The sequence below is a fragment of the Streptomyces sp. NPDC058145 genome (assembly GCF_042884245.1).
Taxonomy (GTDB): Bacteria; Actinomycetota; Actinomycetes; order Streptomycetales; family Streptomycetaceae; genus Streptomyces.
The window spans coordinates 1-179,686 of the sequence record NZ_JBHVUH010000001.1; the positions used below are offsets into that span (position 1 = coordinate 1).

Sequence of the window (179,686 nt, forward strand, 5' to 3'; positions counted from 1 at the left end):
TACTGCAGGGGGGACCCTGTGGGAGAGTAGGACGCCGCCGAACAATCTTTGGGAAACCCCCGCATCGAAAGATGCGGGGGTTTTCTGCGTTCAGGGTCCTTTAGGGTCTGGGTATGCGCTATGACCTCGTCATCTTCGACAACGACGGTGTTCTCGTCGACAGTGAGCCGATCTCCAACCGGATCCTGGCCGCCCATCTGACGGAACTCGGGCACCCGACGTCGTACGAGGATTCCATCCGGGACTACATGGGGTCCGCGATGCACCGGATCCACGATCTGGTCCTGGCGCGGACGGGGGAACGGCTACCGGAGGACTTCGACGATGTCTTCCACGCGCGCGTGTTCGCCGCGTTCGAGCGGGAGTTGCGGCCCGTCGCCGGCGTGGGCGGAGTGCTGGAGAAACTGGCCGCGGACGGGGTGCCGTACTGCGTGGCGTCGTCCGGGAGCCACGAGCGGATCAGGGTGGGGCACCGGACGACCGGGCTCGACCGGTGGTTCACGGAGGACAGGATCTTCAGCTCCCAGGACGTCGGGCGGGGCAAGCCGGCGCCCGACCTCTTCCTGTACGCGGCCGAGCGGATGGGCGCCGCACCCGAGCGCTGCCTGGTCATAGAGGACTCCCCGCTGGGCGTTCAGGCGGCCGTGGCGGCCGGGATGGACGTGTACGGGTTCACCGCGATGACCCCGGCGGCGAGGCTGACCGGCGCCGGTCAACTCTTCTCCACCATGGGGGAATTGGCCGACCTGCTGGTATGACGGGCGGCACCCCGGGGGCTGACATTTGTCATGCGGACTTCCGGATGATCGTTCCTACCGCCGGACCCCGCCCGGCGGCGAAGCTGAGAGCATGACGAAGACCACGGGGAACCAGGACCGGACCGACAACCTGAGCCGCAGGCAGAACCCGAGCCGGCTGCGGACCTTCAAGCCGCTGCTGGTGGACGTCGCGGTGCCGATCGGCGCGTACTACCTCCTCAAGGAGGCGTTCGGGATGAGCACCTTCGGGGCGCTCGCCTGGAGCAGCGTGGTGCCGGCGGTGCGGACCGTGTACGGCGTGGTCAAGGAGCGGACGACCAACGCGCTCGCCCTCCTCACCCTGGTGGTGAACGTCGTGAGCCTGGTGGCCGGGTTCGTGTCCGGCGACCCGCGGCTGATGCTCGCCAAGGACGGCGCGGTCAGCAGCACCCTGGCGATCGGGATCCTCGTCTCGGTGGTGCTCGGCAAGCCGGCCATGACCGCCGGGATGAAGCCCTTCCTCGTCAAGGGCGACGCCGACCGCGAAGCCGCCTGGGAGCGTCTCGCCTCGGGCACGGTGGCCGGCTCGGACGCCTTCCGGCGCAAGGAGCGGACCTTCTCGCTGGTATGGGGCACGGCCCTGCTGTTCGAGTGCGTCGCACGGGTCGTCGGTGCCTACACCGTCCCGGTCGACACCATGGTCTGGCTCGGCACGGTCGTCATCGCGGTGGTGCTGACGGTGGCGTTCGTGGTCGGCGGTGGTCTCGCGGCCGAGCCGATGGCGCGGCTGCTCGCCGCCGAGGCGGAGGCGGGCAAGGCCGGCCGGCGGCCCGAAGTGGCCGTCGCCGCCTGACCCGCCGGACAGCGAAGCTGAAGGAAATTCACCTTTGGCTGGATCTACCCACAGGTAGCCAGGGGCCCTACGCTCGCCGCCATGACTGATGTGCTGCGGCGCGGCAGGGCCTCGCTGGCGTTCAGCTTCTTCGCACAGGGCGCCGCGTTCGCTCTGCTGGTGACGCGCATCCCGGCCATCCAGGACCGCTACGGAGTCTCCGACGCGCTGCTGCCGGTCTTCCTGGCCGCCGTCCCGATCCTCGCCGGAGCCGGCAGTGTGACTACCGAGCATCTGGTGAAGCGGATACGGCCCAGCCGGCTGCTGCGCTGGTCGCAGCCGGTGGTGCTGCTGGCCCTGGTCGGCGTCGGAGCCGGTGACCGGCTGGCCGGACTCGGCGTGGCCCTGGCTGTGTTCGGGCTCGCCGTGGGTGCGCTGGACGCCTCGATGAACATGCTCGGGGTGAGTCTGCAGCGGACGTACGGGCGCAGCATCATGCTGAGCTTCCACGCGGTCTACAGCCTGGGCGGGATCGTCGGCGCCTCGCTGGCCTGGGCCGGCGCGCACTGGCATCTCGCGCTGTGGGTGTCGTACCTGCCGGTGGTGGCCGTGCTGCTGCCGGCGGCGCTCGTGGGCAGCCGGTGGTACGTCGACGGGGTCGCGGAGCCCGCGGCGGACCAGGCGGCAGGGCAGGGCGGGGGGCTCGTCTTCAAGCTGCTGCTGCCGCTGTGCCTGGTGATGACGTTCGCGTACATCGGGGACTCGACCGTCTCCAACTGGAGCGCGAAGTACCTGAAGGACGTGCTGGGCAGTTCGGAGCAGCTGGCGACCGTGCCGTACAACGTGTACATGGTGACCACGCTGGTCGGCCGGTCCATCGGGGACTTCGGGGTACGGCGGTTCGGCGCGGCCGCCGTGGTGCGGCTCGGGGCGCTGGTGGCGGCCGCCGGGTTCGCGGTGGTGTCCGTGGCGCCGGACGCGGGGCTGGGGATGCTCGGGTTCACCCTGCTGGGGCTGGGACTGTGTGTACTGGTGCCGCAGACGTTCGCGGCGGCCGGCCGGCTGTTCCCGGGGGCCTCGGACGCGGCGATCGCGCGGCTCAACATCTTCAACTACGTCGGCTTCCTCGTCGGTTCGCCGCTGGTGGGTGCGCTCGGGGACGCCTGGAGCTACCGCGGGGCCATGCTCGTGCCGATGGTGTTGGTGCTGGTGACGCTCGTGTACGCCAGGTCGTTCGCGGCTCAACCGGACCGATACGGTGGCGGGCATGAGCGGCCGCGCACAGCTGATGTGGGACGAGGCAGTAACGGGCTATGACTTCGGCCCGGACCATCCGATGGATCCGGTCCGGCTGGAGCTGACCCGGAAGCTGGTGGGTGCCTTCGGGCTCGACCGGGAGCTGCGGGTCGTCGCGGCGAAACCGGCCGGGGAGTCGACGCTGCGGCTGGTCCACCGCCCGGACTACATCGACGCCGTCAAGGCCGCGTCCGCCGATCCGCGCTCGGCCCGCGGGGCGTACGGGCTCGGCACGGAGGACGATCCCGCGTTCGCGGGGATGCACGAGGTGTCCGCGCTGATCGCGGGGCAGTCGGTGGGGGCGGCGGAGGCGGTGTGGCGCGGGGAAGCGCTGCACGCGGTGAACTTCACCGGCGGGCTGCACCACGCGATGCCGGGCGGCGCCTCGGGGTTCTGCATCTACAACGACGCGGCGCTGGCCATCGCGCGGCTGCTGGAGCTGGGCGTCGAGCGGGTCGCCTACGTGGACGTCGACGTGCACCACGGGGACGGGGTGCAGGCGGCGTTCTGGGAGGACCCGCGGGTGCTGACGATCTCGCTGCACGAGCATCCCCGTACGTTGTTCCCGCAGACCGGGTGGCCGCAGGAGACCGGTGCGGGCGCGGGCGAGGGGGCCGCCGTGAACGTGGCCCTGCCGGCCGGGACCGGCGACGCGGGATGGGTGCGGGCGTTCCACGCGGTGGTGCCCGAACTGCTCGCCGAGTTCCGGCCGCAGGTGCTGGTGTCGCAGCACGGGGCCGACACGCACTTCGAGGATCCGCTGGCGCATCTCGCGGTGTCGCTGGACGCGCAGCGGGCGGTGCAGGTGGCGTGCCATGAGCTGGCGCACGAGTACGCGGACGGGAAGTGGGTCGCGCTGGGGGGCGGCGGCTACGCGGTGGTCGAGGTGGTGCCGCGGTCGTGGACGCATCTGGTGGGGATCGCGGCGGGGCGTGAGGTCGATCCGGCGGCGCTGATTCCCGAGGGGTGGCGGCAGGAGGTGTTCGCGCGGACCCGGCAGTTGGCGCCGCAGCGGATGAGTGACGGGCGGTGGCCGGTGTCGTTCGCGTCGTGGGAGTCGGGGTACGACCCCGCCGATCGCCTGGATCAGGCTGTTCTCGCCACCCGCCGTTCCGCGTTTCCGCTGCGCGGGCTGCTGCCCTGAGCGTCGGGGGCACCCGCTGGGCCAACCGTGCGGTGTTCCCCCGTTCCGCCACCGCGCCGCCCCCCAGTGCGTCACCATCGCACCCGTGTTGACCGCCGATGGCCTCCGTGCGCATCTGCTGGCCGCTCGGCTGGCCGGTGAGATCGGGACCTCCCGTGAGGTCAGTCTCCGTCGGTACCGGCTGTTCGCGGCCCGGGATCCGCGGGTGCTGATCGGAATCGACCCCGAGTCGCCTTGGGGGCAGCGGGAGTTGCTCGCCCTGATGGCGGAGAGGTGCGGGGTTTCGGCCGATCCCCGGTACACCTCCGGCCCGGATGTGATCGATCCGGAGCGGACGCTGGCCGCTCTGGACGCGTTCGCGGAGCGGATCCGGAACGTGGCCCGGCGCGGTGCGCCCGTGCTGTTCGGTACCGGGCATCCGCATCGGCTGCTCGGGTTCTACGGCGGCTTGGCGGACGCGCTGTCGGCGGCGGGGTGTGAGGTGCTCACCCCCGCGCAGGGTCGCTGTGTCGACATATTGACCCGGTTCGGTCTACGCACGCACCGCGTCGACTACGCCCGTGGTGTTGCCCTGGTGCGGGAACCGGGAAGCGGGCGCCCCGGTTGTGAGCCGGGTGCGCACTGCCACTCACCGCTCCCGGTTCGGGTCGCCCTGGCCGCCGCGGCCGAGGCCGGCGGACCGCTGCCGGAGCTGGTGATCGGGGACCACGGGTGGGTCTGCGGTGCTGGTCAGCTGGGGTTCGAGGCGATCGGCCTGGCCGACACCGACGATCCGGCGCTGTTCGTGGGGGAGGCGGAGGGGGTCGTGTCCGTCGCCGTTCCGGTTGACGACGGCGTGCCGTCTGGTCACTATCTGCCGCTGGCCCGCTACGTACTCAATCGAGCGTGTCTGTCACAGTAGGCCGCCGATGGGTGCACCTCTTCCCCACTCGCATCACCCGCCCCTACATTGGGGAGTGAGCACGCAACGACGAAGAGTCACCGGAAGGGGAAGCCGGTGGCCGTCGAGTGCGGAAGGTTCAGGTGTGTCATGGCTGCAGCTGGCGAGAGGCCTCTGAACGAGGTTCAGTTCCTTACCGTGGCGGAGGTCGCCTCGGTGATGCGAGTGTCGAAGATGACCGTGTACCGGCTGGTGCACAGCGGTCATCTGCCCGCGATCCGGGTGGGGCGGTCCTTCCGCGTCCCGGAGCAAGCGGTACACGAGTACCTCCGCGAGAGTTATGTGGGGGTGGAGACGGTCTGACGGCGCTCGGGGAGACCCCGAGCAACCCCTCGATTACAGGCTCGGCGCTCGACCGGGTAGGCTGACCCCTCGTAGGTCGTGTGGGCCCATGGCGCCCAAACAACCGAGTGATGAGAAGTGAGCGAGGGTAGTCGTGGGCTCTGTTATCAAGAAGCGGCGCAAGCGGATGGCCAAGAAGAAGCACCGCAAGCTGCTCAAGCGCACGCGCGTTCAGCGCCGCAACAAGAAGTAAGCGGCGCCGCGAGAGCGTGTCCTGTGGCCCCCCACCTGTAAAGGGCGGGGGGCCACAGTCGTGTCCGGACCCGGGCGCGATCGGCGCTTCGGGGGCATCGGCATATTCCGACTGGGGAAATTCCGTCACTTCACGCATCGGGTGGTCATCACAGCGCAACATCCACCCGCTAAGTTTGCCGACACGGGGAACGCGGCAGGGACCAGGTCCCGTACGAGGTCGGGAAGGAAGGCGCTGATCTTGGGGAAGGTCGTGCTCGTCACCGGAGTGGCCCGGCAGCTGGGCGGCCGGTTCGTACGGCGGATCCAGCGGGACCCGGACGTGGACCGGGTGATCGCCGTGGACGCGGTGCCGCCGGCGCACCATCTGGGCGGAGCCGACTTCATCCAGGCCGACATCCGGCAGCCCGGCATCGCCCGGGTGCTCGCCGAGACGGGCGCCGACACGGTCGTCCACCTGGACGTGACCGGTACCGCGCTGGGCGGCGGCAGCCGGGTCACGGTCAAGGAGACCAACGTCATCGGCACCATGCAGTTGCTCGGCGCCTGCCAGAAGTCGCCGACCGTGCGGCGGCTGGTGGTGAAGTCCAGTACCAACGTCTACGGGTCCGCGCCGCGCGATCCCGCCGTGTTCACCGAGACGACCCCGGCCAAGTCGCTGCCCAGCGGCGGGTTCGCGAAGGACACGGTGGAGGTCGAGGGGTACGTCCGCGGGTTCGCGCGGCGGCGGCCGGACGTCGCCGTGTGCGTGCTGCGTTTCGCCAACATCCTCGGGCCGGCCGCCGAAACCCCGCTCGCCGAGTACTTCGCGCTGCCGGTGCTGCCGACCGTGTTCGGCTACGACCCGCGGCTGCAGTTCGTGCACGAGGACGACGTCATCGAGGTGCTGCGGCTGGCCTCCCACGAGCCGCGCCGGTCCACGCTGAACAGCGGCACCTTCAACATCGCCGGGGACGGCGTGCTGCTGCTCTCGCAGTGCTCGCGGCGGCTGGGGCGGCCCACCGTCCCGTTGCTGCTGCCAGCCGTTACCTGGGCGGGTTCGCTGGTGCGTACGCTGGGAATGACGGACTTCTCGCCGGAACAGATCCGGCTGCTCACCCACGGCCGGGTGGTGGCCACGGACCAGATGCGCGAGACGCTGGGCTTCCAGCCCAAATACACGACGGCGGAGACGTTCGCGGACTTCGCGAGCGGCCAGGGCCCCGGCCTGCTGCCGCCGGAGGCCCTCGCGGGGGCCGTGGACCGGGTCGCCGCGCTCGCCGCGAAGGGCAGCGGGCACCTCCCGACGCAGAGCGCCAACTGAGGAGCGCAGCAACGATGGCGGACGCCAAGGTCATTCCGTTCGACGACGACCGGTCCCGCGGGAGCGCCGCCCAGCGGCCGTCGCGGCGCCGCGGCGTGGGGAACCGGCGCGGGGCGGCCGGGGAGGCCGGGCCGGTTCGCGAGGTCCAGCCCCTGCCCACCAGGGCGGCTGTACCGGATGATGTCCCGGTGACCGGGGAGGAAAGGCCGCCCGCCGAGCCGCACGACGACGGCGGTCTCGAGCGGCGCATCGCGAGCGGCCTGTCGTTCCTGCGCCGCCGGCTCACCGGGGACTACGAGGTCGACGACTTCGGCTACGACGAGGAGCTGACCGACCAGGTCCTGATGTCGCTGCTGCGGCCGGTGTACGAGAAGTACTTCCGGGTCGAGGTGAAGGGCATCGAGAACATCCCGGCCGAGGGCGGGGCGCTGATCGTCGCCAACCACTCCGGGACGCTGCCGCTGGACGGCCTGATGATGCAGGTCGCCGTGCACGACCAGCACCCGGCCGACCGGCATCTGCGGCTCCTCGCGGCCGACCTGGTCTTCGTGCTGCCGCTGGTCAACGAACTCGCCCGCAAGCTGGGCCACACCCTCGCCTGCGCGGAGGACGCCGAACGGCTCCTCGCGCAGGGCGAACTGGTCGGCGTCATGCCGGAGGGTTTCAAGGGCATCGGCAAGCCGTTCAGCGAGCGTTACAAGCTCCAGCGGTTCGGCCGCGGCGGTTTCGTCTCCACTGCCCTGCGGCAAGGGGTGCCGATCATCCCGTGCTCGGTCGTCGGCGCCGAGGAGATCTACCCGATGCTCGGCAACGCCAAGACCCTGGCGCGGCTGCTGGGCTTCCCGTACTTCCCGCTGACGCCGACCTTTCCGTGGCTCGGGCCGCTCGGGGCGATCCCGCTGCCCACCAAATGGACCATCCAGTTCGGCGAGCCGATCCCCACGGACGGCTATCCGCCGGAGGCGGCCGACGACCCGATGCTGATGTTCAACCTGACCGACCAGGTCCGCGAACAGATCCAGCACACGCTGTACAAGCTTTTGGTGCAGCGGCGGTCGGTGTTCTTCTGACGGCTGTTCTTCTGACGGTTCGGTGGTACGGCGACGGGGGCGCCCCTGCTCGGAAAGGGGCGCCCCCGTCGCTGTCGTACCGCGCTAGCCCGCGTCCTGGCTGTCGATGCCCAGGCCGGGCAGCAGGCCCGGGAGGAGCGGCGGGAGGGTGACGTCCGGCGCGCTCGTCGGGGGCTTGCTGGTGGTCGGGGAACCACCGTCGCCGCCGATCTTCGGCGGGTCGAGCAGGCCGCCCGTGCTGCCTCCGATCAGGCCGTCGTCGCTGTCGCGGGTGGCCGAGCCGGTGGGGCTGCCGGAGCCGGTGTGCCGCCCCGCGGAGGGCGTGCCGCCGGTGCTGGGCGCCGTCGGACGGTGGCTGCCGGAGGAGCCGGTGGACGCCTCGCCGGAGCCCTGTCGCGTGCCGTCGCCCGTCGACGCGGGCCGCTGCGGCAGCAGGGACTGCAGCGGGGCGACCTCTTCGTCTATGGCGTCGAAGACCGACGACACCTGCTGTTTGACGTCGCCGAGCTGCATGGGCAGCTTGTCGCTCAGCGCGCTCCAGGCGTCCCGGTGGGACTGGGAGAAGCTGGAGAGCGCCTGGATGGGCCCGAGGGAGTCGGGATCCCGCTCGTAGGCCTCGTGCAGCAGGCGGTGGCCCTCGGTGACGTCGTGCCGCATCCCGGACAGGGTGCGGCGGATCTCGCCGATGGACTCGTGGTCGAGCTGTTGGCCGCCGCGGGCGCGCTCCATCAGCCGGCGGGCCTCGCTCAGCCGGGTGGAGGCCTGGTCGAGGTACGTCTGGCCACGCTGGTCCTCGCCGTCGCTCAGGTAGTTGAGCCTGAAGTCCTCGATGCCGCGCTTCAGGCCGTACAGCGAGTCACCGGGCAGCGCGTCGGAACTCGCGGCGGCGACTCCGCCGAAGGCCCCGGCGGCCACGCCGACGCTCAGCCCGCCGGCCGCGAGCCCCTTGGTCAGTCTGGAACGCGGCCGGAGCTTGCCCAGTGGGCTCGCCCGGTGCGCACCGCGCCCGCGGGAGCGCTGTTCGGGTACGGCTGTGTCCGCCGCCCCGCCCTCCTGGAGCATGGCCTCCATCGCGGCCACCAGCTGGGCGCGCTGGACGACCTTGACCTCGGGGTCGAGCTGCGGCCTGGGCAGCGCGCCGAGGTCCACCGCCAGGGCCAGGAGCTCGCCCCGCTCGGACTGTTCCTCGGTGGTCGGCGGCGATCCCGCCGCCGCTGCGGACTGCTCGGCCGCCGTGTCCCGGTCGGACTGCTCCTCCAGGGCCTGGGCGAAGGCGTTCGCCCGCCGGTGCGCCGATACGTTCGCGATCACTGGCGGCACCTCCTCTCGTCATCACGGTCGACTCCCCAGGGGGTCCTGAGGGTTGCACGCCCACGACCTCTTCCACCCGATCGAGCGATGGGTCGGCCAGGACGTGACCACAGGGAGCCTGTATCCCGCACAACGAGCGGTCCGGCACTTGGGTTACGGACGGCGGATGATCCGGTCGGAAAGTCAACGGGCCGCAACGCGGAGTGAGTTGGCGGTAGCTGAGCGTGGCAGGTGTCAGCGGACGTCGTCCGGCAGAAGCCGGGCGAGCGTCCGCACGGCGCGGTACTGGAGGGTCTTGATGGCACCTTCGTTCTTGCCCATCACCCGGGCGGTCTCGGCGACCGAGAGGCCCTGCAGGAAGCGCAGTGTCACGCACTCCTGCTGCTGGGGGTTGAGCCGGCGCACGGCGTCCAGCAGCGCGGCGTTGGAGAGGGACTCCAGGACGGAGTCCTCCGGTGAGCGCTCGACCTCGTTGGCGTCGAGCATCTCGCCGGTGGTGACCTCGAGCCGGAACCGGCTGGACTTGAAGTGGTCCGCCACCAGGTTCCGGGCGATCGTCACCAGCCAGGCGCCGAAGTCGCGGCCCTGCCAGGTGAAGGTGCCGATCCTGCGGAGCGCCCGCAGAAAGGTCTCACTCGTCAGGTCCTCGGCGGTCGCCTTGCCGCCCACCCGGTAGTAGATGTACCGGTACACCGTGTCGCTGTACTGGTCGTAGAGGCGGCCGAAGGCCTCGGCCTCGCCGGCCTGGGCGCGCTCCACGAGATCCATCATCCGGGCGCTGTCGCTGTCCGCGGCCGGACGGCGGGTGGTGGCCGCGCCGGTCGCGCCGCCGCGTCTGCCGACCGTGGCGCTGCCCTCGGCCAGTGCGTAGCACGGGCCCAGGGGGGCGGCGGTGGCGAAGGCGGGGACGGCATACGCGGTGGGGACGACGCCGCGCAGCGTCTCTTTGACCGCCGCGACCGTCGCGCGCAGCGTAGCCAGGCCCGAGGCGTCAACCCCGACGTGTGGGTACACGGGACTCCCAGAGGCAGAGCTTCCATCACGTGCAGTGCGGAACCGTTCACCCGTCGTAGCGACGGAGGGGTACCGGATTGCGTCTGAGGAGAATAACGCTTCGTGCAGGCACTGCTACACCGAGTTGCTCAAATCACCGATTGCGTCGCTTCTGTTACCGATTGACGGTCTATCAAGCATCGCAACTTGATCGGTTGTTGATCGGAAAAGGGCGTGTTTCGGCGAAGTGCGGGGCGTGTTGGGGGTGCGACGGCATAATCCGGGGTTCTCCCCACCGTCCAGGCGTGTCGCCGCCGGCCGCAGGGCTGCCCGCGGCCGGCGGCCGCCACCGGCGACCGCCGGTCCTATCGCCGGCGCCGGCTCAGGGCGATGGCCGCCACGGTGCCGCCGGCGACCGCGCCGACGCCCGCCGCCGCCGGGATGCCGACCTTCGCGGCCTTGCGGCCGGTGCGGTAGTCCCGCAGCCGCCAGTCCTGCTCGCGGGCGTGCTTGCGCAGCTTGGCATCCGGGTTGATGGCATAGGGGTGGCCCACGAGCGACAGCATCGGGATGTCGTTGTGGCTGTCGCTGTAGGCGGCGCAGCGGTTCAGGTCCAGGCCCTCCGCCGCCGCCAGCGCCCGCACCGCCTCCGCCTTGGCCGGCCCGTGCAGGGGCTCGCCCACCAGCGCGCCGGTGTAGACGCCGCCGACCGATTCCGCGACCGTGCCCAGCGCGCCGGTCAGGCCGAGGCGGCGGGCGATGACCTGGGCGATCTCCACGGGGGCCGCGGTGACCAGCCACACCTTCTGGCCCGCGTCCAGGTGTGCCTGGGCCAGGGCCCGGGTGCCCGGCCAGATGCGGTCGGCCATGTACTCGTCGTAGATCTCCTCGCCGATGGTCTCCAGCTCGGCGACCCGGTGGCCCTTGACGATGGAGAGCGCCGAGTCGCGGGCCTCCTGCATGTGCTCGGGGTCCTCGACGCCGGCCAGCCGGAACCACGCCTGCTGCCAGGCGAACCTGGCCAGGTCGCGGGTCTCGAAGAACTTCCGCTTGTACAGGCCGCGCCCGAAGTGGAACAGCGCGGCGCCCTGCATCACGGTGTTGTCGAGATCGAAGAAGGCGGCAGCCTTGTCGTCGCCGAGGACCGGGAACTCCGGTTCCCGCTCGGCGGTCTGCGGAATTTCCCGCGAGGACTTGCGGGCGGCCTCCGCCGAGGCCTCGCCTGCCAACACGCTCCGCGCCGTGGCGGAGCGCCTACGGGGAGTGAGCCATCCTAGAGCGGCCATGGCGTGAGCATAGCCAGTCGGTTCGGTGGTTCCGGAGCCGCGAGGTTCGAAGGGTGTGAACTCTCCATGACGGTGCCGTCGAAGAGGCGGGAGAATGGCCGACATGAGTCCCCTCTTCCGGCGTAAGGCCGTCCCCCGGGAACGGTCGGTCACGCTCATCCGCAAGCCCGGCTGTCATCTGTGCGACGACGCGCAGGCCGTGATCGAGAAGGTCTGCGGGGAACTCGGTGTTTCCTGGGAGCAGAAGGACATCACCCAGGACCGGGAGTTGCACGACCAGTACTGGGAGCAGATCCCGGTGGTCCTCGTCGACGGCAGCCAGCACACCTTCTGGCGGGTGGACGAGGCCCGGCTGCGCCGCGAGCTGACCGGCGGCCGAGCCGGAAACTGACCGACCAGTACAACAAGCCCGCGGAGGTCGCTTAGGATCGTTGGAGTTTTTGTCCCGGGGGCGGGATTCACGAGGAGTGTCGACGTTTTGCCCCCACGAATGACATGCGTGACCCCGGTCACGTTGGCCGGGCAAATCGGACACCATCTTTGTGCACGCGTTCACAAAGGCATAGCCTGCAGTGGACGGGGCGGTCTGGGGACGTATGACCGCCTGCAGCCCCGCTCTACCCGCAGGAGCACCGTGGCAACTGGCCGAACTCACCGACCGGCGACCCGCAGCCGAGGGATTCCCGAGGCCACCGTCGCCCGGCTTCCGCTGTACCTCCGCGCGCTGACCGCACTGTCGGAGCGCTCGGTCCCCACGGTCTCCTCCGAGGAGCTGGCCGCGGCGGCGGGCGTCAACTCCGCGAAGCTGCGCAAGGACTTCTCGTACCTGGGCTCCTACGGAACGCGTGGCGTCGGCTACGACGTGGAGTATCTCGTCTATCAGATCTCCCGTGAACTCGGCCTGACCCAGGACTGGCCGGTTGTGATCGTCGGTATCGGTAACCTCGGCGCCGCCCTCGCCAACTACGGCGGGTTCGCCTCCCGTGGTTTCCGGGTGGCCGCGCTGATCGACGCCGATCCGACGATGGCCGGCAAGCCGGTCGCCGGCATTCCGGTGCAGCACACCGACGAGCTCGAGAAGATCATCAAGGACAACGGCGTCTCGATCGGCGTGATCGCGACCCCCGCCGGTGCCGCCCAGCCGGTCTGCGACCGGCTCGTGGCCGCCGGTGTCACCTCGATCCTGAACTTCGCTCCGACCGTGCTGACCGTCCCGGACGGGGTCGACGTGCGCAAGGTCGACCTCTCCATCGAGCTGCAGATCCTCGCCTTCCACGAGCAGCGCAAGGCCGGCGAGGAGACCGCCGCCGGGGACGGCGCGCTGCCCGCGGCCACCACCCGTGACGCCTCCGGCGACCAGGGACCCGACGGGGACGTGCCCGCCGTGATGCCGGCATGAGTCTCCTCGTCGTCGGACTGAGCCACCGCAGTGCCCCGGTCAGCGTGCTGGAGCGGGCCGCGCTGGGCGCGGACGCCCAGGCCAAGCTGGTCCAGGACACGGTCGCCGCCGAACCGGCCACCGAGGCCGCGGTGCTCGCCACCTGCAACCGCATCGAGCTGTACGCCGACGTGGACAAGTTCCACGCCGGTGTGGCCGAGCTGTCCACGCTGCTCGCCCAGCACAGCGGTGTCGGCCTCGAGGAACTGACCCCGTACCTCTACGTGCACTACGAGGACCGGGCCGTCCACCACCTGTTCTCGGTGGCCTGCGGCCTCGACTCGATGGTCGTCGGCGAGGGGCAGATCCTCGGCCAGATCAAGGACTCCCTGGCCCGCGCCCAGGAGCTGCACACCGCCGGCAAGCTGCTGAACGACCTGTTCCAGCAGGCCCTGCGGGTCGGCAAGCGCGCCCACTCCGAGACCGGCATCGACCGGGCCGGCCAGTCGCTGGTCACCTTCGGCCTGGAGCAGCTGGCCGCGGGCGGTGCCGTCGAGGAATGGGCCGCGGGACGCAGGGCGCTGGTCATCGGCGCCGGGTCGATGTCCTCGCTGGCCGCCGCGACGCTCGCCCGTGCCGGGGTCGGCGAGATCGTCGTCGCCAACCGCACCTTCGAGCGCGCCGAGCGCCTCGCCCGGATACTCACCGAGGGCGACGACACCGCGGTGTCCGCGCGCGCGGTGCGGATGGACGCCGTGCCGGGCGAGCTGACACGTGCCGACGTCGTCGTCTCCTGCACCGGTGCGACGGGCCTGGTACTGACGGCGGACTCGGTCGCGCAGGCGGTCGGGGGCCGGGTCGGGAGCGGCGCCGTCGACCCCGTGGCCGACGCCGACGCCCGTGCGGCCGTGAGGACCGCGCCGGCGGCCACCGCCACCGGTACCGCCGCCGAGGAGAACTGCCCGCTGGACCTGGCCGCCGTGCAGGGCTCGACCGGCTTCTCCGTGCACGGCGAGGCCGCCGTGGCCGGCCTGGACGCGGCCACCCTCGAGCAGCACGGGGCCTGGGTCGCGGGCGGCACCATGGACCGCCGTGAGACCGCCCGGCGCAGCCCGGAGGCGGACGCCGAGCTGATCACCGCGCTCGCCGCGACCGCCGCCGCCGTCGGCCGCATCCCCGAACTCCGCAAGCCCGAACCGGTCGCCGTGATCCCGCGCCCGGCCCCGGCCCTGTTCCTCCTCGACCTCGCCATGCCCCGCGACATCGACGCGGCCGTGCACCGGCTGGCCGGGGTGCGCCTGGTGGACATCGAGTCCCTGGCCGAGGCCTCCGCCACGGTGTCCGGCCAGCTGACTCCGTCCGCGGGGCCGATGGCGGCCGATGTGGACCAGGTCCGGCGTATCGTCTCCGACGAGGTAGCGGCCTTCGGCGCGGCACAGCGGGCGGCGCACATCACGCCGACCGTGGTCGCGCTGCGCACCATGGCCGCGGACGTCGTCGCCGGTGAGATCGCACGGCTCGACGGCCGCCTGCCCGACCTGGACGAACGCCAGCGCGGTGAGATCCGGCAGGCCGTGCACCGGGTCGTCGACAAGCTGCTGCACGCGCCGACCGTACGGGTCAAGCAGCTCGCGGCCGAGCCCGGCGGCGCCGGGTACGCGGACGCGCTGCGCACCCTCTTCGACCTCGACCCCGAGACGGTTGCCGCCGTCTCCCGGGCCGGGGACAGCACAGACAAGAAGGACCGACCGGCATGACAGAGAAGGCACTGAGACTGGGGACGAGGCGGAGCAAGCTCGCCTTGGCCCAGTCCGGGCAGGTCGCGGACGCCGTCCGCCGGGTGACCGGGCGCCCCGTCGAGCTGGTCGAGATCACCACGCACGGCGACGTCTCCCGCGAGCACCTCACGCAGATCGGCGGCACCGGCGTGTTCGTCACGGCGCTGCGCGACGCGCTGGTCAGCGGCGAGGTGGACTTCGCGGTTCATTCGCTCAAGGACCTGCCGACCACGCAGCCCGACGAACTGGTCCTGGCCGCCGTACCGGTGCGCGAGGACCCGCGCGACGTGATCGTCGCCCGGGACGCGCTGAAGTTCACGGACCTGCCGCGGGGTGCCCGCATCGGCACCGGGGCGCCGCGCCGCATGGCGCAGCTCAACGCGTACGCCCGCGCCCACGGACTGGACATAGAGACGGTCCCGATACGCGGCAACGTCGACACCCGGATCGGTTTCGTGCGGGACGGTGAGCTGGACGCGGTCGTCCTCGCCGCCGCCGGACTGAACCGCATCGGCCGGATCGACGAGGTCACCGACTTCCTGTCGGTCGACACGGTTCTGCCCGCCCCCGGCCAGGGGGCCCTGGCGATCGAGTGCACCGCGGCCGCCGCGGACCTCGTCGCCGCGCTCGGCGAACTCGACGACCCGTTCACCCGGGCCGCCGTGACCGCCGAACGGTCCCTGCTCGCCGCCCTGGAGGCCGGTTGCAGCGCACCTGTGGGTGCGTTGGCCGACCACCTGGCCGACGGGCAGATTGTCAAGGAAATGCGCCTGCGCGGCGTCGTCGGCACGACCGACGGCACCCGCACGGTGCAGCTGTCCACCACCGGTCCCGTGCCCCAGACGCACGACCAGGCGATGGCACTCGGGCGCGAACTCGCCACCGAGATGCTCAACCAGGGCGCGGCCGGTCTGATGGGGGAGCGAGCACAGTGAGCCCCACCACTCTTCCCGCCGGCCTTGAACACGGGCACGTCACCTTCCTGGGTGCCGGACCCGGGGATCCGGGGCTACTGACTCTGCGCGCCGTGGAGGCGCTGTCGAACGCGGATGTCCTGATCGCCGAGCACGAGGTGCTCGAGGTGATCCGGACGCACGCCCGGCAGGGCGTGTCCGTCGTGCCGATGGACGCGGACTCCTCCTCGGTGTCACCACCGGGCACGGGCGCGCCGCAGCTCACGGTCGTTGACGGTGCGTCAACAACCGCTGCGGTCCCGACTCCTGCCCGGGATGCGGCTCATCTTGTCATGGAGGCCACGCGGGGCGGCAGGCGGGTCGTCCGTGCGGTGTCCGGGGACCCGGGACTTGATACGTACGCGGCCGAGGAAATGCTCGCCTGCGCCGCCGCCGGTGTGCCCTTCGAGGTCGTACCGGGTGTGGCGACCGCCGTCGGCGTACCCGCGTACGCCGGTGTGCCGCTGCGCGACCCGAACGGCGCGGACGTCCGGTTCGTGGACGCCCGTACCGCCTCCGACCGCTGCTGGACGGAGGTGGGGGCCTCCGACGGCACGGTGGTCGTCTCCACGACGCTGGACTCGGTGGCCGCAGCGGCCGGCGAACTGGTGTCCGCGGGCCGCAAGCCGGACACCCCGCTGACCGTCACCGTCGCCGGCACCACGACCCGGCAGCGCACCTGGACGGCGACGCTCGGCACCATCGCGCAGACGCTGAAGCAGGCGAAGGTCCTGCCGTCCCCGGACGGCGGCCGGCCCGTGATAGCCGTGGTCGGCGAGCGAAGCGCAGCCGCCCAGCGCGACCAGTTGTCGTGGTTCGAGTCCAAGCCGCTGTTCGGCTGGAAGGTGCTCGTGCCGCGTACGAAGGAGCAGGCGGCTTCGCTCTCCGACCAGTTGCGGTCCTACGGCGCGGTGCCGCACGAGGTCCCGACGATCGCGGTGGAGCCCCCGCGCACCCCGCAGCAGATGGAACGCGCGGTCAAGGGCCTGGTCACCGGCCGGTACGAGTGGATCGCCTTCACGTCCGTCAACGCGGTCAAGGCGGTGCGCGAGAAGTTCGAGGAGTACGGCCTCGACGCCCGTGCATTCGCGGGCATCAAGGTCGCCGCGGTGGGCGAGCAGACGGCGAAGGCGCTGATCGCCTTCGGCGTGAAGCCCGACCTGGTGCCGAGCGGCGAGCAGTCGGCGGCCGGCCTCCTGGAGGACTGGCCTCCGTACGACCCGGTCTTCGACCCGATCGACCGCGTCTTCCTGCCCCGGGCCGACATCGCCACCGAGACCCTGGTGGCCGGTCTGATCGAGCTGGGCTGGGAGGTCGACGACGTCACGGCCTACCGGACCGTGCGGGCCTCGCCGCCCCCGGCGGAGACCCGTGAGGCCATCAAGGGCGGTGGCTTCGACGCGGTGCTGTTCACGTCGTCCTCGACCGTCCGGAACCTGGTGGGCATCGCGGGCAAGCCGCACAACGTCACGGTGATCGCCTGCATCGGTCCGGCGACGGCCAAGACGGCCGAGGAACACGGTCTGCGCGTCGACGTGATGGCCCCCGAGCCCTCGGTCCACAAGCTGGCCGAGGCCCTGGCCGACTTCGGCATGAAGCGCCGGGCGGCCGCCCTGGAGTCCGGCGACCCGGTGACCCGCCCGAGCGAGCGCCGTCCGGGCGCACGGAGGCGTCGCTCGACGACGTGACCTTCCGCGGACACCGGCTCAGGGGCGCCTCCTCTTTCGAGGGGCGCCCCTGAGCCGGTTCCGTCACTCACGCTCCTCGCCGGCCTGCGCCGCTCCGACGACCGTCTGGTGAACGTGCGTTCCGGGCACCGCACCCCGGCCGCTGCCGTGACTGCCGATCCGAGCCGACGGTGACCGCAGGCCTGTGGCGCGCCGCCTGAGCCGAGGCGGCCGCCGCGAGCACCCTTGCACCGCCCATGCCCGGTGCGTTGTGTGCATGCCATGATCGGGCGCATGAGTGAGCACGCTGGACACGCGGAAATCGTCTACTGGCGGCGGAGCCTGTGGAACGGCGCGCGCTGTGTGCCCGTCGTCCTGAGCCTGCTTCCGGGCGAGTTGCGCGCTCAGGACCGGGAAGGGACGGTCGTCTTCCAGGGCGATCCCCGGAATGTCGACGGCCGGCTGACCCGGCTCGGCACTCTGCTGATCAACGTCGAGGGGAAGCGGTACGCCCTGGTCGGACGGGGCAGTGACCTGTCGCCCGCGCCGACTGCCGAGCAGCACGCGGCCGTGAGCGGCTGCCGGCCTCCGGCGGACGTGTCCGGAGGCGCGTTCGACGAGATCCTGAACGGCGGCGCCATGGCGCGCATGCGCGCCTGGCACACCTGGCTCGGCGGGGCGGGCGCCCGCCTGCGCTGACCGGCGGCGTGAGGAGATTCTCCGCTCTCGGCATCCGCCGCATCCGACAGCGGCCGAACGGGCGAATCACTGATGGGTTCCCCGTTCTGTGACCTTCCCCGAGGCGGGACGGGGAGCCCGCCCGACGCCGTCGTCCACGAGGCATCCCCTCGTCAACAGGTGGATCAGCGCCGTGAATTGAGTGACGAGCCCCCCTGCTAGGGTGCGCCGATGTCATCGATCAAGCAGTTCCAGGTCACCTTCGACTGCGCGGAACCCGAGCGCGTCGCCCGCTTCTGGTGCGAGGTGCTGGGGTACGTCGTACCGCCGCCGCCGGAGGGGTTCGCCACCTGGGACGATTACGACCGCTCGCTGCCGCCCGAGGAGCGGGGCTCGTGGTTCGCGTGCGTCGATCCCTCGGGTGTGGGCCCGCGGCTGTACTTCCAGCGCGTCCCCGAGGGCAAGGTCGCCAAGAACCGGGTGCACCTCGATGTGCGGGTGGGCACGGGACTCGTGGGGGACGAGCGGCTCGCCACGCTCCAGGCCGAGTGCGCACGACTGGTCGCGCTCGGCGCGGTCTGCGTGCGTGTGCTGCTCGCCGACGACGACAACGAGTCGTGCATCGTGATGCAGGACGTCGAGGGCAACGAGTTCTGTCTCGACTGAGTGCCCAGCCCGGGGCCCGGCGCCGACGGCCCGTCGGCAAAGGTGGCCCTGGGGCGGGCGTAGCGTAGACGGTATGACGAAGTACGGATCTTTTCCCGGTACCCGTCCCCGGCGGCTGCGGACCTCGCCCGTCATGCGGCGCATGGTCGCCGAGACGCGACTGCACCCCGCCGACTTCATCCTGCCGGCCTTCATCCGTGAGGGCGTCGGCGAGCCGGTGCCGATCTCGGCCATGCCCGGGGTGGTCCAGCACACCCGCGACAGCCTGAGGAAGGCCGCGCTGGAGGCGGTGGAGGCCGGGATTTCCGGGATCATGCTCTTCGGGGTGCCGGAGGAGGGCAAGAAGGACGCCCAGGGCACGGTCGGCACCGACCCGGACGGGATTCTCCAGGTCGCGCTGCGCGATGTGCGGGCCGAGGTGGGTGACGACCTGCTCGTCATGTCCGACCTGTGCCTGGACGAGTTCACCGATCACGGCCACTGCGGGGTGCTCGACGCCGAGGGGCGGGTCGACAACGACGCCACGCTCGAGCGGTACGCCGAGATGGCCCAGGTGCAGGCCGACGCGGGCGCCCACGTCGTCGGGCCCAGCGGGATGATGGACGGCCAGATCGGTGTCGTCCGGGACGCGCTCGACCAGATCGGCCGGGAGGACGTCGCGATCCTCGCCTACACCGCCAAGTACTCCTCCGCCTTCTACGGCCCCTTCCGCGAGGCCGTCGGCTCCTCGCTCCAGGGTGACCGCAAGACGTACCAGCAGGACCCCGCCAACTGGCGCGAGTCCCTGCGGGAGCTGGAGCTGGACCTCGCCGAGGGCGCCGACATGGTGATGGTCAAGCCGGCCGGCCCGTACCTCGACATCGTCGCCCGGGTCGCCGACGCCGTGGACGTGCCCGTCGCCGCCTACCAGATCTCCGGCGAGTACTCGATGATCGAGGCCGCCGCGGAGAAGGGCTGGATCGACCGGGACCGCGCCATCCTGGAGACCCTGACCGGCATCAAGCGGGCCGGGGCGCGGACCATCCTCACCTACTGGGCGACCGAAGTGGCGCGAAAGCTGCGCTGACGGGACACGGTTGGAGATCGTTCCGGTACCGAAACGGCGGCGGCCCGGCTGCGGTGTGCTGTCGTTTCGGCAACGGAACGGGCTCGGTTCCGGAAACGTCCGGTGATGGTCCTGCGGACACTCCATGATCATGGGTGTTTCTGTCCTGAAAACGACGTTTGAAGACCGTCCGTCACACATCTCCGCCGTGTGTGACGCGCTCCTGCCAACCCCTTAATCTCTGCGCCTGGCCTGATCCATTCCGGGATGGGCTGAACGTCTATCCCTGGGGGGATGTCATGAGCTGGTTCATCGCCGCACTCAAGAAGTACGCCGTCTTCAGCGGCCGCGCGCGCCGCAAGGAGTTCTGGCTGTTCTCGCTGTTCGCGTACCTGATCTACATCGTGCTGGGGGGCATCGGCGCCGCGACCAAGACGCCGGCCCTGCTCGCCGTCGCCGGCATCGTCGTCCTCGCGCTCCTGCTGCCGGCCTGGGGTGTCACGGTGCGCCGCCTGCACGACACGGGCCGCTCCGGCTGGTGGATCCTCTTCGGCATCATCCCGCTCGCCGGCCCCATCACCCTGCTGGTCTTCTACTGCCTGGACAGCGAGGCCGGCGCCAACAAGTACGGCCCGAACCCGAAGGAAGCCCCGGCGCTCGTCTGACGCCCCGCCCGCGGCATCCGTGCCGCGCCTTCGGCGCACGCCGTCCTGAGGCCGCCCGGCCAGCGTTGTCCGGGCGGCCTCGGGCATGTACGGGCAGTGCTCACCGGCGAGCGGCGTCTGGGCTCAGTCCCACCAGAAGAACCAGGTCGGCTCGTCGACGAGGTTCTTGGCGTAGGCGCGCAGGCCGGCCGGCCCGCCCTGGGTGATGTTGTCCGGGCAGAAGGCGAAGTGCTCCGCCGCCAGGGCCTCGGCGTCGGCCAGGGCGCTCGGCGGGGCGGCCACCGACAGCACCAGGACGTCGAAGCCGAGGGCCACGACGCGTATGCCGAAGCGGTCCTCCCAGGAGCGCAGGACCGCGCACAGGCGTGCCACGTCGTTCTCGTGGTTGAGCGGGCCGGTCCAGCCGATGGCGGCCGGGATGTCGGCGGAGCGTCGGGACGGGACGAGGGCCAGACGCGTGTCCTTGAGCCACGTCCCCTCGGCCAGGGAGTCGGCCACCCGCGCGGCCCTCGTGCCCGGGTCGGCGGTCAGTACGCCGGCCGGAGCGAGGCCCGGCCACGCCGGTCCGAACGGCGCCAGCAGCTCGGCCAGTTCCTCGTCGAACCCGGCCTCCGGCTCGGCTTCGGGGTCGCCCTCCGCCCCCTCGTCGCCCCAGTACTCCGCGAGGACCTCCTCCGGGTCGTGGTCCCCGGGGTAGGACATGTCACCGGGCATCAGCTCCCAGTCGTCCGGTCCGCCCTGGGTGCCGCCCAGCTCCACGAGGACCGGCAGCAGTCCTGCCCGGGCGGCGGGCGCGCCCAGAGCGGCCCAGGTGCCGGGCGCGGCCTGCTTCTCCGCGTGCCACAGCAGGGGCTCGTGCCAGGGGCCGTCGTCCGTCGTGTCGACCAGCCTGCCGGGCGGCAGCCGAAGACCGAGGGAACGTCCGCTGGGATCGGTCGCCAGAGAGGGCAGCGGGTTGGGAAGAGTCGCCATGACGGTGACTCTAGGAGCAGCCACTGACAACGCCGTTGACCAGCAGCGTCACTTGAGGGACGAGGTGAACGCGGCCCACGTCGCGGGGGAGAGGTGCAGCGTGGGCCTGTCGGCTGGGGGCTGCTGCTTGGAGTCGCGGATGTGGATGGCCTGGGGGGAGGCGGCCACTTCGAGGCAGGCCCCGCCTTCGCTACCGCTGTAGGACGACTTGAACCACTGAAGAGCTTCGGTGTTCATGTATCTCCTAGCAGGCGGTCAAGCAGGCTCATTGAGTCCTGAGTGTTCAAGGCCTGCGTTCGCAGCATCGCATACTTGCGCGCGAGCGTGGACACCTCATCAGGGTCGGAGACCCACTGGCTGCCGCGTTGGCCCTCGACGTAGGCCAGGTGCTGGTGATCCGGGGATTCCAGCAGGATGAAGGGGCCGTCGAGACCGGCATGATGTGGGCTGGCCAATGGCAGGAACTGCACCGTCGCGATCGCGAGTTCGGCCATCTCCATCAGGTGCCGGAGCTGTCCCCGCCGTACTTCTCGGCCGCCGATCTGCAAGTGCAGCACGGGCTCCCAGATGACGAAGCTCAGCGTCGGCGGGACCTCGCGGCGCAGGATCTCCTGGCGGTCCATTCGCGCCGCGAGTTTGGTCTCCCTCTCTGCCTCTCCGTACGCAGGGATGCGTTCCCGAAGTACGGCTCGGGCGTACGACTCCGTTTGCAGCAGACCAGGCAGCACGGCGTTGTCGTACCAGGACAACGCGATGGCCACCCGCTCCTGGTCCATGTACTCCTCGGCCCACAGCGGGAACTGGTCGACCTCGGGCAGGTTGGCCACGCCCGCGGCCAGCGTCCCCTTGGTGCCGAGGAAGTCGTCGAAGATCTCGGCGATGTCGGGCTTCAGGGTGCGCCGGCCCTGTTCGATCGACGCGATCGTCTCCTCGTTGATGTTCAGCGCGGCGCTCAGGCCCGACTGGCTCAGGCCCGCCGCCCGGCGTGCGGTGGCGAGTTGACGGCCCAGCATCCGCATGGCCGAGTGGTTCCTCCGTGTAGGCGTCATACCGCTGAACTCCCCAGGCCCGGCCGTACACGACCTCGCACGAACCCGTACAACCGCGTTGTACGGGATTACCCACTGATCGAGGCTAGTCACTCTGAGCGATCTTCGTCCCGTGAACGCACAGACCGAACTTCCCTACCAGCGCGATCAGTTCTATGGCCGGAGTCGCCGCTCGGTGCCCGCTGCCAGACGGTTCACGGAGTGGTCGCTGACCTACTGGGGACTCGCCGAGTGGCGGCGGGCGGGAGACGTGACGCTCTGCGTGAGCGAGCTGGCCACGAACGCGCTCGTGCACGGGGTGCCGCCGGGGCGGGGCTTCCTGTTGCGGCTGCGGTACGACGGGGCGGTGGTACGGGCCGAGGTGCACGACAGCGGGGCCGGCGTCCCGCGCGTCGCGGAGGAGGCCGGGGGAGACGAGGAGGAAGGCGGACGGGGGCTGCTGCTCGTCTCCGTCCTCGCCGACAAGTGGGGCGTCGGGACCCGGGCTCCGGGAAAGCTGGTGTGGTGCGAGTTCGTCGCTTCCTAGATGGCGCACGCCCCCGTGTCCGGCCGCGCGGGCTGTTGCTCGTGGCGACGCTCGCCGGCGAGAGGGGAGTCACGGCACGCGCAACCGGAAAACTCGTGTGGTGCGAGTTCCTGCTCTGCCGGGGCGTCTTGCTCGATAGCGTGTCTCCAGGAAGACGGGGGCGGACTTCTGGGGGACGAGATGGCCGACGAGCCGTTACTCGCGCGTGTGCACTTCGGGCGTGAGGACGCCGAGCGGGATGTGAAGGACGGGCTGCTCCTGCGTGGCGGCTTCCTGCCCAACGCGGCGTACCGGGCCGCCATCTCCGGGCGGAAGATGCTGATCATCGGCCGTAAGGGATCAGGGAAGAGCGCCATCTGCATGCAGCTCATGGCGGACGACGGTGATTACCCGGGGAAGGTGCTGGTCACCCCGGACGAGACCGCGGGCGAGGAGATCCGGCGGTTCGAGTTGGCGGGGTTGCCGGGCGACTCGGCCAAGGCGCTGATCTGGCGATACGTGTTCGCCGTGCACGCCGCACGGCACCTGGTGGCGCATGCCAAGGACGCGCACGGCCGCAAGCCGGAATCCGTGAAGACGCTCGCCAAGTTCCTGAAGCAGAACGGGGAACTGGAGGGCAATCGGCTGGCGCAGTGGGTGACGGGGCTGCGAACCTCCCTGTCTCTGGAGGCGTTCGGCGTCAAGGCGGGCCTGGACCTCGCGAAGACGACGTCGGAAGGCGCCCTGGCCGCCCGGCAGTTGGAGCTCGTCGAGCGAGGTGTGGCCCAAGCCTTCACCGACCTCGACTGCGCCACGGCGCACAAGCCGCTGCTTGTCATGGTCGACCAGCTGGAACGTGTGTGGTCGGCCGAGCGGGACAGCAACTCGATGGTGATCGGGTTGCTGCTGGCGGCTACTCACGCGTCGGGTCTGTACGGACTGTCCGTACGACTCCTGCTGTTCCTGCGTGCGGACATCTACGACTCTCTGTCGTTCGGCGAGGGCGACAAGATCCACGGGGACGAGCTGCGGATCACCTGGACGCAGGCGGCGCTGCGGGATCTCGCGCTGGCACGCGCGCGGGCCTCCGCGGGAGAGCGGCTGACCGACGAGCAGTTGTGGCGTGAGGTCTTCCCCCCGGCCGTGGGGAGCGAGGAAACGGGCGCCTACCTGTTCCGCCGCTGTCTGCCCCGGCCGCGGGACGCCATCCAGTTCCTCAACCTCTGTCAGGAGACGGCCTGGCTGACCCACAGTCGCGACCGGATCACGCCGGAGGACGTCCGCCAGGCGGAGTTGCAGTTCTCTGCCTGGAAGCTGAAGGACCTGTCCCTGGAGTACCTGGTCGGACATCCGTTCCTGAAGCATCTGTTCCCGCTTTTCCAGAACGCCGGGTACCTGGTTTCCCGCGCGGCGCTGCAGAGCCGTTTCGAGGCGACCGAGAGTTCCCTGCACCGGCTGTTCCCCGCGTATGCCGACGCGCTGACCCTGAGCGGCGTCATCGACGTCCTCTACGACGTGGGCTTCCTCGGTGTGCGGCGCGGCAACGACATCGTCTTCGCCGGGGGCAACGACCTTCCTGTACAGCCGCACGAGACCGAATTTCACATCCACCCCTGTTTCCGGGCGGCGCTGGGCGCGACGAGCGCGATCGATCTGCGCCGGTACGAGCCCGGCGTGGCGGGGGACCGCCTGGTGCAGGGCAACGTCTTCGGTTTCCAGTCGGTGGCGGTCAGCTTCCAGAACCGGGACACCCGGCTGCTCGGCGAGGTCGCCCGCTCCTGCCACTCGATCATCGCCCAGGCCGAGCGGGCCGTCGAGCTCACCCCGGACGCCCGGGACGAGATAGTCCGTGAGATCAACCGCGTCCTGGACGACGCCGACGGGGGCATCCGGTTTTCTGCCGGAAACCTCGACGCGGACGGCCAACTGTTCTACACAGCACACTACTTCGCCTCACTCGCGGCCCAGCTGACGGCCACCGGCCTCACCGACGGCGCGAACGGCGCGGCGGAAGTCGTCCGCCGCCTGGAGGACGAGGCGCGGCGGCTGCGCCGGCTGGCGGGCGGCTCGTACGGCACGTCCGGCGACGCCGAGCGCTGAGAGGGAGGAACGGGTGCGAGGCGTAGTACTCGACGAGCGCTTCCGGATCGGTGAACCGCTCGGCTCGGGTGCCGTGGGCGAGGTCTGGGCCGCGCAGGACGAACGGATGCGGCGCGACGTGGCGGTGAAGCTGGTCCACGGGACGCTCGGGGCGCGGGAGGCCGAGACACAGGCCAGGTTCAGGCGCGAGGTGCAACTCGCCGCGCGGCTCTCCCATCCGAACATCGTCACCGTGCACGACGGAGGGGACGCGGCGGTCGGCGGCCGCCAGGTCTTCTACCTGGTGATGGAGCTCGTCCCGGGGCTCTCGCTGCACCGGCACCTGCGGGAGTCCCCGGGGCCGCCGTGGCAGACGGCCGTGGGATGGGCCGTGCAGATCGCGCAGGCGCTCGTGGCCGCGCACGGACACGGTGTCATCCACCGGGACATCAAACCCGCGAACGTCCTGCTGACTCCTGAGGGCACCGCTAAGGTCCTCGACTTCGGAGTCGCCAAGTTCGTGGGTGAGACGCTGAGCGTGCAGTTCCTCACCGCGACCGGCACGCCGCTCGGCTCGCCGCCGTACATGTCGCCCGAACAGGCCGAGGGCGTGCGGGAGCTCGACCACCGCAGTGACCTGTACTCGCTCGGGTGCCTGCTGTACCACGCGGTGACGGGCCGGCCGCCGTTCGTCAGCGAAAGCCCGCTGGCCGTGCTCCGGATGCAACTGGACGAGGTTCCGGTTCCGCCGGGCACTCTCGTCGAAGGCCTGCCCGAAGCGTTGAACGATCTCATCGTCGGTCTGCTGGCGAAGAACCCCGACGATCGCCCCATGGACGCCGCCGCGGTCGCGGATGCCCTGGTCACCCTGCTCATCGACGGTCCGCTGCCGCCCGGCGGCGACATGCCGGACCTCACGGGGCTGGGCCCGGTCGGCTCCGCCGCCGGGCGGATGATCGACAAGGTGTGGGAGATGCGGATGCGGACGGAGGCGGACTGCGCGGCCATGCGCAAGGTGGCCCGCCAAGAGGCCGTCCGGGAGGCCGGACTGATCCGGTCCCGCGCGGAGAGCGACGCCGCGCTGATCCATGCCCAGGCTCAATTCGAGGCGCACCGGGTACGGGCGGACGCCCGTGGGGAGGCGGAGCGGATCCTGGCCGAGACGAGGGAGGAGGCAGTGCAGGGCAACGGCGCCGTACGCGAGCGACGGCCGGGTGAACGTGTGCTGCCACGCTTCGACGAAGAGCCGTACGGATACGAGCCCGCCGAGGTGGGGCAGCGTCTCAAGACCACGCTGGCGAAGCTCGACTGGATGTGGGACCGCATGGCGGTCCTGGTGAAGTGCATCCGGGAGATCGCCGAGCTGCTCGACGAGGGCCGGGATCAGGACGTTCGGTGGCGTCGCGCCTCGGAACTGGTCATCAGGGGAGCGGAGCAGGCCAGGCAGCGCAGCTACCACATGCCCCAGGGACGCAGGCCGGAGTTCTTCGCGCTCTTCCCCTCGGCCGAGCAGTACGGCCACAACCGGGCACAGGTGAACGAGTACTTCGACATGCTCCAGGGCCAGCAGGCCGCGTGGCGGAAGGTGCTCTCGACCCTGGAGATGACCGTCGACGACGGCGAACGGCTCTTGCAGGGGGACGGCCTGTCCCCGAAGTGAGGACAGGCCGCCGCGGTGCGGACACCGCCGTCAGAGCTTCTCGGGCGTCCTGATGCCCAGCAGGGCCATGCCCTGGTGCAGGGTGCGGGCCGTCACGTCGCACAGGAAGAGGCGGTTCTCCACCAGTTGCGGCGTCTCGGCCTTCAGCACCGGGCACTTGTCGTAGAACGACGTGTAGTGCGACGCGAGCTGGTACAGGTACGCGGCCAGCTTGTGCGGGGCGTACTCCGTGGCCGCCTCCCGCACCGTCTCCGCGAACGCGTCCGCGTGCAGGCCCAGCGCGCGCTCGGCCTCCGTCAGTTCCAGCTCGGGGTGCGCGGCCGGGCGGACCTCGCCGGCCTTGCGCAGGATGGACTGGATACGGGCGTACGCGTACTGCAGGTACACGCTGGTGTCGCCGTTGAGCGAGACCATCTGGTCCAGGTCGAACTTGTAGTCCCGGATCGCCGACGTCGACAGGTCCGCGTACTTCACCGCGCCGATGCCCACCTGGCCGCCGCGCTCGGCGATCTCCCGCTCGGAGAGGTCCTGGGCCTTCTCGCGGACCACGGCCGACGCGCGCTCGATCGCCTCGTCCAGCAGGTCGACCAGACGGACCGTCTCGCCCTCACGCGTCTTGAACGGCTTGCCGTCCTTGCCGAGGACCGTGCCGAACGCGAGCTGCTGCGCCTTGACGTCCTCGTTGAGCCAGCCGGCCCGGTGGGCGGTCTCGAAGACCATCCTGAAGTGCAGCGCCTGACGGGCGTCGACGACGTACAGCAGCGTGTTCGCCTTCAGGTTGAAGACGCGATCGCGGATCGCGGAGAGGTCGGTCGCCGCGTAGCCGTAGCCGCCGTCCGACTTCTGCACGATCAGCGGGACCGGGTTGCCGTCCGGGCCCTTGATGTCGTCGAAGAAGACGCACAGCGCGCCCTCGGAGCGGACCGCGACGCCGGACTCCTCCAGGAGCCGGCAGGTCTCCGCGAGCATGTCGTTGTAGCCGGACTCGCCGACGATGTCGGAGTCGAGGATTTCCATGTCCAGCTTCTCGAAGACGGAGAAGAAGTAGATCTTCGACTCGTCCACGAACTTCTGCCACATGGCGAGGGTCTTCGGGTCGCCCGCCTGCAGGTCGACCACCCGGCGACGGGCCCGCGTCTTGAACTCCTCGTCGGAGTCGAACAGCCGGCGCGCGGCCTTGTAGAGGCGGTCGAGGTTCGACATCGCCTCCTCGCCGCTCACCTGCGTGTCCTTGTGGTCCAGCTCGTGCGGGTGCTCCTCCAGGTACTGGATGAGCATGCCGAACTGGGTGCCCCAGTCGCCGATGTGGTGGCGCCGGACCACGTTCTCGCCGGTGAACTCCAGGAGCTGGACGACCGCGTCGCCGATCACCGCGGAGCGCAGATGGCCGACGTGCATCTCCTTCGCCACGTTCGGCTGGGCGTAGTCGATCACCGTCGTGCCGGGGACAGCGGCGTGCGGCACGCCGAGGCGGCCGGTGTCGTCCGCGTACCGCGCGGCCAGGTTCGAGGTGATCGCCCGGTCGGAGACCGTGATGTTCAGGAAGCCGGGTCCGGAGACCTCGATGTCCTTGATCACGTCACCCGACTCGACCCCGGCGACGACCTGGGCCGCCAGCTCCCGCGGGTTGGCCTTGGCCTTCTTGGCGAGCGCCAGGATCCCGTTGGCCTGGAAGTCCGCCCGGTCGCTTCGTCGCAGCAGCGGGTCCGCGCCGGCGGCCTCCGGCAGGGTGGCCGAGAGGGCGGACGCGAGGCGCTGCTCGACGGAATCGCTGAGGGACGTGACCGAGGCCATAGGAAGGGGTGCCGTTCTCCTCGTGGGGATGGATAGACCCGGCCAGTATCCCATGGGGGGCAAAGGGGTTTTCCCGGTCGCGAGGCGGTCTGGGAGAATGAGACGGTCACCCCGTTCAAGAAGCGTTCAGAAAGAAGGACGTGCCGATCGTGGCTCAGAGCACCGAGACCGCCGACTGGGTCTCCCGTTTCGCCGATGACGTCATCGAGGAGTCGGAGCGACGGGCCCCCGGCAAACCGGTGGTCGTCGCGTCCGGTCTTTCCCCGTCCGGCCCGATCCACCTCGGCAACCTGCGCGAGGTCATGACCCCGCACCTGGTCGCCGACGAGATCCGCCGCCGCGGCCGCCAGGTCCGGCACCTGATCTCCTGGGACGACTACGACCGGTACCGCAAGGTCCCGGCCGGGATCGCGGGCGTCGACGAGTCCTGGGCCGAGCACATCGGCAAGCCGCTGACCTCGGTGCCGGCGCCGAAGGGGTCGGCGTACCCGAACTGGGCGGAGCACTTCAAGGCCACGATGGTCGCCTCGCTGGCCGAGCTGGGCGTGGAGTTCGACGGGATCAGCCAGACGGAGCAGTACACCTCCGGTGTCTACCGCGAGCAGATCCTGCACGCCATGAGGCACCGCGGCGACATCGACGCGATCCTCGCCCAGTACCGGACGAAGAAGGCCCCCGCCAAGAAGCAGCAGCAGAAGCAGGTGGACGAGGCGGAGCTGGAGGCCGAGGAGGGCTCGGGCGCCGCCGCCGAGGACGACGGCAGCTCCGGCGTCGCCGGCTACTTCCCGTACAAGCCCTACTGCGGCAACTGCGAGAAGGACCTGACGACCGTCACCTCCTACGACGACGACAGCACCGAGCTGGCGTACAACTGCACCGCCTGCGGATTCACCGAGACGGTCCGGCTGAGCGAGTTCAACCGCGGCAAGCTGGTCTGGAAGGTCGACTGGCCGATGCGCTGGGCGTACGAGGGCGTGATCTTCGAGCCGAGCGGCGTCGACCACTCCTCCCCGGGGTCCAGCTTCCAGGTGGGCGGGCAGATCGTCGGGATCTTCGGCGGCAAGCAGCCCATCGGCCCGATGTACGCCTTCGTCGGCATCTCCGGCATGGCGAAGATGTCGTCCTCGCGCGGTGGCGTGCCGACCCCGGCCGACGCGCTGCAGATCATGGAGCCGCAGATCCTGCGCTGGCTGTACGCCCGGCGCCGGCCGAACCAGTCCTTCAAGATCGCCTTCGACCAGGAGATCCAGCGGCTCTACGACGAGTGGGACAAGCTGGCGGCCAAGGTCGCCGACGGTGCCGCGCTGCCGGGCGACGTCGCCGCGTACACGCGGGCCGTGGGCACGGCCGCCGCCGAGCTGCCGCGGACCGCGCGTCCGCTGCCGTACCGCACGCTCGCGTCCGTCGCCGACATCACCGCGGGGCACGAGGACCAGGCGCTGCGCATCCTCAGCGAGCTGGACCCCGAGCAGCCCCTGGGCTCGCTGGACGAGGCGCGGCCCCGGTACGACAAGGCGGAGGCGTGGATCAACACCCACGTCCCCGCCGACCAGCGCACCATCGTCCGCGACGAGCCCGACGCCGAGCTGCTGAAGTCCCTCGACGAGGCCTCCCAGCAGTCGGTACGGCTGCTGCTCGACGGGCTCGCCGAGCACTGGTCGCTGGACGGGCTGACCCACCTCGTCTACGGCGTGCCCAAGGTGCAGGCCGGGTTCGCGGCCGACGCCACGCCCAAGGAACTGCCGCCGGAGATCAAGACGGCCCAGCGGTCGTTCTTCGCCCTGCTGTACCACCTGCTGGTCGGCCGGGACACCGGGCCGCGACTGCCCACCCTGCTGCTCGCCGTGGGCCAGGAGCGCGTGCGGGCCCTGCTCGGGGAGTAGGGGGAGCCAAGCGGACACGAGCGAGGGGCCCTCGTCACGGGGGCCCCTCTTTCACACGTCTTCTCTCGCGCGCGCCTTCGCGCGCAGCCGCTAGGCGATGTGGTCCTCTTCCAGCTCCGCCGAGTGGCGCTGCTGGAAGCGTTCCGCGAGGTCCTTCAGGGCGCCGGGGCTCAGCGTGGTGCCGTACGTCGCCTCGATGTTGTCACCGAGCACGCGGGGCGTGGGATAGCTGCCGTCGATCGACTGACGGAAGATCTGGTAGTACGCCGCCTCGTCCGGCTCCGGGGTGCCGCCGCCCTCGCCCAGCTCGCGGGTGCGGTTGGGGCCCACCGGGATCGGGAAGCTGCCGGTCTCCTCGGGGGAGGGCTGCTGGAACTGCTCCACCGGCTGCTCGTCGTACCAGCCCTCGTACTCCTCCTCCGGGACGTACTGGGGGTCCGGGACGGGGGTGAAGGCGGGGTCGTAGCCGCCGTGGTAGTCCACCTCGCGCGGAGTCTGGAACCAGGGGCTCTCCTCGTCCACGGGGGGCTCGGGGCGCTGCCGGCCGGGAGGCGCCGCCTGCTGCGGGACGGGCGCCGCCCCGGCGGCACGGCTGCCCGCGGCCCCGGTGGCGTCGGGAGCGGTCAACTGGGGCTGCGGCTGGGGCTGCGGAGCCGGCGGTATGAGCAGCGGTTCGATACCCGCCGCCGCCAGGCCCGCCGGGGCCGTCTCCGTGAGGGGGACGCCGTAGCGGGCCAGGCGCAGGGGCATCAGGGACTCGACCGGGGCCTTGCGGCGCCAGGCGCGGCCGAAGCGGGAGTGCAGGCGGGCCCGGTAGACCAGGCGCTCCTGCTCCAGCTTGATCACCTGGTCGTAGGAGCGCAGCTCCCACAGCTTCATGCGGCGCCAGAGCAGGAACGTGGGCAGCGGGGAGAGCAGCCAGCGGGTGAGCCGGACGCCCTCCATGTGCTTGTCCGCCGTGATGTCCGCGATCCGGCCGATGGCGTGCCGGGCCGCCTCGACGGCGACCACGAACAGGATCGGGATCACCGCGTGCATGCCCGTGCCCAGCGGATCCGGCCAGGCGGCGGCGCCGTTGAAGGCGATCGTCGCCGCCGTCAGCAGCCACGCCGTCTGGCGCAGCAGCGGGAAGGGGATGCGGATCCAGGTCAGCAGCAGGTCCAGGGCGAGCAGGACGCAGATGCCCGCGTCGATGCCGATCGGGAACACATAGGAGAAGTTCCCGAAGCCCTTCTTGAGGGCCAGCTCACGGACTGCCGCGTAGGAACCGGCGAAGCCGATGCCGGCGATGATCAGCGCGCCGGACACGACCACGCCGATGAGTATGCGGTGCATCCGAGTCAGCTGCATTGGCGCGGCCACTCGTCATCCCCTCCCATTGCGTGTTGTTGCGCGCAACAGAGTGGCACACGTGTGCGGCGCACGTGACGCGGGTCAGCCCTTCTTCGCGGCCGACTTGGACGGAGAAGCGCTGGATGCGGGCGACTTGGACGCCTGCTTCGAGGGGGACTTCGAGGCGGACTTGGACGGGGACGCGCTGCCGCCCGAGGACGCGCCGGAACCGGAACCTCCGCTGTTGGCCGCCGAGATGGACGCGATGGCCTCCTTGGCGGCCTTCTGCGCGTCCTTCGCCAGGTCGTCCGCGCTCGGGGTCTTCTCGCCCGCGAGGCCGGCGCCGTTGTAGTCGAGCGTGACGACGACGTTCTCGACCCGGGCGACCACCGTCTGCTGCTTGAAGGTGCCCTCCTTCTTCTTCAGGTCGTAGCCCACCAGCGTCGCCTCGGCGCCCGTCCCGGCGACCGGCTCCGTCCTGGTGTTCTTCGCGCCGGAGACGCTCTTGGCGTCCTCGACCTGCTGAGTGAGGTAGGCGTGCGCCTGCTTGTCCCCGGAGCCCCGGTTGGTGTCCGAGTCGAAGCGCAGCATGGAGACGTTCAGCCAGCGGAACTGCGAGCCCTTGACGCCGTTGTTGTCCAGGCTGTTCCAGGAGCAGGAGGAACGGGTCGCGGTGTCGTCGCTGCTGCCCTCCTTGCCCGACTTGGCGCCCTTCGGCACCAGATCGGTCAGGGTCTTCTTCGACAGCGCCGCGCACGACTCGGGGAGCTTGTGGTACGCGGCGGGCCGCACGGTCGGGGACACGCTCGCCGACGGCGTCGCCGAACCACTGCCGGCGGTCGGCCGCGCGCTCTCGCCGCCCTTGTCCGTGGAGTCGCCGGAGTCCGAGGAGCAGGCGGCGGTGATCAGCACCGCGGGAACGGCCGCTGCGCAGACAAGGGCGCGGCGCAGACGCTTGGCTCGCTGGTCATGGGCACGGTCGTTTCGCTGGGCTGCTCGCTGCATGGTTCCTTCACTCGTGACACTCGGTGTTCGTGCGGGTTCCTGCGGGGCCCCACGGTACGCGGTGAAGGAGCTGTGCGGTTTCCCTTCACGCGCTTCGCGGGTGGTGCCGCGGCAGCCCGCCGAGGCCGTCATCCGCCCAGCGCGTCAGCCAGTTGAGAGGCCAGCTTCTGGGCCCTGTCCTGCAGTTCCTTGCTGTCAGGGACCGTTCCCGTCGCCATCGGCTGCTCCTCGTACTCGATGGTGACGACGACGTTGGACGTGCGGAACACCACAGTCACCATCCGCTGTTCGGCCGTCGAGCCGGAGGTGTTCAGCTGGTCGTCCAGATACGCCTCGTCACCGAGATCGGGCAGCACCCGGGGCTGCAGCTCGGCCGGCGGGGCGCCGGCGGCGCCGGAGGAGGACTCCGTAGCGGACCCGGAGGGGGACTCCGAGGCGGACGGGGAGGCATCGTCGCCCCCGCTCGCCGTTGGGGTGGGCGTCGTGGGGGTGGCGGAGGCGGGGGCGCTCGGCTCGGGCAGGTCGGCGGCCGTCTCCTGGTCCAGGAAGAGCTTCTGCGCCTGGTCGTCGTCGCTGACCGCGTTGTCGTACGACACCACGCGCTCGAAGTCGACCGCGAGCCGGTCGGTGGCGGCGCCTGACGACGCCTTCCAACGGCAGCCCACCTTGCGGTCGGTGTTGTAGGTGAGCGTCGCCTCGCCCTGGTAGGCCTTCTCCCGCTGGTCCTGGTCGGTGATCTGCCCGATGCCCGGCAGCAGGGTGTCGAGGGCGTCGTGGTCCACCGCCCCGCAGGGCTCGGGGAGGCTGCGGTACTTGCCGGGCTGGGCGGCGGGCGTGGCCGTACCGGCGTTGCCCGGGTTGACGTTGTCGGTGGGGCCGTCGTCCCCGGAACCGCTCGTGCAGCCGGCCAGCAGCGCCACGAGGAGGGCGGCGGTGCCGGTCACATACGCCTTCCGCTGCACGGTCGGGCTCCTCTCGACGGTCTCTGCTCGCTGGGTGTTCCAGTGTCCCCGCTGGTTATTCGCTTGCCGCCGCGGGGCGCTCCCTGGAGACAATGTGTACCGCACGCACTGCCGTGAACGACGGTCCCCTGTCCCATTTCATAGACCTTGTCGTCGCTTTTGCGTTTTGCTGCTCTTCAAGTCTTTTGTTGTTGTTTTCGGGGGAATGAGGAACCCATGTCGTACGTGGAGATGCCGGGCGCGAAGGTGCCGATCCGGATGTGGACCGACCCGGCGACGGTGGAGGACGTGGCCCTGCGCCAGCTCCAGAACGTCGCCACCCTGCCGTGGATCAAGGGCCTGGCCGTGATGCCGGACGTCCACTACGGCAAGGGCGCGACCGTCGGCTCGGTCATCGCGATGCGGGGCGCGGTGTGCCCGGCCGCGGTGGGCGTGGACATCGGCTGCGGGATGTCGGCGGTGCGGACCTCGCTGACCGCGAACGACCTGCCGGGCGACCTGTCCCGGCTGCGGTCGAAGATCGAGCAGGCGATTCCGGTGGGGCGGGGGATGCACGACGATCCCGCCGAACCCGGGCAGTTCCACGGGCTGGCCACGTCGGGCTGGGACGACTTCTGGAAGAGGTTCGGCACGGTCGCCGAGGCGGTGCACTTCCGCGAGGAACGGGCCGTGAAGCAGATGGGCACCCTGGGGTCGGGCAATCACTTCATCGAAGTGTGCACCGACACCACCGGCGCCGTCTGGCTGATGCTGCACTCCGGCTCCCGCAACATCGGCAAGGAACTCGCCGACCACCACATCGGCGTGGCTCAGCGGCTCCCGCACAACCAGGGCCTGGTCGACCGCGACCTCGCCGTCTTCGTCTCGGACACCCCGCAGATGGCGGCCTACCGCAACGACCTGTTCTGGGCGCAGGAGTACGCGAAGTACAACCGCACGCTGATGATGGCGCTCCTGAAGGACGTGGTCCGCAAAGAGTTCAAGAAGGCGAAGCCGGTGTTCGAGCCGGAGATCTCCTGCCACCACAACTACGTGGCGGAGGAGCGGTACGAGGGCATGGATCTGCTGGTCACCCGCAAGGGAGCGATCCGGGCCGGCTCCGGCGAGTACGGGATCATCCCGGGCTCGATGGGCACCGGTTCCTACATCGTGAAGGGCCTCGGCAACGACCGGTCCTTCAACTCCGCCTCGCACGGCGCCGGTCGGCGGATGAGCCGCAACGCGGCCAAGCGCCGGTTCTCCACCAAGGACCTGGAGGACCAGACCCGGGGTGTGGAGTGCCGTAAGGACTCCGGAGTGGTGGACGAGATCCCGGGCGCCTACAAGTCGATCGACCAGGTCATCGACCAGCAGCGGGACCTCGTCGAGGTCGTGGCCAAGCTGAAGCAGGTCGTCTGCGTCAAGGGCTGACGACCGCTCAGGAGCGGTCGCGGGCCAGTGCTCCGCCGCCGGTGGCTACACCGCCGACCGGTGTGGGCGCGGGGAACGGTGCCGTGTCCTGCCGGCAGGTCGTGCCGGGCGGCGGGAGCGTGCCGTCGATCAGGTAGCGGCTCTCGTACCTGGCGACACAGGCGCTGGGGTTGATCAGCGCGGTGTGGCCGTAGCCGTCGAGGGTGAGCAGCCGGGCGTCGGCCAGTTCTCCGGCCAGGGCCCGCGCGCCCGCGTAGGGGGTGGCGGGGTCGTAGCGGGTGCCGACCAGCAGCAGCGGTCGGGCTGTCGGGCGGTTCCAGGGGCCGCTGTAGCGGTCGGCCGCGACGGCCGGCCAGGAGACACAGGCCGCGGCGGCCCAGGCCCAGACGCGTCCGGCGTCGCCCGCGCGGGCGGCGGCCTGTTCCTCCAGCGTGTGGTAGGCGCCGGGGGAACGGGGGTTGGGGCTCTCTCCGCAGAGCACCGCGGCGGCCTGCTCGTCACCCAGGTAGGGATCCGGGTGCGGGACCGGCTGCGCGGCCGGGCGCTGCGCCTGCTCCGGGACGCGGCCCTGCCAGAGGCGCTGCAGGGCGCGGGCGACATCGGTCCACCCGGGATCGACGACGTAGAGACCGGTCACCACCGCCGCGGCGGTACGGCCGTAGGTCCAGTCGCCCAGGGGGTGCGTCCGCAGCCGCCGCATCAGCTCGTCGAACTTCGCCCGGGTGGCCTGCGCGCCGCCCGCGGAGAAGGCGCAGCGGGCGGTGGTGGTGCTCCCGCACAGGGTGAGGAACCGCTCCAGCACCTCCGCCGCGCTGCGGTCCGAACCGAGCCGCAGGAACGTCGTGAGCGGGGCGTCGCCGAGGGCGCCGTCCGCGTACGCCCGGGCGTCCACGTTGCTGTCGAGGGTCATGGCGCGGACCTTGCCGGGGAAGAGGTTGGCGTAGGTGGCGCCCAGGAACGTGCCGTAGGAGATGCCGAGGTAGGTCAGCCGCGGTTCGCCCACCGCCTGCCGGAGGAGGTCGAGGTCGCGGGCGGAGTCCGTGGTGGACACATGGCGCAGCAGTTCGGGATCGCGCTGGGCGCAGCGCCGGGCCAGGTCGCGGTAGGCGGCGATCGTGTCCGCCCGCTGCTTCGCGCCCACGGGGACGCCGGCCGGTTTGCTCGCCGTCCACGCGGTGGCCTCCTGCCGGGTGGCGAAGCAGTCGACGGCGGTGCTGCTGCCCACGCCGCGTGGGTCCCAGCTCACGATGTCGAACCGCTCCCGCACCTCGCGCGGGAAGAGCCCGTAGTTCTGCGGCATCTGCACGGTGCCGGGGCCGCCGGGTCCGCCGGGGTTGAAGAACAGGGTGCCGACGCGCCGTCCGGGGCCGGTGGCCCGGTGCCGTACGAGGGCCAGTTCGACGGTGCGGCCGCCGGGGTCGCCGTAGTCCAGCGGCACCGTCGCGGTCGCGCAGTCGAACGGGCCGCCTGGGACGCAGGGTTGCCAGTCCAGGCGCGGGACGGGCGCCGTGGGGGCCGGCGGTCCGCCCGCCGCCGCGCGGTCCGTTCCGGTCAGGACCGTCGAACAGGCCACCATCACCGCGACGACCGCGGTCCAGCATCTGCGCCCCGGTATGACCCCGGCCATGTCCATGCCGTCTCCCTTCACGGCCGGGCGTCCGGTGCCGCTCACGCGACCGACTCCGGACGGCGGCCGTCCGGGACCACGACATCGCGAGGTACGGGCATGGGCCAGCCGGCCGCGTCCGAATGGCGGAACCGTGCGGGGAGGAGGCGGGCGCGGGCTACTTCGCGTGGCGCACGGCGTAGATCATGACGAACGCCACGAAGTGGATGCCGAAGAGGAAGTAGGCGAGGAAGTACCAGACCTGGCGTTCGTTCCTCGTCTCCTCGGCCAGACGGCGCTTCTCCAGCGAGTCCTCGTCGGGCATCACGACTCCCTGTGCACCTTGGTGTTGGACGCCTGGGCGCGCGGGCGCAGCACGAGGAGGTCGACGTTGACGTGGCTGGGGCGGGTGACCGCCCAGGTGATCGTCTCCGCCACGTCGTCGGCGGTGAGGGGTTCGGCCACGCCCTCGTAGACCTTGGCCGCCCGGTCGGTGTCACCGGCGAAGCGGGTCAGCGCGAACTCCTCGGTCTTCACCATGCCGGGCGCGATCTCCACGACGCGGACCGGCTTGCCGACGATCTCCAGGCGGAGGGTCTCGGCGAGGACGTGGGCGCCGTGCTTGGCGGCGACATAGCCACCGCCGCCCTCGTACGTGCCGTGGCCGGCGGTGGAGGACACCACGACCACCACTCCGTCGCCGCTCGCCTCCAGCCTGGGCAGCAGCGCCTGGGTGACGTTGAGGGTGCCGATGACGTTCGTCTCGTACATCGTGCGCCAGTCGGCCGGGTCGCCACTGGCCACCGGGTCCGCGCCGAGGGCGCCGCCGGCGTTGTTGACCAGGACGCCGATCGTCCGGAAGGCCGACGCGAACTCGTCGACCGCCGCGCGGTCGGTGACGTCGAGCTGGTAGGCGGCCGCCGAGTGGCCGGCCGTGTTCAGCTCCTCGGCCAGCGCCTCGATGCGGTCCTTGCGGCGGGCGGTGAGGACGACGCGGTAGCCGGCCCGGGCGAGCTGCCGGGCCGTGGCGGCGCCGATACCGCTGCTCGCACCGGTGACGACGGCGATGCGGGAGGCGGCGGACGGGGCTGCGGTGGCCATGGGCTGCTCCTGGGACTGCGTCGGATCGGTTCCGTCCAGCGTAAGTGAGCCCTCAGGCGCCGTTCCGGGGCGCCCACATGATGACCGCCATCCCGGCCAGGCAGATCAGCGCGCCGGTGATGTCCCAGCGGTCGGGGCGGTAGCCGTCGGCGACCACGCCCCACAGGATCGACCCGGCCACGAAGATCCCGCCGTAGGCGGCGAGGATGCGGCCGAAGTGGGCGTCCGGCTGGAAGGTGGCGACGAATCCGTAGGCGCCGAGGGCGAGGACCCCGCCGGTGATCCAGAGCCAGCCGCGGTGTTCGCGCACCCCCTGCCAGATGAGCCAGGCACCGCCGATCTCGAACAGTGCGGCGACGACGAACAGGGCGGCGGAGCGGAGGACCGGCATGGCGGCAGCTTCGCACGCGGGTGTGGTGTCACCTGTTGGAGGGCGCCTGTCCCTCCGTTTCCGTGGCATACATCCGTACGGCGGACACGGACAGGAAGCGCGAGGTGGGACGGCATGCGGATGAGGTCGTGGGTGCTGGGTGCGTGCGGTGCCCTGGTGGTGGCCGGGGGCGGGGCGGGGCCGGCCGGGGCGGTTCCGGTGCCCGAGGCCGATCTGGCGCTGCACGGGAGCGCCGTGATGACCGGGGACCGGGTGGAGGTCTCCCTCACCCCGCGCAACGGTGGGCCCGCCGCGACGCCGGACGCGAGCGTGCTGCTGCGCTGGTCGGTGCCGCTGGCCGAGACCCAGCGGCTGCCCCAGGGGTGCGCGCGCACGGACGAGCGGACGGTGGTGTGCGGGATCGGCGCGCTGGCGGTGGACGCGGCGGGGGAGCGGCTCACGGTGGCGGTGCGGCTGAAGGAGCAGCCGGCCGCGGTGACGCTGGAGGTGGACACCGCCTGGCTCGGCGGCGCCGTCGACCGGGACCGGACGAACGACCGGCTGAAGGTGCTGGTCCTCGACACCGGGGACGCGTACGCCTTCTGAGACCGGGGAGGCGTGCGCCTTCTGAGACCGGGGAGGCGTGCGCCTTCTGAGATCGGGGAGGCGTACGCCCTCTGAGACCGGGGAGGCGTTCGCGCCCTCCGACACCGGGCAGGCGTTCGCCTTCCGGGCGTCCGGGTCCGTGGTCGTACGATCACTGCACCACGCGGACGAAGGGGAGTGCGGCATGGCCGGGAAGGGGACCGGGCGGTCCGGGCTGCTGGCGGAGCTGTCCGTGGTGTCCCGGCGGTACATGGCCTCCTACGCCCTGTTCAACCAGGCCGTGGCCGACCGGATCGGGCTGCACCCCACCGATCTGCAGTGCCTGAACCTGCTCACGCTGGAGGAGGCGCCGGTCACCACGGGCCGGGTCGCGGAGCTGACCGGGCTGACCACGGGATCGGCGACCCGGCTGGTGGACCGCCTGGAGCGGGCGGGCTACGTCGTGCGGCGGCGGGACGAGGTGGACCGGCGGCGGGTGCTGGTGGCGACCGTGCCGGAGCGGATCGCCGAGTTCGGGCGGCTGTGGGACTCGCTGGCCGGTGACTGGTTCTCCCTCTTCGACGAGCTGGACGACACCGAGCTGGCGGTGATCGTGCGGCACATGGAGCGCACGGTGGACTTCGGCTGGGAGCAGATCGCCCGGCTGCGCGAGCGGCGCGCCTGAGCCGGCCGGGCGGCGGCGGGGGAATAGCGGCGGGGCGGGGACCGTTCCAGGGCTATAGTTGAACAATCAACAACCTGGAGGGTGGCCATGCAGTTCGGGATCTTCACCGTCGGCGACGTCACGCCGGACCCCACCACGGGGCGGACGCCGACCGAGCGCGAGCGGATCAAGGCCATGGTCGCCATCGCGCTCAAGGCCGAGGAGGTCGGGCTCGACGTCTTCGCCACCGGCGAGCACCACAACCCGCCGTTCGTGCCCTCGTCCCCGACGACGATGCTCGGCTACATAGCCGCGCGGACCGAGCGGCTCGTCCTCTCCACCTCCACCACCCTGATCACCACCAACGACCCGGTGAAGATCGCGGAGGACTTCGCGATGCTGCAGCACCTGGCCGACGGACGCGTGGACCTGATGATGGGGCGCGGCAACACCGGACCGGTGTACCCGTGGTTCGGGAAGGACATCCGGCAGGGCATCGACCTCGCCATCGAGAACTACGCCCTGCTGCACCGGCTGTGGCGCGAGGACGTCGTCGACTGGGAGGGCAAGTTCCGCACCCCGCTGCAGGGATTCACCTCCACGCCGCGGCCCCTGGACGGCGTGCCGCCGTTCGTCTGGCACGGCTCGATCCGCTCGCCGGAGATCGCCGAGCAGGCCGCCTACTACGGCGACGGCTTCTTCCACAACAACATCTTCTGGCCCGCGGACCACACCAAGCGGATGGTCGAGCTGTACCGGAAGCGGTACGCGCACTACGGGCACGGCACGCCCGAGCAGGCGATCGTCGGGCTCGGCGGCCAGGTGTTCATGCGCCGCAACTCGCAGGACGCGGTACGGGAGTTCCGGCCGTACTTCGACAACGCGCCGGTGTACGGGCACGGCCCGTCGCTGGAGGACTTCACCGAGCAGACCCCGCTGACGGTGGGCTCGCCGCAGCAGGTGATCGAGAAGACGCTGTCCTTCCGCGAGTACGCCGGGGACTACCAGCGCCAGCTCTTCCTGATGGACCACGCGGGTCTGCCGCTGAAGACGGTGCTGGAGCAGCTCGACATGCTGGGCGAGGAGGTCGTGCCCGTGCTGCGCGAGGAGTTCGCGAAGGGGCGCCCGGCGGACGTGCCGGCCGCGCCGACCCACCAGGCCCTGCTCACCGCGAAGGAGGCGGCCACCGTATGAGCGACCGCCTGAAGCTCGTCGTCGTGTCGGCGGGACTGGGCGTCCCCTCCTCCACCCGGCTGCTGGCCGACCGGCTGGCCGCGGCGGTGGACCGGCGCGGGCCGGTGGACGTCCAGGTCGTCGAGGTGCGGGACCTCGCGGTCGAGATCGCGTACAACTTCACCAACGGGTTCGCCGGGAAGGCCCTGGCCGCCGCGCAGGACGCGGTGGCGGGAGCCGACGGTTTGATCGTCGTCACGCCGGTGTTCAGTGCCTCGTACAGCGGACTGTTCAAGTCCTTCTTCGACGTGCTGGACAGGGACGCGCTGACCGGCAAGCCGGTGCTGATCGCCGCCACCGGGGGTACCGGCCGGCACTCCCTGGTACTGGAACACGCGCTGCGGCCGCTGTTCGCGTACCTGCGGGCCGTGGTGGTGCCCACCGGTGTCTACGCCGCCTCGGAGGACTGGGGAGCCGAGGGGCTGGCCGAGCGGATCGAGCGGGCGGCGGGGGAGCTGGCCGGGCTCATGGCGGGGCTGTCCGCGGCCGGGGCGGACCCCGTGGACGGGCCCCGGGTCGTGCCGTTCGAGCAGCAGCTCGCGCGGCTCGGCGCCGCCGGCGCCTGACGCGGTCGCCGCTGTGACGGTGAGAGCGCGGTAAAAAGGGTGATCGTCGGCCCGCCTGGCCCGACCGAACCGCCGGCGGCCTTGGCAGACTGGGGACGTGCCCCAGACTGTGCTGCTCGCCGAAGACGACCGTGCCATCCGCCATGCCCTCGAGCGTGCCCTGACGCTCGAGGGCTACGAGGTGACGGCCGTCGCCGACGGGGTCGAGGCGCTGGCCCAGGCGCACCGGACCCCGCCGGACGTCCTGCTGCTGGACGTGATGATGCCGGGCATCGACGGGCTCCAGGTCTGCCGGGTGCTGCGGGCCGAGGGCGACCGCACCCCGATCCTCATGCTCACCGCCCTGGTGGAGACCGCCGACCGCATCGCCGGCCTGGACGCCGGCGCCGACGACTACGTGGTCAAGCCCTTCGACGTGGAGGAGGTCTTCGCCCGGCTGCGGGCGCTGCTGCGCCGCACCAGTCCGGTGCCGACGGGCGGTGCCGGCGCGACGCCCCCCGGTGACGGCGGCCGGGACGCGCAGGTCTCCGACCGGCAGGTGGGCGCCGCGAACATCAGGATGGACCTGCAGGCCCGCCGCGCCTGGCGGGGCGGCCGCGAGCTGGAGCTGACCCGCACCGAGTTCGAGCTGCTGGAACTGCTGGTCCGCAACGCCGGGATCGTGCTCGACCACTCCACCATCTACGACCGGATCTGGGGCTACGACTTCGGCCCCGGCTCCAAGAACCTGGCCGTCTACGTCGGCTATCTGCGCCGCAAGCTGGACGAGCCCGGCGCCCCGCAGCTGATCCACACCGTGCGGGGCGTGGGTTACGTGCTGCGGGAGGACTAGTGGGCCGCGGCCGGCGGTCCGGGGCCGGGCCCCGGCCCAGGCTGGTCTCCCTGCGGACCACCTTCGCGGTGTCCTTCGCGGCCGTCACCGCCGCCGTGACCATCCTCGTCGGCATCCTGTCCTACAGCTCCGCCGCCCGCCTGGTCCGGGTCGACCAGCAGTCGGTGTTCACGCAGGTCGTGTCCGACGTGCGGGACGAGGTGCGGCAGCACGAGATGGTCCCGGAGGACTTCTCCTCCTCCCGGCCCGGCCACGATCTGGTCCGGCCGGCCCGGACCGATGTGCAGGTGCTGGGCGCACGGGGGGAGATCGTCGACCACGGCAGCCCGGTGCTGCCGGTCACCGCCCGGGACCGGGCCGTGTCCGGGGCGCGGACGGCCGGCCGGGTGGTCGAGCACAAGGACGTCCGGGTCGGCGAGGACCTGTTCCGCATCGCCACCGTCTCGCTCGGCGACGGCAAGGGCGCGGTGCAGGTCGCCCAGGAGTTCAGCGACACCGAGGACCTGCTGCGGGCGCTGCAGCAGCGGACGCTGATCCTGATGTCGGCGGTCGTGGTCGCCGCGGGCCTCTTCGGCTGGTGGCTGGCCCGCCGGATCACCCGGCGCCTGGTCATCCTCACCTCCGCCGCCGAGGACGTGGCCCGCACCCGCCGGCTGGGCATCGAGGTGCCCGTCGCCGGGCTGGACGAGGTGGGCCGGCTCGGCCGCGCCTTCGACCGCATGCTGGGCCGCCTCGCCCAGTCCGAGGAGGACCAGCGGCGGCTGGTCCAGGACGCGGGGCACGAGCTGCGGACGCCGCTCACCTCACTGCGTACGAACATCTCGCTGCTGCGCAGGATCGACGAACTGCCGCCCGCCACCCGGGAGGAACTCGTCGCCGACCTCACCCAGGAGGCCCGGGAACTGACCGACCTGGTCAACGAGCTGGTCGACCTCGCGGCCGGGCAGTCCGACAGCGAGCCGCCGCAGCAGGTCGACCTGGCCGACATCGCCGAGGACGTGCTGGGGCTGGCCAAGCGCCGTACCGGCCGGGAGATCGTGCTCCGCGCGAGCGGCGACACGCGTACCGACGGGCGGCCCGGGATGCTCCAGCGGGCGCTGTCCAACCTGGTCGACAACGCGGCCAAGTTCGACCGGGGCGGCCAGGAACCGATCGAGATCGCCGTCACCGGTCCGGCGCGCCCGGGAACGGTCCGGGTCGAGGTGCTCGACCGGGGGCCCGGTATCGCCGAGGGCGACCTCATCCGTATCTTCGACCGCTTCTACCGGGCCGCCGACGCGCGGTCCCTGCCGGGCTCGGGCCTGGGCCTGTCCATCGTCCGCGAGGTCGCCATGGCCCACGGCGGGGCGCCGTTCGCCTACCGGCGGGAGGGCGGCGGAGCGGTCATCGGCTTCACGGTCGGGGGCGGGATCGTCGGCGCCGGGGGCGCGTGAGGCTCTTCGCGGGGGCGCCGTCCCGGCTTCGCCTTCGGCGGGAGGGCTCCCTGCCGCCACCGCCGCGAGCGCGTGTCCCTGCGCGAAGTGACCGAGATGGCCCGGGCGTTGGTGCTCACCGTGCTGCGGACGGTGGGGGTGCGGTGAGCGCGGCGGCCGCCCGGATCGCTCCCACGGGCGTGCGATACGTTGCCCGTCATGCCTGAACTCGGTTCCATAGCCTGGCCACCCGCCCCGATCAGCACCGAGCGGCTCGTGCTCCGCGAGCCCGAGGCCCGGGACCGTGCGGCGTTCGTCGAACTGCTCAGCTCGCCCGAGGTGCACACCTACCTCGGTGGCCCTCGACCGCGTGACGAGTGCGAGCGCGCGTTGCCCGAGACGCCCGACAGGCGCCCCGGCCTCTTCGTGATCGAGCTCGGCGGAACGATGATCGGCATGATCGAGCTCAAACCGCACGGCACGAGCGGTTCGGGGCACGCCCGCCGGGATGTAGGGGAGACCGAGATCGGCTACCTGTTCCTGCCGCGGGCATGGGGCCGCGGCTACGCCGCCGAGGCGTGCGCGGCGGCGCTCGGCTGGTTCGCCGGCGCGCTTCCCGGCGAGCCGGTGGTGCTCTGCACCCAGACCGCCAACGACCGCTCGATGCGCCTCGCGGCGAAGCTGGGGTTCACCGAGGTGCAGCGGTTCGAGGCGTGGGACGCCGAGCAGTGGATGGGTGTGTGGTCCCCGGTCACGCCGTCCGGCTGAGCCGGACCGTTTCCGAGGCGGTCCGGGCCGCGCTTCCCCGGGCGCCGGGACCGGGCATGGCGCCGGGGAGCGACGGGCCCGACCGTGTTACGACCGCCCCCTCAGCACCGGCAGGGTGAGGAAGCCCTCCGCGCGGGCGCTGGCCAGGCCGATGCGGGGGATGTCGCTGCTCTTGGCGAACAGCAGGAAGCGGGGTTCCCACAGCGGGCGGTACTTGGCGTTGGCGCGGTAGAGGGACTCGATCTGCCACCAGCGGGAGAAGAAGGTGAGGACCGAGCGCCACAGGCGCAGCACCGGACCGGCGCCGAGGCGGGAGCCGCGTTCGAAGACCGAGCGGAACATGGCGAAGTTCAGGGACACCCGCTGGACGTCCGACTCCTCGGCGCGCAGCAGGAGTTCCACCACCATGAACTCCATCAGGCCGTTCTCGCAGGCGCGGTCCCGGCGCATCAGGTCCAGCGACAGGCCGTGTTCGCCCCAGGGGACGAAGCTCAGCAGGGCCCGGGGGACGCCGTTCGCGTCGCGGCACTCCAGCATCACGCAGCGGCCGTCACCGGGGTCGCCGAGGCGGCCCAGGGCCATGGAGAAGCCGCGCTCGGTGGCGCCGTCGCGCCAGTGGTCGGCGCGGTCGACGAGGAGGGCCATCTCGTCGTCGGGGATGTCCTCGTGACGGCGGATGCGGACGGTGTAACCGGCCCGGCGGACCCGTTTGTGGGCCTGGCGGACCGCCCGCATGGCGCGGCCCTCCAGGGTGAAGTCGGCCAGCTCGACGATCGCCTCGTCACCCAGTTCGAGGGCGTCCAAGCCGTGCCGGGAGTAGACGGTGCCGGCGTCCTCGCTCGCGCCCATGACGGCCGGGGCCCAGGCGTGCCGGCGGGCCTCGGCGAGCCAGGCGTCGATGGCGCCGGGCCAGGCCTCGGGGTCGCCGATGGGGTCGCCGGAGGCCAGGCTGACCCCGCCGACGACGCGGTAGGTGACGGCCGCCTTGCCGCTCGGCGAGAAGATGGCGGCCTTGTCCCGGCGCAGCGCGAAGTAGCCGAGGGAATCGCGTTCGCCGTGCTTGCCGAGCAGCGCCCGCAGCCGCCGCTCGTCCTCCGCGCCGAGCAGGCACGCGCCGCGCGGGGCGCGGAAGCAGGCGTACAGGACGAGGAGGAAGGTCGCGGCCATCAGGATGTTGACGGTCATGTCCGCCCAGCGGGGGGCGTCCACGGTGTCGACGCGGTCGGCGAGCGGGCCGACGCTGATGCCGCGCAGCAGGGTGTAGGAGATCTCCTCCTTGAGCGTGGCGCCGGGAATCCGGTTCGTCTCGCGCACCAGCAGCGTGCCCAGCGTGGCACTGACCAGGGCGCCGCCGGTGCCGACGGCGAGGGCGAGGCGCGGGTTGGAGCGGTCGCCGATGGCGTCGAACTCGCGCCGGCCGAGCAGCAGGGCGGCCACGAACAGGCCGGTGAGGGCGGCGGAGAGCCAGTTGAAGAGGTGCTCGCCGTAGGGGGCGCGGGTGAGCGCGAGGACGTAGAGGCAGAAGAGCGGGCCGGCGAGGAGGAGGTTGAAGACCCAGGCGGCTCGTTTGCGGCGGCGCATCACCACGGCGAGGAAGAGGGCGAGGAACGCCGAGACCAGGCCGGCGGTGGCCAGGTAGGGCGTGAAGAACGAGCCCACGTTGTGCTCGTGCACCTCCTCGCGGAAGGGCAGGGAGAGCACCGCGAGGATGTTGAGCGCGGCCTGCAGTCGCAGGTACCAGACGGTGGACGCCGCCGCCCGCTTCCTCAGCCGGCCGTCACCGGCCGGCGGGGCGGGGGAGCCGGGGCGGGGGGTGTGCTGGGCGGGAGCCTGTGGGGAGGCCAGGCTCGGCTGTCGTGCGGGCATGGTGACGGGCACCTTGGGGGAGGGGACGGGGCGACGCCGACCCTACAGCTCGTAGGTTAACGCGGGTGCAAAGGTGCGCACATCAGGTGCACAGGTTCTCATCCGGAGCCGTCCGCGCCGCGCCGGGCCGCCGCCAGTGTCCAGGCGAGGTTGCCCACAGCGGCCCCGGCCGCCACCGCGGCGACGATCACCCCGCCGGTGGCGAGGCCGTCGCTGAACAGGTGCGGACGCCGGTCGAGGCTGTGCAGACCGAAACCGCACAGCTCGTAGACGCCGACGGCGGCGACGACGAGGCTGACGACCAGCACGGTCAGCGTAGGGGCAAGCCCGCTTACGGCGAGCCGCGCGGCCGGGGCCGGCTCCGTGTGTGTGTCCCGCATGGTGTCCCCCGATGAACAGACGTGTGGCAGTTGGCGTTCGGGGATCCACGATATGGCCGGGAACGCGGGCGCCGTCGCACGAGGCGTGTCGGCTATGTCTCGTCGGACCGGGTGCGGCGGGCGTACGCGCGGGCCGCGCGGGCGCGGTCGCCGCAGCGGGTGGAGCACCAGTGGCGGCGGCCGTGCCGGAGCAGGTAGCGGTTGCAGGGGGCGGAGCCGCACGCGGTGAGCCGGTCGGCGTCCGGGCCGGTGAGCAGGTCGGCGGCGTCGGCGGCGAGGGCCGCGAGCGCGTGCTCGACGATCTGTGTCGTGGGGTGGGCGGCCGCCCGGTACAGGCCGCGGTCGGGGTGCCAGTGCAGCAGTGAGGCCGCGGGCGCCCGGGTGAGCGCGTCGTTGACGGCGCTCAGGGCGTCGGCGGGGGCGGGCCGGCCGTCGACCCGGGAGGCGAGCAGCGGGCGGATCCGCTCGCGCAGGGCGCGCAGCCGCTCCGCGCATGTCTCGCGGAGCACCGTGTCGGCCGGGGCGAGACCGTGCGCCACCAGCCACCGGTGTGCCCCGGCCGGTGTGCCCAGCGGGTCGGCGACCTGGCCGCCGGGCAGGGTGACGGCGCTGTTGGCGAGGTCGAGGGCCGGATACCGCTCCGCGCCGGGGGCGGGCGGCGGGCCCGGCTCTTCCTGCACGCTCGCGTTCATGGCCCTCATGGTAAGGCTTGCCGCCATCCGTGAGAAAGGGCTAACGTCGTCTCACGGATGAGGTGTCACTCATCCGTGAGACGACCGAGAGGTGTGTCATGGCTGCCGCCGTACCGGCCCCCGACCCGACCAGCGGGCCGATCCCGGTCCCCGTCCGCGTCCTCGGCGGGCCCACCGTCCTCATCGAGTACGGCGGGCTGCGCTTCCTCACCGACCCCACGTTCGACGCGCCCGGTGACTACCCGGCGCCCAGCGGACGGGTCCTGACCAAGACCGCGCCGCCCCGGATCGGCCCGGACGGGCTGGGCCCCGTCGACGCCGTCCTGCTCTCCCACGACCAGCACGCCGACAACCTCGACCACGCCGGGCGCGCCCTGCTCGCCGAGGTGCCCCGCACCTTCACCACGCCGAGCGCCGCCGGCCGCCTCGGCGGCACCGCCCGCGCGCTGGCCCCCTGGCAGTCCGCCGAGCTGCCCCGCCCCGGCGGCGGCACCGTCACGGTCACCGCGGCGCCCGCCCTGCACGGCCCCAGGGGCTGCGAGCCGATCGTGGGCGAGGTCACCGGGTTCGTGCTGACCTCCGCCGGCCTGCCCACCGTCTACGTCAGCGGCGACAACGCCTCACTGGAGCTGGTCCAGGAGATCGCCGACCGGTATGCCCCCGTCGACACCGCGGTGCTGTTCGCCGGCGCCCCCCGGCTGCCCGTCCTCGACGACGCCCTCCTCGTCCTCGACGGCGCCGGCACCGCGACCGCGGCCCGCCTCCTCGACGCCCGCCGGGTGATCCCGGCCCACTGCGACAGCTGGTCCCACTTCACCGAGGGCCGTGAGGAGGTCGTCGCCGCGTTCGAGCGGGCGGGCCTGGCGGACCGCCTGGAACTGGACTGAGCCCGGCCCGCTCGCGCGGGCTCGAGGTCAGTACCGCAGCGCCGCGTTGACCACCGTGTGCACGTCGCCGGTCAGCTTGCGGTTGCTCTGGGCGGTGGCGTCGCCGGTGGAGCCGGCCGCCACGTCCTTGAGCGTCACCACCGTCACGTCCAGCAGACTGCCGTTCTTGTCGGTGAAGTTCACCTGGACGGCGAAGGACTTGGCCGAGGACGCCGTGTTCTTGGCGCTCACCTTGACGGTGGCCTTGCCGTCGTTGCCGACGGCCGGGGTGCCGAGCGTCACGTCGTCCTTGGCCTTCACTCCGTTCTTGACGCCGTTGAGCTTCTGCCGGGCCTCCGCCGAGGCCGAGGCCAGTGCGTCGGACCCCTTCGAGGCGAGCGAGGAGGCCGCGGAGGAGGCCGCCGAGGCCGCCTTGCTGGCTGCGCCCGACGTGTTGCCGGAGTTGCTGTCGGAGCAGCCCGCCGCCGCGACCGCGACGACCCCGGCGAGGACCACGCCCGCCGCTCCCCGTGTCCATCTGCCAGTCATGGTCCGCCTCCAGAGAATCCCCGAAACGGGCTTTCCTCCCAGTGAAGGGGCCGTCACCACGAACTGCATCCCGAACGGGACTCCGAAGCCCCCCGCCCCCGGCGCCTCCGGGAGTGCGGGGCCCGCGGGCGGGTGCTGCAATGGGAGGGAGGGGGCGCTGCCGGGCACGGGTCCGTGAGCGCGACATCCCCGGCCGATACGGGAGGAACGGTGCCGTGACGACGCCGGATCCGTCCACCGCCCACGCCGCCGTCACCCAGCCGGAAGAGGCCGACCGGCTGCGCGGGTTGCTGCGCTCCCGCCCCTACCAGAAGGCACTCGTACTGTCGGCGGTCATCGGCGTCCCGGTCTCGCTGGCCGCCTTCTTCTTCCTCGCCGGACTCCACGAACTGGAGCACCTGCTGTGGGCCGGACTGCCGGCCCGGTTCGGCTGGAGCCTTCCCCCGTGGTGGTGGCCCCTGCCGCTGCTGACGATCGCCGGTGTCGTCGTGGGCCTCGTCGTCACGCGTCTGCCGGGCGCCGGCGGACACATCCCCGCCGGAGGCCTGCACACCGCGGGCATGGCCCCGGCCGCCCTGCCCGGGGTGATCCTCGCGGCCGTGGCAAGCCTGCCGCTCGGCGCCACCCTCGGCCCGGAGGCCCCGCTGATCGCGCTCGGCGGCGGCCTCGCGTTGTGGTTCAGGAACCTGGCCCGGGCCCCGGGCACCCCGCAGAGCATGGCCCTGCTCGGCGCGGCCGGTGCCGCCGCCGCCCTGTCCGCGATCTTCGGCAACCCGCTGATCGGCGCCGTGATCCTGATCGAGGTGGCCGGTGTGGGCGGCCCGCAGCTCTTCGCCGTCATGTTGCCCGCCCTGCTGTCCAGCGGGATCGGATCGCTGGTGTTCACCGGCTTCGGCCACTGGACCGGGATCGCCACCGGCAGCCTCTCGCTCAAGCTGGGCGTCCCTTTCCCCCGGCTCGACGCCGGGGACGTGCTCTGGTCGGTGCTGATGGCCGCCGTCATCGCGGCCGCCGTCCACCTGACGCTGTCCACCGGGCGCCTGGCCGCGATCTTCGTCGCGGGCCGGCCGGTCGTCCACACGGCACTGTGTGCCCTCGCCGCCGGAGCGTGTGCCGCGGTGTACGCGCGGGCCGTCGACCGGTCCCCGGCCGACGTGGCCTCCTCCGGCCAGTCCACCCTGGCCCAACTGGCCGCCGACCCGCACACCTGGGGCGTCGGGGCCCTGGTCGCCGTGCTGCTGTGCAAAGGCCTGGCCTACGCGCTGTGTCTCGGCAGCCTGCGCGGCGGACCCATCTTCCCCTCGCTGTTCCTCGGTGCCGCCCTGGGCGTGCTGCTCGCCCCGCTGCCCGGTTTCGGCGTCGTACCCGGGATGGCGGCGGGCATGGCGGCCGCGTCGGCGGCCGCGCTGCGGCTGCCGGTCAGCAGCGTGGTGCTGGTCGTCCTGGTGCTCGGCAGCGCCGCGATGATCCCCGTGGTGATCCTCGCCGCCGTGGTCGCCTTCGTGACGGCCGAGCTGCTGCCGCCCGGCCGCCCCGTGCCGCCGGTGGGCAGGCCGGCCGGCCCACCGGACGCCCGGCCCGCCGCCACCTGGGACGACGGCACCGAGCGCGATGCCGGGCCGCGGAAGAGGAGTTCGCGATGACCTCGCACGAGCGGCCCGCCCCCGCGCGCCGGGCGACACCGGGCACCCTGACCGAAGCGGCCTTCCGGGACCTGTACCGCCGGCTGCGGGAGCAGGCCCGGGAGGCGGCGGTACCGGGGCAGGGCGCGCTGGACCGGCTCACCGCCGAGCGGGTGGTGGCGGCCGCCGCCGGAGTGCGGTCCGGGCGCACCGTGTCGCTGGCCGCGCCCGTCGAGACCGCGACCGCTCCGGACAGCCCGGAGCCCGCGACCCACCGGATGACCGCGCCGGCCCGGCAGGAGCGGGACGAACCCGGGCTGCACTTCGCCCGCGACCGGTTCGCCATGAACGTGCACGGTGACGTCGACAGCCACCTCGACGCGCTGTGCCACGTGATCTTCGACGGAGAACTGTACGGCGGTGTCCCGGCGAGCACGGTGACCCCGGACGGCGCCGGAGCGCTCACCCTCGACCTGGTGCGCGACGGCCTGGTCGGCCGCGGTGTCCTGCTGGACATCCCGCGCCTGCGCGGCGTGCCGTGGCTCGAACCGGGCGAGCAGGTCACGGCCGAGGACCTCGCCGCGGCCGAGACCGCCCAGGCGGCGCGGGTCGGGCCGGGCGATCTGCTGCTGGTCCGGGTGGGCCACCGGCTGCGCCGCCGCAGTCTCGGTGCCTGGGACGTGACCCGGGCCAGGGCGGGCCTGCACCCGGAGGCCATGAGCTTCCTGGCCGAGCGGCAGGTGTCCGTCCTGGGCTCGGACGGCAACAACGACGCGGCGCCCAGCGCGGTGACCGAAGTCCCGTTCCCCGTGCACGTCCTCGCCGTCAACGCCATGGGCCTGCACCTGCTGGACTACCTCGACCTCGAGGAACTGGCCACGGCGTGCGACGAGACCGGCCGCCGGCACTTCCTGTGCGTGGTCGCCCCGCTCCGGCTCCCCGCGGCGACCGGCTCACCGGTGAACCCGATCGCCGTGCTGTGACCCGCCGCCCGGCGCGTGTCCGCTCCGCGTGCCGCGTCACCGTAGGGCGCGTACGTTCGAAGGGGGAAAAGCCCCAACGGCCGCGGACCGAAGAGCGAGGACGGTGGTTGCCGTGGACGCCCGCAACTCCTACGACGTCATCGTCATCGGCACCGGTGCCGGCGGCGGCACCCTCGCCCACCGTCTCGCCCCCTCCGGCAAACGCGTGCTCATCCTCGAACGTGGTGACTACCTGCGGCGCGAGCGCGACAACTGGGACTCCACGGCCGTGTTCGTCAAGGCCAAGTACCGGGCCCCGGAGTTCTGGCTCGACCGGAACGGCGACGAGTTCCCGCCCGAGGTCAACTACTACGTCGGCGGCAACACCAAGTTCTACGGCGCCGCCCTGTTCCGGCTGCGCCCCGAGGACTTCGGCGAACTGCGCCACCACGACGGCATCTCGCCCGCCTGGCCCATCGGTTACGAGGACCTGGAGCCGTACTACACCCAGGCCGAGCACCTCTACCTGGTGCACGGCCGGCACGGCGAGGACCCCTTCGAAGGGCCGAGCAGCGCCCAGTACGCCCATCCGCCGGTCGAACACGAGCCGCGCATCGAGCAGTTGAGCAACGACTTGGAGAAGCAGGGACTGCACCCCTTCCATCTGCCGATCGGGGTCAACCTCACCCAGGACGAGTACGGCCGCGCCACGCACTCCAGCGTCTGCATCCGCTGCAACCGGGTGGACGGCTTCCCCTGCCTGGTGCGCGCCAAGTCCGACGCCCAGGTGATCTGTGTGGAGCCGGCCCTCGCCCACCCCAACGTCGAGATGGTCACCAACGCCCAGGTGACCAGGCTGGAGACCGACCCCACCGGGCGCAGCGTCACCACCGTCGTCGCCCGGCTGTCGGGCGAGGAGGAGGCCCGGTTCTCGGCCGACGCGGTGGTCGTGGCCTGCGGGGCCGTCAACTCCGCGGCCCTGCTGCTGGCTTCCGCGAACGACCGGCACCCGCGCGGCCTGGCGAACAGCTCGGACGTGGTCGGCCGGTACTACATGCGGCACAACAACCTGGCGCTGATGGCCATCTCCAAGGAACCGAACGACACCCAGTTCCAGAAGACCCTCGCGCTGCACGACTGGTACCTGGGCGCGGACGACTTCGAGTTCCCGCTGGGCGGGATCCAGATGCTCGGCAAGTCCGACGCCGAGCAGATCCACGGCCAGGCCCCGCGCTGGGCCGGGGCGGTGTCGCCGGACATGCCCTTCGAGGTGCTGGCCCATCACGCCGTCGACTTCTGGCTGTGCGGCGAGGACCTGCCGCTGCCGGACAACCGGGTCACCCTGGAGAGCGACGGCCAGATCCGGCTCACCCTCGACGAGTCCAACAACGTCGCCGGCCTGAAGCACCTGCGGCACAAGCTGCAGCACATGCTGGGCCGGCTCGGCATGCACGAGCACCGGTTGCTGTCCCGCAGCATCTACCTGCACAAGGGCATGCCGATCGGGGCCACCGCCCACCAGGCCGGCACGGTGCGCTTCGGCACCGACCCGGCGTCCTCGGCGCTGGACCTCCACTGCAAGGCCCACGACCTGGACAACCTGTACGTCGTCGACACGAGCTTCTTCCCGAGCATCGGGGCGGTCAACCCGTCCCTGACGGCCATGGCGAACGCCCTCCGGGTGGGCGACCACCTGCTGGAGCGGCTGGGCTGACCCACCGCCCGCGCCAGGCGTCCGAGCGGGCGAAGATCCTCAGCCGCGCAGCGCAACGCCGTCCGCTCCGGAAAGCCGGTCGCGCGCAACGGTGCTTGGCTGGCAGGGCAGCTCCGGGCCCACGGCCCGGCCGGTCCGGACACCCAGGCAAGGAGCAGGGCATCGTGAGTTCCACCGAGGGCGCACCGCGGGACGTGATCCCCGCACATCTGCTGAAGGGCCAGAAGGCGCTGGTCACCGGCGCGAACTCCGGAATCGGCAGGGCGACGGCCGTCGCCCTGGGCCGGGCCGGGGCCGACGTCGTGGTGAACTACGTGGCCGGCCGCAAGGAGGCCGAGCAGGTGGTCGAGGAGATCACCGCCTTCGGGGTCAAGGCCGCCGCGTACGAGGCGGACGTCTCCAAGGAGGACCAGGTCGTCGCCATGCTGGACCGGATGGTCCAGGAGTTCGGCACGATCGACATCCTGGTCGCCAACGCGGGACTGCAACGGGACGCCCCCCTCACCGACATGACCCTCGCCCAGTGGCAGAAAGTCCTCGACGTCAACCTCACCGGGCAGTTCCTCTGCGCCCGCGAGGCGACCAAGGAGTTCCTGCGCCGCGGAGTGGTCCCGGAGGTGTCCCAGGCGGCCGGGAAGATCATCTGCATGAGTTCGGTGCACCAGCTCATCCCGTGGTCCGGGCACGTCAACTACGCCTCCTCCAAGGGCGGCGTGCAGATGATGATGGCGACCCTCGCGCAGGAACTCGCCCCGAAGAAGATCCGCGTGAACGCGGTCGCCCCGGGAGCCATCAAGACCCCCATCAACCGCGGCGCCTGGGAGACCCCCGAGGCACAGCAGGACCTCCTGCGGCTGATCCCCTACGACCGGGTCGGCGACCCCGAGGACATCGCCAACGCCGTCGTGGGCCTCGCCTCCGACCTCATGGACTACGTCGTCGGGACCACGCTGTACGTCGACGGCGGCATGACCCTGTTCCCGGGCTTCGCCACCGGCGGCTGACCCGCCTCACCCGCGTCGGCCCCCGGAAAGGCGTACATGCACACGGTCCTGTCCCTGGCGGACGTGCCCCCGCAGACCCTCCCCGCCCGCTCGATGATGGCCTTCACCCTGGCCTCCCACATCATCCTGGTGCCGCTGGGCGTCGCACTCCCGCTGATCACGCTCATCATGCACGGCTACGGTCTGCGCCGGAACGACGCGACCGCGCTGCTGCTGGCCCGGCGCTGGTCGGCCGTCATGGCGGTGCAGTTCGCCATCGGGGTCGTCACCGGCACCGTGCTGTCCTTCGAGTTCGGGCTGCTCTGGCCGGGCATGCTCGGCCGGTGGGGCGATGTCTTCGGCATCGGGTTCGGCGTGGAGGCCTGGGCCTTCTTCCTGGAGGCCGTGCTCATCGCCGTCTACCTGTACGGCTGGCGCAGGCTGCCCGCCCGCACCCACTTCCTGCTCGGACTGCCGCTGCCCTTCGCCGCCCTGCTCGGCGCCTTCGGCATCCTGGCCGCGAACTCCTGGATGAACACCCCGCGCGGCTTCACCCTCGACTCCGCCGGCAACCCCGTGGACGTGAGCATCTGGAAGGCGATCTTCACGCCCATGTTCGGCCCGCAGTACTGGCACTTCGTCGTCGCGATGTTCGTGACGGCCGGCTACGTCGTGGCCGGTGTCTACGCGACCGGATGGCTCCGCGGCCGGCGGGACCGCTACCACCGGCTCGGCTTCACGGTCCCCTTCACGCTCGCCGCCGTCTTCACCCCGGTGCAGTTCGTGCTCGGTGACTCCATCGCCCGGCAGGTCTTCCACAAGCAGCCGGTGAAGTTCGCCGCCATGGAGATCGTCTGGAAGACCGACACGCACCAGCCGGAGTACCTCTACGGCCGGCTGCACCCCAACGGCAGCATCTCCGGCGGCATCAGGATCCCCCAGCTCGACTCGATCCTCGCCGGCTTCCGGCCGGACACGAAGGTCACCGGTCTCACGTCGGTGCCGGCCAGTGACCGGCCGACGGCCGCCGAGGCCACCATCGCCCACTTCGCGTTCGACACCATGGTCTTCATCGGTTCGCTGCTGATCCTGCTCGCCCTCTGGTACGCCGTCGTGTGGCTGCGCCGGCGCCGGCTGCCGGCCTCCCCGTGGTTCTACCGCGTCGCCGCGTGCGCGGGCGTGGCCTCCGTCGCCGCGGTCGAATGCGGCTGGATCACCACCGAGGTGGGCCGCCAGCCCTGGATCGTGTACCAGAACATGCGCGTCGCCGAGGCGGTGACATCGACCCGCGCCGGCGGCCTGTGGCTCATGTTCGGCCTGGTGATCGTGGTGTACGTCTTCGTCTTTGGATCGTTCCTGGTGGTCCTGCTGAAGATGCGCTCCCGCTGGCGGAAGGCGGACGCCACGGGCGGCCCGCCGCCGGAGACACCGGAGACCGACACACCGTACGGGCCGCGTTCCGCCGGGAGGTTCCTGTGATCGCCGGGGTCATCGCCGTCGTCCTGCTGCTCGCCGTGGCGGCCTACGCCTGCGGTGGCGGCACCGACTACGGTGCCGGCTTCTGGGACCTGACGGCGGGCGGAGCCGAGCGCGGCAAGCGCCCGCGCCGGCTGATCGACCACGCGATGGCTCCCGTCTGGGAGGTCAACAACGTCTGGCTCATCTTCGTGCTGGTCATCATGTGGACGGGGTTCCCCGTCTTCTTCCAGCAGGTGTTCGTCACGATGTGGCTGCCGCTGGCGCTGGCCGCCGTGGGCACCGTGCTGCGCGGCGCCGGCTTCGCCCTGCGCAAACAGGTCCGCAGGCTGGCCGGGCGGCGCCTGTACGGGGCCCTGTTCGCCGTCGCCTCGCTCCTGACGCCGTTCTTCCTGGGCGCCGCCGCCGGGGGAGTCGCCTCGGGCCGGGTGACCTCGACCACGACCGCGTCGACGGACGCCTGGGCCAACCCCACCTCACTGCTGTTCGGGCTGCTCGCCATCGCGGCCACGGCGTCGCTCGGCGCCGTCTTCCTCGCCGCGGACGCCCGGCGCTTCGCCGTGCCGGACCTGGACGGCTACTTCCGGCGGCGGGCACTGGGCGCCCTGGCCGCCCTCGCCGTGCTCGCCGTGATCACCCTGGTCGTCACCCACGGGGACGCCCCGCACGTGTGGCACGGGCTCACGCACGGTGTCGGCCTGTTCTTCGTCGTCGTCGCGGCACTGGGCACCGTGGCCACCGGATGGCTGCTGACGCGTCCGTCCGGGGCCTGGTCCCGGGTCACGGCGGTCGGCACGGTCGCCTCGGCCATCCTCGCCTGGGGCATGGCGCAGCGGCCCTACCTCGTACCGACCTCGCTGACCGTCGCAGAGGGCGCGGGCGCGCACACCACACTGCGCTGGCTGGGCCTCGTCACCCTCGTCGCCCTCGTGCTCGTGGTCCCCGCGGTCGCGCTGCTGTACTGGCTGGACACCCAAGGCGAGCTGGAGAGTCTCACCGAGGCCGACCTGCGCGGCGCCGGCACCGGTGACGAGGGCTGACCCGGTGGCCGGCCCGCGCCCGGGGACGGGAGCCGGGTGAGCGAGGACGGCATCCTGCTGGGCCTCGGGCTGACCGTCGCCCTGGCCGTCGGATGCCAGATCCTCGCGAGCCTGCTGCGGATCCCGGCCCTGATCCTGCTGCTGCCCGCCGGGTTCGCCGCCGGGGCCCTGACCGACGACATCCACCCCGACCTGCTCCTGGGCCCCGCGTTCTCCCCGCTCGTGTCCCTGTCCGTGGCGATCATCCTGTACGACGCCGGGCTGGGCCTCGACCTGCGCCACCTCAGGGGCGCGACCCGTGCGGTCGTCGTCCGGCTGATGGTGCTCGGCGTGGCGCTCACCTGGGGGACCGTCACGGGCACGGCGCCGGCCCTGTTCGGGGTGCCGGTGGCCGTGGCCAGCATGATCGGGGTCATCCTCGTGGTGTCCGGGCCGACCGTCGTCGGGCCCCTGCTGGAGCACGTCCGGCCGTCGGACGGGGTGCGCCGCGTCCTGATGTGGGAAGGCTCGCTGATCGACCCCGTCGGCGGCATCCTCGGCGCGGTCGTCTTCCACTCCATCGTCTCCGGCGGACTCCGGAGCGGGCACTTCCGGTTCGGCGCGTTCTTCGCCGGCATCACCCTCGGACTCGTGGGCGGGGCGGTCGGCGCCGCACTGCTCTGGTTCACCCTCCGGCGGCTCCGGCTGGGCGAGACACTGGGCACGCTGGCCCAGCTCGCCACCGTCGTCGCGGTGGCCGCGGGCTGTGACATGGCCTACGACGACACCGGTCTCATCGCCGCGATCGTCACCGGGCTGACCGTCGCGAACCTGCCCGGCCTCGACATGCCCGCACGCCGGCCGTTCTTCGAGACCCTCGTGCAGCTGATCACCGGCCTGCTGTTCATCTCGATCTCGGCCACCGTGACGCCGAAGTCCGTCGTCCCGGTGCTGCTGCCCACGCTCGCGCTCGTCGCCCTGCTCGTGCTCGTGGTCAGGCCGCTGGTGGCCCTGCTGTCCACCGTCCGGACGGAACTCGCCGCGGGCGAACGCGCCTTCACCGGCTGGATGGCCCCGCGCGGCATCGTGGCCGCGTCCACCGCCACGACCTTCTCCGCCTCGCTCACCGCCGCGGGACTGCGCGGCGCCGGGAAGATCCTCCCCGTCACCTTCCTGGTGATCGTGGGAACCGTCCTGGTCTACGCGCTCACCGCGAAGCCCGTCGCCCGCGGGCTCGGCGTCAGCCGCCCGGCGCGGGCGCGGCCGCTGCTGGTGGGCGGCGATCCGTGGGTCGTCGATCTCGCCCGGACGCTGCGCGCCGCCGGTGCCGACGTGCTGATGTGGGCGGGCGGCGCGCACGAGCGCGAGCGGATCGAGGCGGCGGGGATCGACCTGGTCACCGGGGAGCTGATGGCCACGGCCACCGACCCGCGGGCCCGGCTGGAGGGCGTCACCTCGGTCTTCCTGCTCACGGCCGACGACGACTTCAACGCGCTCGCCTCGATCGTCATGGCGGACAGCGTCGAGGGCCCGGTCTACCGGGTCGGCCCGCCGCCCGGCAGCGAGGGCGTGGTCGCCCCCTACACGGCGGGTCACACCCTCTTCGGCGGGCGGCTGGTCAGGCACGCCGTCGCCGACCGCCACGAGCGGGGCGCCCGCTTCCACGTTCAGCCGGCGTCCGCGCCCCGCCCGCCCGGGTACGACGCCCTGTTCGTCGTACGGCCGGGCGGCGGACTGGAGCCCGTCACCGGTGCCGTGCCGTCCCCCGGCGCGGCACCGGACGACACACTGGTGCTCCTCGGCCCCGCGCCACCGCCGGGCTGACCCCGCGCTCGGCTATCGGGACGTCAGGGCGTCGTTCAGGGTCAGTGCCGCGTCGATGAGGGCGAGATGGGTGAAAGCCTGCGGGAAGTTGCCCAGTTGACGGCCCGTCGGATCGATCTCCTCCGAGTACAGGCCCAGATGGTTGGCGTACCCCATCATCTTCTCGAACACCAGCCGGGCCCGGTTGGTGCGTCCGGCCCGCGCCAGCGCGTCGACGTACATGAAGGTGCACAGCGAGAAGGTGCCCTCCGAGCCGTGCAGGCCGTCCGGCGAGGCCTCGGGGTTGTAGCGGTAGACCAGGCTGTCGCTCACCAGTTCCTGCTCCATCGCGTCGAGCGCCGACGTCCACAGCGGGTCCTCGGGGGTGATGAATCCGACCGTCGACATGCGCAGCAGCGAGGAGTCGAGGACGTCGCTGCCGTAGTGCTGCACGAAGGCCCGGCGTTCCTCGCTCCATCCCCTGCTCATGACCTGCTCGTAGATCGCGTCGCGTTCGCCGCGCCAGCGTGCGGTCGCGCCCGGCCGGCCGTGCGACTCGGCGAGCCGCAGCGCGCGGTCGAACGCCACCCACGACATGACACGGCCGTAGGTGAAGTCCCGGCGGCCGCCGCGCGTCTCCCACAGGCCCTCTCCCGCCTGGTCCCAGTGGTCGACCAGCCAGTCGAGGTTGGTCAGCAGCGCGGTCCAGCCCTCGTGCCCCAGCCTGATCCCGTGCCGGTGCGCGAAGTGGATGCTGTCCAGCGCCTCGCCGTAGATGTCCAGCTGGAGCTGGGCCGCGGCGCCGTTGCCGATCCGTACCGGGGCGGAACGGGCGTAGCCCTCCCAGTGCTCGAGCAGCTCCTCCTTCAGGTCGGAGGACCCGTCGACCCGGTACATGATGTTGAGCGGGCCCGAGTCCCCGTCGCTGCCGGCCCGTTGCCTCACCCGGTCGTCCAGCCAGTTGATGAACGCCTTCGCCTCCTCGGTGAACCCCAGCCCCAGCAGGGCGTACACGGAGAAGGAGGCGTCACGGATCCAGGTGAACCGGTAGTCCCAGTTGCGTTCGCCGCCCAGTTGCTCGGGGAGCGCCGTCGTCGGGGCGGCCACCAGCGCACCGCTAGGGGCGTACGTCATGAGCTTCAGCGTGATCGCCGAGCGCTCCACCGTCTCCCGCCAGCGCCCCGAGTACTGCGACTGGCCCAGCCAGGAGCGCCAGAACCTGATGGTCTCGTCGAACAACTCCTCGTACTGCGCGAGCCGGATCTGCCTCGGCGGTCCGTCGGCGGCCGACTCCAGCATCAGACCGCGCTGCCGGCCCGCCTCCAGGGTCAGCGTGAAGTGCAGGTCGTTCCCCCGGTCCGTGAGGATGTCCACCAGCCGCTCGTCCTCCGGCTCGCGGATGGGATGCACGGTGAGTACCGCGCCGTCCTCCGCCGCGAACAGGGCGCCGTGCTCGGTGATGTGCAGCCGGTGGGCCGTCCTGCCGTAGTCGAACCGCGGAGCGATCTCGACGTCGAACGTCATGGCGCCCCGTACACAGCGCACCAGGCGGACCAGCCGGTGGCAGTCCGTGGCCGCCCTCCCGGTGACCGGCATGAAGTCCAGGACCTCCCCCGCGCCCGCCTCGGTCATGAACCGGGTCACCAGGATCGCCGTGTCGGGGAGGTAGAGCTGCTTGGTCGCGTACATCGCGTGCGCCGGCCGCACCGTGCAGTGGCCGCCCCTGTCCTTGTCGAGCAGGGCGCCGAAGACGCTGGGCGAGTCGAACCGGGGGAGGCAGAGCCAGTCGACCGTTCCGTCCGTGGTCACCAGGGCCGCCGTCTGCAGGTCACCGAGCAGACCGTGGTTCTCGATCAGGGGATAGTCGTTCATCGGGGCACCCCTTCCGGCAAGCGATTCACCCGAACGGCCCTCCCCCGATCAGCCTAGGACGGACCGCTCCCACCCGCGCTCCGGCCGCGGGCGGTGGCCCGGCGGGCCGCGCGGCGCCACAGACGGCGCTGCAGGCGCAGGGTGAGGACGCCGATGACCACCAGGACGACCACGTTGAGCAGCAGCTGCAGCAGCGAGCCCCGGGCCTGGCCCCAGTCGGCGAAGGCGAGCGAGACGGCGATGTCCGAGGCGGCGGGGATCGTGGTCACGGAGATGAACACACCGAGCAGGGCGCTGCCGCGTGCCTCGGCCAGCGAGACGATGCCGACGACGCCCGCGAGCACGGCCACGGCGACGGAGAAGAAGTCCGGTGTGTCGATGAGGTGGGAGACGGGCCGCAGCCCGAGCTCGAAGGCGGTGGACTGCATGCCGAACGCCCGCGTCAGCGCGGCGAACCCGAGCGTGACCGCGATGGCCAGCACGAACCCGGCCGTCAGGGCCCGCGTACCCTCCCGGACCCGGCGGGGGTTACGGCGGTCGAGTCCGAGGGCGATGCTGGTGATCGCGTTGTACTCGGGGCCGACCACCATGGCCGCCACGATCAGGATCTGCGAGTTCGTCATGATGCCGACCGAGCCGATGATCCCGGCGATGACCAGGAACAGGTAGAAGGACGGGGGATAGGTCCCGCCCGCCCGGATGTGCGCCTCGACCGACGCCCACAGGGGCGCCTGGACGAGCGCGCCCGGCTGCTCGGCCTCCAGCCGGTCGGCGTGCCGCGAGAACATCATGTCGACGTCGTCGGCGGCGATCGCCCCCGCGCGGTCCACGCCGAGCCCGCGCAGGTCTTCCAGCACCCCGTTGGCGGCGCCCTTCGCCACGTCGCACTCGACCGCGTCACCGTCCGGAACGCGCGCCGCCCGCACCACCACGAGGTTGAGGACGCGCTCGTGCGAGGCGAGCAGGCCGACGACCGGCGGGGTGAGCGACGGCGGCATCACCATGCGGAAGTGGATCAGATCCATCCGAACCCTCCTGGGAGGCGCCCGCTAGCGGTCCGGCCCGCACACGGAACGCAGCGCGGCCCGCACGACCTGGGCCGTGCCGCCGGACGCGTCGATGGTGACGCCCGGCTCGTCGGCGTGCAGCGGATCGAGGGTGGCGTACTGGCTGTCGAGCAGTGCCGGCGGCATGAAGTGCCCCTTGCGGCGCGCGATGCGTTCCGCGGCCACCTCACGGTCGAGCGCCAGATACACGAACCACACGTCCGCTCCGGTACGCCGGAACTGGTCGCGGTACGCGCGCTTGAGCGCGGAACAGGAGGCGACACCCCCGTGCCCGCTCGACGCGGTGACACGGACCCACTCCGTGAGCGCCGCCAGCCAGGGTCGCCGGTCGGCGTCGTCGAGGGGGTGCCCCGACGCCATCTTGGCGCGGTTCGCGGCGGGGTGCAGGTCGTCGCCCTCCAGGAACGGCACGCCGAGCCGCTGCGCGAGCCGTGCTCCGACGGTGGACTTCCCGGACGCGGACACGCCCATCACGACCACCACCCGCGCACCCCCGTCCGGTCCGGCCAACGGGGCCTCCTCGGGGGCGCGGTGGGGAACTGCCGGTACCTCACCACTATCGCCCGGCACCAGGCGAAGTGCCGCGCGGCCCCTCGACGGCCGCGCTCGCCCATGGCGGCCGCACTCGTCAGGCGGGTCCGCCCGCTCTGGCGGATAGTGGTGGTGGGGCGGGACCACCTTCCAGCCGGCTCTCCGTACACGCCTCCGTACACACAGGAGGACCGATGCGTGTTTCACGTCCGCTGGCCGCGCTCGCCTGCGTCGCGTTGTCCGGAGTGGGGCTGGCCGCCTGTCAGGATCAGGCGGCCGGCACGGTCACCGGGCACAACGGCGTCAGACCGGTGCAGTCCTTCACGAACCCGTCGATCGGGGGGTGCCACCGTTTCCGGGCGGACGTCACCCGCGTCGACAACTTCACGCAGAACAGCATCCTGCTGTACAAGACACCCGACTGCACCGCGCCGAAGGGCAAGGAGAGCATCTACCTGAACATGCAGGGCTCGGACGTGGTGGTCAGGTCCACCGGACCGTGGCGCAGCTTCTCCTTCGCCCCCGAATGACCCCCACTGTCCCCGGCCGACGCCCGGGCGGACCCGGACACCGCACTCACGGGTCCTGCAGCCCCTCGTCGTCACGCAGCCTGCGCCAGATGTGGGTGCGGTGCAGCACGTACAGGGCGCCGCCCAGGACCACCACCTGCAGTGCCACGGCGAGCAGCCAGAACACGGCCCTGCTCTCCATCTCGTCCGTGAGATAGCTGAAGTTCATCCCGAAGTAGCCGGTCAGGAACGTCAGCGGCAGGAAGATCGTGGACACGATGGCGAGCCGGTTGATCACCCCGTTCTGCTCGCCCGACACCAGCGAGGAGTAGCTGGCGAAGGCGCGCCGGGTGGCCTCCTGCAGCGACTGGATGTCGGCGAGCACCAGGCGGCCGGTGTGCTGGAACTCCCGGGCGAGGTGCTGGCGCTCCTCGGGGAAGTCCCGGTTGAGCATCCTGCGCATGATCACCTCGTCCGTCGCCTGGAGGTAGGGCAGCAGGAAGTGGTGCAGAAGCGCGGCGCGCCGCCGCAGCCGCGCCAGGCGGTAGACCTGGTCGGGGCGCCGCCGGTCGAACATCTCGTCCTCGAGGTCCTCCACCACCAGCAGGTCCGCCACCGCGGCCCGGCGGAACGTGTCCAGGGCCTCCTGCAGCAGCAGGAACAGCACGGCCGCGGTGTCGGCCGGGTTCTCCTCGCCGAGCCGGGCGACGAGGCTCTCCAGCGGCCGGGCCGGTCCCCGGTGGAGGGTGACCAGGTGCCGTTCCGTCGCCATGACATGGACGTGGACGACCCGGCCGCCCTGGACGACGGGCACGACGAAGCCGGCCCGGTCGCCGAGGAACTGGGCCCGCACCGGCTCCTCCGCCCTGCCGAACCAGGGCGGACACTCGGACTCCAGGCCGAGCCCGCCGACGATCACGCCCCCGTCGGCGGCCGACTCGTGCGCAAGCTGGACGTCCACCAGCAGGAAGCCGGGGGCGGCCAGGAGTTCGCGTGCCTCCGCCAGGCCCGTACGCGTGGTGGCCCCTCCGGGCATCGACACCACCGATACGATCATCTGTCCTCACCGTGATCCCAGTTCCGTAGGTCCCACGGTGCGCACACTCACCCGCCGCCGGTCGCGGACACACGCGGGCGCGACGGCGGGTACCCCGGACGGATGAGCGCGGAAGGCCCCCGCCCGGCCGGTGCCGGTCAGTGGCTGCCGGCGAGTTCCCCGCTGAGGGTCTCGTGGATCCGGGAGCTGGGCTCGTTCAGCCCGACGATCTCGACGGTCTTGCCGCGCTGGGCGTACTTGGTCCACTCCCAGGGCGGTTTCCGGCTCTACACCGAGGCCGACGTCTCCCGCCTGATGGTCATCCGCCGTATGAAGCCGCTCGGCTTCACCCCGGACCGTGCCGGCCGGCCCGAGGCCTAGTGCCGTGGCCGGAAGGGTTTGCCGGGCATCGCGAGCCGGTGAACCTTACCGGTCGCAGCACTAGCCGCCATGGGGCCGGGCCAGGCCGTGGTCGTAGGCGAAGATCACCGCCTGGATGCGGTCCCGGGCGCCGATCTTGGACAGGACACGGCCGACGTGCGTCTTCACCGTGGACTCCGACAGCACGAAACGCGCGGCGATCTCGCTGTTGGTCCAGCCCTTGCCGATGGCGACGAGGATCTCGCGCTCGCGGTCGGTGAGGGCACTCAGGCGCGGATTCCCGTCGGAGCCGTCGCCGCCGGGTGGCACGAGACGGGCGAACTCGTGCAGCAGGCGGCGGGTGAGCGCGGGGGCGATCACCGCGTCGCCGACGGCCACGGCACGGATGCCCGCGAGGAGTTCCTCGGGGCGGGCGTCCTTGAGCAGGAAGCCGCTGGCCCCGGCGCGCAGGGCCGCGTGCACGTGCTCGTCGAGATCGAAGGTGGTCAGGACGAGGACCCGGGAACGGCCGCCGGTGGCGACGATACGGCGCGTGGCCTCGATGCCGTCCATGCCCGGCATGCGTACGTCCATCAGGACGACGTCGGGGCGCAGTTCGGCGGCCTTGCGCACGGCCTCGGTCCCGTGCGCGGCCTCGCCGACCACCTCCGTCCCGGGCACGGAGTCCAGCAGCATCCGGAAGCCGTACCGCTGGAGCGGCTGGTCGTCCACGACGAGCACGGTGGTCACCCGGCGGCACCGCCCTCGGGAGCGAGGTCGAGGGCGGCGCGCACCGTCCATCCCGGGCCCAGGGGACCCGCGCTGACGTGTCCGCCGTAGAGAGCCGCTCGTTCCCGCATGCCCACCAGTCCGTGTCCTTCCTCGTTCGCCGAGCCGGGACGACCGGCCGGAGCGGGCGGACCGGAGTCCTGGACGGAGATCGTCAGCCGCGCGTCCTCCACGACGATCGCCAGGTTCGCACGGGCACCGGCCCCGGCGTGCTTCAGGGTGTTCGTCAGGGCCTCCTGCACGATGCGGTAGACCGTGAGCTGCACCCCGCTGTCCAGGGCGTCGACGTCACCGGCCGTACGGTAGACGACCTCCAGGCCCGCGGCGCGCACCCCCTCGCACAGCGCGTCGATGTCCGCGAGACCCGGTTGCGGGCTCAGCTCGGGCCCGGCCCGCGGGCCGTCCCCCTCGCGCAGCACGCCGAGCACCCGGCGCAGTTCGCTCAGGGCCTGGCGGCCGGTGTCACCGATGAGGCGCAGGGCCTCCTCCCCCCGCTCCGGGGAGGCGGCGGTGGCGTAGGAGCCCGCGTCGGCGAGTGTGATGATGACGGACAGGTTGTGGCCGACGATGTCGTGCATCTCGCGCGCCACGCGCGCCCGTTCGGCCGCGACGGCCAGCCTGCCGCGCTGGTCGCGTTCGATCTCCAGCCGGGCCGCGCGGTCCCGCAGTCCGGCCAGTTGGGCCCGCCGGATGCGGATCATCAGGCCGAGCGCGAGGGCCGCGGTGGCCGTGCTGAGCAGGAAGAAGAGCGCGTCCGAGACCGGCACCGCCGCCGAGACACGCGCCGCGACCAGGCCCAGCGCACCCGCCAGGACCGCACAGGCCCAGGGCAGCTGCCGCAGCCGCCCGTGCAGGGCCAGGCTGTACAGGCCGACGAAGAGCGCGACGTCCGCACGGAGTGCGGCGCCGAGCGACCACTGGAGGACGAACACGGCGGTGACGGCGCCGAAGGCGACTGCGGGTGCCCGGCGTCGCCACAGCAGCGGCAGCACCAGCCCGGCCTGCACGGCCGCCATGCCCGCCACGGGCAACCGGGTGAACGCCACGCGGAAGCGGCGCGGTCCGTCGCCGTCCCCGCCGATCGCGTGCAGCAGGTCCGGCAGGCAGAACAGCGAGAACACCAGGACCACCACCGCGGCGTCCAGCACCCACGGACGGGCCCGGTCGGCGTGCCGGAGCCGCTGGCCGGCCCGGCCGAGCCGGGCGACCAGCGGCCCCATCCCACTGAGATCCTCGGCGGTCACGGAGGTCATCGGCCCATGATGCGGCCGGCGCTCACACGTCGCTGCGCAACAGCCGGTACGCCGCTCCGGCCAGCGCCAGGACCGTCCAGCCGAGGAAGACGAGGAGTCCGGCGCCCGGCGACAGGGTGGTCGAGTCGTGGGTCAGGGCGAAGACCGACTGGCCCGCGCGGCTCGGCAGATAGGGGTTGATGTCGCCCTGCCACGAGCTGGGCAGCAGGGAGACCAGTCCTGGTACGAGCATGAGGGCGGCCACGAGCACCGAGATGCCACCCGCCACCGACCGCAGCAGCGCGCCCAGAGCGGCGCCGATCACGGCGACCAGGCCGAGGTAGAGCCCGGCGCCCAGCAGACTGCGTACGACGCCGGCGTGGCCGAGGCTCACGGCGGCGGGCGTGCCGGAGACGATCCGGCTGCCGACGAGGAAGGCGACGAACGCGCCGACGGTCGCGACCACCAGGGCGACCACTCCGTACACCGCCGCCTTGGACCACAGCACGGGCAGCCGGCGCGGCACCGCGGCCATGGTCGAGCGGATCATCCCGGTGGAGTACTCACCCGCCGTGACCAGCACGCCGAGCACACCGAGGGCCAACTGGGCGAAGTTCGTGCCGAACAGCGACAGGCTCACGGCCGTCGCGTCGGCGAAGTCGCGCTCCACGGGCCGGCCCGAGCCGAGACCGGACTTGTAGTGGCTCGCGGCGATGACGCCGAAGGCGACGAGGAACACCAGGCCCAGGCCGAGGGTGATCCAGGTGGAGCGCAGGGACCAGAGCTTGGCCCACTCCGAGGACAGCACGCGGCGGCCGGTCACCCGGTAGGCGGGCCGGCCCTGAGCGGCCGGAGCGGTCTCGGGGGTCTCGGGTGTTGCCGTGAGGGTGCTCATGCCGCGCTCCCGGAGGTCTCGGTGCCGGTCGTGGAGCCGTGGTACTCCACGGCGTCCCGGGTCAGTTCCATGAATGCCTCCTCCAGCGACACCGCCTTCGAGGTCAGCTCGAACAGGGGGATCCCGTGCTCGGCGGCCTTCAGCCCGATCTCGCGCGCGGACACCCCGGTCACCTGCAGCTCCTCGGAGCCGATACGGCCGGTGATCTCCACGCCGGGACCGGCCAGCACGTCCCGCAGCCGCGTGGGGTCGGCCGTCGCGACCTTCACGCTGTCGCCGCCCGCCTCGCGGACCAGGTCCCGCACGGTCGTGTCGGCCAGCAGCCGGCCGCGTCCGACGATGATCAGGTGGTCCGCCACCAGCGACACCTCGCTCATCAGGTGCGAGGAGACGAAGACCGTGCGCCCCTCGGCCGCGAGGGAGGTGAGCAGGTTCCGGATCCAGCGCACACCCTCGGGGTCCAGGCCGTTGACGGGCTCGTCCAGCATCACCGTCTGCGGGTCGCCCAGCAGCGCGGCGGCGATGCCCAGGCGCTGTCCCATGCCGAGGGAGAAGGCTCCGGCCCGCTTCTTCGCGACGCTGCCGAGACCGGCCTGTTCGACGACCTCGTCGACCCGGCGGCGCGGAATGCCATGGGTGAGCGCGAGGGCCCTGAGGTGGTTGCGGGCCGAGCGGCCCGGGTGGACCGACTTCGCCTCCAGCAGCGCCCCGACCTCCTGCAGCGGCGCCCGGTGGTGGGCGTAGCGCTGTCCGTTCACCGTGACGGAGCCGCTCGTCGGCGCGTCGAGCCCGACGATCATGCGCATCGTCGTGGACTTGCCCGCGCCGTTGGGCCCCAGGAAGCCGGTCACCGTCCCCGGTCTCACCGTGAAGCCCAGACCGTCGACGGCTGTCTTCTCCCCGTACCTCTTGGTGAGCTGCTCTGCGTCGATCATTCGCGTTCTCCCTCGTTCGGGGGCTGCGGCGCCCGGCCCGCCCGACGCCTCCTCCGCAACGCTAGGACCGAGATGTCCGAATTCGGTGGTACCGGGGACCGAAGCCCGCACGGCAGGTGGTACCGGGGTACTACGACCCGGCGCTGTGCGCGTGGAACGACTCGTGGACAGGCGCCGGTGCGCGCGGTGCCGTGCGAGCGGTCAGGATGCGTTCAGGCGTTCGGTGGCACGGTCGGTGGTCGTCCACCTGAGCGTGACGCGCAAGGACGTCACCGAGCCTGAGCCTGCCGTTCGACACGCGGCCTGACCTGCCACACCGGACGCGTTCAGGGTGGGTTCAGGTCCTCTGTGTCACGGTTGAAAATCGCGACCGCTCGGCGGCCGGCTCATCTCATGGGGCGCTCGTCCCGCTTTCCGGGGGGCGAGCGCCCTGTCGGTTCGACCGGACAGGAGAGTTGAATTGGAGAAACCGGAGGTCCTCACCGACCTCGACGTGGCGGGCACGTCGAGCAGGACCAAGTCGGTGATGAAGAAACTGCCCGAGGTCACCCTGGCGTTCTGGGTCATGAAGATCGCCGCGACGACCCTGGGCGAGACGGCGGGCGACCTCTTCGCACAGACCCTGAAGCTGGGCTACTTCCTGACCACGGTCGTGCTGTTCCTCGTCTTCGTGGTGACGCTGGTGGTCCAGCTTCGGTCCAGCCGGTACAACCCGTTCTTCTACTGGACCGTGATCCTGTCGACCTCCATGGCCGGCACGACCATGTCCGACTTCATGAACCGGGACGCCAGTGCCAAGTACCTCTCGAACGGCGCGACGAAGCTGGGTTGGGGACCGCAGGGCCTGGGTCTCGGCTATCCCGAGGGAGCGGCGATCCTGATCTCGATCCTGCTGGCGATCTTCGTCGTCTGGAAGCTGAGCGGGATGACGTTCCAGATCCGCGACATCGTCACCTTCAGGGGTGAGGCCCTGTTCTGGGCGGCGATCCTCGTGTCGAACACCCTCGGCACCTCCATGGGCGACTTCCTCTCCGACAGCTCCGGCCTCGGCTACGCCGGTGGCGCACTGCTCGTGACCGGGCTGCTCGGTGTGCTCCTGGCGCTGATGAAGGTGCCCGCGGTGCCGAACGTCCTGCTGTTCTGGATCGCCTTCGTCCTCACCCGCCCCCTGGGCGCCACCGCGGGCGACTTCCTCACCAAGCCGGTCGCCAAGGGCGGTCTGGATCTGGGTACGGCGGGTTCGTCCGCCGTTCTCCTCGCCGTCCTGTTCGCGCTGATGGCGTACGCCCACGCGCAGGAACGCCGGTCGGTGAAGGAGGGGCAGGCACCGGTCACCCGGCCGGCAGGCTGACCGTGAACCTGGCTCCGCGCCTGTGCCCGGGGTCGTGGGACACCTCACCACCGACGGCGCGGGCCAGGCGCCGCGCGAGCGGCAGCCCCAGGCCCGCGCCGTCGTGCCCGTCGCCGGGATCGGCGCGCCGGCCGGGCTGGAACAGCTCGTCCCCGAACGTCTCCGGCACACCGGGCCGTCGTCGGCGACATCGATCCGCACGGCGCCGGGGACGTGCCACGCGGACACGGTCACGCGCGAACGGGCGTAGCGGGCGGCGTTGGTGAGCAGCGGGCTGAGGCCGACGCGATGCCGGTGGTGGCCGGCCGCAGTGCCGTCGCGCCGTCGGCGGCCGGGACCGGGTCGAAGTCCTCCTCCGCGGCGCAGGACGTCACGCAGGGTCTGATCGTCCTCGACCACCAGGATCCTGGGGCGCATGGTCATCCGTCGGCATCGTGGCCGGGTCGGTCGGGCGGGTGAGGAAGGAGGCGGGCAGCAGGTGGGCGGCCGCGCACAGGCACGCTCCCAGCCAGCCGGCGGCGAACAGCCAGCCGCCCATGACGTCGGTGAGCCAGTGCACGCCCAGGAAGCCGCGGGTCAGTCCCACCAGCAGACCCCAGCAGCCGACGGCGATGCGCAGTGCCGTGCCACCGCGCGGGGCGCGCAGGGTCAGCGCGACGATCAGTATCCCGGCGGTGAGGGCGGCCGTGGTGGTGTGCCCGGACGGGAACGCCCAGCCGCTCGCATGTGTCGCCCAGTCCCCGTGCGGTGGGCGGGGCCGGTGGACCAGCACCATCACGCAGTACCGCAGCGCCTGTCCCAGCCCCAGGCAGGCGAGACTGAGGGCGGCCGCGAGCAGCCGCCGCCGCGCGGTGCGTCCCGCCACGGCGCCGGCCACGGCCGCGATGACCCAGGGAACGACACCCGTACCGGTGTGGGTCACGCCCCGTGCCACGGCCACGGCCACTTCGGGGCGGTGGCCGACCGCCCAGGTGAGGAAGCCGTCGTCCAGCCACAGCGGTGAACCGCCCCGGCCGACGACGACCATGGTCAGCACGGTGAACGCCACCCATGCGCCGAGGCCGGCGCTGCCGGCCAGTTCGGCGGTGTCCTCGCGATTCACGAAGTCGACAGCAGCGGACGGAGCGGAGCCGCCGCGGTCATCCGGCGGGCCAGTGCCGGAGACCCGTGCCGGACCACCGGCACCAGGACGAGCGCCGCGAGCCCGCCCACCACCAGCCCGGTCACGACGTCGTGCGGATAGTGCACGCCGACCCAGACCCGGGAGACCGCCATGGCGACCGCCGCCCCGCAGGCGACCGCGCCCAGCCGCCGCGAGACGAACAGCAGCGCCACGGCGGCGGCCGCGGCGATCGCCGCGTGGTTGCTGGGGAACGACCAGTCACCGGGCGCCGGGCACGCCTCCAGGGTTCTCACCGGCAGGCTCCGGCACGGCCGGTCCTCGCGCACGACCAGCTTCAGTACGGCATCGACGCCGTATGCCAGGACCACGACCACCGGCACGGCCAGCGCCGTCACCGCCGCTGCCGCCCCGGTCCGCCGGGCCCGCCACCAGCCGAGGACCATGAGCACGGCGAACACCGCCAGCCCGTAGGCGGACCACACCGTCACCGCGGAGTCCAGCCAGCCCGGCGAGTGCTGCGCGAGATCCGTCACGTCCCGGTAGGCGGAGCCGTCGATCGACGCCCCGTCGAACGCCAGGATCATCCGCGGACCTCCTTCTCCTTGGCACGCCCGCGGCCGCGGTACAGCTCGGCGGCGAGCGGGATCAGCGACACCACGACGATCAGCGCGACCAGCGGGAGCAGATAGCGGTCCACGTTCGGGATCGAGGAGCCCAGCGCGTAGCCCGCCAGGGTCAGGCCGAGGCTCCACACCAGGCCGCCGGCCACCTGCCACACGGTGAACGCCCGGAGGGGCACCTCCAGCGCCCCCGCCAGCGGATTGAGCACGGTCCGCACCACCGGTACGAATCTCGCCAGGAAGATCGCCTTGGCGTGCCCGTAGCGCCCGAGCAGCTCCTCCGCTCTCACCGCGCCCTCACGCAGGCGCGCCGAGCGGCTGCGCGCCAGCAGTGCACCGCCCGCACGGCGCCCGATCAGGTAACCGCATTGGGCGCCGGCCAGCGCGCCGAACGCCGCGGCGGCCAGCAGCGGCCCCAGCGACAGGTGTACGCCGTGCCGCCCCGAGCCGGTGCACAGCAGGCCGGCCGTGAACAGCAGGGAGTCGCCGGGCAGGAAGAACCCGATCAGCAGGCCCGTCTCGGCGAACATCACCACACCGACCCCCAGCACGCCGAAGGCGGCCAGCAGCGACTGCGCGTCGAGCGGGTTCACCGCGAGCTGGGACGACAGAACCACGGGTGTGGTCATCGGCATGAGTCCTCTCCGGGCGCACGGCACCCCAGCCGTCTACAATTCCGTAGACTGACTACGTTACTGTAGACGAGCGCGAGGCGCGGATCGTTCCCCCGGCCCGGAAAGACGAAAGCGGGGTCCGAAGACCCCGCCCAGGACAAGAACAAGAACCGCGAGACGCCGCCTCAGGGCCAGACCAGGCAATAAGGCTGATGCCCCGCCTCATGCAGCCGGTGCGAGAAGTCCTGCCACTCGTGCAGCAGCTGGTACACGTTGAACGCGTCCCGGGGGCCGCCCCGGTCCGGGACCGTCGACCAGATGAAAGCCGCCGCGCCCACCGTCTCCTCGCCGATGCCGCGGAGCGGGTCGACGACCGTCATGGGGAGCTTGACGACGGCGTAGTCGGGGTGCAGGACGACCAGCTCGAGCGGTGGCACCTTGTGCAGGGGGACGCCCTCGATGCCGGTCAGCACCATGGCGGCCATCGTCTCCGGCTTGATCTTGGTGAACATGCCGTTCATGCCCAGCTCGTCGCCGCCGAGTTCCTCGGGACGCATCGAGATGGGGACGCGGGCCGCCGTCGCGCCGTCCGGCGCGCCGAAGTATTTGTACGTCACCCCCACCCGACCACCATTTCTGCTTCCCGTCCGCGACCGGTCGATCCGCCGGTCGTTCCGCTCGGGCTCACCCGGAACATCCTGTGTCTGACGTGCGTCGGCCTGACGTGCCTCGGTCGTTTCCTCCACCTCGCGCCGGTGCCTTCCCCGCCGGGCGCGCCGAGGACCCAGGTCGTCAGTCCCCTCGCCCAGTCCGCCACCGCGATGCATATCTCCACCCGACTGCTTTTCTAGGACGCGTGGCCCCCGCCGCGCAACCCGATCATCGTGTCAGTGACCTCCCCCACGGCCGCCCGCCGAAACGTGCGGTGAAACACCAGTCCGCGGGATCATCCCGGTCACTGATCACTACGTGCCGTATGAGCTGTGTGTATCAGCTCTCAGTCTCGCAGATGGCGCGGCCGTGACCCCGAGGCCGGCCGCTCGATGCCCGGGTCGCGGCCTACCCTGAGGTGGTCACCACCCGAACCGGAGTCCGAGAGGCCGGAGAAGCCGCACGTCATGAGTGCCATGAGCGAACTGCCCTATCCCTACGAAGCGCCGGTGTCGCAGGCGCTCTTCGACCGCGCGTCGGCCGTCACGCCGGGCGGCGTGAACTCCCCGGTGCGCGCCTTCCGTGCCGTGGGCGGCACGCCCCGGTTCATGGTCTCCGGCAAGGGGCCGTACCTGACCGACGCCGACGGGCGGGAGTACGTCGACCTGGTGTGCTCCTGGGGGCCGATGATCCTCGGCCACGCGCACCCCGAGGTGATCGCCGCCGTGCAGGAGGCCGTCGCCCGCGGCACGTCCTTCGGCACCCCGGGTGAGGGCGAGGTCGCCCTCGCCGAGGAGATCGTCGCGCGGGTGGAGCCCGTGGAGGAGGTGCGGCTGGTCAGCAGCGGCACCGAGGCGACCATGTCGGCGATCCGGCTCGCCCGGGGCTTCACCCGGCGGTCCAAGGTCGTCAAGTTCGCCGGCTGCTACCACGGCCACGTGGACTCCCTGCTGGCCGCCGCCGGGTCCGGCGTCGCCACCTTCGCGCTGCCCGACACGCCCGGTGTCACCGGTGCCCAGGCCGGCGACACGATCGTGCTGCCGTACAACGACCTGGAAGCCGTGCAGGAGGCCTTCCACCGGCACCCGGGCGAGATCGCCTGTGTGATCACCGAGGCCTCGCCGGGCAACATGGGTGTCGTCCCGCCGGCCCCCGGCTTCAACCAGGGGCTCAAGGACGCGTGCCGCAGGCACGGCGCCCTCTACATCTCCGACGAGGTGATGACGGGGTTCCGGACCAGCCGTGCCGGGTGGTACGGCATCGACGGGGTCAAGCCCGACCTGATGACCTTCGGGAAGGTCATGGGTGGCGGCTTCCCCGCCGCCGCGTTCGGCGGCCGGGCCGACGTCATGGCCCACCTCGCGCCCGCCGGGCCCGTCTACCAGGCCGGCACCCTCTCCGGTAACCCCGTCGCCACCGCCGCCGGACTCGCCCAGCTCCGGCTGCTCGACGACGCGGCGTACGACACGGTCGACGCGGTCTCCACGCAGATCCAGAACCTCGTCACCGAGGCGCTGAGCAAGGAAGGCGTCGCGCACCGGCTGCAGACCGCCTCCAACATGTTCTCCGTGTTCTTCATCGACCGGCAGGTGCGGGACTACGAGGACGCCAAGCGGCAGGAGTCCTTCCGCTTCACCGCCTTCTTCCACTCGCTGCTGTCGAACGGCGTCTACCTGCCGCCGTCGTCCTTCGAGTCCTGGTTCGTGTCCACGGCCCACGACGAGCGGGCCATCCAGAAGATCGCCGACGCCCTCCCGGCGGCGGCCCGAGCGGCCGCGGAGGCCACGGCAGCATGAGCAGCAACGGCAGCGAGAAGGACATCACCGTCGTCCACGTCATGCGGCACGGCGAGGTCGAGAACCCGGGCGGCATCCTCTACGGGCGCCTGCCCGGCTATCACCTGTCCGAGCTGGGCCGGAAGATGGCCGACCGGGTCGCCGAGCACCTCTCCACCCGGGACGTCACGCACGTCTGCGCCTCCCCGCTGGAGCGCGCCCAGGAGACGGCCACACCGATCGCCAAGGCGCACGGTCTCGACCTGGCCACCGACGCGCGGCTCATCGAGGCCGACAACGTCTTCCAGGGCAAGACCTTCGGGGTCGGGGACGGCGCGCTGCGCAAGCCCGACAACTGGAAGCACCTCTTCAACCCGTTCCGGCCGTCCTGGGGCGAGCCGTACGTCGACCAGGTCGTACGCATGATGGGCGCGCTGCACGCGGCCAGGGACCGGGCCCGCGGGCACGAGGCGGTGCTGGTCAGCCACCAGTTGCCGATCTGGATCGTGCGGTCGTACGTCGAGAAGCGGCGGCTGTGGCACGACCCGCGCAAGCGGCAGTGCACGCTCGCGTCGCTGACGACCTTCACCTTCCAGGGCGACCGGATCGTCTCCGTCGGCTATTCCGAGCCCGCCATCGACCTGGTCCCGGTCCATCTCCGGGCCGGTGCCAAGCCGCAGAAGGGCAAGGGGACGGCTCAGGGCAAGGCCTTCGGAGCCTGATCCGCCCTTTTGCCTGGCCTGTTACGAAAAGCATAAAGAAGTATCGGAACCTCCCCGATCGTCACGCCCTCTGACTGGGTGACCACCAGCAGGCGTGACGAATCGGGGATCTCCATGCGCACCTTCTCCCGGACCGACCGGATGCTCTCCCGCAGGGGAGTGCTGGGCCTCGGCGCGGGCGCGGCGGCCGCCGCCTCGCTCGCCGGCTGCGGGACCCTCAAGTCCTCGGACGAGAGCGGGCGCCCGTCCGGTTCCGGCCACGCGGACGGCGGAAAGGGCGGGGCGGGCAAGGGCGGGAGCACGGCGCAGCCGGCCCGGCCCATCGGTGACGGCTCCACGTCGTTCACCGGCCGGCAGCCGCACCAGCCCGCGAAGCCCGAGCCGCTGGAGCCGGGCCAGACCCCTCCGCAGTTCGTGATCTTCTCCTGGGACGGCGCCGGCGAGGTCGGCAACGGCCTCTTCCCGCGCTTCCTCGACCTGGCCAAGGAGCACGGCGCGAGCATGACCTTCTTCCTCTCGGGGCTGTATCTGCTGCCCGAGTCGAAGAAGCGGCTCTACGAGCCCCCGAACAACCCGCGCGGCGCCTCCGACATCGGCTACCTCAGCGACCCCCACGTCAGGTCGACCCTGGCCAACGTGCGCCGGGCCTGGCTCGAGGGGCACGAGATCGGCACCCACTTCAACGGGCACTTCTGCGCCGGCTCCGGCTCGGTCGGCAACTGGACCCCGCAGCAGTGGCGGAGCGAGATACGGCAGGCCAAGGCCTTCGTGAAGGAGTGGCGGACCAACACCGGCTGGACCGACCTGCCGTCGCTGCCGTTCGACTACGACAAGGAGCTGGTCGGCGGCCGCACCCCCTGTCTGCTCGGCCAGAACAACCTGCTGCCCACCGCCCGCGAGCTGGGCTGGCGCTACGACGCCTCCTCGCCGGGCGGCCGCCAGGTGTGGCCGCTGAAGCGGATGGGGATCTGGGACCTGCCGCTCCAGCAGATACCTTTCCCCGGACGCTCCTTCGAGGTCCTGTCCATGGACTACAACATGCTGGCCAACCAGTCCGTCAACTCGACCAACGCGCCCGCCTACAACCACCCGGGCTGGCGGACCCAGTCCGCCCAGGCCTACACCCAGGGATTCCAGCGGGCGTACGAGACGAACCGGGCACCCTTCTTCATCGGCAACCACTTCGAGCAGTGGAACGGCGGCATCTACATGGACGCCGTCGAGCAGGCTTTCAAGCACATCGCGCGTGAGAAGGAGAAGGGCGGGGACGTGCGGCTGGTCTCCTTCCGGCAGTTCGCGGACTGGATGGACGTGCAGAAGCCCGAGGTGCTCGCCCGGCTGCGCACCCTGGAGGTGGGGCAGCGGCCGGCCGGGGGCTGGAAGGAGTTCCTGCGGGACGCCAAGTCGGCCGCGGGGAGTGCCGCGTGAGGAATTGCCTGAAATGTCCCGTGTAAATAGCTCCTGAAATGCGGTTTTCCGCCCGCCAGGGGGGTGCGCGAGATCCTCGGAACAGGCATGCGAAACTTTTCACATGAGTACCCGTAGCCGCGCCGTCCTGCTCAGCGCCATGGCCGCCGTCACGGCCCTGACCCTGTCCGCGTGCGGCAACGGCGGCACCTCCGGCGGAGGCGGCAACACCAACTTCGTCACCGGCAACAACGGCATCGACACCGCGTCCCAGGGCAAGCGGGCCGCCGCGCCCGACCTGTCCGGCAGGACCATCGACGGCAAGACCCTCGACATCGCCGACTACAAGGGCAAGATCGTCGTCGTCAACGTCTGGGGCTCCTGGTGCGGCCCTTGCCGCGAGGAGGCCCAGTACTTCGCCAAGGTCTCCAAGGCGTACGAGGGCAAGGGCGTGCAGTTCGTCGGCATCAACACCCGGGACACCAGCACCACCCCCGCGCTCGCCTTCGAGCAGGAGCACGGGATCGGCTACCCGAGCCTGTACGACCCGACGGGCAAGCTGATGCTCCGCTTCAGGAAGGGCACGCTCAACCCGCAGCTCATCCCCTCCACGCTCGTCATCGACAAGGACGGGAAGGTCGCCGCGCGGGCGCTGGAGGCGCTCGACGACACGGCGCTGCTGAAGATGCTCAAGCCGGTCCTCGCGGAGAAGTGACGTGAGCGCGACTCTCCTGCTGGCCGCCGCCGGAACGGGCCCGAACGACACCGTGCTGAACGGCGCCCTGCTGGTCGCCCTGCCGATCGCCCTGCTCGGCGGCCTCGTGTCCTTCTTCTCGCCCTGCGTGCTGCCGCTCGTCCCCGGCTACCTCTCCTACGTCACCGGGATCGCCGGCACCGACCTCGCCGAGGCCAGACGGGGCCGCATGGTCGCCGGTGCCTCGCTGTTCGTCCTCGGCTTCAGCGCCGTGTTCATCTCCAGCGGGGCGCTGTTCGGCTACTTCGGCTGGACCCTCCAGGACAACAAGGGCACCCTGTCCCGGGTGCTCGGCGTGCTCATGATCCTGCTGGGCGTCTTCTTCATGGGGCTGATGCCCTGGTTCACCCAGCGCGAGTTCCGCTTCCACAAGCGGCCGACCGCGGGCCTGGTGGGCGCGCCCCTGCTGGGCGCCCTGTTCGGTGTCGGCTGGACGCCCTGCATCGGACCGACCCTCGCCGCGGTGAACTTCCTCTCCTGGCACGAGTCGAGCGCCGGGCGCGGAGCGGTGCTGATGATCGCCTACTGCCTGGGCCTCGGTGTGCCCTTCGTCCTCACCGCGGTCGCCTTCCGCAAGGCGCTCGGCGCCTTCGGCTGGGTCAAGCGCCACTATGTCTGGGTGATGCGCGCCGGCGGCACGATGATGATCGTGACCGGTGTACTGCTGCTGACCGGGGCCTGGGACCACCTGGTGAACGAGATGCAGAGCTGGTCCGACGGCTTCACTGTGGGGATCTGATCGATGAGCACAACCGAAACCGACAAGGGCAGCGAGCAGGAGGAACTGGGAGCGGCCGGCTCCCAGCTCTCCACCGCCCCGCAGGAAGAGACCGTGAGCCTGCCGGGCCTCGGCGTGATCGGCTGGGCGCGCTGGTTCTGGCGTCAGCTCACCTCCATGCGGGTGGCGCTGCTGCTGCTCCTGCTGCTCTCGCTCGGCGCCATCCCCGGCTCGCTGATCCCGCAGACCGGCGCCGACGTCACCAAGGTCGACGACTTCCGCGCGGCCCACACGACGCTCGCGCCGGTCTACGACCGGCTCGGCCTCTTCCACGTCTACAGCTCGGTGTGGTTCTCCGCGATCTACATCCTGCTGTTCGTCTCCCTCATCGGCTGCATCGTCCCGCGCACCTGGCAGTTCGTCGGCCAGCTCCGCGGCCGTCCGCCGGGCGCGCCCAGGCGTCTCGACCGGCTGCCCGCCTACACCACCTGGCGCACCGAGGCCGAGCCCGAGCGGGTTCGCGAGGCCGCGCTCACGCTCATGCGCAAGCGCCGCTTCCGGGCCCATGTCGCCGGTGACGCCGTCGCCGCCGAGAAGGGCTATGTGCGTGAGCTGGGCAACCTGATCTTCCACATCGCGCTGATCGTGCTGCTGGTCGCCTTCGCCTCCGGCCAGATGTACAAGTCGGACGGCACCAAGCTGATGGTCGAGGGCGACGGCTTCTCCAACGCCCTGCCGATGTACGACGACTTCAAGTCCGGCAGCCTGTTCACCACCGACGACCTGTCGCCGTTCAGCTTCGGCCTGAAGGACTTCAACGGCACCTACGAGCTGACCGGCCCGAACCGCGGCACCCCGCGCACCTACCAGGCGAAGGTCAAATACAGCGAGGGCGCGGACGGCACGGACCGGACGACCACCATCAAGGTCAACGAGCCGCTGAAGATCGGCGACGCCAAGGTCTACCTCGTCAGCCACGGCTACGCGCCCGTCATCACCGTCCGCGACGGCAGGGGCAAGGTCGTCTACCAGGACGCCGTGCCGCTGCTGCCCCTCGACGGCAACGTCACCTCGCAGGGCGTGATCAAGGTGATGGACGGCTACCGCGACGCCCGGGGCAAGAAGGACCAGCTCGGCGTCCGGGCCTTCTTCCTGCCGACCTTCGGCGGCGGCGCCTCGGTGCTCTCGCAGTTCCCGGCGCTGCTGAACCCCGTGCTCAACCTCGAGCCGTACCACGGCGACCTCGGCGTCAACTCGGGCATCCCGCAGAGCGTGTACCAGCTCGACAAGACCCACATGAAGGGCTTCAAGGACACCAAGGGGCAGCAGTTCAGGGGGAACCTCAAGCCGGGTCAGACCCTGAAGCTCCCGGACGGCGCCGGCTCGATCACGCTCGAGAAGGACATCAAGGAGTGGGCCGGCTTCGAGATCGTCCAGGAGCCGGGCGGCACCTGGGCGCTCCTCGGTGCGTTCGGCGCGATCTTCGGCCTGGCCGCCTCCCTGTTCATCCAGCGCCGCCGTGTCTGGGTGCGTGCGGTGCGCGGCGCCGACGGTGTCACCGTGGTCGAGATGGCCGGGCTCGGCCGCAGCGAGTCCGCCAAGGTGCCCGAGGAGTTGGCTGACCTCGCCGCGACCCTCTACGACCAGGCGCCGGGGGCACCCGACCCCGACGACTCCACCCCATCCCCCGCTGGACCTGCCGAAGGGGCCGAGAAGTGACTCTCGCCGCCGCAACCGAGCTCGCCGCCGCGACCAACGAACACCTGGCGAGCATCAGCAACACGCTGATCTACTCGTCCATGGCCGTCTACACGCTGGCCTTCTTCGCCTACATCGCCGAGTGGCTGTTCGGCAGCCGCAGCAAGGTCGGCCGTACGGCCGCCGCGCTGACCGCAGGCGCCGAGCGCAGGGCGGGCGCGCCCGCCGTCACCGTCAAGAGCGCCGGGGGGACCGCCGTACTGGAGCGGCCGAAGGTCGTCGTGCGCTCCGCGTCCGGCTCGCGGGACGTGCCGGACGGGCCCGGTGCGCACGGCGGCGACGAGCAGGGCGACATGTACGGCCGGATCGCCATCTCGCTCACCGTGCTCGCCTTCCTCGTGGAGCTCGCCGGCGTCGGCGCCCGCGCGGCCTCCGTGGAGCGGGCGCCGTGGGGCAACATGTACGAGTTCAACATCACCTTCTCCACGGTCGCGGTCGGTGTGTACCTGGCGCTGCTGGCGCTGCGGAAGAACGTGCGCTGGCTCGGCCTGTTCCTGGTCACCACGGTCCTGCTCGACCTCGGTCTGGCCGTGACCGTGCTGTACACCGCCAGCGACCAGCTCGTCCCGGCGCTGCACTCGTACTGGCTGTACATCCACGTCTCCACCGCGATCTTCTGTGGCGCGGTGTTCTACGTCGGCGCGGTCGCCACGATCCTGTACCTGTTCAAGGACTCCTACGAGAGCAAGCTGGAGTCCGGCGGCAAGCCCGGCGGCTTCGCGCGCTCGGTGCTGGAGCGGCTGCCCGCCTCGGCCTCGCTGGACAAGTTCGCCTACCGCGTCAACGCGGCCGTCTTTCCGCTGTGGACGTTCACGATCATCGCGGGCGCGATCTGGGCGGGCGACGCCTGGGGCCGCTACTGGAACTGGGACCCCAAGGAGACCTGGTCCTTCATCACCTGGGTCGCCTACGCCTGCTACCTGCACGCGCGGGCCACGGCCGGCTGGAAGGGCCGCAAGGCCGCCTACCTGGCGCTGATCGCGTTCGGCTGCTGGCTGTTCAACTATTACGGCGTCAACATCTTCGTCACCGGCAAGCACTCGTACGCGGGCGTGTGACCGCCCGGTCGGTGACACTGGTGCCATGAGCGGTTCCATCGAACAGGGCATCAGTCAGACGCACGGGAACACGCACATACTCCACTTCCTCGTGCGGCTCCCGAGGACCATGGAAGAGGTCTGGACGGCGGTGGCCACGCCCGCGGGACTCGCGGGCTGGTTCACCGCCGTCGACGTTCTCGAGCCCAGACTCGAGGGCGAGATCGCCTTCCGGGGCCTGGGTGACGGGCGGGTCACCGCGTGGGACGTGGACCGGGTCGCCGAGTACGCCGTGGCGGGCGGCCGGATGCGGTTCCATCTGGAGCGTGAGCCACAGGGCGGTTGCGTGCTGCGCTTCACCCACGAGTTCCAGGGCGAGGGCGAGTCGGAGACGGCCTGGCGCACCAGGTTCGAACGGTTGATCGAGAATTTGGGTTCCTCGCCCCCGCCGCCCGATCAAGAGGCGTCGGAGCCCCTTCCCGGGCAGTACACCTGACACCGCCGCGGGCGGGGGCCGTGAGCCGAAGCGGGTGAACCGGCTCCGGCGGACGGAGTTCGACGCCCGCTTCCCCGGACTGCTCGACCTGGTGCTCCGGGGCGACTGACCGCCGTACCCCGGCCACCTGCGCGCATCGGCGGCGCCGATGGCCCCATCGGCAGGACGCCCCAGCGGCGCGTGGACCGGCCCCGGCGGCCGTCCGTAGCGTCGGCGCCATGACCTCAGAGCACACGGGCACGGCCCAGCTGACCACCGCGATGATGCTGTCCGGCACCCTCGGCGTCTTCGTCGTCGAGTCCGGTGCCCCGCCCTTCGACGTCGTCTTCTTCCGCGTCCTGTTCGGCGCCCTGGCCCTCGGCGGCTACGTGGTGGCCCGCGGATGGCTGCGCGACCACGGTTTCACCCCGCGCACCCTCGGCCTCGCGGTCCTCGGCGGGGTGTTCATCGTCTTCAACTGGGTGCTGCTGTTCCAGTCGTACGAGAACACGTCCATCTCGGTGGCCACCGTGGTCTACCACACGCAGCCCTTCTACGTGGTGCTGCTCGGCGCCCTGCTGTTCCGCGAGCGGCTCACCGCCGCCCGGGTCGGCTGGATCGGCGTCGCCTTCGCCGGCCTCATCCTCGTCTCCGGGGTGACCCCCGCCGACTTCACCGGCGGCGGCGCGTACCTGACCGGCATCGGCCAGGCCCTGCTCGCCGCCCTGCTGTACGGGCTGTCCACCCTGGTCACCAAGCGGATCACCGGCGTGCGCCCGCACCTGATCGCCCTCGTCCAGGTCCTGGTCGGCATCCCCCTGCTGCTGCCCTTCGCCGACTTCGGCGCCATGCGGGGCACCGGCTGGGACTGGGGCTGGCTGGCCGGCCTCGGGCTGCTGCACACCGGCGTGATGTACGTCCTCATGTACGCCGCCTACGCCAAGCTGCCCACCGCCAAGATCGCCGTACTCGCCTTCGTCTACCCGGCCGTCGCGATGGTCATGGACTGGGCGGTGTACGGCCACCACATCGGACTGGTGCAGACCCTCGGCGTCCCGCTCATCGTCACCGCGAGCCTCAAGGTCACCCTTGCTCGGAAACCAGTCTCCGCGCCTGCTCCACGAACAGCCGGGCATGCGCCGGAAGCCGCTTCCCGGACCGCCACGCCAACTGCGTGCGAAGCGTGAACGGCGGCTCCCAGGCCAGGAGTACGAGAGTGCCCGCCGCGAGTTCGGCGGCGACCGTCACCTCGGGCAGCAGCGCCGTCCCGAGACCAGCCGCCGCCGCGCGCTTGGTGGCCTCGATCGTGCCGAACTCCATGAACTCCACCGGCCCCAGCGCCGTCAGCTCCCGCTCGAACAGGTCCCGGTAGGCGCAGCCCGGCTCGGTCGCCAGCAGCGCCCGGCCGGTGAGGTCGGCGGTCGCGACGGGCTTCCCGGCCAGGTCGTGCCCCGGCGCCGCCACCAGCGCCAGAGGCTCCACCGCCAGCACCGTGCTCTCCAGGCCCGGGTGCTCGGTCTCCGCCTCCATCAGGAACCCGACGTCGTACGTGCCCTGACGCAGCGCCTGCCGGGTCTCGTCGCCGATGGTGGTGCGCAGCGCGAGCCGCACCGCGGGGTGGCGATGGTGGAAGAACTCCAGCAGCGGGGGCAGCCGGTAGGAGGTCAGGGACTCCATGGTGCCGACGGTGAGGGTGCCGGCCGGCTCCTCGGCGCCGGTGACCGCGGCCCGTGCCTCCTCGGCCAGCTCGATGATCCGCCGGGCGTAGGGCAGCAGCCGCTCACCCGCCTCGGTGAGCCGGATCCGGCCACCGAGCCGGTCGAACAGCTCGGCGCCCAGCGACGACTCCAGGGCCCGGATCTGACTGGTCACACTGGACTGCGCGTACGACAGCTCGGCCGCGGCCCGGGTGAAGCTCAGGACGGTGGCGACCTTCTCGAAGGTGACGAGCAGCCTCAGTTCCACGGGTTCAGTCGTTCCCGGGGTCGTCCCGATCGAGGGACTTCAGGAACTCGGGGTTGTCGTCGGGGGCGACCCAGCCCGAGTCCGGGTGCCGCTCGGCGGGCGTGCCACTGTTCGCGGCGGCCGGCTCCCGGACCTTGCCGGTGATCAGCCAGGCGACCGGGCCCACCAGCACCCAGCCGAAGACCAGGACGACGAGCAGCCACGCGCCCTTCGGCAGGTGGCGCACTTCTTCCTCGGGGGTGTTCAGGCAGTCGACGAAGGCGTAGATCCACAGCGCCAGCACCAGCAGGACGGGCAGATACCTGAGCATGACGTCGCGATCTCCCGAAGGTGTGGGACGGCCCCGGTGACAAGCCCAGGTTATCGGGTGACGGGCTGTGCCGACCCGGGGGCCGACACCGGACTCCCCGCCCGGGCAGGGGCGGGCGCAGGACAAAGGGGTACGTCGGCGATACTTGGGCGCATGGCTTACGACGATCTTCGCTCCCTGCTCAGGGCGCTGGAGCGCGAGGGAGACCTCAAGCGCATCAAGGCCGAGGTCGACCCGTACCTGGAGGTCGGGGAGATCGTCGACCGGGTCCAGAAGTCGGGCGGCCCCGCGCTGCTGTTCGAGAACGTGAAGGGCTCCACGATGCCCCTCGCGATGAACGTCTTCGGCACCGACCGGCGGCTGCTGAAGGCGCTGGACCTGAAGTCGTACGGCGAGATCTCCGAGAAGATCGGCGGGCTGCTGCGGCCCGAGCTGCCGCACGGGTTCGTGGGCGTGCGCGAGGCGTTCGGGAAGCTCGGCGCGATGGCGCACGTGCCGCCGAAGAAGGTGAAGCCCGACCACGCGCCCGTGCAGGAGGTCGTGCTGCGCGGCGAAGAGGTCTACCTCGACCGGCTCCCGGCGTTGTTCACCTGGCCGCAGGACGGCGGTTCCTTCTTCAACCTGGGCCTGACCCACACCAAGGACCCCGACACCGGCATCCGCAACCTCGGCCTGTACCGCCTGCAGCGGCACGACAAGCGGACCATCGGCATGCACTGGCAGATCCACAAGGACAGCCGGAACCACTACCAGGTGGCGGCCCGGCGCGGCGAGCGGCTGCCCGTCGCCATCGCCTTCGGCTGCCCGCCCGCCGTGACCTACGCCTCGACGGCTCCGCTGCCCGGGGACATCGACGAGTACCTGTTCGCCGGGTTCGTCGCGGGCAAGCGGATCGAGATGGTCGACTGCAAGACGGTCCCGCTCCAGGTCCCCGCCAACGCCGAGGTCGTGCTGGAGGGCTGGCTGGAGCCCGGCGAGATGCTCCCGGAGGGCCCCTTCGGCGACCACACCGGCTTCTACACCCCGCAGGAGCCGTTCCCGGCGCTGACCATCGACTGCGTGACGATGCGCAAGCGGCCGCTGCTGCAGTCGATTGTGGTCGGCAGGCCGCCCACCGAGGACGGCCCCCTCGGCCGCGCCACGGAGCGCTTCTTCCTGCCGCTGCTGAAGATCATCGTCCCGGACATCGTGGACTACCACCTGCCCGAGGCCGGCGGCTTCCACAACTGCGCGATCGTCTCGATCGACAAGAAGTACCCCAAGCACGCGCAGAAGGTGATGCACGCGATCTGGGGGGCACACATGATGTCCCTGACCAAACTCATCGTGGTCGTGGACGCCGACTGCGATGTGCACGACCTGCACGAGGTCGCCTGGCGTGCCCTGGGAAACACCGACTACGCCCGCGACCTCACGGTCGTCGAAGGCCCCGTCGACCACCTGGACCACGCCTCCTACCAGCAGTTCTGGGGCGGCAAGGCGGGCATCGACGCGACGAAGAAGTGGCCCGAGGAGGGCTACACGAGGGACGGCGGATGGCCGGAGATGGTCCTGTCGGACCCGGATACGGCGGCCCTGGTGGACCGCCGCTGGAAGGAGTACGGCCTGTGAGCAGCGCCTCCGCGGCACTACCGCGGCCGGGACGCACCAAGGCGTTCCTGCGCCTGGTGATGATCGAGCACTCGGTCTTCGCGCTTCCCTTCGCCTACATCGCCGCCCTCACCGCGATGTTCCAGCTCGACCGGAACGTCCACTGGGGCCGGCTCCTGCTCGTCACGGTCTGCATGGTGGGGCTGCGCACGTTCGCGATGGCGGTCAACCGGATCATCGACCGCGAGATCGACGCCCGCAACCCGCGCACGGCCCAGCGAGAGCTGGTCACCGGCGCGATGTCGGTGCGGCACGCCTGGACCGGCGCGCTGGTCGCGCTCGTGGTCTTCCTGGGCGCCGCGGCCCTGCTGAACCCGCTGTGCCTGGCGCTCGCTCCCCTCGCGGTGATCCCGATGGTGGTCTACCCGTACGGCAAGCGGTTCACCAACTTCCCGCAGGCCATCCTGGGCCTGGCCCAGGCGATGGGCCCGGTCGGCGGCTGGCTGGCGATCACCGGTGAGTGGTCCTGGAACGCGGTGATCCTCGGTCTCGCCGTCGGCGTCTGGATCGGCGGCTTCGACCTGATCTACGCCTGCCAGGACGTCGAGACCGACCGCGCGATCGGCGTCCGGTCGGTCCCGGCCCGCTTCGGCATCCCGGCCGCCGTATGGGGCGCCCGCGCCTGCCACACCGTCACCACGGCCCTGTTCGTCTGGTACGCCCTCGCCACCCACGCCGGCGCGTTCTTCTGGCTGGGCCTGGTCGTCGTGGCGGGAGCCTTCTGCTACGAGCACACCATCGTCCGCCCGCACGACCTGTCCCGGGTGAACAGGGCGTTCTTCAGCGTCAACGGTTTCATCGGTATCGCCCTGTTCGTGTGCGCGCTGCTGGACCTGCTGGTGCGGGGTCTGACGGTCTGAACACGGGGCGGTGCCGCGGTCGGGCCGACCCGTCCTGAACACGGTTCGGTCCGCCGGTACGCTCAAGGTGTGAACGCAGGAGAAACGCAGCGCGCGCCTTGGATCGTGGGGGTGTCCGGAGCTTCCGGTACGCCGTATGCGGCAGCCGTGCTGCGGGCGCTGCTGGACGCCGGTGAGGCGGTCGACCTGGTGGTCAGCCGGGCCTCGCGGCTGACGCTGCTGGACGAGACGGGGATCTCGTTCCGGGACGCGCACTGGCAGGAGGACCTGCGGGAATGGCTGGCCCGGGGGGCCGACGGCAAGCCCGGGACGTTCGAGGTGGACGTCAGCGGGGTGCGGTACTGGGGCGCGGGCGACCTCGCGGCGGGACCGTCCTCGGGGTCGTACCCGGCGCAGGGGATGCTGATCGTCCCGGCGTCCACGGCCTGTGTCGCCGGTGTCGCCCTCGGCCTCTCCAAGGACCTGCTGCAGCGCGCGGCGAGCGTCACACTGAAGGAGCGCCGGCCGCTCGTCGTGGCCGTACGGGAGACCCCCCTGAACGGTCAGACCCTGCGGCACCTGGTCGCGCTGGACGACGCCGGCGCGAGCGTGGTGCCGGCCTCGCCCGCCTTCTACGCGGGCGCCACCCACATCCAGGACCTGGTGGACTTCGTCGCCGGGCGGGTGCTGGACGCGGCGGGCGTCGGGCACGGCCTGTACCGGCGCTGGAAGGGCGAACTGGGCGGCGGCGCAGCGGGCCGCTAGCCGGGCAAGTCGCAGTACCTCTCATCACTTCGGGAAATCTTCAGCGGAAGGCTTCGATCGCATGGACGCGGTGGACAGGCAGCTCATCCAGGCCCTGAGGGAGAACGGCCGGGCCTCCTACGCGGAGCTGGGGCGCCTCGTCGGCCTGTCGGGACCCAGCGTCACCGACCGCATCAACCGGCTGGAGGCGGCCGGTGTCATCACCGGGTACCGCGCCACCGTGGACTCGGCCTCCCTCGGCCTCGGCGTGATCGCGCTGATCGGCATCTCGCTGTCCGACGCCGCCGACCACGAGGACGTGGCCCAGCGGCTGCGGGACCTGACGGAGATCGAGGACTGCTGGTTCATCGCCGGTGACGACTCGTTCATGCTCAAGGTGCGCTCCACGGACGTGGACGGTCTGGAGAAGACGATCCGGCGGCTGAGCGGCACCAAGGGCGTCTCCCGGACCCGTACCACGGTCGTGCTGTCCACGAAGTGGGAGAACCGGGTCGGGGAGTTGCCCGAAGAGGTCTAGGGATACCGTTGGTCGGGCTGTCGGAGAAAGGTGTTGGCATGGACGTCGGGCTCAAGCGCGAGCTGGAGGAGAAGGTCCGCTCCGGTGAGCGGCTGTCCCGCGAGGACGGCATCGCGCTGTACGAGTCGGACGACCTGGCCTGGCTGGGCGGACTCGCGCACGAGGTACGCACCCGCAAGAACGGTGACGTGGTGCACTTCAACGTCAACCGGCACCTCAACATGACCAACGTGTGCACGGCCTCCTGCGCCTACTGCTCCTTCCAGCGCAAGCCGGGGGAGAAGGACGCGTACACGATGCGCATCGAGGAGGCCGTCAAGCTCGCCAAGGCGATGGAGTCGGACAACCTCACCGAGCTGCACATCGTCAACGGCCTGCACCCGAACCTGCCGTGGCGGTACTACCCGCGTTCGCTGCGCGAGCTGAAGGCCGCGCTGCCGGACGTGTCGCTGAAGGCCTTCACGGCGACGGAGATCCACCACTTCGAGACCATCTCCGGGCTGAGCGCCTCCGAGATCCTCGACGAGCTGATCGACGCCGGCCTGGAGTCCCTCACCGGCGGTGGCGCCGAGATCTTCGACTGGGAGGTCCGGCAGCACATCGTGGACCACCGCACCCACTGGGAGGACTGGTCCCGCATCCACCGGCTGGCGCACGAGAAGGGCCTGAAGACCCCGTGCACCATGCTCTACGGCCACATCGAGGAGCCCCGGCACCGCGTCGACCATGTGCTGCGGCTGCGTGAACTGCAGGACGAGACCGGCGGGTTCCAGGTCTTCATCCCGCTGCGCTACCAGCACGACTTCGTGGACGTGAAGGACGGCAAGGTCCGCAACCGGCTCCAGGCGCGCACGCAGATGGCGACCGGCGCCGAGGCGCTGAAGACGTTCGCCGTCTCCCGGCTGCTGTTCGACAACGTCCCGCACGTGAAGGTCTTCTGGGTGATGCACGGTGTGCAGACCGCCCAGCTCGCCCTCCAGCACGGCGCCGACGACATGGACGGCTCGGTGGTCGAGTACAAGATCACCCATGACGCCGACAACTACGGCACCCCGAACAAGCTGACCCGCGAGGACCTGCTGGACCTGATCCGGGACGCCGGCTTCCGTCCGGTGGAGCGCAACACCCGCTACGAGATCATCCGCGAGTACGACGCCCCCGACCCCCTGCGCCGGGAGTCCCCGCAGGCGATGCGGATCTGAGCTCGCCGTATGCCCCTCACCTTCTCGCTCGACCCGGCGATCACCCCTGCCCTCCACGACGGCGTCCTCACGCTGTGGACGGACGTGACCAACGCGGGCGGGGCCGTCGGGTTCGTGCCCCCGGTGACGCGGGAGGACATACGCCCGGCACTGGTGAAGCAGCTCGCGGCGCTGGTCGGCGGCGGCATGCGGCTGCTCGTCGGGCACGACGAGGCGGGCGAGGTGGCCGCCACCGCCTTCGTGTCCTTCAACACGCACCGGCTGCAGACGCACTGGGTCTGGCTGTACACGGTGATGGTCCACCCGGGGCACCAGGGCAAGGGGTACGGCCGCGAGCTGATGGCGGCCGCCATGGACGCGGTCCGCGGCTTCGGCGGCATCGACGCGATCCGGCTCGGCTGCCGGGGCGGCCACGGCCTGGAGTACTTCTACGGCTCCTGCGGCTACAAGGAGGTCGGCCGGGTGCCCGGCGCCATCCGCGTCGCCCCCGACGACCACCGCGACGACATCACCATGCTGCTGCCGCTGGTCTGAGGCCCCGGACCCCCCGCGAAGATCGGCCGCCGGGCGTGCTTCACTGGACGATGCCCCGCGGGATTTCGGACCGTACGACACGGAAGAGTGGATTGAGATGCTCCGCTACACGCTGATGCGCCTCGGCATCTTCGCCGGCTGCCTCGTGGTCGTCTGGGGAGCCGTCTACTCCGGCATCTTCCCGCGCGGCTTCGGCGACTCGAACCTCCTGTGGGTGCTGCTCCTCGCGCTGGTGCTGTCGGCGCCGATCAGCTGGGTGGTGCTGCGCCGGGAGCGGGAGCGGGCCTCGGTGCGGATCGTGAACCGGGTGGACCGGATGAAGGCCAACCTGGACTCCAACCGCAGCCAGGAGGACGTGGCCGACGACACCACGCCGGCGCGGAGCCAGGCCTCCTGACGTCCCGGTCGGCCGTTGAGCGCCGGGCGCCCCGGCGGCACAACTAGGGTTCTCCCCATGGGTGCCGTGAAGACCAAGCGGATGCCGCGTGCGGTGCGGGAGCAGCAGATGCTCGACGCCGCCGTACGGATCTTCGGGCGGCGCGGGTACATGGCCGCGTCGATGGACGAGATCGCCGAACTGGCGGGCGTGTCCAAGCCGTTGGTGTACCTCTACCTGAACTCCAAGGAAGACCTCTTCACGGCGTGCATCCGCCGGGAGGCCAGGGCGCTGTCGGAGGCGGTCCGCAACGCCGTGCGCGGTGACCTGCCCGCCGACCGCCGGCTCTGGGACGGGCTCCAGGCGTTCTTCGCGCACACCGCCGAGCACCCCGACGGCTGGGCCGTGCTGCACCTCCAGGCCCGTACCCACGGCGAGCTGTTCGCCGCCGAGGTCACCGTGATGCGCGAGGAGATCGTCGCGTTCGTGACCCGGCTGATCGCCGTCGCGGCCCGCGAGGCCCACCGTGATCCGGACCTCGCCGAGCGCGAGGTCGCCGGGCTCGCCGAGGCCCTGGTCGGCGCCGCCGAGTCCCTCGCCGCCTGGGCGAACGCCACCCCGGGCACCACGGCACGGCAGGCGGCGGCCACCTTGATGAACTTCGCCTGGGCGGGCCTGGGCAACCTGATGCAGGGCCGGCCCTGGAGCCCGCCGCGCTTCGAGGACTGAGGTCCTGAGCCCGGCCGGGGGCCCTACGGCGTCAGCGCCCGTACCTCGCCGGTCAGGTGCGGCCGGTCCCCGGCCCCGCGCAGTTCGAAACGGCCGGTGCCGTCCGTGCCGTAGGTCACCGTTCCCGGCAGCGGCACCGGTGCCCGGAACCGGGCCTCGATCCGGGCCGCCTCGGGCGCGCCGTGGGCGGCCAGGCAGCGGGCCACCGTCCACATGCCGTGCGCGATGGCGCGCGGGAAGCCGAAGAGGCGTGCGGTCAGCGGGTGCAGATGGATGGGGTTGCGGTCCCCGGACGCGGCACCGTACCGGCGGCCGAGGTCGTCGGGGAGCCGCCACTCGGCCGCCACCGGAAGCGGGTGCCGCCGCTCCTCGTCGGACCCCGGGGCCTCACCGGCCCCCGCGCCCGTCCGGTGCCGGGCGAGATAGGTGCTCCGCGACTCCCATACGGCGTCCCCGCCGGCCCGCAGTTCGGTGACCACCGTGGCCTCGGTGCCGCGCCGGTGCGGGGCGAGACCGGCTACGCGCACGGCGAGTTCGTACTCCCCGGTGGCCGGCAGGCCGGCGCGGCGGACGATCCCGATCGAGGTGTGCACCAGGCCGAGCAGCGGCAGCGGGAAGTCCCGGCCGCTCATCAGGCGCATGGCCAACGGGAAGCCGAGGACGTGCGGGTAGGTGACGGGCATCGCGTCCGCGTCGTCGGCGGGACCGGGGGCGAATCCGCAGACCCGCTCGTAGGCGGCCAGCCGGGCCAGGTCCACGCGCAGGCCGGGCAGGACCAGACGGTCGCGCGGGAAGTCCGCCTCCGGGGACGGGCGCTTGAACGGCGAGCGCAGGGCGCCGCGGGCCAGCAGCGGGGCCAGCGCGGGGGTGGAGGACAGGGTGACGGCGGTCATCTCACGCTCCCAGCAGGCTCTGGCCGCACACGCGGACGACCTGGCCGTTGACCGCGCCGGAGGCCGGGTGGGCGAGCCAGGCGGTGGTCTCGGCGACGTCGGCCGGCAGGCCTCCTTGCGCGAGGGAGTTCATCCGGCGGCCGGCCTCCCGGATGAACAGCGGGATCGCGGCCGTCATCCGGGTCTCGACGAACCCGGGCGCGACCGCGTTCACGGTCACCCCGTGCTCCGCGAGCGCGCGCGGCGCGAGGGACCGTACGAGGCCCACGACGCCCGCCTTGCTCGCGCCGTAGTTGGTCTGCCCGGCGTTGCCCGCGAGCCCGGCGATGGAGGCGGTGGCCACGATCCGGCCGCCGGAGCGCAGCGCGCCCTTGGCGAGCAGGGCGTCGGTGGTGCGCAGCACGCTGCCCAGGTTCACCTCCAGCACCGTGCTCCAGCGGTCCGCGGGCATGTTGACCAGCCGGCGGTCCCGGGTGATGCCCGCGTTGTGGATCAGGGCGTCCAGTCCGTCGGGGAGAGCGCCGGCGATGCGCTCGCCCGCGTCGTCGGCGGTGATGTCCAGGGCGAGGGCGGTGCCGCCGAGCCGCTCGGCGACCCGGCGGGCGTCCGCCTCCGCGGCGGGCACGTCGAGCACGACGACATGGGCGCCGTCCCGGGCCAGCGTCTCGGCGACGGCCTCGCCGATCCCGCGCGCGGCGCCGGTGACCAGCGCGGTCCGCCCGGCGAGCGGCTTCGACCAGTCGGCCGGGGCGATGGCCGGCCCGGCGCCGACCTCGACCACCTGGCCGCTGACGTAGGCCGACCTGGGCGAGAGCAGGAAGCGCAGGGTGGACTCGGCGGCGGCCGCGTCGGTCAGCCGGACCAGATTGACGGTCCTGCCCCGGCCGATCTCCTTGCCGAGCGAGCGGGTGAGGCCCTCCAGGGCCTGCTGGGCGGCGGCCTGGTGGTGGTCGGTGGGGTCGAGCGGGGCACCGAGGACCAGGACCCGGCCGCTCGGCGCGACGGACCGTACGACGGGACGCAGGGCCGCGTGCACCTCGCCGAGCGTCTCGACGTCCCGTACGCCGGTGGCGTCCAGGACGACGGCGGCCGGGTCCCGGTCGCCGGCGGTGAGGCCGGTGCGGGCGAGCACGCGGGCCGGGTCCAGGGCGGAGGTCCCGGCCGTCAGATGCAGCAGCGGGCCGTCCAGCGCCGGGTGTTCGGCCGACCAGCGGCGCAGCTCGGCCGGCTGGGGCAGACCCAGGCGCCGGGTGAGGAAACGGCCCGGTGCCGTGGCGGTGAGGCTCAGGTAGCGGTCGGCCATGTCCAACTCCCGTGCGACTCGGTCAAAGATGCTTACTCTGGAGTAAGGTTACCGGAGGTAAGCCTATGTCACGGCTGAGGAGCAGGTCGAGATGAGTTCCCTCGCAACCCCGTCCGAGCGCCCCCGGGTGCGGCGTGTCGCGGTGATCGGCGGCACCCGCCTCCCGTTCGCCCGCTCCGACGGCCCGTACGCCACCGCCTCCAACCGGCGGATGCTCACCGCGGTCCTCGACAGCCTGGCCGAGCGGTACGGCCTCGACGGGCCGGGCGCCGTGGGCGAGTTCGTGGCCGGGGCCGTCCTCAAGCACAGCCGGGACTTCAACCTGGCCCGCGAGAGCGTGCTCGGCTCCCGGCTGGACCCGCGCACCCCCGCCTACGACATCCAGCAGGCCTGCGGCACCGGGCTCCAGGCCGTCATCGCCGCCGCCAACAAGATCGCCCTCGGCCAGACCGAGTCGGCGGTCGCGGGCGGCGCCGACACCGCGAGCGACGCGCCCCTCGGCGTCAACGACCGGCTGCGCAGGATCCTGTTGGAGGCCCGCCGGGCGAGGACCACGGGCGCCCGGCTGAAGGCCCTCGCCGCGATCCGCCCCGGGCACCTGGTCCCCGACATCCCGCGCAACGCCGAGCCGCGCACCGGACTTTCGATGGGCGAACACGCGGCGGTGACCGCACGCGCCTGGGGCATCACCCGGGAGGCGCAGGACGAACTGGCCGCCACCAGTCACCGGCGGCTGGCGGCGGCGTACGACAGGGGCTTCTTCGACGACCTGGTCGTCCCCTTCCGCGGCCTGGACCGCGACCAGAACCTGCGTCCCACCTCCACCCCGGAGGAACTGGCCGCCCTGAAACCGGTGTTCGGCCTGCAGGACCCCGGGCCCACCATGACCGCAGGCAACTCGACCCCGCTCACCGACGGCGCGGCCCTCGTCCTGCTGGCGAGCGAGGACTGGGCCGAGGCGCGCGGCCTCCAGCCCCTCGCCCTCCTCACCGCGTACGAGACGGCCGCCGTCGACTTCGCGCACGGTGACGCGGCGGGCGGCGAGGACGGCCTGCTGATGGCCCCGGCGTACGCGGTGCCGCGCCTGCTGGAGCGCACCGGTCTCGGCCTGGACGACTTCGACCTGATCGAGGTCCACGAGGCCTTCGCCTCCCAGGTGCTGGCCACGCTCGCCGCCTGGGAGAAGCGGGGGCTGCCGGCCGTGGACCGGGCCCGGCTGAACGTGGCCGGGTCGTCGCTGGCCACCGGGCATCCGTTCGCGGCGACCGGGGCGCGGATCGTCGCCACCCTGGCGAAGCTGCTCGCGGAGCGGGACGGGCCCGGCAGGGGCCTGATCTCCGTCTGTGCGGCCGGCGGCCAGGGCGTGACCGCGATCCTGGAACGCCCGTGAAACCACTGGCCGGCGGGCCGGACCGGCCTGGGGCGGTGAGTGTGAGCCAGGGAACATGAACGTCTCTCACATGATCCTTGAGGCTGCACACCCCCGTCCCCGGACCATCCCTGAACTCGCACAATCCCCCCACAGTCGACCCGTACGATCACCTGCCTAACCGCCGGTAACTCCTTACTGCGGGACCGCCGCCGGTGAACGCCTCGCCGCCCGAGGCACGTACGTCAGGCAGCAAGCAGTTCGCCGCTGCACGCCCGAGGAGCCGCCCCGTGTCCACTCCGTACCCGAGCGCCCCGGTCTCCTCCGGCGCCCCCGTCCAGGCCACCGACTACGACGGCCTGCCGGTCCTGGTGGAACCCGAGACCCGGCGGCTGGACGGTGCCGTACGGGAGGCGTACGTCCCGCCGTTCGCACCGCCGGTGCGGCACGGCTCGCTCGCGGAACTGCCGTTCGAGAACGCCGAGGCCGACCCCGGCGCCGTCGTGCTCAGCCGCAGGACGGCCGACGGCCGCTGGACGGACGTGACGGCGGCGCAGTTCGCCGCCGAGGTGCTCGCGGTGGCCAAGGGCCTGATCGCGTCGGGGCTGACGCCGGGCGACCGGATCGCGGTGATGGCCCGGACCAGGTACGAGTGGACGCTGCTCGACTTCGCCGCCTGGGCGGCCGGCCTGGTCACGGTCCCCGTCTATCCCACGTCCTCCGTCTTCCAGACCCGCTGGATCCTGCACGACTCCGGCGCGGTCGCCCTGGTCACCGAGACCGGCGCCCAGGCCGCGGCGATGGGCCCCGAACTGGAGCGATTGCCCGACCTCGGGCACCTGTGGGTGATGGAGCAGGGGCACGTGGACCGGCTGGCGGAGCTGGGCGCCGAGGTGCCGGACGGCGAAGTGGCCGTACGCCGCGGCATGCTGAGCCCCGACACCCTCGCCACACTCATCTACACCTCCGGCACCACCGGCCGCCCCAAGGGCTGCGTGCTGTCGCACGGCAACTTCTTCGCCGAGGTCGACAACGCCATTCAGCTCCTCCACCCGGTCTTCCGGACCGGATCGGCCGAGGAGGCGTCGGTACTGCTGTTCCTGCCGATGTCCCACGTCTTCGGGCGGATGGTGGCGATCGCCTGCGTACGCGCCCGGGTCCGGCTCGGGCACGCGCCGAGCCTGAAGGCCGAGGACCTGCTGCCCGACCTCGCCGCCTTCCGGCCGACCTGCCTGCTGACCATCCCGTACATGCTGGAGAAGATCTTCAACTCCGCGCGGGCCAAGGCGGAGGAGGGCGGCCGGGCGGGCGCCTTCGACCGGGCGACCGCGGTGGCCGTGCGGTACGGCGAGGCGCTCGAGGCCCGGCAGACCGGCACCGGCGGCGGCCCCAACCGGGCCCTGCGCACGACCCGTTCCTTCTACGACCCGCTCGTCTACCGGCGCATCCGCAACGCCATGGGCGGCAGGGTCAAGTACGTCATCTGCGGCGGCTCACCGCTCGGCCGGCGCCTGGCCGCGTTCTACGCCGGCGCCGGGATCGAGGTCTTCGAGGGGTACGGCCTGACGGAGACCGCCGGCGCCTCCACGGTCACCCCGCCGCTCAAGCCCCGGCTGGGCACGGTCGGCTGGCCGCTGCCCGGCACCCGGGTGCGGATCGCGGCGGACGGGGAGATCCTGCTCGCCGGCGACCATGTGCTGCGCGGCTACTGGGACCCGCAGGCCGGCGGAGTGGTCCCCGCCACCCAGGACGGCTGGCTGCCCACCGGCGACATAGGCGAGCTGGACGACGAGGGCTATCTGACCATCACCGGCCGCAAGAAGGAACTGCTGATCACGGCCGGCGGCAAGTCGGTGGCCCCGGCCCCGCTGGAGAACTGGCTGCGCCAGCACCCGCTGATCTCGCAGGTCATGCTCGTCGGCGACGGGCGCCCGTACGTCGCCGCCCTCGTCACCCTGGACCCCGACGGCATCACCCACTGGCGCCAGATGAACGGCAGGCATCCGGTGCCGCCGGAACTCCTGGTCGGGGACGCCGAGCTGGAAGCCGTCCTGCAGCGTGCCCTGGACGAGGCCAACCGGCTGGTGTCCCGCCCCGAGTCGATCCGCCGGTTCGCCGTGCTGCCCGTGGACTTCACCGAGGAGGCGGGCCATCTGACCCCCTCGATGAAGCTGCGCAGGGAACGGATCACGCAGGACTTCGCCCAGGAGGTCGAAAGCCTCTACGAACGCTGACGCGTTCGGCGCGCGAAGCGGGGAAAACGGCCGGACAGAGGTGCTGACCGGCTGCTCTGTCCTTACCGTGAAACCGCCCCCGGCAAGTGCCCGGGAACCGGTAGCGTACAAGGGGGTCCTGTGGTGCCCACGGTTCGTCAGCCCCCCTCAGAAGTACGCGTTCCGGGCACTCGCACCACCTCGGGAACCGGCCGGGACCGGATCGGTATCGGCCGCTCGTAGCCTGCCTTTCCACCCCCGCCTACTCCGTCCCCCGAGCAGAGGCATGAAAGAACACAACGACGTCCGCCGGATCTTCCTGCTGAACCCGGACCCGCGCCTCGTCCGCCAGGCCGCGCGCGCGGAAGTCCAAGTGCGCTCCATACGGGCCGACGCCACGGACGAGGCGGCGCTGCGCGCACCCCTCGCCGAGGCCGCGGAGGCCGGGCTGTGCGTCAACCCGGCCCGTGCCCTCGTGGTGCTGTCCGCCCCGGCCGCCGTGCAGCGCCTCGTCCGCGACAACCGGCTCTCGCCCGGCGGCACCGAGGTGGCCCCCGGCGACCTGCGGCTGACCGTGGAGACGCTGAGCGTGCACGGCATGCACCAGGCCGTCGCGATCGTCGCCCGCACGCCCTACGGCCTGCTCCACCCCGCGCCGCTCACGGCCGACACCGCCGCCGAGGTGCGCGCGGTGGTGACCGCGCTGCTGGACCTGACCGGATACCAGTACGGTCCGGCCCATTCGAGCGTCGCCCTCACCCCGCGCGGCCCGGTGATCACCGGCTGCCGGTCGGGTCTCGGCGACGACCCGGTGCCGGAACTGGTCAAGGCGGCCGGCGGGCTGGACCTGGCGGCCGGGGCGGTGGAAGTGCTGGCCGGGCGACTGGTCGACACGGTGCGGCCGAACCGCTTCGCCGCCGCCGCGCTCATCAGCCCGCCGTGGCGGCTGGCGGAGGCGGAGGTGGGTGGCCTGCCGCACGTCCGGTACGTCTCACTGCCCGAGGCGCCGCACCCCGGCCACCTCGTCGTCGGCGCCGACTCGCCCGACGTGGCGGCCCGGCGGGTGGCCTCGCTACGGGCGCTCGTCGTCGGTGACGACACCCGGCCGGGAACGGACCGGTAACGATCCGGTAGCCGGGCCCCGCACTGTTGATACGTCGCCGGAAGAAGGACGACGACGCCAGCGACATCAACGGGAGGCGGAGTCAGGATGCTGAAGTTCTCGATCCTCGGGGCACTGCAGATCCGTACCGTGTCCGGCCCTGCGGAGATCTCCGGCGACCTGCAGCGCACCCTGGTGCAGGCTCTGCTGATCAGCGAGGGCCAGCCGGTTTCCGGGGAGAGCCTGGTCGAGGAGATGTGGGGGGACGCCGTACCCGACAACCAGGCCAACGCCCTGCAGGCGCACGTCAGCCGGCTGCGCCGCAAGCTGCGCGGGCTGGAGCCGGGCCGGGCGGGTTCCAGGGTGACCATCCACCCCTCGGGCTACCGGCTCGTCGTGGGGGACGGCGAGTTGGACGCCGCCGAGTTCGTCAGGGCCGTACGGCATGCCGAGTCGTGCCGCGGGGGCGACCCGGCGTACACCGCCCGGCTTCTCGGCGACGCGCTCGCGCTGTGGCGCGGCCCGGTCTTCGGCGGCTTCGCCTGCGGAACCCTGTGCCAGCTCGCGGGTGCCCGCTACGACGAGTACCGGATGCGCGCCATGGAACTGCGCTTCGACGCCGAGCTGCGGCTCGGCCGGCACGCGGCGGTCCTCGCCGAGCTGACCGACGCGCACACCAACCACCCGCTGCGGGAGCGGTTCTGCGAGCAGCTCATGATCGCCCTGTACTGCTCGGGGCGGCAGGCCGACGCCCTGGACGTCTTCCGCCGCATGCGCCGCCACCTCGACGACGAACTCGGCATCCAGCCGTCGCCCGCGTTGCGCCAGGTGGAGAGCGCCATCCTGTGCCACGACCCGGCGTTGGCCGGAGATACGCGGTCCGTTCTCCCACAGCTCGCCTGAAGATGGTCCGGCTTTGGGCGCGGACCAAGGGGTAACCCTTGTAACGTGAAGTCGTCTTCCGATGTGACAGGTTCGGGGTACAACCTAGGATTGTCCCGAACATCGGGGGGGCTGAGCAGTACGACGGGGCGGGGGGACGGGTTACGTGGAGTCGGCGGCATCCGGTCTGCCTGTCGTGCGCTTCAACATCCTTGGTTCGCTGGAAGGGTGGCACGGCGACCGGCGGCTGAGACTCGGCAGCCCCACCCAGGAACGGGTGCTGGTCACGCTGTTACTGGAGCCGGGGCGCATGGTGCCGATGCCCAGGCTGGTGACCGCCGCCTGGGAGGACGAGCCGCCGCAGACCGCGGGTCACCAGATCCGCAAGGCCGTCGCCGCGCTGCGCACCCGCATCCCCGGCGGCTCCTCCCTGATCGTCACCGACGGCGCCGGATACCGGGCCGTGCTCGAAGAAGAGCAGCTCGACCTGCACGAGTTCGGCCGGCGTGCGCGTGAGGCGCGCCAGGCGGTGGCCGCCGGACGGCCCGCCGAGGCGGTCGGCCATCTGCGGGCCTGCCTGGACCTGTGGCGCGGCCCGGTCATGGCGGGCGCGGGCGGCCCGGTGATCTCCGCGGCCTCCGCCGCCCTCGAGGAACGGCACATGGCGGTCGCCGAGCAGTACTTCGAGCTGCAGCTCGAACTCGGCGAGTCCGGCGACCTGGTCGGACCGCTGCGCGAGCTGGTCACCGCGCACCCGCTCCGGGAGACCTTGCGCGGACGACTGATGCTCGCCCTGTACCGGGGCGGGCGGCAGGCGGAGGCGCTGGAGGAGTTCGGCCGGATGCGCGAACTCCTCGTGGAGGAACTGGGCATCGACCCGGGTGCCGAACTGACCCGGCTGTACGAGGCCATCCTGCGCGACAGCCCCGAAGTGGCCCCCCGGGTGCCCCAGTCGGTGGCCGACCGCGCCGCCCTGCTGGTGCCAGCCCCGCCGGCCCAGCCGTCCGGGTCCGAACCGGCGCCCTGCACCCTGCCGTACGACCTGCCGGACTTCACCGGCCGGGACGCGGAACTGGCCCGGCTGCTGAAGGTGGGCCAGGCGTCGGCCGCCGAGCGGACCCGGATCGTCGGTGTGGACGGCATGGGCGGCAGCGGCAAGACAGCGCTCGCCGTGCACGCCGCCCACCAGCTCGCCGCCGACTACCCCGACGGCCAGCTCTTCATAGACCTGCGCGGATTCAGCCCCGGCGAGAAGGCCCAGGAGCCGGGCGCCGTGCTGCACTCGCTGCTGCGCACCCTCGGAGTACCGGACGACCGCATTCCCGACGACCTGGAGAGACGCACCGCCCTGTGGCGAAGCGTTTCCGCGCGGCGGAAGCTGCTGCTCCTCCTGGACAACGCCGCCGACGCCGCACAGATCCGGCCACTGCTGCCCGCCTCCGAGGACTCCCTGGCCATCCTCACCGGCCGGGTGCGCATGCTCGACCTCGACGCCGCCGAGTGGCTCTCCCTCGGGCAGCTCTCCGCCGACGACAGCACCACGCTGCTCAACCGGATGCTCGGCGCCGACCGCACCGCCGCCGAACCCGACGCCGTCGCCCTGCTGGCCGACCTGTGCGGCGGCCTGCCCCTCGCCCTGCGCATCACCACCGCCCGGCTGCGCAACCGGCCCCGCTGGACCGTCCGGTACCTGGTCGACCGGCTCGCCGACGAGACCCGGCGGCTGCGCGAGCTGAGCGCCGGGGAACGCAGCGTCGAGGCCACGCTCAGGCTGTCGTACCAGGCGATGGAGGAGGACCAGCGTGTGGCGTTCCGGCTCCTCGGGCTGCATCCGGGGAGCACCATCGACGTCCACTCCGCCGCCGCGCTGCTCGGCACCGGCGTCCATGACGCCGAGGACGCCCTCGAACTGCTCCTCGACGCGCATCTGCTGGAGCAGCACGAGGCGGGGCTGTACGGCTTCCACGACCTGGTGCGCACCTACGCGATGAGCGTGCGGGAGGCCGAGGACGACGAGGAGGCCGCGGTCGAGCGGCTGGTGTCGTACTACACGGTCGCCACCGACATGGCCTGCGAGACGCTATTCCCCGGCCGCAGCCGCTACGGCGACCCGCCCGCCTCCGGCAGCCCCGAGCTGCCCCGGCTGGACGGCGACGAGGGGGCGCTGCGCTGGTTCGACCGCGAGTACGACGCACTGCTCGCGGTCGCCACCCAGGCGGGCACGCGGGGGCTGCACCGCTACGCCGCGCTGCTCGCCCGCAATCTGCTCTTCTACCTCGATCTGCGCGGCAACTACGAGGAGTTCCGGGTCGTCGGCCGCATCGGCGTCGGCGCCTGCCGGCAGCTCGACGACCCGGCGCTGCTCAGCATCAGCCTGGGCAACCTGGCCGTGGGCCACTGGTGGCTCGGCGACTTCCAGGACGGCATCACCACCGCCCAGGAAGCCCTGAAGCTGGCCTCCGCCGACGACCGCCGGGGCGAGGCCATGTGCATCGACGTCCTCGGCCTGCTGCACGGCGCGCTCGGCAACTTCGACGAGGCCCGCGCCTACCTCGTCCAGGGCATCGCCCTGCACCAGGAGCTGGGCTCGGCCCGGATGGAGGCGCAGGCCCTGGACAACCTCAGCACGGTGGAGACCTGGTCGGGCCACTACGCCGAGGGCGCCCGGTACGCGGCCCGGGCCACCGAGCTGAACCGCAGCCTCGGCGACCGCAGCAACGAGATCGCCTCACTCACCTGGCTGGCCCTGGCCCACCTCGGCACCGACGAGGACGAGCGGGCCCGCGCCTGTCTCGCCCAGGCCCTCGAACTGTGCGACGAGTCCCGCAAGCCCGCGAACGTGGCCGTCGTCCTCGCCCACTGGGCGCAGGTCTGCCAGCGCCTCGGCGAGGTGCGCTCGGCCGCCGAACACGCCGAGCGGGCCCTGGAACTGGTCTCCGCCGAGGGTACGGCGCTGCGCCAGGCATCCGTGGTCAACGTTGTCGCACTGGTCCACCTGCGGCGCGGCGCGCCCGAGCGGGCGATGGAACTGCACCGCCACGCCTACGAGCTGGCGTCCCGCCTCGGCTACCGCATCGAGATGGCCCGCGCCCTGCTGGGCCTCGCGGAAGCCGCCCACGAACTGGGCGACGACCCGACGGCCCACACCCACCGGCGGGCGGCGGAGGACCTGTACGACGCGATGGGCGTAACCCAGGAGGGCCGCCGACTGTAGCCGTGGCCTCACGGCTGAACGGGGGCCTGTGGTTGACCGGGGTTCCTGTGGTTGACCGGCCGGCCCGTGGCTGGACCATCGGCCGCGCGTCCGGCAGCCTTGCGCGCGTTCGGCGGTCCCGTGCGTGGCCGGACCGGCTTTGCGGTTGATCGACTGGCCTTGTGGTTCATCGGTGGCCTCGCGGTCGGCTGAGGGCCTCGCCGTCGGCCGGCCTCGGGGCTGACGGACCGGCCTCGTGGTTGATCGGTGGCCCGTGGCCGACTGGTGGGCCTGCGCCCGACCGGCCGGCCCGGCGGCAGGGCAGTGGTCCCGCGGGGGCCGTCCAGCGAAACGGCACCGGCGGGGGTGGGGCCCGGCCGGTGCCGTTGGTCGCTGGGGTGTGCGCCGCGGGGGGCGCGGTGGGGTCAGCCCTGGGTGAAGCCGGGCCCGTGTCCGTTCGCCAGGGCCGGCGCGTCCGCCTGGTGGCCCGTGAAGCCGGAGGCGACGTGCACCAGGGCGTCCTGCACACCGGTCGCCGGAACGGCCGCGGCGGTACCGAGTGCGAGGACACCGGCGCCGGTGAGCGTGGCCAGAACCGTCTTCGTACGCAGTGCGATGGTGCGCATGTCGTGACTCCCCCTGGGTATACGGATCGGGATCCGGTCGCCGCTTTCTCCCCGGCGCCGCAACCGATGCTGGGGGGAGTCGATCCCCATGCCGTCCCCGCCGGTTACCGGCACAGGTCGCGCTCCCGGTACTCCCGGTTTCAACCGCTAACGGAGCCCCTGAGTCACCCTCGGACATGCGTAGTGACCTGGGCGGACTTCCGGGCGAGGAGAAAGGCCTGGGATACCGATTCGCCGAGACGCTCCTCGGGTTCGCGCACCGTGCGCCAGGCGAGGCCGAACCCCGCTTCCCCGAGCAGCCGCGTCATGTGCTCGGGGCGGCGCCGTTGGAAGTCGAGCGTCACCGGGTGACCCCACGGGCGGTCGAGCCGGAGCGGCCGCTCCCCGGCCTGGAAGGCGAGCAGCAACTGCCCGCCGGGGGCCAGCACCCGGTGGAACCCGGACAGCAGGGCGGCCAGCTCGTCCACAGGGGTGTGGATGGTCGAGTAGTAGGCCACCACCCCGGCCAGGGAACCGTCGGCGAGAGGCAGATCCAGCATGGAGCCGAGCTCGAAGCGCAGTCCCGGGTTCTCACGGCGGGCGATCGCGAGCATGGACTCGGACAGGTCGAGCCCGAAGACGTCGAGACCGAGCGAGGCCAGGTATCCGGTGACCAGGCCCGGGCCGCAGCCGAGGTCGGCCACCGTCCCGCCGGCGGGGACCGCTTCGGCGTAGGCGGCGAGCAGGGCCCGGTCCAGCGGCCGGTCGGCGAGCGAGTCCTTGAAGTGGTCGGCGTAGTCGGCGGCGATGGTGTCGTAGAAGACACGGGTGGCGGTGAGGAAGTCCTGGGCGTCCGTCATGGCCCGGGACCGTAGCCGGAACCACTGACAGACCCGCGATACCGGTCACACGCCCCGTTTGCCTCGCCGCCCGCCGACGGGCGGCGTATCCCCGGCCGAGTCCGAGGTGTCGACGGCGGGGCGAGGGGGGCGAATTGGTATCCGGCGATTACCCGACCGCCCCGGGCGCGTGGTCCCCTCCTGCGGAGCGCCGGTCCGGATCCCGTCCTCGTTGTCCCGGCGCACGGCGCACATGAGGGACGGACGCACCGAGAATTCGCCGGGAATTCACGAAAGCGCCGGCCCGGAAAAGGCAGGAGCCCCGTCGCCGTACGGCGTGGGGCTCCTTGGGTACTGCACTCAGGTTCTGCGATCAGGCAGTGATCAGACGGGGGTGACGTTCTCCGCCTGCGGACCCTTCGGGCCCTGCGTCACGTCGAAGGAGACCTGCTGGTTCTCCTCGAGCGAGCGGAAGCCCTGGGCGTTGATCGCGGAGTAGTGAACGAAGACGTCGGGGCCGCCGCCCTCCTGGGCGATGAAGCCAAAGCCCTTTTCGGCGTTGAACCACTTAACGGTTCCGGTAGCCATAAGCCCTCCTTGGGCCCAAAAGGGTTGCCCTGCTCCAGAACCTGCACGTGCGAAACGGTGCTGCACAACTGCATTCGTCTGAATACGACGAGAGCCCGCGGTCACATGCTCCGCAGGCTCTGTACTGCAAGGGAAACCAAACTGCAACTTGCGGCGAGCCTAGCACGCAGGCAGCCGAAAGCAATAGAGGTCAAGATCACTTCACCCGAATGTTTGAACGTCCACTCGAGTGGGTTGACGGCGGGGCCGGTCTCGGCACCGTACCGCACGGGGTCTAGTCTCGCGATGTGGACAATTCTCGCACCCGGCCGCGCGTCGGCCACATCCAGTTCCTGAACTGCCTGCCCCTCTACTGGGGGCTCGCGAGAACCGGCACGCTCCTCGATTTCGAGCTGACGAAGGACACGCCGGAAAAGCTCAGCGAGCAGATCGTGCGCGGCGACCTCGACATCGGGCCCGTCACCCTCGTGGAGTTCCTGCGCAACGCGGACGACCTGGTGGCCTTCCCGGACATCGCCGTCGGCTGCGACGGCCCGGTGATGTCCTGCGTGATCGTGTCGCAGGTCCCGCTCGACCGGCTGGACGGCGCCCGGGTCGCCCTCGGTTCGACCTCGCGCACCTCGGTCAGGCTGGCCCAGCTGCTGCTGGCGGAACGCTTCGGCGTCCAGCCGGACTACTACACCTGCCCGCCCGACCTCAGCCTGATGATGCAGGAGGCGGACGCCGCCGTCCTGATCGGCGACGCCGCCCTGCGCGCCAACCTGATCGACGGTCCCCGCTTCGGCCTGGAGGTGCACGACCTGGGCGCGCTGTGGAAGCAGTGGACCGGGCTGCCGTTCGTCTTCGCGGTCTGGGCGGCCCGCCGCGACTACGCCGAGCGCGAGCCGCTCATCACCCGTAAGGTCCACGAGGCCTTCCTCGCCTCCCGCAACCTCTCGCTGGAGGAGGTCGGCAAGGTCGCCGAGCAGGCCGCCCGCTGGGAGTCCTTCGACGAGGCCACCCTCGAGCAGTACTTCACCACCCTCGACTTCAGCTTCGGCGGACCGCAGTTGAAGGCGGTCACCGAGTTCGCCCGCCGGGTCGGCCCGACGACCGGCTTCCCGGCGGACGTGAAGGTGGATCTGCTTCAGCCGTAATCGCCACGGCACTACGCTGCGGGCAGTGAGGCGTTGCCGGGGAGAGGCGTTACGGGGGAGAGGTGCACGCCATGCAGCCGCTCGGAGCCGACGAACCGGCCGCCGTCGGGCCCTACCGGCTGCTCGGCCGGCTCGGCTCCGGCGGTATGGGCCGGGTCTACCTGGGCCGCAGCGCGGGCGGCCGTACGGTCGCGGTGAAGATCGTGCATCCGCACTTCGCGCTGGACGAGGAGTTCCGGGCCCGCTTCCGGCGGGAGGTCGAGGCCGCCCGCCGGGTCGGCGGCGCCTGGACCGCGCCCGTCCTGGACGCGGACCCGGAGGCCGCCGTGCCCTGGGTCGCCACCGCCTACGCGGCGGGCCCCTCCCTCTCCGCGGCCGTCACGGACGGCGGCCCGCTGCCGGCGCGGACCGTACGGGCCCTGGGCGCGGGCCTCGCCGAGGCGCTCACCGCCGTACACGAACTGGGCCTGGTGCACCGGGACGTGAAGCCGTCCAACGTGCTCCTGACCCTGGACGGCCCGCTGCTCATCGACTTCGGCATCGCCCGGGCCACGGACGGTACGGCGTCCCTGACCTCGACCGGCGTCTCCGTCGGCTCGCCCGGCTACATGTCCCCCGAGCAGATCCTCGGCAAGGGCGTCACCGGAGCGGCCGACGTCTTCTCCCTCGGCGCGGTGCTGGCCTACGCGGCGACCGGTGAGCCCCCGTTCCCCGGCGACTCCTCGGCCGCCCTGCTGTACAAGGTCGTCCACGAGGAACCGGAACTCGGCGGCCTGACGGGTGAGTTGCGCGAGGCGGCGGCCGCCTGTCTGGCGAAGGACCCGGCGGCCCGCCCGGCCCCCGCGGAACTGGCCCGCCGGCTCGCCCCCGAGGGCACCGCCCGCCTGATCGCCGGCGGCTGGCTGCCGGGCGCGCTGGTCGAACAGGTCAGCCGGAGCGCCGTGAGCCTGCTCAACCTGGAGACGGCCGAGGCCGCTCCGTCCGGCCCGGTGGGCTTCAGCAGCCCCTCGGTGGGCGGGACTTCGGGCGCCGCGCACCTCACGCGCGAGAGGGGCCGGACGGAGCAGTCCGGAACGGCGCCGTCCGAGGGCCGTCCGGTCCCGGTCGCGGGGGTGTTCGGGCCGGCCCCGTCGATGACTCCGCCCCTGCCGTCCGGCGCTCCGGCTCCGCCGCCCGGGGCTCCGGCCGGCTCCCCGGAGGGTCCCGTCGCGCAGCCGGGCACCGGGGGCGGGGAGCCGTCCGCCGAGTCCGGGCCGCGGGACGCGGGGCCGGCCCCCGGCAGGGTCACCGTGAGCGTGGCGGCGACGTCAACGCCGGGCGAGAAGGGGCGCGGACGCCGGGTGAGCTGCACCGTCGCGCTGGCCGTGGCGGGAGCGACGGCCGCGGCGGCGGTGGGGCTCGGGGCGCTGCTCCGGCCGTGGGCCGGCGGCGACCACGACACGGCGGGCAGCGCACCGCAGGCCTCCCACTCGGCCGCCGCCTCGACCTCCGGGGCACCCGACGCGAGCGGTGGCACGCCGGGCGCGATCCCGGCCCGCTACCTCGGCACCTGGGAGGGCGAGGCCAGCGGACTCGGCGGCAGCCTGCCCATGGGCACCTTCCGGCTCACCGTGCACAAGGCGGCCGTCGGCAAGGAGCTGGGCCGGCTGCGGCAGACCGACCAGCTCGGCGGAGTCTGCGTCGACATCCTCACCCTGAAGCAGGTGACGCCGTCCCGGATCGTGGCGACCTCGGTCGGCGCGAAGTCCAACCACGCCGGCTGCGACCCGGCGCCGCACCCGGTGGAGTTGACGCCGGTCGGCGACGACCTTCGTTACTCCTCGGAGAGTGCGGCCGAGGGCGATCCGGTGGCCCGGATGTCGAAGGCCGACTGAGGCGAACGGGACCACACGCCGGAAGGGGAGAGCGGATGAGTGCCGCAGGAGTGAGCACGGAGGCGCTGGTCCTCGCCGCCGCGCTGTGGGGCGCGGCGGCCGGGGCGCTGCTGCCCAGGGCCGCCTACCGCTTCGCGGTCCCGGCCGGCGAGCCGTGGCGGGAGCGGTGCGCGCAGGGGCACCCGATCCGCGGCTGGCTCGGGCGGGCGCGGTGCGGGCCGTGCGCACAGGAGGCGGTGCGGGAACAAGGGGCCACACGGACAGGGGTCAAGGCTCGGGCACGGGTGACGGTGCGGGCACCGCAGGCGGCGAAGGCACCGTACTCGCCGTCCACCGTGCTCCTCGCCGTCGCCACCGCCCTCGCCTGCGCCGCCCTCGCCGTCGCCACCGGTACCCGGCCCGAGCTGGGCGTCTGGCTGCTGCTCGCGCCGGTGTGGGTGCTGCTGGCCGCCGTGGACGTACGGGTGCAACGGCTGCCCGACCCGCTGACCCTGCCGCTCGCGGCCGCCGGGCTCGGCCTGCTCGCCCTCGTCACCCTGATGCCGGAACACGCCGGTGACTGGCTCACCGCGCTGTACGGCGCGCTCGCGCTCGGTGGCGGCTACCTCGTGCTGTTCCTCGTCAACCCGTCCGGCATGGGCTTCGGCGACGTCAAACTCGCGCTCGGCATGGGCGCCGTGCTCGGCTGGTACGGCTGGCCGACCCTGCTGCTCGGCACCTTCGCCGGTTTCCTGCTCGGCGCGCTCTACGGCGGAGCGCTCGTGGTCGCCCGGCGAGCGGGCCGCAAGACGGCCATACCCTTCGGGCCGTTCCTCATCGCCGGCGCCTTCGCCGGGCTGCTGATCGGCGCCTACGCGGCCTGACAGCGGACGGCCGGAGCGGCTGGCGTAGGCTGGTCCGGTCCGTCCACCCGTCTCCCACCACCCTTGCATCGAGCGCTCCGCGCACAGCTCCTGATCACCCCTTGACGAAAGGGACCCGGTGTCCGAGAAGGCCGACCTCCAGTCCGTCCTCGACCGTGCCGCCGCCGGTGGGCGGATCACCGCCGAAGAGGCGCTCGTCCTCTACCGCGACGCCCCGCTGCACGCGCTGGGCGCCGCCGCCGACGCCGTACGCCGCCGCAAGTACGCGGGCATCGAGCACATCGCCACGTACATCATCGAGCGCAACATCAACTACACGAACGTGTGCGTCACGGCGTGCAGGTTCTGCGCCTTCTACGCGGCCCCCAAGGACACCGACAAGGGCTGGACCCGCGACCTCGACGACATCCTGCGCCGCTGCGCGGAGACCGTGGAGCTGGGCGGCACCCAGATCATGTTCCAGGGCGGCCACCACCCGGACTACGGCGTCGAGTACTACGAGAAGCACTTCAAGGCCATCAAGGACGCCTTCCCCCAGCTGGTGATCCACTCGCTGGGCGCCTCCGAGGTCGAGCACATGGCCCGGATCAGCGGGGTCCCGGTGGAAGAGGCCATCACCCGGATCCACGAGGCGGGCCTGGACTCCTTCGCGGGCGCCGGCGCCGAACTCCTGCCCGAGCGGCCGCGCAAGGCCATCGCCCCGCTGAAGGAGAGCGGTGAGCGCTGGCTGGAGATCATGGAGATCGCGCACGGGCTGGGCGTGGAGTCGACGTCCACCATGCTCATGGGCACGGGCGAGACCAACGCCGAGCGCATCGAGCACCTGCGCATGATCCGTGACGTGCAGGACCGCACGGGCGGCTTCCGGGCCTTCATCCCGTACACCTACCAGCCCGAGAACAACCACCTGAAGGGCCGCACCCAGGCCACCCTCTTCGAGTACCTGCGGATGATCGCCATCGCGCGCCTCTTCCTGGACAACGTCCAGCACATCCAGGGCTCGTGGCTGACCACCGGCAAGGAGGTCGGCCAGCTCTCCCTGCACTACGGCGCGGACGACCTCGGCTCGATCATGCTGGAGGAGAACGTGGTCTCCTCCGCCGGCGCCAAGCACCGCTCCAACCGGCTCGAGATCATCGACCTCATCCGCAAGGCGGGCCGCGTCCCGGCCCAGCGCGCCACGACGTACGAGCACCTCGTCGTGCACGACGACCCGGCGAACGACCCGGTCGACGACCGCGTGGTCTCCCACATCTCCTCCACGGCGATCGACGGCGGCACGGCACACCCGGAACTGAAGCTGCTGGCGTCCAACTGACCCCGCCGTGCTGACACTTCACGTCGCCGAGCGGTCCCCGGAGGTCGCTGTTCTGGTCGACGGGGCGTCCATCGCCGGCGTCGGCCCGTACGAGGAACTGGCCGCCGCCGAACCCCGGGCGAGGGTCCGGCGCTGGCCCGGCATCCTCACCCCGGGGCTGCTGAACCCGTATGGCCCGGAGCTGCTGGAGGCCACTTACCACCCCGACCCGCGCGAGGCCGATGTGCTCGGCACCGAGCCGATCGTCGGAGCGCGGGCGCGGGAGATCTTCCGCGCCGACCCCGCACGCCTCGGTGCGAGCGCGCGGCGCGGGGTGCAGCGGTTGCTGGCGCACGGCACGGTGGCGGTGGCCGGGGAGCTGCGGTCGCGGGCCGTGGTCGACGCGGTGCGCAGGGCCGGGCTCGCGGTGGGACAGCGGCCGGACCGCCTCCCGGGTCCGGTGGCGCTGTCCCCGACCCCGCTGATCCTGCTGCCGGGACTGGTGCCGGGCGGTCCCGCCCGACTCGCCGTGTTCGACGTCGCTGACCGCGCCGAACTGGTCCGACGCGGCGCCGGGACCTGTGTGGCGACCGTGATCGGCGGGCGGCTGGTGTACCGCGGCCGCTGACCGGTCTCAACCGGAGAACCGCTTCCCGAACGCCCCCGAACTCTGGCTCACCCCGCTGCAGTCGGTCGCCGCGTCGTCCGCGGAGGAATCGTCCTCGCACCGCCGGTCGCGGAAGGTGGACCACATCGACACCCAGGCGATCTCCTTCTGCTCGGCGAACGCCCGTACCTGGGCCGCGTCGGAGAGGGTGGAAATCCCCCCGGCCACGTCGTTGACGCCGATCATCGAGATGAGCGCCATGCCCCGCCAGGCGCCCGCGTCGGACAGCCCGAACACCCTCTTCAGCTGGGCGGGCGCGGCCCTGGCGGAGGTGAGGGCGTAGTCGCCCATGTCGCCGGCGTACGACTCGCCGTAGTTCATCGTCATGTGGTTGACGGTGGCGACCTGGACGTCATGGCTGTTCGCGGACTCCAGCAGCGCGAGGCTGTTCGCGTCCAGTCCCGAGGGCCTCACCGGGAGGGCGAACGAGACCTCCAGGTCCGGCCGTTCCCGCTCCCGGGTGCAGTCGTCGTCACCGTAGATCACGAAGGCGAGGTGTACGTCGCCGGGGAACCGGCGGGGTCGGTGGCGGATCTCGCCGTGGCGCTGACGTAGGGGGCGTACGCGGGGGGGGGGGCGGGGTGTACGACGTGCTCCCGGAGTGCCCTGAGCAGCCCGTGACAGCGAGTGCAAACAGGCAGGTGAATCCAGTCATGCGCTTCCGGAAACGCCTCATCGCATACGCGCCAGCTCTCGTTGCCTCTGCCTCGGAACGGAAACGGATTGCTGTTTCCCAGAGGAAATCTCTCACACGCTCCCATTCGGCATCGTAGGGCTCTATATGTAGGTTGCCCGATTCGGGAGCGCTGTTTGTCCGATGGGCCTGGAATTGGGCTCCTTGGGTCTCTCAGGGAATCGACAGGTTGGGGACGGTCTCATGGGTGGCTCATAAGAATTCCCGGGAAAGGGCCATATGAAGCCTCCCTGATATCCGAGGAATGCAATCCGAACCCGCCCTCGAAAGTCGCGCCACCGGACGTGGTCGCCGCCGCAAACATGGCAACGGGTCCGCCGGGGGACGCGTGTTCGTCGATTCCACCGGGCGCCGGTCCAAGGCGCTGCGCCGGATCGGCACGCTCGTCGGCGTCCTCGCGCTCGCCGCGCTCGGGTACGGCGGCTGGTACGCCCTCGCGCACCGGGCGGAGTTCGTCACGTACGACCTCGACGAGAACCCGCTCGCGCAGGCCCTCTGGTCGGCCGGGTTCGTGCTGCCGCTGATGTGGGCGAAGGCGCGGTTCCGGATCGGCTTCGCCCGGCTCGGCCGATTCAGGCGCCTGGACCGGACGGTCACGGTCTTCAGGCGCGCGCGGTGACGATCTACCTGTGGCACGAGATCGCGCTGATCCTGGCGGTCCCGCTGATCGACCGGCTCTGGGACGTGCCCGCCTTCGAGCGGTACCTGCCGCTCGACAGCCAGTGGTTCATGTTCGGGGTCGGCTGGGCCCTGATCGCCGTGTTCGTGCCGGCGTGCGGCTGGGTGGAGGACGTGGCCGCGAAGAAGAAGCCGCGACTGATCCCGGCAGGGCGTGCTGCAACAATGGGCGGGTGACCCGCGCCTCTCTGAACAAGCAGCCGCACGAAGTCGCCTCGATGTTCGACGACGTGGCGGAACGGTACGACCTGACGAACGACGTGCTGTCGCTCGGCCAGGACCGGCGCTGGCGCAAGGAGGTGGCGAAGGCGGTCGACGCGCGCCCCGCGCAGAAGGTCCTCGACCTCGCGGCCGGCACGGCGACCTCCTCACTTCCCTTCGCGCGCACCGGCGCGTACGTCGTCCCGTGCGACTTCTCCCTCGGGATGCTCCAGGTCGGCAAGAAGAAGCACACCTGGCTGCCGTTCACGGCGGGCGACGCGACCAGGCTGCCGTTCAAGGACGACACCTTCGACGCCGTGACGATCTCCTTCGGGCTGCGCAACGTGCAGGACACGGACGCGGCGCTGCGGGAGATGTACCGGGTGACCCGGCCCGGTGGACGCGTGGTGATCTGCGAGTTCTCGCACCCGACCTGGGCGCCCTTCCGGACCGTCTACACCGAGTACCTGATGCGCGCCCTGCCGCCGGTCGCCCGTACGGTCTCCTCCAACCCGGACGCCTACGTCTACCTCGCCGAGTCCATCCGCGCCTGGCCCGACCAGCCCGGCCTCGCCGAGCGGCTGCGCAAGGCGGGCTGGTCGAAGGTGGCCTGGCGCAACCTCAGCGGCGGTGTGGTCGCGCTGCACCGGGGTTTCAAGGAGAGCTGAGTCCCGCCGGCGGGTGACCGCCGCTCACCGGTTGATCATCTCGAAGGCGTCGCCGGCCTCGCCCAGTTCGCGCTGCATGCCGCCCGTGGGCGGCCGCGGGATGCGTGGCTCGCGCACGCCTCCGCCGCCCTCGCCCTCACCGAAGTCGAACCACACGTACACCACGGAGTCCGGCGGCACCTGGGCGCCGGGCTGCGGGTACTGGCGTACGACGTACTCGACCACCGTGTGCGCGAAGTCCGGGCGGTCCGGCGCGTTGAGGAACAGCCCTCGGGCCCGGGCCGTTTCGCGCGCGTCCATGGCCATGAGGCCGACCAGACGGGGAACGCGCGCTTCGGATGTTTTGGGTGTTATACGCACAGATGTCACCCCCAGCGGTACTGGAAGGGTAACGCGGGCGCGAGCCACCCGGAAGCGACATGTGGCTTTCTGTGACAGATAATTACTCTCAGTCACAGGTCAAGTCGGTAGCAGTGCCCCTGCCGTGCCGAGGCCGGTGTCGTGAACGTCTCCGCGAGCCGCATGCCGAGGCGCCGGGTGACCGCGATGGAGCGTTCGTTGCGCGAGTCGACCATCGCCACCACCCGGCCCACCCCGGCCGCCCGCAGCCGGTCCAGCGTCTCCTCGGCGGCGGCCGTGGCGTACCCCCGTCCCCAGTGCGCCCGGCCCAGCCGCCAGCCGATCTCGATCTCGCCCTCTGGCCCCCAGGCGTGCGGCCACGGCTGGGCCCCGGTGAAGCCGACGATGCCGCCCTCGTCGTCCAGCACCGACCACAGGCAGAACCCCCGCTCCGCGTCGTGCCGGCGCTGGCGCGCGGTCAGCTCCTCGTACACCGACACCTCGGCGGACCGGCCCCCGTGGAACTCCATGACGTCCGGGTCGTCGAAGACCCGGTGCCAGGAGAACGCGTCCTCGTCGGTGGGCACACGCAGCCGTACAGCGGGGAGAGCTCGGTTCACGGGGTAGCCCTTCAGCCGGGTGATCAGTACTGCTGAATAGACTGCCCATGTCCAGTGCCGGTCGGCACGCAGATTCCGAACTTGGGGAGATCCCGCCGTGACAGTCGTGACTGAGCCCCTCTCCGAGAACACCGCCGATGTGATCGTCGTCGGCGCGGGGCCGGCCGGCTCCACCACCGCGTACCACCTCGCCAAGGCCGGACTCGACGTCCTCCTGCTGGAGAAGACCGAGTTCCCGCGCGAGAAGGTCTGCGGCGACGGCCTCACCCCGCGCGCGGTGAAGCAGCTCGTGGCGATGGGCATCGACATCTCCGAGGAGGCCGGCTGGCTGCGCAACAAGGGCCTGCGCATCATCGGCGGCGGCAGCCGTCTCCAGCTCGACTGGCCCGATCTCGCCTCGTTCCCGGACTACGGCCTCGTCCGCAGGCGTGACGACTTCGACGAGCAGCTCGCCCGCAACGCCCAGAAGGCCGGCGCCCGCCTCTTCGAGCGCTGCAACGTCTCCGGCCCCGTCGTCGACGACCGCACCGGACGCATCACCGGTGTGACCGCCAAGCTCGGCGAGGAGAAGCGTGAGGTCACCTTCCACGCGCCGCTCGTCGTCGCCGCCGACGGCAACTCCACCCGCCTGTCCCTCGCGATGGGCCTGCACCGCCGCGAGGACCGCCCGATGGGCGTCGCGGTGCGCACCTACTTCACCTCCCCCCGCCACGAGGACGACTACCTGGAGTCCTGGCTGGAGCTGTGGGACCGGCGCGGCTCACAGGAGCGCCTGCTGCCCGGCTACGGCTGGATCTTCGGCATGGGCGACGGCACCTCCAACGTCGGCCTCGGCGTGCTGAACACCTCGGCCGCCTTCAAGGAGCTGGACTGGCGCGAGATCCTCAAGGCCTGGTGCGCGTCCATGCCCGAGGACTGGGGCTACACCCCCGAGAACATGACCGGCCCGATCCGCGGCGCCGCCCTGCCCATGGCCTTCAACCGCCAGCCGCACTACACGAAGGGGCTGCTGCTCGTCGGCGACGCGGGCGGCCTGGTGAACCCCTTCAACGGCGAGGGCATCGCCTACGCCATGGAGTCCGGCCAGATCGCCGGCGACGTCATCGTGCAGGCCCACGCGCGCGCGACGCCCGCCCAGCGCGAGATCGCCCTGCAGCGCTACCCGCGCGTCCTCAAGGACACCTACGGCGGCTATTACAGCCTGGGCCGCGCCTTCGTGAAGCTCATCGGCAACCCGAAGGTCATGCAGATCGCCGCCCAGCGCGGCCTGACCCACCCCGTGCTGATGAAGTTCACCCTGAAGCTCCTGGCGAACCTCACCGACCCCACGGGCGGTGACGCGATGGACCGCATCATCAACGGCCTGAGCAGGGTCGCGCCGAAGGCGTGAGGGAGCGCGCCCGGGACGTGACCGGGCGCGAGAGCCGATACGGCGGCGGCCTGGCGGACGTACACCTCGTCCCGCCGGGCCGCCGTCGTGCTCCCCCCTCTCCCGCCGGTGGAGCCCTGGCGGTGCGGGCGCCGTGAGCCCGGCGGCACGGCGCTCATCTCCCTTGCCCGGTGGCATAGTTGAACCGGAGGGCGGGACGGGGCGGGTGCGCCGTGGCGCCGAGGGTCGTCGAGCCCAGGGGAGCCGTGCATGGCTGGTGCCGACTACGAGCGGGACATGAACGCGGGACTCACGGCCATGGGGGACTACGGCCGAGGCGGGCCGCGGGAGCGGTTCACCGCCGCGGAGCAGGCCTTCACCCGCGCCGCCGAGGCGGCGGACGCACCGGACGACGCCCGTCGGCGCGCGGCGGCCTGGGGCAACCGAGCGGGCCTGTGGTACCAGCGGCACCGCCGTACCGGCGAAGCCGAGGCGATCCACGCGGCCGTCCGGGACGCCGCCCGGGCGCTCCTGGACTGCCCGGAGGAACGGGGCCACGGCGAGAACCTGGGCCTGGCCCTGCGAGCCTGCCAGGAGCGGTTACCGGACCACACGGCGGACGAGCTGACCGCGCTCGTCGCGGTGTTGAACGCGCTGCGCGAGCGCAGTGCCCGTGCCGGTGGCGCGCTCGACTTCACCGCCGCCCTGTATCTGGCCCTCGCCCACCAGGAACGGCTGCGCCGGACCGGCGGCGAACGGGACCACCGGGCACTGGCCGAGGCCGCCGAGGCCACCGCCCGGATCGCGGTGGCCTGGCAGCTCCCCGACGCCGCCCACCACCTGGCGGTGGCCGCCGCCCAGTACCGCGGCCTTGAGGCCCGCTGCCCGGGCGAGGGGCACGCCGAGCGGGCGTTCGCACTCAGCACGGACGCCCTCTCCCGGTTCGGCCCGGGCACGGAGGACCACCGCAGGCAGTCGCACGACTGGGCGCTCACCGGGCTGATGTGCCTCAGCCTCGGCCAGCGGCTGCCCGACGACCAGCTCGACCGCCTGCTCCCGCTGCTGCCCGAGGCCGCCTCCGGCCTCGGCAACCCCGGCCTCGTCACCGACGGGCTGCGCGACTGGTGGGAGTCCGGCGGCCGCGGTGACGACCGCGCCACGCACGCCCTCCTCGTCCACACGGAGACCGAGTGCGCTCGGCTGCCCGAGGACGATCCGCGGCTGCCCATGGTGCTGAACCTGCTGGGCAGCGTGCTGCACCACCGCTTCGCGCACGGCACCGGCACCCGGCCCGAACTGGACCGGGCCGTCGGCTGCTTCCGGCGCGTCCTGGAACTCACCGACGACACCTCCCCCGAGCGCCGCGCGGCGCTCGCCAACCTGGCCGTGTGCCGCCTCGCCACGGACGGCCGGGACGACGAGGCGCCGGAGGGACGGGACGAGCCGGACGGTGACGCGCCGCCGCACGAACTGGTGGCGCACGCCTGGCAGTTGCTCAACTCGGCGCAGGGCGTGCGGGCCGGGGAGCGCGGCGAGCGCGCGCTGCGCCTGCTGGAGCGGGCCCGCGCGGCCACCGAACCGGGCACCCACCTCGCCGCCTCCGTCGCCCAGGGAATCGGCGCGGCCCTGCTGGCGCGGCACCGCCACACCCCGGGCACGCTCGCCCTCGGACACGCCATGGACGCCCTGGAGCGCGAGGCCGCGGCACAGCCGGACGACAGCCCGAACCGCGCGGTGCTGCTGCTGGAACTGGCATCGTGCTGGGCCGCACGGTACGAGTTCAGCGGCAGTGCCCTGGACCTGGAGGACGCGCTGCTCCTCGCCCGGGAGGCCCGCCCCCTGATGCCCCCGGGACCCCGGCTCCTGGAGTCCACCCGGCGGCTCGGCGCCCTGCTGCTGCGGCAGGACCCCTGGTCCGCCGAGGGCCTGCGGCTGGTGCGCGAGGCGGCCGAGCCGGACGCGGGCGACACGGGGTCCTGGTCCACCGCCGCGGACTGGGCTCGTGCCGCCGCCGGCCAGGAGAGGTGGGACGAGGCACGGACCGCGGCCCGGCTCGCCCTGCGCCGCTGCCTCCTCCGGGCCGCCGATCGCGCGGCCACCCCCCACGCCCGCCTGGAGAGTCTGGAGCAGGCCCGCGGCCTGGCGGTCGAGGCCGCCCTCGTCGCGGTCCGCGCCGGAGACCCGCGCGCGGCCCTGCGCAGCCTCGACACGCTCGGCACCCTCGACCCGGCGACGGCCGCCGAGGGCGGCCCACGCGCACGCAGCGCCGCCGGGACGGCCGGCGCGGTGCCCGGGAACGTGCGGGGCGGCGAAGCGACGCCGCCTCCGCCGCCCGAGGGGTGCGTCCTCGTCCACCTGTGCACGTCGCCGGAGAACGACCTGCTCGCCCTCGCCGTGGACGCCACGGGCGGAGTCCGGCCGCTGTGGCTGCCCGTCGCACGCCGGGAACTGGTCGAGCGGGCCGGACTCGCCTGGCTGGCCCTCGGCGACGAGCACGATCCCGCGTGGCCGCCCCAGGTCGTGGACGAACTGGGCGGCTGGCTGGGCGAGCGGCTGGTGCGGCCGCTGCTGACCGAACTGCGCACACCGTGGCTGTGCGTCGTCCCGCACGGCTCGGCCCTCGGCGCCCTGCCCCTGCACGCCGCGTGGTGGCCCGACCCGTCCGCCCCCGACGGACGCCGCTACGCCCTGGACGAAGCCCTGATCACCTATGCCAACGCCGCCGGCCGGCCCGGCGGACGCCCCGACGGCCCCGCGCCCCGGAGCATCCTCGCGGTCGCCGACCCGGAGCACGCCGGCGCCGCCCCGCTGCCCGGGGCGCGCCGCGAGGCCGAACACGTCGTACGGCACTTCGGCCGGCACACCCTGCTGACGGGCCCCGCGGCGCGCCGAGCCGCCGTGCTGGAGGCGCTGGCCGGCAGCGACGTCGTCCACCTGGCGGCACACAGCGTGCTGGACGTCGACCAGCCCATGCGCGGCGGCGTCCGGCTCGCCGACGGCGAGCTGCTGGCCCTGCGGGAACTGGTGGCCCAGCCGCTGAACCGGATCCGCCTCATGGTGCTGGCCACGTGCAGCCTGGGCCAGGCCGGGCGGTTCGCGCTCGGCGCCGGGCAACCGGGCTCCCTCCCGGACGCCCTGCTGCACGCCGGGGTGGGCGGCATCGTCAGCAGTCTGTGGCCGACGCCGGACGAGAGCAGCGCCCTGCTGCTGTCCCGGTTCTACGAGCTGTGGGCCACGGGCACCCGCGCCCATCCGGCCGAGGCCCTGCGCAGTGCCCAGCGCTGGCTGCGCGAGGCGACCAACGAGGAGCTGGGCGGCACCCCGCCCGCCGCCCCCGCGGCCCGCGCCTTCTGGGCCCGCACCCGCCCCTACCAGCATCCCGTCCACTGGGCGGCCTTCAGCTACGCGGGAGCCTGACCGTGCACGACGACAGCGTCTTCGAATGCGCTCGAGCCATCCGCGCCCAGCTGCCGAGGCTGCTGAACCCGCTCGACGGGGCGCGTCGCGACGAGATCGACCGACGCCTGGCGCGGGCGCTCGCCCGCCACGCCGAACCCGGCGCCGCCGATGACATCCTCGACATCCTGTGGAGCGTGCCCGAACTGCGCACCTGGGCGGCCGGCTTCCTGGAGACCGGAGCCCCGCCCCGGTACGCCGAGCGCGGCGGCTACCAGCGGCTGCCCGGCTCCGGTGAGGCCGTACCCGCCGAACGCTTCGACTGTCCCGAAGGCGACTTCGTCTGGTACCGGGCCTTCCTGGACGAACGCGTGCCCCGGTGCCCGACCCACGCCACGCCGCTCGTCCGGCAGGACACCCCGCCATGCTGAGCCGCTTCGTCGACGCGGTCGCGGGACGGCTCGCCGCCGAGTGGCTCGCCGTCGGCACCCAGGGGCTCGTGTTCTGGTCCGGTGGCCTCGCCGCGCTGACGTGGGGGACGGGACAGTCGCCGCTGGGCTGGCTCCAGGACCGGCCGCCGGGCACCCGGATCGTCTCGGGCGTCGCGGCGCTGCTGGCCGTCGTCCTGTCCGGCGCGGCCGTACACCGGCTGACCCCCGCCGTCCTCCCGCTGCTGGAGGGGTACGGCTGGCCCGCGCGGCTGCACCGCGCCATGACGGCCCGCCAGGACGCCCGGCGGCGCCGGCTGCGCACGGACTGGACGCGTCTTCACCGGGCGCTCGGCGAGGACGGCGGGCCGGGGAGCGCCGGTGCGCCGCCCGGGGCGTACGACGCCTTCGTCCGGACCGACGCCGCCCTGCGCCGTGTCCCCGCCGCCCCGGACCGGCAGCTGCCCACCTGGATCGGCAACACCCTGCGCAGCGCCGAGCTGCGTCCGTACGACAAGTACGGTCTCGACGCGGTCAAGTGCTGGCCGCACCTGTGGCTGCTGCTTCCCGCCGAGACCCGCACCCAGCTGACGACCGCGCGCGCGACGCTCGACTCGGCGGTGTCCGCCTTCATCTGGTCCGCGGCCTTCGTGCTGTGGACCCCCTGGGCCTGGTGGGCCGCGCCCGTCGCGCTGGCGGCGGCCGCGGGTGTGCACCGCTGCGCCCTGCGCGCCCCCTGCGCCGCCTTCGCCGACCTCCTCGAGGCCGCGTTCGACCTGCACCGCTTCGCCCTGTACGACGCACTGCGCTGGCCCGCACCGCGCGACCCCGCCCAGGAACGTCGGGAAGGCCCCAGGGTGACCGCCTACCTCTGGCGGGGCTCCGGCGACCCGGCCCCCGTCTTCACCGCGCCCACCGTGCCACCGGAGGACCGGCCATGACCGACGACACCACGTTCGGCCACCAGGACAGCGGTGTCCCGGAGGACGGCGTCCCCGGGACCGGGGTTCCCGAGAACGGCATCCCCGGGGGACATGCCGTCCGAACCCCCGAGGACTTCATGCTGTTCCGCGCGGACATGCTGCGCGGTCTCGGCGAGGACGACCAGGCCGACGCCCTGCTGCGGCAGCTCTCGCAGACCCGCTCCCCCCACCTGCTGCACCGCATCGGCACGTCCTGGCTCAGGGCCGGCCGGCCCGACGAGTGCGCGCGGGTGCTGCGCGCGGCCCTGCCGGCGGCGGCCGGCACCGAGGACGAGATGGAGATCGCGACGAACCTGGGCTGCGCGCTGTTCCTCCTCGGGGAGGAGGCCGAGGCGGAGCCGCACCTGCGTCGCGGGGCGGCCCTGGGCAGCCCGATCGCGCGGCAGAACCTCGCGACCGTGCTGCGGCGCGGCGGTGACCCCGAGGGGGCCGAACGCGTCCTGCGCCGGGCCGCGGCGGACGGCGGCACGGGCGCGATTCTCTCGCTGGCCCACCTGCTGCGCGCCGACGGGCGCCGTCGCGAGGCCTGGGAGTGGCTGCGCAGGGCGGCCGCGACGGGACTGGTCGAGGCAGCTTCGGTCCTCGGTGCCGACCTCGCCCTGGACGGGCCGGACCAGGATCTGGTCGAGGCCGAGCACTGGCTGACGCCGGCCGCGCGCAGCGGGGACACCTCCGCCGAGTGGCGGCTGGGCCAGTTGCTGTCCCGGCGGGGGGAGGACGAGCAGGCCCGCCGGTGGCTCACCCGCGCCGCCGAGAAGGCGGTCCGGCCCCAGGACCCGGAGCGGACGGAGGCGGACGCGGAGGCGGCCGGGGAGCCAGGGCCGGTGCCGGGCGGACGGCCGCGCCGGCTGCGCGACGGCACCCGCGAGCCGCGAGACGGCGGACCACGCGTGGTCGTGGGACGGGGCGACGTCCTCACGCTGTCCCGGGACGACGACGAACGCGCGCCGATCCGCCAGGCGGCGGGAGCCGCGTTCACCCTCGGGGCGCTGCTGTGCGATCAGGGAGAGAGTGAGGAGGGACGCCGGTGGCTGCGTATCGCGGTGGAGGCGGGTGAGCCGGAGGCCGCCGTGGGCCTGGCCCGCATGGCCGGGCGGGCGGGGGACGAGGTGGAGCAGCTCCGCTGGTACGCCCGCGCCCACGAACTGGGCCATGGCACCGCGGCGTTCCACGCCGGCGGGCTCTGCGGGGAACGGGGGCGCGCACGGGAGGCCGAGGACTGGTACGAGCGCTCCGCGGCGGCCGGCCACGGTCTGGCCGCGGCCAACCTGGCCGGCATGCACGGAGCCAGGGGCGACCTGGAGGGGGCCGAACGCTGGTACCGACGGGCCGTCGGCCTCAGCGGCCACCCCGACGCCGACGCCCTGGTGCGCCGCTTCACCACCCTGAGCGACCAGGAGCAGGCGCTCGCCGAGTGGGTGCTGTGGTGCGCACGGCGCGGGTTCCCCTGGGCCGTCGAGTGGGTGCGCGACACCGGGCTCCCGGAGACCGCGTGACAAGGCCGACCGGGCCGTAGCGCATCCGGAATGCCCCACCTGCCGGGAATCTGCCGGAGGGGAACCGGCCGGTCGGGAACCGGAAGGACCGCGGCCCCCGAGCGGCCGCGGCCCTTCTTCGCGCAGATTGTGGTGCCGGTGTGCTCAGAGCACCCGGACCGCGCCGGTGGGCGGGTCGTACGACAGCGGCTTCTCCTGGACGCCGCTGGAGGGGTTCTGGGCACCGACGAACATACCGTCGCCGACGTACACCGCCACGTGGTACGCGCTGCCCGCGCTGCCCCAGTAGAGGATGTCGCCGGGCTGCAGGTTGCTCAGCGACACCTGGGTGCCGGCCGTCGACTGGTCCTGGGAGACACGCGGCAGGCTGATGCCGACCTGCTTGAACGCCGTCTGCACCAGACCGGAGCAGTCGTACGCGGAGGGGCCGGTGGCACCGGAGACGTAGGCCTTGCCGACCTGAGCCTTCACGAAGGAGACGATGGCCGCCGCCGAACCGGTGGCCGTGGACGTGCTCGTGCTCGTGCTGGTGGAGGCGCCGGTGCTCGCCGTGGTGGAGAGCGTCGTGCGCTCGGCGCTGCGGGCGGCGCGCGCGGCGGCGGCCTTGCGGGCGGCCTCCTGAGCCTTCTTCTTGGCCGCCGCGGCCTTCTGCTTGGCCTCCGCGAGGTCCGACTTGGCCTGCTTCGCGGCGTTCGCGGCGGCCGCGTCGCGCTCGGCCTGCAGTTCGTAGTTGGCCGCGGCCTGCTGAGTGGCGTCCGCGGACTGGGCGACCTGAGCGGCCAGGTCGGCCGTCAGCGTGGGCAGTTCGAGGGTCTGCGTCACCGGCTCGGCAGCGTTCGCCGATCCGGACGCCCCGGCTACTGCCAGGGTGCTGAGGACGCCACCGGCAACTCCGGCCCGCATCGCGAGGGTCGACGCGCTGCGGCGGGGCTTCCGGTGGCTGCGTATGTGAGCGGTGTGGGACATGGGAACAACCGGTACCAGGGGCTCCTTCATATCTTCAAGAAACGTGTGGTGCGCCACAGTTGTTCAATGGGGGCCTCAAAAGCCCGGCGTGTCACTCTTTATTGACGCCGTAACGGACATTGCGGACGCCCGTGATCAAGCCCTTGATCACGGCCTTTGATCATTACGTCCGAATTGCCCTGCGCCTACCACTCGTTCGGGTCGTTGGCCAAGCCCCGTTCTCAGACACCTCTCATCAATGTGGCGGAGGTCACGGAACGGTTACCGGAAGGGCGACGTCCCGCGCGATCGGGAGGTGAATGAAAGACGCAGGGGAGTTCGTGAATGCGTGCACGCGCTCGCGCCGCGTCCACACCTGACCCCGGACCTCCCCCTGATGTGTGAACGCGATCCCCTATCAGGGCACCGTGCCCAGAGCCAATTTGCATGCAGCGGAACTCTCTTGATATTGAGACGCCTTCTTTCACCTGCGGTGATGAGCGAAAATGTCACTTCTGGTGACTAGCTGGACGCTTCGCGTACGAAGATCACCCATCATCCGACTTCATGATCCTTCGTCAGGTGGTGGAGATCACAAAGGTTGTGTAATACCCCGTGTCGCAGATCACAGAGCGGCAGGCATAGGATGCGAGGCAGTTGGGCTTGTGACCTGCTTCACATGTTCTCGATCTTCGCCCGGGACGAGCGGGGTTCGTGGGACCGGTGGGGCGGACGTGAGCCCAGTGCAACCGCCAGCAGTCAGTGCCGACTGAGAGGAGCGAGGAGCGGTGAACGCGTATGCGCCCATCCTCGTACTGGGAGCCCTCGGGGCAGGCTTTGCGATCTTCTCCGTGGTCATGGCCACGCTGATCGGTCCGAAGCGGTACAACCGCGCCAAGCTCGAGGCCTACGAGTGCGGCATCGAGCCGACCCCCACGCCGGCCGGCGGCGGGCGCTTCCCCATCAAGTACTACCTGACGGCGATGCTCTTCATCGTCTTCGACATCGAGATCGTCTTCCTCTACCCCTGGGCCGTCACCTTCGACGCCCTGGGGATCTTCGGGCTCGTGGAGATGCTGCTCTTCGTGCTCACCGTCTTCGTCGCGTACGCGTACGTATGGCGGCGCGGCGGCCTGGAATGGGACTGAGGGGCCTTTAAGGACATGGGACTCGAAGAAAAGCTGCCGAGCGGCTTCCTGCTGACCACCGTCGAGCAGGCCGCGGGCTGGGTGCGCAAGGCGTCCGTCTTCCCGGCCACCTTCGGCCTCGCCTGCTGCGCCATCGAGATGATGACCACAGGCGCCGGACGCTACGACCTCGCGCGCTTCGGCATGGAGGTCTTCCGCGGCTCGCCGCGCCAGGCGGACCTGATGATCGTCGCCGGCCGGGTCAGCCAGAAGATGGCGCCGGTCCTGAGGCAGGTCTACGACCAGATGCCCAACCCCAAGTGGGTGATCTCCATGGGCGTCTGCGCCTCCTCGGGCGGCATGTTCAACAACTACGCGATCGTCCAGGGCGTCGACCACATCGTCCCGGTCGACATCTACCTCCCCGGCTGCCCGCCGCGGCCCGAGATGCTGATGGACGCGATCCTCAAGCTCCACCAGAAGATCCAGTCCTCCAAGCTCGGCGTGAACGCCGAGGAAGCGGCCCGCGAGGCGGAGGAGGCGGCGCTCAAGGCCCTGCCCACGATCGAGATGAAGGGGCTGCTGCGGTGAGCGACGCGAACGGCACCAACGGCGTCAACGGGTCCTCGAACGGGGTGAACCCCGAGAAGGACCTCGCCGCGTCCAACCTCCCCGGCCAGCGCGGCGAGGGCGGCGAGGAGATCCGCGTCCAGCGCGGCATGTTCGGCGCCGACAACGGCGGCGACACCTCCGGCTACGGCGGCCTCGTCCGCTCGGTCCGCCTCCCAGGACCGGCGAACCGTCCCTACGGCGGCTGGTTCGACGAGGTGGCCGACGAGCTCGAGGGCGCCCTGGAGGAACAGGGACTCCTCCCGGAGAACGCCATCGAGAAGACGGTCGTCGACCGCGACGAACTGACCTTCCACATCGAGCGCGAGCACCTGGTCCGCGTCGCCCGCACCCTGCGCGACGACCCCGCCCTGCGCTTCGAGCTGTGCACCGGCGTCAGCGGCGTCCACTACCCGCACGACAAGGGCCGCGAGCTGCACGCCGTCTACCATCTGCGCTCGATCACCCACAACCGGCTGATCCGCCTCGAGGTGAGCGCCCCCGACAGCGAGCCGCGCATCCCGTCCCTGGTCTCCGTGTATCCGACCAACGACTGGCACGAGCGCGAGACCTGGGACTTCTTCGGGATCGTCTTCGACGGTCACCCGGCCCTGACCCGGATCATGATGCCGGACGACTGGCAGGGCCACCCGCAGCGCAAGGACTACCCCCTCGGCGGCATCGCCGTCGAGTACAAGGGCGCCCAGATCCCGGCTCCGGACCAGCGGAGGTCGTACTCGTGAGCACGCAGTCAGCATCAGCCCGCGAGACCACCGAGGGCACCGTCTACACGGTCACCGGTGGCGACTGGGACGAGATCGTCCAGTCCGCGGCCCGCGCCGACGACGAGCGCATCGTCGTCAACATGGGTCCCCAGCACCCGTCCACCCATGGAGTGCTCCGTCTGATCCTCGAGATCGAGGGCGAGACGGTCACCGAGGCCCGCTGCGGCATCGGCTACCTCCACACCGGCATCGAGAAGAACCTCGAGTACCGGACCTGGACGCAGGGCACCACGTTCGTGACGCGCATGGACTACCTGACGTCCTTCTTCAACGAGACCGCCTACTGTCTCGCGGTCGAGAAGCTCCTCGGCATCGAGGACCAGATCACCGAGCGCGCCAAGATCATCCGGGTCCTCCTGATGGAGCTGAACCGGCTCTCCTCCCACCTGGTGTGCATCGCCACCGGCGGCATGGAGCTGGGCGCCACCACGATCATGATCTACGGATTCCGTGATCGTGAAATGATTCTCGACATCTACGAGCTCATCACGGGCCTGCGGATGAACCACGCGTACATCCGCCCCGGCGGACTCGCCCAGGACCTGCCGCCCGGCGCGGTGGACCAGATCCGCGAGTTCGTGAAGAAGATGAAGAAGAACCTCCCGGAGTACGACAAGCTCGCCACCGGGAACCCCATCTTCAAGGCCCGTATGCAGAACGTCGGCTACCTCGACCTGGCCGGCTGTATGGCCCTCGGCGCCACCGGCCCGATCCTGCGCTCCACCGGCCTGCCGCACGACCTGCGCAAGACACAGCCCTACTGCGACTACGAGACGTACGACTTCGACGTCCCGACCGCAGACAGTTGCGACTCCTACGGGCGCTTCCTGATCCGCGTGGAGGAGATGCGCCAGTCGCTCGGGATCGTCGAGCAGTGCCTGGACCGGCTCCAGCCCGGCCCGGTCATGGTCGCCGACAAGAAGATCGCCTGGCCCGCCCAGCTCGCCCTGGGGCCGGACGGACTCGGCAACTCCCTCGACCACATCAAGAAGATCATGGGCACCTCCATGGAGGCCCTGATCCACCACTTCAAGCTGGTCACCGAGGGCTTCCGCGTCCCACCGGGACAGGCCTACGTGGCCGTCGAATCACCCAAGGGCGAACTCGGGGTCCACGCCGTCTCCGACGGCGGCACCCGCCCCTTCCGGGTCCACTTCCGCGACCCGTCCTTCACCAACCTTCAGGCCATGGCGGCGATGTGCGAGGGCGGCCAGGTCGCCGACGTCATCGTCGCCGTCGCGTCCATCGACCCCGTGATGGGAGGCGTCGACCGGTGACCACCAGTTCTTCGGAGCGGGGCGTCAGCCTGGGCATGCCCCAACCGCCCGCCCCCGCGTACCCGGACGACGTCCGGGCCCGGCTGGAGACGGACGCGCGCGAGATCATCGCGCGCTACCCCGACTCCCGGTCGGCCCTGCTGCCGCTGCTCCACCTCGTGCAGTCGGAGGAGGGCCACGTCACCCGCACCGGCATGCGGTTCTGCGCGGACATGCTGTCCCTGACGACGGCCGAGGTCACCGCCGTCGCCACCTTCTACACCATGTACCGGCGCAAGCCCTCCGGCGACTACCAGGTGGGCGTCTGCACCAACACCCTGTGCGCGGTGATGGGCGGCGACGCGATCTTCGAGACCCTCCAGGAGCACCTGGGCGTCGGCAACGGCGAGACCACCGACGACGGCAAGGTCACCCTGGAGCACATCGAGTGCAACGCGGCCTGCGACTTCGCGCCGGTCGTGATGGTCAACTGGGAGTTCTTCGACAACCAGACCCCGGGCAGCGCCAAGCGCCTGGTCGACGACCTGCGCGAAGGACGGCCCGTACAGCCCACGCGCGGGGCGCGCCTGTGCACCTTCAAGGAGACCGCGCGGATTCTGGCCGGCTTCCCCGACGAGCGGCCCGGGGCCGTCGAGGAGGGCGGCAGTGCGGGACCCGCTTCGCTGGTGGGCCTTCGCCTGGCAAGGGGAGAGGCCGCACCCGCGCGCGTGGTCCATCCGCGCGACGGCGGTCCGCACGACGAACCGCAAAACCGGGCGCACCGGCCGTCGACGGCCGAGCACCTCAGTTCTCATGACGCGCCGCAGCAGACATCGGCCTCCGACCCGGCCCACCCGGCAGGACCCGCCGCCGAGGAGGGGGAGTGATGACCGTGGCACCCGAACTCAAGGACACGAGCCCCGAGAAGGTGCTCGCACCCGTGCTGTCGGCCTTCTGGGACGAGGACCGGTCCTGGTCTCTGGACGTCTACCGGAGGCACGAGGGGTACGAGGGGCTCCGCAAGGCGCTCGCCATGTCGCCGGACGACCTGATCGCGTACGTCAAGGACTCCGGTCTGCGCGGGCGCGGCGGCGCGGGATTCCCGACGGGAATGAAATGGCAGTTCATTCCCCAGGGTGATGGAAAACCGCACTATCTAGTTGTCAACGCCGACGAGTCGGAGCCGGGGACCTGCAAGGACATCCCGGTCCTCTTCGCGAACCCGCACAGCCTCATCGAGGGCATTGTGATCGCGTGTTACGCCATCCGGTCTTCGCATGCCTTCATCTATCTGCGTGGTGAAGTCGTCCCCGTTCTGCGGCGGTTGCACGAGGCCGTGCGCGAGGCCTACGCGGCGGGCTACCTCGGCGAGAACATCCTGGGCAGCGGACTCGACCTCGACCTCACCGTGCACGCCGGCGCCGGCGCGTACATCTGCGGTGAGGAGACCGCACTGCTCGACTCGCTCGAAGGCCGCCGTGGTCAACCGCGGCTCCGTCCTCCTTTCCCAGCCGTCGAAGGGCTCTATGCCTGCCCGACTGTTGTGAACAACGTCGAGTCGATCGCGTCGGTTCCCGCCATCCTGAAAAACGGGAAAGACTGGTTCAGGTCGATGGGCAGCGAGAAGTCCCCGGGCTTCACGCTCTACTCGCTCAGCGGCCATGTCGCGAGCCCCGGCCAGTACGAGGCGCCGCTCGGCGTCACACTCCGCCAGCTCCTCGACATGAGCGGCGGAATGCGGTCCGGCCACCGCCTGAAGTTCTGGACCCCGGGCGGCTCCTCGACGCCGATGTTCACCGACGAGCACCTCGACGTCCCCCTCGACTACGAAGGGGTCGGCGCCGCGGGTTCCATGCTCGGCACCAAGGCCCTGCAGTGCTTCGACGAGACGACGTGCGTGGTGCGGGCGGTGACCCGCTGGACCGAGTTCTACGCCCACGAGTCCTGCGGCAAGTGCACACCCTGCCGCGAAGGAACGTACTGGCTGGTGCAGTTGATGCGGGACATCGAGGCCGGCAAGGGTGCCATGTCCGACCTCGACAAGCTCGCCGACATCGCCGACAACATCAACGGCAAGTCCTTCTGCGCCCTCGGTGACGGCGCCGCATCCCCGATCTTCTCCTCGCTGAAGTACTTCCGCGAGGAGTACGAGCAGCACATCACGGGCCGTGGTTGCCCCTTCGACCCGGCCAAGTCGACGGCCTGGGCGGACCGCCCGGAGGTGAACGCATGACCGTGACCACCAGTGCTCCCTCCGGAGGGGGAGAGGCGGCGGTCCCGCCGGAGGACCTCGTCACGCTGACGATCGACGGCGCCGAGATCAGCGTGCCCAAGGGCACCCTGGTCATCCGGGCCGCCGAGCAGCTCGGCATCGAGATCCCGCGGTTCTGCGACCACCCCCTGCTGGACCCGGCCGGCGCCTGCCGCCAGTGCATCGTCGAGGTCGAGGGCCAGCGCAAGCCCATGGCGTCCTGCACCATCACGTGCACGGACGGCATGGTGGTGAAGACGCAGCTCACCTCGCCGGTCGCCGAGAAGGCCCAGCACGGTGTGATGGAGCTGCTGCTCATCAACCACCCGCTGGACTGCCCGGTCTGCGACAAGGGCGGCGAGTGCCCGCTGCAGAACCAGGCCATGTCGCACGGCAACGCGGAGTCCCGCTTCGAGGGCCGCAAGCGGACCTACGAGAAGCCCGTGCCGATCTCGACGCAGGTGCTCCTCGACCGCGAGCGGTGCGTGCTGTGCGCCCGCTGCACCCGCTTCTCCAACCAGGTGGCGGGCGACCCGATGATCGAGCTGGTCGAGCGGGGCGCGCTGCAGCAGGTCGGCACCGGTGAGGGCGACCCGTTCGAGTCGTACTTCTCCGGCAACACCATCCAGATCTGCCCGGTGGGCGCGCTCACCTCGGCGGCCTACCGTTTCCGCTCCCGGCCCTTCGACCTCATCTCCTCGCCGTCGGTGTGCGAACACTGCTCGGGCGGCTGCGCGACGCGCACCGACCACCGGCGCGGCAAGGTCATGCGGCGGCTCGCGGCCAACGACCCCGAGGTCAACGAGGAGTGGATCTGCGACAAGGGACGCTTCGCGTTCCGGTACGCGCAGGCGAAGGACCGCCTCGACGTCCCGCTGGTGCGCAACGCCGAAGGCGTTCTGGAGCCCGCCTCCTGGCCGGAGGCCCTGGAAGCGGCCGCGCGCGGGCTGACCGCCGCCCGTTCCCGGGCCGGTGTCCTCACCGGCGGCCGGCTGACCGTCGAGGACGCCTACGCCTACAGCAAGTTCGCGCGCGTGGCGCTCGACACGAACGACATCGACTTCCGCGCGCGCGTGCACAGCGGCGAGGAGGCCGACTTCCTGGCGGCCCGGGTGGCGGGCCGCGGCCGTGACCTCGACGGCACGGGCGTCACCTACACCGCACTGGAAAAGGCGCCCGCCGTCCTGCTCGCCGGGTTCGAGTCGGAAGAGGAGGCGCCCGGCGTCTTCCTGCGGCTGCGCAAGGCCTGGCGCAAGCACAAGCAGCGGGTGTTCGCCCTGGCCACGCACGCGACCCGCGGCCTGGAGAAGGCGGGTGGCACGCTGCTGCCGGCCGCGCCCGGCACCGAGACCGAGTGGCTGGACGCCCTCGCGAGCGGCGTCGGCCTCGAGGAGCCCGGTACGGAGGCCGCCGAGGCCCTGCGCGCCGACGGCGCGGTGATCGTCGTGGGGGAGAGGCTCGCCTCGGTCGCGGGCGGCCTCACCGCCGCCGTGCGCGCCGCCGCCGCCACCGGCGCCCAGCTGGTGTGGATCCCGCGGCGGGCTGGCGAACGCGGCGCCGTCGAGGCCGGCGCCCTGCCGTCGCTGCTGCCGGGCGGCCGCCCGGCGACCGACCCGCGCGCGCGGGGGGAGGTCGCCGCCGTCTGGGGGCTGGCCGAACTGCCCGCCCGTCACGGCCGGGACACCCACCAGATGATCGAGGCGGCCGCCACCGGCGAACTGTCCGCGCTCGTGGTCGCCGGCGTGGAGGTCGACGACCTGCCCGACCCGGCACGCGCGCGTGAGGCGCTCGGAAACGTCGGCTTCCTGGTGGCGCTGGAACTGCGGCCCAGCGAGGTCACCGACCACGCCGACGTGGTCCTGCCGGTAGCGGCGGTCGCCGAGAAGGCGGGCACCTTCCTGAACTGGGAGGGCAGGGTGCGCTTCTTCGAGGCCGCGCTCAAGCCCGACCAGATGACCCGCCGCCTCGCCCCCACCGACGGGCGGGTACTGCAGATGCTGGCCGACGCCATGGACGTCCACCTGGGGCTGCCGGACCTGCGTACCGCGCGCGCGGAGATCGACCGGCTCGGCCCCTGGGACGGCCCGCGGTCCACCGATCCCCTGGAGACGGGGGGCGTCCTGCCCCGGCCGGCCGTCGGCGAGGCCGTACTCGCCGGGCACCGGCTGCTGCTCGACCAGGGCGTCCTTCAGGAAGGCGACGAGGCACTCGCCGGAACCCGGCACGCCGCACGCGCGCGCCTGTCGGCGGCGACGGCCGCCGAGGCCGGCGTCGAGGACGGCGGCGTCCTCGCCGTCACCGGCTCCTGCGGCACCGTCGAACTTCCGCTCCAGATCACCGAGATGCCCGACCGGGTGGTGTGGCTGCCGCTGAACTCCGCCGGTGCGGGCGTCGCCTCCGACACCGGTGCGCAGCCCGGCTCCCTCGTCCGTATCGGCCCGGCGGCACTCGCCGAACAGGCCCCCAAGGAGGTGGAGGCATGAGCCCGTACCTCGCGGCTGAAGACCTCTCGATGTTCGGCCGGGACCCCTGGTGGCTGGTCGTCGTCAAGGCCGTCTTCTGCTTCGCGTTCCTGATGGTGACCGTGCTGTTCTCCATCGTCTGGGAGCGCAAGGTCGTCGCCTGGATGCAGCTTCGCATCGGCCCGAACCGGCACGGCCCCTGGGGCATGCTCCAGTCGCTCGCCGACGGCATCAAGCTGATGCTCAAGGAAGACGTCATCGTCAAGCGCGCGGACAAGGTGGTCTACGTCCTCGCACCGATCGTCGCGGCCATCCCGGCCTTCATGGCGATCGCGGTGATCCCCTTCGGCCCCGCCGACAACGAGATCTCGATCTTCGGCACCCGGACCGCGATGCAGCTCACCGACCTGCCGATCGCGATGCTCTTCATCCTCGCGGTCGCCTCGGTCGGCATCTACGGCATCGTGCTGGCGGGCTGGAGCTCCGGATCCACCTACCCGCTGCTCGGCGGCCTCCGCTCCTGCGCCCAGATGATCTCCTACGAGATCGCCATGGGCGCGGCGTTCGCCTCCGTGTTCCTCTACTCGGGGTCGATGTCGACGTCGACCATCGTCGAGCAGCAGCACGACCGCTGGTACATCCTGCTGCTGCCGGTCTCCTTCATCCTCTACATCGTCACGATGGTCGGCGAGACCAACCGCGCCCCCTTCGACATGCCGGAGTCCGAGGGCGACCTGGTCGGCGGCTTCAACACCGAGTACTCGTCCATCAAGTTCGCGATGTTCATGCTCGCCGAGTACGTGAACATGGTGACGGTGTCGGCCGTCTCGACCACCCTGTTCCTCGGCGGCTGGCGTGCCCCCTGGCCGATCAGCGGCTTCTGGGAGGGCGCGAACCACGGCTGGTGGCCGCTGCTCTGGTTCGTCATCAAGGTCCAGTTGCTGCTGTTCTTCTTCATCTGGCTGCGCGGCACGCTCCCCCGGGTCCGGTACGACCAGCTGATGAAGCTCGGCTGGAAGGTCCTCATCCCGGTCTCGGTGACCTGGCTGATGCTCGTCGCGACCGTGCGGGCGCTGCGAAACGAGAACTACGACTTCGCCGACATCGCCCTCTACGTCGGCGGCGGTGTCCTCGCCCTGCTGCTGCTCTCCTTCGTCGCCGACATGTTCCGCGAGAAGGCGAGGCCGGACGAGCAGGCCGCCGGCCCGCAGCCCGGATTCGACCCGATGGCGGGCGGATTCCCCGTGCCGCCACTGCCCGGACAGGAGCTGCCGCCGGCGCCCAGGCGCCGCTCGCGCCGCGACCGGGAGCTGATTGTCAGTGGTGGACCGGAGACTGTCAGTGACGGATCTTCGGATGGAAAGGAGGCGTCCGATGGCTGAGGAGCCAGCGGAGTCCGGGCGGATCAAGCCCGGCTTCCAGAACCCCGTGGCCGGCTTCGGCGTGACCTTCAAGGCCATGTTCAAGAAGCGGCTCACCGAGCAGTACCCCGAGCAGCAGAAGACCACGGCTCCGCGGTTCCACGGACGGCACCAGCTCAACCGCCATCCGGACGGCCTGGAGAAGTGCGTCGGCTGCGAGCTGTGCGCCTGGGCCTGCCCCGCCGACGCCATCTACGTGGAGGGCGCCGACAACACCGACGAGGAGCGCTACTCGCCGGGTGAGCGGTACGGCCGCGTCTACCAGATCAACTACGCCCGCTGCATCCTGTGCGGGCTGTGCATCGAGGCGTGCCCCACGCGCGCGCTGACGATGACCAACGAGTTCGAACTGGCCGACTCCAGCCGCGCCAACCTCATCTACACCAAGGAGCAGCTGCTCGCCGGTCTCGAGGAGGGCATGGTCGACACGCCGCACGCGATCTTCCCGGGTACGGACGAACAGGACTACTACCGGGGCCTGGTGACGGAGGCCGCGCCGGGCACGGTGCGGCAGGCCGCCGTCTCCAATGGCGAGGTGGTGCAGGAGGGCGACAGCACCTTCGGCGAGACCGAACCGGCGTCGGAGAAGGTGACCGGCCGATGAGCGCACAGCAGCTTGCCGCCTACACCACCTCCACCGGTGAGGCCTTCCAGTTCTGGGTCCTCGGCACGTTCGCGGTGATCGGCGCCCTGTGCACCGTACTCATGAAGAAGGCCGTGCACAGCGCCCTCTGCCTCGCCGGAACCATGATCATCCTGGCGGTGTTCTACCTCGCCAACGGCGCCTACTTCCTGGGCATCGTGCAGATCGTCGTCTACACCGGCGCGATCATGATGCTGTTCCTGTTCGTGGTGATGCTCGTCGGCGTCACGGCCGCGGACTCGCTGAAGGAGACCATCAAGGGCCAGCGCTGGCTGGCCCTTCTCTGCGGGGTCGGCTTCGGCGTCCTGCTGTTCGCCGGCATCGGCAACGCCTCCCTGACGGAGTTCAACGGCACCGGCCGGGCGAACGCGAACGGCAACGTGGAGGGCCTCGCGTCCCTCATCTTCACCAAGTACGTCTTCGCCTTCGAGATCACCGGCGCCCTGCTGATCACGGCCGCCGTCGGCGCGATGGTGCTCACCCACCGCGAGCGCACCGAGCGCGCCAAAACCCAGCGTGAGATGGCCGAGCAGCGCATCCGGGAAGGCCGGCACATCCCGCCGCTGCCCGCCCCGGGCGTCTACGCCCGGCACAACGCCGTGGACGTCGCGGGTCTGCTGCCCGACGGCACCCCCTCCGAGCTGACCGTCAACAAGACGCTGCGCGAACGCGGGCAGATCCGCGACGTGTCGGCGGAGGCGCTCAACGACCTGCGGGCCCTGGAGCAGCGCGCCGCGGAGCGGCTGGAGCGGACCGAGGTCGAGCCGGCGACGTTCAAGCGGCCCGAGGAGGCGTCGAAGTGAACCCCGTCAACTACCTCTATCTCGCGGCCCTGCTGTTCACCGTCGGCGCGACCGGGGTGCTGATCCGGCGCAACGCGATCGTCGTGTTCATGTGCGTCGAGCTGATGCTCAACGCCTGCAACCTCGCGTTCGTCGTCTTCTCCCGGATGCACGGCAACCTCGACGGCCAGATCATCGCCTTCTTCACGATGGTCGTCGCCGCCGCGGAGGTCGTGGTGGGCCTCGCGATCATCGTGTCGCTGTTCCGTACCCGCCACTCGGCCTCGGTCGACGACGCCAGCCTGATGAAGCTGTAAGGGGTCGGAAGAATCGTGGACAACCTGATCGCGCTGCTCATCGCGGCGCCCCTGCTCGGAGCGGCCGTCCTCCTCGTCGGCGGCCGGCGGCTGGACGCCGTGGGCCACTGGATCGGCACGCTCCTGTCGGCCACCTCCTTCGTGCTCGGCCTGATCCTCTTCGCCGGCCTGCTCGGCAAGGACGCCGAACACCGCACCCTGACCCAGCACCTGTGGACGTGGATCTCGGTCGGCGACTTCCAGGCGGACGTCACCTTCCGCCTGGACCAGCTGTCGATGACGTTCGTGCTGCTGATCACGGGCGTCGGCTCGCTGATCCACCTCTATTCGGTCGGGTACATGGAGCACGACGAGCGGCGCCGCCGCTTCTTCGGCTACCTGAACCTGTTCCTCGCGGCGATGCTGCTGCTGGTCCTCGCCGACAACTACCTGCTGCTGTACGTCGGCTGGGAGGGCGTCGGCCTCGCCTCGTACCTGCTCATCGGCTTCTGGCAGCACAAGCCCAGCGCCGCCACGGCCGCAAAGAAGGCCTTCCTGGTCAACCGGGTCGGCGACATGGGCCTGTCGATCGCGATCATGCTGATGTTCACCACCTTCGGCAGCTTCGCCTTCGGCCCGGTCCTCAGCCACACCGGTGACACCTCCGAGGGCAGGCTCACCGCGATCGGTCTGATGCTGCTGCTCGCCGCGTGCGGCAAGTCGGCCCAGGTCCCGCTGCAGTCCTGGCTCGGGGACGCGATGGAGGGCCCGACCCCGGTCTCGGCCCTGATCCACGCCGCGACGATGGTGACGGCGGGCGTCTACCTGATCGTCCGCTCCGGCGCCATCTTCAACGCGGCACCCGACGCCCAGCTGGCCGTCACCGTGGTCGGCGCCGTCACGCTCCTCTTCGGTGCGATCGTCGGTTGCGCCAAGGACGACATCAAGAAGGCGCTGGCCGGTTCGACCATGTCGCAGATCGGCTACATGGTGCTGGCGGCGGGCCTCGGCCCCATCGGCTACGTCTTCGCGATCATGCACCTGGTCACCCACGGCTTCTTCAAGGCCGGGCTGTTCCTCGGCGCCGGTTCGGTCATGCACGGCATGAACGACGAGGTCGACATGCGCAAGTACGGCGGCCTGCGCAAGTACATGCCGGTCACCTTCGTCACCTTCGGCCTCGGCTACCTGGCGATCATCGGCTTCCCGTTCCTATCCGGCTTCTACTCCAAGGACGCGATCATCGAGGCGGCCTTCGCCAAGGGCGGCACCCAGGGCTGGATCCTCGGTGGCGTGGCCCTGCTCGGCGCGGCCATCACCGCCTTCTACATGACGCGCGTGATGCTGATGACGTTCTTCGGGGAGGAGCGCTGGAGGAACCAGCCCACTCGGTCCCCCGAGGCACCCGGCGCGGAGCCCGCGGCCGCGTACCACGGCGAGGCCGCATCCGGTCATGCCGCTGCCGCGACGGGCGAGCCGCACCCGCACGAGTCTCCGAAGATCATGACGATCCCCATGATCGTGCTGGCCGTCGGCTCCGTCTTCGGCGGCTTCTTCTTCCACCTCGGCGACCGCTTCCTCAACTGGCTGGAGCCGGTCACCGGCCACAGTGAGGGCGACTCGCCGATCAGCGCCGCGACGGTCACCGGCGCGACCCTGGTCTGCCTGGTGGTCGGCGTCGGCATCGCCTGGGCGCAGTACGGCCGCAAACCCGTTCCGGCGGTCGCCCCGCGCGGTTCGCTGCTCACCCGGGCCGCCCGGCGCGACCTGCTGCAAGACGACTTCAACCATGCCGTCCTGGTGCGTGGCGGAGAACACCTCACGCGCTCCCTGGTGTACGTCGACCACACCCTGGTCGACGGCGTCGTCAACGGCACGGCGGCCGGCTTCGGCGGCCTGTCCGGACGGCTGCGCCGGGTCCAGAACGGCTTCGCCCGCTCCTACGCGGTCTCGATGTTCGGCGGCGCGGCGCTCCTGGTCGCCGCGACCCTGCTGATGAGGGCGGTCTGATACCGATGTCCTTTCCTCTGCTGACAGCGACGGCGGCGCTCCCGGCCCTCGGGGCGGTCGCCACGGCCGCCGTACCGGCCGCGAAGCGCAACGCCGCGAAATGGCTGGCGCTGGTCGTCTCGCTCGCCACACTCGCCCTGGCGATCACGGTCCTGGTCCGCTTCGACCCGGACGGCGACCGCTACCAGCTCACCGAATCCCACGCCTGGATCGCGGACTTCGGGGTCAGGTACGAGCTGGGCGTGGACGGCATCGCGGTGGCGCTGCTCGCCCTGACCGCGCTGCTGATCCCGTTCATCATCCTGGCCGGCTGGCACGACGCCGATCCGCTGGAGACCGGCAGCCGCCGCTGGCGGCCCACCCAGGGGTTCTTCGCCCTGATCCTCGCCGTCGAGGCGATGGTGGTCATCTCCTTCGAGGCCACCGACGTCTTCCTCTTCTACATCTTCTTCGAAGCCATGCTCATCCCGATGTACTTCCTCATCGGCGGCTTCGGGGACCGTGCCCACGAGCACGGTGAGGAGGCGGCCTCCACCCAGCGGTCGTACGCGGCCGTGAAGTTCCTGCTCTACAACCTCGTCGGCGGCCTGATCATGCTGGCCGCGGTGATCGGTCTCTACGTGGTCGCCGGGAACTTCAGCCTCCAGGAGATCGCGCAGGCGCGGGCGAACGGCTCGCTGCACATGGCGACCAGCACCGAACGCTGGCTGTTCCTCGGCTTCTTCTTCGCCTTCGCGGTGAAGGCGCCGCTGTGGCCGCTGCACACCTGGCTGCCCAACGCCATGCAGGAGTCCACCGCCCCGGTCGCCGTGCTCATCACGGCGGTCGTCGACAAGGTGGGCACCTTCGCGATGCTCCGCTTCTGCCTCCAGCTGTTCCCGGAGGCCAGCAAGTGGGCGACGCCCGTCATCCTCGTACTGGCGCTCATCAGCATCGTCTACGGCGCGCTGCTCGCCGTCGGCCAGCGGGACATCAAACGGCTGGTGGCCTACGCGTCGATCTCGCACTTCGGCTTCATCGTCATGGGCATCTTCGCGATGACCAGCCAGGGCCAGTCCGGGGCCACGCTCTACATGGTCAACCACGGCATCTCCACGGCCGCGCTGATGCTGGTCGCCGGGTTCCTGATCTCCCGGCGCGGCTCCCGGCTCATCGCCGACTACGGGGGTGTGCAGAAGGTCGCCCCGGTGCTCGCCGGCACCTTCCTGATCGGCGGTCTCGCCACCCTCTCGCTGCCCGGCCTCGCGCCGTTCGTGAGCGAGTTCCTGGTCCTGGTCGGCACGTTCACGCGCTACCCGGTGATCGGCATCATCGCCACCTTCGGCATCGTCCTCGCCGCGCTCTACACCCTCGTCCTGTACCAGCGGACGATGACGGGCCCGGTGAAGCCCGAGGTGTCGGCGATGCCCGACCTGCGCGCGCGTGAACTGGTGGTCGTCGCCCCGCTGATCGTGCTGCTGATCTTCCTCGGCGTCTACCCGAAGCCCGTCACGGACATCGTCAACCCTGCGGTGAAACAGACCATGTCCGACGTACACAAGACCGACCCCAAGCCCGAGGCGGAGGCGGCCAAGTGAGCGCAACAGCCGTCCACAGCCTGTGGACAACCGCGGCCGACCCGATCTCGAAGATCGACGCGCCGAAGATCGAATACGGACAGCTGTCACCGACCCTGATCGTGATCGGTGCGGCACTGGTCGGGGTGCTCGTCGAGGCGTTCGTCCCGCGCAGGTCCCGCTACTACGCCCAGGTGTTCGTGTCCGTCGTGGCACTGTGCGCCGCGTTCGCCGCGGTCGTCGCGCTCGCGGCGAACGGATACGGCACCACGAAGGCGCACATCGCGGCGATGGGGGCGATCGCGGTCGACGGACCGTCCCTGTTCCTGCAGGGCACGATCCTGCTGGCCGGCCTGGTCGGCCTGTTCACCTTCGCCGAACGGCGCCTGGACCCGGAGGCGCACGGAAACCGGGTCGACTCCTTCGCCGCCCAGGCCGCGTCCGTCCCGGGCAGTGACAGCGAGAAGGCCGCGGTCCGGGCCGGGTTCACCACCACCGAGGTCTTCCCGCTGCTGCTCTTCGCGATCGCGGGCATGCTGGTGTTCCCCTCGGTCAACGACCTGCTGACGCTGTTCGTGGCCCTGGAGGTCTTCTCCCTGCCGCTGTACCTGCTGTGCGCGCTGGCCCGCCGCAAGCGACTGATGTCGCAGGAGGCCGCGGTCAAGTACTTCCTGCTGGGCGCGTTCGCCTCAGCGTTCACCCTGTTCGGTATCGCCCTGCTCTACGGCTACGCGGGCTCGGTGTCGTACGGGCGCATCGCGCAGGTCGTCGACGGCACGGTCACCAACGTCGACCCGGCGCTGGCCGGCACCATGGGCAACGACGCGCTGCTGCTGATCGGCAGCGCCATGATCGTGATGGGTCTGCTGTTCAAGGTGGGCGCCGTCCCGTTCCACATGTGGACGCCGGACGTCTACCAGGGCGCACCCACCCCGGTGACCGGATTCATGGCGGCGGCGACCAAGGTCGCGGCGTTCGGCGCGCTGCTGCGCCTGCTGTACGTCGTCCTGCCCGGCATGCGCTGGGACTGGCGGCCGGTCATGTGGGCCGTGGCCGTCATCACCATGCTGGGCGGCGCGATCGTCGCGATCACGCAGACCGACATCAAGCGGCTGCTGGCGTACTCGTCCATCGCGCACGCCGGATTCATCCTCGCCGGTGTCATCGCGACCTCGAAGGACGGCGTGTCGTCCGTCCTGTTCTACCTGGCCGGGTACTCGTTCGTGACGATCGGTGCCTTCGCGGTGGTGACCCTGGTGCGCGACGCCGGCGGCGAGGCGACCCACCTGTCCAAGTGGGCCGGGCTCGGCCGCCGCTCTCCGCTGGTGGCAGCCGTGTTCGCGGTGTTCCTGCTGGCCTTCGCCGGCATCCCGCTGACCTCCGGTTTCGCCGGGAAGTTCGCCGTGTTCAAGGCGGCGGCGGACGGCGGTGCGGCCCCGCTGGTCGTGGTCGGTGTGATCTCCTCGGCGATCGCCGCGTTCTTCTACATCCGGGTGATCGTGCTGATGTTCTTCAGCGAGCCCAGGCCCGAGGGGCCGACCGTGGCCGTGCCCTCACCGCTGACCATGGCGGCGATCGGGGTGGGCGTGGCGGTCACGCTGGTGCTCGGTGTGGCGCCCCAGTACTTCCTGGACCTGGCGAACCAGGCGAGCGTGTTCGTGCGCTGAGTACGCCACGGCCGTCGTCCGGGGCCCGGTCCTCCCGCGGAGGACCGGGCCCCGGACGCGTGCGGCGGCACCGAAAGTCGGAGGGTCTGCCTGTGGACAACTCCGGGGCTGTCGGTGCGGGCGCCTATCGTGGACGCAGTGGTCGAAGGACCACGCACGGGGGACAGGACACGGGGACCAGACGATGGGCGCGACGGGCGGAATCAGGGAGATGCCACACATGACCGAGGGGCCGGGCACGACCGACAGCGAGGCGCTGGCCACACTGCACCGGGTCTTCGGGTACGAGACCTTCCGAGGCGAGCAGGAAGCGGTCATCGAGCATGTGGTGGCGGGCGGCGACGCCGTCGTGCTCATGCCGACCGGCGGCGGCAAGTCGCTGTGCTACCAGATCCCGTCCCTGGTCAGACCGGGTACGGGCGTGGTGGTCTCGCCGCTGATCGCGCTGATGCAGGACCAGGTGGACGCCCTGCGCGCGCTCGGCGTCCGAGCGGGCTTCATCAACTCCACCCAGGACTTCGACGAGCGGCGCGTGGTCGAGGCCGAGTTCCTCGCGGGTGAGCTGGACCTGCTGTACCTGGCCCCGGAGCGGCTGCGCGTGGACGCCACGCTCAACCTGCTCTCCCGCGGCAAGATCTCCGTCTTCGCGATCGACGAGGCGCACTGTGTCTCCCAGTGGGGCCACGACTTCCGCCCCGACTACCTGGCCCTCTCCCTGCTCGGCGAGCGTTGGCCGGACGTCCCGCGGATCGCCCTCACCGCCACGGCCACGGACGCGACCCACCAGGAGATCACCCAGCGGCTGGGCATGCCGGCGGCCCGCCACTTCGTGGCGAGCTTCGACCGGCCCAACATCCAGTACCGGATCGTGCCCAAGGCCGATCCCAAGAAGCAGCTGCTCGCCTTCCTGCGGGAGGAGCACCCGGGCGACGCCGGCATCGTCTACTGCCTCTCCCGCAACTCGGTGGAGCGCACCGCCGAGTTCCTGAGCGCCAACGGCATCGAGGCGGTCCCGTACCACGCGGGACTGGACGCGGGCACGCGCGCGGCCCACCAGTCCCGGTTCCTGCGCGAGGAGGGCCTGGTCGTGGTCGCGACCATCGCCTTCGGCATGGGCATCGACAAGCCGGACGTGCGCTTCGTCGCCCACCTCGACCTGCCCAAGTCCGTCGAGGGCTACTACCAGGAGACGGGCCGCGCGGGCCGGGACGGACTGCCCTCGACCGCCTGGATGGCCTACGGCCTCAACGACGTCATACAGCAGCGCAAGCTGATCCAGTCCGGCGAGGGTGACGAGGCGTTCCGTCGCCGGGCCGCCGCCCACCTCGACGCGATGCTCGCCCTGTGCGAGACCGTCCAGTGCCGGCGCGGTCAGCTGCTGGTCTACTTCGGCCAGGAGCCCTCCGCCGCGGGATGTGGCAACTGCGACACCTGCCTCACCCCGCCGGAGACCTGGGACGGCACGGTCGCCGCGCAGAAGGTGCTCTCCACGGTGGTGCGGCTGCAGCGGGAGCGCGGGCAGAAGTTCGGCGCCGTGCAGATCGTGGACATCCTGGTCGGCAAGAGAACCGGCAAGGTCATCCAGTTCGACCACGACCAGCTGTCCGTCTTCGGCATCGGCGAGGACCTCACCGACGGCGAATGGCGGGGCGTCATCCGGCAGTTGCTCGCCCAGGGACTGCTCGCGGTGGAGGGGGAGTACGGCACGCTCGTGCTCACCGAGGTGAGCGGATCCGTGCTGCGCCGCGAGCGGGAGGTGCCGCTGCGCAAGGAGCCGAAGAAGCCGGCCGCCTCCCGCGCGGGCTCCTCCTCGGGCCGGGGCGAGCGCAAGGCCAAGGCCGCCGCGGCCGAACTGCCGGGCGAACTCGTCCCCGCCTTCGAGGCCCTGCGCGCCTGGCGCGCCGAACAGGCCCGGGAGCAGGGCGTCCCGGCGTACGTCATCTTCCACGACGCCACACTGCGGGAGATCGTCACCTGTTGGCCCGGCTCGGTGCGGGAGCTGGGCACGGTGGGCGGCGTCGGCGAGAAGAAGCTGGCGACCTACGGGGAAGGCGTGCTGGAGGTGCTGAACTCGCTGGCCGGTCCCGGCTCGGCCGGTGCCCCGGCGACGGCCGGTGCGCCCTCGACGGCAGGTGCCTCGCCCGTCGCCGCTGAGGCCCCGGAGGACGACTGGGCCGAACACGCGCAGGAGCCGGAACCCGACGACTGGATGTAGGGGCGGAGGCCGGCAGGACTGTCAGGACAGCGCCGTCAGCCCCGGGGCGAACGTGATGAGCAGCGGCAGCAACGGCACCAGCGCGGCCACCGTGGTGGTCAGCGCCCGGTGCCGGCGGAGCAGCCGCGGCGGGGGTTCCAGGAGTCGGTCCACGCGTTCACCGAGGAGCCGGTGGCTGGAGGCGCAGGACAGAACGCCGCGGTGCTGGTTCAGCTCGATCAGGGCGAGCGCGGTGGTGAGGTGGCCGCAGCGGCGGGAGGCGGTGTCGTCGGCGGCCAGTTCGACCAGACGGTGCGTCTGGTCGCAGAAGTGGGCGAAGAGCGGAACGCCCGGGAAGCCCGTGGCGAGCGCGGTGGACAGGTGGAGCAGCCAGTCGTGGTGGGCGCGGGCGTGGCCGCGCTCGTGGGTCAGGACGGCGTCCAGCTGACGGCCGGTGAGGCGGCGCAGCGCCCCGGTGGTGACGACCAGCTGGGGCGGGTGCCCGGGCATCCACCAGGCGTCCGGGTACTCGTCCTCCAGCACCAGCATCGGGCCGCGCGCCGCCGGCAGCCCCGCGGGCAGATCGGGCGCGCGTTCGCGCAGGTGCGCCCGGGCCTGGCCGCGGCGCCTGCGGACCTCGGCGATTTCCCGGGCGAGCATCGCCGTCGTCCAGGCGGCCCCGCAGGCCGGCAGCAGGGTGAGGGCCACGGCCCAGACCGGTGCGGTGGACAGGTCGTAGGCGGCGGTGACGGCAGGCGGCGCCGGGGCGAACACATGGTCGCGGACGGTGTGGAAGACGGCTGCCGCGCCCAGCACCAGCGCGGTCAGGCAGCACAGCAGGACCGTGGCGACCAGGCACTGCCACGCCCACAGGGCGACCACGGGCTCCCGTTCGGGCCAGTCGGCCCGGGTCAGCGCGCGCGGTGCCGGTACGGCGGCCGTCAGGGCGACGACGCTCAGCAGGAGCAGGCAGACCGTCATGCCGGGGCTCCGGTTCGTGGTCGGAGAGATGCGGGTGTCGGGTGGTGCCGGGGACGTGCCGAGGGCCCGTCGGGTGATGCCGTGGCCCCGCCAGTATGACGGGGACACGGGGCGTGAGTCAGGTGTCCGGCGGGGATAGCCCCCGTCAAGGTGAGTTCGCCCCGCCTTTCCGGACACCCGGTCGCGCCGCCACCTGCCGGCAGCGCCTCAGCGCGACACGATCCGCCCGCTGACCTCCCCCAGCCCGACCCGGCCGCCGTCCGGCCCCGGCGCCCAGGCCGACAGGGTCACCACGTCCCCGTCCTCCAGGAACGCGCGCTTGCCGTCGGGGAGTTCGAGCGGGTCGCGGCCGTTCCAGGTCAGCTCGAGCAGCGAGCCGCGCTGGCGCTCCGCCGGGCCGCTCACCGTGCCCGAGCCGTACAGGTCGCCGGTGCGCAGCGAGGCGCCGTTCACCGTCATGTGGGCGAGCTGCTGGGCGGCGGTCCAGTACATGGTGGAGAACGGCGGCTCGGACACCGTGTGACCGTTGATCGCGACGGAGATTCGCAGGTCGTAGCCGCCGGGTTCGATGCCGGGAGCGGCGTCGTCCAGGTAGGGCAGCAGGGGGTGCGTGCGCTCGGGGGGCGTCACGCGGGCGTGCTCCAGTGCTTCCAGCGGGGTGATCCACGCCGACACCGAGGTGGCGAAGGACTTGCCGAGGAAGGGGCCGAGCGGGACGTACTCCCAGGCCTGGATGTCACGCGCCGACCAGTCGTTGAGCAGGCAGAGACCGAAGACGTGCTCCTGGAAGTCGCCGAGCGCGACGGGCGTGCCCAGCTCGGAGGGCACGCCCACCACGAAGCCGACCTCGGCCTCGATGTCCAGCCGGATCGAGGGCCCGAAGACCGGTGCCGGGTCGCCGGGCCCCTTGCGCTGCCCGGACGGCCGGACGACGTCCGTGCCGGAGACGACCACCGTGCCGGAGCGGCCGTGGTACCCGATCGGCAGATGCTTCCAGTTGGGGGTCAGGGAGTCCTCGGCGTCCGGGCGGAAGATCTGGCCGACGTTCCGGGCGTGGTTCTCCGAGGCGTAGAAGTCGACGTAGTCCGCGACCTCGAAGGGCAGGTGCAGGGTCACCGACGACAAGTGATGGAACAGTGGTTCGATCGTCGACCGGTGTGAGGGGACCGTCACCCACGCCGTCAGCGCGCGCCGCACGTCCGACCAGGCCGTGCGACCGGCGGCCAGCAGCGGGTTGAGGGTGGCCTGCGCGAGCAGGGAGACGTACGGCGAACCGAGGGCGGCGGCCGCGGCGCCCGCGTCGAGGACGTGGTCACCGAGCCGGACACCGACCCTGCGCTCCGTGCTGCCGGAGGGTGAGAACACACCGTAGGGAAGGTTGTGCGGGCCGAAGGGGTCGCCCTCGGGGACGTCGAAGGGGGGCATGGGGTGCTGCCTCACTCTCATCCGGGCCATGCATGGCGATGCGTTCCATGTGATCGCGCCACACGTTACGGCCGGGACAGGTGTCTTGGGCAGTGCCGCAAGGGTTGTCCGCCCGATGTCTAAAGAGTTCGCAATGCCCGAATGGCCCTTGTCGGAGGTGGCAATTCCGGCTTAGCGTCCTTTGGGGGACACGGGCGGGGTGGGTCCGGTCCGTAGGGGGGACACGTGGGGGGACCCGTGGCCGAACACGCCGTCAGTGTGCCCGTCGAGGCGGACCGCGATGTGCCGGGCCTGATCGTCAAGTTCGGCGACTACCCGCTGCACCACGGCGGTGTCGGCGCGATCCGCAGCCTGGGCCGCCTGGGCGTTCCCATGTACGCCATCACCGAGGACGCCTACACTCCGGCGGCATCCTCCCGCTATCTCACCCGGGCGTTCGTCTGGCCGACGACCGGCGCCGAGGAGCCGGCCCACCTGATCGAGGGCCTGCAGCGCATCGGCCGCCGGATCGGCCGCCCGGCCGTCCTGATCCCGACGGACGAGGAGGCCGCCGTCCTGATCGCCGAGCATCAGGACGAACTGGCCGGCCCCTTCCTCTTCTCCCGTGTCGATCCCGCCCTGCCCCGCCGGCTCGCCAGCAAGCAGGGACTGCACGAACTGTGCGCGGAACACGGCGTCCCGAGCCCGCCGACCGCGTTCCCCCGGTCGTACGACGAGATCGTCGCCTTCGCCGACACGGCCCGCTTCCCGGTGGTGGCCAAGAACCGGGAGGCGTTCGTACGGCGCAGACGGCCCGCCGTCAACGGCACCACGAGGATCGCCGGCCGCGAGGCACTGCTCGCCCTCGCCCGCGACTGGGGCGAGCGGCCCGGCGTGATCCTCCAGGAGTACCTGCCGCGCGAGGAGGCGGAGGACTGGATCGTGCACGCCTGCTTCGACGCCGACTCCGTCCCGCTCGTCCTGTTCACCGGCGTCAAGGTCCGCTCCTGGCCGCCGCACGCCGGCATGACGGCGAACGCGTACGTCGTCGACAACCAGGAACTCGCCGACCTCGCCGCCCGTTTCATCAAGGAGATCGGCTTCAGCGGCGTCATCGACCTCGACCTGCGCTTCGACCGGCGCGACGGACAGTACAAACTCCTCGACTTCAACCCGCGTATGGGCGCCCAGTTCCGGCTCTTCGAGAGCGATTCGGGTGTCGACGTCGTACGCGCCATGCACCTGAACCTGACCGGCCGCCCCGTCCCGGACGGGGAACAGCGCGCCGGCCGCCGCTACATCGTGGAGAACATCGACCTGCCCGCCCTGCTCGCCTACCGCCGCAGCGGCTACACGACGCCGCACGCGCCGGCCAGGGCGAGCGAGACCGAGCTGGCCTGGTTCGCGGGTGACGACCCGCTGCCGTTCCTCACGATGCTCGCCCGCTTCGTGCGCCCGGGCGCGAAGCACCTCCATCAGCTGTGGCGGACCAGCCGCCGCGGCGCCGGTACCCCGCACACCACGAGGTAGGCAAGGCCACGAAGGTGGCGCACCGCGTCCTGGGGAGGGACTTCGTGATTCGACCGGTTGCAGTCATCGGGGCCGGGCCGTTCGGCCTGTCCACCGCCGCCCATCTGCGGGCGCGCGGCATCCCCGTCCGCGTCTTCGGCGACCCCATGGTGAGCTGGCGCGAGCACATGCCCGAGGGCATGCTCCTCAAGTCGACCCCGGTCGCCTCCAGCCTCGACTGTCCGCAACCCGGCCACACCCTCGCCGACTACTGCGACGCGGCCGGCGTGCGCCGGCTGGTCACCGACGAGGACATCATCCCGGTGGAGACCTTCGTCGCCTACGGCGAGTGGTTCCAGCAGCGGCTCGTCCCCGGCCTGGAGCGGGTCCGGGTGGTCTCCGTGGACCGCGGCGAGCACGGCGCCTTTGAACTCAAACTGGACTCGGGGGAGTCGTTCACCGCCCGCGCCGTCGTGGTGGCCACCGGCCTGTCCGGGCTGGCCCACCTCCCGCCGGAGCTGGCCGGCGCGGCCGGCGACGGGCCCGCGCCCACCTCCCCGGTCTCCCACAGCTCCCAGCACCACGACCTCGGCCGCTTCGCCGGGCAGGAGCTGATCGTCATCGGCGCCGGCCAGTCCGCCCTGGAGACCGCGGCCCTCGCGGCCGAAGCCGGCGCGCGGGTGCGCGTCGTCTCGCGCGGCCGCGGCCGGGTCGCGTTCGGTGCCCCGCCCTGGCGCCAGCCGAGGCTGCGCCCCGAGTCGCCGTTCGGCCGTGCCTGGTCGCTGTGGGCGCTCAGCCACTACGCCCAGCCGTACCGTTTCCTGCCCGCCCGGACCCGTCATCTCCTGGTCCGCAAGGTCCTCGGTCCGCTCGGCGCCTGGTGGCTGCGCGACCGCTTCGAGGGCAAGGTCCAGGTCCATGAGGTCGACCGGGTGCTGGGTGCAGAGGCCCCGGACGGCAGCCCGGTGCTCACCGTCCGCACCCACGACGGCCGCACCGAGCGGCTGGCCGCCGATCACGTCGTCGCGGCCACCGGCTACCGCGTGGACATCGCCGCGATGGACTTCCTCGGGCACGGACTGCGCACCAGCCTGGCGGTGAGCCGGGGCGCCCCGAGGCTCGGTGCCGGCCACGTCTCCTCCGCCCCCGGCCTGTACTTCACCGGTCTCCCGGCGGCGTCCTCCTACGGACCGGTGATGCGCTTCGTGTGCGGTACGGAGTTCGCCTCACCACGCCTGGTGAAGCACCTGGCCGCGGCCCACGGCTGAGACCCGGCTGACGTTCCTGGCCGGGACCCCAAGTACGCGAAGAACCGGGTGAGTCGGCGGGGCGTGCGGTCCGTATTCTCTGATCATGGCCGCACCTCCCGCATACGCACTGATCGCCACCGACCTGGACGGGACGCTGCTGCGCGGCGACGACACCGTCTCCGACCGGTCGCTCGCCGCGCTGGACCGGGTGGCGCGGGCCGGTGCCCGGCACCTGGTGGTGACAGGCCGACCGGCCCCCCGCGTGCGGCCGCTCCTGGCCGCCCTCGGCTGCACGGGGCTCGCGGTGTGCGGGCAGGGAGCGCAGGTCTACGACGCCGGCACCGGCCGTCTGCTGTGGTCGGTGCGGCTGGACCGGGAACTGGCGGAGACCGCGCTCGGCAAGATCGAGGCCGAGGCGGGGCAGGTCTTCGCGGCCGTCGACCAGGACGGCGTGGACGGGCTCACGCTGATCGAACCCGGGTATCTGATGCCCCACCCGACCCTGCCCGCGGTGCGGGTCGGCCGGCGCGACGACCTGTGGCGCGAGCCCATCAGCAAGGTGCTGCTGCGCCATCACGCGCTGTCGGACGACGAGTTGGCGGCGACCGCGCGCGCGGCGGTGGGCTCGCTGGCCACGGTCACCATGTCGGGGCCGGGCACGGTGGAACTCCAGCCGTGCGGGGTCACCAAGGCGACCGGGCTTGCGCTGGCCGCCGATCGTCTGGGGATCGCCGCCGAACAGGCCCTGGCCTTCGGCGACATGCCCAATGACATCCCCATGTTCGACTGGGCGGGCCGCGGTGTCGCCATGGCCAACGCCCACCCCGAACTCAAGGCGGTCGCGGACGAGGTCACGACGTCGAACGAGGACGACGGCGTCGCCGTCGTCCTCGAAGGACTGTTCCCGGCCTGCTGACCGGGAACTCGGTGGTGCTCCGCCGCGAATGCCGGTCAGTAGGCGCCGAAGACGTTGTCGATCGACCCGTAGCGAGCGGCCGCGTAGTTGCAGGCGGCGGTGATGTTCGCGACCGGGTCGTAGGGGTCGAACGCCGTTCCGGCCACGTGGTAGGTGTTGAAGGTCGGGTCGATCACCTGGAGCAGGCCCTTGGACGGGATGCCCTTGGCGGCGTTGGAGTCCCACAGGTTGATGGCGCGCGGGTTGCCCGAGGACTCACGGATGATGTTGCGGTGGATGCCGTTGTAGGTGCCCGGGATGTGCTTCTCCGCCATGATCGCGAGGGACTCGCGGATCCAGCCGTCGAGGTTGTTCGGGTACCCGGCGAGGGTGGTGCCGGTCGAGCCGGCGGAGTCGGCCGCGGAGGCGTTGGTCGCGCCGACGACCGGAAGGGCGAGCACGGCGGCGCCGGTACCGAGCACGGCGAGCTTGCGGACGAGGCGGCTGGTGCGGACGCGGCGGGGCTGAGCGGGCATGGCTGAGTTCCTCTCCGTCGCCTGCGAGGTGAGCTGTCGGGTTCGGGCGGGGAGGTGCCCGGCCGTGCCGCCCCCGAGGCGGCACGACTTAACCCCTTGCCGTTCCGGTGACGACACGTGTCGTCCGGTCCGGCGAACTTACCTGGGTCCCCCGCTCCTGCCGTACGAATGAGTTCGTCGATGGGTGAGGTCGGGCGGCGGCAGGATTCGGCGTTCCGCTCGACTGGCCGGGAACGTATGCGACAGCACATGTCCGGAACAAGTGTCGGATTCACGTAAAGGCCGAGTTGACCTTGTTCTGTTCCGTTTTGGGCGCTTGATCCTTTGCGACTGCCAACGCTCAACTGGCCGACGGGGCAAGGAGAAGCGGGTGGTGGCCGGGGCTGAGGGCCCGATCGGGGCGCGTGACCCAATTCACGAAATAGCAAACCATTCCAAATCAGACATGGGGGATTTGGTGGCGGCGGTGAATCGAGGGCGGAGTGCCCCGCGGGATGACGCGTGGCCGATTTGCTGCGTGTCATAAAAGGCGCATTAAGGCGCTTAATGTCCGTATTATCGGGTGGTCGGCGGTGTGCCGACCGTGGTCCGATGCCGTCCGTGCCGGACCGGTGGGCGCCCTCGGTGATCGAAACAGGACCGGATACGCTGACTTGAGTGAGGGCAGCGACCTATCGACAAACCGTGTAATCGCCAGCAGACACCAGCAGACAGGAGACCCCTCGTGACCGTCGTCGGGCCGTTCGGGCTGAGCGTGCGGGACCAGGCTCTGGAAGCCGATGTCCAGGCCGGATTGACGGCTGTCGAGGAAGGCTTGCTCGAGGCCACCAAGAGCGAGGTCCCGTTCATCACGGAGGCCGCGCAGCACCTCGTACGGGCCGGTGGGAAGCGGTTCCGGCCGCTCCTCGTGATGCTCGCGGCACAGTTCGGGGACCCGTACGCGCCCGGCATCGTGCCGTCGGCCGTGGTCGTGGAGCTGACCCACCTGGCCACGCTGTACCACGACGACGTCATGGACGAGGCGTCCGTGCGGCGCGGGGTGGACAGCGCCAACACGCGCTGGGGCAACTCCGTCGCGGTCCTCACCGGCGACTTCCTCTTCGCCCGCGCCTCCCAGATCCTCGCCGACCTCGGCCCCGAGGCGGTCCGGGTCCAGGCCCTCGCGTTCGAGCGGCTGGTCACCGGGCAGATCCTGGAGACCGCGGGCCCCTCGGACGGCCGTGACCCGGTCGAGCACTACCTGGACGTACTGGGCGGCAAGACCGGCTCCCTGGTGGCGGTGTCCTGCCGGTTCGGCGCGATGATGTCCGGCGCCGACGAGACGGTCGTCGACGTGCTCACCCAGTACGGCGAGCGGCTCGGGGTCGCCTTCCAGCTCGCGGACGACGTCCTGGACATCGCCTCCGACTCGCACGAGTCCGGCAAGACCCCGGGGACCGACCTGCGCGAGGGCATCCCGACGCTGCCCGTGCTCCGGCTGCGCGAGCGCGCGGCCCGCCTGGGGCTGCCCGAGGACATCGCCCTGTGCGAGCTGCTCGACTCCGACCTCGGCGACGACGCCCGGCTCGAGGAGGCGCTGACCGCGCTCCGCGCGCACCCCGCGCTGGAGCAGGCCCGCCGCGACACCGTCCGCTACGCCGAGGAGGCGCGCGCCGCGCTGGCCCCGCTGCCGGAGTGCGACTCCAAGGCGGCGCTGCTCGAACTGTGCGACGCGGTGGTGCACCGGGCCGGCTGAGCCCACCCTCCGCCGACCGAGGGCGGTGTCTCCCGCACGACCCCTACGGGTCGGGGGAGGCACCGCCCTCGGGTGTCATACCCCAGGCGTACACGGAGTTGGTGCCACGGTCTGACGCCTCCTCACGGCCGATTTGGTCATATGGAAACCACGGAAATCACCACTCCTCACCGATTCGGGTGAGAATGGCGGCTCAGGTGGACCAGTGTGGGGACAGCCGCCGCCGACGACGGAGGTAAGGCACAGATGGCACCGTACGAATCCGACGACGCAACGGGCGCCGCGCGTGACGAGGACCTGCCCACCGGACGCCGCAAGGCGGCCCGGTACGTGGTCCCGGTCGCGGTGGTGGGGGTCGCAGCGGCCACGATCGGGCTGGTCCCGGCGCTCGCCGACTCCGGTGACCCCGATCTGCCGAAGATCACCGCACAGCAGCTCATCGACAAGATCGCCAAGTCGGACGTGCAGCAGCTGTCCGGCACCGTGAAGGTCAGCACCGACCTCGGCCTGCCGGACCTCGGCGGCCTGGAGAGCGGACTTGCCTCCGGGGCGACCGGGGGCGGCGACGGGTCCTCCGCGGACCCGCGGTCCAAGCTCACCGAGCTGGTCTCCGGCACGCACACCCTGCGCGTGGCCACCGACGGCCCGGACCGGCAGAAGCTGTCGCTGCTGGAGAGCGGCTCCGAATACAGCCTCATCCACGACGGCAAGGACGTCTGGGGCTACGACAGCAAGAGCAACGAGGTCCACCACTCCGCCACCGCCGGCTCCGCCGGCCGGCATCGGGCGGAGCAGCCGCCGGCCACGCCGAAGGACTTCGCCGACGAGGCCCTGAAGGCGGTCGACGACACCACGTCCGTGACCGTCGACGGCACCGCGCAGGTCGCCGGACGCGACGCCTACAAGCTGCTGATCAAGCCCAGGCAGTCCGGCACCACGGTCGGCGCCATCAGCATCGCCGTGGACGCGAAGACGGGCATGCCGCTGAAGTTCACGCTCACCCCGAGGAGCGGCGGCGCCGCCGTGCTCGACGCGGGCTTCACCCAGGTCTCCTTCGCCAGGCCGGCCACCTCCACCTTCGACTTCACCCCGCCCAAGGGCGCGAAGGTCACCGAGGAGAAGGAGGGCGGCAAGGGCAAGGCGCCGGAGCACGCACCCAAGGGCGGTGAGGACCTCGCCAAGGGCCTCAGCGGGGCCACTGTGCTCGGCAAGGGCTGGACGTCGGTCGCCGGCTTCGACACCGGCAGCAAGGGCGGCGTGCCGTCCGGCGACCAGGGCGGTGCGCTCGGCGGCTTCCTCGGCTCGCTCGGCGACCAGGTCTCCGGCAAGTTCGGCAAGGGCACGGTGTTCTCCACCCGCCTGGTCAACGCCCTGATCACCGACGACGGCAAGGTGTACGCCGGCGCGGTGACCAAGGACGCGCTGGTGAAGGCGGCGAACGCGGGGAAGTAGTCCTCCCCGGGCAGTGGACGGGGCAGGAGCGGGCACGGGGAACCGAGGGGGAGCCGATGGACGAACCGTCCGCCACGGAGCGTGACCCGGGGGACGCGCGGCAGCACGTCATCGCCACGCGCGGCCTCACCAAGCGCTACCGCGGCGGACAGCTCGCCGTCGACGGTCTCGACCTGACCGTCCCGGTGGGCAGCGTCTTCGGCTTCCTCGGCCCGAACGGCTCCGGCAAGACCACCACCATCCGCATGCTGATGGGCCTGATCGAGCCGACCTCGGGCACTGCCCGCGTCCTGGGCCGGCCCATGCCCCGGTCCGCCCGCGCCGTCCTGCCGCGGGTCGGCGCGCTGATCGAGGGCCCGGCCCTGTACGGCTTCCTGTCCGGCCGGGACAACCTGCTGCGCTACGACGCCGCCGACCCGACGGCCGATCCGCGCACCCGGCGCGCCCGCGTCGCGGCCGCCCTGGACCGGGTGGGCCTGACGGCCGCGGCGGGCAAGAGGGCGAGGGCGTACTCGCTCGGCATGAAGCAGCGCCTGGGCCTGGCCGCCGCCCTGCTCCAGCCGCGCGGACTGCTCGTACTGGACGAGCCCACCAACGGACTCGACCCGCAGGGCATGCGGGAGATCCGCGCCCTGGTGAAGGAACTGGCGTCCGACGGCACGACCGTGTTCCTGTCCTCCCACCTCCTCGACGAGATCGAGCAGGTGTGCACGCACGCGGCGGTGATGGCGCAGGGCCGCCTGATCACCCAGGGCTCGGTCGCCGACCTGGCCGCCGGGGCGCGCGGCCGGCTGGCGGTGAGCACGCCGGATCCCGCCGAGGCGGCCCGGGTGCTGAAGGAGCAGGGCGTCGCGGACGTCGTCGCCGACGGCGACCGGGTGACCGGCGAGCCGCCCGAGCGGGACCTCGCGGAGCTGAACGCGGCCCTGGTCGCGGCGGGCGTCCGGGTGCGGGGCTTCACCCTCGAACGGGCCTCGCTCGAGGACGCGTTCGTGGCACTGACCGGGGAGGGCTTCGATGTCGCGGGCTGAGGCACTCAGGGCGCCGGCCGGGCGCCGGCCGAGTCCGCTGTGGACCTTCGGACTTCTGCGCAGCGAGCTGGTCACCACCCTGCGCCGCTGGCGCACGCTCGCGCTGCTCGCGGTGCTGGCTGCGGTGCCGGTGCTGGTCGGGATCGCGGTGCGGATCGAGACGCGGGGCGGTCCGAGGGCGGACGGCGGCGGCGAGGGGCCGGCGTTCATGGCCCAGATCACCAACAACGGCCTGTTCCTGGTGTTCACGGCGCTGGCCGCGACCCTGCCGTTCTTCCTGCCGATGGCGGTCGGTGTCGTCGCGGGCGACTCGATCGCCGGCGAGGCCGGTGCCGGCACCCTGCGCTATCTGCTGGTCGCCCCGGCCGGCCGCACCCGCCTGCTGCTCACCAAGTACGCGACGGTCATGGCCTTCTGTCTGCTGGCCACCCTGGTCGTGGCCGTGTCCGCGCTGACCGTCGGCGCGCTGCTGTTCCCGCTCGGAGACCTCACGACCATCTCCGGCACGAGCATCACCTTCGCCGAGGGCCTCGGCCGGGCGCTGCTGATCGCGCTGGTCGTCGCCGCCTCACTGGTCGGCATCGCGGCGCTCGGCCTGTTCGTGTCCACCCTGACCAACAGCGGTATCGCGGCGATGGCGACCACCGTGGGCCTGCTCATCACCGTCCAGATCCTGGACCAGATCCCCCAGTTGCACGCGCTGCGGCCGTACTTCTTCTCGCACTACTGGCTGTCCTTCGCCGACCTGATGCGCGACCCCGTCTACTGGGACGACCTGGTGAAGAACCTCGGTCTCCAGGCGCTGTACGCGGCCGTGTTCGGCTCGGCGGCCTGGGCGCGGTTCACGACGAAGGACATCGGCGTCTAGTGCTGTGGCCGGAAAGGCGAGCCGGTGAACCTTTCCGGTCGCGGCACCAGGTCGGCTCAGGCCTCCTGGTACGGGAAGCGGGCGAGGGGCGCTTCCCGCGCGAAGAACGTCTTCGCGCGCGTGAGCGCGGCGGTGTCCCTGGCCACGTCCCCGGGCGCGCTGCCGCTGCCGAGCAGCACACCGCCGAAGCGCATCCCCAGGTAGGCGGCCGAGTTGTTGAGCGTGCCGACGAGCGGGTCGGCGACCGACGGCTCCCGGTCCGCCCGGGCCGAGACGCCCCACAGGGTGCGCCCGGCCATCGTCGCCTTGAAGTCGATGCCCGGAATGCGCAGCCAGGCCGACCAGTGGTCCAGGTACCGCTTGGTGTGGCCGGAGACCGAGTACCAGTACAGCGGGGAGGCGATCACCAGGTCCGTGGCCGCGAGGGTGGCGTCCAGCAGCAGACCGGCCGGGGTCTCCCCGGCCGGCCGTACGTGGTCGGTGTCGTGCCGCAGGTCCGTGAAGTCGGGCAGCGGCTGGTCGATGAGACGGATCCAGTGCTGCTCGACGTCACCGGGGAGCTGTTCGGCGGCCGTACGGGCCAGCAGCTCGGTGTTGCCGTCGGGTCGGGCACTGCCCAGGACGAAGAGGAAGCGGCGGCTCATGGGTCCCCCGTAGTGGTTGATGTCGGACCGCGAATAAGGGCGTGTGCATTTTATGCACACGCAAGCACTCTGTTTCAAGGGCCGGCTCCGAGACTCCGGGCTGCGGCTGGTGCGAGGCTGTGACGTCGCGGTGACGCGGGATCCGGGCTGAACGGACACACTGGTCGGCAGGACGCGTACGGACCGGATCGTGGCGCCGGGGGAGTGAGGGAACCGATGTCTCGACTGAGCTTCGAGAAGAAGCGGGCACAGCAGCCCGTGGCACACCCCGCGGCGGTGGCCGTCCGGGTGTCCGGCACGGGCAGTGCCTCGGTGGGCGGGACCGCGGTCGTCGCGGAGCCGGGCGAGGAGATCCAGCAAGCCGTGCTGAACCACCTCCAGCGCCTCGCCATCAGCCTGGGCACCCCGATACGCGCCACGATCCACGACGACCGCGCCGGCTGCGTGGTCCCCCTGGAGGTCTCGGCGGACGGCTCCAGCCGGGTGGCGGGGGACCCGGTGCGGGTCGCTGCGGGGTCCGGCACCGACGCACCGGGTCCGGTGGCGTCCGATCCGGTCGCGGTGGGCTACGGTCCGGCGCGGGCGTCTCAGGGGCAGTTCGGGCCGCCGCCGGTCATGGGCGGCGTACCCGGGGCGCGGACCGCCGCCGGAACCCGTCCGCCGGCTCGCGTTCCCGCGTACGGGCCCCGGATCATGCCGCCCGCGCCCGCGCAGGGCCCCGAGCCGGTCGCCCCGGTACCTTCGCAGCGCCCCGAGGGCCCGTCCGTCGCACCCGCACCGCACCCCGAGCCGGCGGCCTCACAGCCCGTCCACGCGATCCCCGCGGCACCCGCGTCCATCCCGGACGCGCCCCTGCACGACCCCGAGCCGGCCCCTGCCTCGTCCCTCACTCCCACCCCCGCCCGCGGCTTCGACGCCGTGGCCGAAGAGGTGCTCGGGGACACGCCCGTGACCGAGACCGCGGAGGGCGCCGAACTGCTCACCGCGCCGATGGCGCGGATCAACGAGGCGGTACGGGACGGCCGTATCGAGGCGGCGGCGGAGCTCGCCGACCGCACGGTCGCCGAGGCCTCCGCGGTACTGGGCCCCCGCCACCCCGAGGTGCTGCACCTGGGCGAACTGACCGCCTACATCGCCTATCTGGCGGGCGACCCGGTGCGCTCCTTCCACCTCTCCCTGGACCTCGCCCGGCTGCGCCGGCAGGCGTGCGACGCGGAGGCGGCCTACGGCAACGTGCGCAGCGCGGCCACCGCCTGGCGCGCCGTGCGCGACCCCCAGGAGGGGCTGCGGCTGGGCCGCGACCTCATCGGCCTGTGGACGGACCTCACCACGGAGCCCGGACCCGCTGCCGGCGACCCGGAGCCCCTGGAGATGGCACGCTCGCGCATGGTCCGCCTGACCGGCCGCGCGGCCGGGGCGGCGCGGGCATAGTCAGCCGGTGCCCCCCCCGGACCGCCGACGGCTACACGACGCAGAACTCGTTGTCCTCCGGGTCGGCCATCAGCACCCACTCGCCGCCGGGCTCCTTCACCTCGCGCAGCACCCGCGCGCCCAGGGCCCGCAGCCGCGCCACCTCGTCCGCGCGGCGCCCGTCACCGGCGTGCACGTCGATGTGCAGCCGGTTCTTGACCGTCTTCCTCTCCGGGACGCGCTGGAAGAGCAGCCGCCGGCCCAGCCCGGTGCCGGTGTCCGGGTCGTAGGGGTCGTCGGGGTGCCGTACGGCGATCAGGTCCCGGAAGGCGGGCCGGCCGTGGTACTCGACGGTGGCCTGGCCGGGCAGCGCGCCGAAGGACAGCAGCCGTTCGACGAGCGCGCTGTTGTCCTCTGCCTCGTAGTGCAGCGCGGCGGCCCAGAAGTCCGCCTGGGTGTGGGGGTCCGCCGCGTCGATGACGAGCTTCCAGTGCAGCGGGGCCGGAGCGGATGCGGATGCGGGCGTGTTTGTGGACATGCTCACCACTTATAGCGGCCCGCACGGACCCGCACCGGCGATCGGCTCAGCCGACTCGGCGGACGTCCACCTGAGCGGGGTCGGCGGCCTCGACGAGCGGCGACACGGCGACCACCCGGGGCCTCGTGGCGGCGCGCAGGGCGTCCCAGGTGAGCAGGCCCAGTGCCAGCCACACCAGGGCGAATCCGGCCCAGCGCTCCGGTGGCATCGCCTCGTGGAAGTAGAGGATGCCGAGCAGGAACTGGAAGACCGGGGCCAGGTACTGCAGCAGTCCCAGCGTGGACAGGGGCACCCGGATCGCCGCCGCGCCGAAGCAGACCAGCGGCAGCGCGGTGACGACGCCGGTCGAGGCGAGCAGCAGGGAGTGCCCGGCGCCGCCGGTGGTGAAGGTGGAGCCGCCGTGCGCGCCGAGCCAGATCAGATAGCCGAGCGCGGGCACGAACTGGACCGCGGTCTCGGCGGCCAGCGACTCGACGCCGCCGAGGGCGACCTTCTTCTTCACCAGCCCGTAGGTGGCGAACGAGAACGCCAGGCAGAGCGAGATCCACGGCGGACGGCCGTAGCCGACGGTCAGGACGACGACGGCGGCGAAGCCGACCCCGACCGCGGCCCACTGCGCGCGCCGCAGCCGCTCCTTGAGGAGCAGCACGCCCATCGCGATGGTCACCAGCGGGTTGATGAAGTACCCGAGGGAGGTCTCGACCACATGGCCGGAGTTCACGGCCCATATGTAGACGCCCCAGTTCACGGTGATGACGGCGGCGGCCACCACGACGAGCGCCAGCCGCCGCGGCTGCCGCAGCAGCTCCCCGGCCCAGGCCCAGCGGCGCACGACGAGCAGGGCGACGGCGACGAAGGCGAGGGACCACACCATGCGGTGGGCCAGGATCTCCATGGCTCCGGCGGGCTTCAGCAGCGGCCAGAACAGCGGGACCAGGCCCCACATCCCGTACGCGGCGAAACCGTTCACCAGGCCTGTCCGGTGCTCTCCTCTGGACTTCCCGGCCATGGGCCCCTCCTTCTCGCCTCAGCCACGTGTGCGAGGAAGAAGGTAGCGCCGAGCGGCCCCGTCTGTCATGTCCGTATCGCCATACGGTCATGACAGACGGGTGGGCCGGTCACGCACGGGGTCCCCCGGGCGGGTTCAGCCCTTGAGCGCGGCGGCGACGGCCTCGGCGAGCGGGGTGGTCGGACGACCCGTCAGGCGGGAGAGATCGCCGGTGGAGACGACCAGTTCGCCCTTCTCGATCGAGGCGTCCACACCGGCCAGCACCGCGGCCAGCGGCTCGGGCAGCCCGGCGCCGGCCAGGATGGACTCGAGCGTCTCGACCGGGACCGGGGTGTAGGCGATCTCCCGGCCGGTCCGCCGGCTCAGCTCGGCCGCGTAATCGGCGAAGCTCCACGCCTCGTCGCCGCCCAGCTCGTACGCCGAGTTCTCGTGGCCCTCGCCGGTCAGCACCGCGACCGCGGCGGCCGCGTAGTCGGCGCGGGAGGCCGAGGAGACCCGGCCGTCGCCGGCGGCCTGGACGACCGCGCCGTGCTCCAGCACCGGGGCGAGGTTCTCGGTGTAGTTCTCGTGGTACCAGCCGTTGCGCAGCAGGCTGTAGGGCAGTCCGGAGGCGAGCAGTGCCTTCTCGGTGGCGCGGTGGTCGTCGGCGAGCGCGGCCGTGAGGCTGGCCGGGGCGCTGGTGTACGCCAGCAGCGCGACGCCGGCCGCCTTGGCGGCGTCGACGACGACCTGGTGCTGCTGGACCCGGCCCTTGTCGAACTCGTTGCCGGAGATCAGCAGGACCTTGTCGCCGGCCTGGAACAGGCCGTCGAAGGTCTCGGGTGCGTTGTAGTCGGCCACGGCGAGCCGGACCCCGCCGGCGGCGAGGCCGGCGGCCTTCGCCTCGTCGCGCACGACGGCGGTGATCTCTCCGGCAGGGACCTTCTCCAGCAACTGCTCCACGACGTGGCGGCCGAGGTGTCCGGTGGCTCCGGTGACGACGATGCTCATGATGCGCGGTCTCCCTGTGGTGTGTCCGTCGGTGACTCCGTATGTCTGTCACTAACCTTAGGAGAGGCGCTAACCAAGCGAAAGTACCCACTTTGAAGTAAGGTACTGGCATGGCAGTAAGTGACCGGGTTACCACCGCGGAGGCCGAGGCCCAGTGCCCGTACCGCCTCGTCCTGGAGCACCTCACCAGCCGCTGGGGCGTCCTCGTGCTGATCGAGCTGCTGGAGCGGCCGTACCGCTTCAGCGAGCTGCGCCGGGCCATCGGCCGGTACGGCGGCCGGGGGGTCAGCGAGAAGATGCTGACCCAGACCCTGCAGACCCTGGAGCGCGACGGACTGGTCCACCGGGACGCCAAGCCGGTGATCCCGCCCCGCGTGGACTACTCGCTCACCGGCCTCGGACAGGAGGCGGCGCGGCAGGTGCGGTCCCTCGCCCGGTGGACGCACGAGCGCATGGACGACGTGGAGCAGGCCCGGCTGGCATACGACGAGGCCCGGGAACTCAGGTCCCGGGCCTCCTAGTCGGTGAGCGGGCCGCTCGTCAGCCGACGACCGTCCAGGTGTCCCCGCCGGCCAGCAGGGCGGCCAGGTCGCCCTTGCCGTGCTGTTCGATGGCCGAGTCGAGCTGGTCGGTCATCTCGGTGTCGTAGACCGGCCGCTCGACCGAGCGGAACACGCCGATCGGGGTGTGGTGCAGGGTGTCCGGGTCGGCGAGCCGGGAGAGGGCGAAGGCGGTGGTGGGCGACGCGGAGCGCGCGTCGTGCACCAGGACGTCCGCCTCGTTCTCCGCGGTCACCGTCACCACCTTCAGATCGCCGGTGTGCCGGTCGCGTACGACACCGCGCGACCCGTCGGCCCCGAAGCGGATCTGCTGTCCGTGCTCGAGGCGGATCAGCGCCTCCTCGGCCCGCTGCCGGTCCTTCAGTGCGTCGAAGGCGCCGTCGTTGAAGATGTTGCAGTTCTGGTAGATCTCGATCAGCGCCGTGCCCGGGTGGTCGGCGGCCGCGCGCAGCACCTCGGTGAGGTGCTTGCGGTCGGAGTCGATGGTCCGGGCGACGAAGGACGCCTCCGCGCCGATCGCCAGGGAGACCGGGTTGAAGGGCGCGTCCAGGGAGCCCATCGGCGTCGACTTGGTGATCTTGCCGATCTCGGAGGTCGGGCTGTACTGGCCCTTGGTCAGGCCGTAGATCCGGTTGTTGAAGAGCAGGATCTTCAGGTTGACGTTGCGGCGCAGGGCGTGGATGAGGTGGTTGCCGCCGATGGAGAGGGCGTCGCCGTCACCGGTGACCACCCACACGCTCAGGTCGCGGCGGGAGGAGGCGAGGCCGGTGGCGATCGCGGGGGCGCGGCCGTGGATGGAGTGCATCCCGTAGGTGTTCATGTAGTACGGGAAGCGGGAGGAGCAGCCGATGCCGGAGACGAAGACGATGTTCTCCCTCGCCAGCCCCAGCTCGGGCATGAAGCCCTGGACCGCCGCCAGGATCGCGTAGTCACCGCAGCCCGGGCACCAGCGCACCTCCTGGTCGGACTTGAAGTCCTTCATCGACTGCTTCGCCTCGGCCTTGGGGACCAACTGCAGCAGCCCGTTGGTGGCGTCAGTCATCGATGGCCTCCTTCAGCGCGGCGGCGAGCTGTTCCGCCTTGAACGGCATGCCGTTGACCTGGTTGTACGAGTGGGCGTCGACCAGGTACCTCGCCCGGACCAGCGTGGCGAGCTGCCCGAGATTCATCTCGGGGATCACCACCTTGTCGTACCGCTCGAGCACCTCGCCCAGGTTGCGCGGGAAGGGGTTGAGATGGCGCAGGTGGGCCTGCGCGACGGCCTCGCCGGCGGCGCGCAGTCTTCGCACCGCCGCCGTGATGGGCCCGTAGGTGGAACCCCAGCCGAGGACCAGGGTGCGCGCCTCGTCCGGGTCGTCGACCTCGACGTCGGGGACGTCGATGCCGTCGATCTTGGACTGGCGGATGCGGACCATGAAGTCGTGGTTGGCCGGGTCGTAGGAGATGTTGCCCGTGCCGTCCTGCTTCTCGATGCCGCCGATGCGGTGCTCCAGGCCCGGCGTGCCCGGGATCGCCCACGGCCGGGCGAGGGTCTGGGGGTCGCGCTTGTACGGCCAGAACACCTCGGTGCCGTCGTCCAGGGTGTGGTTCGGGCCGGTGGCGAACCGGACCCGGAGGTCGGGCAGCTCGTCCAGGTCCGGGATGCGCCAGGGCTCGGAGCCGTTGGCGAGGTAGCCGTCGGAGAGCAGGATCACCGGCGTGCGGTAGGTGAGCGCGATCCGGGCCGCCTCCAGGGCCGCGTCGAAGCAGTCCGCGGGGGTCTTCGGCGCGACGACCGGAACCGGGGCCTCGCCGTTGCGGCCGTACATCGCCTGCAGCAGGTCCGCCTGCTCGGTCTTGGTCGGCAGGCCGGTCGACGGGCCGCCGCGCTGGATGTCGACCACCAGCAGCGGCAGTTCCAGCGACACCGCGAGACCGATCGTCTCGCTCTTGAGGGCGACCCCGGGACCGGACGTGGTCGTCACCGCCAGCGAGCCGCCGAAGGCCGCGCCCAGCGCCGCGCCGATGCCCGCGATCTCGTCCTCGGCCTGGAACGTCCGCACACCGAAGTTCTTGTGCTTGCTCAGCTCGTGCAGGATGTCCGAGGCCGGAGTGATCGGGTACGAGCCCAGGAACAGCGGCAGATCCGCCTGCTGGGAGGCGGCGACCAGGCCGTAGGCCAGGGCCAGGTTCCCGGAGATGTTGCGGTAGGTGCCGACCGGGAAGGCCTTGGCGGCCGGGGCGACCTCGTAGGAGACCGCGAAGTCCTCGGTCGTCTCGCCGAAGTTCCAGCCCGCCCGGAAGGCGGCGATGTTCGCGGCCGCGATCTCCGGCTTCTTGGCGAACTTGCTGTTCAGGAACTTCTCGGTGCCCTCGGTCGGCCGGTGGTACATCCAGGACAACAGGCCCAGGGCGAACATGTTCTTGCTGCGCTCGGCCTCCTTGCGGGAGAGGTCGAACTCCTTGAGCGCCTCGACCGTGAGCGTCGTCAACGGCACCGGGTGCAGGTGGTAGCCGTCGAGCGAGCCGTCCTCCAGCGGGGAGGCGGCGTAGCCGACCTTCTGCAGGGCGCGCTTGGTGAACTCGTCCGTGTTGACGATGATCTCGGCGCCGCGCGGCAGGTCGCCGATGTTGGCCTTCAGAGCGGCCGGGTTCATCGCGACCAGCACGTTCGGCGCGTCGCCCGGGGTGAGGATGTCGTGGTCGGCGAAGTGGAGCTGGAAGGAGGAGACGCCGGGCAGGGTGCCTGCGGGGGCGCGGATCTCGGCGGGGAAGTTCGGGAGGGTGGAGAGGTCGTTGCCGAAGGACGCGGTCTCCGAGGTGAAGCGGTCACCGGTGAGCTGCATGCCGTCACCCGAGTCCCCCGCGAACCGGATGATCACCCGGTCCAGGCGCCGCACGTCCTTCGCTCCGCCCGGTTTGCGCTGCTCTCCCACGACGGTCGCGTCGGCCTGCTCCGCTGGGCTGCTGACCTGGCTGGTCACTGAACTGGACCTCCTTCGAGGCGGCTGTCCGGGAATGGTCGTCCCACGGACCATCCCAGAATCAACCCTACGTCGCTCAGGGTCGCCCTCCGGCGGCCATCCGCATGATGGACGGCGTTTCGAGACGCTCCGTCGCGCTGGATTCTCATGGTTCCTCGCGCCGCCCAAGCTACGGTCAACCGGCTCGCCGCGCCTGTGCGTCTTTCAGGTTCCTTCCTCCGGCCCTCATCCACCCGGTACCGGCTCCACAGAAGCCGGACGGACTGACACCCTGCTGACGAGTGTCGGTCCGTCACGAGTTCAGATAGGTCAGAACGGCCAGAACACGCCGGTGATCGCCGTCGCTCGGGGACAGGCCGAGCTTCAGGAAGATGTTGCTGACGTGCTTCTCCACGGCCCCGTCGCTGACCACGAGCTGCCGGGCGACCGCCGAGTTCGTCCGGCCCTCCGCCATCAGCCCCAGCACCTCGCGCTCCCGCGGGGTGAGCCCCGCCAGCACGTCCTGCTTGCGGCTGCGCCCGAGCAGCTGCGCGACCACCTCCGGGTCCAGCGCCGTGCCGCCCCCGGCGACCCGCACCACCGCGTCGACGAACTCCCGCACGTCGGCGACCCGGTCCTTGAGCAGGTAGCCCACGCCCCGGCTGGAACCGGCCAGCAGTTCGGTGGCGTACCGCTCCTCCACGTACTGCGACAGCACCAGCACCCCGAGCCCCGGGTGCGTCCTGCGCAGCCGAACGGCCGCCCGCACCCCCTCGTCGGTGTGGGTCGGCGGCATCCGCACGTCCGCCACCACCACATCGGGCAGCTCACCCTGCGAGTCCAGGTCGGCGATGGTCTTGAGCAGCGCCTCCGCGTCCCCGACGCCGGCCACGACGTCATGCCCGCGGTCGGTCAGCAACCGGGTCAGGCCCTCTCTGAGCAGCACCGAGTCCTCGGCGATGACCACCCGCACCCTGTTCTCCACGATCTCCCGGCCCCCCACAGCCCGACCTTCCGACGGCGTCTCGTACGGAGGTCAAGCATTCCAGCATTCGGGGCGGCGCGCGCAGGACCGGGGGAAACAGCCGTGCGGCGCGTGTTCCTGCCCTGCCCGGCCCGGCCGGCCTGCCCTGGCCTGGACGCGTGCGCGCCGGCGCAGCTTGGTCCGGACGCGTCCGTTCAGCCACGCCAGGGGAGTTCGGCGATCACCCGGGTGGGGCCGCCCTCCGGTGAGTCCACGACCAGGACCCCGTCCACCGCGTCCAGCCGGCCGGCCAGTCCCGCCAGGCCCGAGCCCCGGGCGGCGTCGGCGCCGCCGATCCCGTCGTCCAGCACCTGGATGAGCAGCCGGTCCTCCGCACGCCAGACGTCGACCGAGGCGGAGCGTGCCCGGCTGTGCTTGCTGATGTTCTGCAGCAGCTCGGAGACGGTGAAGTAGGCGATGCCCTCGATGGCAGGGGCGGGCCGGGACGGCAGATCGACCTCCACCCGCACCGGGACCGCGCAACGGGATGCGACGGCGGACAGGGCCGCGTCCAGGCCGCGGTCGGTCAGCACCGCCGGGTGGATGCCGCGCGCCAGATCGCGCAGCTCCCGCAGGGCCGTCTTCACCTCGCCGTGGGCGTCCTCCACCATCCGGGCCGCCTCCCGCGGGTCCTCCCGCAGCTTCTCCTTCGCCAGCCCCAGATCCATGGCGAGGTTGACCAGCCGCGCCTGCGCCCCGTCGTGCAGGTCGCGCTCGATGCGGCGCAGGTCGGCGGCCGCCGTGTCGACCACGACCCCCCGGTCCGACTCCAGCTCCACGACCCGCGCCGACAACCGCGACGGCCCCAGCAGCCCGCGCACCAGCAGCCCGTCCACCGTCGTCAGCCCCCGCACGATCCACGGCGTGGCCAGGGTGAACACCAGGCCCACCAGCGCCGTCACGGTGATCTCGAACGGGTTGTCGAGGTAGACGCTGTGGTGCGCGTCGCCGTACAGCTGCAGACCGCCCTGTCCCGCGTACATCGGGAACACCCAGAACCACAGCGGATACGTCAGCAGCGCCCAGCCGATCGTCCAGAAGTTCACCGCCACGACGAACGAGAACACCGCCCAGGGGAACTGCATCAGCGCGTACAGCAGATGACGCCACGACACACCGCTCTTCAGCACCGCGCCCATCCACGCGAACACCTCCGGCCTGGCCGTGCGCAGCGGCTCCGGGTCGGCCACCTCCAGGCCCAGCAGCGCACGCGCGCGCGTGCGCTCCAGTACGCCGAAGCCACGGCAGCCGGCGAGCGCCGCCGCCAGCACCGGGACCCCGAGGAAGGTGATGAGCAGGCCGGCGCCGAGCGACACCATCGTGACCGCCCAGCAGAACAGCACGATCGCGATCGGCAGGCTCAGCAGCACATAGCCGAACTCGCGCAGGCTCCGAGCCTCGACGGGCGCCCGCAGGACGGCGGGCAGCCGATGGCGCCGCTCCCCGTCGTGGGCGGGGAAGCCGGATCCGGCGGGGTGCCCGTGGTCCCGCCCGTACCCCTGTCCGTACTCCGTGGCCATCGGTGTCGTCCGTTCTCCTCGTCCTGGCGGCGCTGCTGCGGCCGTGTGTCCAGCGTGGCGGGCCGCGACCTCGGGAACCATGGAGGCCGTCGGCGTCTCGACCCGGGGGTTTTCCCCACCCCACGCGGGCGGGGCCCGTTGGGGTGGCGCGGGGCGGGGTGGCTATTCCCTGCGGTCCCGCCAGGGCAGCTCCGCCGTGACCACCGTCGGGCCGCCGACCGGGGAGTCGACCACGAACAGGCCGTCCACCGCGCCCAGTCGCTCCGCCAGGCCCCGCATGCCGCTGCCGCTCTCCAGCCGGGCACCGCCGACCCCGTCGTCCCGGACCTGGATGAGCAGCCGGTCCTCGGCCCGCCAGACGTCGACCGAGGCGGAGCGCGCCTGACTGTGCTTGCTGATGTTCTGCAGCAGCTCGGAGACGGTGAAGTAGGCGATGCCCTCGATGGCCGCGGCGGGCCGGGCCGGCAGGTCCGCCGTCACCTTCACCGGCACCGTGCAGCGGGAGGCGACGGAGGACAGGGCCGCGTCCAGGCCGCGGTCGGTCAGCACCGCGGGATGGATGCCCCGGGCCAGGTCGCGCAGCTCCTGCAGCGCGAGCTTCACCTCGCCGTGCGCCTCCTCCACCATCGTGGCGGCCGAGTCGGGATCCTCCAGCAGCTTCTCCTTCGCCAGGCCCAGGCCCATGGCGAGGTTGACCAGCCGGGCCTGCGCCCCGTCGTGCAGGTCGCGCTCGATGCGCCGCAGGTCGGCGGCCGCCGTGTCGACCACGACCCCCCGGTCCGACTCCAGCTCGGCGATCCGCCGCTCCAGCTCGTCGGAGGGCGACAGCAGCCCCCGCACCATCGCCCGGTCCACGTTGGTAAGCCCCCGCGCGATGAACGGCAGCACCGGCCACAGCACGAACAGCGAGGTCAGCACGGTGCAGAAGGTGAGGATGCCCCAGGGCAGCCGGATGAGGTCGTACAGCAGCGTCCGCCAGCCCACCGGGTCCTTCAGCGCCAGCCACAGCCGCTGGAACATCCCGCCGCCCCGGACGAGCGGCAGCGGTGACGGCTCGTCCACCCGCACCCCGAGCAGCGCCCGGGACCGGCTCCGCTCCAGCTTGCCGAGCTGCCGGGCGCCCAACAGGCAGACGGCGAGCAGCGGCAGCCCGATCACCGTCAGGGTGAGGACCCCGCTGAGGAGCACCACCGTGAACACGTATGTGAAGCCGAGCAGCGCCACCGGCAGGTTCAGCAGGAGATGCGCGATCTCCTTCCAGGTGCGCGCGTCGAGGGCCATACGGGCGGGCGGCAGACGGTCGGCAGGAAGACGGTCGGAGCCTTCGGTACGGCTGGAGGCGGAGGCGGAAGCGGTCATGCGAGCCAGCCTGCCGTGCCCGGCGCCCCTTGTGCCATGCGGTCCGCCGCCCCCGTTTCCTGGGGAAAACCCCACCCCCCGCCCGGTCCCCGCGTCTCACGCCGTGACGGGCTGCTTACCGTGTCTTTATCAGGGCCTAGACTCCGGTGCGTACAGATCCTCGAATCAGGTCGCAGCACAGGGGTTCACTGCACCGGGTTCACCAAGGTCACGAGGTCAGGGAGCGAGGCGGACGGTGCGGGAGACGTTGGGGGACTCGACGGTCGCCGCGGCGGACGTCACGGCCGGCTACTTCTGGTCCTACTCGGTCGTGGGACTGCTCGCGCTCATCGGCGTGCTCTTCGTCGCGGTCGCCTTCGGCGCCGGCCGGCTACTGCGCCCGGTGGTGCCCACCCCGGAGAAACTGCTCACCTACGAGTGCGGCGTCGACCCCGTCGGCGAGGGCTGGGCCCACACCCAGGTCCGCTACTACGTCTACGCCTTCCTCTACGTGATCTTCGCGGTCGACTCGATCTTCCTGTTCCCGTGGGCGACGGTCTTCGCCGCCCCCGGCTACGGCGCGACCACCCTGGTGGAGATGTTCATCTTCCTGGGCTTCCTCGCCGTGGGCCTGCTGTACGCCTACAAGAAGGGGGTGCTGACATGGACGTGAACCCGTCCGCCCCGGAGAACCCGTCCGCCCCGGAGAACCCGTCCGCCGCGGAGCCCGTCCTGCTTCCGGAGCCCAAGAGGCTGGGCGCCCTCGCCCGGCTCGCCCCCGAGCCGATGAAGGTGGTCCTGAACTGGGGCCGGCGCTATTCGCTGTGGGTGTTCAACTTCGGCCTCGCCTGCTGCGCGATCGAGTTCATCGCCGCGTCGATGGCCCGCCACGACTTCATCCGCCTCGGTGTCATCCCCTTCGCGCCGGGCCCCCGCCAGGCCGACCTGATGGTCGTCTCGGGAACGGTGACGGACAAGATGGCACCGGCCGTGAAGCGCCTGTACGAGCAGATGCCGGAGCCGAAGTACGTCATCTCCTTCGGCGCCTGCTCCAACTGCGGCGGCCCGTACTGGGACTCGTACTCCGTCACCAAGGGCGTCGACCAGATCATCCCGGTCGACGTGTACGTACCGGGCTGCCCGCCGCGCCCCGAGGCGCTGCTCCAGGGCATCCTCAAGCTCCAGGAGAAGATCGCCCGCGAGTCGCTCGAGCACCGGTACGGGACCGCCCGCCCGTCCGCGGAAGCGCTGCGCAGCGACCTGGTGAAGCCCCCGGCGCCCGCCCTGGAAGGGGACGCGTGATGAGCACGGCCGGCTGGCTGCCCGCACCCGCCGGGGAACTCTTCGGCCCCGACGCCACGGCCGAGGAGTCGTACGAGGTCCTGACCGTGGACGTACCGCCGTCCTCCTGGCTCACCGCCCTGGAGACGGCCCGCACCACCCTCCACTGCACCTACTTCGACTGGCTGAGCGCGGTCGACGAACCGGGGACGGGCTTCCGCGTCTCGGCCCATGTCGTGGCCCTCCACCCGGTCCGCCGTCTCCTGGTCCGCACGACCGTGCCGCACGAGGCGCCGACGCTGCCGTCCGCCGTCGGCGTCTACGCGGGCGCGGCCTGGCACGAGCGCGAGACGCACGAGATGTTCGGGGTCGTCTTCGAGGGCCACCCGGGCCTGGAACACCTGCTCCTCCCGGAGACCTTCGAGGGACACCCCCTGCGCAAGGACTTCGTCCTCGCGGCCCGGGTGGCCAAGGCCTGGCCGGGCGCCAAGGAGCCCGGGGAGTCCGACCACGGTGGCCCCAAGCGCCGCCAGATGCTGCCGCCGGGCGTCCCCGACCCGAACGAGTGGGGCCCGCTGAAGGGCCAACTGCCTCCCGCCCCGGCGCGCCCGGCCCGCGGCGCGGGGCGCGCGGCGGGCGAGCGCCCGGCACGCGCCGCGGGTGAGCGCCCGGTACGGCGGACCCGCACGGCGTCGGAGGGCTCCGCCAGCCAGGCCGGGGATGCTGCTGCTGGGGCTGCTGGGGCTGCTGGGGCTGCTGGAGCTGCCGGAGTAAGCGGAGCCGCCGGACTCACTGGAGCGGCCGGACCCACTGGAGCCGGCGGAGCCGCAGGAACCGCCGGCGCCGGGGCGCGGCCTCGTCGGACGAGGAGCGCGAGCGAAGGCTCGGTGAGCCAGTCGGCGGCGCCGGCCGAGGACGCGGCGGTGCGCGAGCAGGCCGCGGTCGAGGGCGACGCCACGCAGACGGCGGCGGAGGGACCGGCCGCGGAGGCCTCGGTGGCGCATGAGCCCGGGCCGGCGTCGGCCCGGCCGCGCCGTGCGCGAAGCGCCTCGGGAGGCTCGGCCTCGCAGCGGCCCCAGCCCCCCGCTGAACCGGCTGAACCGGCGGCACCGGACGGCTCCACCCGCCGAGGTACGGCCTCGCGTAGCTCGGACGCCCCGTGGCACCACGCGCGCCCGGCCTTCGACGAGCGGCCCGAGGGCGCCCAGGAACCGGCGCGGGCCCAGGAACCGGCGCAGGCCGAGCGAGGCCCGGAGGCTGAGCGAGCCCAGGAGGCCGAGCAGGCCCCGAAGGCCGAGCGAGCCCGAGAAGCCGCGCGAGCCCAGGAACCCCAGGACGCTCCTGACGCCCAGCAGGCTCAGCAACCCCAGGACGCTCAAGAGTCCCAGAGCCGCGAAGAACCCCCCACCCCCGACGACCCCACAGGAGGCCCGCGGTGAACGACGCGCTGGACGCCGTCCTGCGACTCCTGGTCGTGTTCGTCGTCTTCCTCACCTTCCCCCTGATCGTGGGCCAGACCGAGCACAAGGTGATGGCCCACATGCAGGGCCGCCTCGGCCCGATGTACGCGGGCGGATTCCACGGCTGGGCCCAGCTCATCGCCGACGGTGTGAAGTTCGCGCAGAAGGAGGACGTGGTCCCGGCCGGCGCCGACCGCCGCGTCTTCCAGCTCGCCCCGGCCGTGGCCCTGCTGCCGTACCTGCTCGTCCTGCTCGCCATCCCGATCGGGCCGGGCGAGGGGGCCGTCGGACAGGTGCTGGACGCGGGGATCTTCTTCGTGCTCGCGGTGATGGGCGTCGGCGTCCTCGGTTCGCTGATGGCCGGCTGGGCGAGCGCCAACAAGTTCTCCCTGCTCGGCGGCCTGCGCACGGCGGCCCAGCTCCTCGCCTACGAGCTGCCCATGCTGCTCGCCGCGGCCTCCGTCACCATGGCGGCCGGCACGGTCTCCCTGCCCGGCATCGTGCACGCCTTCCACTGGTGGTGGCTGCCGTGGCAGATCGTCGGCGCGACCGTGTTCTTCGTGGCCGGCCTCGCCGAGCTGCAGCGGCCGCCCTTCGACATGCCCGTCGCCGACTCGGAGATCATCTTCGGCGCGTACACCGAGTACACCGGTCTGAGGTTCGCGCTGTTCCTCCTCGCCGAGTACGCCGGCATCGTCGTCCTGTGCGGCCTGACCACCGTCCTCTTCCTGGGCGGCTGGCACGGCCCATGGGGCGCCGACGGCCTGGGCTGGCTGTGGACCCTGCTGAAGACCGCGATCCTCGCCTTCGTCGTCATCTGGCTCCGCGTGACCTACCCCCGCCTGCGCGAGGACCAGCTCCAGAAGTTCTCCTGGACCCTCCTCGTCCCCCTTTCCCTCGCCCAGATCGCCCTCACCGGCATCGTCAAGGTGGTGATCCAGTAGCCATGGCTCCGATTCCCGGCAGCGGCCTGGCCAAGGGCCTCGCCGTCACCCTGCGCACGATGACGAGGAAGACCGTCACCGAGCAGTACCCGGACGCCCTGCCCGAACTGCCGCCCCGCACGCGCGGTGTCATCGCTCTGTTCGAGGAGAACTGCACGGTCTGCATGCTGTGCGCCCGCGAGTGCCCGGACTGGTGCATCTACATCGACTCGCACAAGGAGACGGTCCCGCCGGCCGCCCCCGGCGGGCGCGAGCGCAGCCGCAACGTCCTCGACCGGTTCGCCATCGACTTCTCCCTGTGCATGTACTGCGGTATCTGCATCGAGGTCTGCCCCTTCGACGCCCTGTTCTGGTCCCCGGAGTTCGAGTACGCCGAGACCGACATCCGCGAGCTCACCCACGAACGCGACAAGCTCCGCGAGTGGATGTGGACCGTCCCGGCCCCGCCCGCCCTCGACCCGGGCGCGGAGGAGCCGAAGGAGATCGCCGCGGCCCGCAAGACCGCCGAGAAGCTCGGCGCCCAGCAGGCCGCCGAGCAGGGGGAGGAGCGGTCATGAGCCTCGCCGCAGCCCAGCACGGCTTCCTGTCCCCGACCGGCGTGGAGATCGCCTTCCTCCTCGTCGGCCTGGTCACCCTCGGCGCCGCGCTCGTCACCGTCACCACCCGGCAGCTCGTGCACGCCGCCCTGTGGCTGGTGGTCGCGCTCGGCGGCCTGGCCGTCGAGTACCTCCTGCTCACCGCCGAGTTCATCGCCTGGGTGCAGGTCCTCATCTACGTCGGCTCCGTCGTCGTCCTCCTCCTGTTCGGTCTGATGCTCACCAGGGCCCCCATCGGCCGCTCGCCGGACGCCGACTCCGGCAACCGCTGGGCCGCCCTGACCGTCGCGGTCGCCGCCGCGGCAGCCCTGGTGTGGGTGGTCGTCGACGCGTTCCGCAGCACCTGGATCGACCTGGACGGCCCGGCGGCCGGCACCACCCGTGTCACCGGCCAGAGCCTGTTCCAGAACTGGGTCCTGCCCTTCGAGGCGCTGTCCGTCCTGCTCCTCGCGGCCCTGGTCGGCGCGATCGTCCTGTCCCGCAAGGCGGCAGCGGCGGATCCGCCTCCCGGCGCCGCCTCCGCGGCCGGCACCCCCGGCGAGAAGGAAGGCGTCCGCTGATGCACCTCGCCTATCCCGCCGTACTCTCCGCCCTCCTGTTCTGCACCGGCCTGTACGGCGTCCTCGCCCGCCGCAACGCGATCCTCGTCCTGATGTCCGTCGAGCTGATGCTCAACGCCGTCAACCTCAACCTGGTCGCCTTCGACGTCTGGCTCAGCCGGGCCGCCCAGGAGACGCTGCACTCCGGCCAGGCGCTGACCCTGTTCACCATCGCCATCGCCGCCGCCGAGATCGGCATCGGACTGGCGATCGTGCTCGCCGTGTACCGCAACCGCGGCACCTCCGACATCGACAGGCTCCGTGACACCGCCGAGGGCCACGGCGACGACACCGACCCCGGCACCGACACCCCCGCGGCCGAGAAGGCTGAGGCCACCGCGTGACCACGACCACCCTCGCCGTCCTCGTCCCCCTCCTGCCGTTCCTGGGCGCTGCCGCCGGACTGCTGCTCGGCCGCACCGCCCCCGGTCTCGTCCGCCCGCTCGCCGTACTGCCCACCCTTGCCGCGCTGGTGGCGGCCGCGCTGGTCGCCGTACGGCAGGGCGGCGGCCAGGCCATCGAGGCCCACACCGAGCTGACGCCCACCGGCTCGGTGCCGATCGACCTCGCCCTGGACATCGACGGCTTCGCCGCGCTCGTCGCCGTCCTGGTCGCCTTCGTCGCGACCTGCGTGCAGATCTACTCGACCGGCTATCTGCGCGACGACCCGCGCTACCCCTCCTACGCCGCCCTCGTCTCCCTGTTCACCTCCGCGATGCTCCTGGTCGTCTACTCCGGCGACCTGATCGTGCTGCTGGTCGGCTGGGAAGTCATGGGCATCTGCTCCTACTTCCTGGTCGGCCACTACTGGGAGACCTCCGAGGCCCGCGCCGCCTCCCTGAAGGCCTTCGTGGTCACCAAGCTCGGCGACGTGCCGTTCCTCATCGGCCTGTTCGCCCTGGGCACCGACGCCGGATCGTTCAGCATCCCCCGCGTCCTCGACGCCGTGGCGAACGGCGGCATCGACCACCCGACGGTCATCGCCCTGCTGCTGCTCGCGGGCGTCGCCGGCAAGTCGGCACAGTTCCCGCTGCACACCTGGCTCCCCGACGCGATGGCGGGCCCCACGCCCGTCTCGGCACTCATCCACGCCGCGACGATGGTCGCCGCCGGTGTCTACTTCGTCGCCCGTCTCCTCCCGCTCTTCGAGGCCTCACGTGCCGCGATGGTGGTCCTCGCCGTCATGGCCGCCGTCACGATGACCGGCTCCGGTCTCGCCGCCCTCGCCCAGGACGACATCAAGCGCGTCCTCGCCTACTCGACGATCGGCCAGCTCGGCTACATGACCGGCGCCCTCGCCGTCGGCGACCGCGGCGCCGCCGTCTTCCACCTCCTGTCGCACGGCGCCTTCAAGGCGCTGCTGTTCCTCGCCGCAGGCGTGATCATCCACGCCGCCGGCACCAACTCGCTGGCCGCCATGTCCCGCATGGGCCACCTGCGTGAACGCGTCCCGGACGCCTACTGGACGATGACCGTGGCCCTGCTCGCGCTCGCCGCGATCCCGCCGTTCAGCGGCTTCTTCTCCAAGGAGTCCGTCCTCGGCGCCGCCGAGCACGTGGCCACCGGCCACACCGCCCAGGCTCCCGGTGCCGCCGGCTGGCTCGTGCTCGTCGCAGGCCTGGTCACCGCCCTGCTCACCGCCGCCTACGCCACCCGGCTGTGGCTGCTGGCCTTCCGCGGCCGGGGCGCCGAGGCCCCCGACCACGGCCGCCAGCCGCTGACGATGACCGTGGTGCTGTGGGTCCTCGCCGTGCCGTCCCTGGCCTTCGGCGGGCTCACCTACCGCTCGCTGCCCGGCTGGCTCGACGGCCGCGACCTGACCGCGACCCTCCTCACCTCCATCCTCGGCACCGGCCTCGCCGTGGTCGGCGGACTCCTCACCTACGGCGCCTGGCAGCGCACCACCGCGCTCGCCGCCCGGGTCCCGCTGGGTGCCGTCGCCGCCCACCCCGAGGGCGACGCCGGACTGGTCGAGGCCGAGGCCATCGCCAGCCACAAGCCCGCCTACGGCGACATCGCCCAGGCGCCCGACCCGGCGGACCCCGGACGGCTGCTGCTCGGCCCGCTGCACCGGCACGCGGCCACCGGCTTCCACCTGGACGCCGTGTACTCGGCGCTGTTCGTCCGCCCGGTCCAGGCCGGCGCGAGTCTCGTCCGGTTCCTCGACCGGGAGGTCGTCGACACCTACGTACGCGGCGCGGCCGCCCTGCCCCGGCTGCTCGGGGCCGCCGTACGGCGGGCGCAGACCGGCAATGTGCAGACCTATGTGAGCGCGCTGCTCGCCGGCACCGTCGTCCTGGCGGTCGCCGTCCTCCTCGTCGCCACGGGAGCGTGAGCAGGCGTGATCGATATCAACGAGTCCGTGATGCGGTTCCTTCTGGCGTTCGTCGTCGCAGGCCCGCTCCTCGGCGCCGCCACCGCTCTCCTCCCGGCCCCGCCCGGACTGAAGGGGAAGTCGCCCGAGCAGGCCGTGCTGCGGCACGGCGTCACCGTGACCGGCGTGATCCTCATCGCCGCCGTCGTCCTCGCGCTCGGCTTCGACCACGACCACCCGGCGAAGATGCAGGCCACGACCGACATCAGCTGGATCCCCGCACTCGACGTGCGGATCCACCTCGGCATCGACGGCATCTCCCTCCCCCTTCTGGTCCTGACCGCGCTGCTGGCCTTTCTCTGCGCGCTCTACTCCTACTTCAAGTCGCCGTCGGGCCCGTCCCCGAAGGCGTTCGTCGCACTGCTGCTCCTGCTCGAGACCGGCACCCTCGCGACCTTCGCCGTCCTCGACCTGCTGCTGTTCTTCCTCGCGTTCGAGACGGTGCTCATCCCGATGTACTTCCTCATCGCCCGCTGGGGCGGCGAGGGCCGTACCCGGGCCGCGTGGAAGTTCATCCTGTTCACGCTGCTCGGCTCCGTGGTCATGCTGCTCGGCCTGCTCCTGATCGGAATCAAGGCGGGCACGTTCGACATGGTGGCACTCGCCACTGACAACGGGCGGTCACTGACCACATCCGTGCAGGTCATCGCCGTTCTGGCGATCGGGATCGGACTCGCGGTCAAGACGCCGATGTGGCCGCTGCACAGCTGGCTGCCCGACGCCCACACCGCCGCCCCGACCGTCGGCTCGGTACTGCTGGCCGGCGTCCTGCTGAAGATGGGCACGTACGGCTTCGTCCGCATCCTGCTGCCGGTCGCGCCGGACGGCTTCCGTACCTTCGCGCCGTACCTCGCCGCCTTCGCCGTGGTCGGGATCATCTACGGTTCCCTGGCCTGCCTGGCCCTGGCCAAGCAGGGCGCGAAGGGCGACCTCAAGCGGCTCATCGCCTACTCCTCCGTCGGCCACATGGGCTTCGTCCTGCTCGGCATCGCCACCATGACCCCGACCGGCGTCAACGGCGCCCTGTTCGCCAACATCGCCCACGGCCTCATCACCGGCCTGCTCTTCTTCCTGGTCGGCGCGCTGAAGGACCGCACCGGCACCACCGACCTCGACACCCTCGCCCTCCCGTCGCCCGACCACCGCCCCGCAACGAGCGGCTCCGCCGCGCCGGCTCAATTCCAGACCGGTGCCGCCCTCTACGCCAAGGCCCCCCGCCTCGGCGGCCTGCTCGCCTTCGGCGCCGTCGCCTCGCTCGGCCTGCCGGGCCTCGCCGGATTCTGGGGCGAGATGCTGGCCCTGTTCGGCTCGTTCAGCCCGGCCGCCGGCCTCAGCCGACCCGCGTTCCTCACCTTCATGGCGATCGGCGCGTTCGGCACCCTGCTGACGGCCGCGTACATGCTGATCGTGGTCCGCCGGGTCTGCATGGGCGCCGTACCGCAGCAGGCCCCGACCACCCTCGCCGACGTGCACGGCTACGAGTTCGCGGCCTGGACCCCGCTCGTCACCCTCACCGTCCTCGCCGGACTGTGGCCCCGGGCCCTGCTCGGACTGACCGACCCGGCCGTGCAGCAGCTCCTCGCAGGAGGCACCCGATGAGCGCCCTGGCCCAGCCCCTGGCCCAGTCGCTGGTCCAGTCCGTCGACTGGCTCGCGATCGCGCCGCCCACCATCGCCGCGGTCATGGCGCTCGCGGTCCTCGTCGCCGACCTCTTCCTCCCCGAGGCGCGCAAGCCCATCCTCGGCTGGACCTCCGTGGCCGGCCTGGCCGTGGCCACACTGATGCTGCTGCCGCTCCTGGACGGCGACCGCAGCACCTTCTGCCTGCCCGCCCCCGCGCGCGCGTGCAGCTACACCGCCGACCACTTCACCCTCGTCATCCAGTTCCTCGTCCTCGGCGGCGCCCTGCTGGCGGCCCTGCTGTCGGTGACGAACCTCGGCGACGAGCGGCGGCGCATCCCGGCCGGGGAGTTCTGGTTCCTGCTGCTGTCCTCCGCGGCCGGCGCCGCCCTGCTGCCCGCCTCCCGCGACCTGGCCACCCTCGTCGTCGCCCTGGAGGTCGCCTCCCTGCCGGCCTTCGCGCTCGTCGGCATCCGGCACGGCGACAAACGGTCCTCCGAGGCGGCCCTGAAGTTCTTCCTGTCCTCGGTCACCGCCACCGCGGTCAGCCTGCTGGGCATCAGCTTCGTCTACGCCTCCACCGGCACCCTCTACCTCACCCAGGTCGCCCAGCGCATCCAGCACGTCGACGGCCAGCTGCACACCCTCGCCCAGACCGGTGTCGTCCTCACCCTGGTGGGCTTCGCCTTCAAGACCGCCGCCGTCCCCTTCCACTTCTGGGTGCCCGACACCTACGTGGGCGCGCCGCTGCCCATCGCCGCCTACCTGTCGGTCGTCGGCAAGGCCGTCGGCTTCTCCGGGCTGATCCTCGTCACCGTCGTCGCCTTCCCGTCGTACGCCGACGCCTGGGGGCCCGCGCTCGCCGCCCTGGCCGCCCTCACCATGACCGTCGGCAACGTCGGCGCCCTGCGCCAGCAGGCCACGCGCGCGTACAGCGCCGTACGACTGCTCGCCTGGTCCTCCGTCGGCCAGGCCGGCTACCTCCTCGTACCGATCGCCGCCGCCGGATACTCCAAGGACCCCCAGAAGGCGATCGGCTCCACCGTCGCCTACGCCCTCATGTACGCCGCCGTGAACCTCGGCGCGTTCGCGGTGGCCGCCCTGGTGGGACGCACGAAGTCCCTCAACCGGATCAGCGACTACCGTGGCCTCTACGCCGCCAACCCGGTCACCGCCCTGCTGCTGGCCTTCTTCCTGCTGTGCCTCGCCGGGCTGCCGCCCGGCGTCATCGGCCTGTTCGCCAAGGTCACCGTGTTCTCCGCGGCCGTCGACGCCGGCCTGGGCTGGCTCGCCGTCGTCATGGCCGTCAACGTGGCGATCGCCCTCTTCTACTACCTCCAGTGGACGGCCCTGCTGTTCCGCACACCCGAGGGCACACCCGTCCGGCACCGGCTCCCGGCCCCCCTCACCGCCGCCCTCGCCCTCACCGGCGTCCTCGGCGTGGCGCTCTCCGGCGCACCCCAGCTGGTCCTGCGCTTCGCCGCCACCGGCCTGTTCTGAGGACTCGCCACGCGCGCGTGGGGCACCCGTGGCCCCACGCGCGCGGAAGGCCGTAAGCGCACGTCACCCGTACGGCCGACGCGCGCCGCCCCCCGCACCAGGGAACTCGCGGCGGCCGCCTCGCGTTGACCAGAGCGGGAGGGTCCACTGGACCAAAGCGTTCCCCTGCAGCACGACTTGGAGGGCGTACCGTGCACCGCCGGCACAACGGGCTAAGGACCGCAGTACTCCTCGGGGGACTGTCCGCGCTCATCATCGTCATCGGCAGCTTCTTCGGCCGTACGGGACTGATCGTGGCGGTCCTGATCGCGCTGGGCACGAACGCGTACGCGTACTGGAACAGCGACAAGCTGGCGCTCCGCGCGATGCGGGCCCGCCCGGTCAGCGAGTTCGAGGCCCCCGCGCTGTACCGGATGGTCCGCGACCTCTCCACGCAGGCCCGGCAGCCCATGCCCCGCCTGTACATCTCACCGACGGAGGCGCCCAACGCCTTCGCGACCGGCCGCAACCCGCGCAACGCGGCGGTGTGCTGCACGGAGGGCATCCTGCGCCTGCTCGACGAGCGCGAACTGCGCGGCGTCATCGGCCACGAGCTGAGCCATGTCTACAACCGCGACATCCTCATCTCCTCGGTCGCCGGCGCCCTCGCCTCGGTGATCATGTTCCTGGTCAACTTCGCCTGGCTGATCCCCATCGGCCGCTCCGACGACGACGAAGGCCCCGGCCTGCTCGGCATGCTGCTGATCATGATCCTGGGCCCGCTCGCCGCCTCCCTCATCCAGCTGGCCATCAGCCGGTCCAGGGAGTACGAGGCGGACGCCTCGGGCGCCCAGCTCACCGGCGACCCGCTGGCCCTGGCCAGTGCTCTGCGCAAGCTGGAGCTCGGTACCCAGCAGCTCCCGCTGCCCCCCGAACCCCGGATCGAGACCGCGAGCCACATGATGATCGCGAACCCCTTCCGGGCGGGCCAGGGACTGGCCAGGATGTTCTCCACGCACCCGCCCATGGCGGACCGCATCTCCCGGCTCGAGAAGATGGCAGGGCGTCCACAGTGAAGATCATCCGCGACGCCATCCGGCTCATCCCGAGCGGCTTCTGACTGGCCCTCGGATACCTGCTCGCGGGCAGCGCAGCGTTCACGCGGGTCCAGGTGTCACCGGAAGCCCAGGCATTGAAGTGCTTCGAAGCCTGGATTTCAGCACTGCCGTGGCCGCCTCGACGGCATCTGCTGACTTGCTGGTTTGGCGGTGGCCACGATGACGGCGGCAATGGACGCGTTCATGCCCTCGATCCGTCGGTCGAGGTCGGCGATCCGGTCGCCCCGGGCGGCAGCGCCTCCCTCCGCCATCCCGATCCACTCGGCAGCCGGCTCCTGCGGCTTGCCGCTGTGTTCAGTGCCCGGCGAATCCGTCGTCCGACGGCACCACCTCACGCCCCAACGGCATGAGGGAGATGGGGATGAGCTTCAGGTTGGCCCATCCGAACGGGATACCGATGATCGACAGGAACAGCGGGATGCTGGTGACCAGGTGGGCCAAAGCCAGCCACCACCCCGCGAAGATCACCCAGATCACATTCCCGATGAAGGATCCAGCTCCAGCGCCCGGCCGCTCCACAGTGGTGCGGCCAAACGGCCAGAGGACAAAGCCGGCGATCCGCAGGGACGCGACGCCGAACGGGATCGTGATGATCAAGATGAAGCAGATCAGGGCAGCGATGAGGTAGCCGATCGCCATCCAGAGGCCGCAGAGGACGAGCCACAGGATGTTGAGCAGCAGGTTGAACACCTTCATGATCGGTGCCTCTCCAGGTCGGTCCGTCGGCATGCCTGCTACCACCAGTATCAGCCGATCATTCCCTCAGGCGGAACCGGAGAGGCCTTGTAGCGTGATCGGGAACGTTCGACGGCAGTCCCCTTCGCCGTGTGGCCCTTCGGGTACACCACGGTCGAGCGGCGCGACGCGGGTGCCCCCTCGTGCGTCGGCAACGTCCTGTGGCTGCTGCCGGCCGGCCGGTGGCTGACGCCGGCCCACATCACCACCGGCGTCGCCCTCTGCCTGACGACCATCGGCATCCCGTTCGGCATCGCCGACTCCAAGCTGATCCCGGTGTCCCTGTTCCCGCTGGGGCGCGAGATCGTGCCCACGGGCCAGCCGTTCGCGGCCCGCCGAGGTCCCCCGAGGCTCTGAGTACCCGTCAGGCGGCAGGTGGGAGCGGTTGGCGCCGGGTCACGCCCCCTTCCGGGGCTGCGGGCTGCCTCCGCGCCGACCGCGGCCCGCCCACCACCGTCGCACGCCGTAGGCCACCACGCCCACGGCGAGCACGCCCGCCCCCACGGCGACCGAGACCGCGGGGAGGGCGAACGCCAGCGTGGCGCAGCCCAGCAGCCCCAACGCCGGCATCACCCGTGCCCGCGGGGCCGGGCTCAGCGTCCAGGCCGAGGCGTTGGCCACGGCGTAGTAGGCCAGGACGCCGAACGAGGAGAAGCCGATCGCGCCGCGCACGTCCACCGTGGCGGCCAGTACGGCGACCACCGCGCCCACGGCCAGCTCGGCCCGGTGCGGCACCTGGAACCGCGGATGCACGGCGGCCAGCACCCGGGGGAGATGACCGTCGCGGGCCATGGCGAGCGTCGTCCGGGACACCCCCAGGATCAGCGCGAGCAGCGACCCCAGCGCCGCCACCGCGGCCCCTACCCGGACCACCGGCACGAGCCCCGGCACCCCGGCCGCGCGCACCGCGTCGGCCAGCGGTGCCGCCGCGTGCCCCAGCCGGCCGGCGCCGAGCACGCCGAGAACGGCCACCGCGACCGCCGCGTACACCACCAGGGTGATACCGAGAGCCACCGGAACGGCGCGCGGAATGGTGCGCGCCGGATCCCGCACCTCTTCGCCGAGCGTGGCGATCCGCGCGTACCCGGCGAACGCGAAGAACAGCAGGCCGGCCGCCTGGAGCACACCGCCGACCCCCGTCGTCGGCCCGGGGCCGAGCCGCCCGGCGTCCATGCGCCCGGAGGCGAGGCACGCGACCACCACCGCGGCGAGGACGGCCAGCACCACGGCCACGATCACCCGCGTGAGCCACGCCGACTTCTGGATGCCGCCGTAGTTCACGGCGGTCAGGACCACCACGGCCGCCACCGCCACCGCGTGCGCCTGCCCCGGCCACACGTACGCCCCAACGGTGAGCGCCATGGCCGCGCAGGAGGCCGTCTTGCCGACCACGAAGGCCCAGCCGGCCAGATACCCCCAGAACTCGCCCAGCCGCTCCCTGCCGTACACATACGTCCCGCCCGACGCCGGATAGCGGGCGGCCAGGCGGGCCGAGGACATGGCGTTGCAGTAGGCCACGACGGCCGCGACGGCCAGCCCCAGCAGCAGCCCACGCCCGGCGGCACGGGCGGCCGGCCCCAGGGCGGAGAACACGCCGGCCCCGAGCATCGAGCCGAGGCCGACGACCACGGCGTCCCGCACGCCCAGAGTGCGCCGCAGTGCGGTTCCGGAAGCTGTCATGCGCCGCACCCTACTGATCACCGCAACCGGCGGGTGTACTCGAGACGTCCTCTCCCTCGACACGGCACGAACACGCGCGCGACCGACAGCCGATCCTCACCGGATTCTCAAGGGCCGGCCAGTGCGGAGACAGCGCGGAAGGGCAGGTTCACGGCATGAGCATCATCGGTTGGATCATCCTGGGGCTTCTGGCCGGAGCCATCGCCAAGGTCCTGCTTCCGGGCCGCGACCCGGGCGGTTTCATCGGCACGACCCTCATCGGCATCGCGGGCGCGTTCATCGGCGGCTACATCTCGTCCCGCTGGCTGGACCACCCGATAAGCAAGCACTTCTACGACGGCGCGACCTGGGCCGCCGCGATCGGCGGCTCGCTGGTCCTGCTGATCGTCTACCGCCTCCTGTTCGGCAACTCGCGCGACTGAGGCGTGGGCGGCGGGAGGCGCCGAGGAGCGACCGAAGGGTGGGCACCGTCCGGTGCCCACCCTTTCTGCTCTGACCCGGCAAACGGCCTGCCGGCGCCTGCCGCGGTCCCCGCCGGTGCCGGACCGCGCCGTCCTACCGGTAGTTGACGAACTGCAGCGCGAAGTCGAAGTCCTTGCCCTTCAGGAGGGCGATCACGGTCTGGAGGTCGTCGCGGTTCTTGGAGGTGACCCGCAGCTCCTCGCCCTGGACCTGGGGCTTCACGCCCTTCGGGCCCTCGTCACGGATGATCTTGGCGACCTTCTTCGCGTTCTCCTGAGAGATGCCCTCCTCGATCGTCGCGAAGATCTTGTACTCCTTGCCGGAGAGCTGAGGCTCGCCCGCGTCCAGCGCCTTCAGTGAGATGCCGCGCTTGATCAGCTTGGACTGGAAGACGTCGAGGACGGCGTTCACCCGGTCCTCGGAGTTCGCCTCCATGAGGATCTTGTCGCCGGACCACGAGATCGAGGCACCCACGCCCTTGAAGTCGTAGCGCTGCGAGATCTCCTTGGAGGCCTGGTTGAGGGCGTTGTCGACCTCCTGCCGCTCGACCTTCGAGACGATGTCGAAACTGGAGTCGGCCATGTCCTGTGGCTCCTTGTATCGGGGTGCGTATCGGGTGCGTGGCGGCGGCCGCCGAACCCGGCGTGGCGCCGGGCCGCATCCGCACCAGCCTAGCCACCCCGGGACCCGAGAGGTGGAGATCAATCGGGTGGCGAAGCACCCCCACGCATCGGGTATTGTTTACGTCGTTGCCACAGAGCGCCGCCAAGAAGCGGTTCGAAGGGCAGCGACCCCGGCGGTGTGCCCGAGCGGCCAAAGGGAGCAGACTGTAAATCTGCCGGCTCAGCCTTCCCAGGTTCGAATCCTGGCGCCGCCACACTGGGGAAGACCCCCTCCGACCAGCCATCACGGCAGGTGGGAGGGGGTTTCTCGTTGCTTATCCCCGTTCGATTCGTCGCGGACGGGACGCGGACGTGTCTCACCTGATACCGCGTGCATCCCACTTTCGATCAGTGTGTGTCCCCCAGGTGTCCCCCGGGGGAGAGCATGATCACTCCGGCTCGTTCCACTCCCGGAGAGCCGCGTCGATCCGGCTGTTGGCCCGCTCTCGGGTCTGGTCAAGTACCTTGGCGTACACCTTGTGCAGCACTGCGATGCTGTGGCCGGCGCGGCGGGCGCACTCCATCGCGTCCACGCCGGAACTGAGCCAGAACGACACTCCAGCGTGCCGAAGGTCGTGGGGGCGGCAGGCCAGCAGCGAGGCTGTCTCTGCCTCGCTCAGCACGTCCCGGCGGGCCTTTGCCCACACCTCCCCATAGCCGGTCTCCTGTAGTAAGCCGTTGCGGTTCGTCCGGAAGAGTCGGCCGTCAGGCGCCGTCCCCTGCGCTGCGATGTGCTGCCGCAGCATGCGGACGAAGTGCGGAGGGATGGGCACCGGTCGGGAATCCTTCTCAGCGCGGGCCTTGAGGTGGCGCATCTCGTGAGCCGTCCCGTCGTTCGTCCAGCTCCGCCCGGCGCGGACGATGCCCTGCCGCAGGGTGAGCATGCCCCATCCCGTTTCCGGGGAGTGGCATTGATCCGCGCGCAGTCCGGCGGCTTCGGCCGGCCGCATGGCCGCGTAGTACAGGCAGCCGAAGAACGCCTCCAGATGCCGCCCGCGCGGGCACCCTGATTGGGTCTGGTGTGTGAGCCGGCTTTGCTCGCACTCCACGGATCGGGGAGACGAGCCATCCCTCACGCCGTGGGTTGGGACAGCACCTATGGCGTCAGTCACCATTGGTCAGGTGAAGCAACAACGGCGCGACTGTGTCAAGAGCAGCAGTGGATTGGTTCCAGTAGGTTCTCGCGGCGGCTAGGTCGTTGGCCTCGCGTGCCGCTAGGCCTAGGAAGTTCAATGCATCCGTGTCCTCCTCGTGGGCAGCGAGTGATTCCCGAGCCTTCGCTCGGGTAGCGTCGTGCGTGCTCAGCAGGGCGGCACAGTGGGCTGCAATGACGAACCCACTAGCCTCGACATCATCCAATAGTGCTCGGGCTTCGTCCTTATGACCATCGAGGGCTTCCAGCGCCGCAAGCGCGAAGCGTGCTGCAGCGATCGACTGGCGGGAGCCTCCCGGGCTCTCCAGGGCCCGGCGCCATGCATCTACAGCACCTGCTTTGTCACCCTGTCGTGACCGCAGGTCTCCAATATTGGCTATGGCATCGGTGCTGCCGGCCTCGATGGCCTTGCGGTACCACTCCTCTGCGGCGTCCAGGTCCGGCGGATCAAACTGGTTGGCGAAAAGAAGGCCGAGGTCACGCATCGCGTCGGTGTTGCCGGCCTCGATGGCCTTGCGGTACCACTCCTGTGCTGCGTCCAGGTCCGGCGGATTCTGGGTGGCGAAAAGAAGGCCGAGGCCACACATCGCCTCGGTGTTGCCGGCCTCGATGGCTTTGCGGTACCACTCTTGTGCCGCGTTCAGGTCCGGCGGATCAAGCTGGTTGGCGAAAAGAAGGCCGAGGTCACACATCGCCTCGGTGTTGCCGGCCTCGATGGCCTTGCGGTACCACTCCTGTGCTGCGTCCAGGTCCGGCTGATTCTGGGTGGCGAACAGAATGCCGAGGTCACGCATGCACTCGGTGTTGCCGGCCCCGATGGCTTTGCGGAACCACTCCTGTGCTGCGTCCAGGTCCGGCGGATTCAGGGTGGCGAACAGAATGCCGAGGTCACGCATGCACTCGGTGTTGCCGGCCTCGATGGCTTTGCGGTACCACTCTTGTGCTGCGTTCAGGTCCGGCGGATCAAGTTGGTTGGCGAAAAGAAGGCCGAGGTCACGCATGCACTCGGTGTTGCCGGCCTCGATGGCTTTGCGGTACCACTCCTGTGCTGCGTTCAGGTCCGGCGGATCAAGC

The 179,686-nt window shown here is 71.6% G+C and carries 165 protein-coding genes, 1 tRNA gene, 7 pseudogenes and 1 riboswitch; of the genes and pseudogenes, 114 read left to right on the forward strand and 59 right to left on the reverse strand.

Going from position 1 to position 179,686, the window contains the following annotated elements:
• Positions 1-113 precede the first annotated feature (113 nt).
• The 9 genes from ACFVVO_RS00005 to ACFVVO_RS00045 all read left to right on the forward strand — a co-directional run bounded on the left by ACFVVO_RS00005 (position 114) and on the right by ACFVVO_RS00045 (position 7,856).
• On the forward strand, positions 114-758 hold the full coding sequence (locus tag ACFVVO_RS00005) for an HAD family hydrolase (protein WP_390050701.1): 645 nt from the start codon (positions 114-116) through the stop codon (positions 756-758).
• Between the two features lie 91 nt (positions 759-849).
• Positions 850-1,590: a VC0807 family protein gene (locus tag ACFVVO_RS00010; protein WP_390050702.1), complete on the forward strand. Its 741-nt coding sequence runs from the start codon at positions 850-852 to the stop codon at positions 1,588-1,590.
• Positions 1,591-1,671: 81 nt separating this feature from the next.
• Positions 1,672-2,886 carry an MFS transporter gene (locus ACFVVO_RS00015; RefSeq protein WP_390050703.1) on the forward strand — a complete coding sequence of 405 codons (1,215 nt, stop codon included), beginning with the start codon at positions 1,672-1,674 and terminating at the stop codon, positions 2,884-2,886.
• Complete coding sequence (locus ACFVVO_RS00020) at positions 2,837-4,009, forward strand: acetoin utilization protein AcuC (RefSeq protein ID WP_390050704.1); 1,173 nt, start codon at positions 2,837-2,839, stop codon at positions 4,007-4,009. The genes ACFVVO_RS00015 and ACFVVO_RS00020 overlap by 50 nt, the downstream gene beginning before the upstream one ends.
• Positions 4,010-4,094: 85 nt before the next feature.
• A complete protein-coding gene (locus ACFVVO_RS00025) occupies positions 4,095-4,910 on the forward strand; it encodes a phosphatase (protein ID WP_390050705.1) in 816 nt (271 codons plus the stop codon).
• A gap of 129 nt (positions 4,911-5,039) precedes the next feature.
• Positions 5,040-5,252: a helix-turn-helix domain-containing protein gene (locus ACFVVO_RS00030; RefSeq protein ID WP_159045100.1), complete on the forward strand. Its 213-nt coding sequence runs from the start codon at positions 5,040-5,042 to the stop codon at positions 5,250-5,252.
• 133 nt (positions 5,253-5,385) lie between these two features.
• Entirely contained in the window at positions 5,386-5,484 is a 99-nt protein-coding gene (locus tag ACFVVO_RS00035; protein ID WP_003948845.1) for a 30S ribosomal protein bS22, read from the forward strand.
• Between the two features lie 240 nt (positions 5,485-5,724).
• Positions 5,725-6,786: an NAD-dependent epimerase/dehydratase family protein gene (locus tag ACFVVO_RS00040; RefSeq protein ID WP_390050706.1), complete on the forward strand. Its 1,062-nt coding sequence runs from the start codon at positions 5,725-5,727 to the stop codon at positions 6,784-6,786.
• A 14-nt stretch (positions 6,787-6,800) separates the two neighbouring features.
• Entirely contained in the window at positions 6,801-7,856 is a 1,056-nt protein-coding gene (locus tag ACFVVO_RS00045; protein WP_390050707.1) for a lysophospholipid acyltransferase family protein, read from the forward strand.
• Positions 7,857-7,940: 84 nt separating this feature from the next.
• Here the strand turns inward: ACFVVO_RS00045 and ACFVVO_RS00050 are convergent, their stop codons facing one another.
• From ACFVVO_RS00050 to ACFVVO_RS00060, 3 genes are all read right to left on the reverse strand, one after another.
• Positions 7,941-9,167: a DUF5667 domain-containing protein gene (locus ACFVVO_RS00050; RefSeq protein WP_390050708.1), complete on the reverse strand. Its 1,227-nt coding sequence runs from the start codon at positions 9,165-9,167 to the stop codon at positions 7,941-7,943.
• 234 nt (positions 9,168-9,401) lie between these two features.
• Positions 9,402-10,181, reverse strand: coding sequence for an ECF subfamily RNA polymerase sigma factor, BldN family (locus tag ACFVVO_RS00055; RefSeq protein ID WP_390050709.1), 780 nt, complete (start codon positions 10,179-10,181; stop codon positions 9,402-9,404).
• Between the two features lie 344 nt (positions 10,182-10,525).
• Complete coding sequence (locus ACFVVO_RS00060) at positions 10,526-11,446, reverse strand: HAD family hydrolase (protein WP_390050710.1); 921 nt, start codon at positions 11,444-11,446, stop codon at positions 10,526-10,528.
• A gap of 94 nt (positions 11,447-11,540) precedes the next feature.
• On the opposite strand from ACFVVO_RS00060, the gene ACFVVO_RS00065 reads away from it, so the two are divergent.
• The 9 genes from ACFVVO_RS00065 to ACFVVO_RS00105 all read left to right on the forward strand — a co-directional run bounded on the left by ACFVVO_RS00065 (position 11,541) and on the right by ACFVVO_RS00105 (position 20,276).
• Positions 11,541-11,837, forward strand: coding sequence for a glutaredoxin family protein (locus ACFVVO_RS00065; protein ID WP_390050711.1), 297 nt, complete (start codon positions 11,541-11,543; stop codon positions 11,835-11,837).
• A gap of 243 nt (positions 11,838-12,080) precedes the next feature.
• A complete protein-coding gene (locus ACFVVO_RS00070) occupies positions 12,081-12,845 on the forward strand; it encodes a redox-sensing transcriptional repressor Rex (protein WP_390050712.1) in 765 nt (254 codons plus the stop codon).
• A complete protein-coding gene (locus tag ACFVVO_RS00075; RefSeq protein WP_390050713.1) occupies positions 12,842-14,581 on the forward strand; it encodes a glutamyl-tRNA reductase in 1,740 nt (579 codons plus the stop codon). Before ACFVVO_RS00070 ends, ACFVVO_RS00075 begins: the two co-directional genes overlap by 4 nt.
• Positions 14,578-15,537 (forward strand): hydroxymethylbilane synthase, encoded by a 960-nt coding sequence (hemC, locus tag ACFVVO_RS00080; RefSeq protein WP_390050714.1) that lies wholly within the window; start codon positions 14,578-14,580, stop codon positions 15,535-15,537. The genes ACFVVO_RS00075 and hemC overlap by 4 nt, the downstream gene beginning before the upstream one ends.
• Complete coding sequence (locus ACFVVO_RS00085; RefSeq protein WP_390050715.1) at positions 15,534-17,243, forward strand: uroporphyrinogen-III synthase; 1,710 nt, start codon at positions 15,534-15,536, stop codon at positions 17,241-17,243. The genes hemC and ACFVVO_RS00085 overlap by 4 nt, the downstream gene beginning before the upstream one ends.
• Positions 17,244-17,516: 273 nt before the next feature.
• A complete protein-coding gene (locus ACFVVO_RS00090; RefSeq protein WP_390050716.1) occupies positions 17,517-17,921 on the forward strand; it encodes a hypothetical protein in 405 nt (134 codons plus the stop codon).
• Positions 17,922-18,131: 210 nt separating this feature from the next.
• The gene (locus ACFVVO_RS00095) at positions 18,132-18,566 is read left to right on the forward strand and encodes a VOC family protein (protein ID WP_390050717.1); all 435 of its coding nucleotides are present in this window, start codon (positions 18,132-18,134) and stop codon (positions 18,564-18,566) included.
• 73 nt (positions 18,567-18,639) lie between these two features.
• The gene (hemB, locus tag ACFVVO_RS00100) at positions 18,640-19,632 is read left to right on the forward strand and encodes a porphobilinogen synthase (protein WP_390050718.1); all 993 of its coding nucleotides are present in this window, start codon (positions 18,640-18,642) and stop codon (positions 19,630-19,632) included.
• A 278-nt stretch (positions 19,633-19,910) separates the two neighbouring features.
• Positions 19,911-20,276, forward strand: a complete 366-nt coding sequence (locus ACFVVO_RS00105; RefSeq protein WP_390050719.1) for a DUF805 domain-containing protein — start codon at positions 19,911-19,913, stop codon at positions 20,274-20,276.
• A gap of 123 nt (positions 20,277-20,399) precedes the next feature.
• Here ACFVVO_RS00105 and ACFVVO_RS00110 read toward each other — a convergent pair whose 3' ends face one another.
• From ACFVVO_RS00110 to ACFVVO_RS00120, 3 genes are read right to left on the reverse strand one after another with little or no spacing between them, the layout of a single operon-like run.
• Complete coding sequence (locus tag ACFVVO_RS00110; protein WP_390050720.1) at positions 20,400-21,248, reverse strand: DUF4253 domain-containing protein; 849 nt, start codon at positions 21,246-21,248, stop codon at positions 20,400-20,402.
• A gap of 48 nt (positions 21,249-21,296) precedes the next feature.
• A complete protein-coding gene (locus tag ACFVVO_RS00115) occupies positions 21,297-21,485 on the reverse strand; it encodes a DUF397 domain-containing protein (RefSeq protein ID WP_390050721.1) in 189 nt (62 codons plus the stop codon).
• Positions 21,482-22,267, reverse strand: coding sequence for a Scr1 family TA system antitoxin-like transcriptional regulator (locus tag ACFVVO_RS00120; protein ID WP_390050722.1), 786 nt, complete (start codon positions 22,265-22,267; stop codon positions 21,482-21,484). Before ACFVVO_RS00120 ends, ACFVVO_RS00115 begins: the two co-directional genes overlap by 4 nt.
• 142 nt (positions 22,268-22,409) lie before the next feature.
• Here ACFVVO_RS00120 and ACFVVO_RS00125 point away from each other — a divergent pair, with 142 nt between their 5' ends.
• The 3 genes from ACFVVO_RS00125 (at position 22,410) to ACFVVO_RS00135 (ending at position 26,541) form a co-directional block, all read left to right on the forward strand.
• Positions 22,410-22,823 carry an ATP-binding protein gene (locus ACFVVO_RS00125; protein WP_390050723.1) on the forward strand — a complete coding sequence of 138 codons (414 nt, stop codon included), beginning with the start codon at positions 22,410-22,412 and terminating at the stop codon, positions 22,821-22,823.
• A 180-nt stretch (positions 22,824-23,003) separates the two neighbouring features.
• Positions 23,004-24,902, forward strand: a complete 1,899-nt coding sequence (locus ACFVVO_RS00130; RefSeq protein ID WP_390050724.1) for a P-loop ATPase, Sll1717 family — start codon at positions 23,004-23,006, stop codon at positions 24,900-24,902.
• A 13-nt stretch (positions 24,903-24,915) separates the two neighbouring features.
• Positions 24,916-26,541: a protein kinase gene (locus tag ACFVVO_RS00135; RefSeq protein ID WP_390050725.1), complete on the forward strand. Its 1,626-nt coding sequence runs from the start codon at positions 24,916-24,918 to the stop codon at positions 26,539-26,541.
• 30 nt (positions 26,542-26,571) lie between these two features.
• Here the strand turns inward: ACFVVO_RS00135 and argS are convergent, their stop codons facing one another.
• Positions 26,572-28,335, reverse strand: coding sequence for an arginine--tRNA ligase (gene argS, locus ACFVVO_RS00140; protein ID WP_390050726.1), 1,764 nt, complete (start codon positions 28,333-28,335; stop codon positions 26,572-26,574).
• Positions 28,336-28,475: 140 nt separating this feature from the next.
• Here argS and lysS point away from each other — a divergent pair, with 140 nt between their 5' ends.
• Positions 28,476-30,218 (forward strand): lysine--tRNA ligase, encoded by a 1,743-nt coding sequence (gene lysS / locus ACFVVO_RS00145; protein ID WP_390050727.1) that lies wholly within the window; start codon positions 28,476-28,478, stop codon positions 30,216-30,218.
• A gap of 90 nt (positions 30,219-30,308) precedes the next feature.
• Here lysS and ACFVVO_RS00150 read toward each other — a convergent pair whose 3' ends face one another.
• The 3 genes from ACFVVO_RS00150 to ACFVVO_RS00160 all read right to left on the reverse strand — a co-directional run bounded on the left by ACFVVO_RS00150 (position 30,309) and on the right by ACFVVO_RS00160 (position 33,517).
• Positions 30,309-31,553 (reverse strand): DUF2637 domain-containing protein, encoded by a 1,245-nt coding sequence (locus ACFVVO_RS00150; protein ID WP_390050728.1) that lies wholly within the window; start codon positions 31,551-31,553, stop codon positions 30,309-30,311.
• 99 nt (positions 31,554-31,652) lie between these two features.
• Positions 31,653-32,555 (reverse strand): DUF3558 domain-containing protein, encoded by a 903-nt coding sequence (locus ACFVVO_RS00155; protein WP_390050729.1) that lies wholly within the window; start codon positions 32,553-32,555, stop codon positions 31,653-31,655.
• 128 nt (positions 32,556-32,683) lie between these two features.
• Positions 32,684-33,517, reverse strand: a complete 834-nt coding sequence (locus ACFVVO_RS00160; protein WP_390050730.1) for a DUF3558 domain-containing protein — start codon at positions 33,515-33,517, stop codon at positions 32,684-32,686.
• 216 nt (positions 33,518-33,733) lie between these two features.
• On the opposite strand from ACFVVO_RS00160, the gene ACFVVO_RS00165 reads away from it, so the two are divergent.
• Entirely contained in the window at positions 33,734-34,927 is a 1,194-nt protein-coding gene (locus tag ACFVVO_RS00165; protein ID WP_390050731.1) for an RtcB family protein, read from the forward strand.
• A 7-nt stretch (positions 34,928-34,934) separates the two neighbouring features.
• Here the strand turns inward: ACFVVO_RS00165 and ACFVVO_RS00170 are convergent, their stop codons facing one another.
• From ACFVVO_RS00170 to ACFVVO_RS00185, 4 genes are all read right to left on the reverse strand, one after another.
• Positions 34,935-36,599: an alpha/beta hydrolase gene (locus tag ACFVVO_RS00170; RefSeq protein ID WP_390050732.1), complete on the reverse strand. Its 1,665-nt coding sequence runs from the start codon at positions 36,597-36,599 to the stop codon at positions 34,935-34,937.
• A 112-nt stretch (positions 36,600-36,711) separates the two neighbouring features.
• Entirely contained in the window at positions 36,712-36,858 is a 147-nt protein-coding gene (locus ACFVVO_RS00175) for a hypothetical protein (RefSeq protein WP_358928494.1), read from the reverse strand.
• Positions 36,858-37,634, reverse strand: coding sequence for an SDR family NAD(P)-dependent oxidoreductase (locus ACFVVO_RS00180; RefSeq protein ID WP_390050733.1), 777 nt, complete (start codon positions 37,632-37,634; stop codon positions 36,858-36,860). The genes ACFVVO_RS00175 and ACFVVO_RS00180 overlap by 1 nt, the downstream gene beginning before the upstream one ends.
• Positions 37,635-37,686: 52 nt before the next feature.
• Positions 37,687-38,025, reverse strand: coding sequence for a YnfA family protein (locus ACFVVO_RS00185; RefSeq protein ID WP_390050734.1), 339 nt, complete (start codon positions 38,023-38,025; stop codon positions 37,687-37,689).
• 114 nt (positions 38,026-38,139) lie between these two features.
• Between ACFVVO_RS00185 and ACFVVO_RS00190 the strand changes: the two genes are divergently transcribed.
• From ACFVVO_RS00190 to ACFVVO_RS00220, 7 genes are all read left to right on the forward strand, one after another.
• Positions 38,140-38,610, forward strand: a complete 471-nt coding sequence (locus ACFVVO_RS00190; protein ID WP_390050735.1) for a hypothetical protein — start codon at positions 38,140-38,142, stop codon at positions 38,608-38,610.
• Positions 38,611-38,794: 184 nt separating this feature from the next.
• Positions 38,795-39,274: a MarR family transcriptional regulator gene (locus ACFVVO_RS00195; RefSeq protein ID WP_390050736.1), complete on the forward strand. Its 480-nt coding sequence runs from the start codon at positions 38,795-38,797 to the stop codon at positions 39,272-39,274.
• An 87-nt stretch (positions 39,275-39,361) separates the two neighbouring features.
• Positions 39,362-40,447: an LLM class flavin-dependent oxidoreductase gene (locus tag ACFVVO_RS00200; protein WP_390050737.1), complete on the forward strand. Its 1,086-nt coding sequence runs from the start codon at positions 39,362-39,364 to the stop codon at positions 40,445-40,447.
• Between the two features lie 8 nt (positions 40,448-40,455).
• Positions 40,456-41,052, forward strand: coding sequence for an FMN reductase (locus ACFVVO_RS00205; protein WP_390051532.1), 597 nt, complete (start codon positions 40,456-40,458; stop codon positions 41,050-41,052).
• A gap of 97 nt (positions 41,053-41,149) precedes the next feature.
• Positions 41,150-41,884, forward strand: coding sequence for a response regulator transcription factor (locus tag ACFVVO_RS00210; RefSeq protein WP_390050738.1), 735 nt, complete (start codon positions 41,150-41,152; stop codon positions 41,882-41,884).
• Entirely contained in the window at positions 41,884-43,317 is a 1,434-nt protein-coding gene (locus ACFVVO_RS00215) for an ATP-binding protein (RefSeq protein WP_390050739.1), read from the forward strand. Before ACFVVO_RS00210 ends, ACFVVO_RS00215 begins: the two co-directional genes overlap by 1 nt.
• A 198-nt stretch (positions 43,318-43,515) precedes the next feature.
• On the forward strand, positions 43,516-44,064 hold the full coding sequence (locus tag ACFVVO_RS00220; protein ID WP_390050740.1) for a GNAT family N-acetyltransferase: 549 nt from the start codon (positions 43,516-43,518) through the stop codon (positions 44,062-44,064).
• 87 nt (positions 44,065-44,151) lie between these two features.
• Here the strand turns inward: ACFVVO_RS00220 and ACFVVO_RS00225 are convergent, their stop codons facing one another.
• The 3 genes from ACFVVO_RS00225 to ACFVVO_RS00235 form a co-directional block, all read right to left on the reverse strand.
• Positions 44,152-45,930, reverse strand: coding sequence for a phosphatidylglycerol lysyltransferase domain-containing protein (locus ACFVVO_RS00225; RefSeq protein ID WP_390050741.1), 1,779 nt, complete (start codon positions 45,928-45,930; stop codon positions 44,152-44,154).
• Between the two features lie 98 nt (positions 45,931-46,028).
• Positions 46,029-46,310, reverse strand: coding sequence for a hypothetical protein (locus tag ACFVVO_RS00230; RefSeq protein ID WP_390050742.1), 282 nt, complete (start codon positions 46,308-46,310; stop codon positions 46,029-46,031).
• Between the two features lie 92 nt (positions 46,311-46,402).
• Entirely contained in the window at positions 46,403-47,011 is a 609-nt protein-coding gene (locus tag ACFVVO_RS00235) for a CGNR zinc finger domain-containing protein (RefSeq protein ID WP_390050743.1), read from the reverse strand.
• Between the two features lie 89 nt (positions 47,012-47,100).
• Here ACFVVO_RS00235 and ACFVVO_RS00240 point away from each other — a divergent pair, with 89 nt between their 5' ends.
• Positions 47,101-47,889, forward strand: a complete 789-nt coding sequence (locus ACFVVO_RS00240) for an MBL fold metallo-hydrolase (protein ID WP_390050744.1) — start codon at positions 47,101-47,103, stop codon at positions 47,887-47,889.
• A gap of 27 nt (positions 47,890-47,916) precedes the next feature.
• Here ACFVVO_RS00240 and ACFVVO_RS00245 read toward each other — a convergent pair whose 3' ends face one another.
• Positions 47,917-48,417 (reverse strand): hypothetical protein, encoded by a 501-nt coding sequence (locus ACFVVO_RS00245; RefSeq protein WP_390050745.1) that lies wholly within the window; start codon positions 48,415-48,417, stop codon positions 47,917-47,919.
• 215 nt (positions 48,418-48,632) lie between these two features.
• Between ACFVVO_RS00245 and ACFVVO_RS00250 the strand changes: the two genes are divergently transcribed.
• The 7 genes from ACFVVO_RS00250 to ACFVVO_RS00280 all read left to right on the forward strand — a co-directional run bounded on the left by ACFVVO_RS00250 (position 48,633) and on the right by ACFVVO_RS00280 (position 58,017).
• Entirely contained in the window at positions 48,633-50,060 is a 1,428-nt protein-coding gene (locus ACFVVO_RS00250) for a chloride channel protein (RefSeq protein ID WP_390050746.1), read from the forward strand.
• On the forward strand, positions 50,057-51,022 hold the full coding sequence (locus ACFVVO_RS00255) for a cyclase family protein (RefSeq protein WP_390050747.1): 966 nt from the start codon (positions 50,057-50,059) through the stop codon (positions 51,020-51,022). Before ACFVVO_RS00250 ends, ACFVVO_RS00255 begins: the two co-directional genes overlap by 4 nt.
• A 112-nt stretch (positions 51,023-51,134) precedes the next feature.
• Positions 51,135-52,715, forward strand: coding sequence for a GMC oxidoreductase (locus ACFVVO_RS00260; protein WP_390050748.1), 1,581 nt, complete (start codon positions 51,135-51,137; stop codon positions 52,713-52,715).
• Positions 52,716-52,879: 164 nt separating this feature from the next.
• Positions 52,880-53,719 carry an SDR family oxidoreductase gene (locus tag ACFVVO_RS00265; protein WP_390050749.1) on the forward strand — a complete coding sequence of 280 codons (840 nt, stop codon included), beginning with the start codon at positions 52,880-52,882 and terminating at the stop codon, positions 53,717-53,719.
• Between the two features lie 36 nt (positions 53,720-53,755).
• Positions 53,756-55,177, forward strand: coding sequence for a cytochrome ubiquinol oxidase subunit I (locus ACFVVO_RS00270; protein ID WP_390050750.1), 1,422 nt, complete (start codon positions 53,756-53,758; stop codon positions 55,175-55,177).
• On the forward strand, positions 55,174-56,214 hold the full coding sequence (locus ACFVVO_RS00275; protein WP_390050751.1) for a cytochrome d ubiquinol oxidase subunit II: 1,041 nt from the start codon (positions 55,174-55,176) through the stop codon (positions 56,212-56,214). Before ACFVVO_RS00270 ends, ACFVVO_RS00275 begins: the two co-directional genes overlap by 4 nt.
• 36 nt (positions 56,215-56,250) lie before the next feature.
• On the forward strand, positions 56,251-58,017 hold the full coding sequence (locus ACFVVO_RS00280; RefSeq protein ID WP_390050752.1) for a cation:proton antiporter: 1,767 nt from the start codon (positions 56,251-56,253) through the stop codon (positions 58,015-58,017).
• Between the two features lie 12 nt (positions 58,018-58,029).
• Here ACFVVO_RS00280 and ACFVVO_RS00285 read toward each other — a convergent pair whose 3' ends face one another.
• The 3 genes from ACFVVO_RS00285 to ACFVVO_RS00295 are packed head-to-tail and all read right to left on the reverse strand — an operon-like array spanning position 58,030 to position 61,406.
• Positions 58,030-59,868 carry a glycoside hydrolase family 15 protein gene (locus ACFVVO_RS00285; protein WP_390050753.1) on the reverse strand — a complete coding sequence of 613 codons (1,839 nt, stop codon included), beginning with the start codon at positions 59,866-59,868 and terminating at the stop codon, positions 58,030-58,032.
• Between the two features lie 53 nt (positions 59,869-59,921).
• Complete coding sequence (locus ACFVVO_RS00290) at positions 59,922-60,893, reverse strand: DUF389 domain-containing protein (RefSeq protein ID WP_390050754.1); 972 nt, start codon at positions 60,891-60,893, stop codon at positions 59,922-59,924.
• 24 nt (positions 60,894-60,917) lie between these two features.
• On the reverse strand, positions 60,918-61,406 hold the full coding sequence (locus ACFVVO_RS00295) for a gluconokinase (RefSeq protein WP_390051533.1): 489 nt from the start codon (positions 61,404-61,406) through the stop codon (positions 60,918-60,920).
• 254 nt (positions 61,407-61,660) lie between these two features.
• Here ACFVVO_RS00295 and ACFVVO_RS00300 point away from each other — a divergent pair, with 254 nt between their 5' ends.
• Positions 61,661-61,996 carry a hypothetical protein gene (locus tag ACFVVO_RS00300; protein WP_390050755.1) on the forward strand — a complete coding sequence of 112 codons (336 nt, stop codon included), beginning with the start codon at positions 61,661-61,663 and terminating at the stop codon, positions 61,994-61,996.
• A gap of 46 nt (positions 61,997-62,042) precedes the next feature.
• Here ACFVVO_RS00300 and ACFVVO_RS00305 read toward each other — a convergent pair whose 3' ends face one another.
• Positions 62,043-63,032, reverse strand: coding sequence for a CorA family divalent cation transporter (locus ACFVVO_RS00305; RefSeq protein ID WP_390050756.1), 990 nt, complete (start codon positions 63,030-63,032; stop codon positions 62,043-62,045).
• Between the two features lie 246 nt (positions 63,033-63,278).
• On the opposite strand from ACFVVO_RS00305, the pseudogene ACFVVO_RS00310 reads away from it, so the two are divergent.
• Positions 63,279-63,371 (forward strand): annotated as a pseudogene (locus ACFVVO_RS00310) (MerR family transcriptional regulator); the annotation flags it as partial.
• Between the two features lie 81 nt (positions 63,372-63,452).
• On the opposite strand, the gene ACFVVO_RS00315 reads toward ACFVVO_RS00310, so the two are convergent.
• From ACFVVO_RS00315 to ACFVVO_RS00330, 4 genes are read right to left on the reverse strand one after another with little or no spacing between them, the layout of a single operon-like run.
• On the reverse strand, positions 63,453-64,121 hold the full coding sequence (locus ACFVVO_RS00315) for a response regulator (RefSeq protein WP_390050757.1): 669 nt from the start codon (positions 64,119-64,121) through the stop codon (positions 63,453-63,455).
• Positions 64,118-65,413: a histidine kinase gene (locus tag ACFVVO_RS00320; protein WP_390050758.1), complete on the reverse strand. Its 1,296-nt coding sequence runs from the start codon at positions 65,411-65,413 to the stop codon at positions 64,118-64,120. Before ACFVVO_RS00320 ends, ACFVVO_RS00315 begins: the two co-directional genes overlap by 4 nt.
• 22 nt (positions 65,414-65,435) lie before the next feature.
• Positions 65,436-66,287, reverse strand: a complete 852-nt coding sequence (locus ACFVVO_RS00325; protein WP_390050759.1) for an ABC transporter permease — start codon at positions 66,285-66,287, stop codon at positions 65,436-65,438.
• On the reverse strand, positions 66,284-67,222 hold the full coding sequence (locus tag ACFVVO_RS00330; protein WP_390050760.1) for an ATP-binding cassette domain-containing protein: 939 nt from the start codon (positions 67,220-67,222) through the stop codon (positions 66,284-66,286). The genes ACFVVO_RS00325 and ACFVVO_RS00330 overlap by 4 nt, the downstream gene beginning before the upstream one ends.
• 460 nt (positions 67,223-67,682) lie before the next feature.
• Between ACFVVO_RS00330 and ACFVVO_RS00335 the strand changes: the two genes are divergently transcribed.
• Complete coding sequence (locus ACFVVO_RS00335) at positions 67,683-68,573, forward strand: hypothetical protein (RefSeq protein WP_390050761.1); 891 nt, start codon at positions 67,683-67,685, stop codon at positions 68,571-68,573.
• On the opposite strand, the pseudogene ACFVVO_RS00340 reads toward ACFVVO_RS00335, so the two are convergent.
• The 5 genes and pseudogenes from ACFVVO_RS00340 to ACFVVO_RS00360 form a co-directional block, all read right to left on the reverse strand.
• Positions 68,554-68,852 (reverse strand): annotated as a pseudogene (locus tag ACFVVO_RS00340) (sensor histidine kinase); the annotation flags it as partial. The gene ACFVVO_RS00335 and the pseudogene ACFVVO_RS00340 sit on opposite strands and share 20 nt — an antisense overlap.
• A 91-nt stretch (positions 68,853-68,943) precedes the next feature.
• On the reverse strand, positions 68,944-69,675 hold the full coding sequence (locus ACFVVO_RS00345) for a phosphatase PAP2 family protein (protein ID WP_390050762.1): 732 nt from the start codon (positions 69,673-69,675) through the stop codon (positions 68,944-68,946).
• Positions 69,672-70,280 carry a phosphatase PAP2 family protein gene (locus ACFVVO_RS00350; protein WP_390050763.1) on the reverse strand — a complete coding sequence of 203 codons (609 nt, stop codon included), beginning with the start codon at positions 70,278-70,280 and terminating at the stop codon, positions 69,672-69,674. Before ACFVVO_RS00350 ends, ACFVVO_RS00345 begins: the two co-directional genes overlap by 4 nt.
• Positions 70,277-70,945, reverse strand: coding sequence for a DedA family protein (locus ACFVVO_RS00355; RefSeq protein WP_390050764.1), 669 nt, complete (start codon positions 70,943-70,945; stop codon positions 70,277-70,279). The genes ACFVVO_RS00350 and ACFVVO_RS00355 overlap by 4 nt, the downstream gene beginning before the upstream one ends.
• A 170-nt stretch (positions 70,946-71,115) precedes the next feature.
• The gene (locus ACFVVO_RS00360; RefSeq protein WP_390050765.1) at positions 71,116-71,757 is read right to left on the reverse strand and encodes a hypothetical protein; all 642 of its coding nucleotides are present in this window, start codon (positions 71,755-71,757) and stop codon (positions 71,116-71,118) included.
• Between the two features lie 300 nt (positions 71,758-72,057).
• On the opposite strand from ACFVVO_RS00360, the gene hemL reads away from it, so the two are divergent.
• The 10 genes and pseudogenes from hemL (at position 72,058) to ACFVVO_RS00410 (ending at position 81,414) form a co-directional block, all read left to right on the forward strand.
• Positions 72,058-73,377, forward strand: a complete 1,320-nt coding sequence (gene hemL / locus ACFVVO_RS00365; protein WP_390051534.1) for a glutamate-1-semialdehyde 2,1-aminomutase — start codon at positions 72,058-72,060, stop codon at positions 73,375-73,377.
• Positions 73,374-74,078, forward strand: coding sequence for a histidine phosphatase family protein (locus tag ACFVVO_RS00370; RefSeq protein ID WP_390050766.1), 705 nt, complete (start codon positions 73,374-73,376; stop codon positions 74,076-74,078). Before hemL ends, ACFVVO_RS00370 begins: the two co-directional genes overlap by 4 nt.
• Positions 74,079-74,192: 114 nt before the next feature.
• Positions 74,193-75,506: a hypothetical protein gene (locus tag ACFVVO_RS00375; RefSeq protein WP_390051535.1), complete on the forward strand. Its 1,314-nt coding sequence runs from the start codon at positions 74,193-74,195 to the stop codon at positions 75,504-75,506.
• A 103-nt stretch (positions 75,507-75,609) separates the two neighbouring features.
• Positions 75,610-76,200, forward strand: coding sequence for a TlpA family protein disulfide reductase (locus ACFVVO_RS00380; RefSeq protein WP_390050767.1), 591 nt, complete (start codon positions 75,610-75,612; stop codon positions 76,198-76,200).
• A gap of 16 nt (positions 76,201-76,216) precedes the next feature.
• Positions 76,217-76,978, forward strand: coding sequence for a cytochrome c biogenesis protein CcdA (locus tag ACFVVO_RS00385; RefSeq protein WP_359552602.1), 762 nt, complete (start codon positions 76,217-76,219; stop codon positions 76,976-76,978).
• A gap of 3 nt (positions 76,979-76,981) precedes the next feature.
• A complete protein-coding gene (locus ACFVVO_RS00390) occupies positions 76,982-78,676 on the forward strand; it encodes a cytochrome c biogenesis protein ResB (RefSeq protein ID WP_390050768.1) in 1,695 nt (564 codons plus the stop codon).
• Positions 78,673-79,773, forward strand: coding sequence for a c-type cytochrome biogenesis protein CcsB (gene ccsB, locus ACFVVO_RS00395; RefSeq protein ID WP_390050769.1), 1,101 nt, complete (start codon positions 78,673-78,675; stop codon positions 79,771-79,773). Before ACFVVO_RS00390 ends, ccsB begins: the two co-directional genes overlap by 4 nt.
• 25 nt (positions 79,774-79,798) lie before the next feature.
• Complete coding sequence (locus ACFVVO_RS00400; RefSeq protein WP_390050770.1) at positions 79,799-80,248, forward strand: hypothetical protein; 450 nt, start codon at positions 79,799-79,801, stop codon at positions 80,246-80,248.
• 25 nt (positions 80,249-80,273) lie between these two features.
• Positions 80,274-80,357, forward strand: a pseudogene (locus ACFVVO_RS00405) (transcriptional regulator); the annotation flags it as partial.
• Positions 80,358-80,466: 109 nt separating this feature from the next.
• A complete protein-coding gene (locus ACFVVO_RS00410; RefSeq protein WP_390050771.1) occupies positions 80,467-81,414 on the forward strand; it encodes a DMT family transporter in 948 nt (315 codons plus the stop codon).
• Here the strand turns inward: ACFVVO_RS00410 and ACFVVO_RS00415 are convergent.
• On the reverse strand, positions 81,311-82,192 hold the full coding sequence (locus ACFVVO_RS00415) for a LysR family transcriptional regulator (protein WP_390050772.1): 882 nt from the start codon (positions 82,190-82,192) through the stop codon (positions 81,311-81,313). The genes ACFVVO_RS00410 and ACFVVO_RS00415 overlap by 104 nt on opposite strands.
• 4 nt (positions 82,193-82,196) lie before the next feature.
• Positions 82,197-82,502 (reverse strand): PLD nuclease N-terminal domain-containing protein, encoded by a 306-nt coding sequence (locus ACFVVO_RS00420; protein WP_390050773.1) that lies wholly within the window; start codon positions 82,500-82,502, stop codon positions 82,197-82,199.
• A gap of 153 nt (positions 82,503-82,655) precedes the next feature.
• On the opposite strand from ACFVVO_RS00420, the gene ACFVVO_RS00425 reads away from it, so the two are divergent.
• From ACFVVO_RS00425 to ACFVVO_RS00460, 8 genes are all read left to right on the forward strand, one after another.
• The gene (locus ACFVVO_RS00425; RefSeq protein ID WP_390050774.1) at positions 82,656-84,113 is read left to right on the forward strand and encodes a menaquinone biosynthesis decarboxylase; all 1,458 of its coding nucleotides are present in this window, start codon (positions 82,656-82,658) and stop codon (positions 84,111-84,113) included.
• Complete coding sequence (gene mqnP / locus ACFVVO_RS00430; RefSeq protein ID WP_390050775.1) at positions 84,110-85,012, forward strand: menaquinone biosynthesis prenyltransferase MqnP; 903 nt, start codon at positions 84,110-84,112, stop codon at positions 85,010-85,012. The genes ACFVVO_RS00425 and mqnP overlap by 4 nt, the downstream gene beginning before the upstream one ends.
• Positions 85,013-85,081: 69 nt before the next feature.
• On the forward strand, positions 85,082-85,756 hold the full coding sequence (locus ACFVVO_RS00435; RefSeq protein WP_390050776.1) for a UbiX family flavin prenyltransferase: 675 nt from the start codon (positions 85,082-85,084) through the stop codon (positions 85,754-85,756).
• A gap of 61 nt (positions 85,757-85,817) precedes the next feature.
• The gene (locus tag ACFVVO_RS00440) at positions 85,818-86,273 is read left to right on the forward strand and encodes an Lrp/AsnC family transcriptional regulator (protein WP_358928358.1); all 456 of its coding nucleotides are present in this window, start codon (positions 85,818-85,820) and stop codon (positions 86,271-86,273) included.
• A 38-nt stretch (positions 86,274-86,311) separates the two neighbouring features.
• The gene (gene mqnE, locus ACFVVO_RS00445; RefSeq protein ID WP_390050777.1) at positions 86,312-87,475 is read left to right on the forward strand and encodes an aminofutalosine synthase MqnE; all 1,164 of its coding nucleotides are present in this window, start codon (positions 86,312-86,314) and stop codon (positions 87,473-87,475) included.
• A 9-nt stretch (positions 87,476-87,484) separates the two neighbouring features.
• A complete protein-coding gene (locus ACFVVO_RS00450) occupies positions 87,485-88,009 on the forward strand; it encodes a GNAT family N-acetyltransferase (RefSeq protein ID WP_390050778.1) in 525 nt (174 codons plus the stop codon).
• A 97-nt stretch (positions 88,010-88,106) separates the two neighbouring features.
• The gene (locus ACFVVO_RS00455; protein ID WP_390050779.1) at positions 88,107-88,406 is read left to right on the forward strand and encodes a DUF4229 domain-containing protein; all 300 of its coding nucleotides are present in this window, start codon (positions 88,107-88,109) and stop codon (positions 88,404-88,406) included.
• 57 nt (positions 88,407-88,463) lie between these two features.
• Positions 88,464-89,114 (forward strand): TetR/AcrR family transcriptional regulator, encoded by a 651-nt coding sequence (locus ACFVVO_RS00460; protein ID WP_390050780.1) that lies wholly within the window; start codon positions 88,464-88,466, stop codon positions 89,112-89,114.
• 23 nt (positions 89,115-89,137) lie between these two features.
• Here the strand turns inward: ACFVVO_RS00460 and ACFVVO_RS00465 are convergent, their stop codons facing one another.
• On the reverse strand, positions 89,138-90,007 hold the full coding sequence (locus tag ACFVVO_RS00465) for a MaoC family dehydratase (protein ID WP_390050781.1): 870 nt from the start codon (positions 90,005-90,007) through the stop codon (positions 89,138-89,140).
• A gap of 1 nt (position 90,008) precedes the next feature.
• Entirely contained in the window at positions 90,009-91,310 is a 1,302-nt protein-coding gene (locus tag ACFVVO_RS00470; RefSeq protein WP_390050782.1) for a 3-oxoacyl-ACP reductase, read from the reverse strand.
• Positions 91,311-91,401: 91 nt separating this feature from the next.
• Here ACFVVO_RS00470 and ACFVVO_RS00475 point away from each other — a divergent pair, with 91 nt between their 5' ends.
• The 5 genes from ACFVVO_RS00475 (at position 91,402) to ACFVVO_RS00495 (ending at position 100,090) form a co-directional block, all read left to right on the forward strand.
• A complete protein-coding gene (locus tag ACFVVO_RS00475) occupies positions 91,402-92,700 on the forward strand; it encodes an acetyl-CoA C-acetyltransferase (RefSeq protein WP_390050783.1) in 1,299 nt (432 codons plus the stop codon).
• Between the two features lie 269 nt (positions 92,701-92,969).
• On the forward strand, positions 92,970-94,913 hold the full coding sequence (locus tag ACFVVO_RS00480; protein WP_390050784.1) for an AMP-dependent synthetase/ligase: 1,944 nt from the start codon (positions 92,970-92,972) through the stop codon (positions 94,911-94,913).
• A gap of 265 nt (positions 94,914-95,178) precedes the next feature.
• Positions 95,179-96,015, forward strand: coding sequence for a hypothetical protein (locus ACFVVO_RS00485; RefSeq protein ID WP_390050785.1), 837 nt, complete (start codon positions 95,179-95,181; stop codon positions 96,013-96,015).
• Positions 96,016-96,102: 87 nt separating this feature from the next.
• Entirely contained in the window at positions 96,103-96,897 is a 795-nt protein-coding gene (locus ACFVVO_RS00490; protein ID WP_390050786.1) for a BTAD domain-containing putative transcriptional regulator, read from the forward strand.
• A gap of 145 nt (positions 96,898-97,042) precedes the next feature.
• On the forward strand, positions 97,043-100,090 hold the full coding sequence (locus ACFVVO_RS00495; protein WP_390050787.1) for a BTAD domain-containing putative transcriptional regulator: 3,048 nt from the start codon (positions 97,043-97,045) through the stop codon (positions 100,088-100,090).
• 404 nt (positions 100,091-100,494) lie between these two features.
• Here the strand turns inward: ACFVVO_RS00495 and ACFVVO_RS00500 are convergent, their stop codons facing one another.
• The 3 genes from ACFVVO_RS00500 to ACFVVO_RS00510 form a co-directional block, all read right to left on the reverse strand.
• Positions 100,495-100,695, reverse strand: coding sequence for a hypothetical protein (locus tag ACFVVO_RS00500; RefSeq protein ID WP_390050788.1), 201 nt, complete (start codon positions 100,693-100,695; stop codon positions 100,495-100,497).
• 164 nt (positions 100,696-100,859) lie between these two features.
• Complete coding sequence (locus ACFVVO_RS00505) at positions 100,860-101,534, reverse strand: class I SAM-dependent methyltransferase (protein WP_390050789.1); 675 nt, start codon at positions 101,532-101,534, stop codon at positions 100,860-100,862.
• Between the two features lie 363 nt (positions 101,535-101,897).
• Complete coding sequence (locus ACFVVO_RS00510) at positions 101,898-102,101, reverse strand: cold-shock protein (protein ID WP_003974443.1); 204 nt, start codon at positions 102,099-102,101, stop codon at positions 101,898-101,900.
• A gap of 287 nt (positions 102,102-102,388) precedes the next feature.
• Here ACFVVO_RS00510 and ACFVVO_RS00515 point away from each other — a divergent pair, with 287 nt between their 5' ends.
• The 5 genes from ACFVVO_RS00515 (at position 102,389) to ACFVVO_RS00535 (ending at position 107,899) form a co-directional block, all read left to right on the forward strand.
• Positions 102,389-103,237 carry a menaquinone biosynthetic enzyme MqnA/MqnD family protein gene (locus ACFVVO_RS00515; RefSeq protein ID WP_390050790.1) on the forward strand — a complete coding sequence of 283 codons (849 nt, stop codon included), beginning with the start codon at positions 102,389-102,391 and terminating at the stop codon, positions 103,235-103,237.
• A gap of 71 nt (positions 103,238-103,308) precedes the next feature.
• On the forward strand, positions 103,309-105,111 hold the full coding sequence (locus tag ACFVVO_RS00520) for a serine/threonine-protein kinase (RefSeq protein ID WP_390050791.1): 1,803 nt from the start codon (positions 103,309-103,311) through the stop codon (positions 105,109-105,111).
• A 35-nt stretch (positions 105,112-105,146) separates the two neighbouring features.
• A complete protein-coding gene (locus tag ACFVVO_RS00525) occupies positions 105,147-105,974 on the forward strand; it encodes a prepilin peptidase (protein ID WP_390050792.1) in 828 nt (275 codons plus the stop codon).
• Positions 105,975-106,092: 118 nt separating this feature from the next.
• The gene (gene mqnC, locus ACFVVO_RS00530; RefSeq protein ID WP_390050793.1) at positions 106,093-107,292 is read left to right on the forward strand and encodes a cyclic dehypoxanthinyl futalosine synthase; all 1,200 of its coding nucleotides are present in this window, start codon (positions 106,093-106,095) and stop codon (positions 107,290-107,292) included.
• 7 nt (positions 107,293-107,299) lie between these two features.
• On the forward strand, positions 107,300-107,899 hold the full coding sequence (locus ACFVVO_RS00535) for a hypothetical protein (RefSeq protein WP_390050794.1): 600 nt from the start codon (positions 107,300-107,302) through the stop codon (positions 107,897-107,899).
• Positions 107,900-107,905: 6 nt separating this feature from the next.
• On the opposite strand, the pseudogene ACFVVO_RS00540 reads toward ACFVVO_RS00535, so the two are convergent.
• Positions 107,906-108,614 (reverse strand): annotated as a pseudogene (locus tag ACFVVO_RS00540) (hypothetical protein).
• Positions 108,615-109,017: 403 nt separating this feature from the next.
• Between ACFVVO_RS00540 and ACFVVO_RS00545 the strand changes: the two are divergent.
• Together ACFVVO_RS00545 and ACFVVO_RS00550 are read left to right on the forward strand one after the other, a co-directional pair.
• Positions 109,018-109,487 (forward strand): annotated as a pseudogene (locus tag ACFVVO_RS00545) (acyltransferase); the annotation flags it as partial.
• Entirely contained in the window at positions 109,484-110,179 is a 696-nt protein-coding gene (locus ACFVVO_RS00550) for a demethylmenaquinone methyltransferase (RefSeq protein WP_390050795.1), read from the forward strand. The pseudogene ACFVVO_RS00545 and the gene ACFVVO_RS00550, both read left to right, overlap by 4 nt.
• A gap of 24 nt (positions 110,180-110,203) precedes the next feature.
• Here ACFVVO_RS00550 and ACFVVO_RS00555 read toward each other — a convergent pair whose 3' ends face one another.
• Together ACFVVO_RS00555 and ACFVVO_RS00560 are read right to left on the reverse strand one after the other, a co-directional pair.
• Positions 110,204-110,539, reverse strand: coding sequence for a PASTA domain-containing protein (locus ACFVVO_RS00555; protein ID WP_390050796.1), 336 nt, complete (start codon positions 110,537-110,539; stop codon positions 110,204-110,206).
• A 92-nt stretch (positions 110,540-110,631) separates the two neighbouring features.
• Entirely contained in the window at positions 110,632-111,138 is a 507-nt protein-coding gene (locus tag ACFVVO_RS00560) for a GNAT family N-acetyltransferase (protein WP_390050797.1), read from the reverse strand.
• A 97-nt stretch (positions 111,139-111,235) separates the two neighbouring features.
• Here ACFVVO_RS00560 and ACFVVO_RS00565 point away from each other — a divergent pair, with 97 nt between their 5' ends.
• From ACFVVO_RS00565 to ACFVVO_RS00585, 5 genes are all read left to right on the forward strand, one after another.
• A complete protein-coding gene (locus ACFVVO_RS00565; RefSeq protein ID WP_390050798.1) occupies positions 111,236-112,528 on the forward strand; it encodes a geranylgeranyl reductase family protein in 1,293 nt (430 codons plus the stop codon).
• 249 nt (positions 112,529-112,777) lie between these two features.
• Complete coding sequence (locus tag ACFVVO_RS00570) at positions 112,778-115,924, forward strand: CHAT domain-containing protein (RefSeq protein ID WP_390050799.1); 3,147 nt, start codon at positions 112,778-112,780, stop codon at positions 115,922-115,924.
• A 2-nt stretch (positions 115,925-115,926) separates the two neighbouring features.
• Positions 115,927-116,334 carry a hypothetical protein gene (locus tag ACFVVO_RS00575; protein ID WP_390050800.1) on the forward strand — a complete coding sequence of 136 codons (408 nt, stop codon included), beginning with the start codon at positions 115,927-115,929 and terminating at the stop codon, positions 116,332-116,334.
• Entirely contained in the window at positions 116,328-117,272 is a 945-nt protein-coding gene (locus ACFVVO_RS00580) for a hypothetical protein (protein ID WP_390050801.1), read from the forward strand. The genes ACFVVO_RS00575 and ACFVVO_RS00580 overlap by 7 nt, the downstream gene beginning before the upstream one ends.
• Positions 117,269-118,810 carry a tetratricopeptide repeat protein gene (locus ACFVVO_RS00585; protein WP_390050802.1) on the forward strand — a complete coding sequence of 514 codons (1,542 nt, stop codon included), beginning with the start codon at positions 117,269-117,271 and terminating at the stop codon, positions 118,808-118,810. The genes ACFVVO_RS00580 and ACFVVO_RS00585 overlap by 4 nt, the downstream gene beginning before the upstream one ends.
• A 144-nt stretch (positions 118,811-118,954) precedes the next feature.
• On the opposite strand, the gene ACFVVO_RS00590 is transcribed toward ACFVVO_RS00585, so the two are convergent.
• A complete protein-coding gene (locus tag ACFVVO_RS00590) occupies positions 118,955-119,776 on the reverse strand; it encodes a C40 family peptidase (protein WP_390050803.1) in 822 nt (273 codons plus the stop codon).
• 767 nt (positions 119,777-120,543) lie between these two features.
• Here ACFVVO_RS00590 and ACFVVO_RS00595 point away from each other — a divergent pair.
• The 15 genes from ACFVVO_RS00595 (at position 120,544) to recQ (ending at position 138,835) form a co-directional block, all read left to right on the forward strand.
• Positions 120,544-120,903 (forward strand): NADH-quinone oxidoreductase subunit A, encoded by a 360-nt coding sequence (locus tag ACFVVO_RS00595; protein ID WP_003992243.1) that lies wholly within the window; start codon positions 120,544-120,546, stop codon positions 120,901-120,903.
• A 15-nt stretch (positions 120,904-120,918) separates the two neighbouring features.
• Positions 120,919-121,473 carry an NADH-quinone oxidoreductase subunit B family protein gene (locus ACFVVO_RS00600; RefSeq protein WP_007383964.1) on the forward strand — a complete coding sequence of 185 codons (555 nt, stop codon included), beginning with the start codon at positions 120,919-120,921 and terminating at the stop codon, positions 121,471-121,473.
• Entirely contained in the window at positions 121,470-122,234 is a 765-nt protein-coding gene (locus ACFVVO_RS00605) for an NADH-quinone oxidoreductase subunit C (RefSeq protein ID WP_390050804.1), read from the forward strand. Before ACFVVO_RS00600 ends, ACFVVO_RS00605 begins: the two co-directional genes overlap by 4 nt.
• On the forward strand, positions 122,231-123,553 hold the full coding sequence (locus tag ACFVVO_RS00610; protein ID WP_390050805.1) for an NADH-quinone oxidoreductase subunit D: 1,323 nt from the start codon (positions 122,231-122,233) through the stop codon (positions 123,551-123,553). Before ACFVVO_RS00605 ends, ACFVVO_RS00610 begins: the two co-directional genes overlap by 4 nt.
• Positions 123,550-124,419 (forward strand): NADH-quinone oxidoreductase subunit NuoE, encoded by an 870-nt coding sequence (gene nuoE / locus ACFVVO_RS00615; RefSeq protein ID WP_390050806.1) that lies wholly within the window; start codon positions 123,550-123,552, stop codon positions 124,417-124,419. Before ACFVVO_RS00610 ends, nuoE begins: the two co-directional genes overlap by 4 nt.
• Positions 124,416-125,765, forward strand: coding sequence for an NADH-quinone oxidoreductase subunit NuoF (gene nuoF, locus ACFVVO_RS00620; RefSeq protein ID WP_390050807.1), 1,350 nt, complete (start codon positions 124,416-124,418; stop codon positions 125,763-125,765). Before nuoE ends, nuoF begins: the two co-directional genes overlap by 4 nt.
• Positions 125,762-128,266, forward strand: a complete 2,505-nt coding sequence (locus ACFVVO_RS00625) for an NADH-quinone oxidoreductase subunit G (RefSeq protein WP_390050808.1) — start codon at positions 125,762-125,764, stop codon at positions 128,264-128,266. Before nuoF ends, ACFVVO_RS00625 begins: the two co-directional genes overlap by 4 nt.
• Complete coding sequence (gene nuoH, locus ACFVVO_RS00630) at positions 128,263-129,627, forward strand: NADH-quinone oxidoreductase subunit NuoH (protein WP_390050809.1); 1,365 nt, start codon at positions 128,263-128,265, stop codon at positions 129,625-129,627. Before ACFVVO_RS00625 ends, nuoH begins: the two co-directional genes overlap by 4 nt.
• Positions 129,620-130,270 (forward strand): NADH-quinone oxidoreductase subunit NuoI, encoded by a 651-nt coding sequence (gene nuoI / locus ACFVVO_RS00635; protein WP_390050810.1) that lies wholly within the window; start codon positions 129,620-129,622, stop codon positions 130,268-130,270. The genes nuoH and nuoI overlap by 8 nt, the downstream gene beginning before the upstream one ends.
• Positions 130,267-131,112: an NADH-quinone oxidoreductase subunit J gene (locus ACFVVO_RS00640; RefSeq protein ID WP_390050811.1), complete on the forward strand. Its 846-nt coding sequence runs from the start codon at positions 130,267-130,269 to the stop codon at positions 131,110-131,112. Before nuoI ends, ACFVVO_RS00640 begins: the two co-directional genes overlap by 4 nt.
• The gene (gene nuoK / locus ACFVVO_RS00645) at positions 131,109-131,408 is read left to right on the forward strand and encodes an NADH-quinone oxidoreductase subunit NuoK (RefSeq protein ID WP_020941573.1); all 300 of its coding nucleotides are present in this window, start codon (positions 131,109-131,111) and stop codon (positions 131,406-131,408) included. Before ACFVVO_RS00640 ends, nuoK (ACFVVO_RS00645) begins: the two co-directional genes overlap by 4 nt.
• A 15-nt stretch (positions 131,409-131,423) precedes the next feature.
• Positions 131,424-133,397 carry an NADH-quinone oxidoreductase subunit L gene (gene nuoL, locus ACFVVO_RS00650; protein ID WP_390050812.1) on the forward strand — a complete coding sequence of 658 codons (1,974 nt, stop codon included), beginning with the start codon at positions 131,424-131,426 and terminating at the stop codon, positions 133,395-133,397.
• 5 nt (positions 133,398-133,402) lie between these two features.
• Complete coding sequence (locus tag ACFVVO_RS00655) at positions 133,403-134,974, forward strand: NADH-quinone oxidoreductase subunit M (protein WP_390050813.1); 1,572 nt, start codon at positions 133,403-133,405, stop codon at positions 134,972-134,974.
• Complete coding sequence (nuoN, locus tag ACFVVO_RS00660) at positions 134,971-136,620, forward strand: NADH-quinone oxidoreductase subunit NuoN (RefSeq protein WP_390050814.1); 1,650 nt, start codon at positions 134,971-134,973, stop codon at positions 136,618-136,620. Before ACFVVO_RS00655 ends, nuoN begins: the two co-directional genes overlap by 4 nt.
• 184 nt (positions 136,621-136,804) lie before the next feature.
• Positions 136,805-138,835 (forward strand): DNA helicase RecQ, encoded by a 2,031-nt coding sequence (gene recQ / locus ACFVVO_RS00665; RefSeq protein WP_390050815.1) that lies wholly within the window; start codon positions 136,805-136,807, stop codon positions 138,833-138,835.
• 21 nt (positions 138,836-138,856) lie between these two features.
• On the opposite strand, the gene ACFVVO_RS00670 is transcribed toward recQ, so the two are convergent.
• Both ACFVVO_RS00670 and fahA read right to left on the reverse strand, forming a co-directional pair.
• Entirely contained in the window at positions 138,857-139,795 is a 939-nt protein-coding gene (locus ACFVVO_RS00670; RefSeq protein ID WP_390050816.1) for a M56 family metallopeptidase, read from the reverse strand.
• Positions 139,796-140,002: 207 nt separating this feature from the next.
• On the reverse strand, positions 140,003-141,220 hold the full coding sequence (gene fahA / locus ACFVVO_RS00675) for a fumarylacetoacetase (RefSeq protein WP_390050817.1): 1,218 nt from the start codon (positions 141,218-141,220) through the stop codon (positions 140,003-140,005).
• A 258-nt stretch (positions 141,221-141,478) separates the two neighbouring features.
• Here fahA and ACFVVO_RS00680 point away from each other — a divergent pair, with 258 nt between their 5' ends.
• From ACFVVO_RS00680 to ACFVVO_RS00690, 3 genes are all read left to right on the forward strand, one after another.
• Entirely contained in the window at positions 141,479-142,729 is a 1,251-nt protein-coding gene (locus ACFVVO_RS00680) for an ATP-grasp domain-containing protein (protein WP_390051537.1), read from the forward strand.
• 44 nt (positions 142,730-142,773) lie between these two features.
• Positions 142,774-143,976 carry an FAD-dependent oxidoreductase gene (locus ACFVVO_RS00685; RefSeq protein WP_390050818.1) on the forward strand — a complete coding sequence of 401 codons (1,203 nt, stop codon included), beginning with the start codon at positions 142,774-142,776 and terminating at the stop codon, positions 143,974-143,976.
• Positions 143,977-144,061: 85 nt separating this feature from the next.
• Entirely contained in the window at positions 144,062-144,874 is an 813-nt protein-coding gene (locus ACFVVO_RS00690) for an HAD family hydrolase (RefSeq protein ID WP_390050819.1), read from the forward strand.
• A 35-nt stretch (positions 144,875-144,909) separates the two neighbouring features.
• Here the strand turns inward: ACFVVO_RS00690 and ACFVVO_RS00695 are convergent, their stop codons facing one another.
• Positions 144,910-145,389: a transglycosylase SLT domain-containing protein gene (locus tag ACFVVO_RS00695; protein WP_390050820.1), complete on the reverse strand. Its 480-nt coding sequence runs from the start codon at positions 145,387-145,389 to the stop codon at positions 144,910-144,912.
• 5 nt (positions 145,390-145,394) lie between these two features.
• Positions 145,395-145,579: riboswitch (cyclic di-AMP (ydaO/yuaA leader) on the reverse strand.
• 534 nt (positions 145,580-146,113) lie between these two features.
• On the opposite strand from ACFVVO_RS00695, the gene ACFVVO_RS00700 reads away from it, so the two are divergent.
• The 4 genes from ACFVVO_RS00700 to ACFVVO_RS00715 all read left to right on the forward strand — a co-directional run bounded on the left by ACFVVO_RS00700 (position 146,114) and on the right by ACFVVO_RS00715 (position 150,475).
• The gene (locus ACFVVO_RS00700) at positions 146,114-147,124 is read left to right on the forward strand and encodes a polyprenyl synthetase family protein (protein WP_390050821.1); all 1,011 of its coding nucleotides are present in this window, start codon (positions 146,114-146,116) and stop codon (positions 147,122-147,124) included.
• Positions 147,125-147,370: 246 nt separating this feature from the next.
• Entirely contained in the window at positions 147,371-148,576 is a 1,206-nt protein-coding gene (locus ACFVVO_RS00705; RefSeq protein ID WP_390050822.1) for an outer membrane lipoprotein carrier protein LolA, read from the forward strand.
• A gap of 56 nt (positions 148,577-148,632) precedes the next feature.
• A complete protein-coding gene (locus ACFVVO_RS00710; protein ID WP_390050823.1) occupies positions 148,633-149,607 on the forward strand; it encodes an ABC transporter ATP-binding protein in 975 nt (324 codons plus the stop codon).
• Entirely contained in the window at positions 149,594-150,475 is an 882-nt protein-coding gene (locus ACFVVO_RS00715; protein WP_390050824.1) for an ABC transporter permease, read from the forward strand. Before ACFVVO_RS00710 ends, ACFVVO_RS00715 begins: the two co-directional genes overlap by 14 nt.
• A 56-nt stretch (positions 150,476-150,531) precedes the next feature.
• Here ACFVVO_RS00715 and ACFVVO_RS00720 read toward each other — a convergent pair whose 3' ends face one another.
• Complete coding sequence (locus ACFVVO_RS00720) at positions 150,532-151,119, reverse strand: flavodoxin family protein (protein WP_390050825.1); 588 nt, start codon at positions 151,117-151,119, stop codon at positions 150,532-150,534.
• Between the two features lie 216 nt (positions 151,120-151,335).
• Here ACFVVO_RS00720 and ACFVVO_RS00725 point away from each other — a divergent pair, with 216 nt between their 5' ends.
• Positions 151,336-152,550, forward strand: a complete 1,215-nt coding sequence (locus tag ACFVVO_RS00725) for a hypothetical protein (RefSeq protein ID WP_390050826.1) — start codon at positions 151,336-151,338, stop codon at positions 152,548-152,550.
• 31 nt (positions 152,551-152,581) lie between these two features.
• Here ACFVVO_RS00725 and ACFVVO_RS00730 read toward each other — a convergent pair whose 3' ends face one another.
• The 3 genes from ACFVVO_RS00730 to ACFVVO_RS00740 form a co-directional block, all read right to left on the reverse strand.
• Positions 152,582-153,067, reverse strand: a complete 486-nt coding sequence (locus tag ACFVVO_RS00730; RefSeq protein WP_390050827.1) for a VOC family protein — start codon at positions 153,065-153,067, stop codon at positions 152,582-152,584.
• A 46-nt stretch (positions 153,068-153,113) separates the two neighbouring features.
• Positions 153,114-154,076, reverse strand: coding sequence for an EamA family transporter RarD (gene rarD / locus ACFVVO_RS00735; RefSeq protein WP_390050828.1), 963 nt, complete (start codon positions 154,074-154,076; stop codon positions 153,114-153,116).
• 135 nt (positions 154,077-154,211) lie between these two features.
• Positions 154,212-155,066, reverse strand: coding sequence for an SDR family oxidoreductase (locus tag ACFVVO_RS00740; protein ID WP_390050829.1), 855 nt, complete (start codon positions 155,064-155,066; stop codon positions 154,212-154,214).
• Positions 155,067-155,176: 110 nt separating this feature from the next.
• Between ACFVVO_RS00740 and ACFVVO_RS00745 the strand changes: the two genes are divergently transcribed.
• Positions 155,177-155,587, forward strand: coding sequence for a winged helix-turn-helix transcriptional regulator (locus ACFVVO_RS00745; protein WP_390050830.1), 411 nt, complete (start codon positions 155,177-155,179; stop codon positions 155,585-155,587).
• 19 nt (positions 155,588-155,606) lie between these two features.
• Here ACFVVO_RS00745 and ACFVVO_RS00750 read toward each other — a convergent pair whose 3' ends face one another.
• The 5 genes from ACFVVO_RS00750 to ACFVVO_RS00770 all read right to left on the reverse strand — a co-directional run bounded on the left by ACFVVO_RS00750 (position 155,607) and on the right by ACFVVO_RS00770 (position 162,471).
• Positions 155,607-156,668, reverse strand: coding sequence for a 2-oxoacid:ferredoxin oxidoreductase subunit beta (locus ACFVVO_RS00750; protein WP_390050831.1), 1,062 nt, complete (start codon positions 156,666-156,668; stop codon positions 155,607-155,609).
• Positions 156,661-158,589, reverse strand: coding sequence for a 2-oxoacid:acceptor oxidoreductase subunit alpha (locus ACFVVO_RS00755; RefSeq protein ID WP_390050832.1), 1,929 nt, complete (start codon positions 158,587-158,589; stop codon positions 156,661-156,663). Before ACFVVO_RS00755 ends, ACFVVO_RS00750 begins: the two co-directional genes overlap by 8 nt.
• Before the next feature lie 292 nt (positions 158,590-158,881).
• Positions 158,882-159,541, reverse strand: coding sequence for a LuxR C-terminal-related transcriptional regulator (locus ACFVVO_RS00760; RefSeq protein ID WP_390051539.1), 660 nt, complete (start codon positions 159,539-159,541; stop codon positions 158,882-158,884).
• A gap of 206 nt (positions 159,542-159,747) precedes the next feature.
• Complete coding sequence (locus ACFVVO_RS00765; RefSeq protein ID WP_390050833.1) at positions 159,748-161,112, reverse strand: sensor histidine kinase; 1,365 nt, start codon at positions 161,110-161,112, stop codon at positions 159,748-159,750.
• A 162-nt stretch (positions 161,113-161,274) separates the two neighbouring features.
• A complete protein-coding gene (locus ACFVVO_RS00770; RefSeq protein ID WP_390050834.1) occupies positions 161,275-162,471 on the reverse strand; it encodes a sensor histidine kinase in 1,197 nt (398 codons plus the stop codon).
• 235 nt (positions 162,472-162,706) lie between these two features.
• Between ACFVVO_RS00770 and ACFVVO_RS00775 the strand changes: the two genes are divergently transcribed.
• The 11 genes from ACFVVO_RS00775 (at position 162,707) to htpX (ending at position 173,878) form a co-directional block, all read left to right on the forward strand.
• Complete coding sequence (locus ACFVVO_RS00775) at positions 162,707-163,123, forward strand: NADH-quinone oxidoreductase subunit A (RefSeq protein WP_390050835.1); 417 nt, start codon at positions 162,707-162,709, stop codon at positions 163,121-163,123.
• Positions 163,114-163,752 (forward strand): NADH-quinone oxidoreductase subunit B, encoded by a 639-nt coding sequence (locus ACFVVO_RS00780; RefSeq protein ID WP_390050836.1) that lies wholly within the window; start codon positions 163,114-163,116, stop codon positions 163,750-163,752. The genes ACFVVO_RS00775 and ACFVVO_RS00780 overlap by 10 nt, the downstream gene beginning before the upstream one ends.
• The gene (locus ACFVVO_RS00785) at positions 163,752-165,170 is read left to right on the forward strand and encodes an NADH-quinone oxidoreductase subunit C (RefSeq protein WP_390050837.1); all 1,419 of its coding nucleotides are present in this window, start codon (positions 163,752-163,754) and stop codon (positions 165,168-165,170) included. The genes ACFVVO_RS00780 and ACFVVO_RS00785 overlap by 1 nt, the downstream gene beginning before the upstream one ends.
• A complete protein-coding gene (locus ACFVVO_RS00790; protein ID WP_390050838.1) occupies positions 165,167-166,135 on the forward strand; it encodes an NADH-quinone oxidoreductase subunit H in 969 nt (322 codons plus the stop codon). The genes ACFVVO_RS00785 and ACFVVO_RS00790 overlap by 4 nt, the downstream gene beginning before the upstream one ends.
• Positions 166,136-166,137: 2 nt before the next feature.
• Positions 166,138-166,692, forward strand: coding sequence for a NuoI/complex I 23 kDa subunit family protein (locus ACFVVO_RS00795; protein WP_390050839.1), 555 nt, complete (start codon positions 166,138-166,140; stop codon positions 166,690-166,692).
• Positions 166,689-167,291 carry an NADH-quinone oxidoreductase subunit J gene (locus ACFVVO_RS00800; protein WP_390050840.1) on the forward strand — a complete coding sequence of 201 codons (603 nt, stop codon included), beginning with the start codon at positions 166,689-166,691 and terminating at the stop codon, positions 167,289-167,291. Before ACFVVO_RS00795 ends, ACFVVO_RS00800 begins: the two co-directional genes overlap by 4 nt.
• Positions 167,291-167,674, forward strand: a complete 384-nt coding sequence (nuoK, locus tag ACFVVO_RS00805; RefSeq protein ID WP_390050841.1) for an NADH-quinone oxidoreductase subunit NuoK — start codon at positions 167,291-167,293, stop codon at positions 167,672-167,674. The genes ACFVVO_RS00800 and nuoK (ACFVVO_RS00805) overlap by 1 nt, the downstream gene beginning before the upstream one ends.
• A complete protein-coding gene (locus ACFVVO_RS00810; protein WP_390050842.1) occupies positions 167,671-169,665 on the forward strand; it encodes an NADH-quinone oxidoreductase subunit L in 1,995 nt (664 codons plus the stop codon). The genes nuoK (ACFVVO_RS00805) and ACFVVO_RS00810 overlap by 4 nt, the downstream gene beginning before the upstream one ends.
• A gap of 6 nt (positions 169,666-169,671) precedes the next feature.
• Positions 169,672-171,303 carry an NADH-quinone oxidoreductase subunit M gene (locus tag ACFVVO_RS00815; protein ID WP_390050843.1) on the forward strand — a complete coding sequence of 544 codons (1,632 nt, stop codon included), beginning with the start codon at positions 169,672-169,674 and terminating at the stop codon, positions 171,301-171,303.
• The gene (locus ACFVVO_RS00820; protein WP_390050844.1) at positions 171,300-172,823 is read left to right on the forward strand and encodes an NADH-quinone oxidoreductase subunit N; all 1,524 of its coding nucleotides are present in this window, start codon (positions 171,300-171,302) and stop codon (positions 172,821-172,823) included. The genes ACFVVO_RS00815 and ACFVVO_RS00820 overlap by 4 nt, the downstream gene beginning before the upstream one ends.
• Before the next feature lie 191 nt (positions 172,824-173,014).
• A complete protein-coding gene (htpX, locus tag ACFVVO_RS00825) occupies positions 173,015-173,878 on the forward strand; it encodes a zinc metalloprotease HtpX (RefSeq protein WP_390050845.1) in 864 nt (287 codons plus the stop codon).
• A gap of 336 nt (positions 173,879-174,214) precedes the next feature.
• Here the strand turns inward: htpX and ACFVVO_RS00830 are convergent, their stop codons facing one another.
• On the reverse strand, positions 174,215-174,616 hold the full coding sequence (locus ACFVVO_RS00830) for a YccF domain-containing protein (RefSeq protein WP_390050846.1): 402 nt from the start codon (positions 174,614-174,616) through the stop codon (positions 174,215-174,217).
• A 123-nt stretch (positions 174,617-174,739) separates the two neighbouring features.
• Between ACFVVO_RS00830 and ACFVVO_RS00835 the strand changes: the two are divergent.
• Positions 174,740-175,012: pseudogene (locus ACFVVO_RS00835) on the forward strand (YccF domain-containing protein); the annotation flags it as partial.
• Positions 175,013-175,051: 39 nt separating this feature from the next.
• On the opposite strand, the gene ACFVVO_RS00840 reads toward ACFVVO_RS00835, so the two are convergent.
• The gene (locus ACFVVO_RS00840) at positions 175,052-176,335 is read right to left on the reverse strand and encodes an APC family permease (RefSeq protein ID WP_390050847.1); all 1,284 of its coding nucleotides are present in this window, start codon (positions 176,333-176,335) and stop codon (positions 175,052-175,054) included.
• Positions 176,336-176,490: 155 nt separating this feature from the next.
• On the opposite strand from ACFVVO_RS00840, the gene ACFVVO_RS00845 reads away from it, so the two are divergent.
• Entirely contained in the window at positions 176,491-176,757 is a 267-nt protein-coding gene (locus ACFVVO_RS00845) for a GlsB/YeaQ/YmgE family stress response membrane protein (RefSeq protein ID WP_199211572.1), read from the forward strand.
• Between the two features lie 133 nt (positions 176,758-176,890).
• On the opposite strand, the gene ACFVVO_RS00850 is transcribed toward ACFVVO_RS00845, so the two are convergent.
• A complete protein-coding gene (locus ACFVVO_RS00850) occupies positions 176,891-177,379 on the reverse strand; it encodes a YajQ family cyclic di-GMP-binding protein (protein WP_390050848.1) in 489 nt (162 codons plus the stop codon).
• A 213-nt stretch (positions 177,380-177,592) separates the two neighbouring features.
• Between ACFVVO_RS00850 and ACFVVO_RS00855 the strand changes: the two genes are divergently transcribed.
• Positions 177,593-177,674, forward strand: a tRNA-Tyr gene (locus ACFVVO_RS00855).
• Positions 177,675-177,848: 174 nt separating this feature from the next.
• Here ACFVVO_RS00855 and ACFVVO_RS00860 read toward each other — a convergent pair.
• Both ACFVVO_RS00860 and ACFVVO_RS00865 read right to left on the reverse strand, forming a co-directional pair.
• Positions 177,849-178,460: pseudogene (locus tag ACFVVO_RS00860) on the reverse strand (site-specific integrase); the annotation flags it as partial.
• A 103-nt stretch (positions 178,461-178,563) separates the two neighbouring features.
• Positions 178,564-179,686, reverse strand: a 1,123-nt coding sequence (locus tag ACFVVO_RS00865; protein WP_390050849.1) for a tetratricopeptide repeat protein, incomplete at its 5' end; no start/stop codon positions are given.

Coding starts and splice junctions, on each gene's coding strand:
- ACFVVO_RS00005 (WP_390050701.1), top strand. CDS start 114: ATGCGCTATGACCTCGTCATCTTCGACAACGACGGTGTTCTCGTCGAC.
- ACFVVO_RS00010 (WP_390050702.1), top strand. CDS start 850: ATGACGAAGACCACGGGGAACCAGGACCGGACCGACAACCTGAGCCGC.
- ACFVVO_RS00015 (WP_390050703.1), top strand. CDS start 1,672: ATGACTGATGTGCTGCGGCGCGGCAGGGCCTCGCTGGCGTTCAGCTTC.
- ACFVVO_RS00020 (WP_390050704.1), top strand. CDS start 2,837: ATGAGCGGCCGCGCACAGCTGATGTGGGACGAGGCAGTAACGGGCTAT.
- ACFVVO_RS00030 (WP_159045100.1), top strand. CDS start 5,040: ATGGCTGCAGCTGGCGAGAGGCCTCTGAACGAGGTTCAGTTCCTTACC.
- ACFVVO_RS00045 (WP_390050707.1), top strand. CDS start 6,801: ATGGCGGACGCCAAGGTCATTCCGTTCGACGACGACCGGTCCCGCGGG.
- ACFVVO_RS00060 (WP_390050710.1), bottom strand. CDS start 11,446: ATGGCCGCTCTAGGATGGCTCACTCCCCGTAGGCGCTCCGCCACGGCG.
- ACFVVO_RS00065 (WP_390050711.1), top strand. CDS start 11,541: ATGGCCGACATGAGTCCCCTCTTCCGGCGTAAGGCCGTCCCCCGGGAA.
- ACFVVO_RS00075 (WP_390050713.1), top strand. CDS start 12,842: ATGAGTCTCCTCGTCGTCGGACTGAGCCACCGCAGTGCCCCGGTCAGC.
- hemC (WP_390050714.1), top strand. CDS start 14,578: ATGACAGAGAAGGCACTGAGACTGGGGACGAGGCGGAGCAAGCTCGCC.
- ACFVVO_RS00090 (WP_390050716.1), top strand. CDS start 17,517: ATGAGTGAGCACGCTGGACACGCGGAAATCGTCTACTGGCGGCGGAGC.
- ACFVVO_RS00095 (WP_390050717.1), top strand. CDS start 18,132: ATGTCATCGATCAAGCAGTTCCAGGTCACCTTCGACTGCGCGGAACCC.
- hemB (WP_390050718.1), top strand. CDS start 18,640: ATGACGAAGTACGGATCTTTTCCCGGTACCCGTCCCCGGCGGCTGCGG.
- ACFVVO_RS00105 (WP_390050719.1), top strand. CDS start 19,911: ATGAGCTGGTTCATCGCCGCACTCAAGAAGTACGCCGTCTTCAGCGGC.
- ACFVVO_RS00110 (WP_390050720.1), bottom strand. CDS start 21,248: ATGGCGACTCTTCCCAACCCGCTGCCCTCTCTGGCGACCGATCCCAGC.
- ACFVVO_RS00115 (WP_390050721.1), bottom strand. CDS start 21,485: ATGAACACCGAAGCTCTTCAGTGGTTCAAGTCGTCCTACAGCGGTAGC.
- ACFVVO_RS00120 (WP_390050722.1), bottom strand. CDS start 22,267: ATGCGGATGCTGGGCCGTCAACTCGCCACCGCACGCCGGGCGGCGGGC.
- ACFVVO_RS00130 (WP_390050724.1), top strand. CDS start 23,004: ATGGCCGACGAGCCGTTACTCGCGCGTGTGCACTTCGGGCGTGAGGAC.
- argS (WP_390050726.1), bottom strand. CDS start 28,335: ATGGCCTCGGTCACGTCCCTCAGCGATTCCGTCGAGCAGCGCCTCGCG.
- ACFVVO_RS00150 (WP_390050728.1), bottom strand. CDS start 31,553: ATGCACCGCATACTCATCGGCGTGGTCGTGTCCGGCGCGCTGATCATC.
- ACFVVO_RS00155 (WP_390050729.1), bottom strand. CDS start 32,555: ATGCAGCGAGCAGCCCAGCGAAACGACCGTGCCCATGACCAGCGAGCC.
- ACFVVO_RS00165 (WP_390050731.1), top strand. CDS start 33,734: ATGTCGTACGTGGAGATGCCGGGCGCGAAGGTGCCGATCCGGATGTGG.
- ACFVVO_RS00175 (WP_358928494.1), bottom strand. CDS start 36,858: ATGCCCGACGAGGACTCGCTGGAGAAGCGCCGTCTGGCCGAGGAGACG.
- ACFVVO_RS00180 (WP_390050733.1), bottom strand. CDS start 37,634: ATGGCCACCGCAGCCCCGTCCGCCGCCTCCCGCATCGCCGTCGTCACC.
- ACFVVO_RS00185 (WP_390050734.1), bottom strand. CDS start 38,025: ATGCCGGTCCTCCGCTCCGCCGCCCTGTTCGTCGTCGCCGCACTGTTC.
- ACFVVO_RS00190 (WP_390050735.1), top strand. CDS start 38,140: ATGCGGATGAGGTCGTGGGTGCTGGGTGCGTGCGGTGCCCTGGTGGTG.
- ACFVVO_RS00195 (WP_390050736.1), top strand. CDS start 38,795: ATGGCCGGGAAGGGGACCGGGCGGTCCGGGCTGCTGGCGGAGCTGTCC.
- ACFVVO_RS00200 (WP_390050737.1), top strand. CDS start 39,362: ATGCAGTTCGGGATCTTCACCGTCGGCGACGTCACGCCGGACCCCACC.
- ACFVVO_RS00220 (WP_390050740.1), top strand. CDS start 43,516: ATGCCTGAACTCGGTTCCATAGCCTGGCCACCCGCCCCGATCAGCACC.
- ACFVVO_RS00225 (WP_390050741.1), bottom strand. CDS start 45,930: ATGCCCGCACGACAGCCGAGCCTGGCCTCCCCACAGGCTCCCGCCCAG.
- ACFVVO_RS00230 (WP_390050742.1), bottom strand. CDS start 46,310: ATGCGGGACACACACACGGAGCCGGCCCCGGCCGCGCGGCTCGCCGTA.
- ACFVVO_RS00235 (WP_390050743.1), bottom strand. CDS start 47,011: ATGAGGGCCATGAACGCGAGCGTGCAGGAAGAGCCGGGCCCGCCGCCC.
- ACFVVO_RS00240 (WP_390050744.1), top strand. CDS start 47,101: ATGGCTGCCGCCGTACCGGCCCCCGACCCGACCAGCGGGCCGATCCCG.
- ACFVVO_RS00245 (WP_390050745.1), bottom strand. CDS start 48,417: ATGACTGGCAGATGGACACGGGGAGCGGCGGGCGTGGTCCTCGCCGGG.
- ACFVVO_RS00255 (WP_390050747.1), top strand. CDS start 50,057: ATGACCTCGCACGAGCGGCCCGCCCCCGCGCGCCGGGCGACACCGGGC.
- ACFVVO_RS00270 (WP_390050750.1), top strand. CDS start 53,756: ATGCACACGGTCCTGTCCCTGGCGGACGTGCCCCCGCAGACCCTCCCC.
- ACFVVO_RS00285 (WP_390050753.1), bottom strand. CDS start 59,868: ATGAACGACTATCCCCTGATCGAGAACCACGGTCTGCTCGGTGACCTG.
- ACFVVO_RS00290 (WP_390050754.1), bottom strand. CDS start 60,893: ATGGATCTGATCCACTTCCGCATGGTGATGCCGCCGTCGCTCACCCCG.
- ACFVVO_RS00295 (WP_390051533.1), bottom strand. CDS start 61,406: ATGGGCGTGTCCGCGTCCGGGAAGTCCACCGTCGGAGCACGGCTCGCG.
- ACFVVO_RS00300 (WP_390050755.1), top strand. CDS start 61,661: ATGCGTGTTTCACGTCCGCTGGCCGCGCTCGCCTGCGTCGCGTTGTCC.
- ACFVVO_RS00305 (WP_390050756.1), bottom strand. CDS start 63,032: ATGATCGTATCGGTGGTGTCGATGCCCGGAGGGGCCACCACGCGTACG.
- ACFVVO_RS00320 (WP_390050758.1), bottom strand. CDS start 65,413: ATGACCTCCGTGACCGCCGAGGATCTCAGTGGGATGGGGCCGCTGGTC.
- ACFVVO_RS00325 (WP_390050759.1), bottom strand. CDS start 66,287: ATGAGCACCCTCACGGCAACACCCGAGACCCCCGAGACCGCTCCGGCC.
- ACFVVO_RS00330 (WP_390050760.1), bottom strand. CDS start 67,222: ATGATCGACGCAGAGCAGCTCACCAAGAGGTACGGGGAGAAGACAGCC.
- ACFVVO_RS00350 (WP_390050763.1), bottom strand. CDS start 70,280: ATGATCCTGGCGTTCGACGGGGCGTCGATCGACGGCTCCGCCTACCGG.
- ACFVVO_RS00355 (WP_390050764.1), bottom strand. CDS start 70,945: ATGACCACACCCGTGGTTCTGTCGTCCCAGCTCGCGGTGAACCCGCTC.
- ACFVVO_RS00360 (WP_390050765.1), bottom strand. CDS start 71,757: ATGCATCGCGGTGGCGGACTGGGCGAGGGGACTGACGACCTGGGTCCT.
- hemL (WP_390051534.1), top strand. CDS start 72,058: ATGAGCGAACTGCCCTATCCCTACGAAGCGCCGGTGTCGCAGGCGCTC.
- ACFVVO_RS00370 (WP_390050766.1), top strand. CDS start 73,374: ATGAGCAGCAACGGCAGCGAGAAGGACATCACCGTCGTCCACGTCATG.
- ACFVVO_RS00375 (WP_390051535.1), top strand. CDS start 74,193: ATGCGCACCTTCTCCCGGACCGACCGGATGCTCTCCCGCAGGGGAGTG.
- ACFVVO_RS00380 (WP_390050767.1), top strand. CDS start 75,610: ATGAGTACCCGTAGCCGCGCCGTCCTGCTCAGCGCCATGGCCGCCGTC.
- ACFVVO_RS00390 (WP_390050768.1), top strand. CDS start 76,982: ATGAGCACAACCGAAACCGACAAGGGCAGCGAGCAGGAGGAACTGGGA.
- ACFVVO_RS00400 (WP_390050770.1), top strand. CDS start 79,799: ATGAGCGGTTCCATCGAACAGGGCATCAGTCAGACGCACGGGAACACG.
- ACFVVO_RS00410 (WP_390050771.1), top strand. CDS start 80,467: ATGACCTCAGAGCACACGGGCACGGCCCAGCTGACCACCGCGATGATG.
- ACFVVO_RS00420 (WP_390050773.1), bottom strand. CDS start 82,502: ATGCTCAGGTATCTGCCCGTCCTGCTGGTGCTGGCGCTGTGGATCTAC.
- ACFVVO_RS00425 (WP_390050774.1), top strand. CDS start 82,656: ATGGCTTACGACGATCTTCGCTCCCTGCTCAGGGCGCTGGAGCGCGAG.
- ACFVVO_RS00440 (WP_358928358.1), top strand. CDS start 85,818: ATGGACGCGGTGGACAGGCAGCTCATCCAGGCCCTGAGGGAGAACGGC.
- mqnE (WP_390050777.1), top strand. CDS start 86,312: ATGGACGTCGGGCTCAAGCGCGAGCTGGAGGAGAAGGTCCGCTCCGGT.
- ACFVVO_RS00450 (WP_390050778.1), top strand. CDS start 87,485: ATGCCCCTCACCTTCTCGCTCGACCCGGCGATCACCCCTGCCCTCCAC.
- ACFVVO_RS00455 (WP_390050779.1), top strand. CDS start 88,107: ATGCTCCGCTACACGCTGATGCGCCTCGGCATCTTCGCCGGCTGCCTC.
- ACFVVO_RS00460 (WP_390050780.1), top strand. CDS start 88,464: ATGGGTGCCGTGAAGACCAAGCGGATGCCGCGTGCGGTGCGGGAGCAG.
- ACFVVO_RS00465 (WP_390050781.1), bottom strand. CDS start 90,007: ATGACCGCCGTCACCCTGTCCTCCACCCCCGCGCTGGCCCCGCTGCTG.
- ACFVVO_RS00470 (WP_390050782.1), bottom strand. CDS start 91,310: ATGGCCGACCGCTACCTGAGCCTCACCGCCACGGCACCGGGCCGTTTC.
- ACFVVO_RS00475 (WP_390050783.1), top strand. CDS start 91,402: ATGAGTTCCCTCGCAACCCCGTCCGAGCGCCCCCGGGTGCGGCGTGTC.
- ACFVVO_RS00485 (WP_390050785.1), top strand. CDS start 95,179: ATGAAAGAACACAACGACGTCCGCCGGATCTTCCTGCTGAACCCGGAC.
- ACFVVO_RS00490 (WP_390050786.1), top strand. CDS start 96,103: ATGCTGAAGTTCTCGATCCTCGGGGCACTGCAGATCCGTACCGTGTCC.
- ACFVVO_RS00500 (WP_390050788.1), bottom strand. CDS start 100,695: ATGCGCACCATCGCACTGCGTACGAAGACGGTTCTGGCCACGCTCACC.
- ACFVVO_RS00505 (WP_390050789.1), bottom strand. CDS start 101,534: ATGACGGACGCCCAGGACTTCCTCACCGCCACCCGTGTCTTCTACGAC.
- ACFVVO_RS00510 (WP_003974443.1), bottom strand. CDS start 102,101: ATGGCTACCGGAACCGTTAAGTGGTTCAACGCCGAAAAGGGCTTTGGC.
- ACFVVO_RS00520 (WP_390050791.1), top strand. CDS start 103,309: ATGCAGCCGCTCGGAGCCGACGAACCGGCCGCCGTCGGGCCCTACCGG.
- ACFVVO_RS00525 (WP_390050792.1), top strand. CDS start 105,147: ATGAGTGCCGCAGGAGTGAGCACGGAGGCGCTGGTCCTCGCCGCCGCG.
- ACFVVO_RS00570 (WP_390050799.1), top strand. CDS start 112,778: ATGGCTGGTGCCGACTACGAGCGGGACATGAACGCGGGACTCACGGCC.
- ACFVVO_RS00580 (WP_390050801.1), top strand. CDS start 116,328: ATGCTGAGCCGCTTCGTCGACGCGGTCGCGGGACGGCTCGCCGCCGAG.
- ACFVVO_RS00585 (WP_390050802.1), top strand. CDS start 117,269: ATGACCGACGACACCACGTTCGGCCACCAGGACAGCGGTGTCCCGGAG.
- ACFVVO_RS00590 (WP_390050803.1), bottom strand. CDS start 119,776: ATGTCCCACACCGCTCACATACGCAGCCACCGGAAGCCCCGCCGCAGC.
- ACFVVO_RS00600 (WP_007383964.1), top strand. CDS start 120,919: ATGGGACTCGAAGAAAAGCTGCCGAGCGGCTTCCTGCTGACCACCGTC.
- ACFVVO_RS00625 (WP_390050808.1), top strand. CDS start 125,762: ATGACCGTGACCACCAGTGCTCCCTCCGGAGGGGGAGAGGCGGCGGTC.
- nuoH (WP_390050809.1), top strand. CDS start 128,263: ATGAGCCCGTACCTCGCGGCTGAAGACCTCTCGATGTTCGGCCGGGAC.
- nuoI (WP_390050810.1), top strand. CDS start 129,620: ATGGCTGAGGAGCCAGCGGAGTCCGGGCGGATCAAGCCCGGCTTCCAG.
- ACFVVO_RS00640 (WP_390050811.1), top strand. CDS start 130,267: ATGAGCGCACAGCAGCTTGCCGCCTACACCACCTCCACCGGTGAGGCC.
- ACFVVO_RS00655 (WP_390050813.1), top strand. CDS start 133,403: ATGTCCTTTCCTCTGCTGACAGCGACGGCGGCGCTCCCGGCCCTCGGG.
- recQ (WP_390050815.1), top strand. CDS start 136,805: ATGGGCGCGACGGGCGGAATCAGGGAGATGCCACACATGACCGAGGGG.
- ACFVVO_RS00670 (WP_390050816.1), bottom strand. CDS start 139,795: ATGACGGTCTGCCTGCTCCTGCTGAGCGTCGTCGCCCTGACGGCCGCC.
- fahA (WP_390050817.1), bottom strand. CDS start 141,220: ATGCCCCCCTTCGACGTCCCCGAGGGCGACCCCTTCGGCCCGCACAAC.
- ACFVVO_RS00690 (WP_390050819.1), top strand. CDS start 144,062: ATGGCCGCACCTCCCGCATACGCACTGATCGCCACCGACCTGGACGGG.
- ACFVVO_RS00695 (WP_390050820.1), bottom strand. CDS start 145,389: ATGCCCGCTCAGCCCCGCCGCGTCCGCACCAGCCGCCTCGTCCGCAAG.
- ACFVVO_RS00705 (WP_390050822.1), top strand. CDS start 147,371: ATGGCACCGTACGAATCCGACGACGCAACGGGCGCCGCGCGTGACGAG.
- ACFVVO_RS00710 (WP_390050823.1), top strand. CDS start 148,633: ATGGACGAACCGTCCGCCACGGAGCGTGACCCGGGGGACGCGCGGCAG.
- ACFVVO_RS00715 (WP_390050824.1), top strand. CDS start 149,594: ATGTCGCGGGCTGAGGCACTCAGGGCGCCGGCCGGGCGCCGGCCGAGT.
- ACFVVO_RS00720 (WP_390050825.1), bottom strand. CDS start 151,119: ATGAGCCGCCGCTTCCTCTTCGTCCTGGGCAGTGCCCGACCCGACGGC.
- ACFVVO_RS00725 (WP_390050826.1), top strand. CDS start 151,336: ATGTCTCGACTGAGCTTCGAGAAGAAGCGGGCACAGCAGCCCGTGGCA.
- ACFVVO_RS00730 (WP_390050827.1), bottom strand. CDS start 153,067: ATGTCCACAAACACGCCCGCATCCGCATCCGCTCCGGCCCCGCTGCAC.
- rarD (WP_390050828.1), bottom strand. CDS start 154,076: ATGGCCGGGAAGTCCAGAGGAGAGCACCGGACAGGCCTGGTGAACGGT.
- ACFVVO_RS00740 (WP_390050829.1), bottom strand. CDS start 155,066: ATGAGCATCGTCGTCACCGGAGCCACCGGACACCTCGGCCGCCACGTC.
- ACFVVO_RS00745 (WP_390050830.1), top strand. CDS start 155,177: ATGGCAGTAAGTGACCGGGTTACCACCGCGGAGGCCGAGGCCCAGTGC.
- ACFVVO_RS00750 (WP_390050831.1), bottom strand. CDS start 156,668: ATGACTGACGCCACCAACGGGCTGCTGCAGTTGGTCCCCAAGGCCGAG.
- ACFVVO_RS00765 (WP_390050833.1), bottom strand. CDS start 161,112: ATGGCCACGGAGTACGGACAGGGGTACGGGCGGGACCACGGGCACCCC.
- ACFVVO_RS00770 (WP_390050834.1), bottom strand. CDS start 162,471: ATGACCGCTTCCGCCTCCGCCTCCAGCCGTACCGAAGGCTCCGACCGT.
- ACFVVO_RS00780 (WP_390050836.1), top strand. CDS start 163,114: ATGGACGTGAACCCGTCCGCCCCGGAGAACCCGTCCGCCCCGGAGAAC.
- ACFVVO_RS00785 (WP_390050837.1), top strand. CDS start 163,752: ATGAGCACGGCCGGCTGGCTGCCCGCACCCGCCGGGGAACTCTTCGGC.
- ACFVVO_RS00795 (WP_390050839.1), top strand. CDS start 166,138: ATGGCTCCGATTCCCGGCAGCGGCCTGGCCAAGGGCCTCGCCGTCACC.
- ACFVVO_RS00800 (WP_390050840.1), top strand. CDS start 166,689: ATGAGCCTCGCCGCAGCCCAGCACGGCTTCCTGTCCCCGACCGGCGTG.
- nuoK (WP_390050841.1), top strand. CDS start 167,291: ATGCACCTCGCCTATCCCGCCGTACTCTCCGCCCTCCTGTTCTGCACC.
- ACFVVO_RS00820 (WP_390050844.1), top strand. CDS start 171,300: ATGAGCGCCCTGGCCCAGCCCCTGGCCCAGTCGCTGGTCCAGTCCGTC.
- ACFVVO_RS00830 (WP_390050846.1), bottom strand. CDS start 174,616: ATGAAGGTGTTCAACCTGCTGCTCAACATCCTGTGGCTCGTCCTCTGC.
- ACFVVO_RS00840 (WP_390050847.1), bottom strand. CDS start 176,335: ATGACAGCTTCCGGAACCGCACTGCGGCGCACTCTGGGCGTGCGGGAC.
- ACFVVO_RS00845 (WP_199211572.1), top strand. CDS start 176,491: ATGAGCATCATCGGTTGGATCATCCTGGGGCTTCTGGCCGGAGCCATC.
- ACFVVO_RS00850 (WP_390050848.1), bottom strand. CDS start 177,379: ATGGCCGACTCCAGTTTCGACATCGTCTCGAAGGTCGAGCGGCAGGAG.